Origin of the sequence: Streptococcus australis (assembly GCF_015553625.1) — a bacterium.
Classification (GTDB): domain Bacteria; phylum Bacillota; class Bacilli; order Lactobacillales; family Streptococcaceae; genus Streptococcus; species Streptococcus australis_B.
The window spans coordinates 1-230686 of sequence record NZ_JADNGY010000003.1; the positions used below are offsets into that span (position 1 = coordinate 1).

The window sequence follows — 230686 nt, forward strand, 5'->3', positions numbered from 1 at the left end:
GCGTATTAGAGCCCACTCAACCACTGCGTCTTGCTCGACAATCCAAAGACAATTGAGAGGCTAGGACTTTTGTCCCAGCCTCTTTTTAATCTGTAACTTCGATTGAGAGATAAGGAATACCCAAGATTCTTCCGAAGAATCCTAGAAACGTCTTCCAAGCAGAACCTTTAATAATAGCAGTTTGACCAGCTTTTACGATCACTTCCTTAGAACGAGTGAAGGCACCTCTTTGATCTACGTAAACCTTGACCATATCAAGCCCTTCAGGAAGCGGAAGTGTCACGGTTTCATCTTTACTTAAGTTGGCAACACATTCACCATTGATATAAACGTTTACCTTCAATAATACACCTACAAGGCCAGTTTGACGCGATACTGTAATTTCAGACATTTGATTCTCCTAAGTTTTTTACTGTTTACTCAAAAAGAGTAGTTCTTTTTAATCATTTTAACATAAGCATCCACTTGAAACAAGTATATAAATATTTTACCCTTTATATTATTTGAGATTCAAATCAATGCTTGAAAAACATTTTATTTTATGCAATCCTAAATCAAAATGATTTACAATAGATTGGTGGATCGAGTATAGAAATGAGGGAATTATGAATAAAGGTTCATTTAAACAACAACGATTTTCATTACGTAAATTAAAAGTAGGATTGGCCTCTGTAGCAGTTCTTTTCTCCTTTGCCCAACTTGGACAAGCATCTGCTGACGAAACGGTTGCGCCAGCAGCAAGCGAAGCAACAAAACCAAGCGAAGCAAGCAAATCACCCATTGAATCTGCAGCGGATGAAATTGCAGCAACTAAAAAGCAACCAGTTGTGAAAGAAGCAGAAGCAAAAGCTGGAGATGTCATTGATCTTTCTACAAAAGTATCACCTGTAGATGTAAAAGAAAGTCAAGTAGGCAATCAAAAAGTTCATGTAGAAACAGCGACTGCAGAAGTTTCAAAAACAGAAGTGGTCGCATCTAAGGATGAGACAATTCCTGCACCAGCAACGACAACAACTGAAGATACTGTTACCGGTAAGGATGAAAAAGGAAATACCTTTACGCAGTACGAACGTGTCGATAAGACAACAATAGTTGAAATGACCACAACACCAGCTACTGTACAGAAAACAGGAACAGCTGATATTGTCTTCGTGATTGACCGTTCATTATCAATGTCCTATTCCATCCATGTCGTTCGTAAGAATGTTAATGAATTTTCAAAAAACCTTTCTAAGGAGGGAGTTTCTGCTCGTTTTGTGTTAGCTACATTTAGTGATGAAGTATACGGCCGTGAGAGAGGCAGAACAGATGAAGGAACCATTTTAACTGACTTCGGTGGCTCTTATTTCACATCCGATCCAGCTAAACTTGAAAAAGCGTTAGCAGATGTGAAGTTAGCAATCGGTGGGGATGCTCCAGAAACTTCAATTCCAGCCTTGAACCAGATTATTTCAACTTACGACTGGTCTAAGGCAGCCAATAGTAGAAAGTTTGTAGTGTTGTTAACAGATGCTGATATGAAAGAAGATCCATCAATACCGACAGTCGCTGAAACAATAGCTAATCTAAAAGCAGCTGGAATTGAAAGATACGTTTCAACTCCATTGTATGGAGAAAAGTACTACAAAGATTTAGTGTCTGAAGGACGTTGGATGAATATGTCCAATGACTTGGCTGGTACATTGACCAATGAAGCAACTAAGTGGATTGCAGAAACTGTCAAAGAAGGACGTAGCTACAAGATTACAAAGGATAGCTATAAGTTCTATCAAGAGCGTCGCACAACGATTCCAGTTGTTGAGAAGGAAACACCACAACCAAAACCAACTCCTCAACCACAACCTCAACCAATCCCGCAACCAAAACCAACTGCACATGTGCCAGTTCCAATGATCACTGCAACTAAGCCAGTAGCTGCTCCAGCAGTCATCAAACAAGATCCAGCTAAACTTCCTGAAACTGGTAGCGAAGCAAGTTCTACTGGTCTCGTCGGACTTGCATTATTGATGTCTGGTCTTGGATTAACTGTAGCAAACAAAAATTCAAAAGAACAATAAGTTAAGACAATAAAACTAAACACCTGAAGAAAATGACTCTTTGTCAACTTGTAGTGGGTTGATGAAAAGTTATAACCTGTAGGGGACCAACTTGGTTCTCTCCTTTTTGATGTTAAAATTTTTTTAGGATTTCTTTTCTTTTTTTAATAGATATGATATGCTAGATGCAGAATATATATATTAATAGAATATTATCACTGTAAAGTTAAGTATCTTACTTCGAATGACACAAATATATTTTATGTCTAATAGTAATTTTTTAATAGACAAGGAAAACACAATGGTTTCAAAACAAACTTTTATTGATAGAATAAAAAAAGAATTCCCAGATGCAATTGAAAATCAAACAAAAAGTTATATTTCTTTTCAGGTTAAAAATATGAAAGGAAAGTTACAAAACTTTATAGAGATTAACTTTCAGAATAAAGGAATAAAGATTGCCGTTCTCTCCAAAAGCCTTCGTGATTCAGATTTTTTGATATTTAATAAGAAGCCTGATTCATTTGGTTGGACACTTGATGCTGAGTATTTTATTAAGGACGAAAATTCACTAAATGAGATTTTCCCTTTTATAAATAAATCTTATGAGTTTGTAAAAGGTGGAAATAACTCAGAGTGTTATAAAGTCTTCAGAGAATTTTTGGCTAAATTTGTGAATCAAGCAAATATCTATAATTCGAAAGATATAAAAATTAAACGTTCTCAAAAATTAGATGGAGCTAAACTTATTTATCCTGCTGTTACAATTGAGGATATTCCATACAAAGTTGAAATGCTTAACACAGGTCAGTGTGGTCCAAAAAATGGTGAAGGATATAGAAAACTACCTTACTTTGGTTATCAATTAAATAAAATTGATAATTCATGGATAAATATAAGGTGTGGTTTTGAGAGATTTAAACTCACAGAATTTAAAATTGTAAAATGGTATAGTAATAAACCAGATGAAGATTTAGGGTATAAATACCTTGTCAAGGACTTAGAGTTGGAATCAACTGCTGAACCCAATGAAATTTTAAAAGACTTTTATGACAATTTTACTAGTTTTTATAGAGAAGCAGAAAAGGAAGATATAAACATGTTAGAAAATATCAACGAGTATAAAAATGTCTTATTAAAATCCAAAAACCTCATCCTCCGTGGTGCACCGGGTACAGGAAAAACACATCTTGCTATTGATATTGCAAACGAATTAACAGATGGCAACAAAGACCAAATCGGGTTTGTACAGTTTCACCCATCTTATGATTATACGGATTTTGTAGAGGGGTTGAGACCGGTATCAAATGGCGATGGAGCTATTGAGTTTAAGCTAGAGGACGGTATTTTTAAGAAGTTCTGTCAGAAGGCGAAAGAAGCTCAGAAGACTGGAGGTCAAGATAATTTTGAAGAAACGTGGGCTAAGCTAACGGATGCTATCAATGAAAAGCAAGGACAATATTTCTTCCCTCGTAGTTCGGTTCCAGCCAGTTTAAATAGTCAAGGGAATGTGAAGTTTGATTCTCCTGTTGCTACCAAAGAAAAAGTGTATCTTTTGTACAAGGGTGAGGAAACTAAGTTAAAGTACGAAACTTATCAAAAAATCGTTTTAGATCACATGAAAGAAAGTTATGGCTTATGTGATTATGTGTCTCCAACGATCAACACAGATAAGAAATTCGTTTTCATCATCGATGAAATCAACCGTGGTGAGATTTCTAAGATTTTTGGGGAGCTCTTTTTCTCTATCGACCCTGGCTATCGTGGTAGAGATGGGGAAGTTTCTACCCAATATGCCAATTTACACGAAAGTGATGACAAGTTTTATATTCCTGAGAATGTCTATATTATAGGAACTATGAATGATATTGACCGCTCGGTGGACACCTTTGATTTTGCTATGCGTCGTCGTTTCCGCTTTGTTGAAGTTACCGCTGAAAGTCAACTTTATATCCTAGATAAGAAACTAGGTAAGCATGCAGACGAAGCAAAAAATCGTCTAAGAAACTTGAACGCTGCTATCGAGAACGTTCAGGAGTTAAACAGTCATTATCATATCGGACCAAGTTATTTCCGTAATTTAAAAGAATTGGATTATGATTATGAATTACTCTGGTCTGATTATCTCAAACCACTTTTGGAAGATTACTTGCGTGGTTCTTATGAAGAAGATGAAAAACTTGAAAGATTGAAAAAAGCATTCAATCTGACAAAAAATGAACAAAAAGATCAGGCAGTAGCTGATGACAACAAAGACGATGAAAATAATGATGCGAATAACTGATAATCAGCATGAGATATCGAAAGAAGAGTTTGTCGCAGAATACCCCAACCTAAGTCAAGCACTTCTTGATAGAACCCTAGATAATCTTTCTCAAGAAGACAATATTTTTATATTTCCAAATGACCTGAAAAATTCTCCTGATTTGGATGAGGACCAAAAGATTTTGGAAATAGTCAATCAGAAAATTAAGACAGGAAATGTGATTGGTTTTCTGGGTTGTGGTCAGGAGAGATTAACCATTTCTTCTCGCTTTTCGAGAAAAAGTGATGACTATTTTTTGCATTATCTATTGCAGAAAGTTCTAAATATCAATCTCACTAGTTTGGATGTCGGTCTATCTCCCGAGGAAAGACTCTATCAGCTTTTAATCTATCTCTTTCCAAAGTATTTGGAAGCTGCTATGCGAAAGGGACTTTATAAGGAATACCAGAGGTTTTCCCATAATGATAGTCATATCAAGGGAGTAGTTGATGTAGGAAATCATCTCAAGAAAAATCTTCCTTTCACAGGTAATATTGCTTATACTACAAGAGAATTTACTTATGACAATCCGATGATGCAGCTGATTCGTCATACTATCGAATACATTAAAAATCAGAAATCTCTAGGAATAGGTATTATTGATAGTAATCGCGAAAATATTATAGAAATAATTCGTGTAACCCCATCTTATAAACTAGCTGATCGTGCTAAGATTATTAGACGAAATCAAACTAAACCACTTCGTCATGCCTACTTTCGAGAATACAGAAAGTTGCAAGAGCTTTGTCTGATGATATTAAACAGAGAAAAGCACGGTTTAGGATATCAAGAGCAAAAAATTCATGGCATTCTCTTTGACGTTGCTTGGCTTTGGGAAGAATATGTTCATACCTTGTTGCCAAAAGATTTCATACATCCACGCAATAAAGAAAAGAAAGATGGTATCCCTGTATTTTCTGACGGTAGTAGAAAAGTATATCCAGATTTTTATCATAAAGAGTTAAAAATCGTTTTAGATGCTAAATATAAAAAACTGGAATTGACTGAAAAGGGAATCAATCGTGATGATCTATTTCAATTGATTTCTTATGCTTATATTATACAAGCTGAGAAGACCGGACTGATTTTTCCTAGTATGGAGCAGTCAATAAATAGAAAAATAGGAGAAGTAGCTGGCTACGGAGTTCAATTGAAGAAGTGGTCTATTCAAATTCCTCAGAATGCTTTATCTTATAATGATTTTTGTGAAATGTTGGAAATATCCGAAGAAATTTTTAAAAGCAATCTTTCTAATGAAATGGAGAAAAAATAAAACTCTTTGCCAACTACAGTGAGTTAATACGACGAATGACGCTTAAATCCATATCAATCAAACTAGCACAGAGCCAGTCATAGATAGTTTTAAAACTACCATTGGCTTTTGTTCAAGCTAATAGCGAACACAAATCTGTTCACGCGACTAGCGCGACTAGAAGGATTTTAAACAATCATCAATTTCCTTTTTCCAACTTTGGTGTCAAATGAGACTTCCGCCTTTTTTTCTTAGCCCTGTGTTCGGAATATTTCTGTTCTAAGGCTGGGGAATAACCATTTTTTGCATTGTCTTAACGCAATTTAAATGGTAGACTTATGAACTACTAGTTTACTTTCAATTTGGCAAGGATTCAATCCTACTTCTAAAGAGGTTTCTTTCTTTAATTGCTTGTCTATGGTAAAATGATGGAGCTATTAAGATTTCCTTTCGTAACTAGTTTGTTCAATTCTTTTTAGTAGAAAAATCTTATGAGTTTACTTGTGCGCTCATATTGTAGATTCAAAAGACCAAAATCCCCACCAGAAATATTCTGATGGGGATTTTGGTCGGGAACCAATCAATTTTGATTGATTTTTGACCTTTTATAATAAGTGAAAATGCTGTTAAATCAACTATTTCACTTCAAATCATGTTTATAAATCATTCCCACTCACTAAAAGTCAGATATTGACTATTTAGAATAGTTGATTTAATAGTGATTGATAGTATAATAAGTTAGTCAAAATTAGTGTGATTTGATTCGTTTGGTGCTAAATTGGTGTTAGCTTTCTACCAAGGCCATTTGAATTTTTTATTAGACCTTTTTGAATTTGTAAAATTCGTTAACATCATCAGCAAATTCTTTTGATTCAGCTAGTATAGTGTCCAAAATCAACTCTAAAACGTGTCCTAAAATCTCATAGTGATTACGCAAAAATAAAATCAATAAGAATCTACGATTTAAGGCACTCTCATGCTAGCTTTATGCTCTCTATCGGAATGAATGATTTAGAAATGCAAAATCGTCTAGGACATGCTGATATTAAGACTACACTTGGAACGTACTCTCATTTAAGACCAAATGCAATGAAAGAAGTAGCTACTAGAATGACTGGAAAAGTAGTGGTGCGTGATAATAATATCAGAAAGAGTAGATTAATGGTAATCAGCATAGAATTAAATTGCGGTAAATAGATAAGTGAATTCTATTTCTCTAACTAATTATATAACAGTAAATGAATTGATTTTACTGTTATTTTAATTTATACTTACAATAGGTTAAGTTTACAGTTTTTGTTTAGAAATATATCTAATATAAAATATAAAACTATATAATATTGTATTAACTTATTGGAGGGTGCATTGATGCCAAGAGAAAGAGTGACTGTTTACGATTTATTAATTTCTTGCCCTGGAGATGTTATTGAGTATCTTGAGTTAATTAAAGAAGCTGTTGATAACTTTAATAAACTTTATGGTTATTTGAATAATATACAAGTATCAGTCAAGCATTGGTCAACGGATAGTTTTCCTGAGTCGGGTGATAAACCACAGGAATTATTAAATAAGCAAATTGTTAGGGATTGTGATGCAGCTGTTGCTATATTTTGGACAAGATTTGGTACAGCAACAGATAGGTATGGTTCTGGGACTGAAGAAGAAATTGAGGAGATGTTATTAGCAAAAAAACAAGTTTTTATGTATTTTCTAGATACTCCTATAAATCCTTCAGAAATAAATGAGGAGCAATTTGCTGCTGTAAAAAATTTCAAAGAAAGATATAAGGATAGAGGAATATTTTTTACAGTTAAGGACAAAAGTGAATTTAAACGTCAGTTTACAAATCATTTAACATTATATTTTTTAAATTTAGTTAATGAAAAAGAAACTCTTCAAAATGAACCATTAAAACCTCTTTTAACAATAAGAGATAAGAATACATCTTCTGACGAATGTTTTGTTCCTATAAAATTTAATTTACTAGAGTCAGAATTTTTAAATAAAAACTACAAGAAAATTATTGACCATATTGAAGAATTAAATGAAACTGTTATTTCTGAGGTTCCAACTAAAGTAGATAATAATACTAAAAAGTTGACTCTTTCTCTAAAAGAAGATAACGTTAATTTTCTGTCTAAAATAGCTGATGATGTGACTATTAGTGATGATTTTAAAAAACTCATAAACGATTTTGCGATCAAAGAGGAAATCAAACTACATGAGAAATTCTGGTGTTTAGGAAATTTGAAGAAACATAATATTCAAATGCCAACGCCTTTCGGAAAAAGTTCGCCTTCGTATATTGGGACCGATGAAGAAAGGTATCGATTTTCTTTATTAAAAAAATTATACTGGGAAATAATATCGTTCAATGAATACACTGAATATTTTACATTCATGGATAGCATTAAATATATAGAGTTAATGGTTTCTAATATAGGTAAGACATATGATGAAGATGTTGATATTAAACTAATTGTACCTAAAGGTTGTCTTTTAAAACATCACGACCTATTATATCCAGGTAAAAATATAATAGAGGAGGTACAGGAAATTAAATTAGAAGAAATACTATTTAAAATTAGAGAAACTGATTCTGTTTGTGCATATGATTATCCTCAGCAAGCCTTTTTACGGTCAGAAGAACTAAATGTTTCTCCACTTCTAACATATAATAGAACATCTAGTTATGAAGACCAAAAAAACTATTATGAAGATTCATTAAACGATATATTTATGTACAGAGATTTTGATAAACCAAAATTTGATATTTTAAGCTTTAATATTGAGTATTTGAAACATAACACTTCAATGGCATTTCCTTCTAAACTATTATTTAAAAATGTTCCTAGAATAATTGAATATGAAATAACATCGAAGTATACACCAGATATGGTGAAAGGAAAAATAAATCTAAAATCCGATTAATTTGCTAATAAAGTAAGATTTTTTATAATAATTATATAAATAGGAACACGATTTAATGAGGGTGAAACGAATCAGAACAAAGAGTTAAGTAGTGAGTTTGAAGTTAATAATGATTTCTATCGTATTTAAAAAATAGATGAAGATGATAGTGATTATGTCAGAATTGTTAGAGAATCAAAGAAGGGTATGTGAATAGAGAGTACCGAAACTGTTAAAAAGATTTTAAATTTAAATATTGTAAATAGTTTTGGTGCTAAATTGGTACTAACATGAAAATAAAAACGCTGAAATTATTGATTTCAGCGTTATTTGAATAACTCATTTTATTCCCACTCAACAGTTGCAGGTGGTTTACTTGTGATATCGTAGACGATACGGTTAACGTGGTCAACTTCGTTTACGATACGGACTGAGATTTTTTGAAGGACTTCCCAAGGAATCTTAGCGAAGTCAGCTGTCATTCCATCGATAGAAGTGATAGCACGGATGGCGATGGTATAGTCATAAGTACGACCGTCGCCCATCACACCTACTGAACGAACGCCAGTGTTAACAGTGAAGTATTGCCAGATATCGCGGTCAAGACCAGCCTTGGCGATTTCTTCACGAAGGATAGCGTCTGATTCACGGACTGTTTCTAGTTTTTCTTCAGTGATTTCACCCATGACACGGATGGCAAGCCCTGGTCCTGGGAATGGTTGGCGCCATACGATATGGTCTGGCATACCAAGTTCAGTACCAAGGGCACGAACTTCATCCTTGTAAAGAGTGTTGAGCGGCTCAATCAACTCGAACTGCATGTCTTCTGGAAGTCCACCCACGTTGTGGTGAGACTTGATGGTTTGAGCAGTATCTGTACCAGACTCAATCACGTCTGTGTAAAGTGTTCCTTGTGCCAAGAATTTCACATCTTTGAGCTTGCTTGCTTCATCATCAAAGACATAAACAAATTCGTTACCGATGATCTTCCGTTTTTGCTCTGGATCAGACACACCAGCCAATTTATCAAGGAAACGTTTGGCAGCGTCTGCTTTAACGATATTGAGACCAAACTTACCACCAAGCATGTCCATAACCTGGTCAGCTTCCCCTTTACGAAGAAGACCGTGGTCTACAAAGATACAGATCAATTGATCACCGATAGCTTTTTGGAGAAGAACCCCTACAACTGAAGAGTCAACACCACCAGAAAGACCAAGGAGAACACGTTTGTCTCCAACTTTTTCTCGGATTTGTTTGATTTGCATCTCGATAAAGTTATCCATGGTCCAATCGCCCTTAGCACCACAGATGTTCAAGGCAAAGTTACGAAGGATATCATAGCCGTGAACTGAGTGACGAACTTCAGGGTGGAATTGGATACCGTAAATTTTCTTGTCTGGGTTTTCAATCGAAGCATACGGACAGTCAGCAGAAGTACCAGTACGGACAAAGTCAGCAGGAATTTCAGTAACAGCATCTCCATGACTCATCAAGACCAACTGTTTATCAGGTGTTCCCTCAAAGAGGGCAGAAGATTCAGCTAAGTTTAGCTCAGATTGACCGTATTCTCGGTTACCTGCATCCCCTGCAGGTACAACCTTCCCACCAAGTTTGTGAGTCAAGAGCTGCATGCCATAGCAGATTCCTAAAATTGGAATTCCAAGTTCAAAAATTTCAGGATCAATGTCAAAAGATCCTTCTTCATACACTGAGTTTGGTCCGCCTGAAAGAACGATCCCAACAGGATTGATTTCACGCACTTCAGCCGCTGTAATTTTGTGGCTCTTCAGTTCTGAAAAGACACCAATCTCACGAATACGACGAGAAATGAGCTGATTGTACTGGCTACCGTAATCAAGCACGATAATTTTTTCAACATCATGCAAATCAGTTGATAGGTTTGTCATCTTTTCCCCTTTTTCTAGAAAATTCTTTTCCTCTATTCTAACACAAAAGCCCCTTCATTACCAATCAATACTGACTACGATTGAAGATTTGACCAAATTGCGCTACAATAGTTTGTAACACACAGAAAGAGTAGCAAAATGATTCCAGCTTACATTCAAATTCACGACCAAATCAAGGCAGAGATTGACCAGAAAATCTGGAAAATCGGTCAACGCCTGCCAAGCGAACGGGACTTGGCAGAAAAGTTCCAGGTCAGCCGCATGACCCTCCGTCAAGCAATCACTCTCTTGGTAGAAGAAGGAGTGTTAGAACGTCGTGTAGGCAGTGGTACCTTTGTAGCTAGCACGCGCGTCCAGGAAAAGATGCGAGGAACGACTAGTTTTACTGAAATTATGAAAGCGCAAGGAAAGGTTCCTTCGACACAGGTTATTTCCTACAAACGGACCATTCCAAGTCTTCAAGAAGTGGATAAACTAGGGATTGACAAAACTGAAACGATTGTACGTATGGAACGGGTTCGCTATGCAGATGGAGTCCCTGTTGTCTATGAAGTTGCCTCAATTCCAGAAAAATTTATCAGAAACTTCAAAAAAGAAGAGGTGACCAGCCATTTCTTCCAAACCTTGGAAAAGCACGGCTACCGTATCGGTAAATCCCAACAAACCATCTATGCCCGATTGGCCAAAGAAAAGATTGCTCATTACTTAGAAATACCAAAAGGACATGCTATTCTTGGTTTGACCCAGATTTCATATTTCGACAATGGTGTCGCTTTTGAGTATGTAAAAAGTCAATATGTCGGAGAACGGTTTGAATTTTACCTAGAAAACAATTAGGTAACACAATCCCTATGGTGTCAATTCAACACAGGGAGGTTTTATGTCTCGGATAAAAATCGATGCTGCTGTGGTGCCTCTTAGTGGACACCTTTATCCAGTTCTTTTGCTTTTAGCCCCATTGTTGAATGATCCCAACTATGAGATTCGAATTTTTACAGGACCACAAAAGCAAAAAATAGCCCTGACCTATGATGCTACCAGCATTTTAAAAAAAGAAATTCATCGCTTAGTTAAAAAGGAGGCGCCATGAAAGTACTCGTAACAGGAGCAACAGGTTTTCTTGGAAAATACGTGGTAAAAGAGTTAGTAGCAGAAGGTTACTCTGTCCGCGCCTTTGGTCGGAATGAAGCAGTAGGACAGAGCTTGGTTTCAGAACAAGTGGAATTCTTCAAAGGAGATCTGAGTTCCAAGCAAGCAGTAGAAAAGGCATGTAAGGGCGTTGAAATGGTCGTCCATGCTGGAGCTTTATCCACTGTTTGGGGGCCTTGGGAGAGTTTTTATCAAGCTAATGTCCTCGGTACTCAACATGTTTTGGAAGCTTGTCGTACTAATAAAATCAGTCGCTTGGTCTATGTTTCTTCACCAAGTATTTATGCGGCTCCAAAAGACCAAATTGACATCAAGGAAGAAGATGCTCCAGCTGAAAATCATTTAAACAACTACATCAAAAGTAAGCTACTATCGGAGAAGCTCTTTCCTGCTTACCCGGATGTTCCCAGTATCATCCTTCGTCCACGTGGTCTCTTTGGCATTGGGGATACAAGTATCCTTCCACGTGTTCTCAAGCTAAGCCAAAAAATTGGAATCCCCTTAATCAAGGAAGGCAAGCAATTGATGGACATGACCTGTGTCGAGAATGTTGCCTTGGCTATCGCTTTGGCTCTGAAAGCTGATAGGGCAGAAGGTCAAGTCTATAACATTACCAACGGTGAGCCGACTCCTTTTAAAGAACTAATCGAAGAAGCCTTGCAGGGCCTGGGACTTCCTATTCGTTATAAAAAGCTACCTGCCTTTCTTCTAGGTGGCTTGGCTTCTAGCTTAGAGGTTCTTTATCAGCTCTTACCTCTAAAGGGTGAGCCACCATTAACTCGCTATACCTACTACCTATTGCGTTATAGCCAGACTCTTGATATTTCAAAAGCAAATGAAGAGTTGGGTTATGAGCCACGCATCAGCATCAAGGAGGGAATTGCCCAGTATGTCCAAGATTATCGAAAGCATTAAGTATTTCCCTGCTGGCTATTGTACTAGCAATCTTGCTTTGCTCTTTAAGGGGCAGAAAAGAAAGAAGATGGTTTTTCCAGCCGGCGTCTATCTCCTCAAACACCGAGAGCATGGTTATATTCTATACGATACGGGCTATCATTATGAGATCAAAAGTAAATTCCGTTATCTTTATTACCGTCTTGGAACTCCTATGCAGATGAAAAAGGAAGACCAGATCGATTGCTTGCTTCAAGCGACTGGGATTTCACCAGATGACATATCCTATGTCATCCTCTCGCATTTTCATCCAGACCATCTAGGAGGAGCGGGTTGCTTCAAACAGGCGCGCTTCTTGGTCACAGAGAGAGCCTATCACGTTTACCAGAAGCCCAGCTTCAAGGATTTAATTTTTAAAGAGTTTTTGCCGGATGATTTTGAAGAGTCTGTCCAAATCATCCAGCCTCAGGGAACCAACCCTCTTTTTCCTTATACGGAAACAGTAGATATCTTTGGAGACGGCAGTATTCTCCTTAGTTCCCATGATGGGCACGCTAAGGGACAAGGCTGTCTTTTCCTTCCGGAATATCAATTGTTTATTGGTGCTGACCTCTGCTGGGGAATTGACCTTCTCCCCTTGACAGAGCAGATGCGCTGGATTCCTAGTCAAGTTCAGGATAATGGGAAGGACTATTTAGAAAATGTCAATTTCCTCCGTACCTTGTTAAATCAAGGATTCACTGTTCTCGTCAGCCATGATCCAATTGAACGGGTAGAAAGAATACTAAATGAAAAAATGTACCTTTCTTAAAACCTTTTACCAAACCCGCTGGGGGCATCGCTTCAAGAACCGTGAGGAACTGGAGCGCTACCAAGAGAAGGAACTACAACTATACCACAAGTTCTTACTCCAGCATTCCCCTTATTTCTCTCAAGGTGTTCCAAAAGACTTCCGCTATATGGACAAGACCTTTATGATGGAGCATTTCAATGAGTTAAATACCCAAGGAATCGACCGGGATCAGGCTCTTGAAATGGCGATTCGCGGTGAGCAGTCTCGTGATTTTACAGAGATGCAAGGAGAAGTAGCAGTTGGTCTTTCCTCTGGTACCTCCGGACACCGGGGGATCTTTATCACGACAGAAACAGAACGTAGTATGTGGGCAGCCGCTATACTCGCTAAAATGCTCCCCAAAGGAAAGCTCCTTGGTCACCGCATTGCCTTTTTCCTCCGTGCTGATAACCAGCTCTATCAAACCATCAATTCTCCCTTGATTCGCCTAGAGTATTTTGATATTTTCAAAGATAGCCAAGAGCACATCGGGCGTTTAAATGACTACCAGCCGACCATCCTTGTGGCTCCAGCCTCTACCTTATTAGATTTAACCAAGTATCTGGAAAATCAGACCCTGGAGATACAACCTCAAAAGGTCGTTTCCGTCGCTGAAATCTTAGAGGATCGGGACCGGGACCTCATCCGTCAAGTATTTGATCTTTCTAAGGTCGATCAGGTCTACCAAGCAACAGAAGGTTTCTTAGCCTGTACCTGTTCTGAGGGGAACTTGCACCTCAACGAGGACATTTTATCAGTGGAAAAAGACTATTTGGATGACCACCGTTTTTATCCTATCATTACTGATTTTAAACGTAGGAGCCAACCTATTTACCGCTACCGGCTCAATGATATTCTGGTAGAGGATCCGGATGCCTGTAGCTGTGGTTCTGTCTTTACAAGGATTGCTAGAATTGAGGGGCGATCAGACGATATCTTTTATTTCAAGAAAGCAGACGGCGAGCTACAGATGGTTTATCCAGACTTTATTCGGCGTTGTATCCTCTTTGTCGAAGGAATTCAAGACTATCAAGTGACGCAAACCGAAGATGGACAAGTCCAGGTTGCTCTCAGCAAACGTTCATCTGAGATAGAAGAGGCTATCCTCAACCAATTTCAAGTTTTAGCAGATCAAAAGGGCTTTATCATGCCCACCCTTACCTTTATGGACTACCAATGGGACACAAGTCGCAAACTCAAGCGCGTACAACGTCTTCATAAATAGGAGGAAGCATTATGACAAGTGTACAAAGACACGTTCGTATTAAAGGCTATGGAACAGCCTTACCCAAGCATCAAGTCACCTTTAAGGACCAGACACGTTACCGAGTAAAAGAAGACGAAGAATCTCAGATCGACTTAGCTGCTCGTGCTATTGAACAAGCACTAGAGCAAGCAGGATTGACCATGGCAGATATTGACTGCCTAGTTTCAGCGAGCGCCGTAGGCGTTCAGCCGATTCCTTGTACAGCTGCTTTGATCCATGAGCGCGTGGCCAAGCGACTTACGATTCCTGCCATGGATATCAATACCACCTGTACCAGCTTTATTTCAGCCCTTAGTACCATTTCTTATCTGATCGAAGGTGGCGAGTACAAGCGTGTCCTCATTGTTTCAAGTGAGGTAGGAAGCCTGGGCCTTAATCCAAAGCAGAAAGAAAGCTATGAACTTTTTAGCGATGGAGCAGCAGCCTTTATTTTTGAAGCAACAAGCCAAGACAAAGGAATCATTGCTAGCATGCAACGGACCTGGTCTGAGGGAGCCCATGATACCGAAATTCGTGGTGGTTTGACAGCTTATCATCCGAAATTGTACTCTGAATCAACCAAGACTGATTTCATGTTTGATATGAAGGGGAAGAAAATACTCTTACTTTCTGCTCGTGTTATTCCAGAAATGTTCCAAGAATTCCAAGAGAAATCCGGCATTTCTAAAGATACAGTAGACTATATTATTCCCCACCAAGCTAGTCGAGCTCTTCCTTTAGTCATGGAAAAATTAGGAGTCCCAGACTATAAGTATCTTAACATCGTCAGCGATTACGGAAACATGGTTTCTGTAGCTGTGCCTTTTGGTTTAGCCTATGCGCTTGATCATGGCTATGTGAAGGAAGGAGATACCATCTTCTTGATTGGAACCGCGGCAGGTATGACGGTCAACATGTTAGCACTGAAACTCTGATGATTTATCCTCTCATTTCAACTCAAAAAGCATCAAGTCCCGCTAGTCTTTAGCGGGCTTTTTTGATATAATGAAAGGTATGGAAATTGAGAAAACCAACCGAATGAATGCTCTCTTTGAGTTTTACGCAGCACTTTTGACAGACAAGCAGATGAACTATATCGAGCTCTATTATGCAGATGACTACAGCTTGGCTGAGATTGCTGAAGAGTTCGGGGTGAGTCGTCAGGCTGTTTATGATAATATCAAGCGAACTGAAAAGATTCTGGAAGACTATGAGATGAAGCTTCATATGTACTCTGATTACATTGTCCGCAGTCAGATTTTTGATCAGATCTCTGACAAGTATCCTGATGACGCTTATCTACAAGAGCAAATCGCAGTCTTATCCAACATTGATAACCGAGAATAAATAAGATTAAAATACTTGTAATAGGAGAAGTAGTATGGCATTTGAAAGTTTAACTGAACGTTTACAGAACGTCTTTAAAAATCTTCGTAAGAAAGGGAAAATCTCTGAAGCAGATGTCCAAGAGGCAACCAAAGAGATTCGTCTAGCCCTCTTAGAGGCCGACGTTGCCCTTCCTGTTGTAAAAGACTTTATCAAACGCGTCCGCGAGCGGGCCGTAGGCCATGAGGTCATTGAAACCCTGAACCCTGCCCAACAAATCGTGAAGATTGTCGATGAAGAATTGACAGCTATTTTGGGTTCTGAGACAGCAGACATTATCAAATCACCTAAGATTCCAACTATTATCATGATGGTCGGTCTTCAAGGGGCTGGTAAAACAACCTTTGCTGGGAAATTGGCTAACAAATTGGTCAAGGAAGAAAATGCACGTCCTTTGATGATTGCGGCCGATATCTATCGTCCAGCTGCCATTGACCAGTTGAAGACTCTTGGTCAACAGATCAATGTCCCTGTCTTTTCACTTGGTACAGAAGTCCCTGCAGTAGAGATCGTACGTCAAGGTTTGGAGCAGGCGAGAGCCAACCACAATGACTATGTCTTGATCGATACGGCTGGTCGTCTGCAAATCGATGAGAAACTCATGGGCGAATTGCGCGATGTCAAAGCCCTTGCTGAGCCAAATGAAATCCTCTTGGTTGTAGATGCCATGATCGGTCAAGAAGCGGCTAATGTGGCGCGTGAGTTTAACGAACAACTCGAAGTGACCGGGGTGATTTTGACCAAGATTGATGGGGATACCCGTGGTGGTGCAGCCCTTTCTGTCCGTCAGATTACTGGGAAGCCAATCAAATTCACTGGTACTGGTGAAAAAATCACTGATATCGAAACCTTCCACCCAGACCGCATGTCTGGTCGGATCCTCGGTATGGGGGATATGCTGACGTTGATCGAGAAGGCTTCTCAAGAATACGATGAGAAACGCTCGCTTGAACTCGCTGAAAAAATGCGGGAAAACACCTTCGATTTCAATGATTTCATCGATCAGTTAGACCAAGTTCAAAACATGGGACCAATGGAAGATCTGCTCAAGATGCTTCCAGGTATGGCCAGCAATCCAGCTATGAAGAACCTCAAGGTCGACGAACGAGAAATTGCTCGCAAACGCGCGATTGTATCTTCTATGACTCCAGCTGAACGCGAAAATCCAGATCTTTTGAACCCTAGCCGTCGCCGTCGGATTGCTGCCGGTTCAGGAAACAGCTTTGTCGACGTCAACAAATTCATCAAAGACTTTAACCAAGCTAAACAGATGATGCAAGGCGTCCTCTCTGGCGATATGAACAAGATGATGAAACAAATGGGGCTGAATCCAAATAATCTGCCGAAGAACATGCCTGGTGGAATGCCTGATATGTCTGCCCTCGAAGGGATGATGGGTCAAGGTGGGATGCCTGACTTATCAGCTCTTGGCGGAGGCGCTGGAATGCCTGACATGAGCCAAATGTTCGGTGGAGGTCTCAAAGGAAAAGCCGGCGAATTCATGATGAAACGGGCCATGAACAAGATGGCCAAACAAATGCGCAAGAATAAGAAAAAACGGAAATAATCGTTTCTAATAAGGGCCTGGGACATTGTTCCGGGTTCTTTTAGAAAATAGTACTAGAGAAAACATGTTAAAAAAACTATTTCAACAACTCATTCGTTTCTTTGTAAGATTGTTTTCTTCGCATAGCAAGCCCTTTTATTTTCCAAAAGGGTCGAAGAAACCACCGATCAATCCAATCATCTTTGTACCTGGAAGTTCAGCTAGTATCCAGCGTTTCAATGGAACTATCCGCATGCTCCATCGCTTTTCTAGAAAAAAACAGAGTCTCTTAAAAATAAAAGTTAATAAAGATGATTCTATAGAGATGGAAGGAAGATTGAATACGAAAGAGCCAAATCCTATGATTGTGATTGGCTTCGAGAACAATCGAGATGGCTACAGCAATATCAAGCAGCAAATCGAATCCCTTAAGCTCGCATTAACCTACCTTCTTGACCACTATTATTTCACAGAGTTTAAGGCAGTAGGGCACTCCAATGGTGGACTAGTTCTAACTGGTTTATTGGAAAGTGGCTTTTTAGAAAAAAATAAGTTAACCGTAAGTAAGATAGCCATTATCGGAAGTCCTTACAAATTTAACCAAGAAATGTATAACGATTTTCAAAGGTGGAAACATCGCTTAGAAAAAGAAGTAGAGGTCCTAAACTTTGTCGGTAGCTTTGCTGGAAAATCAGACGGCATCGTTCCTCTCTCCAGTGCACAAGCAGCAAAATCAATTTTTGAGAATCAAACTTATTCAGAAGTGAATTTAAAAGGTCGAAAGGCTCAACATTCTGCATTGCCCACTAATCCAGAGCTGGTGAAGCAATTAAGTCTATTTTTGAATCTATAATAAATTACATAATTTTGGTTATGTATTTTATTTTTATCTCTTGCAATCCTTAAGTAAATATGGTACATTTTTGGTATCGGTTACAAACAAAAAGGAGAAACTGATGAAAAATCCAGCCTTACTTGAGGAAATGAAGACTTATAAAGGGCGTGATGAAATTCCTGCAGACTTTGATGATTTCTGGGATCAAGCCTTAGCAAAACTTACTGAACTTCCTGAATACAAGCTTGAAGAACAAGATTTCAGCATTCCAAATGTTGTCTGTTATGAATTAACCTTTAAAGGAACACGTGATGGTCTTGTTTATGCACGGGTTGTTTTCCCAAAAACAGATCAAAAGGTTCCAGTTATTTTCCATTTTCATGGCTATATGGGCCGTTGTTGGGATTGGTCAGACATGCTGGCTTATACAGTAGCTGGATATGGTGTGGTCTCCATGGACGTAAGAGGTCAATCAGGTTATTCAACAGACGGAAATCGATCACCGCTTGGAAACACAGTAAAAGGACAGATTATCCGAGGAGCTGTGGAAGGTCCGCATGAGCTGTTTTATAAGGATGTCTACTTAGACCTTTACCAGTTAATCGAAATTGTAGCGAGCCTTCCTCAAGTAGATGACAGCAAACTCACCAGCTATGGAGCCTCTCAAGGTGGTGCCTTGGCCTTGGTAGCTGCCGGATTGAATCCCCAAATCCAACGAACGGTAGCCATTTATCCATTCTTATCAGATTTCAGACGTGTATTAGAGATTGGAAACACCAGCGAGGCCTATGATGAGCTTTTCCGTTATTTCAAGTTCCATGATCCATTCCATGAAACAGAAGACCAAATCATGGAGACTTTAGCCTATATTGATGTAAAAAATTTTGCCCATCGCATTAAAGGACAGGTTCACATGATTACCGGGTTAGATGATGATGTCTGTTATCCTGTGACACAGTTTGCCATTTATAATCGATTAGAATGTCCAAAAGAGCATTTCATCATGCCAGAATATGCCCATGAAGCTATGAACGTCCAAGTTAATGATCGAGTCTATAATTGGCTTTGTGGTAGCAAGATTTCTTTTCAATATGTAGAAAAATAAAGTACAGAAGAATAATAATCAGTAAAAACTAAAAGTTTATGTACAATTGACCAAACAAGACCTAAACCATTGATACAACTAAATTAGAAGCATAAAGTACATTCTTTAAAAAGTGTACTTTATTTTTATTTTGTACATTATTTTGGAATGGTATTTTGTATGTTTGCTAGTGCATAATATCAGCTAATCGAAGAAATTGATTTGTACATTTTTTTACTCTAGTAACGGTAGAAGAAGTGGTGGTTCAATTGTACATTTTTTTGCTCATTTAATTTTCTATTGAAAATAAACTATTGGATATTCATAGTCAATAAAATTTCGAACTTTCTTTTTATATTTTCCATTATAAAAGAATATTAGGAATAATCTGTTAATTTTTAGTTTTTGTTATTTTTTTGAGCATCAAAAAACATAAAGTTATAATTTTGTTACAAATACCTTGAAAACGAGTTGTTAACGTGATAGAATAAGGTTAGAAAGGAAATATAAAGGTATAGGAGATGAATAAACAAATTGGTAACAGAATAGCAGAATTAAGAAATGCTAAATCTTTTTCTCAAGAACAAGTAGCTGAAAGAATTGGAATAAGTAGACAAAAATATGCTCGTATTGAAAACGGCATTAATAGCGTGACATTGGAAATTCTTGTAAAACTAGCTAACGTTTTTGATGTCAATGTTAATGATATTACGAAAGTCCTTGAACAAGAAGCGTCTGTAGCTTATAGATCAGGAGAACAAAAACAATCAACACGTGATATGCTTTATATGATTGATTTATTCTATGCAAACAAGCGTTTGTATGAAAAATTAACTTATCAGGATAAGGAATAGGTAACTCAATGGATAGATTACGAGAAAGAGAGATCCGAAAGAAGGCAAATGAGATCAGAGAACAATGCACCACAACAAGGTATGGTATTTCAAATCTTTTCAAAGACTGTGAAAATTTTAAAATCAAGCTTTTTCGCTATCCTATGGGTGAGGATGCTGATCTTGGTTTTACATTAAAGAGAGATAATGATATTATTATTTTTACGAATACAAGTATCCGTCTTTCAAGGGAAATCTTTACACTTGCTCATGAAATCGGACACGCAGTTCTCCATTTTGAAAATAAAAAGGCTTTTTTTGATAATAATTCAACTGTGTCGGGTTCAGACGCTGATGAAAAAGAACATGAAGCAAATTATTTTGCAGCTTGCCTGTTGATGCCACAAGAAAAAGTGGAAAGCTTTATTGATTTCGAAATAGAGGATAGTGAAAGCCTTTCAGCAAGAGATATTGCTAAAATGATGGTGGAATTTAACGTTAGCTTTGACATGGTAGTTAATAGATTACTTAGTTTACAGTTTATTGATGAACAAAAAAAAACACTATTAAATGTTGATAAAGTTGAAGCTAAAGTAGGGAATCTTATTAAATCAGTTGGTGGGGGTTCTGCTTTAAATCGTCCTAGCGAGGAAATAGTTATTCCTGAAGAGTACTCAAAATATGCACTCTATAACTTTAATAATGGGGCAATGCCGAAAGAAACATTGGAAAAAGTTTTAGAATATTATCATCTTTCACTTGAAGATTTTGAGGATGAGATTGAACAAAGTAATGTTTTTAGTCAGGAAGATGATGCAGAGGATATAAATTTGGATGATTTAATTGGAGGATTAAGTGATTGAACGCTTCACTGGATACAAATACTATTATTCATTTTTATAGAGCAGGCTGTCAAAATATTCTTTTTGAGTATTTTGATTCTATCTATATTTGTGACCAAGTCTATTCAATTGAATTGAAAAACCATGGACAAGATATCCTGTCTAATGTATACTTAGACATTCAAGCAGGGAAACTGGAATTATTTTCAAAAGAAAAAATGGCTAGAGAAGGAATTTTCCAGCTTTTTGAAGGACACGCTAAAGAACAAGAAATATTGTATAATCAGGGAGATAAAGGCGAGGCACATGCTATCGCTTTAGCAAAAACACTAGGTGCATGCTGTTTGGTCACTGATGATACAAAATACAAAGGACCGTATAAAAGCCTTTTGCAATATGATGATGAAGTTATGCCTTTTACATTTGCGGAAGTTATTATTCTCTATTATATTTTTGGAACAATAGACGCTTCTCAAGCAATATTGTATTTTGATAAAATCAATATCAAATCAACAATGAATTGGAATTTTGAAACACAGCTAAAAAACTTTTTAAGACGGTTTAACCCAAAACAGGATAGTAAAGATTCTAGGTGGCTCGATAAGGCGTTAAAGGAACAAAAAGTTAGCCTAAAAAATAAAATACTAAATATGCAACAATCTTTAAAAACAAATAACCAATAGCAAATAGCCATAAACCTTGCTATTGAATAAGTAATTTTACTTCTTTTAATCTAAAAAAAGAATCAGTCGATTCTTTTTTTGTATTATTTTAAAATTATGCCTTTTAATTCATCTTCTAAAGAGGCTCTATGTACTTTATATTTTTGAGCTGGTTTTAGTGAATTTCATGTATGATAAAATTCATAATTTATTATTATAATTTATTAATAGGAAGGTAATTTGTGTTTATCAAATATTTAACAAAAAATGAGGCAAGACAGTAACTTTTCTTAAGTTACTGTCTTATTTTTTACACATATTATACAAAAGTGAAAAAATAAACATAGCACTCCAATAGAGAAAATTCTTTGTAGCTCTGTTTTAACCAATACAAAAATAATGAGCTAAAATACCAAAAAAAATAAAAATTTACTTAGAACCTTGAAGGCTTATCTACAAAATATTGAATCAGTAAATCACTTAGATAATGTTTAATATATTTCCTAATATCTATCCTCTTACTCCTCAATAGGCGTGAAGTTACCTACTATTCTCCCAATTATACGAGGATTTTCCTCATAAGGCGCATAAATATCATCATACTTCTTGTTTATCGAAACAAGACGCAGATAGGTTTTATGAAGATACACTTTTTTACATAGGTTTGATTGTTAAATTCCACTGCATAAATTTGTCCATCTTCATTATTTGTTGATTGCTTAATCAATACTACATCTCTATCAGGCAATTCAGACTCCATTTAGTCCTCTAAAACCCACGTTGAGGCGGTATCACTACTTGTAAAAGTTTAGAAACCTTTGAACGAAAGGGAGAATGAAAAGCGTGAAGGTAGCTTCTCTAATCGAATAGAGGGTAAGAATCAGAGTAATAGTTCAAGTATGGCTTCTGGATACTATAGTCTGACATGCTATCAATCTATTTCAGAAGCTGGACAAATTGTAGTAACTTTCCTTGAAGGAACTGGGGTAGATTTATAAGAGACTGTGACTGGGAAGTTGCAGTTTTTTTAGGGGTTTAATGGTATAATGAGATTATAAATGTGGATATTGTTTAAATTCTCTGGAGGACACAGAATGTTGAATTTAGTAAAAGGTCACCAAGTTAGCTTGGTAGAAAACCTGTTTGAATCATTTACAAAGTTAACTGAACATCATTTGATGGCGAATGTACACGCAGAAAAAATATTAGAGATTTTTCAACACTTTATTGTGATTCATGACGAGCCCTTGTTTTTTATTTTGGAATTGCCTGTCAGTATTGATAGAGAAAAAGTGATAGCAAAGAATATTATTAAGGAATCCCATAAGGATGTTTATTATATTGATGGTTGTTCAAGAGAAGAATGTCTAGCACTGTTGATTAGATACGGTGATTTACTTGTAAATGATGGATTAAGTAAGTTTGGATTTGGTGGACATAAAAGTCACGATGAAATCATGCTTGATAGCTATAATGTTGTGACAATTTATAGTAAAGAACTATCGAAATTTAATGACTTTTTTGAACCTCATAATATTCAATTTGTAGAAGAACTAGTGACAGCTTGGAAAACTTTTTCTAAGACCTCACCAGGAATCTCTGAAATCTATGAAAGTAATGGAAAAACTGTTTATGATTTGCCTACAGAATTAGCTGAATGGGGAATATATTTAGCTGAAACTCGAACAGAATAGGCATATTTATAGGATTAGAAAGAGAATATTTCTATTCCTCTAATACCCCAAATTTAACTTTAGTAAATTTATAGAAGGAAAAGCTAGATGTAAGCACACGTTGATGTGTGAGTATTGCTCGTGAATGATAAAAGATAGGGTATAATTCATTACACTGTTTTTGGATAAATATTGTTAGACTGTAACTTTTATGTTGCAGTTTTTCAATTTATACATGGTATAATTAAAATAATAAAATAAAGAGGATTTTTTATGAGTAAAGAACTAGTATTTCAAAGTGTAGAATCACTACAACAAGTTGTAAACGTAATTAATGAGGCTGCGGCAGCTCTTAATGATAAAACACGTACAATAAGAGAGAGTCCAATCCCAGAAGGGTCAGCTGGAGCATTGGGATCAGGTATTGGTGGCATAGGTTCATTTGCAGCTCTTTATGGTTTAGGTACTGTAGGGTTATCAGCTGTTGGAATTACTTCTGGTCTTGCAACTATTGGCAGTATTGTTGGAGGTGGTATGGTAGCTGGAGTGTTTGTAATGGCTGCTCCAAATGACTAACTTTATATCAACAAGTAGTACTTATTAGATTTCAGATGAAGAAATTCAAATTCTCGAAAAGAACGCCACTAATGGAGATAAAAACTCAGCCTTCAAATTATATCAATACCATATGTTTGTATCTTTAGATCAAGATTTGGAATTTAAATGGCTAGAGATAGCGGCAAAAAATGGATATCCAATTGCCCAATCCAATTTAGCCGATTTATTTTTCACACTAGGCAATAAAGAAAAAGCCATATTTTGGGCTAAAAAGGCATATAGAAATGGTGCCAAACTACCAGACGAATTAAAAATATTGATAAATATCAATTAATTAATAAGATTTAGCGGATTATCGTTACGAACCTGATGCGGATCGGTTTATTAACCAAGATCCGATTAGGTTGTTGGGTGGGGAGAATTAGTATGCTTTTGCGCCGAATTACAATTTATAGTGCATTCAGAAGAGGTTCAAAGAACTTGGGCTGAGTCTAAAGATATTACTGTTATAAATATGAAAGATGCTCACGCAGAAGAATCTTTAATCAAGTCAGGAAAAGGAATTACAGAAATTGAGGCCTCACGTCCTATATGTCTTGATTGTAAAGATTTGATGAATGAAAAAGGTGTTAAAAGTAAAACTCCTCGTTCTAGTAAGAAAAGTAGAAAAAGACGTAACATAGGAAGGTGCTAATATGGAAAAATATGAAGAAAAGGTAAAAAAGGAATTGGAAAATTTAACAAGTACACAAAGATTACTTTTTGGAGCATGTTGCATCGATAGAATTTTACATTTCATAGAAGATTTTGATAAGTTTTTAGTAGAAAATCATATTAAAAGAATAACTGAAGAAGCATATTTTTCCTTATGTACTGAGTGGCTAGATAGAATATTTTTGTATAATAATATAAGCAAAGATATTTCTTCTGATGAAATTGAAAAAACTCTGAATACATTAAATAAAATCATCCCCGATACAGAGGAGTTTCCAGATAACGTAGTTATCTTTACACAAAATTCTATGATAGGGTTATCATATCTATACGAGTTTATAAATAAAAATGAACTAATTTTTATTACGAATTGTAGTGATAAGGTAATTGAAACAATTGATGTTATGTATTACGAAACAGATTATGAACGGCTTGATATACATTATGAAGAAGATTACAAAATACAATTTAATTGTATTGAAATGATTAAAGCAGGGAAAGACATAACTGAATTACGTAAATATAATCAATTAACTAGAGTGAATAGCAAGCCGTAGCCCGGAGAAAACCTTCAGTCCTGACGTAGGATATGTGCGGTACGTACGCACGCGGTTTCTGTTTTTCAGACGACCTCGAAAACCAAACCTACTTCATTTAGGACGACAGCCACCTCTCACAGGAAATCCATTCGGACGGCAGGTATACCTATATCTACACCGATCCCGACAGCTATGAACCCCTGCACAGGTACACAACCGGACTAACATGGTAATAAATACTCTTTAAAGAATACACATAAGAAGGATAAATTATGTATTTAGATCAAGTAAATTATGAATTAAACAAAAAAATCAATGATTTTGTATGTAACTCAAATAAAAAGTAAATACTATATTTCATTTGAGGTAGATGATGAAAAAATTAAACGTGTTGATAGGCAAGATGGAATAAAAAGACTGTATATTGAAGAAGATATTCATCTAAGAGATAGCAATGGAAAATTAAAAAGCGATGTACAACATGGTATTTGTGGTAGTACATCAAAAAAAGGAAAGGGAGGAAAATAAAAATGAGTTGGACAGAAGGTGAATTTTATCGTTTTTACACAGACAAAGAAATTAAAAATGTTTATAAAAGAATTACAGACATAGTAGAAAATAAACTAAAATTTAAGTATGAATATACAGAATTTAATGATGAAAAAAATTTATTCTTTTATAAGAATAATAAAATGTTAAATTCCCATTTAAAAAAAGGTTACCACTTAAATAAAAACGGAGAAGGTTGTTTTGGTCTTGAAGGAAAAAGAGTTACGATGAATCAGGTGGTTAGTTTATACAAATTTGATGGATTATCCGACTTTGAACCTTACGATATTAATTTAATTTTTGAAAAAGCCTACTATTATTTATTAGTTTTGCCCGAGCCTATTGAAACATCAAAATTTTCAAAAGAAATATTTGATTTATTTTCGGATGCATTAAATAGCAAATAACTTTAAACAAGCCATAACAAGTAGGTTGGATCAAGACCCAATAAAGCCTGTAAGGCCATCTCTGAAACATCCGTTCTTTAACAATCTCATTACCATTAGCAATGGCATTCTATCTAGAGGTCATTTTTCCTGATGGCTGATAAACTGGATATAGCGGGGAAGCTTAGTAAAGAAGAAATTGATTGGATTAGATCCAAAGCTGACTGGATTGACCCAATAGTTTCTTCAACAGACGAATTACTAGGAATTAGAAATCATGAAAATTCTAGAGAACAAAAAGAACAATATCTGAGTGAGAAAAGGTACTATTGGTAATTTTGTGTTTTTAGTTTTACAGAGTGTAGTGTTATTGGAGTAAATTATTAACTAATTTAGTAATAAATTAGTTTACCTTTTTTAAAATAGGAATTTGGTACAAGACATCTTTCGTTCTAAAGTGTTATTTAAATGTTGATTCTATCCCTTTCGTTCTATAATATAGGAGTATACTAGCACCACATGTTGAGGCGGTAAGTTTGCTAGTCAAGGAGTAAAACGACGAAGATTAGCATTTACTTCCGCCCATGCGATAGCTGTCCGTGATTGACAAGTGCTAGCACGCAGACAGAACGGAGATAGCGAACCGCTGAGTGTGTCGCTCTGCTCGTAAAAGCTTAGAAACCTTTGAACGAAAGGGATAATGAAAGCCTTGATTGCAAGGCTTTTTGCTTTATGGTGGGTAAGTATCAGAGTGAGAAAATTTTTGGAATGAGTAGAAGTGATAGCTAGAAATTATCAGTTTCTATTTCCATTTACCCTGTGGGTACGTGTTTGTTTCCATTGACAAGGAGTTTGTGGGAATAGAAATGTACCCACCTTGTTTGAATCAAGTGAAGTGTAGTTGAAGGAAATCTGTTGAAAGCAATACTTCATTTTACCGAATAAGTAATAATTTAGGCAACTTCAAATCGATTAAAAAAAACTATTTTAAAGGTTAAGAGTAGACAAAAATTGTCCACTCTTTTTTGCAAACTCAATTTATCAATAAATGAAATGAGGGAATGTAAAATGAAATATTTTGAGGTTGAGTTAGAAAATCCTGATGAATTTTTAAAACTACAAACAGAAGATTTTGTGAAAGCTAATCGCTTGCTACTAAGGAAGATAATCCAGAGCGTTACAGTCTATGAAGAAAACTTCGTCATATCCTTTAAATCTGGCATCGAATTGGAAGTATGAGTCTCATTCCATAACTTTTATATTGAACATATCATCTTGTTGTGTTATACTATAAATTGATATAAACAAAGATGTAGGAGGAACCGAAACTATGACAGCCTCAATGCGTTTAAGATAAGCTGGCAATAAAAAAAGCAGAATCTATACCCGATGATAGGCTTTTTTGTTGTGCTTATTTATACGATATTGAGCATTCATTAGTTACGGTGAGGATATTGGTTATTTAACTATACCTTTATTTAACTATGTCTTTAATATGAATGTTTCCAAATTGTATGTATGCAGACCAAAAGCCACATTGTGGGGTTTGGCCTGCATTTTTTATTGCCTAGAATGCTATTCAAAATAGAAATTCAAGCAAAATAATATGCAGGAGATAATATAAATGGAAAAATACAACAATTGGAAACGAAAATTTTATGCAATATGGGCAGGGCAAGCAGTATCATTAATCACTAGTGCCATCCTGCAAATGGCGATTATTTTTTACCTTACAGAAAAAACAGGATCTGCGATGGTCTTGTCTATGGCTTCATTAGTAGGTTTTTTACCCTATGCGATTTTGGGACCTGCCATTGGTGTGCTAGTGGATCGTCATGATAGGAAGAAGATAATGATTGGTGCCGATTTAATTATCGCAGCAGCTGGTGCAGTGCTTGCTATTGTTGCATTCTGTATGGAGCTACCTGTCTGGATGATTATGATAGTATTGTTTATCCGTAGCATTGGAACAGCTTTTCATACCCCAGCACTCAATGCGGTTACACCACTTTTAGTACCAGAAGAACAGCTAACGAAATGCGCAGGCTATAGTCAGTCTTTGCAGTCTATAAGCTATATTGTTAGTCCGGCAGTTGCAGCACTCTTATACTCCGTTTGGGATTTAAATGCTATTATTGCCATCGACGTATTGGGTGCTGTGATTGCATCTATTACGGTAGCAATTGTACGTATACCTAAGCTGGGTAATCAAGTGCAAAGTTTAGAACCAAATTTCATAAGGGAGATGAAAGAAGGAGTTGTGGTTCTGAGACAAAACAAAGGATTGTTTGCCTTATTACTCTTAGGAACACTATATACTTTTGTTTATATGCCAATCAATGCACTATTTCCTTTAATAAGCATGGAACACTTTAATGGAACGCCTGTGCATATTTCTATTACGGAAATTTCCTTTGCATTTGGGATGCTAGCAGGAGGCTTATTATTAGGAAGATTAGGGGGCTTCGAAAAGCATGTATTACTAATAACAAGTTCATTTTTTATAATGGGGACCAGTTTAGCCGTTTCGGGAATACTTCCTCCAAATGGATTTGTAATATTCGTAGTTTGCTGTGCAATAATGGGGCTTTCGGTGCCATTTTATAGCGGTGTGCAAACAGCTCTTTTTCAGGAGAAAATTAAGCCTGAATATTTAGGACGTGTATTTTCTTTGATCGGAAGTATCATGTCACTTGCTATGCCAATTGGGTTAATTCTTTCTGGATTCTTTGCTGATAAAATCGGTGTAAATCATTGGTTTTTACTATCAGGTATTTTAATTATTGGCATTGCTATAGTTTGCCAAATGATAACTGAGGTTAGAAAATTAGATTTAAAATAAACAATATTGGAGGAATATTTATGTATCTTATTTTCATGTAACTCTTCCTGCTAAAATCGCAGGGTTTTCCCTGCATACAAGCAAATGAAAGCATGCGATTATAGACAGGAGGAAATGTTATGGAATTAATATTAAAAGCAAAAGACATTCGTGTGGAATTCAAAGGACGCGATGTTTTAGATATAAATGAATTAGAAGTATATGATTATGACCGTATTGGTTTAGTAGGAGCAAATGGTGCTGGAAAAAGCACTTTACTCAGGGTACTTTTAGGAGAATTAACTCCCCCAGGATGTAAAATGAATCGTCTGGGTGAACTTGCCTATATTCCCCAGTTGGACGAAGTAACTCTGCAGGAGGAAAAAGATTTTGCACTTGTAGGCAAGCTAGGTGTTGAGCAATTAAATATACAGACTATGAGCGGTGGTGAAGAAACAAGGCTTAAAATAGCACAGGCCTTATCGGCACAGGTTCATGGTATTTTAGCGGATGAACCTACGAGCCATTTAGACCGTGAAGGAATTGATTTTCTAATAGGACAGCTAAAATATTTTACAGGTGCACTGTTAGTTATTAGCCATGACCGCTATTTTCTTGATGAAATAGTAGATAAAATATGGGAACTGAAAGATGGCAAAATCACTGAGTATTGGGGAAACTATTCTGATTATCTTCGTCAGAAAGAGGAAGACCGTAAGAGCCAAGCTGCAGAATACGAACAATTTATTGCGGAACGTGCCCGATTGGAAAGGGCTGCGGAGGAAAAGCGAAAACAGGCTCGTAAAATAGAACAGAAGGCAAAAGGTTCTTCAAAGAAAAAAAGTACTGAAGACGGAGGGCGTTTAGCTCATCAAAAATCAATAGGAAGTAAGGAAAAAAAGATGTATAATGCTGCTAAAACCCTAGAGCACAGGATTGCGGCCTTAGGAAAAGTAGAAGCTCCGGAAGGCATTCGCAGAATTCGTTTCAGGCAAAGTAAAGCATTGGAGCTCCATAATCCATACCCTATAGTCGGTGCAGAAATTAATAAAGTATTTGGGGATAAGGCTCTGTTTGAAAATGCATCTTTTCAAATTCCGTTAGGAGCAAAAGTGGCGTTAACTGGTGGTAATGGAATCGGAAAAACAACTTTAATCCAAATGATCTTAAACCATGAAGAAGGAATTTCTATTTCGCCTAAGGCAAAAATAGGTTACTTTGCACAGAATGGTTACAAGTACAACAGTAATCAGAATGTTATGGAGTTTATGCAGAAGGATTGTGACTACAATATATCAGAAATTCGTTCAGTGCTAGCATCTATGGGGTTCAAACAGAACGATATTGGAAAAAGTTTATCTGTTTTAAGCGGTGGAGAAATTATAAAATTGTTGCTTGCTAAAATGCTCATGGGTAGATATAACATCTTAATAATGGATGAACCCAGTAACTTCCTTGACATACCAAGTTTAGAGGCTTTGGAAATACTAATGAAGGAGTACACCGGAACTATCGTGTTTATCACCCACGATAAACGATTACTCGAAAATGTAGCAGATGTAGTTTATGAAATTAGTGATAAGAAAATAAATCTGAAACATTAAATTTAAGGTAGTCGCTGGTCAGTATAGTCTGTTCTGGTTGGCGACTCCATTGTTAAAGAGTATAAAGACTTTAGATTTTATGAATATTAAAAATAGGAACAGTCAATTGAACTGCTCCTATTTTTCTGCTAAATATATTGTAGTTTTCTTATATGTATAATGATAGATTAGCGGATTCTCATCTACGGTACTTACTTCAAATATGAAGAAGTGATCGCGGTTATCTCTGGACTTTTCCTTATTGAGGACAAAGTAATTCTTACGTGAAGTCGCCATTGTTTTTAGGATATCATCAGTTAGGAAGGTCAATGGAATATTCATGTTAGAGTAGCGGTAGAAGTCACGTTCAAAATCTTGGTAGCTCTCGCTATAATAGTCCATTTGTAGGTGATTACGCTGAAACTCAAGCTGATTCATAGAGCACCTCCTCGACAAGTTCAATACTAATAATGTCTTTTAATTTCAAATTGATGTGACCTGTTGTAGTTTTTATCAAAATGAAATCTTTGGTCAGACTTGGTATTGTTCCAGTGTAGGAAACACGCTTGTTTTTTTCAATCACTTGAATGCGTGTGCGTAGCTGCCCGGCGTATACTTGACTGAGGAGTAATAATTTCTTCTCTAGTGATAAGTCAGACATGTACGTTACTTTGTTTGTATCATCAGAGAGTGCTGATGCATGTTCAGATAGGAAAAAGCCCATCCATTTTTGCATCTTTGTATCCTGGTACTCTCTTGCTGATTGAAATGGTAAATATGAACGGTCAATCATATCAAATCCTTTCTATGCAGAGGCAAGGGTATTTTTATCAAATTGAATCGTAAAACCTTGAATTCCCCCACCTGTGTAACATTCTTTAAAGCGATTGATTACCTCAGTATAGATTATCACAGATGAGCTTGTTGGCTTAATGCTAAATGTAAATTCCAATGGTAATCGGTTTTCAGATTTAGCATGTACTAGTCGTATCGATATTTCAGTTGTTTTGAGTTTTCTCTGACGAAGTTTTGAAGTTGCTGTTTCAACGATTCCATGTAAAAATCTTTCAAGCATTTCAATATCATTACATCCTTTGCTACGGATTTCTGAAAATTGTACTGTATTTTTTTCTTGTTTCATTTTAATCCCTCCAATCCACCCGCGGAATGACCACCGATAAGTTTACTGCGTTCAATATTTCTGGAACCTTCAGTTAGGACGGTTCCTTTTTGTATGGCTAAAAAACCAAACTGTTCTCTGACAACATCAATAGCTGTCTGAAGTCTATTATCTTTTTCAATTTGTTCTACATCATCAAAGAGTGATAGTAGAGTATAGCTTTCATCTACGAAGCCACTATAAGATACACCAATTTGTCTCACTGCACCAGAGGTGTATTTTTTCGGAATAATACAAGTACATGACTCACCATTGTTTTGGGGAGATTTGCGGGTTCAATTTTATTCTGAGCATTTATAGATTTTTTCATCTCAGTCCTAGAATAGCCAATATGAATAGAAACGACAGTAGTCAATACTAGGGCTACTGTTCCGTTCCACAGTATCATTTAAAAATCATTTTCACACCCTTTCGTCTATTAGTATAGAAGAAAGCTCTCAGCACATGAGGAGAAATCATGAGGGATATTATCAGTTGAATAAGTAAGAGCATAATCTACATCTCCAAAGTAGGAGTGGCTAGTTCCAGCAGAAAGTCCTTCATAGGTTTTATAACTGAATAGATCGACTTACTTTGTTGTCGAATTTTTCCTGTTCTTCAAGTAATTCTAAGGAATAGACGACAACTTTAAAATCAAATAAGCTAAAAACGCTCTAAAATCATTAAATTGACATAAAAGTGTTTTTTATTGTCAAAATATACAATTGAAAAAATTTCCAGTTTTTTTAAAATCACTTTCTTAGATGACAATTTAATCAAAATATGATATAATACAGAAAAAGTAAAAATAACAAAAGTAAAAATAACAAAAGTAACTTACAGAAGTAAAAGAAAAAAAGTAAATAGATAGCCACGGCGGATATTCCTTTCATCGTTTAGAAGGAGTTGCTGTGGTTATTGTTGTCGCTGAGCTAATTAATTGCTCTTATTACTTAGATGAAGTTACTTTTATTATTGAATTAATTTGAATAATAATAACGATCAATGAAAGTACTCATCGATATTCCCTTTATGCAGTTTAGAGCACAAAGGAAAATAGTACTGATTTGATCGTTTTTTTCTGTATTGACATCATAAAACACAGTAAGAACCTTCAGTCATAATAAACAAGGAGGTAACATGAGATTTGTTGTATATAAACATTCGCTGATTCTAGGTGATAATAATATCGTTACAAAGCAATTGATTGCACTCAAACATGATGATGGCACATTACAATTCACTCATTTTCATAGATATGTAAAATCTTCCGCAAAAATTAAGTCTATCTCAGACGATGCCAACAAACGTTTTTCATACGTTGTTAAGTTTTTGAACTATATATTTGGAACAGTTGGGGTAAATAATCTTGATCAACTAACTTTTGAAATGGTCAAGGAATTTTTTACGCTTTATGGTTTAGCACAATTGCCTGAAGATAGAACAAATAGAAAGAAAAGTACAGTCGAAAAATGTGTAAATGCCGTTCTTGATTTTTTAACTCTATACTTGAATGAACGAAAAGGGAAGGCTAAATTGAAGCCAAAAGACCTTTATTCTATCAATACGTTCACTAATAGACGAGGTAGAGTCATCAAAAGAAAAGAGTTGAATTTTGAGGTATTTGTTGATGGAAGCAACACACAGAAGTCAATTTTTAGGGATATGCCAAACAGCGCCTTTGAAATGCTTTTTGCTCACATTGCTCAATATCACAAGGATTTACTTATGGTTGTTGCTTTGGGAGCATTTGTTGGTTTAAGACCATCAGAAGCTTGTAATGTAAGGCGTGAAGATAGCCCTTTGGGGGCAGGTATCATATTTCACCAAAGTGATGATCAAGTATTTAAAATTGAGATTGATCTGCGAGAAGAAATGCCCCTTAGAAGCGATTTAAAGCCAACTGGACGAATTAAAAAGGAAAGACTTCAAGCTGTACCTTATATCTTCTTAGAGGTCTTTTTAGACACCTACAATGACTATATGAGCTACCTAGAAGGTAAAAGGTATGAGAGAGATTATGGTCCATTAAACCTTAACAAGCAAGGGAAAGCATTGTCATACGATGTGTACTATCAACGATTTCGTAAGATTATTCGCGAAGAAATGATTCCAATATTTCTTAAATCTGATGACCCAGAGGTTGTCTTTTTTGGTCAACTCTTGCAAGAAAATAATATTTCACCCCATATCTTTAGGCACTGGTACACCACACAATTGGTTTTGTCAGGTGTTAATGAAGTTAGTGAACTGATGTCTGCTAGAGGGGACAATTCACCAGAAAGTGCTTGGGTTTATTTACAAAATAAAGGAGAAATTGCAAAACAATATGGTCAGGTTAATAATGGTGTTTTTGAATATATGAACTGGCAAGCAGAAAAATTGTTTGGAGAAGATTAAAAGGAGTAGCTATTGGTAGTAGATTTAAAAAATTATCTTGAAAGAATATTAGTCGAGTTAGGTGCTGCTACAATAAAACACCGTGAGAAAGTCAGTGGATTCTTACTAGACAATGAATGGTTTGGTGTGTCTATAAATCTTGATGATTATACTATTTCTGAAAAAGATGCTGAAGTTCTTAAAAATCACATCAAAGACTATCTAACAACACCTCCTGGAATTAAGAGTATGGAAGGAATCTTTTCAAAAAAATTTCCTTCTACAAGTGAATTATTCGTACAATTTGCTGAAGAAGAAAAACTGAGTGAAACAAAACGTTTCTATCTACTTGATCTTTTAGCATACTACTTAACAAAAGATTTGTTTCTATATAGTGATGCTGAAGTAGAGACCTTAGTAGAAGTAGCAACAGAAGTTCTTACGAAGTCACAAGGCAATATCCTCATTCAATTTATTAAATGGCTACTCAATAAAGGAGTTACTCGTTATCGAGTAAGTTTTGAAATGACAAAGCGTTACACGATTGAGAGTGCAAATGGAGCGTATGAATTAGATGAATACCTTGAATTAATGTACTACCTATTCAACGAAAACTACATCATAAAAAATGATATGTTGTGTAAAGCAGCAAATTCAAAAAACTATGCAGATACATGGTTGTATCTAGGGTTACATTTTATTTGCGCACTAAGATCAACAGACTTAGAAAGATTAGGACATCCTAAATTAACAAGAGAACCATTAGAAGTTTTAGAAGCAGTAGTAGATGGAACTTGGAGTAGTAGTGAAGCTAGAAGGACTTTACTAAGTATTACAACAAGATTGACTTATTTAAACTTAACACCTAATAAAACCAAAAACGCTTCTAATGTTGCTCAGCTAAAGTTTCATGTCCCAGAAAGTTGTCAGGTTCTTATTGGAACGTTATTGGCTATCTGTGAGGCACATTTCCAACTCCAAATACCATACAATGCAGAAAATCCATTGATCAGACAAATTAAAACTTATGAAAAGATTACTAGTTATATGGGGGAGGAAGTCGGAAATTTATTTTTAGAGCGTAACTTTAGTAGTCGTTCTGCAAACAAGTCCTACTTACAATCTGTCGCAATGTTAGCAGATGACGTTCTTGAAGAAAAGTCAGAACTGAATATTAAAGGTTATTTTTTAGCAGCATTAGCTCGTAGCCATAAAGGTAATTTTAATGAATTTGCGCAAACTACAACAACGTATCTAAAAGATGCCCAACTTGGACAACTAAAACCTGAAATGGTTGCAAAAGAACTATTTGAGCGAGGCGTATTATCCATGATTCCGTCTATGCTCTTGACCATTGTAACTAGAGGAAAGTATAAAGAATTAAGTCCAAGCCAACAAACTCAAATGATTAAAAGTTTAGATCTAACACCAGTAGAAATTGAGAAAACGTTAGAATTGAGCATTAGGGCTGATTTACGTTCGCAACAAGCTTTAAAAACTCTAGTTGAAAACAATGTTGAACCTGAACAATTACTGACAATCTGTCATCGAATTGGCAACGGAGAGGCTTTCTCTAAGCAGGGAGAAAGTATGTGTCTCTTGTCTGCATTAGGGAAACTATGCCCCTATGATGACCGTCAACATTGTGTCGGTTGCCAGTATGAATTACAAACAAAATCTACCTTACTTTTGTTAATTGGTGAGTTTAATCGTCTCAATAAACAATATCAAAAATTAAAAAATGAACTAGAACGAGGAAAAGTTCGAGCTATTCTTGAGCAACAGATTAAACCATGTCTTACAGAAATGTTAGAAGCATTATCAGAACAGTATGGAGAAGCTGTATTATCTGATTATGAGGATATTATTAAGGAGTTAGTCAGTTGAATAATCAATCAAAATTATTTCGCAAAGTAAATGAAATTATCCTGTTTGATGACAATATGATTGAAAGCGCAAAAGAATGTTTTCAAGACTATGTTGAAAAAGGGATTATCCTAACCACCAATTTTGAAGAAAATAAATGGGCAACAACTAATGAATATTCTAACGTTAGCTTCATTTTTAACTTGAATAAATTCCAATATAAAAGGTTTTATGAACAAGTATTTCAATTATCTTTTGATGATTTTGTCACCTACTTAAAGAGTTTTATAGTGCTATCTATGGAACATCATGTTTTAATCACACTCCAAGCCTTTTTAAGAGATATAAAGAAATTAGTCAAAGAACTAAAAGTGAACGAAGTCTTCTCGTTAGCAAATATGAAGATTTCCAACCCCTCAGTATGTATAGATTTTCTTTCTACACTACCATGTTTAGAGAGTAACGAATTAACACAACTGATTGAGCAACTAGATGAACTTTTAAATGTTAGTTATCAACTGAACACTAAAAAACAGCGAAAGTTAGCCCAATTTCAATCCTATTTTTTATTTAATGATATTTTAAACGACTATTGGGTTAAACCATTATCAGATGAAGAAAGATTATTTTACTACCCTCTTTACTTATGGTGGCAAATAACAGCAGTAGTACCGCTTAGACCAAGGGAGTTTTTGCTCACTCAGAGAAATTGTCTCACAGAAAAAAACGGAAATTATTACTTAACTCTCAGACGAAATAACTTAAAAGGAAAAGACAAGGGAGTATCCCATAAAATTTCAGAGGATTATTATTTAACAACTTACGAAGTACCATTTAAGCTTGCGAGTGAGATTTTAAATTATTTAGAGCTAACCAAAGACTTATCATCTACACAGTTAGATACCCTATTTGTGACAGACTCTCATTATCGGAAATGGAAACGTATTGCTGGTACTAAAAACCGTTTCTTGACGTACAGTAACTTAAATACAATTTTAAAATATTTCTTTAATGAGATTGTATCTCAACAGTATGGGTATTTTGTCCATCATATCAATTCCCCAAATCAATTAGAAGATCATGAGATTAATTTCATTCATATTGGAGATACTAGACACATTGCAATGATCAATCTGATAGCAGAAGGAGCTAGTCCAGTAACAGCAATGCTCTTAGCTGGACATGATAGTGTCACAACATCTTCACATTATTTTTCAAATCTGAGTCAGTTTATTGAATGTAGGAGCTATCAGCTTTATCGTAAATTAACAAACTCTCAAACGTCTTATGCTATAAGTAAAACTCAACATAAATACACCATTAATAAAAACTATGTTCCTCTTGATAATAAGGGCAGATGTTATTCACCTCGATTTGCGGAAGGTGATTATTCAGACTGTCTTAAAGTCATTAGCTCACATGCAGAGCTTGGTGCTTGTACTAGTTGTCCATTTTACAGAAAAGCTGGAAAAGATTATTTCTCTATGGATAAATCCTTTAAGAAATCAATCGACGAGGAAGCTTTAATTGTAGATGAGGCTATAAAAAGAGTTCGACAAGGAAAGGGGAATATAGAAGATATTGGTGAGGCATTATTAAAACTTAAAACAGTTAGTCATTCTTATCAAGAATATCTAACTGAAAAACATTTATCCTTACAGGAGTTCTCAAATGGCTAGAAAGAAGTATATTGATAATCAAGAATTGCTATTGTTATTTGAACATTATTTACTAGAACATTGTTCGAATAATCCTAGACTATTCAAAATTCCACAGTTTGGAAATTACCTTAGAAGCAACGGATTTCCGCAGGTTGCAGACACAACGATTAGAAGAAACAAAGAATTTAGACAAGCCCTTAATGATAGATTGGAACTATTTGAAGACGACACTTATCAAACAGTTATAACGTATAAAACTCTAGATGTAGAACGTTTCTTAATGACCAATAGAACCCCTAAAGCAATCAAATCAGCATTGATGGAACTTAACAATTATTATAAAAGAGTTGTTGATGCAGCAATAGAATATAAGGAAGAAGTCAGTAAGCTCAAAACAAGAGTTTCAGAGTTGAAAAATGAGGTAGCACAACTTAATGAAAAGAATGCTGAAATTAAGGAGCAGACAGCATTAAACAAAGAATTATTAGAGGAAAACAAAAAGTTAAGAAATCTTCTTAAAACCAGTTTGTATCCTGGGATTGCAAATGAATTATTAAAAGAAGAAGGCTTGTTAAAATCTGATCAGCAACTTGTAACTAAGAAGTATCTTAGTGAGAATATTATTACATCAGACACGAAAATATCTTTTGAAAAGCACACTCATAACGAGAAGCAAACAAGCAAAAGTAAGATTTTGGAAATTAAAAACATATTGGATAATAAGACTAAGTATTAGGAGGAAAAAATGTCAGACTTAATCACTGATTTCCCAGCTTTACTGAAATATTGGAACTTTGATAGCAATATTAAATTAGATATAGAAGAACTACCTATTACTAGTAAAAAACACGTTAACTGGAAATGTCCTAACTGTTCCTATGAATGGAAAGCAAGTGTTTCAACATCTTACAAGCAAATTCTAAATCATACGAAAATCTGTCCTGTATGTGACCTCGGAGAAGTGCTTGTAAAAGGACAAAACTCTATATCTGATAGGTTTCCTAACCTTCTTGAGTACATAAACTTTCATTATGAAAATATAGAAACAATTCAAAACGAAATTGAAAATTTAACCTTTACTTCAAAGAGATTATTTCATTTTAAATGTCCTACCTGTCATGTTGGTTGGAAAGATGTAGCCAATACTTCTAGATTATTAACAACAAAATTAAACAAAAAAGTTTTTCATGCAGGCTGTAACGAATATAAATATAATGTACTTTTCTATAAAGCATACCCTAATCTTGGGAAAATATATCTTTCAGGCGATTATAACGAGTTGGAATTTGAAAAATTAACTCTCAGTGATAATGTTACAATTCCCAGAAAATGGAAATGTGATAAGTGCGATTGTTTTTTTGATTTATCAATAGATAAGTTGATTTCAAGAATTAAGAGGAATGGATTTTATTGCACTAAATGTGAAGCAACTTTTGACACAGCTATAAAAGCGAACGCAACTCCGCCTCTTGTTTACACAGATAAGCATCTTCTTGAGCAATTGGTTAGAAATCATATTAAAAAAAATATGATTGACTGTTTGTCTAATATAGTAGCAACTTGGAAATGTTCAGAATGTAATGGGGAATATGAATGCTCAGTTGTTAAAAGACATCAAGAAGGTTGTCCATATTGCAGTGATAAACAAATGTTAAAAGGCTTTAACACCTTGAAAGAAACTCATCCATATTTAGAGAAATTTTGGGATAAAAGTAATGATAAATCTATTTCTGAATACTGGCATAAATCATTTGATGTTTTAAATTGGAAATGTCCTTGTTGTAATATTCAGTTTCAATGCAGCCCTGTCGAAATGATTTCTAGAACTAACTTAGAGAATAGTAATTTTGAAACGTGTCCTAAGAACTGTGATTGGAATAAATTGGTTTTTAACAATGATATTTTCCATAATTCGCCAAGGTTACGGAAAGAATGGAGTAAAAAAAATAATATCCCTGTTCACTTAGCTCTAAGTCATATTGATACAAAAAAATATTGGTGGAACTGTTCTATTTGTCAAGGCGAATACCTTTGTTCAATTCCAATAAGAAGAGAAGTAATAGATAGCTGTCCATATTGTAATGATGAACAACCATTAAAGGGATATAATACAATATCTGATATTCATCCTGAACTAACTAGTTATTGGAGCAGCAAGAATACCCAAAAAATTGATGAAATAACTCTATCGGAAGCTAAAAATAAAAAATATATTTGGTTGTGCGACTGTTGTAATTTAGAATTTAATGAAAAACTAAGTATTGTTCTAGATAAATTTTCGAATATTAACAATAGAGAACTCAAGAAAATTTGCCCTTACTGTAATAAAAAGATACCTAAACCTGAAGAATCATTGGGTTACAAAAAACCATTTTTAAAATCAGAATGGCTGGAAAATATTAATGGGGACATTTATAATGTTTTCTCTAATTCAAACGATATAATTGAATGGATATGTAGAAAATGTCACAGAAACTTTAAGGCAAAAATTTCTAATAGAGCTGAAGACGATAAATGTTGCCCTTATTGTTCCAATAGAATATTAATAAAGGGAATCAATGACCTTGCGACAACTCATCCTCACTTAATAAAAGAGTGGTCAAATTTGAATGACCGACAATTAAGTTGTTTAACCAACAAATCAAGCTATAAAGCATGGTGGAAATGTTCTGTATGTTCAAATACATACCAGCAGGTTGTTAGTTCTAAGTTAATTAGTAAAACATCTTGTCCTTACTGTCGAAAAACAAAAGTATTAAAAGGCTTTAACGACCTTGCGACCACACACCCGTGGTTGATTAAGGAATGGTCAACTTTAAATGACAGGGACAGGGACTCTAGTTCTATAATGTGTAATTCAAATTATAGAGCATGGTGGAAATGTGCTGAATGTAGCAAAGAATATCGGCAATCAGTTAAGAAAAAAATTCTAATGAATAAATCTTGTTGTCCATATTGTCGAAACAATAAAGTATTAAAAGGTTTAAACGATCTTGCAACAACACATGAGTATTTATTAAACGAATGGGATTATCTGAATAATATTCTTTTAGCAAAGCCAACAGAAATTGATGAGAAAAGTAATAAAATTGTATGGTGGATTTGTAAAGATGATCCAAATCATCGGTATAAGTTTAAAATCAATGAAAAAATCAAATATGAAAAACGTAACTTAATAACCTGTAAAATCTGTAAAGGTTTAAGAAGAAAACAAGAGCATTTCGTTCAGTTTGCTAAAATATATTAAACAATCCAAAAACACTCTAAATCAATAAATTGATATTAAAGTGTTTTTTTAATATCAAAATGTACATTTGAAAAATTTTTAGTTTTCACTTAAATAAAGTACATTTTACAGTAGATGAACAACTTTTAAAATTTTCAGTGTTCACTTAAATAAAGTACATAATTGAGAATAATTAGCTCTAAAAAAATTTTTGGTTATTCTAAAAAAGGTATAGAGTATAGAAAACAGTCTTATAGATCCCCTATAACATCTTTCCGAAAAACTATAATTTTCTTGAAAAATACATCTAGCTATGCTATACTACTAGTATAGAAAGATTTGGAGAAAAACATGAAACGTGAGATCTTATTAGAACGTATTGATAAACTCAAACAAGTCATGCCTTGGTATGTATTAGAATATTATCAATCGAAACTGGCCGTTCCATACAGCTTTACGACCTTGTACGAATACTTAAAAGAATACGATCGATTTTTCACCTGGGTCTTGGAATCTGGTATATCAGATGCTGACACCATGGCAAATATCCCTTTAGAGGTTCTGGAGAACATGACTAAGAAAGACATGGAATCCTTTATTCTGTATTTGCGTGAACGTCCTCTGCTCAATGCCAATACGACTAAAAATGGGGTTTCTCAAACAACCATTAACCGTACTCTTTCTGCACTTTCTAGTCTTTATAAGTATTTGACTGAGGAAGTTGAAAACGAGCATGGGGAACCTTATTTCTACCGTAATGTCATGAAGAAGGTTGCGACCAAGAAAAAGAAAGAAACCTTAGCTGCTCGAGCTGAAAATATCAAGCAAAAGCTCTTTTTAGGTGACGAGACAGAAGGTTTCCTGAACTATATCGACCAGGAATACCCTAAAACACTCTCAAATCGCGCCTTATCTTCCTTTAATAAGAATAAAGAGCGTGATTTAGCCATTATAGCACTCCTTCTTGCCTCAGGTGTCCGTCTCTCTGAAGCCGTTAACCTGGATCTTCGAGATCTCAATCTTAAGATGATGGTGATTGACGTCACTCGAAAAGGTGGAAAACGAGACTCGGTTAATGTCGCTGCCTTTGCTAAGCCTTATTTAGAGCAATATCTCGCTATTCGAGACAAACGTTATAAGACAGAAAAAACTGATACAGCCCTCTTCTTAACCTTATATCGAGGTGTTCCGAATCGGATTGATGCTTCTAGTGTTGAAAAGATGGTGGCTAAGTATTCAGAAGACTTCAAAGTCCGGGTGACCCCCCACAAACTAAGACATACTCTTGCTACTCGTCTCTATGATGCCACCAAATCCCAAGTTTTGGTCAGCCATCAGCTAGGACATGCCAGCACTCAGGTAACGGACTTGTATACGCATATCGTAAATGACGAACAGAAAAATGCCTTGGATAGCTTATAAGATACATAATATAAATTATGTAATATATTTAATGTTAGAAAAAGAGCGTAGATCTTTGATAGAATCTTACGCTCTTTTATACTTTCTAAAAAAATTCGATCCAATAATTACGATGAGGCTCAATAATTACTGGTTTACCCCAGAATGATTTTAGATAAGCCAAGTTTGCAGGGGTGACAGGTCTTTTTTCACTATTGAACTTCTCTGCACTCTCTTTCGTTAAAAAGCATTTAACTGCTTCATATGGTGTACCATCGCTCGCTATTCGATCAATTCCTAAATAAGCAATTTCATCACCAGCTTTTGGAAAATCTGTAAATAGTTTACCAATAAAATAAACCGTCTTATCTTTCATTAATTCATAAGCCTTACTATTTTCCAGTCTGTTATTCGCTGCAGCGTACATAATACAAAAACTATCCACGATATCTTTCAAAGGCATTAATTCTTCTTTACTGACCATAATTTCGTCGGGAGCAAGTCCACCAATGATTAAGTTTTTATAATGAGGTTGCTGAATGATATTATCTAAAGCCATTCCTAATGGTAGTTGGACAGCTTGATAGCCTAAAGGTTCTAGATCTTGCTTTTTCCGGTCAAGGTGTTCTTGAGTAATACTGACATTCAAATCATATGGACTAGAAAGTTGTTCCTTCCTAAAAAAAGCCACTACGATACGATCTAACTGTTCAAATAGCCCAAGATTTTCTACTGGAACTTTCATCATTGAATTTGATCCCCTTTTTGTTTCAGATTTCCTCTATATTCTACACTCATCGCATTTGAATATCAAGAAAAGAGGCCATGTCACGAACTAACTTTTGATGAAAAAACTTAAAATTTTTGTTTGACCGAATCTTTCTTCATCAGCCTATACCTCATGAATAGCTGGCTATAAAAGATAATACAGAAGATCCTACCATTCTTCAGCCATGGATTAGTTGAGCTTTATCACTTCGTCAGCTTTTTCCCAAATCACTGGATTATGGGTTGCAATAATGATTATACGCTCTTGATTCTTTAACATTAAGAGCAAGTCCATCACCTCTTGTGAGGTTTCTGGATCCAGTGCTGCAGTTAGTTCATCCGCCAAAATTAAAGGTGGATCTTTTAAAATAACTTTAGCTAATGCGACACGTTGCGCCTCTCCCCCCGATAATTCATAAATCTTTTGATCCAGAGCAAGGTAAGCCAATCCTACTTTTTTGAGCACTTCTTCTTCTTGCTGCTTCTTCTCTTTTTTCGTTAATTTTTGCCCAATCAATCCCAAATCTAAATTTGTAGCGATAGTCTCGTTTTCAAGTAGGCCAAAATTTTGAAAGAGATAGCCTAATTCATGCTTAAAGAAGTGATGCTGTTTGATTTGTTTCAGTTCTTGCCCTTTATAGCTTATACTCCCTTTTTCATAAGGATCTATCTTCGCCAAGATATTGAGCAAGGTTGTTTTACCACACCCACTATTTCCGATCAGAGCATAGACCTTACCTTCTGTAAATTGCAAGCTCAAATCTTGAAAGACCGTTCGTTGGCCAAATGATTTGGTTAAATGTTCTACGGTAATCATATTAGGCTCCTTTCAGTACAGTGGCTAACAAGTGGTCTTCTTTATGAGACCGGTACAGGAGAATGAACCAAGCATTAGTAATAAATAGCAAGAGAGTGACAAGAGCAATCCACCATTCCGAAGTGAGAATGAATACCAAGAGGCTTCCTAATAGCAAAAGGCTACTTTCTGAGAGCAAAATCATTTGGTGAATGTTTACAAATCCCAGACCTGCAATCTTCTTCAAGAAGATTTGTTTTCTAAACTCTTCAAAATATAGGAAATTCATAGTGTTAAAAAGAAGAACAGAGGTTGCTATACCAAAGACTCCTCCTGCAATCGCCATGAGATTTTCTATTTGTATGTTTTGGGCCATTTGCTGGTAAACGTCCACTGCATAGTCGTACTGACTAACACTTTTTTCAAGATTATACTCAGCGACTAGCTTCCTACTATTCTGAAGTCCATTAAAATAAAGGTAGGGATTTAGATCGGTGAAATATGGATTCACATAGCCTCCAAAACTTTCAGGTTGAATAACCACTAAAACCGGATCGGTAAAGAATTGCTTATAGCTAATTGGTGTGTTGTTGTAGATAAAGCGTTTTTGATGATTCGGAATATACGTTACCTTCGCCTTCATTGATAAGGTGATATTTCCTTGATCATCTCGAGGAGATAGATAATCTTCATATCGCTTGATCATCTCCTCTTCTCGACCTTTTAATTTTTCCGGAAGTAAGAGACCAAATTCTCCTGCTTGTAAGTGATTTAAGTGATCTTTTTCTTCAGGAGAAACTGGAACACCTTGGATATCAAGATAATTTGGAGTGACATACAGGCTATTGGCAAGTGGATCGTAATCTGTGATTGAAAACTCTTTACCTGTACTAGGATCCGTCATAACTCCTTTTGAACTAAAAGATACGAGATTATGATAAGCTAAAAGACCACCATTTTCGATTCCAGACTCGATGAGCTTAGACCATTTTGCTCTGTTCTCAATTTGCGTCTCTTTGTTTGTTTTCTGTGAAAAATCCTCGCGACTTGTACTAATTTGGACCCAATTCGACTGTTTTAACCAAGCCTCACTTCCCTCTTGGTGAGTTTGCCAGACTGATCCATAAATACTGATTCGATGAATCGCAAGGCCAATTAATGCCACAGCGAGAAATTGACAAATAAAGAGGAAAACCAATATGCGCTTCAATGGAACCTTCCCTTTTAAAAGGGGGACTAAATGAATCGTTTGAATACTATATGCAAAGAGGAAGGATAAGAAAACAGACAAAATTAGTAAAATCCCATTGTAAATAATACTACTGGAAATGACGAGGGAATAGGAAAAAGGTGTCAATTGAAAGCAATAAATCAGAACAGCACCCATTATACTTGCGCCAATACATCCCAAAAGCAACTCTATACTATCATCTTTTAGAGAATGTCCGAAAAGTTGCAAGCGTCTCATTCCTGAAATATATCGAATCCCAGCACTTCTCATTTCTTGTGTTTTTTGAATAATCGTAAAAGAGCTAAAACTAATGATAAAAATGACTAAGGCAAGTGATTGTGAACCTGAGCCAAAAAAGGCAATAAAGGTCTGCAGAGGATTTGGTTTCTCAATAAAAGTTTGTGAGAAACCAAGAGTATGAAGCGTTTGATCCAGCTTTTTAGTTTCCAATTCACCTGTTAATATATAATAATTCTTTAGCAGGCTTTCATTGGCAGCCAGTTCTTTCTTCTCTCTTTTAATCCCAAGAGGAAGTTTTCCCTCTCCGTAGATATCATAGGTGAAAACAACCTGCCCTTTAGAATCTGTTCTTTGTATCTGACGGGCAATTATACTATGATTTTCCCTTGCCAAACGGTCTAAACTGGAAGATAACTCTTCATATGTGACGCTCTTTTCTTGTCTCACCACACCTACTACCGGAAGACTGGTGTGGATAACCGTATTTGGAGAAATAAAGGCAATCCAAATCAAAAAGCTAGAGATGAAAAGGTTTGATAAAATAATAAAGACACGTTTCATATCATCACACTTTCTAAAGCAGAAAAGGAAAGTAATACCTAGCTAGTCAATTAATTTCGTTGTTTAATGGTTACTGAGTATTAAAAAATCATAATTATATTTTTGTAAGCGAATACACTTTTCCACCTTTACTATACTACAAAATCCTTAGTAAAACAATAATTTCTATGTGAAACTAGTTTCAAAAAAGAGAGTGGGACAGAAATCGGTAGTTCGCTAGAATTCGATTTCGTCGTCCCACCTCCGCACAGTTGAGTAGGGCTGTAAAAGCTGACGAAATCAGCGTAGTAGAGCCCACTCAACCACTGCGTCTTGTTCGACAATCCAAAGACAATTGAGAGGCTAGGACTTTTGTCCCAGCCTCTTATGACTTTATTCCACCACAGCCTCAGCAATTTCTTCTGCAGTGATTCCTGCGAAGTAGCGACCTAGGTTAATAGTTTGAAGGGCTTTGAGAACGTCTTCGCGTTCGTATTTGACACCACGAAGGACATCTTCTACTGCTGCTACGTCTTCGATACCGAAGAAGTCTCCATAGATCTTGATGTCTTGGATTTTTGATTCAATAACGTTAGCGAAGATTTCAACCTTACCGCTAGGGAATTTAGTGCCACGACGGACATTGTATTCAGGGGACTTCCCATAGTTCCAATCCCAGGTACCAAACTTGGTTTCCTTGATACGGTTAATCTCCGCCAATTCTTCATCTGAGAAGACATACTCCGTCATTTCAGGATATTCTTTCTTCATGTAGTCCAGAAGCAGATCACGAAACTCTTCAACTGTGATTTTTTCTGGCAATTCGTCGATAATATTGGTGACACGAGCACGAACTGATTTAACACCCTTAGACTCAAACTTGTCTTTAGACACCTTGAGAGCATTGGCAAGGACAGACAAATCAACGTCAAAAAGAAGGCAACCATGGTGCATGATCCGGCCATTGATATAGGCTTGGGCATTCCCACAGAATTTCTTACCGTCGATCTCCAGGTCGTTACGACCCGTGAATTCAGCCTTAACCCCAAGTTGAGCTAAAGTATTGATAACTGGAGTTGAGAAACTCTTGAAGTCAAATGCTTTAGTTTCATCTTCTTTAGAAATGATGGTATAGTTAAGGTTGTTCAAATCATGGTAAACAGCTCCACCACCACTGATACGACGTACTACTTCAATTCCATTTTCGCGAACATAATCACGGTTAATTTCTTCGATGGTATTTTGGTGACGACCTACAATAATAGATGGCTTGTTAATCCAAAGAATAAAGATTTGATCTTCATCAAGGAGATGTTTAAAAGCATACTCTTCTAAAGCAATATTAAAAGCAGTTTCGTTTGAATGATTGATAATGTATTTCATAGTAATTCCAAAAATTCTTTTTATTAATCCTACTCATAGTATGATGAGTGCCAGACAGAAATAGTTAAATTGTACTTGAATTTTCTGAAGTAGTAAAAAGAAATGTAACGAGTTATCGTTACATTTCTCGGAAAAATTGAGACAAAAGGCTCAATTTTTAGGCATGGAACTCTTAAGAGGTCGCTGCCGTCCGTACTACTTTAAGAAAATTTAGTTGAAAGAATAATATTATTTCTTCTTAGGTGAGTGAACTGCCAATCCAAGTACATCCGCAAAAGCTTCGTACATCACTTCTGAAAAGGTTGGGTGACCATGGATAGTCTTGAGCATTTCTTCTACAGTGATTTCCATCTCAATGATGGTTGAAGCTTCGTTGATCAATTCAGCTGCTGCTGGACCAATGATGTGAACCCCAAGAACTTCACCATATTTCTTGTCTGCAATGACCTTAACAAAGCCTTGAGCTGCATCTGACGCAATGGCACGACCGTTAGCTGCAAAGTTGAATTTACCAATTTGAACATCGTATTTTTCACGAGCTTGTTCTTCTGTCAAACCAACTGCTGCTACTTCTGGAAGTGTGTAGATGGCTGCAGGAGTCAAGTTCAATTTGGCAACAGCGTGGTTCCCTTTAAGAGCATTTTCAGCTGCTACTTCACCCATACGGAAGGCAGCGTGGGCCAACATCTTGGTACCATTGATATCACCTGGCGCATAGATACCTGGAACAGATGTTTCCATGTATTCATTGACCTTGATCCGACCACGATCCAATTCAAACTCAACTTCTCCGATTCCTTCGAGATCTGGAACACGACCGATTGAAAGAAGAGCTTTATTCGTGATGATATCGTCTTTACCTTCAACCTTGATGCGGAGTTTGCCATCTTCTTCAATGATTTCTTGCAGTTTCGTATCAGTCAAGATGGTCATTCCCTTGCGTTCAAGGATCAAGCGAAGGTTCTTAGATACTTCCGCATCCATAGCTGGAACAATGCGGTCCATCATTTCGATGACCGTTACTTTTGAACCAAAGGTCATAAAGGCTTGACCAAGTTCGATACCGACAACCCCGCCACCGATGATCACGAGACTTTCTGGAACTTCGTTCATATCTAAGATGTCATCACTGGTCATTACAAGAGAAGACTCCATACCAGGAACGTTAATCTTGCTGACTTTTGAACCACCAGCAAGGATGATCTTCTTAGTTTCAAGCAATTCTGATCCATTGACCAAGACATTCTTATCTTTCGTAATCGTACCGATACCTTTGTGAACTGTTACGCCATAGCTACGAAGAAGTCCTGCAACACCACCAACCAAGGTATTGACGACCTTGTTCTTGGTTTCAAGAACCTTGTCCATATCCACTGTGAAGTTAGGGTTTTCAATTACGATACCACGATTTGCAGCATGGCCGATATTTTCGATAATTTCAGCGTTGTGAAGGTAAGTCTTAGTTGGGATACATCCGCGGTTCAAGCAAGTTCCACCAAGTTCAGATTTCTCAACAAGAGCAACCTTACCACCCAATTGAGCTGCCTTGATAGCAGATACGTAACCAGCAGGACCACCACCGATTACTACGATATCATAAGCATCATCGCTCTTATTGTCATCGTTTGAAGCACTTGCTGCGGCTGGTGCTGGACTCGCTTCTGGTGCAGCTGCTCCAGCTGTTGGGATGTTCTCCCCTTCTTCACCAAGGTATCCGATTACTTCTGTTACAGGAACAGTCTCGCCGTCCCCTTTCAAGATAGCAATCAAGTAACCATCTTCTTCAGCTTCCAATTCCATGCTGACTTTATCTGTCATGATTTCAAGGAGAACTTCTCCTTCTTTTACAAATTCGCCGACTTTTTTATTCCACTGAACGATTTGTCCTTCGGTCATATCTACGCCGGCTTTTGGCATAATTACTTCTAAGGCCATTTTATTTCCCTCTTTTTCTTGTTTCTATTCTCTTTCGTTGATTAGACCAACATTGAAATCGGGTCTTCAATCAAGGCTTTCAAGTCTTTCATGAATTTGGCACCAGCCATACCATCGACAACGCGGTGGTCAATGGTCAATCCCAAGCTCATGATTGGACGAATGACGATTTCACCGTTAACTACAACTGGTTTTTCAACAGTTGCGCTAACACCAAGGATGGCTGAGTTTGGTTGATTGATAATCGGTCCAAATGATTGAACACCAAACATTCCCAAGTTACTGATGGTAAAGGTTGAATTTTGCAATTCACTTGGAGCTAATTTACCATCCAAAGTACGTCCGATAACATCCTTAAAGGCTACCACCAATTCTGACAAGGTCATCTTTTCTGCGTTGTAGACAACCGGTGTCATCAAGCCATTGTCCATCCCAACCGCCATAGCCAAGTTGACATAGTTGTGAGTGATGATGGTTTTGCCATCCTCCGTCAATGACGCATTGATGTATGGGTGTTTCATCAAGGTCTTAACAACTGCTAGAGAAAGCAAATCTGTTACAGTGACTTTCTTGCCAGTTGCTTCCATGATTGGATCCAATACCTTCTTACGAAGCGCCAACATTTGAGACATGTCGACGTCATAGTTCAATGTAAAGGTTGGTGCTGTCAAGTAAGATTCCACCATCCGTTGTGCAATCACCTTACGCATTGGTGTCATCGGAATGCGCTCGATCTCACCATAAGGTGTCACGTTATCAGGAGCTTCCTCCACCTTTTCAATTTGAGCAGGTGACTTAATGGTATCCTTCTCAATATTCTCAGGAAGGAAAGCAAGAACATCCTTCTTCATGATCTTACCACGATGACCAGTTCCTTGGATTTCTTGCCAAGCAATATTGTGTTCTAAAGCAATTCGTTTTGCAAGTGGTGAAATGCGAACCACATTTGTGTCTTTATATGTTTCCACGTCTTCTTTGTGGACACGACCGTTTGCGCCTGAACCAGAAACATCATAGAGGTTGATCCCAAGATCATCCGCTAATTTTCTAGCCGCAGGAGTCGCTCTTAGCTTATCATCAGCCATGACCTCTCCTATTCTATTATAAGATACTAAGGGTGTCAAAAGTCAAAGTGAAAATAGGAAACTTGACGAAGAAACTTTAGTTTCTAGGAAAGTTTGTCTTTTTCACACAGACTTTAGCCCGAGTTCATTTTTAAGATATTAAGGACGCAGAGAACTTTGCATCATTAGATACAAAGCTTCTTCGTCTGAATTATTACTAGTTACATAATTTATGTTATGTATTATTCTTTGTTGTAGGTTTTTCGGATGGCATCTTTGATGCTTTCAACTGTTGGAATCATTGCATTTTCGAGGTTTTGTGCGTAAGGCATTGGCACATCTTCTCCCGCACAACGACGGATAGGTGCATCCAAGTAATCAAATGCTTCTGATTCAGAAATAATAGCTGAGATTTCACCGATATAACCACTTGTTTTGTGGGCGTCATTGACAAGGACTACTTTTCCTGTTTTCTTGACAGAGTTAATAATGATTTCTTTATCAAGTGGGACCAAAGTCCGTGGGTCTACTACTTCTACTGAGATGCCTTCTTCTGCCAATTCTTCAGCTGCTTGCATCACGCGACGAAGCATTTTCCCGTAGGTTACGACAGTGACGTCAGTTCCTTCGCGTTTGATTTCTCCGACACCAAGTGGAATCGTGTAGTCTGGATCAACTGGCACTTCCCCTTTTTGGTTGAATTCTGATTTGTATTCAAGAATGATAACGGGGTTGTTATCACGGATAGATGACTTGAGCAGTCCCTTCATATCCGCTGGCGTACCAGGAGCAACAACTTTCAAACCAGGAATATGAGTAAACCATGATTCCAAGGATTGGGAGTGTTGAGCTGCAGATCCAACTCCATTACCAGCAGCACAGCGAACGGTCATCGGCACTTGCCCTTTTCCACCAAACATGTAGCGAGTTTTAGCAGCTTGGTTGACAATAGCATCCATGGCAATTACTGAGAAATCCATGAAGGTCATATCAACGATTGGGCGAAGTCCGGTCATGGCTGCCCCTGCTGCCGCACCTGAAATCGCAGCCTCAGAAATTGGACAGTCACGAACACGTTCTGGACCGAATTCCTCAAGCATTCCTACTGAAGTTCCGAAGTCTCCACCGAAAACTCCGACATCTTCCCCCATCAACAATACATTTTCGTCGCGACGCATTTCCTCAGACATAGCAAGTATAATGGTATCGCGGAAAGACATTAATTTAGTTTCCATAATTCTATACTCCCCCTTAGTCTGCGTAAATATCTTCGAAAGCTGATTCGAGTGGAGGGAATGGGCTTTCTTCCGCAAATTTCACTGAAGCTTCCACTGCTTCTTTTACTTCTTCTTGGATCTGATCCAATTCTTCTGCGCTCGCAATCTCATTTTCAAGGAGATACTTGCGAAGGTTTTCGATTGGATCTTTCTTCTTCCACTCTTCGACTTCTTCACGGGTCCGGTATTTACCAGGGTCTGAAGATGAGTGACCAAGCCAACGATAAGTGACACTTTCAATCAAGACAGGACCTTTACCAGAGCGGACGTGTTCAACAGCTTTTTGGAATCCTTCATAGACATCGATAACATTGTTTCCATCAGGAATAAACATTCCAGGAATGCCGTAAGCAGCACTACGCTCGTGGATATGCTTGACATTGGTCATTTTCTTAATGTCAGCAGAGATTCCATAACCGTTATTGATACAGTAGAAAATTACCGGAAGATTCCAAATAGAAGCCATATTCACTGCTTCGTGGAAGACACCTTCGTTGGTTGCGCCGTCCCCAAAGAAGCAGACAACAATCTTGCCAGTCTTGTGCATTTGTTGAGTAAGGGCTGCACCTACGGCAATCCCCATACCACCACCAACGATACCATTGGCACCAAGGTTACCAGCATCAAGGTCGGCGATATGCATTGATCCACCCTTCCCTTTACAAGTACCGGTATACTTACCAAGGATTTCTGCCATCATACCATTCAAATCGATTCCCTTAGCGATGGCTTGTCCGTGACCACGGTGGTTAGATGTCAGCAAATCATCATCGTTCAAAGCCAACATCGCTCCAACGTTAGCCGCTTCTTCCCCAACAGAAAAGTGCGTCATTCCTGGCACTTTCCCTTTTTTTACTAACTGTGCAATTTTTAAGTCCATACGACGGATTTCTTCCATTTTACGGAACATTTCCAATAAGAGACTTTTATCTAATGTTGCCATTATTTCGCCTTTCTAAGCAATTATTCATTCTATTTTATTCTATCTCACTATGAAAACACTGTCAAAATAAATGCTCATTTCCTTTCACAAACTAATCCGTCTAGAATGCTGATAGATATGAATTTACAAACTGTTATATAAAAGATTCACAAAGTCGTTTTTTTTTATGGAAAATCAAAAAACCGATAGGGAAGACCTATCGGAATATTTTATTGATGGCGTTGGCCAAAGTCATGAATCATTTGTTCTAACTCCTCACGACTTGGCGTTGTTAACATGTAAAGATAATCACCTTGAAGCTCGGCAAAGGCAGCAGGCATATCTTTCTTCACGCGGAATTGGTCATGGTATTTAGCTAAAACTTCATCCTCAGAAAGGACATAAGCTGCATTGGCACGGCGTGAAGTCGCCAAGCAATAAAGGGGCTCAAACTCAGAAGCTGGGAAAGGTTCTCCTGCTACAATAGCTGCATACCCACGGTACAAGTCGATGGAGTGAGCATAATTGTATACATCGATCGTAAATCCACCTGCAGGTCGGTTATTGTACTCAATCGCAATATAGTCATCCCCATCACGGAAAAACTCAATATGGAAGAACCGCTCCTTCATACCAAAAGCTTTGACAATAGCTTCACCGTACTGACGCAATTTTGGATCCATCTCTTTGAGGACATAATAAGAGTTGTCCATCTTGTAGAGCATCAAGTCAAGTGGTGTATAGGCATAGTCAAAAGTAGTTGAAAAGACAATGTTTCCATCTCGATCCACTAAACCATCAAAGGTACAGATTTCACTAGAAGTAACGAATTTTTCAAAGAAATACTCTGTATGTCCATCCCATTCAGCTTTGAAATGATTCACATCTTCTGGAGTTTCAATTTTAAAGGTCGCTGCCGCTCCTACTCCGTTATCAGGCTTGGCAATCAATGGCAAACCAATCTTCTTCACAGCCTTATCGATATCTTTTTCTGCTTTGATCACAGCACCAGGAACGACAGGAACTCCTGCTTTCTTAAAGAGTTTCTTCATTTCTGATTTAAACTTGGTTTTCTTTAAATCTTTTGGTTTGGCCCCAAAGACATTGAATTGCTCACGAAGTGCCGCATCCAATTCCAACCAGTATTCATTGTGAGATTCGATGCGATCGATTGGGCCATGTTTATAGAAGAGAAAGGCAGCTGCACGCTTCACTTCGTCCAAGTTTTCCATGTTATCAACACGGAAATACTCTGTCAAACTGTTGCGCAAAGGTTCGTCTAACTGCTCGTAAGGCTCTTGGCCAATCCCCAATACAGTGATTCCTTTGTTGGCCAACTCAATGGTGAATTGTTGGAAATTTTGTGGATAATAAGGTGAAATAACAAGATAATTCATAGACGTCTCCTCCCTTTTGACTTATAGATACATTTGTCCTAAGAAGTATGGCATTTGCTTCCGCCACCAGTCCCAATCATGGGCTACATCGTGGCCCCACTCAGCAAACCAAGCAGGGATATTTTTGTGATCAAAGGCTTCCTTCAATTTATAGAAGGATGGAAGGCCATCTTGCTCCCATGCCCCAAGACCTGTACAGATAACAATTTCTGCCTGACGGTAACGGTCGATAAACCAACCGTCATTTTGATGCCAAATATAATCAGACGGAGAGTTTTGGTAAATTGCTTCATCTCCTCCAAACTCACCAACAAAGAAACGAGCATCATAGACACCACTCAAGGCAATGACTTTGTTGAAGACATCTGGGTGTTGCAAGAAGAAATTGAGCGCGTGGTAAGCTCCCATTGAGCAGCCGGTTGTCATCATTGGGTCAAACCAACCTGTTTTGTGCTTGATGAAAGGAATGGCCTCTTCAATAACATAGCGTTCATAGGCACGGTGCATCTCTGCACGATCGTGAGGGTTTTTCCAATCACAAAGCCAGCTCTCACTATCGACACTCGAAAGGGTGAAAAATTGAACCCGTCCTTCTTCAATAAACTGAGCACAAGCATCAATCATACCGAAGTCATAGTACTCATTATGGCTTCCACCAGATGAAGCGAAGACCACAATAGGAATCCCCGCATGACCATAGCGGTTTAGATACATTTCGCGGTTAAGTTGGCCACTCCAGTGGCTTAAATGTTCAATATTCATAAGTTCCCTCTTTCTCTTTATATATTTACTTTAAGATTATTAATCCCATTTTTCTGCCAAAAAGCGAAGGCATTCTGGTAGATGTTCAGCCCAGGCTTCTTCATGGTGGATCGCCCCAGATTGAATCCGAATGGCGATATTTTCTAAAGCAACTCCTTGTTGAATAACATCATGGTAATAACGAAGAGATGAGTCTATATAGGCTTGCTTGATATTCCCAGCCATTAACGTTTTATCAGTATCATCTGCCTCTTCAGTCCCTACATAGATGTATATACGTTGATCCGGATACAAGTTCTTACGCTCGATATAGCGATCAAAGGCTTCTTGATGCAACCAGTTGGCAGAGGAGAAGACTCCCAGACAACCGATTTGATCTTGGTATTCTAGGCCCAAAAATTGTGTGATGTTACCGCCTAACGAAGATCCAATCATAGCTGTATGTTCTCGATCAGCAAGAGTGCGATATTCTTGATCGATAAAAGGTTTGACCACATCCATGACAAACTCCCCATACTCGACGCCCTTGCCACCAAATTGCATACCAGGAATATTGGATTCCTTGTACTTCCAGGCAGAGTATTCGTTCATCCGTTGCAAGCCATCATTATCAATGGCAACAACAATCATGCGACTAATGTCTGGATTACGCTTGATGGCTGGAATGACCTTCCAAGAGTGACCTACATAGGCTTCCTTACTATAGAAGACATTCTGTCCATCATGGAAATAAACGACAGGGTAGCGTCGATCAGTATCTGTTTCATAATTTTTAGGTAATAAGACTCGCACACGACGGAGTTTTCCGGTATAAGGCACTTTCAACTCGTGTGTCTTCATCTCTAAATAAAAATAGGATTTATTCATTGTCAGAAAACTCTCTATATTCTAAATTTTTATTTATTATACCATTTTTATAAGAAAAAGTCTGGATTTCTCCAAACTTTTTCATTGATTGACTTTATTTTCCAATAAATGTTGCCAGATCTTGTAAAGAACGTTCGGCAATTTTCTCGTAACGTTCCTTTTTATCCCTAATGCGTGGACCATCTAGCTCTTTGATAATTCCAAAGTTGACATTCATGGGCTGGAAATGCTTGCTATCGGCATGGGTAATATAGTGAGCCAGACTTCCGATGGCTGTTGTTTCTGGGAAAATGGCTGCTTCCTCGCCTTTGAAGAGACGTGCCGCATTGATCCCGGCTACTAAGCCTGAGGCAGCTGATTCAACATAGCCCTCTACTCCTGTCATTTGACCTGCAAAGAAGAGGTTTGGTTGTTTCTTAGAACGGTAAGTCTGCTCAAGGAGATTTGGAGAGTCCATGTAAGAATTGCGGTGCATGACTCCATATCTCACAAACTCAGCGTTTTCCAAACCAGGGATCATTTGGAAGACCCGTTTTTGTTCGCCCCATTTGAGATGCGTTTGGAAACCGACGATATTGTAAAGGCTAGCAGCCGCATTGTCTTGGCGTAACTGAACGACTGCGTATGGTGTCTTGAACTCCCCATCCCGAGGCCCTTTGTAGTCATCCGGATACTCGAGTCCAACTGGCTTCATCGGACCATAGAGCATGGTTTTAATCCCTCGTTTAGCCATAACTTCAATTGGCATACAACCTTCGAAATACTTTTCTTTTTCAAAAGAGTTAAGCGGGGCTTCTTCCGCATTGATCAAAGCCTCATGAAAATCCATAAACTCTTGTTTGGTCATTGGGCAGTTGAGATAAGCTGCTTCTCCTTTGTCATAACGTGACTTGAGATAAACCTTACTCATATCAACTGTATTGACATCGATGATAGGAGCTGCTGCATCGTAAAAGTAGAAGCCATCTCCTCCGTTAAGCTCATGAATCTTTTCAGCCAAAGCATCACTAGTTAGAGGACCCGTTGCGACCACTGTGATAGCATCCGTCGGTAATTCCGTGATTTCATCGCGAATCACTTCAATCAGAGGGTGTTGGGACACCTTCTCTGTTACCCGCTTAGCAAAGCCTTCGCGATCCACAGCGAGTGCTCCACCAGCCGGCACTCGAGTTGCTTCAGCTGCCTCCAGAATGACAGAACCAAGACGACGCATTTCTTCCTTGAGGAGACCAACAGCATTGGTTAACGAATCCCCACGAAGAGAGTTCGAACAAACTAGCTCAGCAAAGTTGTCTGTTTTGTGTTGCGGAGTGGATTTGACCCCACGCATTTCATAGAGCTTTACAGGAATTCCCTGTTGGGCAATCTGGTAAGCTGCTTCCGAGCCAGCAAGGCCCGCACCGATAACATTGATATAAGATTGAGACATGACACTAATACCTCTTTGGGTGGAACCTAAGTTCATATCAAAACAACTATCTGGACTGTTTGACACCCACAAATCTTTCTAAATTGATACTTGGTCCATTATACCAAAAAGGGCATAAAAAAGACAGGGAGGCTAATCCTTCCTGTCTGGTCTATCGACTGTTAGTTGTTTTCTTATAAACACAACCAGGCTGCTAAGAGGGCAGATAGAATACTGAATAAGGACCCAATCAAGTAATATTCCGCGAAGGCTGGGTTCTCTGAAATTTTATTGTAGCGAGCGATGGATTTGGCTGTAAAGACTAGGCCGATAGAAGCAAATTGTCCATACACGAGACAGGCGCCGATAATCAACCGCTCTAAAAAACCAATCATAGAACCAGCCCCAGTGATGGTATCCATTTTATCCTCCATCGTCGGCTGGTAATTGGCAAAGAGAATTTTAAAGACTATATTGGTCGGTTTTCCCACCAGGAGGACATAAAAGATCAGCTTTAAGATATCAGCAGACAGGTAGGTCGTGTTATTTTTTACTCCCAAGAAGACCAAAATAATGATGATACCGACATGCAAGAATTGATCCACCGTAAAAGCCCATGAGTTTGTTAATTTCCATTGTTTTTGCACCCAAGGCTTGCTGTAATCAATCCCTGCATGAGTTAGCAAAATGATCAAGCAAATCCACCATAGGTCCAGGTGACAGAGGGAAACGACGATTAGGGGAAGAGCTACATAGAGAATATGAAGGACTAGAACCTTCTTATCCCGATTCTTGCGATCCGCCATCTTTTGACTTTGAAAATAATAATCCGATAACAAATGACAAATCAACAAGAGAATCAAGTATGGACTCATTACAATACTAGACAATCCGGTCATAAGCCTCTCCTTTCACTAGAGCTTGTATACTAGCAAGGGCAGCTGCTCTCCCCCGTAAATACACACGAATACTACTACTCTTTAAGCGTTTAGACAGTGCGCTTGGATTGATATCTAGTGATTGAGCTAAGTCTTGCTGACTAAAATTCTCACTGTATACAAATCTCTTAAGAAGATCTAGCAGGATTTCTTCCTGACTGCCACGCCAACCCGAACGAATGGCTTCTCCTGAAACAATGAGGGCGTTCACCAATAAGTCCTTGCTGTCGTTCCCGCTTGAAAAATAAATCTGGGTATTGCCGTAGTCATTTTTCTGATGAACCAGATTGATGGCCGCGCGTGCGTTCCAATAGGCTGGACCATCTGCCCCAATACTTTGCAAGGGATCAATAGCTGTTGCAATCTCTCCAAGTCCGATACCAAAACGTAGTTGAGTCGGGCTTAGTTCTGAACGCAAGGTATCGATGATTTGAAAAACTGGAGCATCCACTTTTAAAAGTGCCTGAAACTCATCGCCCAGGGTCAAGGTAAAACAGGATGCCAAGTAATCTCCAAAGAGTTCATTCATTTTTCGAAGCGTTTTTTCTAACTGTTTTTGCAGGTTGAAACGTTCTTGAACCATTTTAGAATCAATGACATCTGCAATCAAAGCAAGATACATAAGCCCACCTCCTTATGTCTATTATAACGAAAAAAAATAAAAATGTCTATTATAACAGACATTTTATAAAATTGCCGTTATAATAGACATCGAATCATTCTAAAAACTTATTTCACTTTTTCTTCTTCGTAGTCACCATTGCTACATACAACTTGCTTGCCACCACCACGTACTTTCTTTTCAACCAAATACTGACCACATTTTGGACAGTCACGGCCAATTGGCTTGTCCCAAGAAGTGAATTCACATTCTGGGTAGCGATTGCATCCATAGAAGATACGGTTCCGTTTGGTTTTACGCTCGATGATTTGGCCCTGATGACAGTTTGGACATTCCACCCCAATTTCTTTGACAATCGCTTGGGTATGGCGACAATCTGGGAAGTTGCTACAAGCATAGAACTTACCATAACGTCCTAATTTGATGACCATGGGACTTCCACAAACCTCACAGTCAAAACCAGCCGCCTCATCCTTGATTTGAATTTTCTCCATCTCTTCTTCAGCCTTGGCTACTTCTTTTTTAAATGGTTGGTAGAAGGAATCGATAACCTTTTGCCACTGCTCTTTCCCAAGTTCGACATCATCTAGTTTCCCTTCCATCTCAGCAGTAAAGGTTACGTTGACGATATCTGGGAAGAATTCAACGATCAGTTTATTGACGATTTCCCCTAACTCGGTTGGCTCGAAGCGTTTGGCTACAAGCTTCACGTAATAGCGTTTTTGAATGGTCTCAATCGTTGGTGCATAGGTTGAAGGACGTCCCACTCCATTTTCTTCCAACGTCTTAATCAAGGTCGCTTCAGAATAACGAGCTGGTGGTTGGGTAAAGTGCTGTTCAGGTTTGCTATTGACCTGAGTGACAGTATCCCCTTCTTCCATATCCGGTAACATCTTGTTCTTATCCGAATCATTATAAATCGCTAAATAACCGTCAAATTTCACCTGACTACCATTCGCTGTATATTGAACACCATTTTGCCCCAAACGGACATTCATAGTGTCAAAGACAGCTGCTGTCATCTGGCTAGCCACAAAACGGTTCCAGATCAAGGTGTAGAGCTTGAGCTGATCCTTGTCTAGGTACTTAGCAATTTTCTCAGGCGTATTGTAAACACTAGAAGGACGAATAGCTTCATGGGCATCTTGGGCACCAGAAGCGTTTTTGACCCGGCTTCCGTGCTTGGAATACTTCTCTCCAAATCGATCAACGATAAAGCTAGCTGCTTCATTTTGAGCGACTGGACTAATCCGAGTCGAGTCCGTACGCATATAAGTGATCAAACCTTGGACACCTGATCCAATATTGATTCCTTCATACAACTGCTGAGCCACCATCATGGTCTTACGAGTACGGAAGTTAATCTTATTGGCTGCATCCATCTGCATAGAAGAAGTTGTGTAAGGAAGGGGCGCATTGCGTTTGCGTTCCTTTTTCTCAACTTTTTCAACGATATACTCTTTCCCATCGAGATGCGAAAGAACAGCTTTCACATCCTCCTGGTTTTGAAGTTTCATCTTCTTGCCATTCATTCCATAGAAATTGGCTTGAAACTGCTTGGTTCCCTTTTTAAAGGTTCCATCAATTGTCCAGTATTCTTCTGGTTGGAAGGCATTGATTTCTTCTTCCCGGTCAATGATCAATTTAAGAGCAACTGACTGCACCCGACCAGCAGAAAGTCCCTTTTTCACCTTTTTCCATAGAATTGGTGAAATCGAGTACCCTACAATCCGGTCCAAGACACGGCGTGCTTGTTGAGCATCTACCAGATCCATATCAATCTTACGGGGTTCTTGAAAGGCATTTTTTACCGCATCCTTAGTAATTTCATTGAAAACGACACGGTTCTTATCTTCCTTATCCAACTGAAGAATATGGGCCAAGTGCCAAGAAATAGCTTCTCCTTCACGGTCTGGGTCACTTGCGAGAAAGACTTGTTTAGCCTTTTTAGCCTCTTTTTTCAATTCATTGATCAAAGGAGCTTTTCCGCGAATATTAATGTATTCAGGTTCATAATTGTTATCAAAATCAATGGACATGGTAGATTTTTTCAAGTCACGAATATGCCCCACACTGGCCATGACCTTATAATTTCTACCAAGATATTTTTCAATTGTCTTCGCTTTCGCAGGAGACTCCACAATGACTAAATTCTTTTTAGCTGTTGTGGTTTTCTTTTTTGTTTTAGTAGCCACTTTTTTACCTCTATTTTGTAATAAACCTCATAGAGTGTAAACTATTTTTTTCGGGATGTCAACCGTGAAGTTCTCCTATAGGAAAACTCATTTTAAAATTCAAACTCATCTAGGACATCTTTTCCACTGGTCACAAGCTTTGCTCCTTCTTGAATGAGGTGATGACAACCATCAGAACGACCATCCAATATAGAACCTGGAATAGCGAAAACATCACGACCTTCTTCCATAGCACGCTCACAAGTGATTAGACTCCCAGACCGCATCCGCGCTTCTGCCACAATCACCGCTCTAGAAAGGCCAGCAATAATCCGATTACGCTCTGGAAAATGGTGTTTTTGAGGGCCTTGGCCAGGACCGTATTCTGTTAAAACCAAATGGCTCCCACCCATGTACTTCTGCAACTGTTTATTAGATCTAGGATAGAAGACATCTAACCCAGTACCAATCACACCAATTGTTTTTCCTCCATTTCGAATAGCTGCATAATGAGCCGCAGCATCTATCCCCTTGGCTAATCCACTCACCACAATCAATTCGTTGTTTAACTCATTAATGATTTTTTCGACAGATTGAATCCCTGTGCGGCTGCAGGAACGACTCCCCACGACTGCTATTTTGGGATGTTTAAGAAGGTCAATGTTACCTGAGTAAAACAACAAAACAGGTGGGTTATGCATCCAAAGAAGTTCTTCAGGATATTCTGGATCCATAATGGATATCGAATCAAACTCCTTGAACTCTTCCCTCAAGACCTTGTCATCAATCCGAATATATCGTTCCATAAAAAGTGTTTGATTGCGACACCCTGCAATTTTTGCCATTAATTCTAAAGAAGGCCATTCCCCATTCATTTCCCAGTAATTGACAATGCTAAAAACCTGTAGATTAGACAGGCCAGCAACCTTTAATTTATAAAGTTCATATTTGTTCATTCGTAAACCTCATTTTCTACTATCTATTTATAATATTCGTAAAAGAAAACAAAAAAAGCTCTAAAAATAGAACTTTTTAATGATTTTCTACAATATTAAAATGACAAACGGCCCCCAAAAGGTTACTTGAGTTGTGGTAACGAGCTGCTTGAATCTCTAGTAAAGAAAATCGTTGCTCACTACTTTCCTCAAACAACAATTTATACTGATGGTTGATTTCTTCTAAAAGAATGTCTTGGCTACTAATTCCTCCACCAATCGTCACTTTTTCAAGCCGAACAAGTGACTGAAGGTTATAGATCAGGATTGCAATTTCCCGACAATAAGAAATAAATAAGTCTTGTAACTCCCCATGATAACCAGCGTGAAGGGCTTCAAAAACCTGGATGCCATCCTCTTCCGGCAGTTGCAAGAGCTGACTGGCTTGGGCTACAAAGTTGACAGCTGAGCCTAAATTTTGAACCAAACTGGAAATCCCATGCTTCAAAATCTCTCTCTGAAATTGTTTTTGTTCTGGAGTTGTTGGTGGCTCCTCTGGGTTCGGCCAACGAAGATAATCCTTGAGATGCAAGGTAGAAATTAAAGAACCATTGGAAGTCAAGGCTAATCCTACGCCAGTTCCCAATACAAAGGTTGCACCACAGTAACAATCTTGGAGGTTTCCAATTCGAGCTTCTGCCAAACCCGCAGCATCTCCGTCGTTGAGGACGGTCACAGGAACTTGAAACATCTTATTTAAACGAGAAGCTAAAGGAATATTCCTCAAATAAGGAATTAGGCCACCTTTAAAGACAAAACCAAGTCGACTATTGATTTCACCTGGACATGAGATGGCAATCCCTGTAATTTGATTCTGGAACGAGCAAATCACGCGCTCGAGGGCTTCCCAAAAGTCCTCAATAGTATCTGGCGTCGGAACTTTAGAGGAATCGCTCACTTGATAGGCTTCATCGACTAAGGCGTATTTAATAAAAGTTCCCCCAATATCAAAGGCTAAGAGCATTTTCTTCTCCTCCTAATCAACATCAGTCATGGACTTAATGGGTTCGAAGCTTCGGCGATGGATTGGACTAACCCCTTGTTTTTCCAATCCTTCAAGATGCTTGGTGGTCCCATAGCCCGCATTCTGAGCAAAATCATAACCTGGATACTCTTGGTCATATGCCGCCATCATCTGATCCCGTGTTACCTTAGCTACTATAGAAGCTGCCGCGATAGACAAGGAATTAGCATCTCCCTTGATGATGGAGGTCTGAGAAATAGGAAGATCCAATTTCATGGCATCGATCAAGAGATGTTGAGGCTGTGGCTCCAATTCGTGAATAGCCTCTAGCATAGCTAATTTCGTCGCTTCATAGATGTTTACCTGATCAATGACGTGATTGTCTTTTACCCCAATCCCAACCGAAATAGCCTGATCAAAAACCGCTTGGTAAATAGCTTGGTGCCTAGATTTAGGAATTTTCTTGCTATCGTTTAAACCTGGAATTTTACAATTTTTAGGCAAAATAACAGCTGCAGCGACGACAGGCCCAGCTAAAGGGCCTCGTCCTACTTCATCCACTCCTGCAATGAGCTGAATCCCTTGGGCATATAATTCTTTTTCATAGGTGAGCATTTTTTCTAAACGCAGGTCTTCGTCTACTTGTTTTTGGAGTTCACGTTTTCGTTTGTTGATGGCCGACTGAACGCCCGCTCGAGCATCATAGATTAACTCTTCAAACAAGGGATGATCCAGCCTATCAATCGTTGCCAAACGCTCTTTGACTTCTTTAATCGTTGGCATCCACTTCACCTACGCGATCAAGGGTATAGCGGCCCAAACGACCATCTCGTACATCCTTAACAAACAAGCTATAAAAACGATCGTAATCATCTCGAAAGCCTAAGCGTTGGGTCATCTCCATGATGATTTCCGGTGCTTCCTGCTCCAAATTCATTTGCTTATAGCGTTCTTGCAACTCTTTTGGATAGTGAGATTTAAAATACTCCAGACCAAAAATAGTCACCTCATCCATAGGCAATAACTGGTCCTTAATGGCACCCGTTAAAGCTAATTTTAGAGCTACATCTTCATCTTCAAATTTTGGCCAAAGAATCCCTGGGGTATCCAAGATTTCGAGGTCCTTATTGGTTTTCAACCACTGTTGTCCCTTGGTTACACCTGGTTTATTTCCAACTACGGCAATCTTTTTCCCTGCTAAACGATTCATCAGCGTTGATTTACCAGCATTTGGGATCCCAATAATCATGGTCCGAAGGGTTTCAATCTGAATCCCTCGTTCCTTTTGGCGAGCAATTTTATCTGCCATCAAAGACTTAGCCGCATCTGTTACTTTTTTGACTGTCGACTGCTCTTTGGAGTTGATAGCCAATGTTTTGATTCCTTGAGATTCGAAATACCCCTGCCATTCTTTTGTTGCGACAGGATCTGCCAAGTCTACCTTATTCAGAATCATCAACTTAGGCTTGTCACCAACAATTTTTGTTAACATGGGATTTTGACTGGATAATGGCAAACGAGCGTCCACCAGAACCGTTACAAAATCCACGAATTTTAAATTTTCCTGTACTTGTCTTCTAGCTTTGGACATATGTCCAGGAAACCATTGAATAATCGCCATGAAATGAAATCCTTTCAACATTCAATCCTATCTATTATACCATGAAATACGGTATTTCTTTTATAAAACTGCTTCCCATTTTTACAAACAAAAACGAAGCTACATCTGTAACTTCGTTTCTTATTTTAGCGAATTTGCTCAAAATGCAAGTGAACAGCGATGTGATCTCCATAACCACTCCGTTCCAAATCACGTTGCAAGCGATAAGAAATATAGTGTTCAGCAATGGTAATATAACCAGCGCCAAGTAAGCGGTGTTCAACCATTGACTGGATCATGCTGATAGTCGCACGTTCTACTTTAGCTTCTTCCAGATCCATCACAACTTTCTTGGTCACTTGCGCCAAGTTTTGGCGAAGATCATCCGTTAAGACATAGACTGTTTGAGCCGCTTTTAAAACAGCTTGGTAGATTTTATCTGGATCAAATTCTACTACTTCACCACTACGTTTAATGACTTCCATCTTTTTCTCCTTGGTCTTCAATATACTTCTATTATCTTAATAAATAGGAGATTTGTCAAGAATCTAAAATATCAATAATCCGGACGAAGAACTCCCGTGATGATTTCTTTCGATGCGTGGTAATCCCCATCCACTACAACCTTGATGATGCGCTTCGCTTCCTCAGCAGGGGCTGGAACTAATGGTAAACGAGTAGGCCCTGCTTCAAAGCCCATATAGTTCAAGACTGCTTTAACTGGTGCTGGACTTGGATAAGAAAAGAGAGCATTAACTTTAGGGATAAATTGGCGCTGAATAGCCGCTGCCTTTTTAATATCATTGTGCTCAATCGCTTGGAACATTTCGTGCATTTCATCCCCATTGGTATGGGAAGCTACTGAAATGACACCGTCTGCCCCTAAGTTCATGGCGTGGAAAGCATCTCCATCCTCTCCCGTATAAATGAGGAACTCTTCTGGCTTATGCTCAATTAAGTAAGCCATATTGGCTAGAGTCGTACATTCTTTGACCCCGATGATATTTGGATGTTCGGCCAAACGGAGCATGGTTTCTGGTGTCATTTCTACAACCACGCGCCCTGGGATGTTATAGATAATAATTGGCAAGTTAGAAGCGTCTGCAATAGCTTTAAAATGCTGATACATTCCTTCTTGAGAAGGTTTGTTGTAGTAAGGGACGATAGCTAACCCAGCAGCAAAACCTCCAAACTGATCTACTTCCTTTACAAACTCAATAGAATCTCGGGTTTCATTGGTCCCGACACCAGCAATCAAAGGAACCCGTCCGTTCACCACCTTTTGAATCGCTGCAAAGAGTTCTAATTCTTCATCGTGTGTCAGTGTCGGACTTTCGGCCGTGGTACCAGCTAATAGAATTCCGTCCGTATGGTGAGCTAAGAGGTGCTCAATCAAAGGAGGAATAGCTTCAAAGTTGATCGAGCCATCTTCGTGAAAAGGGGTGATAAAGGCGGTAATCATTTTACAATCTTTTAAATCTTGATAAGACATAGATCCTCCTTCTTGATTCAATCATAGGGAAGAGGGACAGCACCAAAAGTTGGTCACTGTCCCCATTACAATTTATTCAGTTATAGAATCATTTCAATTCAAACTTCAAGTCAGCTGTTGGGCGCACCAATCCACGCTCATGAAGAGTTTCTGCGATTTGAACAGAGTTCCAGGCTGCTCCTTTAAGAAGGTTATCAGAAACTACCCACATATGGATCCCTTTTTCAGCATCCAAGTCTTTACGGATACGACCAACAAAGGTATCACGAGAACCAACAGCATTAATAGCTTGTGGGTATACTTGATGAGCAACATCATCTTCCAGTACTGCACCTGGGAAGGCTGCGATGGTCGCTTTTACCTCTTCAATTGGAGCTACTTCTTTGGTCTCAATGTAAACTGACTCTGAGTGAGCTGACAAGACCGGAATACGTACACACGTTGCCGAAACTGCAATGCTATCATCTTCCATGATTTTCTTGGTTTCGTTTGTCATCTTCATTTCTTCATATGTGTAGTCATTATCAGTGAAGACGTCAATTTGAGGAAGAGCATTAAATGCGATTGGATAATGTTTCTTATCGCCACCTGATGGTAAGATTTCTGCATGCAAATCACGCGGATCCACTCCATCATTCAAAACTTCTCGAAGTTCACGTTGTGTTTCAAGAATAGCACCCATACCTGCACCAGAGACAGCTTGGTAAGTCGATACGATGATACGATCCAAGCCCCATTTTTGACGAACTGGCTCTAGTGCCACCATCATTTGGATTGTTGAACAGTTAGGGCAAGCAATAATCCCATTGTGAGCATCAAGGGCATGAGCATTCACCTCTGGAACAACCAATGGCACATCTGGGTTTTGACGGAAGTAAGACGTATTGTCGACCACGACAGCTCCTGCTTTCACAGCATAAGGTGCGTATTTTGCAGAAGTTGAACCACCAGCAGAGAAGAGAGCAATATCAACTCCTTCAAAAGCGTTCTCCATTGTTTCTTCAATCGTAATGTCTAGATCCTTAAATTTCAATACCTTACCAGCTGAACGAGCAGACGCCAAGTAGCGAATTTTATCGATTGGAAGTGTCGATTCTTCCAACATCTTGATCATTTGAGCACCAACGGCACCTGTCGCGCCGACAACAGCAACTGTATATCCCATAATAAAACCTCTTTCGGAATTTTCTAAAAATTTGTGAATTTCATCTATTATACTATTTTTCCCAGTAAATGAAAAGCGTATTTTCATTTCTAAAAAAAATCCCGATCTAAGACCGGGATCGTTTCTAAAGATATGAAAGCTTTTAATAAAAATTAATGGATCTCATAATCCAAATCACTCAAGTCCTTCTTCCCTTGCGTGTCTTCCAATAAAAATGGAACTTGTGACAAGCCTTTGATCCCTGCAACAACAGATGTTGGGAAGGTTACAATGGCTTGGTTGATTTGACTAATATTGCTATTGACAATTCGTTTAGAGGCTGCCAAATCTTCATTTTCGTCGGCAATTTCTTTTTGTAAGGCCAAGAATTGGTTTGAAGACAAGAGCTCCGGATAATTCTCACCCACTGCTCGGATTTGTGCCAAAACATCATTTTGATTGGCAATAACTTGGTTGGATTCTTGAATAGAAGCACCTTGGCGAAGTGCTACCAATTCGCTAAAGACTTTCTCCTCATGTTTGGCATAAGCCTTAGCAGCATTCAACATTTCCGAAATGGTTTCGTAGCGTTTCACCAGAGTGATATCGACCGTTCTTTTTGATTCTTCAATCATGACCTGATAACGGTTCAAACGGTTGCTTTCACCGATAAACCACAAGAAAATGACAAGAGCAAATACAACAAGGGCAATCATTAAACCTGACATAGTTATTCTCCTTTAAATATATTGGTTAATTCATCAATGAGATCAATCTCCCTACAGAGTTTTTGATACTCTGCAGCAATCGAAAGACTTTCGATTGCGTCTTTTCTATTTGGGGTTGGGAAAAGGTAGCGATCAGTATATAAGGAAATGTAGAGTGTGTCTTGTACTAAATACACACACATAGCATTCTGAGAAATTTGCTGATCAAACCATTCTAGGATCTTTGGTTTTAAGAATTTTCGTGCAGCCAGTTCATCAGTACAATAGATATTGTAGTTTTCATTGTTTTGGATATCTTCTGTTTCAATTTGGACTTCATTAGGTCCAGCACCCGGATAGTCTCCTTTTAGTTCTCTTTTTAAAAACAAAGATTTCTTGGTTGGAACAACTCTCAAGTGCCCTGGAAATGAGATTGGAGCTTTTAAAGAAAAAATCTGACCAGAAAAATCTTCAACTTCTTCGTTGACCGTATGAGTTTCCCCGTTAGAGTCTCTCTTGGTTCGCGTTTCAATGTGGTAAGCATAGAGATTGGCTACTACGAGATTCTTTTCATCATGGAAGGACAGTTGATTAAAGAGATTAAACTTAGTCGATCTCGGACTAAAGACCTGCAAGACATTCATAGGGTAGTTAGCTGTCAAAGTTAGCTCAGCTTGAGGAAAAACTTCTTTCAAAATAGGACAAAGAAAATCTGTTATATAAATCTCGTCATTGGATCGAACCTGACCTCTGAATAAAGACTTTCTTTTTTGGTAGGCTGGTAAATAATAGAACACCCCTGCAAGAAGAATGATAACAAAGGCTCGCAATCCAAAAAGTGGGAAAGATAGTATAGCTAAAATAATACCAAGCATAGTAGCGTTTCTCCAATGAAGGTTATTCTTCATTTGTTCCTTCATGATGAACAACTTAGCCTGATATTGTTCTAATCTCTCCAGTTCACTGATACGTTGGAAAGTTTCTTGTGACCACTTGTTGTTTGGACTGTTTTGATCATACACTATAACCATCTCCTTTCAAACACAAATGAATACATCTATTTCCATCATTATACCACCAGCAACCACAAGAGGCAAACAAATATATGTATTTGATAGCAGTGAATTTCTACAAAAAAATCCCCTACCAAATGGTAAGGGATTCGAGGCATCTTTCGATGAGAACAGCCGGTTCACACAACTGTTCAAGGTCCGCTCCTGCGTTACAATTGAATGTAGACCTCCTCAGCGCAAAAGGCTCCTAAGAGCCAATCGACTCATCGCATGAAACTAGTCTACCACGACATTGCATAAGCTGTCAAGAGGCTCGTTTTAGAATTCCTCTCAAAAAGCTTAAGAGAAATAGAGGAAAGCCACGATTCATCTGCATTATTACATTAGGGATTTCACAGGCCCTTCGATTGTCTTTTGCATCCAGACAATATCATGCCATTGATCAAATTTATAGCCAATTCTAGGAAAATGAGCAACTTTCACATAGCCTCGTTTTTCATGCAGGGCAATACTAGCTGGATTTGGCAAGGCGATGCAAGCTAAGAAGCGTAAATAGCCACGCGCTTCCAGCTCCCTCTCTAAGGCCTCATACAAACGAGAACCCAGTCCTTGCCCAAGATAATGTTCGTTCACATAGACTGATACTTCTACAGCCCAGTCATAGGCTGATCGGTCATAATAGGTTGAAGCATAGGCATAAGCAAGTACTTGACCATTTTCTTCAGCTACTAAGTAGGGAAAACGTTGAAGGGTCTTTTCGATACGCCCTTCAAATTCCTCCGTCGTCGGAACATCATATTCAAAAGTGATGGCTGTTTTCTTAACATAAGGGGCATAAATTCTGACAAGTTCAGGAGCATCCGCTAAGGTGACTGGTCGTATCTTCAACATAGTCTTCTCGCTTTCTATCTCTCTATTATACCTCGAAAATATAAAAATGAGAGTGGGACAGAAATCGGTAATTCGTTAGAATTCGATTTCGTCGTCCCACCTCCGCACAGTTGAGTAGGGCTGTAATAGCTGATGTAATCAGCGTAGTAGAGCCCACTCAACCACTGCGTCTTGCTCGACAATCCAAAGACAATTGAGAGGCTAGGACTTTTGTCCCACTCTCATATACTTTTATTAGAATAAGCCCAAGGCTGTCCCATCTTCTGCCACATCCATGTTCAAAGCAGCAGGACGTTTTGGTAGTCCAGGCATGGTCATCACTTCACCAGTTAGAGCAACGACGAAGCCTGCACCAGTCTTAGGCACCAATTCGCGAATGGTAATATCAAAGCCAGTCGGCGCTCCAAGGAGACTTGGATCATCTGAAAAACTATATTGTGTCTTGGCCATACAAACGGGCAACTTGTCCCAGCCATTTTTTACAATCTGAGCAATCTGAGTTTTGGCTTTTTTCTCAAAGACAACATTGTCTGCCCGGTAAATTTCCTTAGCAATCTTGGTAATTTTTTCTTCAATAGAAAGATCATTATCATAAAGACGAGTGTAGCTAGCTGTACTTGTTTCAAGGGTCGCCACCACGGTTTCTGCTAGGGCTACTCCTCCATCAGCTCCATCAGCCCAAACGCTAGCCAATTCAACAGGAACTTGAATAGAAGCACAAAGTTCTTTAAGAGTTTCAATTTCAGCTTCTGTATCCGTTACAAATTCATTAATGGCAACCACTACAGGAACACCGAATTTGCGCATATTTTCAACATGGCGTTCCAAGTTAGAAAAACCTGAACGAACAGCCTCAACGTTTTCCTCAGAAAGAGCATCTTTGGCAACTCCACCATTCATCTTCAAAGCTCGAATCGTTGCAACAATCACAACAGCAGATGGACTGGCTGGGAGATTTGGTGTTTTGATATCCAAGAATTTTTCAGCTCCTAAATCTGCCCCAAAGCCTGCCTCTGTCACCACGTAATCGGCTAAACGAAGAGCGGTTGAGGTAGCCAAAACAGAGTTACATCCATGGGCAATATTTGCAAAAGGTCCACCATGAACGAAGGCTGGAGTTCCATAGATGGTTTGAACCAAGTTTGGCTTGATGGCATCTTTCAGGATTAAAGCAAGAGCCCCTTCTACTTCTAAATCGCGGACATAAACTGGACTACGATCATAGCGGTAGCCGATGACAATATTAGCCAAACGGCGTTTCAAGTCTTCAATATCTGTCGCCAAACAAAGAATGGCCATAATCTCAGAAGCAACGGTGATATCAAACCCATCTTCACGAGGAATCCCATTAAGAGGGCCTCCGAGACCGATAGAAACATGCCGCAAAGCACGGTCATTCAAGTCCACTACCCGCTTCCAGATAATCCGGCGTTGGTCGATGCCTAGCTCATTTCCTTGATGCAAATGATTATCAATCAAAGCTGAAAGAGCATTGTTTGCTGTCGTAATGGCATGCATGTCACCCGTGAAATGAAGATTTATATCCTCCATAGGGAGAACTTGGGCATAGCCTCCACCAGCTGCTCCCCCTTTAATACCCATAACAGGACCTAAAGATGGTTCGCGGATGGCAATCATGGTTTGTTTACCAATCTTATTTAAGGCATCTGCCAATCCAATAGTGATAGTAGATTTTCCTTCTCCAGCTGGAGTTGGGTTAATAGCTGTCACCAAGATGAGTTTTCCTGGTTCTTCCTTCTGAACGGCTTGAATCTTATCAAAGGTTAATTTTGCCTTGTACTTTCCATAGAGTTCTAAGTCATCGAAATGAATCCCCAATTTTTCTACCACATCTGTGATTGGTTTCAATTCAATACTTTGTGCAATCTCGATATCTGTCTTCATCTTAATCTCCTCACTATTTAATAATCCTATTATACAGAAATTTCACAAGGATATATATTTTAAATGTCAAACTTTCCCCGTTCGTTCGGTATTTGCCTTTAAAATGAACCTTTTTGGCCTTTATTCTAATTTCTTATAGCCCTCTATACGAAATAACTATGAGTCCCCAATTCCTCTCCCATTACTTCCGTTTCGCCTAAAAAACAGACGCAAGACCCATGTTCTTGGCTTTACTAAAATATAAAATTCTTGTAAAATAAGCCTATGAATATTTTGATTACTTCTGGTGGAACGAGTGAAAAAATTGATCAGGTTCGTTCGATTACCAACCATTCCACTGGTCAACTTGGAAAAATCATTTCCGAAAAATTTTTAGAGGCAGGATTTTCTGTGACTCTGGTGACCACCCCAACTGCGGTTCAACCGAATGCACACCCTCGTTTAACAAAAGTGATCATCAAAGATGTCGCTGAACTTCAAACAGTTCTTGAGAAAGAAACTCCAACTCATCAGGTCCTTATTCATTCCATGGCTGTCTCCGACTACAGTCCAGTCTATATGACAGGTTTTCATGCTGTAAAAGAAGCTACTAATTTAGAGCAATTTCTCCATCAAACCAATCAGGAATCGAAGATTTCATCGGAGGAAGATTATCAAGTTCTCTTTTTGAAGAAAAATCCTAAGTTGATTTCCTTGGTGAAAGCCTGGAATCCAGACATTCGTTTAATTGGATTTAAACTGCTGGTTGATGTATCCCAGGATCAACTGCTATCAGTTGCTCGTGCTAGCCTCAAAAAAAATCAGGCAGAAATGATTGTCGCCAATGACTTGAGCGAAATTCAAGACGGGAAGCATCGAGCATACTTAGTTACTAAAGATGCTACTCGAATAGCCAAAACGAAATTGGATATTGCTCAAAAAATCTTCCATCACATTACAAATAAAGGATAAAACCTATGGCCAATATTCTACTAGCTGTTACAGGAAGTATTTCTGCATATAAGGCAGCGGATATCACCAGTCAATTGACCAAGCTCGGTCATCAGCTGAAGGTAATCATGACTCCTGCAGCTACAGCTTTTATCACTCCCCTAACCCTTCAGGTCCTTTCAAAAAATCCAGTCGGTCTAGATGTCATGATTGAAGAGGATCCACAGCGGATTGAACACATCGACATTGGAAAAGAAACAGACCTCTTTCTAGTAGCACCGGCTAGTGCCAATACGATTGCTAAACTTGCCATGGGGCTAGCAGATAATATGGTGACGAGCACAGCTCTAGCCTTGCCTCAAGAAACTAAAAAAATCCTAGCCCCCGCTATGAATACGAAAATGCTGGAACACCCAGCTACCCAACGAAATCTAAAACTCTTACAAGACTACGGCTATCAGATTATTCAACCTCGCTATGCTACTCTGGCTTGTGGCGATCAAGGGGCTGGAGCTTTAGCTTCTATCGAAACCATTCTAACTACTATACAGGAGTCGCTTTCATGAAAAAATCCTCATCCATTTCACGCATTGCTATATTTTTCGCGGTAATGATTACCATCCATTTTACAACTTCCTTCATCTTACATTTTGTACCATCAGGTATTCAGCCAACCTTGGTTCATATCCCTGTCGTGATCGCGTCTATCATTTATGGACCTCGTACAGGTGCTATTCTAGGACTGCTTATGGGACTCTTTAGTTTAACGATGAATACTCTTGTTTTAACCCCAGCAAGCTATCTATTTAGTCCCTTTGTGCCAAACGGAAATCTCTATTCCCTTGTCATCGCTATAGTACCGCGTATTCTCATCGGGGTAACACCTTATTTTGTCTATCGATGGATGCACAATCGTACTGGGTTAATAACAGCCGGCATTGTCGGATCTATGACCAATACTGTATTCGTTTTAAGCGGGATTTACCTCTTCTTTGGTAACAGCTTTGGAAGAGGAATTCAACATTTTCTTGGCTTGATTGTTTCTACTAACTCACTCATCGAAGTTATTGCAACAGTTCTGATCACTAGTGCCGTTGTCCCAGCCCTTGAAAAATTAAAATAAAAAGTTGAGAGTGGGACAGAAATCGGTCATTCGTTAGAATTTGATTTCGTTGTCCCACCTCCGCACAGTTGAGTAGGGCTGTAAAAGCTGATGAAATCAGCGTAGTAGAGCCCACTCAAGCACTGCGTCTTGCTCGACAATCTAAAGATAATTGAGAGGCTAGGACTTTTGTCCCAGCCTTTTTACTATCCGAAACCCCTCTTTATTTTTGAAAAGATTTACAATTATCGCTAGAATTTTCTGAAAAAATTTGCTATAATGTAAGCGATTAATTATATATCAAAAGGAGACGCTTGCATGACTTATCAAGAAAACTTCCAAAAATGGGCTGATTTTGCTGACCTACCAGATTACCTTCGTCGCGATTTGGAAAACATGGATGAAAAAACCAAAGAAGATGCCTTCTACACGAACCTTGAATTCGGTACTGCTGGTATGCGTGGATTGATTGGTGCCGGTACCAACCGTATTAACATCTATGTAGTCCGTCAAGCAACTGAAGGTTTGGCTCGTTTGATCGAATCAAAGGGTGGAAATGAAAAAGAACGTGGGGTAGCCATCGCTTACGATAGCCGTCACTTCTCTCCAGAGTTTGCCTTTGAATCAGCAGCAGTTCTTGCAAAACACGGTATTAAATCTTATGTTTTTGAAAGTCTCCGTCCAACTCCAGAACTTTCATTCGCGGTTCGTCACCTCAACTGTTTTGCTGGTATCATGATTACTGCTAGCCACAACCCAGCTCCATTCAATGGATACAAGGTTTACGGTGAAGATGGTGGCCAAATGCCTCCACATGATGCAGATGCTTTGACAACCTATATTCGTGCGATCGAAAATCCATTTGCTGTGGAAGTCGCTGATGTTGAAGCAGAAAAAGCCTCTGGTTTGATCGAAGTTATTGGTGAAGCGATTGATGCTGAATACCTCAAAGAAGTCAAAGACGTGAACATCAATCCTGCCTTGATTGAAGAATTCGGTAAAGACATGAAGATTGTCTACACTCCACTTCACGGTACTGGTGAAATGTTAGCTCGTCGTGCTCTTGCTCAAGCAGGATTTGATTCTGTTCAAGTTGTTGAAGCTCAAGCAACTCCAGATCCAGACTTCTCTACTGTTAAATCTCCAAACCCAGAAAGCCAAGCAGCCTTTGCTCTAGCTGAAGAACTTGGTCGCCAAGTAGGAGCTGATGTTCTTGTTGCAACGGACCCTGATGCTGACCGTGTCGGTGTTGAAGTCCTTCAAAAAGATGGTAGCTACCTCAACCTTTCAGGTAACCAAATCGGTGCCATCATGGCTAAGTACATCTTGGAAGCCCACAAAAACGCTGGGACCCTTCCTGAAAATGCAGCACTCTGCAAATCAATCGTATCAACTGACTTGGTAACGAAGATTGCTGAAAGCTACGGCGCAACCATGTTTAACGTCTTGACTGGTTTCAAATTTATCGCTGAAAAGATTCAAGAATTCGAAGAAAAACACAATCACACATACATGATGGGATTTGAAGAAAGCTTCGGTTACTTAATCAAACCATTCGTACGTGATAAAGATGCCATCCAAGCTGTCCTTGTTGTTGCTGAGCTTGCAGCCTACTACCGCTCTCGTGGTTTGACTCTTGCAGACGGTATCGAAGAAATCTACAAAGAGTATGGCTACTATGCTGAGAAGACTATTTCTGTGACCCTTTCAGGTGTCGATGGTGCTGAGCAAATCAAAGCGATCATGGCTAAATTCCGTGAAAACGGTCCAAAAGAGTTTAACGAAACAGCCGTTTCAATCACTGAAGACTTCAAAGCACAAACATCTACTGCCGCTGATGGTACTGTAACAGCCTTGACGACTCCTCCAAGTGATGTATTGAAATACACACTTGCTGACGGTTCATGGATTGCTGTTCGTCCTTCAGGTACTGAACCAAAAATTAAGTTCTACATTGCAGTTGTTGGTGAAAGCAACGAAGAGTCACAAGCTAAGATTGCTAACATCGAAGCTGAAATCAATGCATTTGTAAAATAAGCAAGAGAAAAGATGAGATAAATCTATCTCATCTTTTTTCATATCAAAATTAAGCATTTTTTCTTTCTTTATGGCATACTAGATTTATAAGAAAGCGAGGTAATCTCATGGAACAATTTTTAGTAGATATTAAAGATCTCGAAGTAACCACTGTAGCGCGTGCGCAAGAAGCCATCGACAAAAAAGAAACAGCAACCTTCTTTATTGGACGCAAGACTTGCCCATATTGCCGTAAGTTCGCTGCTAAATTAGCAACTGTAGTAGCTGAAACAAAAGCTCATATCTACTTCATCAATAGTGAAGAACCAAGCCAATTAGAGGCTTTACAAGCCTTCCGTTCAACCTATGGCATTCCAACTGTACCAGGATTTTTACATGTCGAAGCAGGTGAAGTAACGGTTCGTTGTGACTCTTCTATGTCAGAAGAAGAAATTAAAGCATTCGCTCATCTATAAGAAAAAATTGAGGCTGGGACAAAAGTCCTAGCCTCTTAATTATCTTTGGATTGTCGAGCAAGACTCAGTGGTTGAGTGGGCTCTACTACGCTGATTCCATCAGCTTTTACAGCCCTTCTCAACTGTGCGGAGGTGGGACGACGAAATCGAATTCTAACGAATTACCGATTTCTGTCCCACTCTCATTTTTCGTTTTCTGTAAAAGTCGTCCAAATCTTTTGCTGGGGTTTGGCAAAAGGATAGGCCGAAAATTCTTCTGGTCTTAACCAAACAGTCGATTCACTTGTTGGCTGCTCTCCTTCTTTTACCAAGCCGTAACGAAGTTGAACCTGCCATTTGCGATGTGAAAAGACATGCTGGACGATGGGATAAGATTTCTCTTGCCAATCAATGACCAAGTCATAATCCTGTTCAAAGGAAAGTATTTCCGGAAGGTCTCCTGCTTGCCCCTTTCCATCCAGTAGAGACAACTGCCCCAAGTTCTCCGATAGATTATCCACTTCAATCAAGGGAAAATGCCAAAAACCAGATAATAGGCCTTCTCGTTCATTTTTCTCCAGCAAATAGCGCCCTTGACTATCCTTTATAATAAAGGCTGTTAAATAAACTGGCACTGGTTTCTTTTTAGGAGCCTTGATGGGATAACGATCCATGGTTCCATGCTGATAAGCCGCACTAAATTCCTTAACAGGACTCTCTTCGGGCCGTGGATTGACTGGTGATTCAATATCTGAGCCCAGATCCATCAAAGCCTGATTGAAATCACCCGGACGCTCTGGATCGATCAAGACTTCCATCATGGCTTGAAAAATCTTACGATTAGTCGGAACTCCGATATCGTAGTCAACCTCAAACAAACGAGCTAAAACCCGCATGACATTGCCATCCACTGCTGGCTCTGGCAAGCCAAAAGCAATACTGGCAATGGCACCAGCTGTATAAGGTCCAATTCCCTTGAGTTTAGAGATAGCCTCATAGCTTGATGGGAAAACACCCCCATGGTCCTCCATGATTTGCTGGGCAGCTTTCTGCATGTTGCGGACCCTCGAGTAATAGCCCAAGCCCTCCCAAGCTTTTAAGAGCTTTTCTTCAGGGGCTTGAGCTAAATCCGCAATGGTCGGAAACCAATCCAAAAAACGCTCATAATAAGGAATAACCGTATCGACACGTGTCTGCTGGAGCATAATCTCTGAAATCCATATTTTATAAGGATCCTGCGTCCGTCTCCAGGGGAGATCCCGTTTATTGGCATCATACCAGGCTAATAACTTTTCTCGGAAAGAGGCAATTTTTTCCTCCTCCCACATGATAATCCCGTAATCTTTTAAATCCATCATATTCCTAGTATACCATAGAATGACTTCTACTTTAGAGATTCTGACTCTACCATAAAAAGGCCTAGGAAATCCCTAAGCCTTTCAATCATTCTTATTGTTCCACAGCTTGAGCTGCTGTGATCAAGGTCAATTTGTAAACGTCATCTGCATTACATCCGCGAGAAAGGTCGTTAACTGGTTTGTTCAACCCTTGCAAAACTGGTCCTACTGCAGCAAAGCCACCGAGACGTTCTGCCATCTTGTACCCAATGTTACCAGCCTCAATACCTGGGAAGATAAAGACATTAGCTTGTCCTGCCACCTTGCTTCCTGGAGCTTTCAATGCTGCTGTTTCTGGTACAAAGGCAGCGTCAAATTGCAATTCCCCATCAATTTCAAGGTCTGGACGAAGTTCATGAGCGATTTTTGTTGCTTCCACAACTTTATCAACACTTTCACCGAAACCAGAACCTTTGGTTGAATAGCTCAACATGGCGATTTTCGGATCGATGCCAAACATCTTGGCTGTGATAGCAGAGTTGATGGCAATTTCAGCCAAGCCTTCAGCATCTGGATTGATGTTAATCGCACAGTCACCAAACAAGTAACGTTCAGAACCACGAACCATGAGGAAGGCACCTGAAGTGCGTTTGACATTTGGACGAGTTTTGATAATTTGAAGGGCTGGACGAACAGTTGCAGCTGTTGAGTGAATCGCACCTGAAACCATACCATCAACGATTCCCAGATGTACCAACATAACACCAAAGTAGTTGACATCGTCTTGCAAAATTTGACGTGCTTCTTCTTCTGTCATTTTACCCTTCCGACGTTCTACCAAGGAAGCTACCATCTCATCAAAGCCTGCGTAAGAATGCGGGTCGATAACTTCGTATCCTTCCAAAACTCCTTCAATTTCAAGGTAAATACGAATCTTATCTGGATTACCAAGCAAGACAGGTGTAACGTCTGTTTCTTTTACAATCCGTTTTGCTGCTTGCAGAATACGAGGCTCTTCCCCTTCTGGTAACACAATACGAGCATTCTTACCAACGAGGTTGGTTTTGAGGCTTTCAAAAACTTCCATGAGTTTCTCCTTTGAAAAAAATTAAATATTTGATAACTGTTTTAAGACTCGGCTAAAATCATCTGGCAGAGAGCTTTCAATTCGGAGCTCCTCTTCCAAAAAAGGATGATAAAAAGCCAAGGAATGGCAATGCAAGGCTTGTCGAAGAATCCCATCTTCTAACGAACCTCCATAGAGATCATCTCCCAAAAGTGGAAAACCAATATGAGAAAAATGAACGCGAATCTGATGGGTCCGGCCTGTATGCAACTGGATATCCACCAGATGAATATCACCAAAAGACTGGACAACTTGGTAGCTGGTATGAGCATACTTGCCACCTTTTGCTACCTTTCGGGTAATAATGGAGTCTTCATCACGCGCAATGGGGGCTATGATATCCCCCTTGCTTGCCAACTCACCCGTCCCCTTTACCAATGCAAAGTAACGTTTTTGAATCGTCTTAGCCTGAAGTTGCTTATCCAAGCGAGCATGGGCATAGCCATGTTTGGCAAAAAGCATGATCCCACTGGTATCCTTGTCTAAACGGGTGACAATATGAACGAGCTGATTTTCATACTGATTGCGAACATAGTAACCCTTGACAAAGTTCGCAATGGTGTTGGAATGAAGGGAGCTAGGAATGGATGCCACTCCTGCTGGTTTGTTGATAACCAAGAAATGATCGTCTTCGTACAAGATTTCCAAATCACGATCAATGGCCTCCAAAGCTTCATAACCTTCCTCAGAGGGAATATCAATCGTTACCTTATCTCCGATATCCAGAAGATAAATGGCATTTTGTTCAACGCCATTGACTAAAATCTGGCCTCCAGAAAACTTGATCTTGGCCAATAACCCCTTTGAAACCTGGTGCTTCTTCAGGAATGTTTTAACCTTGACATGTTCATCTGCAATAAACTCGAACCTCATTCGTCAATATCTCCGATAAAGGCATCCTTGACCCGATTCCAGAAACTGGTATGGCTTGGGCTCGCTACGAAATTGATCTTGTGGTTATCAATCTGGTACTCGATATGGGCGATATTTCGATAGGAATAGGTTGAATTATCAACAGAGAGAATGTGAAAACCAGGCCGGCTTGGCGTAATTTCAATCTTATCTTTTTTAGGAACAATGATCGATGACCCCAAAGTTCGATAGACACGATTATTCAGACTAGCGATTTCAGCAATCTGAAGCGCTTCGATCGTCGGGTGAAGAACAGCTCCTCCCAAAGATTTGTTATAAGCTGTGCTACCTGTAGGGGTCGAAACCGTAATGCCATCCCCTCTGAATCGCTCAAAATGAACGCCATTGATGGTTAAATCAGCCACCATGGTTCGATCGCTGCGTTTGATTGTCGCTTCGTTAAGAGCTCGCATAATCTTCGTATCCCCATTATCAAAGGTCACTTTGACATTAAGGATTGGGTAAGATACCTTGGCACCTGTATCGAACTTGAGATTTTCTACCAACTTGTCAATCTCATCATCTAAATAGTCCGTATAAAATCCAAGATGACCCGTATGCACTCCAACAAAACGAACCCGATCTAATTGACTCTCGTACTTATGAAAAGCCGAGAGCAACATACCATCCCCACCGATAGAGATCACGATATCCGGATGCTTCTCAGTTAAGATAAAATTATTCTTTTTTAATTTATAACGAAGTTGTTGAAAAACCTCTTCGCTCTGGCGTTTTCGATTCCGAATAATCGAAACCTTTTTACCTGTAGTCCTCATCTGTATCATCACTATTTCCGACGCCATCGTTTAATTTACGATGCATTGGATCAAAAAGAGCTTGCGCCTCCTGAATGGCATCACGAATGGCACCCATTTCCTCATCGAGTTGATAAGCCAAATTCGCGGTGACTTCAAGACGCTTCTTAATCTCGTCCGGAAAATCTCCTTTATATTTGTAATTTAATGAGTGTTCAATGGTGGCCCAGAAATTCATAGACAAAGTACGAATCTGAATCTCTGCCAAAATCGTTTCATAGCCATTAATGGTATCTACTGGATACTCTACCACTACATGATAGCTTCGATACCCACTTGATTTCTTGTGACGAATATAATCTCGTTCTTGAACCACGCGCATATCCTGACGCTTCCGCAAGACTTCTAGGACTTCGTCTACGTCATCTACAAATTGAACCATGATCCTCAGACCAGCAATATCTTGCATATCTTGAGCCAGGTTCTCTTCAGATATACTTCTGCGTTCCATCTTTTCGAGAATACTCTCAATCGGCTTCACACGACCGGTCACAAACTCGATTGGGGAATGCTTTTGTTGTTTGCGATACTGCTTTCTTATCCCACGAAGTTTAATCTTCAACTCCCCAACTGCTTGGATATAGGGATCTAAAAAATTTTCCCAATCAATCGCCATTGAATCACCTTGTCATCTCAAAGTTTTTTGTATAAAATAAACACATCTATTATTATATCATAAAGAGCTTGCAAACGAAAGAAAAGGACGTAGCTATGAATCATTTAGAAATTGAATTTAAAACCTTACTAACCAAAGAAGAGTACCATTCTCTAGAAGACTTTTTCAAGGACCAACCTCCTATCCGACAAACCAATCACTATATTGACACGCCCGACCAAGCTATCCGGAATCATCGGATGGCCTTGCGAATTCGTACCTTAGCTGATCGAGCTGAGCTAACCCTTAAAGTACCGCAAGATGCGGGACATTTTGAATACAATCAAGCCCTTACTTTTGAACAAGTAGAAGCCTTTCTCTCCAAGAAGAAACTCCCTCAAGGTGATATTGCCAGCTTTCTCACTGATTTAGACATTCCTCTAACTTCCTTAGATGTCTGGGGAAGTCTAGAAACAGAGAGACGGGAGAAAAGAATCCCTAAAGGATTATTAGCTTTTGACCGTAGTCGCTATAACTCTATCGAGGACTATGAGTTGGAGATGGAGGTAGATGACGCCTCAGATGAAACTTATTTTCACGAATTTCTCAAGGAAAAACAAATTGAATACAAGCCAGCAAAAAGTAAAGTAGCAAGATTGGCTCAAAGTTTGCTAAATAGCTGAAATTACTGAATTTTTTTGCTAAAATAAGTCTAGACAAAAATATCTAAATGAGGATCAAACACATGTCAGAAAAAAACAATATGAAGCTCTTCGCACTCAACTCCAATCAAGAAATTGCACAAAAAATTTCGGAAGTTGCTGGCATCCCACTCGGAAAGCTTTCTTCACGTCAATTCTCAGATGGTGAAATCCAAATTAATATCGAAGAAAGTGTGCGTGGATATGATATTTACATCATCCAATCTACTAGCTTCCCAGTGAACAATCACTTAATGGAATTGTTAATCATGGTAGATGCTTGCCAACGAGCAAGTGCCCATACCGTAAACGTGGTCCTTCCATACTTTGGGTATGCTCGTCAAGACCGCACTGCTGCTCCTCGCGAACCAATTACAGCAAAATTAGTTGCCAACATGCTTGTCAAGGCAGGGGTAGACCGTGTTGTAACCCTCGATCTTCATGCGGTTCAAGTACAAGGCTTCTTCGATATCCCAGTAGACAACTTGTTCACGATTCCTCTATTTGCTGATCACTATATCAAACAAGGTTTAACCGGTTCAGATGTAGTGGTTGTCAGCCCTAAAAATTCTGGAGTGAAACGCGCACGCAATCTTGCAGAATATCTAGATGCCCCAATTGCTATCATCGACTACGCCCAAGACGACTCTAGCCGTGACGAGGGCTACATCATCGGGGATGTTAAAGGTAAAAAAGCAATCCTGATCGATGATATTTTGAATACAGGAAAAACCTTCTCTGAGGCTGCAAAAATTGTTCAACGCGACGGCGCTACTGAGATTTATGCCGTTTCTAGTCACGGACTTTTCGTTAAGGGAGCTGCAGAATTACTAGACCAAGCACCGATTAAAGAAATTTTGGTTACAGACTCTGTAGCAACCAAAGAGCAAAAACCCCAAAATGTAAAATACATTACTGCAAGCGAATTGATTGGAGATGCCCTTGTACGTATCCAAGAGCGTAAACCAGTTAGTCCACTCTTTGCATACCACAAGAAATAAGGTGATGTCGTGATTTATTTTGACAATGCGGCAACCACTCCCCTAAGCCCAGGAGTAATCAAGGTGATGACAGAAACGATGGAGACCAGTTTCGGAAATCCCTCTAGCCTCCACTCCCATGGTCGTCAAGCGAAAAAGATTCTTAGAGATGCTAGGGAATGCGTTGCAACTTGTTTAAAGACCTCTAGTCAACAGATTATCTTCACTTCTGGCGGGACCGAAAGTAATAACACTGTTATAAAGGGCTACTGTCTCAAACATAGACAGCAAGGGAAGCATATTATTACCACGGCTATTGAGCACCATGCCGTTCTTGAACCGATTGAGTACTTGGTCCAAGAATATGGATTTGAAGTAACCATCATTCAACCAGTAGATCAAAAAATTCGACCTGAAGATATTCGAGCTGCACTTCGTCCCGATACAATTTTAGTATCCACCATGTATGCCAACAACGAAACGGGTGATCTCTTGCCTATCAAGGCAATTTCTGACCTTTTAAAAGACCATCCTGCTGCTTTTCATGTTGATGCTGTTCAAGCCGTTGGTAAACTTGCTGTAGCCCCTGAAGAGCTAGGAGTTGATTTTCTAACCGCATCGGCCCATAAATTTCACGGGCCTAAGGGAGTTGGTCTTCTCTATGCTAAAAAGCCTGACTTCTTCAATCTCTTACACGGGGGTGACCAAGAAGACAAACGTCGAGCTAGCACAGAGAACTTGATTTCAATTGCTGGAATGGCTCAAGCCCTCAAAGAAGCAACTGATCAGTTAGACGCAAATTATCAGTATATTCAGAGCTTATCTGAACGTATCCTAACTGGCCTAGAGGATCTAGATTTTTATCTGAATTGCACAGACTCCAAACTTCCTCATGTCTTAAATATCGGCTTTCCAGGTATCAGCAATGATATCCTACTGCTTCGTTTAGACATGGCAGGAATTTCAGTCTCAACCGGCTCTGCTTGTACAGCAGGAACTGTTCAACCAAGCCACGTTCTTGCGGCTTATTATGGCGAAGATTCTCATCGATTGAAGGAATCTATTCGCATTAGTTTATCCGAATTCAATACGACCGCTGAGGTCGATACTTTTATAACAACCATTCACAAAATTTTAGGAGAATTACATGGCATTTGAAACATCTGTCTCATTACCAAACTGCGATTACACATACGCAATCCATCCAAATATTAAAAAATATACCCTACGCGACAATACCTTTGCACAAACAAAGGTTGGGAACTACGAATTAAATCGTTTATTAGAAGCTGTTCCAAACAGCGGGGATGGCTTTAAGCTAAAAATTATCATCAATAAGGATTTAACAGGATTTAAAATTAACATTACTGATAAGTCAGGTCTTCGTTTGGTGAATATTTTTAAAAATCCAGAAAACAAAATCATCCAACAAAAATTCTACTTCCTTATGGATAGTCTAGTTGAACGGGAAATCTTTGAAAGGATTGAAAAGTAATGACCAATGGTCTCATAGTCCTCACTTATTTGGATGCATACAAAAAGGAACGTCAGATCAGCTACGATAATTTGGATCACTGTTTATTAGCTTTTTCAGGCTGTGTGACCCTTCCAGATTCCTATCAGGTTGTTTCCGTATCCTACAAGGGACAAACATTACCTTTTACTGGAAAGATAGGCGACTTCTATCGCTATCTGATTCAGTTTGATCAGAGTTTAAGAAATTCCAACTAAGAAAGAAAAGCACCTTTTTGGTGTTTTTTTAGTAGAAGATAGTTGCTTTATTCACAAACTTTTTATACAATAGATTTGAAAGGTTGTGATATTGTGAAACAAGATAAGACTAATCCAATTCCTCGTGCTACTGCCAAACGACTCTCCCTCTACTACCGCATTTTTAAACGCTTTAATGCAGAGAAAATCGAGAGAGCCAATTCAAAACAGATTGCTGAAGCCATCGGGATTGACTCCGCAACTGTTCGTCGCGACTTCTCCTACTTCGGAGAGCTAGGACGACGTGGTTTTGGTTATGATGTCAAAAAGTTAATGAACTTTTTCGCAGATCTCTTAAATGATAACTCCATCACCAATGTTGCTATCGTTGGTATTGGGAATATGGGAAGTGCCCTTCTTCACTATCGCTTCCATGAGCGAAACAAGATGAAGATTGTCATGGCATTTGATACCGATGATCATGAGTTAGTCGGTACTAAAAGTAAAGATGGTATTCCGATTTACGGCATCTCAACGCTGAAAGAAAAACTAGAGGGACAAGAGATCCAAACAGCCATTTTAACCGTTCCAAGTGTAAAATCTCAAGAAGTTGCAGATGTACTGGTTGAAGCTGGTATCAAGGGAATTCTTAGCTTTTCCCCAGTACACTTAACAGTTCCAAAAGATGTGGTTGTCCAATATGTCGATCTAACCAGTGAACTGCAAACCCTTCTCTACTTTATGCGCAAAAATACTTAATAAATGAGGCTGGGACAAAAGTCCTAGCCTCTCAATTGTCTTTGGATTGTCGAGCAAGACGCAGTGCTTGAGTGGGCTCTACTACGCTGAGTTCATCAGCTTTTATAGCCCTACTCAACTGTGCGGTGGTTGGACGACGAAATCGAATTCTAACGAATGACCGATTTCTATCCCACTCTCTTTCTGTCTATACCAATAAGTCTGTCTCCTCTCGGTAGCTATAATAATCATCAGTTGAGACAATCAGATGGTCAAGAAAAACAATTCCAAGACAATTACAGGCTTCAATCATTTGTTGGGTGACACCATCATCATTCTTACTCGGATGAATGATTCCAGATGGATGGTTGTGAACAAGGATTAAAGACGTCGCCATATGCTTGATGGCATAATGCAAGATCTCTCGAGGTTCTGCAATGCTACGATTGACTGTTCCGATAAAAATCACTTGCTGATGGATAATTTGGTTCTGGGTATTCAGATACAAGGCCAGTAAATGCTCTTGTTTCTCATGGCCGATCTTTTGCTGCATCATCTTTGCAAGCTTCTGACTACTCATAATTTGTTCTGTTTCAATCACTTGGGAAGTCTGGATTCGTTTCCCAAGTTCAATAGCAGCTAACAGCTCAATTGCCTTTACTTTCCCAATCCCTGGAACTTCCTGTAGCTCCTGAAAGCTCATACTAGCCAATTCCTTTAAGCTCTTTAGTGAGCCTAAGAGCTCCTGTGCGATCTCGTAGACTGTTTTATTTTTGTTCCCCGTCCGTAATAAGATGGACAGCAATTCTTGATTACTGAGCTTATCAGGGCCTTCTGTAAGCAAGCGTTCTCTAGGTAAAAGACTAGCTTCTTGAAATACAATATGATACATAAAAAACCTCCTCAATTAATAATTCGCAATTGAGGAGGAAAATGGATGAGTCTGTATAAAATTTATATAGGACAAACTACTTCTCTTAGGTTTTCAAGGATTCGAGTTTCTTCATTTGAGAAGTTAATTCTATAGCCTTCTTGCACTTGTTCCAAGGTCCTTAGGAATTGACGAATTTCGTATCGAATTAAGTGTTCTTGATCATCAGGAAGGTTTTCAATGGTTTTAAAGACCTGTTCAACTTCGTAGATTCCCTTGGTAATGAGTCCCGTTTTTGGAAAATCATTGACCAGTAAGCCGTAGAAATTTCTTAGCAGAGTATAGATATCTTCTGTAGGCATTCGGTTCCTCCAAGCTTCTTTCTATCACTCTTCTATTATAAAATAGAAAGCATGCAAAAATATGTCAGTCAGGTAACATTTTATGACTATCCTCTTACAAATTGGCAGAAAATTAACAGAAAAAAAGAGGTCAAGGACCTCTTTTTTTGTTGATTATAATTGCATTTGATTATAAGATTTTGTGAAAGCTTCTAGGATATCTTTTGGTGCTTTTGAGTAATCTACTGAAGTTTCCAAAGTACCTTTTACAATCGTACGATAAGTTGCTGCGGCATCCTCACAGGTCACCAAGGTAATTTCATTTACCCCTTCTCGATCTGCAATGACATCGACCCGATCTGGCGTTACTGTCTCAACAGAATTGATGACATAGGTATAGACCTTTTCCTTATCAGTGATATAGATTTTCATTCCAGCTTTGGCATGTTCTAATGGGGAAAAGAGCATTTCATTTGCCCCAGTCAAACCAAAGACATGGTGACTAGCTAAGGAGTAATTCCTTTGCCCCATAACCTGGTCCTCTTTCATGGTACCTGCTCCATAATAAAGCCCCACATTATCTAAGCCTTTAAAAATCGGAAGGTTCATCTTCAATTCTGGAATTGCAATTCCTCCAATAACAGGTAACTTTTGTGCCTGCCATTGGGCATTGATGACAGATTCTGTAGACAGCGATTTGACTTCTTTAAAATCAAAGCTAGTCTTAGCCTCTTTATTCTTATCGATGGTCTTTTTCGATACCTTGTTGACCTGGTACTGATTGGTATGCCAAACCATGATCATGTTCCGAATCGGAGCATTAAAAATCAGAGCGATAGACAAAAGGATCAGCAAGGTAGCAAAGATATTAATCAAGCGATTGCGTAAGCTTGTTTTCTTCTTTTTTCTTCTTGAAGCCATTGTTCACCCTACCCTTCACTTTCAGTTTCTGACTCATCTTTTTCGTCAGCTTGAACCGTTGTAAAGGTTACGATTTGGGCATCTTGATCCAGACGCATGACTTTCACACCCATAGTCGAACGTCCAGTTTGAGAAATATTCGCGACGCTTGTACGAATCATGACGCCTGTATTGGTGATAATCATCAAATCCTCATCTCCTTTGACAGTCATGAGACCGGCAAGAGGACCATTTTTCTCAGCCACATTCGCAGTTTTAATCCCTTTACCACCACGTCCTTTGGTTGGATACTCATCAGCACGCGTGCGTTTACCATATCCCTTTTCAGTGATAATCAATACTTCATCTTGATCTGTAATCACGCTTGCACCGACCACTTGATCCCCCGGACGAAGGTTGACACCTCGGACACCAGTTGCTGAACGTCCCATATTCCGAACAACAGACTCTTTGAAACGAACAGAATACCCAAATTTAGTCCCAATGATAACGTCAGCATTCCCATCAGTAAGGAAGACGTTGATTAGCTCATCCTCATCTTTGAGGTTAAGAGCTTTCAAGCCATTTTGACGGATGTTGGCAAACTCGGCCACACTGGTCCGTTTAACTAGTCCAGAACGCGTTGTAAAGAAGAGATAGGAGTCTTCACTACGATCCTGAGCGACGTTAATAATTGTCTGGATGGATTCTCCATCATCTAACTTCAGCAAGTTAACAATCGGAAGTCCTTTGGCTGTACGGCCGTATTCAGGGATTTCATAGCCTTTGAGACGATATACCCGTCCCTTATTGGTAAAGAAGAGCAAACGATCATGGGTGCTAGTAGAAACCAATTCACGGACAAAGTCATCATCCTTGACCCCTGTACCTTGAACACCACGCCCCCCACGTTTCTGAGCGGTAAATTCAGCTTGATCCAAGCGTTTAATATAGCCTTTGTTGGACAGGGTAATCAAAACGTCTGTTTCTTCAATTAAGTCCTCATCTTCAAGAGAAAGAACTTCTCCGACCATCAACTCAGTACGACGAGCATCGCCGAATTTACGTTTAACTTCATCCAATTCTTCCTTGATGATCGTAGCTACACGCTCAGGCTTAGCTAAAATGTCTGCAAGATCAGCAATCAAAGCAATGAGGTCATCGTATTCGCTTTGGATCTTGTCGCGTTCCAAACCAGTCAAACGACGAAGACGCATATCCAAGATAGCTTGGCTTTGACGCTCAGAAAGCTTAAACTTACTCATCAATTCAGCTTGAGCTTCTGCATCTGTCTGGCTATTCCGGATGATTTTAATCACTTCATCGATGTGATCAAGAGCGATTAAGAGTCCTTCCAAGATATGGGCACGAGCTTCCGCCTTCTCTTTATCAAAGATGGTCCGACGAGTCACTACTTCTTTTTGGTGCTCAATATATGATCCTAAAATCTCACGAAGGGAGAGAATTTTAGGGACACCATTTTGGATGGCCAACATGTTGAAACCAAAGTTGGTTTGCATTTGGGTCATCTTGAAGAGATTGTTTAAGATGACATTAGCTGAAGCATCGCGACGGACTTCAATGACGAAACGAACCCCTTCACGGTTTGATTCATCCCGAACAGCAGTAATGCCATCAATCCGTTTCTCTTGGACCAAACGTACAATATGTTCATGCACTTTGGTCTTGTTGACCATATAAGGAAATTCTGTCACAACAATGCGTTCACGACCAGTCTTGGTCTCTTCAATTTCCGTGCGAGAACGCAAAACAATCGAGCCCTTTCCTGTTTCATAGGCCTTATGAATACCTGATTTGCCCATGACCAAGGCTCCAGTTGGAAAGTCAGGTCCAGGGAGCACTTCCATCAACTCACGCGTTGTCACATCAGGATTGTCCATCATTAACTTGACAGCATCAATAGACTCACCGAGGTTGTGCGGTGGGATATTTGTCGCCATCCCTACCGCAATCCCTGTCGCCCCATTGACTAACAAGTTAGGGAAGCGAGCTGGAAGGACGTTTGGTTCCCGTTCGCTGGCATCATAGTTATCTGTGAAATCAACTGTATTCTTGTTGATATCTCGAAGCATTTCAAGAGCAATCTTGCTCATACGAGCTTCCGTATACCGTTGGGCAGCGGCGCCATCACCGTCCATGGAACCAAAGTTTCCATGACCGTCTACAAGCATGTAGCGATAACTCCACCATTGCGCCATACGAACCATAGCTTCATAGATTGATGAGTCTCCGTGTGGGTGATATTTACCCATAACATCCCCTGTAATACGGGCAGATTTCTTATGAGGTTTATCTGGCGTAACCCCAAGTTCATTCATTCCGTATAAGATCCGACGATGAACTGGCTTCAAACCATCTCGTACGTCAGGAAGAGCCCGAGACACGATAACACTCATAGCGTAATCGATAAAACTGGTCTTCATTTCCGATGTTAAATTAACATCAACTAAGTTATTATCCTGCATTAAAACAATGCCTCTCTTTAATTAATTCACCATACTATTATAACACATTTAGTACTTTTTTTCTCCTTCGGAACACAAATGTAAAAACGTTTACATCGTCCAAATTAAACGTAAAACCGTGACAAAGAATAGTAAAAGTGGTAGAATAAATGCGAATGGGGAAACCCAAAAAAATAGAAGGAGACGTTTAGAATAATGACTTTAACTAAACAACATAAAAAAGTTATCCTTGTCGGTGACGGCGCTGTAGGTTCATCTTACGCTTTTGCACTTGTTACTCAAGGTATCGCACAAGAATTAGGTATCATCGAAATCCCTCAATTGTTTGAAAAAGCGGTTGGTGATGCTGAAGACCTTAGCCACGCTCTTGCCTTCACTTCTCCTAAGAAAATTTATGCTGCTAAGTACGAAGACTGTGCGGATGCTGACCTCGTTGTTATTACTGCAGGTGCTCCTCAAAAACCAGGTGAAACTCGTCTTGACCTCGTCGGTAAAAACCTTGCTATCAATAAATCAATCGTTGAGCAAGTTGTTGCTTCAGGATTTAACGGTATCTTCCTTGTAGCTGCAAACCCAGTTGACGTCTTGACATACTCTACTTGGAAATTCTCAGGTTTCCCTAAAGAACGCGTTATCGGGTCTGGTACTTCTCTTGACTCAGCTCGTTTCCGTCAAGCTCTTGCTGAAACCATTGGTGTTGATGCACGTTCAGTCCACGCCTACATCATGGGTGAACACGGTGACTCAGAATTCGCTGTTTGGTCACATGCTAACGTTGCCGGTGTAAAATTGGAACAATGGTTGCAAGCAAACCGTGACTTGAATGAAGCTGACCTTGTAGATCTCTTCATCTCTGTACGTGATGCTGCTTACTCAATCATCAACAAGAAAGGGGCTACTTACTACGGTATCGCCGTTGCCCTTGCTCGTATCACTCGTGCCATCCTTGATGACGAGAATGCCGTACTTCCACTTTCAGTCTTCCAAGAAGGCCAATACGGAGTCGAAAACGTCTTTATCGGTCAACCAGCTATCGTTGGTGCCCACGGTATCGTTCGTCCAGTAAATATTCCATTGAACGACGCTGAAACACAAAAAATGCAAGCATCTGCAAAAGAATTGCAAGCTATTATTGATGAAGCATGGAAGAATCCAGAATTCCAAGCAGCTTCTAAAAACTAAGCAAATAATCAAACACCATGTCTAGGACATGGTGTTTTTTTATCTTATGAACATTAAAAAGGAGACCCGAAGGCCTACTCCTACTTTTTAAAATGCTTCTTGCCTAGAAACAAAAAAGAGAGCCTCTCAGCTCTCCTATCGTCATCCACCCTGAGAGAATCGAACTCCCATCTCAAGAACCGGAATCTTACGTGATATCCATTACACTAAGGGTGGCAACTATGATAGTATATCAAAAAATCGATCATTTTACAAGTAAAAAAAGCTTGCCTAAGCAAGCTTTTTAGTATGATTACAATTCAATGTCACCAAACAAGTCAGCCATTGAGAATCCAGTTTGAGTTTCTGGAAGTTCAAAGTCACGTTTTTCTTGTTTTGGACGACGTGGACGTTGTTGACGTTTTTCTTGTTTTTCGCCTTCTTCTTGAGCTGGACGTTCTTCAAGTGCTTTGATAGAAAGTGATACACGTTCATCAGCAGCATTTACTTCAAGAACTTTAACAGTTACTTCTTGTCCAACTTTAAGAACATCTTTTGGATTTTCAACACGTTTGTGTGAAATTTGTGAGATATGAACAAGTCCATCGATACCTGGCAACACTTCAACGAATGCACCAAAGTCAGTCAAACGTTTAACTGTACCTTCGATTACATCACCAGCTGCCAATTTTTGTTCAACGCCATCCCATGGTCCAGGTGTTGTAGCTTTCAATGAAAGTGATACACGACCTTCTTCTTCGTTCAAGTCAAGAACTTTCACTTCGATTTCTTCACCAACAGTTACAACTGATTTAGGTGAAACGTTGCGTTCGTGTGACAATTCAGTCAAGTGAACCAATCCATCAACACCACCAAGATCGATGAAAGCACCGAAGCTAGTGATACGAGCAACTTTACCAGTTACAACATCACCAACGTTCAATTTACCAAATACTTCAGCGCGTGCTGCAGCTGATGCAGCTTCAACAACTTCACGACGAGAAAGGATGAAGCGGTTTTCTTTTGCGTCAACTTCTTTGATTTTAGCATCAAATTCTTGACCTACGAAACGTTCAGTGTTACGTACAAAACGAGTATCAAGCATTGAAGCTGGAATAAATCCACGAAGTCCTTCAAATTCTACTGAAAGTCCGCCCTTAACAGCGCGAGTTCCTTTAACAGTAACAACTTCTTCTTCACGTCCGACCAATTTGTCCCATGCTTTGCGAGCTTCCAAACGTTTTTTAGATACAAGGTAAGTTACTGTATCAGTATCTTTACCAACTACTTGACGAAGAACAAGCAATTCAAGTGTTTCACCTGGTTTAACCAAGTCATTGATGTCAGCATCACGATCGTTTGTCAATTCGCGAAGAGTCAAGACACCTTCGACACCAGTTCCAGAGATTGCAACGTTAGCTTGTGTAGCGTCAACTGTCAAAACTTCAGCAGTAACAACATCACCTGGCTCAACTTGGCTAACACTGTTTAGCAAATCTTCAAATTCATTCATCTAAAAAATCCTCCAACAATCAAGTTTTCTAAACTTGACATACTTATAATTATTTTTCCTAAGCAAGCACTCGCAACGAAATCAAAATGATCTACAACGACTTCTTCATATAAAGAAATAAAATACCTGAGTAGATATTTTACCACCTTATCTGATATTACCTAGAACTGGGGTAGCTGGATTCGAACCAACGCATGAGGGAGTCAAAGTCCCTTGCCTTACCGCTTGGCTATACCCCAAACATAGAATGGAGAGAGAGGGATTCGAACCCCCGAACCCGAAGGAGCGGATTTACAGTCCGCCGCGTTTAGCCTCTTCGCTATCTCTCCAAGCAAATCAACAGACACAATTATACCATTGATTAAATGAAAATGCAACCCCTTATTTGTTCAAATTATAATTTTCGATGGCACTTTCCACTGCTTTTTCAAGGGATTTAAAAAGACTATCTACGGATCCGTTTTTCACAAGAGCAAACTGAGCACCCATATCAGCAATCTCAGCAATAGCCTTTTTTCCAATCGTTAATTGGTAGCCATCAAAGGTTTCTTTACCTACAAGCACTTTACTATCTGCAATTTGAATTTCAATTTTTTTATCTTTCTTACTCATTCTTCCACCTCATTTCAACCCCTTTATTTTACAAAATTTTTCACATGCTTGCAAGCCGAAAATGTTTAATGATTAAATTATTTCATTTCGCAGCTATCTGCTTCTGGCAAAAAAAGAGAGAGTGGGACAGAAATCGGTCATTCGTTAGAATTCGATTTCGTCGTTTCACCTCCGCACAGTTGAGTAGGGCTGTAATAGCTGATGAAATCAGCGTAGTAGAGCCCACTCAACCACTGCGTCTTGCTCGACAATCCAAAGACAATTGAGAGGCTAGGACTTTTGTCCCAGCCTCTCTCATACTTGGTTTATTCAGTTACCTTGAAAATCCATCCTTCTGGCGCTTCAATATCACCAAACTGGATGCCTGTTAATTCATCATAAAGCTTCCGGGTAATTGGTCCTACTTCTGTTTCTGAATAGAAGACATGGAAGTCATCTCCGTGTTGAACTCCACCAATAGGAGAAATGACCGCTGCTGTTCCACAAGCACCTGCTTCAACAAAGCGGTCTAGATGATCAATTGGCACATCCCCTTCGATTGGTGTCAAACCAAGACGATGCTCTGCTAGATAGAGCAAGGAATATTTGGTAATTGATGGCAAGATGGAAGGACTCAGTGGAGTGACAAACTCATTATCAGCTGTAATTCCAAAGAAGTTTGCTGACCCTACTTCTTCAATCTTGGTGTGGGTCGCTGGATCCAAGTAAATCACGTCGGAGAAGTTCCGAGACTTAGCTAATTTACCAGGTAAGAGGCTAGCAGCATAGTTTCCACCAACTTTCGCTGCACCTGTCCCATGAGGTGCTGCCCGGTCGTACTCATCTTGAATCAGGAAGTTGGTTGGGACCAAGCCACCCTTGAAGTAGTTTCCTACTGGCATTGCAAAGATGGTAAAGATGTATTCCTCTGCTGGTTTCACACCGATAATATCTCCAACCCCAATCAACAAGGGGCGAAGATAGAGAGTTCCACCAGTCCCATACGGTGGGACATACTCTTCGTTGGCACGCACTACTGCTTTACAAGCTTCCACAAACATATCCGTTGGAACTTGAGGCATCAAAAGACGATCAGCCGTCCGTTGTAAGCGTTTTGCATTTTCATCCGGACGGAATAATTGAATACTGCCATCCTTTGTCCGATAAGCCTTCAATCCTTCAAAGGCTTGCTGTCCATAGTGCAAACTTGGAGAAGATTCTGAAATATGAAGAGTGGAATCTTCAGATAACTCTCCCTTCTCCCAGGCTCCATTTCGGTAATAAGAAATGTATCGATAGGGTAATTTCATATAAGAAAATCCAAGATTTTCCCAATCAAGTGATACTGTCATATTTATTTTCCTTCTTCCATTCAAGACTTGCTAAATAGCAAGAGCCACCTTTGAAGATGACTTATTCATGTACTCTATTTTACACCATTCCATGAGAATTTCAAGTGGAGTTTGCAATTTTCTGAAAATTTATCAATCAAGAAAGCCAGCTACAAAAGAGCTGACTTTTATCTTATTTAATTCTAGCAGTAAAGACTTCTTGATCAGAAATTTGATCATTGACAAAGGAACCATTGCTGGTTCGTTCTGACAAACTGAGTTGGGTAACATCCACTTCTGTCACCTGTCCTGTTGTCGAGGTGATTTGAAGGATCTGATCCTGCTCTCCTACTTCCTCCTGGCTCGTAAAGAGATCAAAATCTCCTTGGTCCGTGAAGACTGGACCTGCCTTGAAGACGCGGTGTGGCTTAGACTTCAGCTCACGTAAGACTTGTAGTCCACGTTTAGCCCGGCTGGTCACAGGAATATCGTCTTGCGACATCCGTTTGAGACTACCTCGTTGGGTCAGAATGTACATACTTGGTGTTGTCGATTTAAAGACGGCTACCACCTGATCCCCGTCTTTGAGGTTAATGGCTTTAACTCCTGCTGCTTTAGCCCCGACCACTGGGACTTCCTCAATATTGAAGCGTAAGCCATAACCATTTTTGGTAATGACCATGATGTCCTCGAGGACAACTGGTGCAACCGCTACGATACGGTCCTCTTGGTCCTTCAACTTAGCATACTTGGTTGATTTGGAGCGATAGGTCCGCCATGGGCTCAATTCCTTGCGTTCAAAGCGCTTGATTTGTCCCTGTTGGGTAGCTGCGAAGTAGGTCACGCCCTCAAACTGATCCACAATCTCTGCAAAAATAATTTCTTCTTCCTGCTCGAAATTGGTCAAGGTCTGACTGAGGTGTTCTCCGATATCCTTCCACTTGGTATCTGCCAATTCATGAACAGGTCGATAAATGGCATTTCCTAAATTGGTAAAGAGCAAGAGATGCTGGGTAGTCTTAGCAGGCTCTACAAAAATCAATTCATCGTCGTCTCGCTTACCGACTTCTTCCACTGTAGATGCATTGAAAGAACGAGGAGAGGTTCGTTTGATATAACCAGCACGGGTCACGCTGACGAATGTCTCCTCTTCGACAATCAGACTAGCAGTATCAATCTCGATCGTCTTAGCGGTGTCTTGCAACTCACTGCGACGCGGATTGCCAAAGAGTTTCTTAACTTCACGCAATTCCTTCTTCATGAGATTGAACATGGTCCGTTCATCCCCAATGATGGCTGCCAAGGTCGCAATTTGCTCCTTGAGGTTAGCATGCTCTTCTTCCAAGGTTACGATATCCGTATTGGTCAAGCGGTACAATTGCAAGGTAACAATGGCTTCTGCTTGTTCTTCGGTAAAATCGTAGCTGATCTTGAGGTTTTCCTTGGCATCTGCCTTGTTATCAGAAGCACGGATCAAAGCGATGACTTCATCAAGGATAGAAATGACGCGGATCAAGCCCTCTACGATGTGGAGGCGTCGTTCCGCCTTTTCCTTGTCAAAGCGAGAGCGAGCGACAATGATATCCCGACGGTGAGCAATGTAGCTAGACAAAATCGGCACAATTCCCACTTGACGTGGGGTATAGTTGTCAATGGCCACCATATTGAAGTTGTAGTTAACCTGCAAATCTGTGTACTTAAACAAGTAGTTCAAGATCAAGTCTGCATTGGCATCTTTCTTCAACTCAATGGCAATGCGAAGACCATCCCGGTCAGACTCATCCCGAACCTCGGCAATACCGGCCACCTTATTGTTGACACGGACATCGTCAATTTTCTTAACCAAGACAGCCTTGTTGATCTCATAAGGAATCTCGGTAACGATAATTTGTTGCTTGCCGCCTTTGAGTTGCTCAATCTCTGTCTTAGAGCGAACAACCACCCGTCCCTTACCTGTTTCATAGGCTTTCTTGATCTCATCCCGCCCTTGGATAATGGCACCAGTCGGAAAGTCAGGCCCAGGTAAAAACTCCATGAGCTTATCTACCTTAGCAGATGGATGGTCGATCATGTAGACCACAGCATCGATGACTTCAGCAAGGTTATGAGGCGGAATATCTGTCGCGTAACCAGCTGAAATCCCTGTAGCCCCATTGACCAAAAGGTTTGGAAAGGCTGCAGGCAAAACAGTTGGCTCTTTTTCTGTATCATCAAAGTTCCAGGCAAACGGAACTGTGTTCTTTTCGATATCTTGAAGGAGATAACCAGCAATTTCAGATAGACGGGCTTCAGTATAACGCATGGCAGCCGGTGGATCACCGTCCATTGAACCATTGTTACCGTGCATTTCGACAAGGATTTCACGGTTTTTCCAATCTTGAGACATGCGGACCATGGCATCATAGATGGAACTATCCCCGTGAGGGTGGAAATTCCCCATGATATTTCCGACAGACTTGGCAGATTTCCGGTAGCCCTTATCATGGGTATTCCCATCCTTATTCATAGAATAAAGAATCCGCCGTTGAACAGGTTTCAAGCCATCCCGAATATCAGGAAGAGCCCGTTCTTGAATAATGTATTTGGAGTAACGACCAAAGCGCTCTCCCATGATGTCCTCCAGGGACATGATTTGAATATTACTCATATAAGATACAAAGGGACGTTTCGGCTTGCCGAAAATTTCTGTAGAAAAATAGGAAATCGATGCAGGGTTCCATGAACCCAAAGCGATTTATCTTTTTTCCTAGGAAATTAGTCCCGTGTTCAGTTACTACAAATAACTAAACGATCCTTTCTGTAGTTTTAAATACGTTGTTAAATGATTGAATCAAGAGCTTCACACACCTTTAGGGCGTGTTCAACTCCTTTCAAAGAATGTAGAGTATGTGTAATGATAAAAGAATGTAGGTCGTGTTCAGTTACTACAAATAACTAAACGGTCCTTTCTGTAGTTTAAGGTGTTTAAAATAGATGATTGAATCAATGATTCGACAGTTTCTCCTCGGCATAAGCCATCATCTTCTTAGCCTCTATGTGATTGTAGGCAAACCCCATCTTTTTTGCCAATTTTTGCGCTTCACAATTGAATAGCTTCATGGTAGAAAACAAAGACTGAGTGACCTTCTCTAAACTAGATAAATCAAGCAGATTAGAGAACTCCTTCTCTTGCTCCGCTGGTAGATATTGAAAGAGATACTTGTAGTTCTTTCCGATGTCTACGGTACCCCGAGCACTTGCTACCTGCCAAGCCAAGACCTTCAAAAGTTCTTGCTGGCAAATGCTATAGAGGTGGTCAGCCGCATAGACCATTTGATTTCTTCGAATGCCCTTGACGACATAAGTCGATACCCACCAAAATTCATTGCAGGATGCTGCAAATTCCTCTTCGGAGGGCGGAGCAGTCCAGTATCGCTTCGGATTAGGTAGATAAGCTTCAAACAAGCCTTTGTCGTCTTTTAAGACTTTGAAACCTGCCTCGCTGTCCACCCACTCTTGGATGTGTTCCTTGGGACAGAGTGTCAAATCGATGCGGTTGCCATCTTCAAAGAGCATAAGATAAAGGTATCGATGACCAAGTAAATTGTGCTGTTCAATCAGACGGTTACCAAACCGGTTTAGCCAAGATAAATCTGAAATCAGCTCTTCCAGATTCTCAACTATATAGACCACGTCATAATCTTGAAACTCATCTTTTTGGGTCTGTGGATTGATCCGCGATCCGGATAAAGCCACTGCTTCCGCTTTCAAGTTATCAGCTATCTGCAAAATCAGAGTCATAATTTCTGTATCAGTTCTCATTTTAATACCTTTTTATAGTTGAACCTACATTTTAAATTAAAAATCTATTTAGATTATTTTTATGATTGTATTTTTTAGAAACTTAGACAGCTGAATAAAGTGAATTATAATCTCCACTCTTATCACTTGTCATTTGATTGACGCCATTCTTTATAGGACTCTATGTCTTTTTTTACCATAGACAAACAAAACGAAACAACTGCCATGTCATCTACATATCCAACACCTGGAATAAAGTCAGGAATAAGATCAATTGGAGACGCAAAATAAATAAGCGCACTAGTAACAGCTAAAATGGTTCCATAGGGGACAGAAGTATATTTTCCTTCTGCAAAATTTTTTACTAAAGATATCATGACTGGAATAATAGACAACTCCTTTCCAATCATTGGAATTTCTTCAATCTTTGTCTCTAACCCGCGCAAAAATTTATCTAATTTATCTTTATCATTTAATAAGGCTTTAGACCTTCCGTACCCACTCTCAAGAGCTTGCTTTACCTGCTCTTTATTCATACTATTTGCCATAGGATATTTCTCCACTAATTTATTAACAAATCAATTAAATAAAAATAGAATCTTTAAAACGCTGTCGTTTCTTCCAAGGTAAACTTAACGTTATCTTCGATCCATTGGCGGCGAGGTGCAGCCTTATCACCCATTAGGACCGAGACGCGGCGTTCTGCACGCGCTAAGTCATCAATGGTGACACGAATCAAGGTGCGGGTTTCTGGGTTCATGGTGGTTTCCCAAAGTTGGTCCGCATTCATCTCCCCCAACCCTTTGTAACGTTGGAGAGTTGCCCCACGGCCAAAGGTCCGACGCAGGTCTTCCAATTCACTATCTGTCCAAGCATAAGCCACTTCTTCTTTCTTGCCTTTGCCTTTAGACATCTTATAAAGAGGAGGCATGGCAATATAAACACGTCCTGCTTCAACCAAGGGACGCATATAGCGATAGAAGAAAGTGAGGAGCAAGGTCTGGATGTGTGCCCCATCCGTATCCGCATCGGTCATAATGATAATCTTGTCATAGTTGGCATCTTCGATTGTAAAGTCAGCCCCAACTCCAGCACCGATGGTATAGATCATGGTGTTGATTTCCTCGTTTTTGAGGATATCGCTCATATTGGCCTTCTCAGTATTGAGAACCTTCCCTCGAAGTGGAAGGATGGCTTGGAACTTACGGTCTCGACCTTGCTTGGCCGATCCACCGGCTGAGTCTCCTTCGACTAGATAGAGTTCATTCTTAGCAGCATTCTTGGACTGGGCCGGGGTCAATTTACCAGATAAGAGTCCCTTATCCTTCTTATTCTTCTTCCCATTACGACTCTCATCACGCGCCTTCCGAGCGGCTTCACGCGCATCCCGAGCCTTGATGGCCTTGCGAATCAGATTGGAAGCTAATTCCCCATTTTCCATGAGGAAGAAGGTCAACTTGTCAGCTACAATCCCATCAACAACTGGACGAGCCAAAGGACTTCCTAGTTTGTCCTTGGTTTGCCCTTCAAACTGCAAATGGGCTTCTGGAACCAAGATCGAAAGAACAGCGGAAAGGCCTTCACGATAGTCTGATCCCTCTAGGTTCTTGTCTTTTTCTTTGAGGAGACCTGTCTTTCTTGCATAGTCGTTCATGGCCTTGGTAATGGCTGTCTTAAGACCGGTCTCGTGGGTTCCCCCATCCTTAGTGCGGACATTATTAACAAAGGACAAGATGTTGTCAGAATAGCCATCATTGTATTGGAGAGCGACTTCTACTTGGAAGCCTTCTGATTCTCCATTAAAGTAAAGAACCGGCGTCAAGGTTTCCTTATCTTCATTTAAGTACTCAACGAAATCCTGAACCCCATTCTCGTAATGGAAGGCCACATAGTTGTCTTCTTCCTTACGTAGGTCTGTCAGCGTCAGCGTTACGTCTTTAAGCAAGAAGGCTGATTCTTTGATCCGTTCTGCAATGGTATTAAACTTGAAATCCGTCGTTGAGAAAATAGTTGGATCCGGCATGAAAGTAACCTTAGTCCCAGTCTTCGACTTAGGGGCCGTTCCTATCTTCTCAAGAGTGGTAACAGGCTTACCGCCATCTTCAAAGCGTTGTTTGTAGACCGCTCCATCACGAGTGATCTCAACCTCAAGCCAGCTAGAGAGGGCATTCACGACGGAAGACCCCACCCCGTGGAGACCACCAGAGGTCTTATAGCCACCTTGACCAAACTTCCCTCCAGCGTGGAGAACCGTAAAGATAACCTCAACGGTTGGTTTGCCCATCGCATGCATCCCTGTCGGCATCCCCCGACCTTGGTCAGCTACAGATAGAGACCCGTCCTTATTAATGGTAACGTCAATTTGAGAACCAAAACCTGATAGAGCTTCATCGACGGCATTGTCGACAATTTCCCAGACCAAATGGTGGAGACCATTTCCATCTGTCGATCCGATATACATCCCTGGACGTTTACGAACCGCATCCAACCCTTCTAGTACCTGAATGGCATCGTCATTGTAATTATTAATGTTGATTTCCTTTTTAGACACAAGGAACCTCCTGTTTGTTCATCTTTTCTATATTACAGCTTTTTAGGAAATTTTGCAAAATTTTTCTTTCTTCCCTCCCTTTCAGTAGCCCATTTAAGTGCGATTAGCTTTAACCGACTATCCGATGTGACAATTATGGACGAAATTTTCTTTTTCATTCAAAGCAATTTTGATATAATGAAATTATGATGAAAACAATTCTTTTACTCGTATTAGCCTACTTATTAGGCTCTATCCCTTCTGGTTTGTGGATTGGGAAAGCCTTCTTTAACATCAATCTACGGGAACACGGTTCTGGAAATACAGGGACCACCAATACCTTCCGCATTTTAGGGACGAAGGCAGGTCTGGTCGTCTTTGCTGTTGATTTCCTCAAGGGAACCTTGGCTGTTTTATTGCCGACCATTTTTGGGGTTTCAGGAATTTCTCCTATGATCTTTGGTCTTTTAGCGGTCCTTGGGCACACCTTCCCGATTTTTGCAGGCTTTAAAGGAGGCAAGGCAGTAGCAACCAGTGCAGGGGTCCTCATCGGCTTCTCCCCTCTCTTTCTATTTATCTTAGCTATTTATTTCTTTACTAGCCTCTATTTGACAAGTATGATTTCCTTTTCAAGTGTGACGGTCGCTATTCTGGCCAGTATCGGAGTCCTCATCCTCCCACTGACTGGTTGGATTCTCCCAAGCTACGATCTGATTTTCACCATCGTCGTCCTCGCACTGGCGACCTTGATAATCATCCGCCACAAGGACAACATCAAACGAATCCTTAACAAGAATGAAAACATCGTCACTTGGGGCAAAAACATCACCCATCAAAAACAAAAAGGGGAGTAGGACAGAACGAATTTTGAATAAAAATCGTTCGTTGGCCCACCCCCGCAAGGCTGATTAGGTCATCTTTGGAGCTTAAAAGGCGAACAAAGATGCCAATCAGCTACTGCGTCTTGCAGTTATAACTATCATATATAAGAGACTGGACACTTTATGCCCAGCCTCTTTTTTATGTTCAATAATAGAAGGTTTTTAGAAGAAAGCAAAGAGGAGTCTCCCCTCCACTTCTTCTATAACTTCACTTTCAATAGTCTCTCTATTTCTTGATAAAGAATCTTTGTTGGCTGGTAGCCTTTGCTTTTCTGAGCAAGAGCCTTTAAGTGTGACCAATCTTCTCGAGAAACCAATTCATTAAATAAGCGCAAGACTTCAGATTCCGTCTTTTTACGAGAAACTAATCCTACTTGGAATAACTCAGCCCGAACCGCATTGTCAAACTGGTCATAGTCCTGGGGCAAAATCAGACTTGGAATGCCCTTTTCGATACAGCCCATCAGAATCCCTGCACCTGCATGATGAATGGCAAAGTCCATTTGATCCAGAACATCTGAATAAGGGAGGTAATCAAAGATCAGAAGATTCTCCGACAAGATCCTTGGTGTATGCTCCAAACCAGCAGAGTCGCCTAAGGTTACGTAGAAGACATAGTCAGGATATTCTTGGCTCAAAATCTTTGCCAACTCCACCATCTGCTCTTTTTCCCATTTTAAATGAGTCCCGCAAGTGACGAAAACTCGCATTTTAGAGGTCGTAAGATACTGCTTCTGTTCTTGGGGAAGTCGGTCAAAAGATAGACAGCGATAACCAACCCATTTGAGCTGGGGTGGAAAATCGTCTCGAAACTCCAACTCTTTCATGCCTAGAGCTAAGATTGAGTAGGGAGAGTAAACTGCTTCTGTTCCATCTTCACGGTACAATTTGAAGTCCGCTAGGGTAACGAGATTCTTCTTAACCAGCGCAAGTCCAACTTTCTTTGCCAGACGAATGACCTGCCTGCCCATTGCATCTCTCCACTTGTAGAATATTCCCTGGTGTGGTCTCCAGCCACCTAGATAAGCAGGGGTAGTCGTGCGACTCTCAATCGCCACTGGACTTGGAATGGTCGTAATCCAGGGGATTTCCAAACGATCTGCTAACATACCAGCAGGAGCTGCTACAAAATCTGCAATAACCAAGTCAGGTTTTCCCTCAGAGTTCCAAATTCGATTTATTTCGTCGAAAACTTCAGGGAGCAGTCTGCTATTGGCTATTAATTGTTGGTACATGATAAATAGATTTGCTTGCTTTGGTGTATTCGCTATATCTTCCATCACTGTCGGACGATCAGGAAACAAGGCAAGGCAGTCAAAACCAATCTGCTCAACCAATGTCTTTTTCTGAAAACCTGTAATGACACGGATCTGAAAACGCGGATCCTCTAGCAAGGGCTTCACCAGAGTCAAGGTTGGAAATAAATGGCCACTAAAGGGAACGCTAATCACATCGATTTTTATCACTTTGTCTAATCCAGTCATAGATGATTCCTTTCACATCTTTTCTGTATTCATAGCTATAATGATCCGTATCCACTTGAATATCCGCTGAGTGGCGATCAAGAATACGTGAATAAGGATCTTTCTTTCCTTTGATGACTAGCAGTTCTATATCCTTTTGACTTAAGAGAAGCTGGGATACAGGTCCAAGCGCTATCACGCGCAATCTTGGAAGGGTGACCTGATTGCCTAAACTTCTGAGCCACTGGGTCAGCATATTGACCCCTGAACTCTTACAAACAAGAACTACTTCCTGCGCTTCCAACAAGGGAGACAAGTGCTCCTGTAACAACTTTAGGAAACGCGGGTTCAATATCGTATGCCAATAGTAGATGATATTGGACGTAGCAGCCGACAAGAGGGATACCTGAGGAAACTCTATGTGTTCAAAATCTTGATTGAAGGGGAAATTACTGGCTACTACTGAATAGCCAGATGGACAAATAGCATGGAGGAGATCTAGTTGTCCAGCTGTCAGCCCAGCACAAGTGATATCACTGCTCCCACTAAGAAAGAGGACCAAGCGATCAGAGTCTAGCATGGTCTGATCAAGAGACAAAGCAGACAAACGGTCTAGATAGGACTTCATCTTACTCATAACGAATCCTTCCATCTGTCACACGAATCTTCCGCCCCCGCCAATTAATCACAGGAGGAGTCACTAGAACATAGACAAAGAGCCAAGGAAGCAGGAAATCACTCAGCACTTCGTAGGCGACTTCATCCAAGTGTAGGCGATTGGATAGAATGCTTTGTCGATAGAGGAGCATCCATACTGCCTTGAATAGTAGTAAACTCAAGCCTAGAAGAAGATAAGGCCAACCTAAAAACAGACTTAGGATGAAGCCTGGAAAAGGCAGAAAACTCGGTAAGCCAATGAGGCAAAAGACCTTCCAATCCAGGTGTTCTTTGAGATAGATAGAGCTAAAGAGAAGCCACCGCTTCATCTGGAGCAGGTATTGTTTGACGTCCTTGATAGTGGTTCGAACATTACAGGTAACCCGCGTTTGGACAATGGATACTCCTTTACTCCTTAAAAAATCAGCCACAGCTAAATCATCACATAGATAATCCTTAATCGCTGTGAAGAGCCCCTGCTCTTTTGCAAGTTCTACCGGTAGGATATAAAACATCCCGTTGATGGAGTGATTCGCCTCAACTTCTGCCATGGTAAAATAGGTAATGAAGGAATTGCCATTGACGAATGCTGCAACTAGCTTGGACCAGAAATTACTTCTTTCTTGGTTATAGGGAATACCTGTCAGAATGACCTCTTGACCCAGATAGGCAGTCAATTCACCCATTTTAGAAAAATCAATCACACTATCATCGTCCAAAACAATCAGGTAAGGCCGGGTCAGCTCCTCTACAACCTGCTCAATCTTGTAACTCTTAGGATTAATCCCCTGAGGGACGTCTTCGATGAGAAAGATTCGAATGCGTTGGGCAAAGGAAGCATCTTGGCAAATCTGATCTGCTACTCGCTGGGCTTCTGTATCAGACTGGTCAATCAACCAGTAGAATTCTACTGCTTCTGTTTGCTGGAGATTGGCCCGCAAATCACTCTCTAAACGAGGATCTCCTGAGAGGATGGGTTGGACCACTGTAAAAAGCTCTTCTGGGAAGTCCGCAATATGAGCCTGACCTCTTTTATAATAAGTAAAGGACAGCAACCAACGGATGAGAAATAAGAGAAGATAAGCAACAGCTAAAAATATAAATATAAATTTCATCAATTAAGTCCCTTTCGTAAATACCTGGCGAGGACACGAATGATCCACCTTTGGGGAAGCATGCTACCTAGCCAAACTAGCAAGCGATAGCGAAGCCCGATAATCGCATAGGAAGTATCCCTTTCTATAAATCGGATCAACTGCTGAGCGACTTTCTCAGGCTTCATCTGCAAGCGACCGCCTCCCAATGCTTCTACTAGTTTAGGAGGAAAAATAGCTGTTTGGACTGGTCCAAGAATATAGAGACCTAGCTGGACTGGAGAATCTGATTGACTTAGTTCCTCCTGGAGAGCAAGGGTATAGGTCTGCAAGGCAGCCTTGCTGGAACTGTAGGCTGCTAGATAGGGATGAGGAAAAAGAGCTGCCAGAGATGACAGCTGGACCAGCTGGATCTTCTGATTTTTCTGCACTAACTTTTTGATTAGGTGGACCGGAGCATGATAATTGATTTGCCAGAGATCTTGCTCATTTGCTGTAGCTAGATAGCTGCCTAGGGAAAAATAGGCTAGTCCCGCACAATTGACAAGAAGATCTGCATCTAGGTTCTCTACAAAAGCTTCTAGGGCTACTTGATCTAGCATATCTAACGTTAGGATTGACAGTTGCGCCTTGCTCCCAGTTAGTTCCTTTTGAACTTGGGAGAGTTTGTCAGCATCGCGACCCACTAAGACCAGATGCTCCAGACTTCTTGCCAGTTCTTTCGCTAGCTGCCGGCCAATCCCTCCTGTAGCTCCTAAAATGATTGCTTTTTTTATAGTATCTTCTATCTTCATAGCTCTAGTGTACCAAATTTCGATTAGATAGAAAACTCCTACTTCTATTCTTCCACCTTAAGGTACAATCCATACCTTTAAACAATGAGAATGTCACTTTAAATCATTGAAGTAAGGATTGAAATAGTTTATAATAGCTTGAATACAAAATAATTGAGGGGTTTTTATGAAATTCTATTCCTACGACTATGTACTGAGTCAGATTAGCCAGCAAAATTGGGTCATGGTGATCATGTCCATTCTCTTAGTGTTGGTAACGGCTTTTTTCGCATTTAAGGCATATAAGGATAAACGTGGAAGTAAGTTCCGTGAATTGTCTATTATTTCTGTCTTAATCTTAGTAGCCGTTGTTTTGATTGGCATTTCAAATTTTCAAAACAATCAGTCTAATGACAATCAATTCCGCTCTTCCCTACACTTTATCGAAGTTGTTTCAAAAGAATTAGGTGTAGATAAAGAAGATGTCTATGCCAATACTTCGGATACGACCGACGGAGCTATTATCAAGGTAGACAAGCAATTCTATCGTGCGATTAGCGGAACAGACCCAGATAGCTATTTACTTGAAAAAATGGACTTATATAAAACAGATGTAGAACTGGTGGAGGTTGAAAAATGATAAGCTTTTTTGCTACAATTGCAATTAAATTGGCCTTTGGGCTTCTTTCTCTTGTTTTTGTTATTAACGTAACAGGAAAAGGAAATTTAGCTCCAAGTTCTGCAGTAGACCAAATACAGAACTTTGTTCTCGGGGGTATTATCGGCGGGGTCATCTACAATAGCTCGATTACCATCCTTCAATATATCGTCATCCTCATCATCTGGACGATTTTGATTCTGTCACTCAAATGGCTTAATACCAATGTTTACTTCATCAAACATCTGATTGATGGAAAACCAACTATTATCATAAAAAACGGAAAATTAGATCCAGAAGCTTGTCGCTCAAAAGGCCTTTCTGCTTCTGACGTCGCTCTTAAGTTGCGCTCTCAAGGGGTCTTCCAATTGAAAGAAGTCAAAAGAGCCGTCATCGAACAAAATGGCCAACTCATAATCGTTCGAATGGGAGATGAAAATCCCAAATACCCAATCATTACAGATGGTGTGGTCCAAGTAGAGATCTTAGAGACCATTGGTAAAACTGAAGAATGGCTTATAGCCGAACTCAATAAAAAAGGATTTGAAACTGTTGATGACATTTTTATCGCTGAGTACGACAAGGGCGAGATTAATGTCGTGACTTATTAAAGTTGGAAATCAGCTATTCGATAAAATAGACAAGTAAAAGGTCGTTACGAACTGTAACGACCTTTTTTCTATCTTTTAATAGTACTCCCCTTGGCGGTAGTTCCAAGAGTTGAAATGATCAGATAAGTGCATCATGATCTTGTCGATATCCAATCCCTTACGGATCACGACTGGGCAAGTATTGACAGAACGGCTACCTGCTCCTTGTTCTGGGATGAGTTTTCCTTCTGCATCAACCATAGAAACCATCACTCCTTGTTCATAGCGAGTTTCAATAGTCTTGTCTGGTTGGATAGAGGCTACATAATCATCGGCTTCGATGACCAAATCCACGGCACCTTCGATTCGCTCTCCGATTCCCTCGACTTTCCCACGATTTCCTTTACCAGATGGGTTAGCTGAAGAGGCATAAACCATTTTGCCTTCTTTTTCCCACATTTCTTTGGCGATTTGCTCACCAGCTTTACCGAATTTGATGACAAAACAGCTGGTTCCACGAACATCTGTCATGAGTTCTTCACGTCCATCGCCGAAGGCTTGTAATTTGGCATAGGCATCTTCACGCCAAGGAAGGATACAACCAAGCAAGATATCTTCATCCCAATGTTTTTGGTAGAAGGCTTCGATTTCAGGATTCAATTGCGCAAGGGCACGAAGTTCATCCATACTTCCGCAAAGAACGACACCTGGTTTGTTGCGGTTACGTTCTTTGGCTTCAAACTTGCGTTCCAAGCCAGCCTTGTCGCTGGTCATGATGATGTAGCCGACTTTGGTAGGGCAGACGATACAACCACCCTCGCCTTTAAGAATGTCAAATCCTTCTTGTGAAAGTGTTCCGTCCCATTGAATGTGTTTTGTCATAAATTTCGTCCTCTTCTATTTCTTTTTTTCTATTCTATCAAAATTCCAAAAAAGCTTCAATATATTTTCTGAAAATTCTTAATTAACTATACAATTTTTATTGCCAATAGGCGGGCCGATTCTTCTCATAAGCAGCAATCAAGTCCTCGTATTGGAGGGTAATCCCAATATCATCTAGACCGTTGAGTAATTTGTTCTTCCAATCCCCATCGATCTCAAAGCTAAATTCTCCAACAGGCGAGATGATCTTCTGCTCTTCCAAATCCACCGTTACCTCATCTGTCGGCTTCAAGCTTGCCAGCTTTTGACGAACCTCTAAAGGCTGGACTATTGGTAGCATCCCATTATTGAGTTCATTATTGTAATGGATATCTCCAAAAGAGCCGGCGATAACGACTTTAAAGCCATAATCAGCTAAAGCCCAGGCTGCGTGCTCCCGAGAAGAACCAGCCCCAAAATTGTCGCCAGTAATCAAGATGGTTGCCTTGCTGTATTCTGGTTTGTTAAAGATAAATTCTGGATCCTCGGTGTATTGATCATCCAAGTAGCGCCAAGCGTACATGAGGTATTTACCAAAGCCTTTTTTATCAATCAGCTTTAAAAATTGCTTGGGGAGGATTTGGTCGGTATCGATATTATCGTTCATCAAAGGAACCGTAGTTCCCGTATAAATGGTAAATTTCTCCATGATTCCTCCTTTTACTCAACTTCTGGCATTTGGCGCACATCGACAAAGCGACCGGCTATTGCTGCTGCAGCGGCCATTGCGGGGCTACAGAGATGGGTCTTAGCCCCAAATCCTTGGCGGTCTTCAAAGTTTCGGTTGCTAGTAGAGGCACAGTGGACGCCATCCGGCACCTTGTCTGGATTCATCCCGAGACACATAGAGCATCCTGGATCACGCCATTCAAAGCCAGCATCCAGAAAGATCTTATCCAAACCCATTTTTTCCGCTGCTCGTTTGACAGGACGGGAACCTGGAACTACGATGGCGGTTAAATTAGGGGCAATTTTCTTCCCTTCTACGAAACGGGCAGCCAGCTGCAAATCGCTGAGTCTGGCATTGGTACAAGATCCGATAAAGATATAGCCCAACTCGATGTCTGAAGCCTTTTGACCTGGTTGGAGATCCATGTAGGCATAGGCCCGTTCATCATTCATATCCCGAATTTCTGGGAAGGCTGTTTCCACGTCGACTCCCATAGAAGGGTTGGTCCCCCAGGTCACCATGGGTGCTAACTGGGATACATCGATGGTGATGACTCTATCATATGTCGCATCGTTGTCACTGACCAGGGACTGCCAATCGGCTACTGCAGCTTCAAAATCTTTTGGCATACATTCACGACCACGGAGATAGTCAAAAGTCGTCTCATCTGGATTCATAATCCCCATCTTAGAGCCGAATTCAATGGACATATTGCAGATGGTCATCCGCTCTTCCATGGTGAGGCTATCGATTGCTTCCCCTCTATACTCGACCACATGGCCAACCCCACAGGCTACGCCATAACGAGCAATCAAGGCCAAAATATAGTCCTTGGCATAAATCCCCTTCTGAGGCTTTCCAGTAAACTCGACCAAGAGTTTCTTCGGTTTAACCTGCCAGATGGTCTGAGTCGCAAAGACATGCTCCACCTCACTGGTCCCAATCCCAAAGGCAATGGCACCGAAAGCTCCATGGGTCGCCGTATGGCTGTCTCCACAGACAATGAACTTTCCAGGCTGGGTACGGCCAGTTTCAGGACCAACCATATGGACAATTCCCTGTTTTTCTGAACCATGACCTGCATGATCGATCCCAAAGTCCTTGACATTTTCAGCTAATTTATCAATTTGAGCCTTGGAAATCACATCCCGGATATCATAAATGTTAACCGTTGGGACATTGTGATCAAAGGTTCCAAAGGTTAAATCTGGTCTCCGAACCTGTCTACCAGTGTCTCTAAGCCCTTGAAAAGCCTGGGGACTGGTCACCTCGTGGATATAGTGTTGGTCCACATACATGAGTTGGGGCTGGCCTTCCTCACCGGTCACTACATGCCGTTCCCAGATTTTATCAAAAATTGATTTTCCTGCCATCCTTACCTCCATAAAGCGTAGAGTGTGTAAAGTGTGAGAAGGGTTCCTAAGAGCCAGGTGACCTTAAAATACCATTTCTGTGTCTTGTGATGAAAGAGTAGCCCTCCTATCCAGGCTCCAAGCCCTCCAACTGCAAAAGCATAAAAGAGCAAGGTCTTTTCTGGTATCCGCCAAGTATTTCTTTTAGCCTTTTCCTTATCAACTCCGTAGAGAATCCCTACGAAGAGATTCCATAGAAGGATCAAGCCAGTAATCATTCCTTTTACACTCATAATCGTTTTATAATCTCTTCTGTCATTTCTTTTGTCGAAGCACTGCCTCCTAGATCTCTCGTAAAGATCCTTGCAGCAAGAGTCGCCTCTACTGCTTCTTCAATTCGTCTAGCGTCTTCTTCTCGATCAAAACTTTCTCGCATCATCATGGCAACAGAGAGGATCATCGAGACTGGATTCGCCACTCCCTGACCCGCGATATCTGGAGCTGATCCATGAATAGGCTCATACATACTTGGCCCTGACTCCGAATGACTAGCCGATGGCATGACGCCAAGAGTTCCAGATAAGACACTGGACTCATCAGAAAGAATATCTCCGAAAAGGTTTTCCGTCACGATGACATCAAAGCGTGAAGGATTTGTAATCATGAGCATGGCTGCTGAGTCTACCAACTGGTGCTCCAAGGTCACATCCGGGAAGTCTTGAGCCACTCGATCCGCAACTCTTCTCCAAAGTTTAGAGGTTGCGAGGACATTTTGCTTATCAATGCTAGTGACTTTCTTACGGCGTCCACGCGCAATCTCAAAAGCCTTACGTACGATACGCTCCACTTCTTCAAGAGAGTAGTCATTGATATCCCGTGCTTGATCTTCTTCTAAGATATGCTCTCCAAAGTAAATCCCGCCTGTGAGCTCGCGAACCACTACGAAGTCCACACCTTGAATGCGATCCTCCTTCAAAGGAGACAAGTGCTTGAGGGCATCATAAATTTTAACCGGACGTATGTTAGCATAGAGGTTGAGCTCCTTACGAAGAGCCAACAAACCTTGTTCCGGACGAATCGGTGCTTGGTCATACTGGGGACTTCCGATAGCTGCTAAGAGAATAGCATCAGCTTCCTTGCTAGCTTCTAGAGTAGAAGCTGGTAGAGGATGACCAGCCGCATCAATCCCTGCTCCACCAAATGGATGCGCTTGGACTGAAAAGTCAAAATTGGTTTTTTCTGCCACTGCTTTCAGTACGGACAGACCAGCCTCCATAATCTCTGGTCCAATCCCGTCTCCAGCAAGGGCGACAATCTTCTTCGTCATAGTGTTCTCCTTTAGGCATCTGGCAAATCACGATAGGATACAATGTGGCCGATCTCTCCAGCATTCTCTTTTTGGACCAAAGTATTGGCATTGATATAGGCAATCGCTGAGGCCTTCAATACGTCAAAGTCTAAACCAGAAGCGTTAAAGATGGTATCTGTCGCTTCATTCTCAACAGTAACCAGTACACGCGCTTGGGCATCAATCCCATCTGTCACCGCATCAATGCTATAAGAAGTCAGACGAACTTCTTGGTGGAAGAATTGATCAATAGCGTTAAAGATTGCTTCCACTGAACCTTGACCTTTGGCAAGGTATTCAAGAATTTCACCATCTTCATTTTTCAGGCTGACTGTTGCAGTGATACTTTCATCTTCGTTCGTTGTGAGGCGAAGATCATCAAAGTGGAAGCCTTCTGGATTTTCCACTGCTGTACCGGCAACAAGGGCGCGGATATCAGCGTCTGTAATCTCGTGTTTCTTATCTGCCAGAGATTTGAACTTCGCAAACAATGGCTGGATGTCTTCTTCTGTGAATTCCAATCCCAACTCATGCAGTTTTTCGACAAAGGCGTGCCGCCCTGACAATTTCCCAAGAGGAAGGCTATTGCTCTTGACACCCACCAACTCAGGCGTGATGATTTCATAGGTAAGAGGATTTTTAAGAACGCCGTCTTGGTGAATCCCAGACTCGTGTGAGAAGGCATTGCCACCAACAACTGCCTTGTTTTTAGGAATTGGAATACCAGAGTAACGAGAGACCAACTCAGAAGTGTTGATGGTTTCATTGAGCACAATCGGACTGTCAACCTGGTAATAGTCTTCCCGGATATTGAGGGCAACCGCCACTTCTTCAAGCGCAGCATTTCCAGCCCGTTCACCGATTCCATTGATGGTTCCTTCGACACGACCAGCTCCATTCTTGACAGCGGCGAGGCTATTAGCAACTGCCATCCCTAGATCATCATGGCAATGAGGAGAATAGATGATCTCGCGGTCTGTTTTGACATGGTCAATCAAGTATTTGAAAATCGCGCCATATTCTGCTGGTGTCGTGAAGCCGACCGTATCAGGAATATTGATATAGCTAGCCCCTGCATCGACTGCAGTTTGAACGACTTGCAAGAGGAAATCCAATTCCGTCCGAGTCGCATCTTCCGGTGAGAACTCCACAATCTCAAACTTAGAACGTGCGTAAGAGACGTGCTCTTTGATAGCCTCAAGAATTTCTTCCTTGGTCTTGTTGAGTTTAAACTCCCGGTGAATCGGACTGGTTGCGATAAAGACGTGAACTTGCGGATACTTAGCATCTTTCAAGGCTTCATAACAAGCATCAATATCGGATTTGACCGAGCGAGCCAAACCCGTCACAGCAGTCTTGGTCAAGGTCTTTGCAATTTCCTGCACAGCTGTGAAAGAATCGGGACTGGCTGCTGGAAAACCTGCTTCGATAGCAGAAATGCCCCACTTCTCCAATTGCTTGGCAATGGCAATCTTTTCTTTGATGGAGAAATTGACTCCAGGAGTCTGTTCGCCATCCCGAAGACTGGTATCTAAAAATTCAACTTTACGCATAGGGTCTCCTCTTTTCTAAACATAGTGAATAAAATAAAAACATCTCGCCAGTTACCTAAGCGAGATGTTTTGTTACTCCCGCTTGGTAAGCCAAACAGGACTAATGCTTTTGCACTAGCCCGAATACCTCAACAACAAAGCAAATTGAATAAACTTAGCTGTTTTCATGTTTGACTTTTCTCCTTTGTCTGATGTCTTGTTTAGTATTTTAGCACAGGGAAAATTGAATGTCAAGAATTTTCTATAATATTCTGAATTTTTTGAATAGAAGCAAAATAAAGGCGAAAGCCTCTTTTTGCTTTCGCCTCTTATTCTTATTTTTTTCTGTAGAGATCAAAGATGATTTGATCATTGTATAGATCAATGGTATTTGCTTTGACATAAAAATTCATCTCATTTTTGATCTTGGCAAGCTCGATCTTTATCGTCGCCTCTTTGCTATCAATGCTTACAAAGTCAGGTAAATCCTTGTTTGTAGATAGCATCTGCATCACGGTCTTCTTAGGAAGTTTCAAGGTCCCAACTGAAAAATCCTTGAGAGTCAAGAGGATGCTCCCATCCTCTAGCTTACTCGGCTGGAAATAGATATAGAGGGGGTACTCCTTTCCTAAAAAGTTCAGTTTCCCCTCCAGTAACATCTGTTGATTGTCTGCATAAAGTTGATAATCACTCAAATGATAACTTTTCAGCATGACCTTGATGGTTTCATTAAGTTGAGCTCTTGTCGTTGTCATACTGCCAATCTTAACATCTCCTTTTTGGTTAGGAGTCTGTAGTTGACGGACATCCTCTCGAACCGTTGAGAAGCGAGTCCATACGACTAGACTGGTTGCTAATAAGAAACTGACCAAGCTAAGAAAGAGCCATTTCCAGATATTTATCGGGGTTTTCTCTCGTCTCTCCTTAAAATGAGGCCCTGTGGTTGGTGGCTTGACCTTCTTTTCACTCAAACCATTTTTTCTTAGTTGCATGTATTTTCTCCAGTACGGCTTCTTTCATAATTTCATATCCTGTATTATTGGGATGAAAACTATCCTCGTCATACAAGGCATCGTTGGTCACAGTTTCTTTTCCTAATTCGTTCTCTGTCACCCCACTCTTACCATCAATGCCCTTATAGAGAAGGTCGTTGATCGGAACAAAATAGACGCCCTGATAAGCAGAGAGGGTCTCCTCCGTTCTTTGGTTCCATTGATCCACAAGCGTCTGCAATTCCGTTAAATCGGGGAAGTTGAGATACAAGGGATTATAGATCCCCACTACGTAAATAGGCAAATCAGGATTGTCTTTGCGGGCCAATTCGATGATCTGTTTAAGATTTTTCACGTAAGTCTTAGACGGCTTATCAAAGCGATCCAGATCTAAGTTGCTGGTATCCTCAAGAATGGCCTTTCGCAGATCATTGCCCCCGACAGTGATGGTCAGTAACTGAGCCTGCTTCAAATCCTTTCGAATCTCCTTTTTCTCCTGCATACGTGTCAAAATTTGACTGCTGGTATTGCCAGCTACACCATAGTTAATCGCTTTGAATTCAAGACCTGTTTCATTGGTCAAACTCTGAGCAAGAAGAGGAACAAAGCCTCCTTGATTGGTGCTATCTCCTACGCCTTTCGTCAAAGAATCCCCAATCGCTACATAGGTGACTGTCTTTTTTGGGGCGCTTGCTGATGGTTTGGTCATCACTGGTTCTGCCGAAGGAAGGAGCCAATTGACCAGAAAAAAGCAGACCAGAAAAGTGACCAAACAATACAAGATCATTTCTAGTATTTTTCTACTATTCATATACTCCTCATTCGTCCAGCCTTTAATTTAGATTTCTTGATTGTCTTTTAGTTCCGTTCAGGCTTGGTAGACAATGTTCCCCTGGCAGATGGTATAAGCTACCTGTCCCTTGAGGGATTCTCCAACAAATGGGGAATTGGCTGCCTTAGAGGCAAAATGATCAGATACCAAACGGTCAGCCTCTGGGTCAAAGATCACAATATCTGCTGGTCCACCAACTTCTAAATAGCCTGCTTCAAAGTGATAGAGTTTTGCAGGATTATAAGTCATTTTTTCTAAGAGCTCCATTAAACTAAGCTCTCCAGCGTGAACCAAATAGGTCAAACCAAGCGATAGAGAGGTTTCTAATCCTGTCATGCCGGAAGGAGCTTTGGTGATATCGGCCACGTTCTTTTCATCCGCATGATGAGGCGCGTGGTCCGTTGCAATCACAGAAATAACTCCTGACTTCAATCCTTCGATTACTGCACGGCGATCCTCTTCCCGACGAAGGGGAGGATTCATCTTGGCATTGCTTCCCTTAGACAGCAAAAGATCTTCTGTCTTAGAGAAATGCTGAGGAGCGACTTCTGCTGTTACAGGAGCGCCGATTGCTTGAGCAAACTCAACTACCTTCACACTTTCAGCTTTAGAAAGGTGCTGGATGTGGAGGTGTCCACCTGTCGCGTGAGCAATCATGGCATCACGCGCTGCCATAGAGTATTCAGCTACACCTGTCGCTCCACAAACCTTGAAATGTTCTCGGGCAATGTGCTCATTGAGTCCCAGAATGCCATTCAATTCTGGATCTTCTTCGTGAAGACTGATGAAGGTTCCAAGCCGTTTTGCTTCTTCCAAAGCTTGACGCACTACCTTGGTACTTTGCAAAGGTATCCCATCATCAGAGAAACCGACAGCCCCAGCTTGTAACAAGCCTTCAAAGTCGGTCAGATGTTGGCCATCAAAGTTCTTGGTAACCGTCGCAACTGTCTTGACATGGATGGCTTCCTTAGCAGCAGAATCCAAAACTTCATTTAAGGTCTCGACATCCGAAATAGTTGGAGTGGTATTGGCCATCATAACGACTGTCGTAAAACCACCCGCTGCGGCTGCCAGAGCTCCAGTGTGAATATCTTCCTTGTGAGTCTGTCCAGGTTCACGGAAGTGAACATGAATATCCACTAAGCCTGGAGCTACCACCTTGCCACTTGCATCAATGACTTGGGCTTGCTCGTGAGAAAGAGATGGGCCTATTTCAACAATTTTGCCCTGATCTACCAAGAGATCACACACTTGATCCAAACCAGTTTTTGGATCCATGACACGACCATTTTTAATGACTAACATCTTCTACTCCTTTATTCATAGAAATCGACATGGGTCTCTAGTAAGCGATCCCCGTCATAGCGGAACATAGCTGAAAAGAAGGGTCTATCTTCCAAGAGCCACTCGACAAAGGTGTGGTCCCCTTCCCAAGTAGGTTTTGAGAGGACTTGATCATAAGGCACCCACTCCAATGTCCCTTCGTTACACTCGATGAGCTCTCCTTCAAAATCGGTCACCTTAAAGACATAGGTGTACCAGTCCAGATCTGGAGTAAATTCAGGGAAGGTGATAATCCCTTTTAAAACTGGTTTAGCTTTCAGGCCCGTCTCTTCAAGGATTTCCCTAGCAGCACACTCTTGAGGAGTTTCTCCGCGTTCTAATTTTCCACCAACTCCAATCCATTTGCCTTCATGGACATCATTGGGCTTTTTATTGCGATGCAACATGAGAAATTCTTTCCCATTGTCGATATAACAAATCGTTGCTAATTGTGGCATTTCTTTCTCCTATCTTAACCAATCAATCGGCTCGCGTCCTGCATCTTCCAAAAATTGATTGGTTTTTGAAAAGGGCTGGGAACCAAAGAATCCTCGGTAGGCCGATAAGGGACTTGGATGAGCTGATTCAAGGACCAAATGTCGATCGTGGGTAATCAGAGGCTTTTTCTTACGAGCGTAAGATCCCCAGAGGATAAAGACTACTGGCTCCTCCAACTCATTGACCACCTTGATCACAGCATCTGTAAACGGCTCCCAAATTTTTCCAGCATGGCCATTGGCCTGCCCAGCAGGCACCGTCAAGCAGGCATTGAGCAAGAGCACCCCTTGTTCAGCCCAAGTAGTCAGATCATGCGACCGCTTCTCACCAATGTCTGAGCGCAATTCTTTAAGAATATTTTGCAAAGAAGGCGGTGCTGGTACATAATCTGGGACAGAAAAACTTAAGCCTTGTGCTTGATCCGGTCCATGGTAGGGATCTTGGCCTAAGATCAAGACCTTGACCTGATCCATCTCCGTTGTCTGCAAGGCCTTAAAGACCTTATCACGCGGTGGATAGACCACTCCTTGGCTATAGACCTCATTCATAAAGTCATTGATCTGATGAAAATACCCTTCCGGAAGATGGGATTTGATGGCTTCGTGCCAGGGGGAATGTTGCATGGAAACTCTCCGCTATCCAATAAATTCTTACCTTTCATTATACCACATTTGACAGAGATCCACTGGATAAAAAAGAGGCTGGACAAGTTTATCCAACCTCTGTTTCTGCCTATTCATAAAGCGAGAGCTTTTAGGTGTTTTCTTTCTTGGGATATCCTGCTAGACCAATCGAAGCCACTAGCAAAATTTGCGGTAAGAATTGGATGAGGTAGCGAGTCTTCCCACCTTCAAAGATGGTTAAGAAGAGCAAACCACCAAAAACCGCTAAGGAAAGGAAGTTAAAGTCATCCGTATCTCGACGCTTGAGATAAGCCCCAAGCAAGCCAGCCGACAGGACGATCCAGATTAACTGCTTGATAAATTCATAATACTTGTACTGTGGCCGATCCGTGCTGAGGAAATAGGTTCGCACCCATTTAGCAAATCCATTATTTTTTGTGCGTTTTGCATAGAGTGGATTGATATAAGGCGTCTTCTCATACTGTACATCTCGATACAGCCAACCCAGGGTGCCTTCTGCTACCGTCAAGGATTGCTTGTAATAGATGTGCCCGATCAAACCGAAAGGTCCATACTCCTTGAGACGGCGTTTGATTTCTTTAATGACATTTTCCTTTTTGAAGAGACCATTGTTGTAGTCTGAGCGCTTGTCCTCATCGATATAAGCCAGCAAGCCCTCTTTCATATCTTCTTGGTTATGCCCCATATCCGTCAAGCCTAGATTGATAAACAAGAGTGGTCCTTTGGCCAGCCCTTCTTCTTTCAGAATCGGCACGACCCTTTGATGATTGACCGCTGTATTCAACCCTGCAAAGACAAATCCCGTCGTCATCACGGTCACCGTAGCAATCTTGCCAAAGACCTTCCAGTTTCCTCTAAAGAAGAGTACAGCCCAAAAGGCAATCATGACAATAATAGTCGTTGGACGGATCAACATAGTTACGCCAGATAAAATCCCTAAACCAAACATCTTCTTCCAGGAGATCCCTGCTTGGTTTTCCTTCAAGAGATCCAAGGACCACCATAATTGCAGAGCAATTAAAGGAAGTGGCGGAATGTCCGTATACATGGAATAGAAATAAGGCGAGTAACAGATCAAGCTCACATAAAAGAGATAGACTAGATCAGCCGTTTTTTGATTGAAATGCTTCTGTGACAGTTTGTACAAGAGGACGGCACCCAAATTGACATAGAGCATATTGAGAACCTGCATAACCCACAGACCACTAGAGCCAAACAACACATAGAAAAACTTTTCATAGAGAAAGAGCGGAATGTTATTCGGATTGCGGCTGAGATAGTTGGTGATGGAAGATTGCTTCAGAAGCTCAAAAGCCCCCTTAAAAACCACCGCAGCATCCCGACGGATCAAAAGTTCCGCACAAACCATGACAATCAGCTGAAAGACGATTGCACCAAGCAAGAAGCCTTTTTTGTGCTGGGTCAACCAAGCAAGGGCTCTTTTGACCCCATCGCGTTTCAACCAGCCTAGCAGAAATAGCAATCCAGCACCTAAAATGGCTAGCCATGAAATCTCTCTCAGATAGGTCACACTGATCAAGAACCAGTGGACCATCACTAGCAACATGATACCATGAAGCATCCCAAATAGAATACGTTTACTTTTCGATAACATAAATCCATTATATCAAAAAAACAGCATTTCTGCTGTTTGTGACTGGTACGAAATCATTTAGGCCGAGGAATGATCTTCACTATTTGCAATCTTCCTTGAAATCAAGCTTGACTTCTCGCAACTCTGTGAATGCAAGTCCTCTGTAAAATAGGATCACAATTAGAAATAAATTCAATGCCAAAAACAAGCCAAAATGTTGTTCCTGTCATTTGCATTTTTATACCCTTCCACATAGACTAGCGACTTCCAAATTCCCTAAAAAGAGTTCTTACTCTTCTCTTTTCAACCAATTTTCACGCTGTGCTTCTTCTGCTAAATCTTTTGCTTTATCGATATCCAATGAATTTGAATTCGACGGGGTGTTGGATTCGATATCTTCTTCCAATTCTTGTAAGATTTGAACATCTTTAGGGGTCAAATTCGAAACTGTAGGGTCTGCTTTAGGCAGAGGACGATAGAACATAAAGAAACCTACAATGACAATCAGAAGAGCGGCAACCGATATGAGAAACCCTTTCTGGAAATCTTCAACAGGTATTTTAGTACCTTTCGTGGACAAGTCCTTCCACTCTGGGTGTTGCTCCTCAGCCTCTTTTTTAGCATTAAAAGCAGGTGTGATCAAAACTCGATTCATCAAGGTGATTGCTCCCAGGGACATCAGCAAAAACGGAATATGGCGTGATTGACTGATGATCACTAAACTTCCACCTGTAATAGCAATCAAGCTGATGAGGATATTAACGGTAAACCAAACTCTCGCCTGCTTTTTCATTTCCAAATACTCTTCTTTTGTCATGTGCTTCTCCCTTAAGATCGCTTATATCGTAAAACAATTACCATAATCATACAGGATTATTCTATGTATTTCAAGTTAGCTAACAACTAGTGAAAAGAGGATAAAAAAGAAGCGCAAGAAACGCTTCTGTACGATTAGTTATTTTGCCAAGTTTCTTGGTTTTCCTTGAAACGGCGCAACATTTCCAAACCTTCAGAGGTAATATAACCTTGTTCTTCTGCCAAATGAATCAGTTCTGTGTAGTTAGACAAGGTTTCGAGTTGAACGCCAGCTTCTGCAAATTTCTTATCGGCTTTTTCCAATTGGTAGGTGAAGATAGCCACCACACCAAGGACATCTGCTCCTTCACGTTTCGCAGCTGCGACAGCATCCAAAACTGAACCGCCTGTAGAAATCAAATCTTCCACCACTACCATCTTTTGACCTTGTGGGACACGGCCTTCGATTTGGTTCCCAGCACCATGATCTTTTGGTTTGCTACGAATGTAGGCAAAAGGCAAGTTCATCTTGTCAGCGATAATGGCACCGTGAGGAATCCCTGCAGTTGCTGTTCCAGCAATCACTTCTACTTCAGGGAAAGCTTCCTTAATTTTGTCCACAAATCCATTCTCAATCAAGGTACGAGTTTCAGGATAAGCGAGGGTCACACGGTTATCTGTATAAATAGGGGACTTGATCCCTGAAGCCCAAGTAAAAGGCTCTTCTGGTTTCAAATAAACGGCTTCAATTTTTAGAAGATGGCTGGCAATATCTTTAGCTAATGACATGATAACTCCTTTTTTACGATTTTAATCGAATACGAATTAAATAGGAAATAATTTTAAACAATAACAGTATAGGTTGGTGAATGCGTTAGGGAAGGTCCTATCGGACTTTCCAGAGTTCCGACACTTGTTTGAAAGAAACGATAATTTTCTTTCAAACAAGTTAGTGAATAGTTTAGGGAAGGCCCCATCGGGCTCCGATTATTCCGACGATTAGAAGAAAGAAACGATATTTTTCTTTCTTCTAATCTAGTGAACTCGTTAGGGAAGATCCTATCGGACTTCCCGTAGAGCTACAAAAGTTTCACTTTTAGTAGCTCTTACGAGTTCCACTGTCTCTTAATCTCATGATAAGCATCCCATGGGTTTTCTGCTTGGATGATCGGACGTCCAACGACAATGTAGTCTGAACCGATGGCGTGGGCTTCTTGTGGGGTCATGACCCGTTTTTGGTCACCAATTTCTGCTCCCGCAGGACGGATACCTGGGGTTACACAGACAAACTCTTCTGATGTAGCCTTCTTGATCAAATCAACTTCATGGGCTGAACAAACAACTCCGTCCAAACCAGCTTCTTGTGCTTTTCGGGCATAATTAACTACTGATTCTTGGACAGTGGTTTGGATGTTTTGGCAATCACGCATGTCTTCTTCACTGGTAGAAGTCAACTGAGTCACCGCCACCAACTTGGCTCCTGGCCCAAGTGCTTTTTTAGCTTCGCGCATCATCTCTACACCGCCAGCCGCATGAACTGTCACCATATCCACACCAAAGGTGCCAAGGACAGACATTGCTGACTTAACCGTATTTGGGATGTCGTGCAATTTTAGATCCAAGAAAATACTGTGGCCACGACCTTTCAGATAGTGGACAATTTCTGGTCCAACTGCATAGAAAAATTCCATTCCTATTTTTACAAAAAGTTTTTCATCTTCTGGGAAATGTTCTAAAAAGTTTTTTACATCTTCAAAAGCTGGAAAGTCAAGGGCGATGATGGGACGTTCTTCACGCATGGGTTTCTCCTTTTAATGGGTGACATTTTTTCCACAAAAAAACCTTGCCCGAGGCAAGGTTACACGAAAATTAGGTAGTATCTACCCTGATTCACCGTCTAGACCTTAGGAGCCTCTCTGGACCACTTTAAAGGTTTTTCTACATTGTAGTACGATATTAAAGAAAAGTCAAGAAATAATCATAAAACGTTCGGATTCCATCTGTCTTTTTCATCTTTCGACTAGGAAAGATTCATAAACATGTTAAAAGATTGACGAATAAACGTTTTTCCTGTAAAATTTTTGCTATGCTGAGTAAGGGTTGTTTCAGTTGTAGCTTACTCAGTAGCCTGTTGGGGTTGTAGCCAGCAGGCATTTTTTATTTTCATGATAATCCTTATAATAGATTTTCTCGGACATGTTTTCGTAAGTTCTCAAGAGTGTCAATGCTATATCGATCCATGACCTGTGGCAGGTCTTCGATGATCGTTGGACAAGCATAAGGATCGGTGAAATTGGCAGTTCCGACACCGATCGCAGAAGCGCCAGCAATCATCATTTCAATCGCTGCTTCTGCTGAATCTACACCCCCCATTCCTATAATTGGAAGTTTAGTGAATTGGGCTACTTGGCGAATTAACTTTAAGGCTACTGGGAAGATAGCTGGTCCTGACATACCTCCCGTACCATTGGCAATAATAGGCTTACCAGTCTTGAGGTCGAAGCGCATCCCGACCAAAGTGTTGATCATGGTCAAGCCACTAGCGCCCGCATCTTCGGCAGCCTTGGCTACCTGGGTGATATCTGCTACGCTCGGGGTCAGTTTGACATAGACAGGAACGGAGGAAGCTTCCACTGCTGTTTTCACGGCTGCATAAGCCAATTCAGGAACCTGACCAATCAAAAGCCCGTTATTCCCATGGTCCACATTGGGACAGGAGATATTGAGCTCAATGGCTTTGACATTTGGTGCCTGGGAGATTTTTCTAGAAACCGTCGCATACTCTTCATTGGAGAAGCCAGCTACATTGGCGATAATCGGTAGATCTGGATAATGCTGGGCTAACCAAGGGAGTTTCTCTGCGAGAACGACATCGACACCTGGATTTTGGAGACCAATGGCATTGAGCATTCCTGCAGGAGTCTCTGCGACACGTGGTGTCGGATTGCCAAAACGAGCCTCTGCGGTTGTCGCCTTGATCATAATGGATCCTAATAAGTCCAAGTCATAGTATTTGGCATATTCTTGGCCAAAACCAAAACAGCCGGAGGCAGGAATAATGGGATTTTTCAAGTCTAATCCTGGTAAGGATACAGCTAATCGATTACTAGTCATACTTTCCTCCCTACATCACAATCGTACCAGTTTCAAAGACTGGACCATCTTCACACACGCGTTTATTGGCTGCTTGGCTTGCATTTTCCAGATGAACGACACAGGCATAGCAAACTCCCATCCCACAGGCCATACGGGATTCCATTGAAATATAGGCCCGAGGGTGGTCATAGAACTTGCTGTTGACGTATTTGAGCATACCAGGGGCCCCACAGGAATAGATGGCATCAAACTCCTTGTCAATCTGATCAACGATGGTTGAGACATACCCCTTGGTACCATAAGTCCCATCATCAGTTGTAATGGTCACTTGCCCATACTGCTTCAACTCTTCTTCAAGGATAACCGCTTCTTTATTTGCAAATCCAAGGACAGAATGGACTTCTACTCCTTGCTCATGTAGCTGTTTAGCCACTTGGACCAAGGGAGGTACTCCAATCCCGCCACCGATGATCAAGGCACGCGCCCCTTGACCAAGCTCCTTTAAGTCAAAGCCATTTCCTTGAGGACCCATGACGCTTAGGAAACTACCAATAGGCAGCTGAGAAAAGATGGCCGTTCCGCCTCCTTCTACCCGATAGATGAGGCGACAGGTATGGCTGTCTGGATCAATCTCTGAGATAGAAATGGGACGACGAAGGAGCTTAGAGTCATCCGGTACACGGATATGGAGAAACTGCCCAGCTAGCATCTGCTCGACCATTTCCCCCTTCAAGACCATTGAAAAAATCCGTGGCGCAATCTCTTCTTGAGCGATTAACTCCATGTCTTCCATCATGATTTTTCCAAACCGTTTTTTACAGCTGTCACTGACCATTGGTTTCCTCTTCTTTCTTCCAGCAAAAAAGACCTCGCAAAAGCAAGGTCCTACAAATGATCAGCTAGACTCAGTCCGCTGATCTTTTTTTCTGTCTTTCCTTGCAGGCCTCTCTGGACCCCTTAAAGGTTAAATTTGTCTCATTATATCGCGCTACTAGATGCTTGTCAAGTAGAAATCGACGACTTAAGAAGCTTTCTTGAGGTCAAAATCCTCTGGTACCGGCGGGATATACTGCAAAGCGATGCGATTCTCAGGCTTGTGATCAACTAGATAAAGTACCAGTAAAAAGACCCATTCCAGAGGCTTCATCAGATAGTAAATGACATCCATAGCCCATTTCTTTTTGATATGTTTAGCAAAAGGATAGCCATAGCGGTCATAATTGCGACGTAAGAAGCGATGGAAACGTGGCGTCTTTTCTTCCAGTACTTGCTCAAAGGCATTGGCAATGCAGAGCTGGCGATTGACGACCACTGGATGACCATGCCGGACTCCCATCCGCTGGGGCTTGACCACCTTTTCATGGCCACCTGCTGCGACCGTACAGAGATAATGCTCATCTATGATAAGATTCTGAGGAGGAATCTTTTCCGAGAAAGTCCAATCTGCCGTATTGGTCCAGGCCTTGACCAAGCTATCAGGTCGCTGACCAAAAAGCATCAGAACCATGACCAATAGCGCTAATAAGGGGAGGGCAAAGACGACCGCCAGCCAAGGCCAGTGTTTGGATTGGTGGAGGATGGTGTGAAAGCGCTGGAGAATGGGATTGTCATAGACCCTATTAGGATCAGACTCTCCCTGCCACTCCTTCATCCTGGTCCTTAAGAGACTAATGGAATAAACTAACCAGAAAACCGTGTGACAACCGATAACTTGCAACTGGATGTCAAACAATCCTACTAGCACCAAACCCATCAATATCCCACTGATACAAAAGATATTCAAAAGTGGAGACAAAGAATTAGCATCCCGGTAGGAATAGATAACCAGAGCCAAGAGGGAAATAAGAGCCAAGGTAATGATAGTTGGCAGAGCCTCTGTCCAAATCATGGTATGCTTCTGCTCATTAATGAGCTGTTTCGTCCAATCATAACCGGTCAGATCCTTTACCTGATAGATAATGAAAGATTCTAGGATACAGCCAAAGACTCCAATCCAAAGGATCACAAAGTACTTGCGATTGTTGACCCTTCGTTTAATTTTTTCCTCTTCTTTCTCGTCATAGACACCGACCAGCTCCTTTTCCAAGGTCTGGGCCTGTATCGTAGACCATCTAGAAATAACATACAGAATCACAAAGATATTAGGAACAAAATAACTGACCCCTAGGGCATGAACAAGAATTGTAACACTGTAAACTGCAACTCCAAAAATAGCATTCCAGAAACCCAAAGATTGGATATTTCCTGGCAAACTCCCGACAATTAGAAAAGCAGACAAACTAATAAATATCAGGAAGTTGGTCATAAAGTTCATCTTTAATACACTGGCTAAAAATTTAGTCTCCAGTTCCTGGTTCCATTTTTTGTACCAGTTAGCAATTTTTTTCATAAGGCCTCCAAAGCTTATCTTTTCCATCATTCTACCAAGGTGTTAACATTCCTTCAATTCTAAACCTGATTTATAGGGAAAAATCCTTCTAGAGACTGATACCAGCTAGGATTTTCTGCGAAAAGTATGTTAAAATATAAGCATGAGAATCCAACAATTACATTACATTATCAAAATCGTCGAAACAGGCTCTATGAATGAGGCATCCAAACAACTCTTCATTACCCAGCCAAGTTTGTCTAATGCTGTGCGGGACTTGGAAAAAGAAATGGGGATTGACATCTTCATCCGTAATCCCAAAGGTATCACTCTGACCAAGGATGGGATGGAGTTCCTTTCTTATGCCCGTCAAGTCGTGGAGCAGACCCAACTCTTAGAAGAACGCTATAAAAATCCAGTAGCCAATCGGGAGCTCTTTAGCGTATCATCCCAGCACTATGCCTTCGTGGTCGAAGCCTTCGTCTCTCTCCTCAAGAAAAGCGATATGGAGAAATACGAGCTCTTCCTACGGGAGACTAGAACCTGGGAAATCATCGATGACGTCAAGAACTTCCGAAGTGAGATTGGTGTCCTCTTCCTGAATGGGTACAACCGGGATGTCCTCTCAAAAATGCTAGATGATAGCCACCTCAAGGCAACCCACCTCTTCACAGCCCAGCCCCACATCTTCGTCAGCAAGTCCAATCCGTTGGCAAACAAAGATGTGGTCAAGCTAGAAGACCTAGAAGACTTCCCTTATCTCAGCTATGACCAAGGGACCCACAACTCCTTCTACTTCTCAGAAGAGATCCTCTCCCAAGAGCATCACAAAAAGTCTATCGTGGTCAGCGACCGTGCCACCCTCTTCAATCTCTTGATTGGTCTGGACGGCTACACTATTGCGACCGGTATCCTCAATAGCAACCTCAACGGAGACAATATCGTCTCCATCCCACTAGATATTGATGACCCAATCGAGCTGGTCTATATCCAACATGAGAAAGCTAGCCTCTCCAAGATGGGTGAGAAATTTATCGAATACTTACTTGAGGAAGTCCGATTTGATAAATAAGGACTAACCATCTACACAAGCCCAATAAAAACACCTGAAACAAGTAGCCTTCTACTTCCTTCAGGTGTTCTTTTATTGTCTTAATTTAGAAAACACTTGGCCAATCTTCCCTTCAATAACCAGGTCCGCCTGCTTGTCTTGCTGGATACTGGTTTTGTTGATCACGACAAGATTCTTCCCTTGGAAATATTGTATCAAGCTGGCTGCTGGATAGACCACAAGGGAAGTTCCACCGATGATGAGAAGGTCAGCCTCTTGGATAGCTCGAGCTGCTTGGCTAAAGACGTCCATATCGAGGGGTTCCTCGTAAAGGGTCACATCCGGCTTGACCACCTTGCCACAGTCGAGGCAATGAGGAATAGTCCCTGCCAAAGCTAGAAAGGCCTCCAGATCATAAAAGCGCTGACAGCCCGTACAGTAATTGCGATCGGCACTACCATGGAGTTTCAAGACTTTTTTAGATCCTGCCATCTCATGGAGACTATCAATATTTTGCGTCACCACTGCCTTAAGCTTCCCTGTCTGCTCCAGCCAAGCAAGATAACGATGGGCTACATTGGGTTTGGCATCAGGATAGAGCAGGTATTTCTTATAAAAGTCGAAAAAATCCTCTGGATAGCGCTCAAACATGGTATGAGAGACCAATTGCTCAGCTGTAAAATGACGACCTAAGGTGACACTATAGACGCCATCTGAGCTACGAAAATCTGGAATATTGGACTCTGTAGAGACACCTGCTCCACCAAAAAAGACAATATTCTGACTACGGTCAATCACGTCCTGCAACTCTTTTAGTTTATCCATGTCTTCCTCCTCACAAGAGAGCCTCGATAAGGGCATTGGCCTGGTCGAAATAAAAAGGTTCTCGTTGATAAACAATCCCCGTCTCCTGGGCCAAGCTCACTAAGAGCTCCATAAAATGTTGAGAAGAGAAACCTGTCGTCCGGTGCAATTTTTCCTCATCAAAGGGTTTGATCAAATGGGCCAAAGGATTGCGGACAGATTTTTCCAACTCCCGCAGTTGCTTGGCCGCATCCATGGTGGAATCCGGCAAGTCTAAAAGTAAAATCAACTCCGTCAAACTGGACGAATTGACTGCACTCTCGCTATGGAAATTCTGCAAGGCTGGATGGTCAGATGACCGAATTTTGTCAAACTTCCAATGGTCATAGCTAGACTCCTTGGAGTTGTGAATGTAGTCTGCAATATCAGGGATCTGCATTTCAATCAAGCGCATAAAGATCCGGTAAATAGCAGGACTCACCGCACGAATGAAGTCAATCATCTGATCGTTGCGGAGCTTAGCTTCTAAGTCATAAAGGTAGTTAGCTAGCTGTTCCTCTTCTGGATCCTCATGCCAAAAAAGCTGAAAACCTGTTGCATCCAGCAACTTGGTTCTCAACTTTTGGTTCATGATTGGCTGGATATTAAGCTCTCGACGCTCGGCCATTAAGTCCAATAAGGTCAAGACAAGCTCTGGCACTTCCTTCTGCTTCTTAGCAGAGCGGAGGGCCCGACCATACTGGTAGGTCTGAAGGTCGTAAAGCCACTCATCATGAAGATATTCTGTCATTAGTCTGCAATCAAGGTTTCAAGACCAACTTTCATCATATCTGTGAAAGTATTTTGACGTTCTTCAGCTGTCGTATCTTCTTCTGGATTGACCAAGCTATCAGAAATGGTCATGATGGCAAGGGCATCAACATGGTATTGAGCGGCAAGATAGTAAAGCGCTGCCGCTTCCATTTCTACAGCTTTTACGCCCCATTTACCAAGCTCTAAGTTCTTTTCAAAGTAGTTTGAATAGAAGACATCAGAAGACAAGACATTGCCGACATGCGTCGTCATGCCAAGGTCTTTGGCAATGTGGTAGGCTTTATCTAACAAATCAAAGCTAGCGATTTGTGGGAAATCGTATTGAGGCCAATCGTTGCGGATGATGTTTGAGTTGGTTGCAGCTGCTTGAGCCAAGACCAATTCACGGACGTGAACATCCTCATTCAAAGAACCAGCCGTTCCCACACGGATTAATTTCTTCACTCCGTAGTCAACAATCAACTCGCGCGCATAAATAGAGATGGATGGCATCCCCATTCCTGTTCCCATAACAGATACACGGTGACCTTTGTAAGTACCTGTGTAACCAAACATGTTACGGACTTCGTTAAAGCAAACAGCATCTTCAAGGAAATTCTCAGCGATAAATTTCGCACGAAGAGGATCTCCAGGAAGGAGAATTTTATCAGCAATTTCACCTTGCTTAGCAGCAATATGGATAGACATAATTAAGATATAGAGGGCGACAGAGAACAAAGTAAAAATAGGAAACTGACGACGCATCGTAGATGCTGGACAGTTTATCTTTTTTACACAGTTCTCCGCCCGTATTCAGTTCAGCGAATACGGTTAACCCTACCTTTCTGTGTGTATTTTGTTCAGAAAAGCTTTCCGCTCGTGTTCATAGAGAACACACGCTCTAGCTTCTTGTTTTTTTCTTATAGGTCAGGCCTCAGATTCTATTTGAACCCCAGACTAACCTGACCTATTGCGTATACATCAATTATACCATAAGAAGATAGAATTCATCTAGCTTGTAGGGTAAATCCCCTCCATAAAAGCTCCTGAATCTTATCTACTTGAAGACTCCTTTAATTTTCTCCCCATCATACAATCCAATCTTTGGGTCAAACCAACAGTTAGAAAGGCTGTTAGTAAAAGGTAAGGCAGCGCATCTAATCCTTGACCTGTAAATCCAATCACCAAACCTATTGCAGAAAAGGGAGCCTTTAAGGTCACGGTCAAAAAGCAGACAGCTCCAATAAGTAAGATGGAAGATGGACTCTCAAGTCCAAAAGCTAGAGTGAAAAGTGCCGCTCCTGCCATCCCCAAGGCAAAGGAAGGCGTCAAAGTCCCTCCATAAGCTCCCGCCCAGAGAGTAATCAAAACGACAAGTACCTTTAGGACAAACAAGAGGAAGGCCGTCTTCCATGAAATTCCATTAATGACCTCCTGAGCTACCATTCGTCCATTTCCAAGAAGGTGGGGCAGTTTCTGAGCTAGGCCAGCTAAGAAAAGAAATGCAAGTGGAAGAGTCATGAGAATACGCTTATCTTTAATCCGATGAGCAGTAACTTGCTTGGTCAATCGCGCAAATCCAAAGGCTAGGGGCGTTAAGACCAAGACTAAGATTGGCATCAACCACAACACCTGTAGTGACCAAGTCGTAACCGGCAGCTTGTAGAGTGCATGATCTGAAATCACCCAACCTGCCGTATAAGCAGCCACATATGTGGAAATCCCTGCCAAGAAAAAGCGTTTAAGTGAAAATGCAATGCCTAAGGTTTCAAAAATAAAAAACACACTCGTTAAAGGGACTTGGTAAACCGCAGCCAATCCTGCTCCCGCCCCACAAGCGATCAAAAAAACACGATCTGCCAGCGGCAGGCCAAAACCTTTCGCAAGACGACCTGCCAACAAGGCCCCGATCTCTCGGGGCGCTCCTTCCTTGCCGATCGGTGCTCCTCCTCCAACAGCCACAATTTGCCAGCTAGAATGGAGCAATTGTCTCCAGAAATGAAGGGAAAGACGGGAATCTTCCTCATTCATCTGCCCCTTGATGGAGAGAAGCTTCCCCTTTCGTTGCAAAAAATACCAGACTAAGGCTGAAGTAAGACCTACAATTAGTAAATTGATTCCTATCCGATAAGGGGGAACTCCATCCGTCAAAAAACTAGACTCATGCTCGGAGTGACCAAATACTAGCCCTTCAACAAATTCTAGAAGATCATGAAGAATAATACCTGCAAAACCCGAAACAAGCCCTAGCAGACAAGCTGCTAGGACTATTCTCAGTTTATAGGGAATTGCTTGGATGATTCTCACAATTCTTTCCATCTTTTTTACAATTCAGCAAGAATCGCTTTCAGCAATCCTTTGAAGTCTCCTTTGACGCGCTCTGTCACTTCCACTACTTCTTCGTGGTTGAGCTCTTCTTGGAAACCAGCCGCAAAGTTGGTAATACATGAAATACCAAGAACCTTCAAACCAGAGTGAGCAGCAATGATGACTTCAGGAACAGTTGACATTCCGACAGCGTCTGCACCAAGAGTCTTATATGCACGGATTTCAGCTGGAGTTTCATAAGTTGGACCAGTCACACCGATATAAACTCCATCATCCAACTTAATACCCAATTTGTCTGCTACTTGATGAGCAGTTTCACGGTATTCTGGAGTGTAAGCTTTGGACATATCAGGGAAACGTGGACCAAAGTCATCCAAGTTTTCACCGATCAATGGGTTTTGACCTGTCATGTTGATGTGGTCAGTAATAGCCATCAAGGTACCAGGACCGAAGCCGATACCTCCAGCAGCGTTGGTGACAAGCACCCCTTCACAGCCCAATACTTTCATGACGCGAACTGGGAAAGTCACCACTTCTAATGGGTTTCCTTCGTAGAAGTGGAAACGTCCTTGAAGGGCCAAGACTTTACGTCCAGCAAGATCACCATAAACCAATTTACCAGCATGTCCGACTACTGTTGATTGACCCCAGTTTGGAATGTCAGAGTAGTCTACTACGACGGCATTTTCGATTTCTTCAGCCAATTCTCCAAGACCTGATCCAAGGATCAAACCGAACTCAGGAGCTTCGATTCCTTTGCCCTTCAAAAATGCTGCTGTTTCATTGATTTTTGCTAATAATGTCATTGTGTTCCTCCTATTATTTCTTAAGTAATGCACCGATTTTGTCAAAGGTGTTGGCGTTGCGAATAGTCATCTGGCGATAGAAAGGCATCTTCATCAGATGTTTGTGGTAGGCCGTTTTAACATAGCTTTCTTCTGAGAATTTCCCCCAGAAAACCGCTAGCTTGCCAAAGTGGAGCACTTCTTCTCCTAAATCTAAAGCCAGCAGCTTCTCTTCTACGGATTCCCTACCCAAACCCTCGGTGTAAAAGAGGACATCCTTACGAGCCATCTCTTCTGTCCACCATTCCGGTAAGTTCGCACATTCTGCTTCATAGTCTTCTCGACTCAAGAGAGAAAAGCGCTCAATAAAGGGATAATGGTTCCCAAAGAAGGTCGACAGCCCCTCCACTAATTGAGTCCGCGAAAGATCCGTCGTAAAGAAGATATTGCCACTATTGATGTAGGTTTCCACTTGGCTGAGGCCTAGCTCCGTCAATTGATGACGCAGATCCGCCATGACCACCTTATTCTTGCCGCCAACATTGATTCCTCTTACGAGTAAGGCAAATCGCATCATCTTAGACCAATTTATCTAAGAAGCTTTCACCGATCATGGCTTTCTCCACACCGAAGTTGTCCGCCACTGTAGCTGAAATATCCGCAAAGTGTCCAACTGGAATCAAGCCACTACCTTTGAAGGATGGGCTGTAAGCCAAGAATGGGATATACTCACGCGTATGGTCAGTACCAGCATAAGTTGGGTCATTTCCGTGGTCAGCTGTGATCATCAAGAGATCATCTTCTTTCATAGCAGCGATGATTTCTGGCAAGCGCTCGTCAAACTCATGCAAGCAATCACGGTAACCGTGTGGATCACGACGGTGTCCATAAAGGGCATCGAAGTCTACCAAGTTAGTGAACGAGAAGCCATGTTTAAAGTCTTCTGATTTCATAGCCTTGATCAAGTTGTCAATACCGTGGCTGTTTGATTTGTTGTGGCCCATATCATGGTTGATACCAGCGCCGTTGAAGATATCGCTGATCTTACCAACTGAGTAAGTATCGATACCAGCTTCGTTCAATTTGTCCAAAACAGTTGGCGCAAATGGTGAAACGGCCAAGTCACGACGGTTGGCTGTACGAGTGAAGTTTCCTGGTTCCCCAACATAAGGACGAGCAATGATCCGTCCAAGAAGGGCTGGACGTTCCAACGTAATAGAACGAGCGTATTCACAGATACGGTAGAGTTCATCCAAAGGAATGATGTCTTCGTGGGCTGCAATTTGAAGAACTGGGTCAGCTGATGTATAGATGATCAACTCGCCGGTTTCCATTTGGCGTGGTCCGAAGTCATCGATGACCGCTGTACCAGAATAAGGTTTGTTAGCTTCGCGGATGACCTTACGACCTGAGAATTCTTCAATCTTAGTAATAATTTCTTCTGGGAATCCATTCCAGAAAGTATCAAAGGGTTCTGTAATATTAAGGCCCATGATTTCCCAGTGACCTGTCATGGTATCTTTTCCAAGAGAGACTTCTTCTAACTTCGTTGCGTAACCAGTTGGATTGCTCTCAGCAGGTACAGTCTTCAAGGCTTGTTCACGCGGAATATTTCCAAGACCAAGCTTTGCCATGTTTGGTACATTCAAACCAACTGCTTTTGAGATGTGTCCAAGTGTGTCAGATGCGCCGTCAGGTACACCAGCATTGACAAAGTTATTAGCATCTGGAGCTGCTCCGATCCCTACTGAATCCAATACAACTAAATGCATACGATTAAATTTTGGCATTTTGAATGTCTCCTTTATAATTTAAACTGAATACAGTATAACACAATTTTTTGAAAATGTAACGCTTTCATATAAAATTTTATAAATAAGTTTCATATCCGTAGAAAAAAGGACAAAATGCCCTTTTTAAAGTGATTTGCTTATGATTTTTGGACCTTCTGGTGTCCCTACGATGACTTTAGAAACCATTCCTAAGAAGAGACCATGGTCGACAACACCGACAGTCCGGTCCAACTCTTCTGCTAAGGCTTCAGCGTCTGGGATCACTTTCAAATCCAAATCAATGATAAAGTTCCCTTGATCGGTCACAAAGCGCTGTCCATCTTTTTCACGGTAAGCTGGTGAATAGCCCTTCTTTTCAAAATGACGGAAAAGATTTTCTGCTCCGTATTGAACCACTTCTACTGGTAGTTTAAAGGCACCAAGCGTCTCCACTTGTTTTGACTCATCAACAATCCAGATGCAGTCTTTTGAGTTGGTCGCAACGATTTTCTCCATCAAGAGGGCACCGCCACCACCTTTGATGCCGTTCAAAGCAGGGTCTACTTCGTCCGCACCATCGACGGTCAAGTCCACCACTTCTACATCGTCAATCGCTTTTAGCGGAATACCCAAGCCTTCTGCCTGCTCATAGGTCACGCTTGAGGTCGTTACAGCTGTAATCTTCAAGCCTTCTTCCTTGATGCGACGCCCCAATTCAGCTACAAAATAATAAGCAGTTGACCCTGTACCGAGACCGACAATCATGCCGTCAGTGACAAACTCAGCCGCCTTAATACCTACCTGTTCTTTTAGGTTTACCATCTTAGACCTCCATTTCTGTTCGTATTTAGTATAGCATATTGGCGGACAGATTTCACTACTTAACTGAAAACCTTTTCAACTCCTCCTTCTAAAAGCAATATCTTGCCCCTCTTGCTAGTTTACGATAGAATAGAAGAGAATACACAGGAAAAGAGAAGATACATGATTACTAGAGAATTTGATACCATCGCTGCTATCTCGACCCCTCTCGGTGAGGGAGCAATCGGGATTGTCCGCCTAAGCGGAACAGACAGCTTTAAAATCGCGCAAAAGATCTTTAAAGGAAAAGACTTAAGCAGCGTTGCCAGCCACACCCTCAACTACGGCCACATCGTGGATCCAGCTAAAGATGAGATTCTGGATGAAGTCATGGTCGGTGCCATGCGCTCGCCTAAGACCTTCACTCGTGAAGACATCATCGAGATTAATACCCACGGTGGGATTGCGGTGACCAACGAAATCCTTCAATTGGTGATTCGCGAAGGCGCTCGATTAGCTGAGCCTGGTGAATTTACCAAGCGGGCCTTCCTGAATGGTCGTGTCGATTTGACCCAAGCTGAGGCAGTCATGGATATTATCCGCGCTAAAACCGACAAGGCTATGAACATCGCAGTCAAACAGTTGGACGGATCCCTATCTGATCTCATCAACAACACGCGCCAAGAGATCCTCAATACTCTGGCTCAGGTCGAAGTCAACATCGACTATCCTGAGTACGACGATGTCGAGGAAGCAACCACTGAGATCATCCGCGAAAAGACCACTGAGTTTGAAGCCCTCTTGACCAATCTCCTCAAGACAGCTCGCCGGGGTAAGATCCTTCGCGAAGGAATCTCAACTGCTATCATCGGGCGGCCAAACGTCGGTAAATCCAGCCTTCTGAACAACCTCCTGCGCGAGGAAAAAGCCATCGTGACCGATATCGAAGGGACGACCCGAGATGTCATCGAGGAATACGTCAATATCAACGGGGTTCCCCTCAAGCTCGTCGATACGGCTGGGATCCGGGAGACAGAGGATATCGTCGAACGCATCGGGGTGGAGCGCTCTCGCAAAGCCCTCAAAGAAGCCGACCTGGTCCTCCTGGTCCTCAACGCTAGCGAGCCTCTGACTGATCAAGATCGGCAGCTCCTTGAGATCTCCCAAGACAGCAACCGCATCATCCTACTCAACAAGGTCGATCTCCCGCAACAAATCGAGTTGGATGAGATCCCAGCTGATCATATCAAGATTTCTGTCCTCAAAAACCAAAATATCAACCAAATTGAAGACCGGATCAATGCCCTCTTCTTTGAAAATGCTGGCCTAGTGGAGCAAGATGCTACTTACCTCTCCAATGCCCGCCACATCTCTCTCATTGAGAAAGCCGTTGAAAGCCTCCAAGCAGTCAACGAAGGCCTGGCCATGGGTATGCCAGTGGACCTGCTTCAAGTCGATCTAACCCGCACTTGGGAAATCCTCGGAGAAATCACAGGGGATGCTGCACCAGACGAGCTCATCACTCAACTCTTCAGCCAGTTCTGTCTTGGAAAATAACCATCAAAAAAAAATCGTATGTTGCAAACATACGATTTTTCTATTCTTAATTTCCTTGGTCCAGACTTTGGACGGTTTGGTAAGCTTGGTAGATCAAGAAGAGTCCTACTGCTGTTAAGAAAGGGATAGCGAGAGGGAGTTCTGTCTCGATTTGGCCAAATGGTGAATTGCCGACAAAGTGAAGGCCAAAGCCAGCTACAAAATAGAACCAACCCGTCACCATCAATTCCTTGCGACCTTTTGTAGCTTGAAGGATCAAGTAGAGACCTAGCATGAACAGAGCTGTGTAGACCCAGTGAGATACGACCCCATTCATGATCCGGCCTAGGATACCAGATACTGCATAAGAGAAACCTTCTGGCATGTCTTGACGGATATAGGCAAAGTCCTCCACAATCTGGAAACCAAGACCAGATGCAATAGCTAAAAGGAAGATGGACTTGATCCGACGCACATTGAATAAATAGAGGACAAAGAAAATCGGAATCAACTTGAAGGGTTCCTCAAAGAGCGGGCCTGCAATAGCACTCTCGTACTGGTTCCAAAAATCGCTATTGGGCGCTACTGCTTGAATCATCTCATGGAAATAGGTATTGGCAAAACTAGACAACCAACCTGCGATAAAGCCGCCACCTAGAAGTGAAAAGAGGACCGGAATCCAGGACAACTTCCACTTCTTCGCGAAATGAAAGAGAGCCCAAACAGCAGGAATCGCATAAACTAAGAGCAAGAGGACAGAGATACCAATGATCCCATACTGAGATCCAGTCATCCAACCAGCTGTGATAGACTGCGTCTCATAAGCTAGACCAATGGAGAGTAAGAATAAAAATAGAAACAAAATCGATTTGCGTTTCATAAAAAACCTTTCTTTAAAACAATTAAAAAGGCTGGAAATCCAGTCTTTTTGTCTGTATGGTTATTGTAACAATAAAATCTTAAAAAAACAATAAATGGCTACGGAAATTGCGATTGCTGGTTACTGTTAATCCTTGCGATGAAGAATTCTACATGATAAAACATAAGACATAACATTGTCAGGAAAATCAGGTTGAGTTTTTACTCATCGGGTTTCAGTGCTATCCCTGAAACTTCGGTTTCTAAACAACTGGAATTGCGATTAAATAGTTCGCCCCCAGTGTTATCAGTTCTAGACTTCAGTCTTGACTTATTTAAACTAGTAAAAGGCTCTTAAAAACATATAATAGATCTGCTATCTTGAATCAATATAAGTTTAAGAATCAAGATGAAATGTATAAAATTAATATTTTCTAGTGATTAAAACTATATTTTTTTTCTCTATTAATAAATGCATCTTCTCCACCCTCTAGAATATCACAAACATGTGTTCTAATACTCTGTTTTTGAAGTATAAATTGAGATTCTAAATTGTTCTTATTATTCTCTAAAGCTCCATTTATATAGTCAAACTTCTCACCATTTTGATTTGGAAAATCATCAGATTGTTGATTTGCTACAATAATATTTTCCGCATCTCCAGCCACAACTATATTGGGATTATGAGTAACAATTATTATTTGCCGTTTTAGTTTGGTTTGTTTAATATACTGCGTTAGTTGATTATATATTGCTCTATTATCCAAACTGTCTTCAGGCTGGTCAATTAATACTGGGATTTTACTATCCGAAAATTCCAATATTAATTTTAATACTATAAATGCTTTTTTCCCAGGAGACATTTGATCAAACTTATCACCTTGATATTCGATTTCAAATTGATAGTCATAAAAATTTGTTGTAAAAAAATGCTCTATATGGTTTAACTTATTTCTATTACCATTAAATGTGAGATTATCATCTTCAAATATTGAGTCAATTACCTCATCAAAAGAATTTGTTAGTTTATCTATAAAATCTTGTTTTGAACGACCACGGGCACTGATGTAATCAAATTCCGGTTCAAGATCTTTTAAATTAAATTCAATTGAGATTTTTAAACTATCGTCATCTTCAATTTTAAAAGAACTTAACAAATCCTCTCTATATTTGGAATAAACTTTATATTTTGAAATAATTTTATTCTTGATATCTATATTCTCTTTATCAAGTTCATTTTTTCTATTTTTGAATTTTTCAATCCTAGATAAATTATCATATTCACCCTTAATAAGAGAATTTAATCTTGCTATTTCTGAATTATTTTTAGTAGCCTCAATACATCTTTTATAAGTACTATCATTTTCTATACTATTTATCTTATTTTCATTAATTCGAATTTGATCTTCTTTATTTAATTTAATTCTTCCAATTTCATATTCTTGTTGTTTTCTAAATGTATCTTGTAATCTAGCATTCAGTTGACCAATCTCGATTCTCAAATCTGGTGAAGGCGACAATGTATTATCATAACTTTTAATTTCAAATGTAATTGGTGGTATACTAGATAAATATTTTAAATCGGATTCATAAATGGCTCTTTTGTTTTTTAACTCTTGTAATTCTCTATTTTGAGTTTCAAATAACTTACCCTCCATTTCAGATATCTTACTATCATCCATTAATAATTTTATATTAGCCTCATAGTTTTCTATTCGATTTTTCGTAGCTTGCTCCTCTGCTTCAGGCTTAACCAACTCACTAATTGAATTTTGATTCTCTTTATAATTTTCAAGCAACTCAATAATTTCAATTCGCAAATTGTTACAGTTTTGCTCATATTTCTTTAGCTCAAGGTCCATATCTTTTGACTGAATAATACTTCCCACTAAATCCTTAAGTTTCTCCCTTTCTCTAGCTAAAGTATACATATGCTCTTGAGGTATATACTCAATGCGTCTAGAATTGTCTTCTTGTTGGTCTTTCCAAATAATTTGAAAATCATCCAAATTTTCAAATGAGTAGGCCTTAGTACTCAATTCATGTCCCAATTTTTTCGCAATTGAATTTAATAAAGTTGACTTACCAGTTGAACGTCCCCCAATAATTGCATTTAAATTTTCAGATAAATATATGTTACAATTCTTATAATGGACGCTGTCAATGACAAGTTCATCTTTTTCAAGAATTGGTTTATCTTTCTTAACACAAATACGATACTCAGGTTCATATTTTATTTGCTTTAAACCTTCAAAAGTTAAATCAGCTTTAACCCAAGAATATTTTGTTCCGATTTCTTCTAATGAATGAGCATCTGAAGATTGAAGTAATGGCCTAACATATGGTGAATGATTCAGCCAGTATTCTCTATCGTTCATGATATTATTATGAGCACATTTTTTATCTTTACAAGTTGCTGGATCATCACAACTCGAATGAATCAGAAAATCTGATTTAACACAGATATTTTCATAAACTGCCATATTTTTAGGATCAGAGTCGCTAGTAGCACTACCGTGACCTCTAGCAAGAAAACCAGTCAAAAACCTACCACCTAAATCATTATCGTTATTTAACACGTTCATCAATGTACTGAAATCAATATTTGCAACATTTTCAATTTCACTATTTGTTAGAGTATTAAAAGATTTATCTGTGCTACCAATATTAGCTTTTAATTGTGCAAGTATATTTTTTATAGTTACATCTTCTAACTCATTATCAAAAATTATATGGTAATCAAAAAGTTGGTCATGTTTATTGATGTATGAAAGTCTTACCTCAAGATTTAAGAAAGTTGCTATACCTATATTGTTTAACTTATTTTTTAACCTAAAGTCTTCCTCAGTAAAATTAAAATAATTCGTCAATCCAACTGCAGAAATATTACTTTCTATTATTTTTTGAATAAATTTATCTTCAAATATTTTTCCTTTACCATCTGATAATCCAAACTGATTATTTACCATAGTATATGGAGAGTGGATATGCATATCCCATTTTCTATATTCTGATCCTCTGTTTGACACTTTTATCCTCCAATTTATCATACTAATTTTATTAAAGTGATTACATCTCTCTCAATCTTTCCCTAACTTCATCCTTACTTACCTCTTCGTTAAAGAATGGTAAGCCAACGATTCGGTACCGATCATCATCTATGAGAGTTTTCGCTTCGTCTCGCTCAGAAATTTGACGCAAGAACTCTTCCTTCCAACCTTCTTTACCGTTTACAAATGTACCTTATGAATCTAAAAATTGACTTTCTTTAGGTTCTATAAAAATATGCCATGAAACATTATCATAGACCTATGTAATTAATGAGTTTTATATAAATATTGTAGGTTATTATTTAACAGTTAATAACTCCAAAACTAAACCATTCTTAATCAGACCTCCTATCAATTATTATATTAATACAATTTTACCCCTTCTTTCCTAAAAAATCAAACCATTATATGCAATTGTCTGGAATATTTTACTAATTTATTACTAGCTCCAATTCACCCCATTCTTTCATTATCACAAACAAAAAAAGCGTGCATTCACGCTTTTTAGTCTTCCCATTTTGGTTGGCTAATTTCTGCAAAGGTATCGTCCTGATGGATCGCTTTTTCCACCTTCTCCACTTGGACGACTTGGAGCGGGATCTTCTTAAAAGATCCCCAGTCTGTGACAACCTCCATTCAATATTGTTTCTTTACGACCCAGCTTTTTTCTTCCCTTACATCGACACTCCCTACTCGTACTTGAGGCCGCTAGCTTTCATGGATTAAGCATTGGGTCAAAGCTATGAGCCGCTCACCCTCATCTGCTATCTCCAACTTGGTCAACAGCTCTTGATCACTGACATCTTTTATCAAGATACTTCTTAGGTAGTTATCAAACCCTTTCAGATACTTGAATCCTAGCCAAAGCAAGCCCATAATCAGCGCGAAAAAGAGAATGATAAAGATATAGTAGAGAAAAATTGGAAAGTCTGAGCCTTTTGCATTGGACTCACCAGTGAAAAACAAGAAGACAAAACTCAGCAAGAAGAACCCTGGCATCAGAAAGAAAATCCAGAAGATGGTCGATCCATACACAAGAAAATCAGAGAGATTTTTCCCCACAACTAAGGCTCCAATGGAGGCTTTCTTTGGTGTTCCCATCTTGGCTGACTGATTCATTTTCCCCATGACCTACTCCTTTCAGTCTAGCTACCACATTCCCATATGATTTACGAATTTACAAGCTATTTCAATGACAATACATCATCCTCTGAAAGTTTCCCTCTCAAGGCAACCCACATTTGCTCAGTAAGTGAAATTAATTGTTCTCTTCTTCCACTATTATACCATACAAGCACTTTCTCAAAGATCCATCCTTGTATAAGCCAACAAAAAAACACTGAATTTTCAGTGTTTTCTTTTTAAATTCTGTCCCCTGCCGGAATCGAACCAGCAACTACTCCTTAGGAGGGAGTTGTTATATCCATTGAACTAAGGGGACCTATAAAAAAAGAAGCGAGATCACTCCCGCCTCCTCATTCGTCTTAACGACGGATTTCTTTAATACGAGCTGCTTTACCTTGCAATGCACGAAGGTAGTACAATTTCGCACGACGTACTTTACCGTAACGTACAACTTCAATCTTTTCTACACGTGGAGTGTGTACTGGGAATGTACGTTCAACACCGACACCGTTAGAGATTTTACGAACAGTGTACATTTCAGTGTGTCCTTGACCTTTACGAGCGATAACAACGCCTTCAAAGATCTGGATACGTTCACGAGTTCCTTCGACAACTTTCGCGTGTACACGAACAGTGTCACCAGGACGGAATGCAGGGATATCAGTACGAAGTTGACCTTCAGTCAAGCTTTGAATTAATGGATTCATTTTATTCTCCTATCTTCGTCAATCTTGAGGGCTACTCCCTCAGCGGATAAACTGTATTTTTGTGCTTCCATTACGCACAAAGTTTATAATACCAAAAGAATGTCCTTTTGTAAAGGATTATTGCAACTTTTTCGCAACTTTTTGTCCACCATAGATAGACAGGGCTGGAAAGAGGCGAGTTGCGACTAGACAAACCAAGAGAAAGGCTGGCCAATGCTGGAAACCAAAGACCTCACACCCAATCAAGATAGGTCCAATCGTCGTCGAGGTTGCTCCGGCAAAGACTGCCGCATAGCCTAAGGCAGCTACCAGATAAACCGGAAGTCCAAAGAAAGGAGCTAGCCAGACACCCAGACTGGCCCCGATAGAAAAGAGCGGGGTCACTTCTCCTCCCTTATAGCCTGCAGCAATGGTCGTCACCGTGAAGAGTAGCTTGAGGATCCAGTCTGCCCCAGTAATCAAACTCTTCCCATTAGCAATAGTAAAGCTTTGAGAAATCAGGTTTGTCCCCAGTCCCGTGTAGCGACCTGTCCCAATCAGATACAAGAGAATACTCAGGCCGAGACCAACCACTCCAATCCGTACATAGGAATTGACAAAGGCTTGGGCAAAACTTTTTTTAAAGGTGCCTAGGAGATAGGCAAAGAGCTTGCCTGTCAAACCAAAGATGACTCCCAAGAGAAGCAACTGCAAGAAGACTTGTGGGGATAGGGAGAGTTTGGCAGAAATGACTTGAGTAAACTTTTCTAGTCCCAAGGTGTGAGAAGTCCAACTAGCAACAAAGGATGCAATGGCCGCAGGATAAAGAGCCCGCCACTCCAGTCTCCCAACCACTAGGACCTCCATGGCAAAGAAGATGGCAGCTAGAGGCGTCTGAAAGAGTCCCCCGAAGCCGGCAGCCATCCCAGTGACCAAATAAATCCGTGAAGCGTGAGGGCCAAGCCAGTCTCTTCGAAGAGCATGGGCCACCGTTCCCCCAAGCTGGACCGCTACTCCTTCTCTACCAGCAGATCCACCAAAGAGATGGGTCAACCAGGTAGAAAGGATGGTCAAGGGAATCAAGCGCTTGGGAATGGCTTTCTCCCTTCCCTCTCCTACTTCAAAGAGGAGCTCCATCCCTTTTTGACTCTTACCTCCATAGGTGCGATTGAGATAGGTGATCAAGATACCGGCTAGAGGCAGAAAGGGTAAGAGATAGAGAAGGTAATCCGTACGAACTTCTCCAATCCCAATCAAGACACGCCCGAAGAGGGTATCAATTACCCCGACGATCCCCCCGATTATAATTGCATCTAGGGTATAAACCAAGGTTCTTTTAATTATCGTCATCTCAAGCACCTTCGTCCCCATCTAATTGATCAGCCTGGTAGCCTCTGGAGCGCTTCATCAAATCACGATAAGTCGCAAGGATGGTCTCTTCATAGCGCTTGTCCTGCACCAAGCCAGCGACATTGGCTAAGACCTCATCTTCTCTGGCCCGATCCAAGATAGGATTTTGATGAGTTTCTTTGTACCGAATGATATCTTCTACACAGTGCATCCGGCGTTCCAATAAATGGACCAATTCTTTATCGATGCTATCAATCTCTTGGCGAATCTTCTTTAACTCCATACTGGTCTCCTCACTTTTTGCTCCCATTTTATCAAAAATCGAGCTATCTTACTAGCCCTATCCAGCTATTGAACATTTTCAACCACAAAAAAAGTGCCTGCAACATGCAAACACCTTTCTTAATTATGGATTAGCCTACTTTTGCTACGACTTCTTCTGCAAAAGCTTCTAATTTTTCAATATCTTCATCTTCAGCTGATAAGTCTACCTTGACGCACTCAGAACCTTTGACAGCCCCGGTTGCTGCAAAGACACGATCAAAGTCATCGACTGCTTTACAAAACTCATCGTAGAAGGTATCACCTGAACCAACAACACCGTAAATCTTACCATTCAAATCAAGACCAGCTAAGTCTTCATAAAAGTCTACGATTTCGTCAGGAAGCTCACCATCACCGTAAGTATAGGTTGCTACGACTGCAATGTCAGCTTCAAGAAAGTCCTCTGCGTCTACTGTTGTACATTCGTCGACTTCTACTTCGACACCAAGATCACGAAACTTATCGGCTACGATATCAGCAATCTCTTCTGTATTTCCTGTCATACTTGCAAAAACAATCTTTGCTAATGTCATAATTCCCTCCAAATAATAATCTTATGACATTATACCACTTTCGCTCGAATTTTGCATAGGGAAGTACTGGGGACCTGGCATTGTTCGGAAATTCCCCACCAGAGAGCCAGACAACCTTTTTCTTTTCCAAATGCCCTGCTTATGCTAAAATTGAATGAGAACTAAATGAGGTACTATATGCAGATTACACAGGACATTTTAGAGAAAATCAACCAATACGATACCATTATCCTTCACCGTCATATGAATCCCGATCCGGATGCGATCGGAAGCCAGGTCGGCCTGAAAGAGATCATCCAGACCAACTTCCCAGACAAAAAAGTCTTAGCTACCGGCTTTAATGAGCCGACTCTTGCTTGGATGGCTAGCATGGATGCTGTCACAGATGAGGACTATGCGGGTGCCCTGGTCATTGTCTGCGATACTGCCAACACCCCTCGCATCGATGACAAACGCTACACAAGTGGCGATTTTCTAATCAAGATTGACCACCATCCAAACGATGATGCTTACGGAGATCTCCTCTGGGTAGACACTGACTCGAGCTCTACGAGTGAACTCATTACCCTCTTGGCTCTTGAACAAAAGCTTGAAATCACTCCAGAAGCAGCCCGTCTCCTCTATGCCGGTATTGTCGGAGATACTGGACGCTTCCTCTACCCTTCAACGACGAGCCGGACTTTCGAGATGGTTTCCCACCTTCGTAGCTTTAACTTTGACTTTACCGGTCTTTCTCGTCACATGGATAGCATGAGCTTTAAGATTGCCAAGCTTCAAGGCTATGTCTATGACCATCTCGAAATCGATGAAAATGGAGCAAGTCGCGTGACCCTTACCCATGAGCTCCTCAAACACTACCAAATCACTGATGCCGAAACTGCTGCGATTGTCTCAGCACCTGGTCGGATCGAAGACGTCAGTGTTTGGGTCATCTTTGTCGAGCAAGCCGATGGCCACTACCGCGTCCGTATGAGAAGTAAAGCTCTGGTGATCAACGAGATTGCCAAACGCCACGATGGTGGAGGCCACCCACTCGCAAGTGGAGCCAATTCTTATTCCTTAGAAGAAAACGAGCAAATCTATCGGGAACTACAGGAAGTTGCCAAGGCAAAGTAGGTGTTCATGAAGGATCAAATACACAGGTCAGTCATCTCTAGTGGAGATGATTGGTCTTTTTTCATTTTAAACAAAAACGAATGAATGTTAATAAGATTTAGAAAAATGTGAACGATTTCTTACATTTCCATTCCAGTTTGAGCTTATTTATGCTATAATAATCACAAAAAAAGGAGACGTTTTATGCATAAACATCGTATTTTTATCATTGTCGCAGCAGCTCTTACTGCCATTTCTACCTTTTTGCCGTGGAGTACACTTAATGGTGGATCCTTCGGAAGTTATTCTTTCAGTGGAATTCGAGGTGAATTTGGATGGGTCATCGTTGTCCTAGCTATTGGTGCCATCGTTCTAGCTTGCCTTCCAAACATTGCTCCACCAATGAACAAGAATTTTTCCATTGGTGTCATTGCTATCGGTATTCTTGAAAGCTTAATTACGATCATCACTATGTTTAGAGTCTTGGGTGCTTCATCTGAATTCGGTGATGGCTTTTCTATTGGTTTTGGTTTGATTATTGCAGTCATTGCAAGTATTGCTCTTGTTGTCACAGGACTTCTTGCGATGTCTGGTGGTAAAATCACTAAAGGGACATTCCAAGAACTTGCATCAACAAGTAGAGGATTCGCACAGTCTGTTGCATCATCTGTCCAATCACCACAACAACCAGGTCAACCTGGTCAACAACAATGGCAACAACCACAACAAGGGTTTGGTCAGCCTGCCCCAGGACAAGGATTCCAACAAGCGCCTCAACAAGGATTTGGTCAACCTGCTCCAGGACAAGGGTTCCAACAAGCACCTCAACAAGGGTTTGGTCAACCTGGTCAACAACAATGGCAACAACCGCAACAAGGGTTTGGTCAGCCTGCCCCAGGACAAGGGTTCCAACAAGCACCTCAACAAGGGTTTGGTCAACCTGCCCCAGGACAAGGGTTCCAACAAGCACCTCAACAAAGGTTTGGTCAACCTGATCAACAACAATGGCAACAACCGCAACAAGGGTTTGGTCAACCTGCTCCAGGACAAGGATTCCAACAAGCGCCTCAACAACCTCAACCAGGGTTCCAACAAGCACCTCAACAGCCTCAACAAGGTTTCCAACAAGCACCTCAACAAGCTTGGCAACCACAAGAGCAACAGCAACCTCAACAACCAGAACAGCCAACTACTGAACCTGGTCAAGAATAAAAAGATTTCTATTGATTATACATGTCTAACATTTCCTTACTAGGGGTGTTGGTCAGAGTGGGAAAAGCTTGCCTAACAGGATGAGCTTCTCCCACTTTTTTTCTCTATAAAATGCGAAAAATTTGGTAAAAATCCTTGCCAAACTCTTTTGTTTTTGATAAACTAGCTTAGTAACAATCTATGGCTCGGAAAGAGACCATGGCAGAAAGGAAATATTGCAAAATGAAAAAAGATATCCATCCAGAATATCGCCCTGTTGTCTTCATGGACACTACTACTGGTTACAAGTTCCTTAGTGGTTCAACTAAGTACTCTAGCGAGACTGTTGAATTCGAAGGTGAAACTTACCCATTGATCCGTGTTGAAATTTCATCAGACTCACACCCATTCTACACTGGACGTCAAAAGTTCACTCAAGCAGATGGACGTGTGGATCGTTTCAACAAAAAATACGGTCTCAAATAAGAAACCCATCAAAACCACTTCCACTTGGCAGTGGTTTTTTTCTTGTCCTGCCCAGCACAAAAACACCGCTCCTTCAGGTTCCTGAAAGAGCGGTTTCTTGTTATTCGTAGTCGCCACCGGTAAAGTTGAAGTATTCTTCTAAGCTTTTTCCTGATGCTGCGACATCTTTTGCATCTTCTCCGATATAGCGAAGGTGCCAGCTTTCCGGCATGTAGCCCGTGCTCGCTTCTTTTCCTTCTTGATAACGGACGATAAAGCCATACTTGGCAGCGTTCTTGAGCAACCATTTGCTTGCGCCTTGTTCTTGAACGAGATTGCCACTGGTATCGATGAGGTCAAATGCTAGACCTGTCTGGTGTTCGCTATAGCCAGGACGAGCTGAGTAGCGATCTGCTGCAGCGGCACCGTCTTGATTGACATAGCTTTGGTAGAGATCTACTTGGGTCTCATAACTGCGGAAACCACTGTACTGATCGCTGATAGCATACCCTTCAGCCTGCATGGCCGCGATTAACTCGTGCAAGGCCGCAACAGCTGTTGGATCTTCACCTGGATTGTAGTCTGCAGCTAAGGGGTAGTGCTTGTTAGCAATGACGATATCTCCAGACTTTCCTTGGACACTGTAATAAGAGCCATTAAAGGAAACACCTTGGTCCACCGTTACTTCGCCTGCCTTCTTCGTTGACTTTTTGTTATCGTCAGATGAAGTTGCTTCAGAAGCACTGGTTTCTTTGCTGGCTGACGACTGAGCGACTTGCTTACTGGAAGCAGGCTCTTTTTGAGATGAGCTTTTTGACTCCTTCTGTTGGCCACAAGCACCTAGGCTCAACAGAACCAGGCCAGCAAGCGTCCATTTTGTCATGCTTAATTTCATCATAAACCTCCTAATTACCAGCCGTGACCGCAATAGCCGTAATCACGTAAGTATCCCCTACAGGTTTTAGGGTGTAGGTCTTGTCCTTGCTACTCTGGCTATCTTTTCGGCTGGTCACATAGTGCACAGTATATTCTTCATGGGTTTTCACGATCACCATTCCATTCTCTTCGGTAACGCTGAGAACATTGAAAACACCTGGTGTATAGTAGTCGATTTCAGCCTTCTTGACTCCGCCACCTGTTGTCCACTCCACCATTTCCTTATAGGCATCACTTGAAGTGTCATAGTACTTGGAGTAGGTGTTGGATCTACTTGAGACAGATGAGAAGATTTCTGTCCGGTAGTCTTGGAGGAAGGAGGTGATAGCAGTTTTCTTCTCTTCTGCCTTCTTGGCTTCTTCTTCCTTGGCTTTACGAGCTGTTTCTGCATCTTTTAATCGTTTGGCTACATCCTTAGAAAGCTTCAAAGTGATGACTTCATCATCATCCGGAGTTTCACCGATCGTAACCTTGGCCTTTTCAGTTGTATAGCTCTCATTGTTGACACTAAAGACTGCATGGACCTCGATTTCTTGATGGGCTACGACATCGACTTCAAATAGGGTACTTGTGCCGACTTCCTTGCCATTCACGGCTACCTTGATATCCGTTGGATTGCTGACTTCCTCTGGGAATTCAATTTCAAGAAGACGTTTCTCAGAATTGAAGGTCAACTCCAGCTTATTCTTCGAAGCTTGAGCTGGATCTAGCTTGACCTCACTAGAGATCTTTCCAACTTCGGTCTTACCGTCCAGTTGCATGTCGCGAGGTGCAAAGTGAACCTTTCCAAGCTTGGTCGTTTGGTTTTTCTTGAGCACAGTCGACTCTTTTTCACTGGTCTTAAGCTTGGCATCATCCAGATTCGTAGTCGCTGTGACTTCAAGTGGATAGGTCTCGATGCGGTATTCTTGGAAGATACCGAATTTCTTATCCGCCTTCTCGATTCCAATCAGTAGATTCTGATTTTTGTCCTTGACGATCCCTGTTTTTGAAGACTGGGCGATATGATCTAATTCGTAAATGACATCAATCTTCTGAGCAGTCATATAGTCTAGCAAGCCTTGAGCTTCTTCTTTGGTCCACTTATCCTTATCATTTGAAAGGATGCTAGCCACTTCCCGGTAATCTTTTTGTTCAATGGCTGTGACTAATTTGTCCACTGTCACCTGTGGGCCTGTAGTTGATGAGAAGTAATAGCCTAGACCAGACAAGGTCAAGACCAACAAAGTCAAAATACTGAAGAAGAAGACTTTCTTTTTCTTGCCCTTTTTCTCTTTTTTGACTTTCTTTTCTTTCTTTTTCTTGCCTTTCTTGACAGCTTCTTCTTGCTCTGGTACTTCTGCTGCCGCTACGGCTGCAACTGGCTGGGACAGGCTTTCTGGGGCCTCTGAAGGGCTTTCCACTGGTGCGAAGACCTGTGTTGTTTGATTGGTCTCATCAAAGTTAATCGCCGGAGCAGGTCCTTCCACGATTTCAAAGTTCTGACTACGAGCTGATTCGATCTCTTCTGGAAGCGGTGCACGTCCATAGAGGGTAACGAAATGCTCTTCCCATGGCTGTTGAAGAGGATTTACAGGCTCTTCTACTGGTTCCTGCTCTCCTTGTACTGGCACTTCTGAAGCCACTTGGTCGATAGCTACTCCAGCAATTGATTTAATTGCCTTAAAATCAAAGCCGGAATCTCTTCCGGCAATGAATTCTTCAGGAGTAGGTTTGCGACCGATCACTTTTTCAAATAATTCTACCCATTTTTTGTTCATCGGTATGTTCTCCTAAAACCTAAAATATTTTTTATCCGATATGTGTATGAACAAGAATTTTATGACAGTCTCCCTATCCAATTAGAAGAAGGAAGCGATATAGAAGGATACTTGTTCTAAAATGCGTCTGTCAATGATGCCAACGATTGTGAAAATGACAAGAATGACTGCTGTAGAAGCAAGGAGTAACAAGAATTTGTCAGCCTTGAATTTTGTTCTGTTCAAACCTTGGTAAACGGTATAAAGCAAGCCCAAGAAATAGAGAACGAAGATCAAAGATAGAAGGAAGCTAAATCCTTCAAAGTACTTCACTAGAGAAAGGATCAAGACAATGAGGGATGCAGGCAAGGCATAGATAGACAAACGAGCAAACTCATCAAATGAACGTTTGTAGGTGTATTCTTTATCTTGCAAGACAAGGTTACGAACCAAGAAACCAGTTAATTGAGTGGCGTAAATTGTAAAGAAAGTTACAATGACGATCAACAAGTAAGCAGTAAATCCTACTTGAGCGTATGGGAAGGCACTCGCCACGAAGAAAAGTGAGAGGCTAAGGATAAATGCTGTTAACACATAATGAAGGATACCGTTCAAGATTTTCGGTTGATTTTCTACTGTTGGGCGAGCCAAAGCAGATACAATCCATGACCAGAATCCTTTCATCGCTTGACCAAAAGCATTTGGTTGAGCAGGTTGTGCATAATAGGCTTGACCTGGTTGAGGTTGCCCTGGATAAGGTGCTTGTTGGAAACCTTGACCTGGAGCTAGTTGACCAAACCCTGGTTGTGGCTGTTGTTGAGGCGCTTGTTGGAAGCTATTTGGTTGAGCACCAAAGACTGGTGCTTCTGGGGCAGCATTGAACTGTGGTGCCTCTTGCACTGGTGCTTCTGGAGCAGCAGTGAACTGTGGTGCTTCTTGTACTGGTGCTTCTGGGGCAGCAGTGTATTGTGGTGCCTCTTGCACTGGTGCTTCTGGGGCAGCAGCGAATTGTGGTGCCTCTTGTACTGGTGCTTCTGGCGCAGCAGTGTATTGTGGTGCTTCTTGCACTGGTGCTGCTGGAGCAGCAGCGAATTGTGGTGCTTCTGGGGCAGCAGCAAATTGAGAAGTCACTTCTTCTGGTGCAGCTGGAGCAGCAACAAATCCAGCGTTTACTTGGTCTGGAGCTACTGGAGCACCTACAAATTGTGAAGCTTCTTGGGCTACCTGTTCTTCTTGGAACTCACCTGCAGCCAATGCTTGAGCGATCTCTGCTTCAGTTGCTGAACGACCGTTCACAGCTTCAAAGTAATCAAGCCAATCCTGTTTGATCATAAAATAATCTCCTTATAAAACAAAATACAGATATATTATATAAAAATTTCCACTAGAATTCAATGTTCTACCGGAATTCACAAGCTGGGCCATCCAACTACTCAAATGCATCCATGCCTCCTTGGACGTTGGTTACGTCATAGCCCGCTTCTTCCAAAAATTGGCAAGCACGGGCTGAGCGCCGACCAGACTTGCAGATGACATAATAGGCTTGTCCCTTGTCCAGTTCTGAATACCGTTCTGCCAACACTGATAAGGGAAGCAAGGTCACTCCGTCCAGATGAAGAGCATCATATTCCTCTTGCTCGCGAACATCGACGACGTTAATTTCTCCTGCTTGGTACTTTGCTAAAAAGTCATTAAATGGAATTTCTTTCATGATTTCTCCTTTTTGATGCCACTATGGCAAGGTTAGTATTTCATAGTTAAAATCAATAGATTCTAAAAAGCGGAATAGGTCTTGGGTTTTGATAAAGATCGTCTTTTCATTCGTGTTAGGATGGAAGGTCATGATTTCCTCTGACACAATGTCCTGATCAAAATAAACGAGAATATCCTTATCTTCATTGTTTAACAATCCAAAGGGAGATACTGTCCCAGCTGGTAATTGCATTTTTTCTGCCAGAGATTCAGTTGAAGCCATACGGATCCGATTGGCTCCTACTTGGTCTTTGAAATCCTCCATGTCCAAAGGTTTCTGGTCATCCATGATGAGCAGATAGTACTGGGTTTTCTTTTTGTTGGTCAAAAACATGGATTTGGTCCGGACCCCTTCTAGACCTTCAATATAGGAATCGGCCTGCTCAGTAGTCAATGCCGGTGGGTGTTCCACCACATCAAAATTAATCCCGAGTTGGTCTAATCTATCTTTGACTTTTTGATATGCTTCCATAGAATACCTCCCCCTGTATATATCACTAATTATTATTTGTTAAACTCTGCTAAAATCTGCTGAACCCGAGCCTGAAGAGCCAGCACCACTTCTGCCTCAAACCAGGGATTCTTGGCCATCCAGATCTGATTGCGGGGCGAAGGGTGGACCAGAGGGAAATAATCTGGCAGGTAGTCCTTGTATCGGCGCACCCGCTCGGTCACCTTGCCACTGACTTTCTCATGGAGATAGTAGGCTTGGGCGTACTGGCCAATCAAGAGAGTCAACTCAATATCCGGACACTCCTTAAGGAGCAGAGGGTGCCACTTTTCCGCAAAGCCCTTGCGAGGTGGCAGATCCCCTGACTTGCCATGCCCTGGGAAATAAAAGTCCATGGGAATGACCGCAAATAGACCCGAATGGTAAAAGGTCTCTTCATCGACTCCCAACCATTCCCTTAAGCGGTCCCCACTCTTGTCCTTCCAATAGAGGCACGCTTCTTGTGTTTTCAGTCCAGGTGCCTGTCCGATGATATTGATCCGAGCAGTCTTTGGTGCCGCAAACAAGGGCTCAATCCCCTTATCCGTATAGTCTTTGTTTTGTGGATCGGCCATGATGGCCTCTTTGATCCGCTCTAGTTGCTTCATTTCTCCTCCTCTAAGCAAAAACTCAGCCAGCAAGTGCCGACTGAGTAGCGTCTATTTGATGAGTTCGTAGATGGCTTCTGCGTAGATTGCAGCAGCACGGTAGAGATCTTCTACATCCGTAAATTCATTTGCTTGGTGCATGGTGTTCACATAGTCTGGGAACATGGCACCGAAGGCAACCCCACGTTTTAATAGACGACCAAAGGTTCCGCCACCGATTACTTGCTCATGACCTTTCAGTCCGGTTTGTTTTTCATAGACACGCAAAAGCGTTGAGACCAATTCATCTTCCATTGGAACATAGTGAGGGGTGTGGCCGTGGGCTGACAAGCTAACGGATGCCACTCCTTCTACTTTTTCAAGTCCAGCTTTGATGGTTTCTGGATCTGTTCCTTTAGGGTAACGAATGTTCAAGGCGATGGTGTTATCTGAGCTATTTTCGTCAAAGTTGAAGACACCCGCATTCATGCTGAGAGCCCCCATCTTTTCATCCGTATGGGCAATGCCAAGCTTCTCACCAGCAAAATCTTCGTGAAGAAGAGAAGCTGACACCTGCAAGTAAGCTTTGGCATCTCCACCGAAGTCAAACTGGTTCAAGAAGAGAGCCAAGTAAGTTGCTCCATTGATCCCAGCTTCTGGAGTAGAACCGTGGGCAGATTTTCCGATAATGGTGACTTTAAATTTACCATCATCCTCTGTTGCCACTTCATAACGAAGTTGGTGTTCATTAGCAAAGGCCTCCAAAAGACCAGCTAAATCTGGTAATTGCCCAGAAACGACTGCTGTCGCTGACTCTGGTACCATGTTTTCACGAAGGCCACCTGTGAAGCTATGAAGATGCGCTTGACCTGTATTTTGACCACCGAAGTGAAGGTACTCGGTAATATTTCCTTTTTCCCCGTTGATGATTGGGAACTCGGCATCTGGTGAGAAACCAAAGTCTGGATCAGGAAGACCGACGTGTTTGAAATAGTAATCCATATCGCCCCAGCCAGATTCTTCATCTGTACCGACCACGAAGCGCACTCGCTTAGATACAGGTAATCCCAGATCCTTGATAATCTTCAAGCCGTAGTAACAAGCTACTGTAGGCCCCTTGTCATCTGATGAACCACGCGCATAGAGCTTGCCATCGATAATCTCAGGTTTATAAGGGTCTGTATCCCAGCCACTACCTGCAGGTACCACGTCCATGTGGGCAAAGATTCCGAGCTCTTCTTCCCCTTGTCCAAAGGTGAAGTGTCCAGCATAGTTGTCCACATTGGTTGTTTCGTAGCCATCACGCTCAGCAATTTCCAAGAATTTCTCAAGAGCCTTGACGGGTCCAGGTCCATAAGGGTGAGTCGCATCCGCCTGGCTGTCATCCCGTTCTGAGTTGATTTCCAAGAGGCTGAAAAGATCAGCCATCATTTCTTCGCGACGTTTTTCTACTTCTGCTTTAAAGTCAATTGTTGTCATGCATTCCTCCGTTATTTCGATTTAAATTGAATCCTCTAGAATCCCTTCAGCGACTGTCTATCAGCCTGCCAAAGGATTCTAGAAAACCGGACTTGTATCGTACGAGACGAGGACCATCCGGTTCTTTCTGTTGTTATTAGCGTTTTTCGATGATTTCGTCTACTGGCAAGCGGTAGCTAGGTTCTACCTTCTCTGCTGCGTAACCAACCGTGATCAAGAGTTCTGGACGGAAACGCTCTTCGATTTCCAAGACTTCGTTGACTTTTGATTTGTCAAAGCCAAGGATGATGTTTGAGCCGATCCCTTGGTCCGTCAAGGCCAATACCAGGTTCATTGCAACCAATCCAGCATTCAATGCCAAGTAATCGCTAATCTGTTGTTCATTGTAGCGAGCATATTCTGCAGGTAGGTTTTGCATGAAGTATTGCAACTGCTCCTCTGTGAAGTTCTGGACCCCACCGACACGTGCAATCTTCCGAGCCCGACGTTGCAAATCGGTATCCGTAAAGAGAGCGATGGTCACAGGTGCTTCCATGACTTGGTCATAGTTCCCACCATAGGCTAGTTTAGCCAATTCCGCATTTTTCTGACGAACGACCACGAATTTCCATGGTTGGCTATTGTGCGCACTTGGTGCCAAGGTCGCAATTTCAATAGCTGTCCGCACATCCTTTGGATCGACCGGTTGGTCTGTGAAATGCTTGATCGCATGACGTTTTTTGTTGAGTTCTAGGAATTTCATAGTCAACTTCCTTTTCTAATTCTATTACCTCTATTTTAACACAAAATGAAAGAGCTTGCAGAGTTTTTTCATTGAGGACCCTGTTTCCTTTTCAACTAGGCTACCCGCCCTTCTATGGACTCAGATTATTCCGACACTGGACTTTCTTTTTCAAAGAACTGGCCACTAGAGTCTTGGATTTTGTTGATGATGTCGTCGTAGTGAGAATTTCTTTCTTCCTCATAGAGATTGTTGATTTCTTGATAGTTCAACGGATTTTCAACCTTTGGTTCCGGCTTGCGACTGAGGAAATCAATAGTCCCCAGAAGAAGCAAAATCAGGATCACTAGAGAGGTCCAGCCAGTTTCCTTCTTAGGTAGGCGAACTCCCTTGGTCGAAAGAGATTTCCAACTAGGGTTTTGAGGCAAGAGCTCATAGATTCTCTTTTGAGTCGGAAAGAGGGTCAACAATGCATACAAGGTCAGAAAGAGAAATGAAAAACTATGGACAGAAATCCAACTATACCTAATTTTTACCTTAAAAGCCTTATAACCAGCTCCACCCATATACACTTCTAAGGCGAAGACGGCAATCATCAAAAGACAGAAAATCAGGAACTGGACTTTCCATAGCTTTCTCAATCCTAAATATTCTTTTTTGAGCGCCTCTTCTTTGTTCTTGGCTTGGTCTACTTCTACTGGAGCTGGGGTGCTTGGTTTTACTTCACTATTACTTTCAGTTGACCCTACTTTCTTTTCAACTGGTTCTACCTGTCTAGCAAAATAGGCCTCCGCTTCGCTGATGACTTTGCTAAGATTTTCCTCCGTCAGCAGATAAGGAAAGCCATTGATCACCCAATTGTCTTTCTTGTCTGGTTTATCCGGCTTCATAACATGAAGATCAAAGTGTCGTCCAACCAAGCTAATTGAAAATCTCGCATCATAATATTCAGATAGAACTGAAAAATTAACGCCATAAAATGTCTTAGACTTAACCAGTTTGTTCGCTTCCATAAAGGAAACATCCTTTGTAAACGTCGATCGGATTATCTCTTGTATTTGGGAAACTCTCTCTTCAACGGTAGCAGGATCAAGGGGGAGTGTTAAAGCAGAAAACGTATCAGTGGGAGCATTCTCTTCTAAACTATCTTTAAACCAATCCAAGAAAGAAGTCATATTGGATACGGTTAGATCAATAGGCTGATGGATTGGAAATGCTTGGTCCTCTATACTAGAAGGCATGGGGTCTATCTCTTCAAGGATAAACTGCTGACCCGCTATCTCAAGGCTAAAAAAAGCTGGATAATGAGGAAACAAACAAGTAAAGACAACCCTAAAGGGTTCATTCTTTTCGAAGGGTCTTCTCCAGAAGTCTATTATTGCTATTCCCTCAAAGGTCGATTCTATCATTCTTTCAAGGACTTTCACCTTTAGATAGATGTTTTGAGGAGTTACAGGTTCATTGAAAATTAATTCCGGTTGATCTAGGTAAGCTTTGATTCGTCGTAAACCTTCGTTAAGGTGATCGCAGTCATACTCATATCCAAGCGCATACCTTTCTTCACCCCAGTATAGTTTTAAATCTCTACCATCAATTAAAATATCTATTTTATTCTTGTAATCTTTAAGTTCAATATCAAAATTAAAGGTCGGACAATAAGCATTGAACACAATATTCTGAATGTCTATAATTTCAAAATGCTCACCAAAAACATGTTGAAGGGCTTCTCGGATATCCTTCTCCAAATGCTCTCTATGTTTATCGAAATTTAATCCCATTTCTTTGTCATTTTCCCTTATGAGTTTTTATAGGCTGAAGGAAGGCATTAGCCTCCTTAAGATAGTCGTGTTGTTCAATCAAGGAAGTTAGGAGCTCATTGTTATGGCCCCGATAGTTATCCTCACGTCTCAATTCTTCGTACATCTCAATAAAGGGAAGTTCCTTGTCCTTGGCGTCTTGGAGCTCTGCTTCATAGTCATAAGCCACCTTACGAAATTGCAGGTTGGTCACCCCATCTTCTTCGACATCGATCAGAGCATACTGAGCTCTGTGGTTTTGAATTGGTTCCCAGTCAAAATAAGGCATGCCAATAGTCCCCGGATTGAGGATCTGTTGGCCCTGGCTGCCGTAGCGAAGCAACTGCTTGTGGACATGCCCGTAGATCGCCATATCCGTCTGATCATCCAGCAATTGGTCAAAGTTCTCCGTCGCATTTGCTGGACGCAAGTCCCCACCGTAATTCTTTTCTGGCAAGTTGTGGCTTAGTGAAAAGCGAATACCATTGACCTCCTTCTTCTCTACCAAAGGAAGGGATCGAAGCCAATCGATCCGTTTAGGATCCAGGCCTTCCATGAGGTACTGAGTAAGTCGGAGGAGCTGGATCTCCTGCGGATCCTCAAGCCCGTACTCGCCATCCAAAGCCTCTAGGACACAATCGTCCCAATTTCCACGAACAGCTGCTGTAATGGGAATCGCATCCAGCAACTCAAAAAGGTCCTCTCTTCCAGGCCCCGGTAGCAAAATGTCTCCTAAAATCCAGTATTCCGTCGCGCCTAGAGCACGCGCATCCGCAATCACTGCCTCCAGGGCTGTTGTATCTCCGTGGATATCAGATAAAATGGCGATTCTATGGTTCATTATTACACCTCATTTGAAATCTAATTAGATTTGAATCTAGTATAACAAAATTAGGAGTAAAACGTAAAAACCATCCATGAAAATGGATGGTACAATTACTCAAATCCTTGGAAGGGCTCCGCCACTTCCATCAAGGGACTTGCTTCTTCCTGCTTTCCTTGATGGAGCTTGGCTTGCACTGCCTCCGCGACTGCTCGTGGGATGCCAACCGTGACGATTTCATCTACAGTAGCTTCTTTGATCTTGGTCAGTGACTTGAAGTGCTTCATCAGCAACTGCTTGCGTTTTGGTCCCAAGCCTTCGATGCCATCCAACTGAGAAGAGAAGGAATTCTTGGACCGTAGCTGGCGGTGAAAGGTGATGGCGAAACGGTGAACTTCATCCTGGATCCGCTGGAGGAGGAAAAATTCCTGCGAGGTCCGAGAGAGTTCGATAACTTGAAGAGGATCGCCGAAGAGCAATTCGTGAGTCTGGTGCTTGTCATTCTTTTGCAGGCCTGCGATGGGAATGTCCAGCCCCAACTCTTCTTGGATGACTTGCTTAGCGATATTGACCTGGCCCTGACCCCCATCAATGACGATCAAATCTGGTGGTGTCAGGCCATCCCGCATGACACGACTGTAACGTCTGCGAATGACTTCCTGCATGCTGGCATAGTCATCTGGCCCGACGACAGTCTTTATCTTGTACTTTCGGTAATCCTTTTTGCTTGGCTTCCCATTGACAAAGACAACCATGGCTGAGACCGGACTGGTCCCCATGATGTTGGAGTTATCAAAAGACTCGATCCGCACAGGGGTTGGAATTTGCAGGAGTTTTCCAAGGTTTTCAATGGCACCTTGGGTCTTTTCCATCGATTTTTCAAGGAGATTGAACTTCTGCTCCAGACTGACCCGCGCATTCTTGATGGCCAGATTGACCAACTGCTTCTTCTCCCCACGCTGGGGCTTGAGTACCTTAGTATCCACAAGGGCTTTGACCGCTTCCTCATCGATATCTTGAGGAATCAATATTTCATTGGGGATCAGATGAGATTTCTCCTGGTAAAATTGCCCCACATAGGTCAAGAAATCCTCGTCCGGATCATTGTAGTAAGGGAAGAGATTGACATCCCGCTCGATTAGCTTACCCTGACGGACAAAGAAGACCTGCACACACATCCAGCCCTTGTCCACGTAGTAGCCAAAGACATCCCGGTTCTGCAAATCCTTGGCCATGACCCGCTGTTTGGTCCGCAGGGTCCCGATAGCCTGGATCAGATCCCGATACTCGGCCGCCCGCTCAAATTCCATGTTTTGCGCAGCGGTAGTCATCTTGACCTTGAGCTCATCGATGATCTTGTCATCCTGTCCTTTTAGGAAATCAGAAACCTCCTGGGCCATGCCCTTGAAATAGGCCTCGTCCTTGTGGCAGACCGTGTGGGCCATACACTGCCCTAAATGGTAGTAAAAGCAGACCTTGGAAGGAGGATTGGTACACTTGCGGAAAGGAAAAATCCTATCCAAGAGCCGCTTGATCTCATTAGCAGCCCCCACATCTGGATAGGGACCAAAATAGAGACCACCGTCCTTTTTGACCTGGCGCGTGATGATGAGGCGCGGATAGCGCTCATTGGTAATCTTGATGAAGGGATAGGACTTGTCGTCCTTTAGCATGATATTGTACTTGGGCTTGTTCTCCTTGATGAGGTTGATCTCTAGAAGCAAGGCCTCAATATTGGACTCAGTGACGATAAACTCAAAATCCACAATCTCAGATACCAGCGCTTCCGTCTTGGTATCGTGGCTCCCTCTAAAATAGGACCGCACCCGATTGCGAAGATTCTTGGCCTTCCCCACATAGATGATGGTACCGTTCTTGTCTTTGTGAATGTAACAGCCCGGACTCGTCGGCAGAAGCTCGAGCTTGGATTTAATCAAGTTATTCATACTCTCTATTATAGCAAAAAAGGGAGGCTATGCTCCTCTTATAATGTTATATCATATCATTCGTTTTAAATCGTCGTTTCATAAACTGTTAAAGGGTTTCGAAATTTCTAATGGAGATTTATAATTCGTTATCTAAAGTCTTTGACTTGCTTGTATAAATGCTCAAAACAATTACAAATGACAACAACTGCCACAGAAGGATTCTTACTATCTGCAAACTATCTGCTTCAGAATTTGAAACCACATGAACTAGATTTGAAGCAAGATTGTTGAAAAAATGATCTCCTAACCCAAACCATAAGGAACCTGTCATTTTGTAGAGTAAGGACCATTTGATACTCATCATTCCCGCTAAGATAACATAGCCAATGCCCATGACGATGAGATTTACGAGTGACGACTCTCCTTGAAGATAATCTCTTAAGGGCATTACCAAGTGCCATATTCCAAATAGGAAGGCTATAAAGAATAGACTCTTGCGGTAAGAAAGCCCTTCAAGAATTTTTGTGAAAAGGCCACGAAATATTCCTTCTTCCATCCAGACATTTATCAGGTTAAACAACACACTTGAGAGAATAAGTAAGATTCCTGCTTGAGATACTTTTTCGTTTGTTAAGGAAAAACCACTGGCGTAAAACGATAAGTGAACATTACCATGAAGAAACAAGAGAACAATGCACTCAACTGTATATGCAAAGACGGAACAAACTAAACCAAAGAGCAGGCCCTTCCCTATACCACTCACGGTTCCGTCAGAACTGAAACCAATATCTTTCCATCTTAATTTACAAATTGAAAGGATTCCCCACAGTAGAAGAATTCCAAAAAGCTTATGTAGAAAATTCTCAGATAAGAAGGTTTCATCCGTCCTAATATAGAAGTATTCAATTAGCCTTGCTACTGAGCAGATAACAAATATAATTGAACAACTTAAAATAGGTTTCTTTATTAGTTGATTTAGCATATCTTCCTTTCAAAAAGTCTTTTATAAAAGTTAATTTCAATATCTCACTCAGTCCAATTATCTATTTTTCAAATTTCGATAGGACGAACTTAACCAGTCTTGTGACGACTTCTACTACGACTAAAACCATCGCATACAATAAAAATGGCGGAATTAAAAGAAGGGCGATTTTCCAGCCTCTGAAAAAAGCAAGCCCTTTATTAGATTTAGCTGCTGTATCTCGTTCGACTGTTTTCACTTCTATTAGCTTCATTCGCAATAGTTTCACAGTGACTTCTTCTTGCCCAGCATCAAGCGAAACACTTTTCTCCTCTGAACTTGAACTAGCTAGATAGGCCTGAGCCATTCTGACCAGATAAAGTCTCTCATCTTCTTTCACAATGGTACGAAAGAACTCCATTGCCTCATTTCTATTCCCTTTAAGGTATACATTAACTGCCTTCAGATACATAGATTCCAATTGTGAGAACTTGTTGTTTGTCACTTCCTTTAGAACGGCATCATTGGGCTCTTTTTTGACCAGTAGATCATAGCGAGCTCTGTATGCCATCTTGAGTGGTTCATAATCTGCTAAAAAGTTAGAGAGCAATTCCTCGAACTCATCTTCCTTCAAATCAGGTCTAGAAAACAAGTTTGCATTCAATAGAATTTCGTTTAATTTTACTTGTTCAACATCTGTAAACTTTTGAATCTTTTTGAGTTCGTCTACAACTGCTTCAATGGATCCAAAGTCACCAATCCTATAGAAATAGAAAATAGTGGCAACCTGTACACGCGCTTTAATCGTTTTGATACTCTTTCTTTTTTGGTTCAGAATATAGCTTGCCATCAAGTCAAGATTTATGTCCTTATAGATAAGACTATTCAACTTCTTAATTAAAAGAGTATCTTTAATGATAACTAGAACCAGCTCAAATGGTAAGTAAATCAAAAAACAAATGAGAGCAATTTTTTTACTTTGAGTCACTTGCACTGCATATAAAAATGGTAGAGCTAGAATTACCAGTAGGACTATCAATGGAATATTGTAGCGTCTTCTTAGTTCTTTATAATCTTTAACCATAAATCTCCTTATTTCATTGACAATTTCTTTCGTGTCCTTGTTGCTAGATCTAGACCAAGGGATGATGCAGCAAGCAATTTCCTATCAACCCGATCGCTTACCATCATTTCTACTCTCTCTATTATAGCAAAAAAGAGGGGTATTAGCCTCTATGCATTATGTCTGTATTTTTTATATTCACCTTGACCAAGTTAAAAATAATGTTTAAAAGATAGATCAGACATCCAATCTCAATCCTTTATTTCAACTTGACCTTTTTCATATCCCGAATACCAACTGCTATTAGGGCTGACATATTCAGGCAATTCACCTTGTGGCTGATCTCCTGAAAGTGTTAAAATTCCATCATATATCAAACAAGAATACTTCACAGAATCTCTAACAAATTCATCATTTTCAGTATCATAAGAGTAGGTACGTTCTGAACTACCTTCCTTTAGAGTGATCTGCTCTCCTTCTATTTTTATCCATGATGTTTTATCTAGTGAGGCTGTTTTAGTAGATTCATTTTTTACTGTCAGATAATAAATTCCATCTTTTGATTTCATATCATCAAGAGTATTCGTGATAATCCCTAAAATCATAAGTGCAGGAATAATCAACAAAAACCATTTCCATTTTTTAGATTTATTTTTCATCAGTAGACTTTGTTCCAATTTTTAATATTTTAAAATTCGTTCATTCCAATTTTTAATTTTCCACTTCCACTTTCTTTATTTCAGTGGAAACAAACTATTGTTTTAAATAAAATAGTTAGATGTTTATAAAAAAATGACTATTTTAGTTATTTAAGAAGATAAAAAACTTTCCGCTGTGAGAAAAGTGCCTGAAATAATTCGAATTTCAGGCACTCGGGAGTTTTGAGAGTAAAACAGTTTTGGGAACTGTTTTAGCCTGAGCCCAGAAATTAAAGAGCGAAGGGGCTCAAAACTAAGTCATGGAACTTCGTAGAAGTTCGCTGACGTCCGTACTCACCTAAGGAAAATTTTTTAGAAGACTTTATCTTCAATCTGTTAGGGATCTAAAACGCCCCCTCTTTGATATTAATATCCTCTTAAATATGGAAGTAAGGACATAAGAGTTGTCCCAAGGACCAAGACCCAAAACCAGAAGGAATACATGCTTCTTTGGAAGACGCCTGGTGCTGGTCGGTTTTCTTGTATGTAGTGAAAAATAGCTTTTCTTTTTAAAATCAAGACGATGGTAAAGGCGATGGTTCCACCTAAAAAGACTAGAATTTGAACCCACTCGGCCACATTCATATTGACATGCGTACCGAGGTAATGAAGCCCTTGAGAGAGGACCAGGTTGTTAAAGATATGGTAGAAAATAGCCCACCAGATCGAATACTCGAAAGTCAAGTAGCCAAAGCCAAAGCCGATAATTGTCGCAAAGAACAACTGATCAAAATTGGCATGGAACATTCCAAAAGCCAAGGCTGTCATGACGATCGCAAAGACTTTTCCATACTTTTCCAAGGCTCTCAGTCCAGCAACCCGGAAAACCAATTCCTCTGTGATAGGACCGATCAGAGTCGCATAGAGCAAGAGGCTCCAAGACTGGCTGAGTTGCTCGGACATATCCTCTTGTGGCTTGAAAAAGCCTAGAGTTTCCATCATGTGGTCTAAGAGTTGAGACAAGGCACTAGAAGCCAATTGGGCGAACCCCAAGAAGGCAATGAATACTAAGAAAGTCTGCCAGGTCATCTTGCGTCCCTTTTGTCTCACATCTCCTTTAAAGAGGGAGCCTTGCAGATAAAGGGCAAATAGGAAGACACCTATACTGACAGATATCAGGTAGCTAATCCCATTCCCATTGATGAGATTTTCTACATACTCCTGCTTCTCTGCCATCTCCAATCCATACCGTCCAAACATAAAGAGGGTAATGGCAAAGGTCAAAATGATGCTAACAAAGACCATGACCAAGAGATAGAGACAAACCATCCCCGAAAAGCTTCCCAAATCCTTTTTGGGATCTAAAAATCGATTAAACTGTTTCATCCATTCACTCCGCTAATCTACTGTTTTTGTTTTCCGGCTCCATCCGTAGCACCATCCAAAAGCCCCCTCATAGAGAACAAAGAAAATCAGAAAGGCATGTAGGAAATAGTCCTCCGGAAGAGCTAATATGATGGGATCCTTGTAGGGATCAAAGAGCCAAGTAGCATCTCCGACAAAGAGGACTTGGTGAAAGAGGGTAAAGAATTGATCAAAGCCAATAAATAGGGTCACTCCTCCTATGACGATAGGCAAGAGAACCATCCCACCAAATAAAGGGCGATAGAGACCTGCGTAGCCTTTACGCATGACCGTTCGAATAAATCGTATAGCCACTGGCAACAAGACCAGGAACAAGATCTGAGTCAGGTGAAAGAGGTACTTGACTGCTTGAAAATGATGGAGGCCATCTGGAGAGGATGGAAAATCTGGCATCTCCAGCTTCCAATTAAAAGGACTGGTCAAATACTGCATGAGGACTTGAAAGTTCTTCTGAATGACTGCAGGAGTCAAACCGGTCCGATTTTGAATTCGTAACCAGCTAATCTCCATGGGATAAATCAACCAGGCTACGAGAATGGTCCCTAAAATCACTGTTGCTAAGAGCCAGAGGACAAAGCCCGTTACCTTTAACCGATCACGCATCGAAATCCCACTCCGCTAAGCTAGATAGGACATGCGTTGGTGGCAAGGGCAGATCCGGCACTTCTTCTGGCTTGGTAAAGCCAGTTGTCACCAGCAAAGTAGGAATGCCATTGTCAATTCCTGCTCGGATGTCGGTCAGGTAATTGTCTCCCACCATGACCACTTCTTCGCGCTCTAGTCCCAGGTGAGCGATGGCCTTGTCCATAATGATGGCATTGGGCTTACCGATAAAGGTCGGCTTCACGCGCGTTGCCGCTTCGATAAGAGCATTTAGAGCACCCGCCCCTGGCATCATTCCCCGCTCTGTCGGGATATTGAGGTCAGGATTGGTCCCGATAAAATGCGCTCCCTTTTGAATGGCCAAGGTAGCGATAGAGAATTTCTCATAGTCCACTTCCCAGTCGAGACCCACCACGACATAGGCTGGATTGACGGTATCTTCGACGAAGCCTGCCTCAGCAATGGCTTGTTTCAAGCCAACATCTCCAATGACATAGGCGGTTTTTCCAAGATTCATATCCACCATATAATCAATGGTTGCTAGTGTCGCTGTATAGATGGTATCCAGCGGCGTTTCGATGTTGAATTGGCCTGCCAGCATCTCTTGGACCATTTCTGGCGTCCGCGTGGTATTGTTGGTCACAAAGAGGTAGGGGATCTGACGCTCTTGCAATTCGTGGACAAAGGCTTCCCCAGCTGGAATCCGCTCTTTCCCTTTATAAATAGTTCCATCTAAGTCAATTAAATAACCCTTATAAGTCACGAGATTCTTGGTCTCCTTTTTCACTTAATTCCTCTGCTTCTTTCTCCTGAAATTGAAACTGGCCACCTGCTCCATAGAGAAGCAAGCAAGCCCCGTATAAGGCAAATTGAAGGACCAGACCGAAGAAATTGATACTTGCTTTTCCAGCCTGAGTAAAGAGGAAGGATGAAATCATCAAGATGACGATGGTCACCATTAAGCCACCAATCTTAGCCTGATCAATGGTAATGGTATAGACGCCAGTTTCTTTTTCCTCATTAGTCTCTTTGCCAGCCTGAATAGGCTTCATGGTCTCAATGAAATCTGTCATTAAAGTCGCTGCGAGGCTGACAGTCGTACTGAAGAGGACACCTTGAGAGAGCTTATTAAAGAAGTTACTCCAAAAGCTACCTGATTGGCTAGTGATACTCAAAGAAAAGACGACGACAGGCAGGATAAAGGCCAAAATCAAATGAATCCAAACACGATACCAGCGTACATCTTCCTTGAGAAAACGAAGAAAGTCTTCAAAATTCAATCGGTAGCGTACAAAACGAATCGCTTCCTCAATAAAGATATAAAAGGCTGCGACTAAGGTTAAGAAACCATCTCCCAATACATAGAGAGGATTTTTCTTACGACGAGCATAGGCAACAACCCGTCGTTGAACCTCCATCAAGTCTTCTTTTTTCTGTTTTAATCTTCTTTTTTCCATAATGTTTCCTTATCTATTTCTTCCCAAGTGATGAGGGCTTGGGCGTGTACTTGGCCTTCTGATGAGATGACATGATTGCTGATCATCCCTTCTCGCTCAACGCTAGAGGTAATCATGCCTCCAGGAAGGACCTCCTTAACATACTTGAGATGGACACGTTTGGGGATATGCTGGGTTAGGAATTCTGCTCCCATGACTTCAAAGACCCAGTCTAGGTACTTGCTGTTGTTCACATGACCGTTCATGTCTAGATCATAGAACCGCACATGGTAGTCCTGCTCCATGGCCCCATTCAGTTCTGGATAGCGTGGACCACGGCGGATTTTCTTCTCAAACGGTGACTCATATGGATCGGTGATCTCCTCCGGTACGGATTGGACCTTACGACTATCCCGATCCATCAAGACAAAGGTGGCCACCATCTCGACGATAGCTTCCCCATTCTGATCTCTGACCACAAAGGAACGGTAGCAAAAGAGACGATTGTGGGCCAGGGCCTGAGTCTCAATGGTAATCTGTTCATCAAAGACCGGCAGGCGATGAACCGTGATGTCATAGTCGGTGATGATCCAGACTAGATTGTACTGTTCGAGCAGGTCCCTGTCACTGATACCAATCTCCATCGACTGCATGCCTGAGACTTGCAAGGACAAGAGGATGAGCTGTGGCATTTTGATAAAGCCATTCACATCGCTCATATCAAAGGGGACTTTCATGTCATACTGATAAATTTTAGCCATCGTTTACTCCAATATAAATTTCTCTGCTACGGTATCCCCAAGGAACAAGCCTCTCTTAGTCATCCGCACTTGCTTGTCATCTGGAACCAAGAGTCCCTGCTCCGTTAGACTGGCCACCACTTGTCCATAGCGTTGGTCAAAGGAGATACCAAATTTTTCTTCAAAACGTGCCTTAGACACACCTGTCTTTTTCCGTAGACCGAGGAACAACTCCTCTTCCATCTTCTCTTCCAGTGTCAGGTGCTCCTCTGTAATCCGTGCCTTACCAGCCTCAACAGCTTCCAGGTAATGCCGGATTGGGCCATGATTCTTGTAGCGAATCCCATCGACATAGCCGGAAGCACCAGCTCCCAGGCCATAGTATTCTGCATTATCCCAATAGACCAGATTGTGGCGACTTTCAAAGCCAGGCTTGGAGAAATTGGAAATCTCATAGTGCTCAAAGCCTGCTTTTTCCAGTTCCTCAATGATGTACTCAAACATCTCCGCTTCCAACTCTTCTTTGGGGAGAGGAAGCTTGCCCCGTCGCATGCGGTTCATAAAGACCGTGTGGTTTTCTAAAATCAAACTATAGAGACTCATGTGGGGGATGTCCAAGTCGATCGCCTTGGCGACATTTTCCTTGACCTGGTCCATGGTCTGACCCGGCAGAGCATAGATCAAATCAATCGAAATATTGTCAAATCCTGCCTGCTTGAGGTGGCGGATATTGTCATAGATATCCTGCTCCTGGTGACTCCGACCGATCTTTTTCAGCATCTTGTTATCAAAGGTTTGGACACCCAGAGAGACCCGATTGACCTGAGACTCCTTGAGAACTGCGATCTTATCCGGATCCAAATCGCCAGGATTGGCTTCGATGGTAAACTCTTCTACTTCCGATAGGTCCATAACCTTGGGCAATTCTGTCAAGAGATAGGCCAGTTGTTGGGCGGACAGAGCTGTCGGAGTCCCTCCACCGATGTAGAGAGTCCGAAGTTTGCCAATCTCATACGATCGAGTCTCCTGGATCAAGTGTTCCAGATAGGCATCGACCGGCTGATTCTTGATAAAAACCTTAGAAAAGTCACAATAATAACAAATCTGGGTACAAAATGGAATATGCACATAGGCAGAGGACGGTTTAGCTTGCATAACCTTTATTATACCACATTTCGCACCAAAACCAGAGCAGAAAAGAAAGGGGAAAGCAAGGATTTCCTTGACAAGAAGGAATGAAAGGAATAGAATAAAGCTAATCACATTCGGAGGTAAGGAGATATGAACAACTAAGTTTCGTTAAATAAGATACTTTATTTAGTGGACTGCTTGTTCTATCTCTTTTTGTGTACCCTCTCGCCTATTCTCCAACCTTTTGTTGGCTAAATTAGGTCTTTTTCTACTTGGGTTCCGCTTGAATACAGCTCTACTAAATAGGTAGAGCTGTTTTTTGTCCCAGTAGAAAGGAATCTTATGCTAAAACTATCCCACCTCACTATCCACCATACAAAAGATTTACGCGATCTAGTACGTAATCTGTCCCTAACCATACATGAAGGAGAAAAAGTTGCTATTATTGGCGAAGAAGGGAATGGAAAATCTTCCTTACTTCAGGTCCTCATGTCCCCAAAATCTCTACCAGATTATCTGACCATAGAAGGAGAAATCACCACTTCCTTTCACTCCTATGCCTATATTCCCCAGTCTTTGCCGGAAGCATTGAAGGGAAAAACTTTGGGAGAATATTTTTTTGGAGAGGACGAGCTAGACTATGCCAGCCTCTACAGACTGGCTGATCAATTGCATTTTAATAGCGACCGCTTTGCAAGCGATCAAACCATCGGAAGTCTATCTGGAGGAGAAGCCCTCAAGGTCCAACTTCTTCACGAACTTTGTCGTCCTCATGAATTGCTATTTTTAGATGAACCCTCAAACGATCTAGATTTAGAGACCCTGGACTGGCTCCAGCAGATGATCCAAACAAGCCCCCAAACCATTCTATTTATTTCCCATCATGAGGATTTTTTGACTCAGACGGCGGATACTATCATACACTTAAGACAGATCAAACACCGTAAGGAGGCTGAAACCATCGTGGAGCACCTAGGCTATCAAGACTACAGCAGCCAGAGGGAACAACAATTTAAGCAACAGTCTCAGCAAGCTGCCAATGATCAACGAGCCTACAAAAAAACAATGGAGAAACACCGTCGCGTCCGCCAGCAAGTCGAAACCTCCTTACGAAATACCAAAGATAGCACTGCTGGACGTCTCCTAGCAAAGAAAATGAAGACTCTCCTATCACAGGAAAAGCGCTATGAGCGAGAATTCCAATCCATGACTTCCCAACCCTATGATGAGGAAATCATTAATCTGCATTTCCCTTCCCTTACTCCCTTGTCTCCTCAAAAACGTGTCCTTCTCTTAGATCAGGAAGAGCTTGCAATTGGTGATCGTGTCCTAGTCAAGAACCTCTCCCTCACTCTTCATGGGCAGGATAAGATAGGGATTATCGGTTCCAACGGTGTTGGAAAATCCACTTTCCTAAAAATGATTTGGGAGATTTTACAGAAGAATGAGAGTATCCGCACTGCCTATATGCCTCAAGATTACACTGAACTCCTCCCTCTAACTCAGACACCCGTTCAATTTCTACAGCATTCAGGTGATCGCGAAGAAATCAACACCATTCAATTGCATTTAGCCTCCCTCAACTTTACTTATTCTGAAATGCACCATCCTATCTCTGAACTTTCTGGTGGCCAGCAAGGAAAACTCTTCCTCCTTCAATTAGTACTCACAAGACCCCAGTTTCTGCTCTTGGACGAGCCTACTCGTAATTTTTCCCCCACTTCCCAACCAGAAATTCGACGCCTATTCGCAGACTATCCAGGTGGACTGGTTACCGTCTCCCACGATCGGACCTTCCTTAAGGAAGTCTGCCAAAAAATCTATCGTCTAACTGAAAATGGTTTAGTAGAGATAGAGTCGCTCTAACGTAAAAAAGATTGGACAAAACCAATCTTAGAAAACGTTGACAAAACTGTTCATTTATATAAATCTAACAAATCCAGAGATATCCAATCCTCTACTGAAACATTCCGCCGTGAGAAAAGTGCCTGAAACTTAATGGTCTCAGGCACTCAGAATTATTGAGAGTAAAACAGTTTGGGAAACTGTTTTAGCCTGAGCCCGGAAATTAAAGAGCGAAGGGGCTCAATAATTAGTCATGGAACTTCGAAGAAGTTCGCTGACGTCCGTTCTCACCTAAGGAAAGTTTCTTAGAGGACTTTATCTTCAATTTGAATAATTGGCTAAAACTAATCTTTTTTTCTACTTTTTCGCTGCCTCTTGTCCCATTTCTTGGGTGCGTTTGTAGGCCGCTTCCACGCCGGCAATAATATCGCCCCGTAAGCCGACTTGTTCCAATCGGTTGACTCCTGCGATAGTAGAGCCGCCTGGACTACAAACCGCGTCTCTCAAGCGGGCTGGGTGCTCGCCTGTCTCTAAGACCATTTGACTGGCTCCTCGGAAGGTCTGGGCAGCCATCTGCAAGGCTTTCTCTCGCGAAAGCCCTAAACTCACTCCTGCATCTGCCATGGCTTCGATCATTTGATAGACAAAGGCTGGACCACAGCCTGCCACAGACGTTGCAGGATCCATCAATTTTTCCTCGATTTCGTAGAGAGCCCCTGCTCTTGCTAAGAGCTGTTTGACTTGGGCTACTTGCTGGTCTGTTACTATTTGGGAGCGAACCAGACTGATGACACCTTGACCAATAGCTACGGGCATATTGGGCATGATGCGAATGAGCCCCACCCGGTCATTTTTAACCACACCTGCCATCTTCTCCAATCCCAGACCCGCCGCCATGGAAATCAGTAACAGATCGGAGCGTTGACTCAAGACCTCCTGATAGTCTTCTAGGAGGGGGCAGATTTGGTAGGGTTTGACCCCCAAGAAGATAACCTCCGCCTCTTCAAAGGCCTGTTGAAGAGAAGATGCTGTGCCCCCACACTGGCTGATAAAATCTTGAACCTTTTGAGGGGAACGATTGACCAAGAGTAGGTCTGGGGCAGCCACTTCTTTTGCGACCGCTTTGGCCAGACTAGTGCCCATGTTTCCTAGTCCAATAAATGCTACTTTCATCTCTTACCTCACTTGACCGTTTCCAGTGACCAGATACTTATAGCTGGTCAACTCACGCAAGCCCATAGGACCACGCGCATGCAACTTCTGGGTCGAGATCCCCATCTCACAGCCTAGACCAAACTCTCCGCCATCTGTGAAGCGGGTCGAAGCATTGACATAAACGGCTGCCGAGTCAACTTGGTTGCTGAAGAGCTCAATGGCTCTTGGATCTTCAGAGACAATGGCATCTGAATGGTGGGTACTGTGGGCTCCGATATGAACGATGGCTTCTTCTACAGAAGGGACGACCTTCACGGCCATGACATAATCTAAGAATTCCGTATCAAAGTCAGTCTCAGAAGCTGGTGAACCGTCAATGATTTGCTGAGCTTGAGCATCCAAACGCATTTCCACTGGTACCGGAGCCTCGTCTACCAAGACTTTCTTCACTAGTGGCAGAAAGTCACCAGCAATAGCTTCATGCACCAAGAGGACTTCCATAGCATTGCAGACGGATGGTCGGCTGGTCTTGGCATTCTGGATGATACTGAGAGCCTTGTCTAAATCTGCCGTTTGATCGACATAGACGTGAACAATCCCAGTCCCTGTCTCAATCACAGGGACAATTGCTTGCTCTACGACTGCCTGGATCAAGCCAGCTCCCCCACGTGGAATAAGAAGGTCTAAATCCCCCTTGGCCTTCATCATGACCAGACTGCTCTCCCGACTGGTATCTTCGACCAACTGGAGGACAGCAGGATCAATAGTGGTCGCTTGCAAGCCTGTTTTTAAGGCGTTAACGATGGCATGGGCTGTCTGATAGGCATCCTTGCCACTGCGAAGGACAACCGCACTCCCGCTTTTCAGGGCCAAGGCTGCTGCATCAGAGGTCACGTTGGGACGACTTTCATAGATAATCCCAATGACCCCCATGGCCACGCGTTTCTTCTGAATGACCAAACCGTTCTCCAGGGTCCGCTCCTCTAAGAGTTCTCCCACTGGATCGGGTAGGGCAGCCACTTGGAGAATTCCATCAGCCATGGCTTGAATCCGCTCTTCTGTCAAGAGCAGGCGATCCAGCATTACCTCCGAAATCCGGCCCCGAGCATCTTCCATATCCAATTGATTAGCAGCCAAAATATCAGCTGTTGCGTCAACCAAGGCGTCGGCCATCGCTCTTAAGGCTTTATTTTTCTCATCACTTGTTGCAGTATTAATACTTTTTTTGGCCTGTTTAGCCAGGCGAATCTGATCGATCGTCTCCATCTAATCCCTCCTTTAAAATTCTGTAAATAAGAGTTCTACTTCAGGTGTGATGGTAATCCAATCATCCCGGTGAATGACGATGCCCTTTGGCTTTTGACCATGGAGCAAATCTTTAATGGCAGCAGCCCCTATGCGGGTACGCCCTTTCCCAATGACCTGTCCAGTCTCTGCATCATGAACCGTGATAATATCGGAGAAAGAGAAGGCTCCCTCAACCTTTACCACACCAGACACAAGGATACTCTTGCCCTCTTCTTTAACAGCCTTAACCGCTCCTTGATCCAGCCATACAGACCCTTGACTAGGCGCATAGAAGGCCAGCCATTGTTTCTGATTGCGCAAAAACTTATCCTGAGCTGTAAAATAGCTGCCATCCTGAGTTTTCTCTGCCGCATCTAGAAGAGCGTCTTCTTTCAAGGATGAACAGATATAAACAGGAACTCCTGACTCTGTGGCAATGGTGGCTGCTTTAATTTTTGTCAGCATGCCTCCTGTCCCATTGCTTGAGCCTGCTCCACCGGCCATCTCGATAATGTCCTTGCTGATTGAGTCAATCCGCTCCAAGCGTTTGGCAGTCGGATCCTTTTGAGGATGCCCTGTATAGAGTCCATCCACATCCGTTAGCAAGACCAAGAGATCTGCCTGAACCATGGCTGCCACTTGGGCACTCAGGGTATCGTTGTCTCCAACCTTGAGTTCTTCAATCGAAACTGTATCGTTCTCATTGATAATCGGAATGGCCCCTCTTTGCAAGAGGACAGAAAGGGCCTGGTGGGCATTTTTATAGCGGCGTTGGTCAACAAAGTCATCCTGGGTCAAGAGGACCTGGGCAGATACGATGTCGCGTACCAGTAGATTAGAGGTATATTCTTCTAACAGCAACCCTTGGCCAACTGCTGCAGAAGCCTGCTTGTCTGCGATTTTGGTCGGGCGTTTTTTAAAGCCAAGCGCACCAAAACCAGCCGCAATCGCCCCCGAAGAGACCAAAATCAATTCATGCCCTTGCTCATGTAAGAGAGCTAGTTGCTGGGTGATGGCCTTGACCTTGCTCCGAGACAAGCTCCCATCTTGATTGGTCAGGGAAGAGGTCCCTACCTTAAACACAATACGCTTATTCTTCATCCATTCATTCTCCAGAGTATTCGATTGTAACATTATACCATGAAAGCCTTAAAAATTACTAAGAGCAGACCAGGAGCGCCGTTTCCCCACAAAAAAACGAGTTTGAACCACAAGAGGTAAACTCGTTTTGATGATTGAATGCTTATCCTTGACGGAGCTGCTCCAAGGTTTCTTGGAAAATTTTCGGTACCTCCACTGAAAACTCCATGACTTCTCCCGTCCGTGGATGGGTAAAGCCCAGTGTCTTAGCATGAAGGAATTGGCCATGGCCTTTCAAAGTCTTTCGAGGGCCATAGACTTCATCACCAGCGACCGGATGGCCAATGTAGGCCATGTGAACCCGAATCTGGTGGGTCCGTCCTGTCTCCAATTGCAGCTCGACCAAGCTATAATCTCCGAAACGCTCCAAGACATGGAAACGGGTCAGAGCTGGTTTTCCTTTAGCTGTCACAGCTTGCTTCTTGCGGTCCTTGTCACTTCGCCCAATCGGCGCCTCAATGACACCCCGATCATTAGGTAAATTACCATGGACAATGGCCCAATACTTGCGCAGAGACTTCTTAGCCTTGAGCTCATCTGCCAGTGCTACATGGGCTGCATCGTTCTTAGCCACCATGAGGAGGCCAGAGGTGTCCTTGTCAATCCGATGGACGATACCCGGACGAAGCTCGCCATTGATCCCTGATAAGTCTTTGATGTGATACATGAGGGCATTGACCAGAGTCCCACTGGTATGACCAGCACTAGGATGGACCACCATGCCTTGAGGTTTATTAACCACTGCGACATCCGCATCCTGATAGACGATTTCCAAGGGAATATCTTCTGCTTCATAGGTCACTTCTTCAACTTGAGGAACTTCATAGCTGATGACATCCCCTTCCTTTACGGTATATTTGGCCTTTTTGACTTGACCGTTGACAAGGATTTTTCCTTCCTTGATCTGCTCATTAGCCAAGCCACGTGAGAGTTCAGTCAACTCTGAGACGGCCTTATCCAGTCGCGCTCCAGCGACTTCCACTCTAACTTCCATGGCTCTCCTCTCTTAAAAGATAAATCAGTAACAATCCCACACCGACGGTTAAATAAATATCTGCTACATTAAAAATGGCAAAATTCATAAAATCCAGGTGAAACATATCGACGACAAAGCCCTGACGAACCCGGTCAATAAAGTTGCCGATTCCCCCTGAAATAATCAGGGTCAATCCCAACAAGAGCCAAATGGAACCTTTGATGTGACGATAAAGGTAGACAAAGGCTGCCCCCATCGCAATCAAAGTTATGATGGCAAAAAACCACTGTTGGTTTTCTAACATGGAAAAGGCGGCACCTGAATTCTTTAGATAGGTCAGGCTGACTACTTTGGGAATGAAGGTACGCATGCCCCCCAGTGGGATTGCCTTGACGACATACCACTTAACAGCTTGATCCAAGGCAATCAGGAGGAGGATACTGATAAGAATACTTACTTTTCTCTTCATGGCCTACCTCTTCTCATCAAAGTAGGCTTCCATAACTTGGACAAACTTCTCAGCCACTGGTGAGAGATCTACCTCTTCCCGTTTGACATAGACCATTTTATTATCCAGATCATCGATCAAGGGGATGACAGTAATGCCATTCACCGACTGGCTATCCAAGAAGCCAGAACCAGTCGCATAGGCATCGGTCCGCTCTAGGATCCCATTCAGGGTCGCTCGGTCTGTCACATTGAAGAGTTGGGAACTGCTACTAGTATCCACAAAGTTCTCTGAATAGTAGAGATACTCATCCTTTTCCTGGGTAAAGCGAACGGTCGGTAAGTGTGCCAAATCCTCCATCACTAAGGATTCTTTCTTGGCTAATGGATGACCCTTGCGCAGATAGATATGAGTCTGGAATGGAATGAGGTCAATGACTTCCAAGCCCAATTTATCCACCCGTTGCATGATCCCTTTAGTATTTTGCTTGTTGAGGTAGATAATCCCTAATTCACTGTGACCTTGAGCTACTTCATCCAAGATTTGAACCGTGGTCGACTCAAAGATCCGGAAGTCTTTGTTCTCAGGATAAAGGACAGAGAATTGGGTAATCAAAGGAGGAAGGAAATCATAGTGCTGACTCGAGATCGAGAATTCCTTCTTTTCATCCTCAGGATTGGCATACTGGTTTTGAAAAACATCAAAGCCCTTAACCAATTCTTGGGCCTTTTCATAAAATTCCATTCCCCGGCGGGTCAAGAAAGTCCCTGAACTAGTCCGACGAAAAATCTTAAAGCCCAGTTCCTTTTCCAAGTCTCTCACAGAGATTGATAGACTCGGCTGACTGACGTACATTTTTTCAGCTGCTTCACGAAAAGTGCCACTATTGGCAATCGCGACAACATAGCGTAATTGTTGAATATTCATGTCTTCTTCCTTCTAACAATATCACTCCATTATACCATAATCTAGAGGATGAAAAAAGTTGGGGACTTCAATCGAAAGAGATCTACTAGGAGTTGAAATAATGCTCGTAAAAATGATAAGGAAACTGTTAAGCATTAAATAATTTCTAATTTATGGAGTTATACAAGCAAATTTTGAAACTTTCCGCCGTGAGAAAAATGCTTGAAACAGTGGCGTTTCAAGCATTCGGGAGTTTTGAAACTTTAGGTTCAAAACTAAGTCATGGAACTTCTACGAAGTTCGCTGACGTCCGTACTCACCTAAGGAAAGTTTAAAAGATTTTTCTATAATCTAAATCTATGAAATATAGAGATAATTATTAGAGATCAACTAACCAACTAATAGTTAACACATATCATAAAAAAACTCTCTGATCAATCAGAGAGTTTTTGAATACAAATTATTTTGCGATTGGGTAAACAGAAACTTGTTTCTTATCGCGACCTTTGCGTTCGAAGCGTACTACGCCTTCAACTTTAGCGAACAAAGTATCGTCTCCACCACGTCCAACGTTCACACCTGGGTAGATGTGAGTACCGCGTTGACGGTAAAGGATAGATCCACCTGTTACAGTTTGTCCATCAGCTGCTTTAGCTCCAAGACGTTTTGCTTGTGAATCACGTCCGTTTGATGTAGAACCTCCACCTTTTTTGTGGGCGAAAAGTTGCAAGTTAGCAAGATTCAATTTCAACATAATTGTTTTCCTCCAGTTAGTTTTCTGTGATAACTCTTGTTTGGACGAACTCGGATGAGTTCTCCGATAAGTTTGCCATCCCTAAGAAAAATGATTCAAAGAATAGTTGGGTCATTTCTCTTTGGTGAGGTGGAATGTCTGTCGGGATTGTTACCCGCATGAAGCCACCCTCTTCTTCGTTTAATTCTAGTTCCGGTTCATAGCCTGCAAATTTCTCAACAGAGTTGACAAAGTTAATGGCAAGCGTAGAAACCGATGCACACACGACATCTAAGCCGTATTCGCCACTTTCGGCGTGACCAGTAATTTCTGCACTCCTCAGCTCGCCATCTTCGGCTCGTTCAAAGACTGCTTGTATCATGTGTTCTCCTAAGAATTAAGCGTTGATTGCGTTGATGACAACTTTAGTGTAAGGTTGACGGTGACCTTGTTTACGGTGGCTACCTTTTTTAGGTTTGTACTTGTAAGTAACAACTTTCTTTTGTTTTCCTTGTTTTTCAACAGTTCCAACAACAGTAGCTCCTGAAACAAGTGGAGTTCCGACAACAGTGTTTTCACCACCAACAAGAACAACTTCGTTAAATGTAACTTCTTGACCAGCTTCAACGTTCAATTTTTCAACGTAGACTGCTTGACCAACTTCAACTTTAACTTGTTTTCCGCCAGTTTTAATGATTGCGTATGTGCTCATTATGCACCTCCTATGTATTTTTGGGTTTCCCCGTATTTTGTGAAGACTCGCCTAGCATCGTGGGACGAACCTCTTAAGCTCAAGGGATGAGCAACGATGATCGAGCGGTTGCACAGGCATGTGCATAGTCAACTCTATAAGTATATCACTTCTATCAGACAAAGACAAGCATTTTTGTCCCTTGAAAACGGATTTTCTTTTAAAAAATTATTTTAAGTCTTTAAAAGAATTAAATGGCTACAAAAGGCTCTTGGCTATCTTTATAAAAAACTATTTACGATTCTTTTTCCTCTTTTATTTGTTCTTTTGGTGAATGATGTCAAGCATCATAAAACTCATGGAGCAATTGGATCAGTTCTTGCTGTTGTTCTAGTAAGTTCTGACCGATAGTGGTTGATTGAATGAGGGTACGATCCTCCAGGTCTTCGATCACCTTCTTCAAGGAAGTTTGCTCAAATGGCGAATCTACAACCTTTTGAATATCTTGGAAGGGCTGATGGGTGACCAGTTGAAAACCATAAGAATTATTAAGGAGTGAATATCCTGCTGTACCTGTCTTCTTTTGATATGCTTCGCATAGCCCCCCATCAATGACAAAGAGCAGACCTTCACCCCGAATGGGAGATTCTCCTTTTCCTGTCTTAACAGGTGTATGGCCATTCACAATACGAGATAAGTCCGTTTCAAGACCAAATTCCTCTAAAATGATTTGGCAAATCTTTCTTGAATTGCGATAGCTAAAATACTCATTTTCTACTTCCTTATGCGTTTCTGCCTCCTCAATAAAATACCGTTCAAAGGTCGTCATCTTATCCTTCCCAAAGAGGGGAGATAATGGCCCTCGCCAGCAATACCATACCAAATCCGTTGAAAGGTCATCCCCAACTTCTTTATTTTTTGCTGCAAGTCGAATATGGTATTCGAAAAAGTCTAGTAATTCTTTCCCAGCATACTGGGCTTGATGAAGAACTAGAGGTTGAAATTCCCCAGAAGGTTTTAAGGGAATACAGCCGTGAAACAGCAAGTGATGATTGTAAACCTTATACATGGAACCCTTTTTCATTAAGAGCTCCATATGTTTGGCCATTTTTGGAGATCCTTGGAAGGAAGCCAACATGCTATCCACTATTTGTTTTTCCTCTATGCTTAATTCAGAAGGGTTTGCCTGATCTATGGTTTGGAAGCAGGTGTTTTGCAAGGAATAGCTGTTCCCGTCAATGGTGATTGAGTTCTTCCAATAATCAATTTTATCCAGGAGGATTTGATTGTCCATCTGAAATTCTGGCCGTCTCTTCATCAATTGAGTTTCTAACTTAAATTGGAGAATAGCCAGCGCTTGATGGACCTTTTCCAGTTGCAATATTTCTTCAGATGTAAATTCCTCCGCCCTTGTCCCTAGGATGGGCCTAAACTTAGGATTGGCTTTGTAGGTTTTATCCGCAAATAAGGTTAAAGAACGAATGTTTAAGCCGTAAGCTTTTTCGATATCCCATAAGTAACCGTATCGTGCTGCAATGCGCAATACATTCAATAAACATGCCTCGGACCCAAAGTAAGCCCCCATCCAAATGATATCGTGATTGCCCCATTGAATGTCTAAAGAATGAAAATCAAGGAGCTCATCCATTACCTGGGCACTTCCAACCCCTCTATCAAAAATATCTCCTACCACATGCAGGTGATCAATCAATAAGCGACGAATACTGCTGGCAATTCCCAAGATAAAGGGATCTGCTTCTCCTAGTTCAATAAGATAACTTAAGATAGTGTGGAAATAAGAATGTTTATCAGCTAGTGTAAGATCACTATAGATCAGTTCTTCTATGATATAGGCATATTCCTGAGGCAAGGCCTTTCTAAGTTTGGAACGGCTATATTTAGCCGCTACAAAACTCAATAGAGTTAAGAGCTGAGAAATCGTTGATTTATACCACTCTTTCTCCTTATTCACTTGTTCCAAAACCCTTTCTGGATAAGATACCAGAGCTGACAGTGTATTCTTTTCCTCTTGTGTCAATGAAGCTCCAAAGCAGTCATTGATTTTTTCATTTAAAATTCCAGCACAACTCCTCAAAATATAATCAAAAGCTGCAAATTCTCCATGAATATCACTAATGTAAAGCTCTGTCCCTTTTGGTAGGTTTAAAATGGCCTCAAGATTAGTAAGTTCAGTAATGACTTTTTGACGAGAATCAAATTTCTCTAGTAAAATACGCTTATATTGCTCCATATTAACTCTCCAAGGATTCTCTATTTACAACTTCATCTACGCTGATTCAAGAATCAGTTCATCTTCTTTAATTCCTCTTCAATTAGGAAAGCTGTCTCTTCAATCGATTTATCTGTCATATTGATGATTTGAGCGCCAAATTGTTTAAAAACCTTCTTGGAATAATCCAATTCTTGATAAATTTTTTCTAAATCCGTATAACTTGTTTCTTGCGTTAACCCTAAAGAATCCAAGCGATGGCTTCGAACTTTCATTAATTTTTCAGGCTCACAGATCAGACCAATCAAGCGACGAGAATCAACCTTATCTAAGACCTGAGGTAAAGGAACTTCTGGGATCAAAGGCAGATTTGCAACCTTGTAGCCCTTATTGGCCAGGTAAATACTCAGGGGAGTTTTTGAGGTACGAGAAACACCAAGCAGGACTAAATCGGCTTCTAAAAACCCCTGAGGTGCCTTACCATCATCATATTTAACAGCGAATTCAATTGCTGAAATTTTCTTAAAATAATCACTGTCCAAGCGGTGCAAGGTTCCTGGAACTTCTATTGGTCTGGTACCAGTCTTTTCTTCGATAATTTCAAAAAATGGATGCATAAGATCCAAATAAGCCAAACCATTTTTTTGGCTAAATTCTCTAGCTACTGATGCTAACTGACTATTGACCAAAGTGCTGATGACAAGTGCATTATCCTTCAAGGCATCATATAAGATATCCAAGAGTTCCTCTTCTTGATTGATAAAAGGAAAACGATAACTATTATTAAAAATGATATCTGGATATTGTGCGGTAACTGCTGACAATAATTTTTGGGAAGTCCCACCCAAAGAATCTGAAATACTATATACAATGATCTCTTTTTTCATATTTATTCCTCTTCACTCTTCAGTTCGGCATTTCTTGCTTGTAGGATAATGTAATCGAGCAAGGCTGATTTGGTCACCGTTCCCACAATTTTTCGGTCATTCTCCTCATCGACTACTGGTAAGGAATCGATGGCATGATCTTGCAGTAGGGCAGCCGCTTCTAAGATGTTCATATCTTTAGTACAGGTAATGATATGTGGCATTCGAGTCATACAAACTGCTACAGGGGTCGTCTGGATACTCGAATTGAGAGATGCCCTCAATAAATCTTTACGGGACATAATTCCCAGTAAGAGCTTGCCTTCATCGATAACATAGAGGACATCAGCATCATACATAAATAGGGTGATAATGGCATCCTGAATATAGGAATCATGGGTGACTAAAACTGGAGAGGTCATAATCTCTGCCACTTCTTTTTGAAAAGTATCAAAAAAGAAAAGCGTCTCGAGATCTAATCCAGAGTAGGTATAACCAATTTTTGGTGTAGCTTTCAAAATGCCAACCAAGGTCAGAAAGGACAAATCCGGGCGAAGGGTCGCTCTTGAAATATCCAATAACTCAGAAATCTTCTCTCCGCTTAAGGGCTGATGCAATTTTACAATTTCAACTATTTTCTTTTGACGTTCACTTAATTTCAAAATTTCCTAGCCTTTCTATTTCTATCTCTACGATGGTTATATAAGACATACCCAATGAAATATTGGTAATATATCCAACCTCCACTTTTAAATAATCATCATTTTTACTGAATATTATAGCAGAATGATCTAAATAGTCAACAAAAAAAGATGCATTTTTTATTTGACAAATATATGTGATGTATATTACAATGATTTTGTCTTAATTGTGACACATATTTAGTTTTTTTGGAGGCTTATATGACAAAATGGATTTATTCCTTCGAAGAAGGAAGCGCAAATGACAAAGATCTCCTAGGTGGAAAAGGGGCCAATCTGGCAGAGATGAGCCATTTGGGACTACCAGTTCCTCCTGGATTTACCATCACTACTAAAAGTTGTATCCAGTACCTCGATCATCCTGACTTCTTTGATTCCTCTTTAAAAGAGGAAGTTTTGAAAGCGGTTGCCCAATTGGAAGAAAAAACGGGTAAGTCCTTTAGAGGAGAAGATCCTCACTTACTCTTAGTCTCTGTCCGGAGCGGAGCTAAATTTTCTATGCCTGGGATGATGGATACCATTCTCAATCTTGGTCTCAATGATCAACGGACTCAATTACTGGCCAAAGAAACCAATCTTGATTTCGCCTACAACTGCTATCGCCGTCTACTCCAGATGTTTGCTGATGTAGTCTATGGCATCGATAAGGGACTTTTTGATGAGCAACTAGCTACATTTGAACAAAAACAGAATAAAAAGGTCCATGATTTTGACCTGGATCAGCAACAAGAATTGATCCAGCGCTATAAAGATCTCTACGCCAAACACAAGAAGCAATTTCCTGAGAATCCTAATGAGCAACTCTTTGCTGCCATCCAAGCAGTCTTTAAATCCTGGAATAACAACCGGGCTAGAATTTACCGGGAGCTTCATCAGATCCCTCATGATTTAGGAACAGCTGTCAATGTTCAAGCCATGGTCTTCGGAAATAGTGATCAAACCAGCGGAACAGGGGTCTGCTTCACTAGAAATCCTGCAACTGGTGAGGCGGAACTTTTTGGTGAATTTTTGCTGAATGCTCAAGGGGAAGATGTCGTCGCTGGTATCCGTACGCCTGAGCCGATTGCAGCCTTAAAAGAGATCCAACCAGAAACCTATCAGGCTTTCAGAGACTACGCCAAGATCCTTGAAAACCACTATAAGGATATGCAGGATATTGAATTTACCATTGAGAAAGGCAAGCTCTACATCCTACAAACCCGAAATGGAAAACGGACAGCCAAGGCTTCGTTAAAGATTGCCCTAGATATGGTAGACCAAGGTCTGATTAGCAAGGAAGAAGCTCTCCTCAGAGTCTCTCCTGCTTCCATCAGTCAACTGATTCATCCAGTCTTTGAGGAAACTGCTTTAGAGAAAGCACCTTTCTTAGCTCAGGGCCTACCAGCCAGCCCAGGTGCAGCTACCGGCCAAATTGTCTTTACTGCTGACCGAGCTAAAGAAATCCATCAAGAAGGGAAAAAAGTCATCCTTGTTCGACAAGAAACTTCTCCAGAAGACATTGAAGGGATGATTGTCAGTCAAGCCATTGTCACCAGCCAAGGGGGAATGACTTCTCACGCTGCTGTTGTAGCTCGCGGGATGGGAACTTGCTGTGTCGCTGGTTGTGGAGAGTTGACCATTAGCGAAGAGAACAAAACCCTTTCCTGTGGCAGTCTAGTCCTAAGGGAGGGAGATCTGATCTCCGTCGACGGCTATTCTGGCCGCATTTATCGTGGCGAACTTCCAACTGTTCTAGTAGAAAATAACCAAGACCTCCAGCGCTTGCTTGCTTGGGCAGATGAAGTCGCCATCCTTCAAGTTCGAGCCAATGCAGAAACCGTCAAAGACTTGACAACAGCAATGAACTTTGGGGCCAAAGGCGTTGGGCTAGCCCGTACGGAACACATGTTTTTTGGACAAGAACGGATTCTCGAAATGCGTCGCCTCATCTTAGCGGATTCCGAAGAAGAAACAAAAGAAGCCCTCAATAGGCTCCTAGACTTCCAAGAAAAAGATTTCTTCCAAATGTTTCAAACCGTCCAAGATAAACCAATGATTGTCCGCCTGCTCGATCCACCCATGCATGAATTCCTACCTAGGGATTCCCAAGAAATTGCATTATTAGCAAGCAAACTAAAAAAATCTCCTGAAAAACTTGCCGACCGCATCGAAGGTCTGCAGGAAAGTAATCCGATGTTGGGACACCGGGGTTGCCGTCTCGGCATAACTAAGCCGGAAATCTACAAGATGCAGACGGAAGCTATTTTTAGAAGTGCCATCAAATTGCATCACCAAGGTCAAACGATCAAGCCGGAAATCATGGTTCCTTTAATTGCTGATCAAAAAGAATTCGAATGCATCAAAGAGTATCTCGTTCAACATATTAAACATCTTTTCGAGCAGTATGGGCAGGAGCCATTCCCTTATGAAATTGGTACTATGATTGAACTGCCCCGCGCCTGCCTAACTGCTGATAAACTAGCTCAAGAAGCCGATTTCTTCAGCTTTGGAACCAATGACTTGACTCAAATGACCTATGGCTTCTCTCGTGATGATATTGGAAAATTCATTGGCCAGTACAAGGATAAGGATATTCTTTCTTTCGACCCTTTCCAAAAAATTGATAAGGATGGCGTCGGTGAATTAATGAGAATTGCTATCAGCAAGGCTCGTCAGGTAAAACCAAACCTCGCCATCGGTATCTGTGGAGAAGTTGGCGGAGATCCTTCTTCAATTTCCTTCTTCCAAGACATTCAAGTAACTTACGTTTCCTGCTCTCCTTACCGAGTTCCTGCTGCTAGACTAGCCGTCGCTCAAGCAGCACTCCAAGAAGGTCAGAATTAAGTCCCCCTTACATTCGAAAAGCACCCTTAAAGCTAGACTAGTGCATCTACCTTCAAGGGTGCTATTTTCTTTATCAAATTCTTGTCAGTGGTCAGAGCTCTTAGTGAGAACCGATCACCGTCATCTTTTACAACAAATCCTCAATCAGCTCATCGACTTCATCCGCTTCAGCTTGAGGAGTGATCTCTGTAATCATGATTCCAGCAACTGCTCGTTCGACCAAAGCTTCCACGTCCATGCGCTCCTCATATTGCTCCGCATTTTTGAGTTTTGGATTGGTCTTTGGACGGTCCGGCGCAAAGATGGTACAGCAATCTTCGAAAGGCTGGATAGAGATTTCAAAGGTATCGATGGCTTGGGCGATATCGATAATCTCCAACTTATCCATGGTCACCACTGGACGGATAACTGGGGTATTGGTCACGGCGTTGATGGCCTGCATACTCTCTAGCGTTTGACTAGCTACCTGACCGAGGCTTTCCCCATTGATGATGACTAGGCCCCCACGGATTTGACGGATACGATCTGTAATCCGCATCATAAAGCGACGGGTCAAGGTCATAAGGTAAGCTTCAGGTGCCTTAGCTTTAATCTCTTCTTGGATTTCTGTAAAAGGCACTTCGATAAACTGGATATTGCCCCCAAACTTGGTTAATTTACGAGTTAAATCGTGGGCTTTTTTAAGAGCTCCCGGACTGGTATAAGGTGGGCTAGCAAAGTGGACCGCTTCAATGTCCACGCCTCGCTTCAAGGCTAGATAACCAGCTACTGGAGAGTCAATCCCACCAGATAGCATGAGCATGCCTTTTCCAGAAGTTCCAACTGGCAAACCACCCGCTCCCTTAATGGTTTCATAAGAGATATAGGCTGCTTCTTCCCGGATTTCTACTTGGAGGTTGATATCCGGTTTTTTCATTTGAGCTTGAATACTTGGAATAGCTTCAAAGACAGCTCCACCCAAGGTTTGGTTGAGTTCTCGGCTATCCAGTTCAAAAGAATGGTCACTCCGCTTGCTGGAAATCTTGAAGGTCATCCCTTCCTTGTAAATCTCCTGCATGATTTCTTGAACGGCTGCTATGAGAGCAGGCACAGATTTTTCAATCTTATAGACTGGAGAAAAATTTTGAATCCCGAAGACCTGTTTGAGGGATTCAGCTACCGGTTCATAATCCGTTCCATTTAGATAAGCATGCGCCCGGTCCCGATCGGCTGTCACTTTGACAGCTGGATAAATGGACAAGACATCTGAAATATTATTTCGCAATTTGTTAATGAAGCGCATCCGGTTCTTTCCTTTAGTAGAAAGCTCCCCATAGCGGATCATAATTTCTGAATAAGTTAATGGCATAGTTATTTCCTTTTCTTTTCCTTAACGCACCTTTCGTGTCTTTTCATAGATCAGCTTGAACTTGGTCAAAAATTGCTCGACCTGACTCATATCATTTTCGAGATCGAGACTGAGACGGACAGCTGTTTGTGCCAGAGCCTTGTCGACTCCCATAGCAATCAGGGTTCCAGCAGGTTTCCCAGCCTTGGAAGAGCAGGCAGAGGTTGTCGAAATATAAATCTCATACTCCTCAAAAGCATGGACGATGACTTCTCCTCGCACTCCTTTGATGCCGAAAGTCAAGATATGAGGCGCAAATCCTTCATCTCCAGAGAAGATAGTCACATCTGGATAATGGGCTAGTTCTTCACGGATGACTTCTTTCAACTGATGGCATTTGCGTTCAAAGTCCTCTTGACGCTCCATCGCCAAGCGCAAGGCCTTGGCTGTCGCCGCAATCCCAGCTAAGTTCTCAGTCGTCGAACGAAGGTCCTTTTCTTGTCCTCCACCAGTTAAGAGAGGGCTAATCTTTTTTCCTTCTTTAAGGTAGAGAAAGCCTACCCCACGAAGTCCATGGAACTTATGACTGGAGAAGGTCGCTAGATCCACCCGTTCTGGTAGGTAGAGAGCGGTTGGAATCTTAGCTAGTGCCTGAACCCCATCGACATGGAAGGTGATGGTCGGACGATCTGCTAGTAGATCCGCAATGGCTTGAATAGGCTGGATAGAACCCACTTCATTGTTGACGGCCATGATCGAAACAAGGGTTGTATCCGGGCGCAAAAGTTTTTCCAGCTCTTCCACTTGGACAAAGCCATGCGCATCAATAGGAGCAATATCCACCTCAAATCCCTGACCTTGTAGCCAGAGAGCTGATTCCTTCACAGCTGGGTGCTCAATAGCTGAGACAATCATGTGCTTCCCGTAAGGAGCTTTTTCAAAAGCAACTCCCTTGATAGCCCAGTTGTCCCCTTCTGTCCCACCCGAGGTAAAAAAGATTTCTTCTGCTTTCTTGCCTAGGAGGGAAGCAATCTGCTTGCGAGATGCCTCCAAGATCCGAGTCGCTTGACTTCCCAAGTTGTGCAAGCTAGATGGATTTCCCCATATTTTGCTTGCGACTTCCGTGTAGGTAGCCAAGGCCTCTGGATAAGGTTTGGTTGTTGCTGAATTATCAAAGTAAATCATCTTCCACTCTCTCCTAGTCAATTTTCAATCATCTTATTGTAACATTTATAGGTTGGAGGGACAAGGATTTGGCAGGCTTCATTTTGTTCCTAGTTTCAGACAGAAAACTTGTAAATTTCTCAAAATAGCTTATGATGAAGATGGAGTGTTTTGTGAAACGCTTACAAAACTAAGTTCTGGCTTTTAAAACATTTGTTCAACCACTAAACTGATCCCGAAAGATGATAAAAGGAGACAAACATGAAACGACCAATCTATCTTTCTATTGTCCTAGCTGGAAGTCTTGCTCTTGGAGGATTGCTCACTGTCCTACCACCACTTCCATTTGCACTTCCCTCTGCCCAACTAGCCTGTCACGGTAAAGGACAGTGTGATCTACAACAGCCCTTAGATAAACCGCCATACTTTAGGGAAGATGAAGGTAGCCTCCGTGAAATGACCCTTACCCAAGCAATCCCAGGAGAATCTGATAGCCACATCGAATTCAAATGCTTGGTCGAATACAATGGATGGTTCCGTCGCATCATCCGCGTGAAAGATGTAAGAGTAATTTCAAAGACCAAGGAATTCAAGGGAAGGATCGACTACTCTATCCCAGACCCCAACAAGATAGAGATTCAGGCAAATGGCCAGTTTATCACTCCTAATGATGCCTCTAGTTTTAGTAACCATCAAATCACCAGCCAGCCTAGTAAAACAAACCAACCAATTTCACTCTCTGAAAAAGGAGAGGCAAACTTTGCATCATCCTCTGAAGCAAGCGAGTCACAAAGTGTCCAGTTTGAAAGCAATTTGAAATTTTAAAAATCTCTTTCATTTCTTTTTAGACATTTTCATAAAAATAACGTATAATGACTAAAGTGTTCACTTTAAAGAACAAAAAAATGAAATGAAATGAAATGAAAAGGAAAGAGATTATGTCACAATACTCACGAAAAGAAAAACACCAAGACAGCAACAGACCATCTAGAAGCGAAAAAGTGAAACAGAGCCTTTCTTTGTTTCAGATGATTGTCGCAACGATTGCCAGTCTCCTCGGGATTATCGTTACTTCATTTACTATTTACAGTATCATGAAACCAACTTCTAAGACTGATGAGAAAAAAGATAGCTCTACTAGCGTTGTTGTTGTCCATGAAAAGGATGGATCTGCTACTGATTCAAGTGCTACAGGAACGGATACCAGTGCTAGCAGTAGCCAAGCATCCGAAGCAAGCTCTGAACAAACTGATTCATCACAGGTAGAAACCAGTGCCAGTGAAGCTCCTGCAGACACAACACCTTCTGCTACGGATACCGAATCATCTGCTAATTGAGAGTGGGACAGAAATCAATAATTCGTTAGAATTCGATTTCGTCGTCCCACCTCCGCACAGTTGAGTAGGGCTATAAAAGCTGATGAAATCAGCGTAGTAGAGCCCACTCAACCACTGCGTCTTGCTCGACAATCCAAAGACAATTGAGAGGCTAGGACTTTTGTCCCAGCCTCGTTTCTATAATAGAAAAGCCTCAGTCGACCAGAAATCCTGATCACCAGAGGCTTATTTTTATTTGATGACTTCTTGTGTCTTAGCGTAGTTGGCTTCTACAGCTTCTTTTTCAGCCTTCCACCAGTCTTGGTTGTCTGTATACCACTTGATGGTTTCTTCCAAACCTGCTTCGAAGTTTGTGAATTGTGGTTCCCAACCCAATTCTTCACGCAATTTTGTTGAATCAATAGCGTAACGCAAATCGTGACCAGCACGGTCTGTCACACGGTCGTAAGCATCTTTTGGTTGACCCATTTTTTCAAGGATGAGCTCAAGCACTTCCTTGTTGTTCTTTTCACCGTCAGCACCGATCAAGTATGTTTCACCGATACGGCCCTTGGTAAGAATAGCCCAAACACCTGTTGAGTGATCGTTGGTGTGGATCCAGTCACGGACGTTCTTCCCTTCACCATAAAGTTTTGGTTTGATTCCTGACAAGATATTGGTGATTTGACGTGGGATGAATTTCTCGATGTGTTGGTATGGCCCGTAGTTGTTTGAACAGTTGGAAATCGTTGCCTTGACACCAAAGGAACGTACCCAAGCCTTAACGATCAAGTCTGAAGCAGCCTTGGTTGATGAATAAGGGGATGATGGGTTGTATTTGGTTTCAGCAGTAAATTTTTCACCAGGACCTTCACCATGTCCAGGAAGATCTTCACGCAATGGAAGGTCCCCATACACTTCGTCTGTTGACACGTGGTGGAAACGAATATCGTACTTGCGAGCCGCTTCCAAAAGTGTGTAAGTACCAATAAAGTTTGTGTGGATAAATGGTGATGGATCGTTCAATGAATTATCATTGTGGCTTTCAGCTGCATAGTGAACGATGGCATCAGCCTTTGCAGCCAATTTATCCACCAATGCAGCGTCAGCGATATCACCAACAACCAATTCAACACGATCCCCAAGGATTTCTTCAATGTTGGCACGGTTACCAGCGTATGTGAGTTTGTCAAGGACAGTCACATGAACGTCTGGATGGTTGTTGTAGACATAATGTACGAAATTTGAACCGATGAAACCAGCGCCACCGGTAACGATGATGTTTTTGTATTCAGTCATTTTTTCTCCAAATAGTTTTTACTTTTGATTGTTCCTTAAATCAATTTTTTTAGCTTTCCTTAGGTGAGTACGGACGTCATGGAACTTCTGCGAAGTTCCATGACTAAGTTTTGAGCCCCTTCGCTCTTTAATTTCCGGGCTCAGGCTAAAACAGTTCCCTGAACTGTTTTACTCTCAAAACTTCCGAGCACCTGAAACACAATGGTTCAGGTGCTTTTCTCACGGCGGAAAGCTAAGCATATAGCTCTCTTTGCTCGTTTATAGCAAAGCTAAAAACTAAATAATGATTTTCTTAATTGTTTTAGGAGCTATATTCTTACAAATCTTCTGCTTTTAGGGGTTTGACGTCTTTGAGCAATGGGTGGTTCTTATCTGCTTCTGAGACTTCTGCTTCTTCCAAGTTTTCCCATTGGATGTCTAGGCTTGGGTCTGCGTAGTTGACAAAAGCGTATTTTGGTTTGAGTTCCAATGCCCAGTAGTCATTGACTAAATAGCTATAGGCTACTTTATCAGATAGCACTTGGAAACCATTGGCTACGCCACGAGGGACAAAGATTCCTTTAGAGGCATCAATCACAGTTTGGTAGGTATTCCCAAAAGTCTCACCTTCACGAAGGTCTACCCACGTTCCGAGAACCTTTCCTTCATCCGCTACAGAGATGTACTTGTCCCAAGGTTCTGCATGCAAGCCACGCAAAACGTGTTTGCGTGAGAAAGACACATTGTTTTGCAACTTGCCTTCCGCAAAAAAGCTTTCAGGGAATCCAAGAGGAAGCATCTTCTCTTTTTGGAAGTTTTCTTTAAACCAGCCACGGTTGTCCCCATGGACTGGAATATCAAACTCCATCAAACCTGGGATAGCTTCGATTTTACGGGCTGCTAATTCTTTTCCGAAAAATTGTTCTGTCATTAAGCTTCTCCAATCAAACGGAGCAAGTATTGTCCGTATTCGTTTTTCTTCAGCGGTTGCGCCAATTCATAGACTTGCTCTTTAGTGATATAGCCCATACGATAGGCAATTTCCTCAAGGTTGGCTACTTGAACATTTTGCAAGCGTTGAACCGTCTCGATATATTGAGAAGCTTGTAAGAGACTTTCATGAGTCCCTGTATCCAACCAAGCAAAGCCACGGCCCATGAGCTCCACAGAGAGATCTCCACGCTCTAAATATGCTTTATTGACATCTGTGATTTCGAGTTCTCCACGAGGACTTGGTTTAATGTTTTTGGCAATCTCTACGACATCATTGTCATAGAAGTAAAGCCCAGTCACTGCAAAATTCGATTTTGGATGTTCTGGTTTTTCTTCGATTGAGACGGCATTCATGTCCGCATCAAACTCTACCACACCAAAACGTTCTGGATCTTTGACTTGGTAACCAAAGACAGTCGCGCCTTTTTCTTTGGCTTCCGCCCGTTGCAACATCTTGGTTAAGCCATTTCCGTGGAAGATATTATCTCCAAGTACGAGGGCAACATGATCATCACCAATAAATTCTTCTCCAATGATGAAAGCTTGCGCCAAGCCATCTGGACTTGGTTGCTCTGCATAAGAGAGGGAAATTCCTAGTTCAGAACCATCTCCAAGAAGCTCTTCAAAACGAGGAAGATCCTGCGGAGTTGAGATGATCAGGATATCTTTGATCCCTGCCAACATAAGGGTTGACAGTGGATAGTAGATCATTGGTTTGTCATAAATGGGCATCAACTGTTTGGAAGCGGCACGGGTCAAAGGATACAAACGAGTCCCCGAACCACCAGCTAAAATAATACCTTTCATAATGTTAGGCCTTTCTACGTAGTCATTACCCTTATTTTATCATGTTTATATAAAAAAGTCACCTTGCATTTGTGTTGCAAGGTGATGACACTTTATCCCAAAGCTACGTCTAGGATCATCATAATGACAAAGCCAACCATGAGACCGAGGGTCGCAACATCTGTGTTGCCATTCGTCTGTGAGTCTGGGATCAACTCTTCGACCACTACAAAGATCATAGCGCCTGCTGCAAAAGAGAGGGCATATGGTAGGATGGCTGTCATAGATAAGACGGCAACTGCTCCTAGCAGGGCTCCTACTGGCTCAACCATGGCTGACATGGATCCCCAATAAAAGGCATTGAGACGGGATTTTCCATCCGTCCGGATTGGGATCGAGAGGGCAGCTCCCTCTGGGATATTTTGCAAGCCAATCCCAATGGCCAAACCAACCGCCCCGATAAAAGCTTCTGGACTTGGATTACTAGCCAGAGCTCCAAAGGCCACTCCGACCGCCAAGCCTTCTGGGAAATTGTGGATGGTAATAGCGAGAAAGAGGAGGGTCGTTTTAGACAACTTCTTCTCTCTCGGCGTATGGATACTCTCTGCCTCTTCAATCTCCTTCGTCATATGAAGGTGAGGGACGATGACGTCGATCAAGCAGAGGAAGAATCCTCCAGTTAGAAAACCAATCGCCACTGGCAACCAAGCCAAACTTCCATAGGAGTTTTCCGCATACTCAATAGACGGTTGCAAGAGGGACCAAAAAGAAGCCACAATCATAACACCAGCCGCGAAGCCCATCATGATGTCCAAGAGTTTTCGACTAATATGCTTGAAGAAAAATACAATGGCTGACCCTACGATGGTACAGCCCCATGTAAACAATCCTGCGAGAAAGGCCTGTAAGACCACGGATTGTGATTGAACCCAATTCATAACAACTCCCATTTTCTTGTTGATTCGCTTGTTCTATTCTACTATTTCTATCCGAATGAAGGAAGATCTTTCGAAAAAAAGAGAGTGGGACAGAAATCGGTAATTCGTTAGAATTCGATTTCGTCGTCCCACCTCCGCACAGTTGAGTAGGGCTGTAAAAGCTGATGAATTCAGCGTAGTAGAGCCCACTCAACCACTGCGTCTTGCTCGACAATCCAAAGAAAATTGAGAGGCTAGGACTTTTGTCCCAGCCTACTTCTTCACATATTGTTCAACTGGATAATCTGCTGGATCTAGGCGCACCTTTCCTCCTGCCACTAGTTGGGCCAGGTGCCACCCAATAAGGGGACCAGTTGTGAGGCCAGACGAACCAAGTCCACTAGCGACATAAATACCAGCTTGATCGGGAAGAGCTCCCCAAAAGGGCGAGAAGTCGCTGGTGTAAGCCCGGGTACCTACGCGCTCACCGACAACTGTCGCTTGAGCTAGTTCTGGATAGTAGGTCAAGGCTTCTTCTTCCATTTGATTCAGCAAAGCTTGATCCACTGTTAGGTCAAAGCCTAGCTCATTCTCATGGGTAGCGCCCATACTGATCTTGCCTTGCTGGAAGGGAATGATATCCAGTTCTCCTTCTGGCATAACCACAGGATAATTATTCGTATCTAGGTCTAGCTGATAATCCCTCAACTGTCCTTTTTGCGGACGGACATCCACTTGGTAGCCAAGTGGCTCAAGGATTTGCCCCAACCAGGCTCCTGTCGCTAGGATTACTTGGTCATAGCTCTCTCCTGCTATCTGAAAACCATCACCCGTGACGGAGAGAGTAACCTCTTCCTTGATCACTCTTGCGCCACTTGCTTTAAGGAGAGTTTCCGTTAGAAGGGCTCCCTCTACATGGGCCCCACCCGTGGCATAAAGGAGCTGTTCAAAGCCTTGCAGACCTGGGAATTGTTGACCTACTTCTTCTTTGGTTAAAACCGCCAATTCCCCAATCAAGGGAGATTCTTCCCGTCGACTCAGCGCCAACTGATAGAGTTCATCTAATTTCTCTTCCTTTTTCTTAAGAAGATAGACCCCTGTCTGCTGGTAAAAGTCTGTTTTGATTCCGTCTTTGGCTAGGTCCTCTACCAATTCTTGGTAGAAATCAGCTCCTAGCCGAGCTAGACGATACCAAGCCTTGTTTCGCCGCTTAGAAAACCAAGGGCTAATAATGCCAGCCGCTGCCTTGGTTGCTTGGCCAACTCCGTGATCATAGACAGTGACATCTATCTGTGCTTCCTTGGATAAATAATAGGCTGCAGTGGATCCAACAATCCCTGCACCGATAATGGCAACTTTCATGATAACCCCTTAGATATGATAAAAAGGATTGGTGCTGGCTTGACTGCCAATCACTTCGATTTCCCACGCTTCTTCAGACTTCCACTGATTGAGTTTTTCGACTAGTTTCGACACAAAGAGAACTTCGATATGGTGACCTGGATCCAAGGCAAGGAGACCATCGCTCAGCATGTCTTGAGCCGTGTGGTAGTAGATATCTCCTGTGATATAGACCTCTGCCCCCTTAGCAAGAGCATCCTTGTAAAAGGATTGGCCACTTCCGCCACAGATAGCGACGCGCTCAATCATCCGATCCAGGTCCGCCTGGTCATAACCAACCAAGCGTAAGGCATCTAAGCCAAAGGTTTCTTTTACCTTATGAGCCAACTGGCCAAAGGTTTGGGTGCGCACTTGACCGATCCGGCCGATTCCTAGACCTTCTCCTGTCATGCTGAGGGGCTTTGTATTTTCAATTTCTAAGAGCCGGCAGAACCAATCGTTCAATCCATCTGGAACAATATCAATATTGGTATGGCTGACATAGACCGCAATATCATGCTTGATCAAGTCAATGTAGATCTGATTTTGAGCCCGATCGGCAACCAGATCCTTAATAGGACGAAAAATGGGCGCATGTTTGACAATGATCAAGTCCACTCCATGATCAATGGCTTCTGCCACCGTCTGCTCCCGGATATCCAAGGCTACCATGACCTTCTTGATGTCTTTTTGCAGCGTCCCGACCTGTAGCCCACGGACATCTCCCTCCATGGAAAGTTCCTGGGGACAGTAGGCTTCATAGCGTTTGATAACTTCACTTGCTAGCATTTAGGACCTCCTTGATTTGGGCGATGCGCTCTTCTAACGATGCTCTGGCGGACTGATTCTCAACTGGGACCTGCTCCAAGGCAAAGGCTAATTTCTCCACTTCCTTGGACCATTTTTGAACAAAGGCTGGAGCTTGTTCTATCATCAAATACGGACCAAAGCGCAATTCCTTAGCTGTCAACTCTTGAGAACCCTGTTCGACCACGAGGATCTCATAAAACTTCTCATTTTCTTCTAAGATAGCTTCATCAACAATGCGAAAATCATGGTCTACTAACCAAGCTCGTAATTCATCCTCCCGATTATTGGGTTGTAAGACCAAGCGTGAGACACCGGCTAATTTCTCAAGACCACCCGCTAAGATATCCGCAATCAAGCGGCCTCCCATGCCAGCAATGGTGATACAGGAAATGCCGTCTGTTGGTTCAAATGCAGCCAAGCCATTGGCCAGGCGGACTTCAATCTTGTCTTCTAAGCCATTATCAGCGACGTTTTGAAGAGCGGATTGGTAAGGGCCCTCCACTACCTCACCAGCAATGGCAGCCTCAATTTTCCCTTCTTGTAAAAGGGCGATTGGGAGATAAGCATGGTCACTTCCAACATCTAACAGACGCGCTCCAGCTGGGACGAAGCTAGCCACCAAGTCCAAGCGATTTGATAATTTCGTAAATTCCATGTGCTACTTTCTAAACTTTTATTCCACCCTTTAGTATACCATGTTTGCACCATTAAAAAAAGGCGCGATAGCGCCTTTTCCTTATGCATCAATTTCCTTATATTCTACTTCCAAGCCTCGTTGCACAGCTGGGCGATTGGCAATTTTCTCTGTCCAAGCTTGCAAATGCTTGTATTCCTTCACATCTAAGAAAATTCCTGCTCGGTCCCAGACCTTGTCTTGGGCTAGACGGCCATACCAGGACCAGATGGCGATATCTGCAATGGTATAGTCATCTCCTGCGATATAAGGTTTAGTCGCCAATTCTTTGTCAAGCAGGTCCAATTGGCGTTTAGCTTCCATGGCAAATCGGTTGATGGCATACTCAATTTTTTCAGGAGCGTAGTGGAAGAAATGGCCAAAGCCCCCACCCAAGAAAGGTGCAGCCCCTGTCTGCCAGAAGAGCCAGTTGAGCACTTCTGTCCGCTTAGCAGGATCTGTCGGAATCAATTTCCCAAATTTCTCTGCTAGATACAAGAGAATATTGGCTGATTCAAAGACACGAATGGCTGGTTCTCCTGATTGATCCAACATGGCTGGAATTTTTGAATTGGGATTAATGGCTACAAAGTCACTGCCAAATTGATCCCCATCACCAATCTTGATGCGATAGGCGTCATAGCCTGCATCCACTCCCAGCTCTTTGAGCTCTTCCAGCATAATAGTCACCTTGATCCCATTGGGTGTTGGAAGGGTATAGAGTTGGAAAGGCTGGTCACCTTTTGGAAGACTTTGTTCAAAACGGGCACCTGCTGTTGGTTGGTTCAGGCCACCCCAGGCTCCTCCCATTTGGCTCGATGCTTCCCATACTTCCGGTAATTGATAATCTGACATCTCTTTTCTCCTTTTTCTGAGTTACTACTAGCATATCAAATCCAGACGCTACTTTCAAAAATCTGCTACGCTAGCTTTACTTGACTTTTCTTGGCAAAATGATAGTATAGAAAAAATATATTTTAAGGAGAAAAAATATGTCTACAATTGACTTTCATAGTTTGGCAAAGACAGAATTACACTGCCACTTAGACGGTTCCTTGTCACTTCCGACTATTCGCCAATTGGCAGCCATGGCCAATATTGACCTTCCTGCTAGCGATGAAGAACTCAAACACCATGTCACTGCGCCTGCCAACTGTGAGAATCTCTTAGACTATTTGGAGGCCTTTGACTACATTCGCCCTCTCCTTCAAACCAAGGAAGCCTTGACCCTTGCTGCTTACGATGTGGCTAAGCAAGCTGCTCTGGAGAATGTCCTCTACATCGAGGTTCGTTTTGCCCCAGAATTGTCCATGGACCAAGGGCTTACCGTCCTAGAAACTATCGATGCTGTCTGCGAAGGACTGCGCCAAGCCCAGGATGAATTTGGCATTGTTGCAAAAGCCCTGGTCTGTGGCATGCGCCAGTCCGATCAAGAACTCACCTCTCGCATCCTGGCAGAAGCCAACCAGGTCACTGATCAAGATTTTGTTGGTTTTGACTTCGCTGGCGATGAGTACCACTATCCACCACAAACCATTGACGCCCTCATCCAACAGGTTAAAAGTTACAACCGTCCTATGACCCTTCATGCGGGTTAATGCCACTGTTCAGCCAATGTTGCTCAATCCATGGCCTATGGCATCAAACGAAATGGCCATGTGACCTTGCTTGCCTATGAACCAGAGCTTCTAAAAGAGTTTGTGAAAAACGGGGTCACCGGTGAGCTCTGCTTGACCAGTAACCTTCAAACCAAGGCTGCTACTACTGTGGAGGACTTCCCTTACCTCAAGATGAAGGAAGCACAAGCCCATATCAGTATCAACACCGATAACCGGACCGTATCTGATACGGATTTGACCAAGGAGTATGCCCTCTACCACCAGCACTTCCAAACGACACCAGCTGACTTTTACCAGCACAATGTCGATGCCATCCAGGCTTCCTTTGCTAGCGACGAGGAAAAACAAGAGCTCCTCACCAAACTAGAAAAAGCCTACGCAGACTATTTATAAACGAAAAAACTAGCACTTTATGAGTGCTAGTTTTTTTAATCTTTCCATAAATCCATGGCCTGTAAGAAATCATCTGAAACAGTGACATTTTCAGGCTGAAGAGCTTCCCGCTCTTGCTGTTTGATTTTTAATTGTGTCAAACTAGTAATGCCTTCACGTCGCCAATTGCGCAGGATGGCCTGGATGTATTTCCAGTGAGGCTTGCCATTAAAGACAGCTTCTCTCAAGGCAGCCTTAACAATGTCTGGATCCGTTTGGTCCTGTTTGACTGTCTGTGTCAAATCTTCGATTTCAAATGGAGTCAATAAACGTCCCAACTCCTGCTCAAAGGTTTTGACCAAATCAGCCAGTTCATTCTCTGCCTGCTTGTCTTGCCCACGCTGAGACGCCTCTGTCCTACTCTGAAGCAAGTCATCCAGGCGTTCGAGGGCAATAGTCGCATCAAAAAGAACTTCAATCTCTCCATCTAGCTCAATAGTCCGATATTGGAGTAAACCTTGGTTGGTCAGGCGAGACATAGACTGGTTCACTTCTGTGACAGACTTGCCAATCGCATCTGCAATTTGATTCGGCGTGAGGCTGGATTGGTTGGTCGTATTTTGCAAATAAAAGAACTGCCAAACCAGAAAATCCTCTGCGTCTTTAAATAAGTGTTGATAATGGAAAAGTAAGGCACTTGGTAAGACCAAATTGCCCGACTTAAATGCTTGTGAATATGTCATACTACCCCTTTATAGGTAACCATAAAATGAAATATCTTTTTCTAACTCCTCCAAACGATAAGGAGTTTCTTGGTAAACTGCATAATTGATCCAATTACTAAAGAAGTTGGCTGCCGCTAAGTTCCACCGCATCCGAGGGTCACGACTGCTGTCATCCTGATCAAAATAATTCTTGGGAAGATCTGGATTCAAGCCTGCTTTCACATCCCGCTGGTATTCCTTGGCCAAGGTATCACGGTCATATTCCAAATGGCCAAAACTATAGACCTCTCGAAGGTCTGGACTGGCCAGGATCGATAGTCCTACTTCACTGCCTTGAGCTAAGACTTGCAAATTGCTCTTTTCTAGCACTTCTTTGAGGGGGACATCCGTATAACGTGAATGAGGGGCCAAAAAAGCATCGTCAAAACCACGCATCAAACGGTTCTGTGGATTCAGGACGGTTTGCTCATAAATCCCAGATAGCTTGTCGCACAGAGCTACTTTTTCAATGCCGTAGCGGTAATAGAGACCAGCTTGGGCACCCCAACAAAGATGCAAGGTCGAAAAGACATGGCGTTTAGACCAATCAAAGACCTTTGTTAACTCTTCCCAGTAATCCACTTCCTCAAAGGCTAATTTCTCAACCGGAGCTCCAGTAATGATCAAGCCGTCATAATAGTTCTCTTTAATATCCTCGAAGGATTTATAGAAGATTTCCATATGCTCTGCTGCTGTCGTCTTAGACTCATGGCTAGTCATATAGAGGAAATCCACATTGATCTGCAAGGGAGTATTGGCCAGGAGGCGTAACAGTTGAGTCTCAGTTGCTACCTTAGTCGGCATGAGATTCAAAATCAGAACATTCATTGGACGAATATCTTGGTGAGTTGCCCGAATATCATCCATGACAAAAATATTTTCTGAGCGAAGAATATCAACTGCTGGTAATTTCTTATCTAAGGTAATTGGCATAAAAAGCTCCCATCTTACAAGTTGTTACCTCTTATTATAAGACAGGAGCATATAGTTTTCAATTATGGTTTTTCTCTATCTAGATATAGCTATAAACTATATCAGTAATGCATCAAGACCTTGTAATCATAGTCTCCGATAGCTTCGCGGCCTTTGAGATCATCGAGCTCGATCAAGAAGGCACAACCTGCAACGATCCCACCGAGTTTTTCAATCATTTCGATGGTTGCTTTAACTGTACCACCTGTTGCCAAGAGGTCATCGACGATGAGGACGCGTTGACCTGGTTTGATGGCATCAGCGTGCATAGTCAAGGTATCCACACCGTATTCTTTTTCGTAGTCCGCTGAGATAACTTCACGTGGCAACTTGCCAGGCTTACGAACAGGCGCAAATCCAATTCCCAACTCAAAAGCAACAGGACATCCAACGATGAAGCCACGCGCTTCAGGGCCGACGATCATGTCGATTTTCTTATCCGTTGCGTATTGAACGATTTCACGAATCGCATAACTATAAGCATTGCCATCTGCCATCAAAGGGCTGATATCACGGAAGGTAATCCCTTCTTGTGGATAATTTTCAATGCTTGCAATGTAATCTTTTAAATTCATGGTTAACTTTCTTTCATAAAAAATTTTTTACATTCCATTATACCATGAATTCTACTAACGTGCATCATTTTTTACTAAATCATTTTCCCAAACACCTGCAGCAAAAGAAAAAATCCCACACCTGAAAAAGATGCGGGATAATAAATGTTAGAAGATCCTTTTACTGTTCTTCTATCAATTTGTTGTACTTAATTTTCATATCTCCTAAGTTTTTCAAGGAATAACGCGAGCTTCCATTCTTAAACCAAGTACCAAGGATGTATTGTTCGGCGACCTTCTTGCTTTGGTTTCGAAGCCAAGTGCGGTCTTTGCCGTAGGTAGAAAGTTTCTTTAGAAAATCACTCCCCTTAACTGTTTGATCATCCGCATAAAGATAGACTTCCCTTTGGAGAAAAACCTTATTTGTAGAATCATATTCGAAGAACATACGAACATAATCATTTTCGTTTAGCTGATATTTATACCAATAAACCCATTCAGAACTGTCTCGAAACATCATGACGGATAGCTCTTCTTGACCACCAACGATGTCATCTGAATAGGGATACATTTGAAATCCTTCATCTTCCTTCCAGATGCGATCACTTCCGATCGTTTCTGTAAAGGGCCTAAACATGACATAGCGCATCCACCCACCATTTTCAGCGTAGTTAATCTCCTCCATGGGGTTTCTCAAACTCAAGTAGATCCCCAGCCAATAGAGGGCAAAAAGCAGGAAAGGACTGAGCCAGAGGATTATTTTCTTCTTGTTCATTAAATCGATCCTGTTAAATAATCATAGATTTCTTGCACAGATCCTAGAGCCATGAGCTCTTGGTCTTTGACCGTCTTCACCAAGTCCTGATAGATGGAACTAGAGGTAATCTCCTTCTTCTCCGCATCCTTGTTGACAGTCATGATGCCATTTTCAATCTGAACAAAGCCCAATTCTTGGAAAATCTGGATCATTTTGATCAACAAAACCTGTGGAATCTTGAGGTAGTCAGATAGTTGGCTCAGCTTATGTCGGATATCAAACTCAGGGAACTGATATAGTGTCTTATAGAGTTTGGCATATTGATCCCGGCTACCGTAGCCAGTCAGATAATAGGCCTTATCTAGTTGATTCTTAAAATAGACCGCTTGGAAGCTCTGTTCTTGGAAAAGGGCCTTCAAGTCAGCCAGGTCATCCGGTATGCGATCGATGACAATGGCGGCTGAATCTACTCTTCCTTCTAATTGACTAAAGAGCGGAATAGCTTGTGGGAGAGGAGCATTCTTTCCTCGGATATTGTAAAGCTGTACTCCTTCTACACGGACATCCACCACCATCAATTGCAGGGTGGTCTGTCCATTCCATTGATTGATGGCCAAGGATACCACCAACTCCAAATTTTTCGCTTGGGAGAATTCCAATTCCAAATGGCCCTGGCCAAAAGCCACCACATCAAAACGGGCATCGCCTTTTTGAATCTTCAACTTCAGATGGCTATTACCAGCCCCCATAGTCCGGCTAGACTCCACTTGAAAATCACGAATGTAAAAGACTGGCTTCTTATGGTCCATCCCAAAAGGAGCGAGACGGTCGAAACTCTTCAAGGTATCCAAAGTCAGCTCTTCTAGGTCCAACTCCTCATCCACAAAGAGTGTGGATTTGGCCGTCAGGTCAATCCCTTTTTCTACAATATAGTCAGAAAAAATCTCGGTCAGACGAGGGAGCTTGTCCACTTCCAGAGTCATACCAGCTGCACCCGCATGGCCCCCAAAGGCGATAAAGAGATCCCGATGGGGAGCTAGGGCTTCAAAAATATGGACACTTTCGGGACTTCGTGCACTTCCTTTAGCCTTGCCTTGGTCTATGGTGAGGACGATGATGGGCTGATGGATCTCTTCAAGTAGGCGACCAGCTACAATCCCTAAGACACCAGGATTCCAGCCTTCTTTTGCCAAGATCTGAACAGGAAGACTTGGATCAACCATGGCTTTGGCTTCATCATAGATGGCTTGGACGATTTCCTTGCGCTCTTCATTCTTGGCTTGAATCATCAGCGCAATTTCCAGCGCTTCTTCGTCGTCAAAACCTGTCAAGAGTTCGACCGCTGGATTTGGGTCATCCAAGCGACCCAGGGCATTGAGACGAGGAGCAATCTGAAAACCAACTGTTTCTTCATTTACATCTTGAGGGGCGATGGAGGCCAACTTGAGCATTTCCTGGAGGCCGATCCGTTGGGTTTGACGAAGGACACCTAGGCCATACTTGACTAGAATGCGGTTTTCATCTGTCAGACTGACCATATCCGCAATGGTTCCAATGGCTACCAGATCAAGGAAATCTAGGGGCACCTCTTCTAGGAGGGCACAAGCCAACTTAAAGGCAACCCCACAGCCCGCTAGGTGCTTGAAAGGATAATCAGCATCTGGATGCTCGGGGTGAATGATGGCATAAGCATCGGGCAAAACTTCTGGCATGGCATGGTGGTCGGTTACAATGACATCTACTCCCATGCTTTGGGCCAAGTCAATGGCTTCGTGTCCAGCTACTCCATTGTCCACCGTGATGATGAGGGAAATCCCCTGCTGTTCGATAAAGTACTTGTAGACACTGGCATTGGGACCATAGCCATCCGTAAAGCGGTTAGGCAGATAGACGTCTACTTCTGCCCCCATCTGCTCCAGGGTTTCCTTCATAATAGAAGCGGCCGTCATCCCGTCCGCATCATAGTCTCCATAAACTAGGATTTGTTCATAATCTTCTATGGCTTGGCGAATGCGATCCACTGCCTTGTCCATATCGTGAAGCAGGTAGGGATCATGCAGATCTTCTAGCCGCGGTTCAAGAAAACGATCCAGCGCCTCTTCCGTCTGGATTCCTCGTTCTCCCAGTAACTTGGCTGCGGATGCTTCTAATCCTCTCTTCTTTGCTTGCGCCAAAAAAGTATCATCTGAAAAGGGCGTAGCAAACTGCCATTCATATTTTGACGTGATCATCTGTGTATCTTTTCTCCCTGTTATCTAGTCTACTTATTATAACATGAATGAATTTATCAGAGGGGATAAAAGCCTATGCTTCCTAAAGAGAGAATAGAAAAAAACGGATGGCGATTAAACTCACGGTACCTTTACCATCAAGACTTACTTTTCTAGACGAAAGAAAAGACTGGGAATCAACTCCCAGCCTTGCTATTTGACTTGTGGTCTATTAGATAGTCCCTTTTTCATCTTCCTTATTCTTGATTCTCTAGTCCGTCCTGTTGATCTTCATAAAAAACAACTTTCCCATCTTTCACTTTGAAGGAGTAACTGAGCGTGTCTTCCGAATCATCTTTATGATTGGAATAGTAGAAACTATAGGCACCATTCGGTAGTTTGCTCGCATCTAGCTTTTTAGCTGCTTCTTCTAGGTCTTGCTCCTTAACGGACACGGCATCATCTACATAAATGGTCATACGGATTAACTCTTGATCGATCAAGGTTTGAAAAGGAATTTGATAGTAGCCGGCAAAGTCTTTTTTCCCTTCTTTGAGATTTTGACTTGCAATGCTATCCAGGATTTCCTCTTTTTCTTCCTGATAAAAGTTACTTAAAAAGATAGAGAATTCAATTGGAAGGCCTAGAGATTGCTTCTTTATTTCCTTTTCTAGTTTTTCCTCGATATTTTTTATGGATTTCTGCTCTAAAAACACTTTCTTATAGTCTGGAAGAAAAATAATAGATGAACTTGACCAGTCATCATGAAAAGTTGTTTCATTTTCCAATCGTACCGTTTGATCATCGTAGGTTTTCTCAGAGTAGGTGTAGCTTACATGATAAGTTGGGAATTCTAGGGCAGTCCAAGATAACTTGGTGATGGTTACTTTTCCATGAAGACCAGCTTGAGCAAGCTCACTGCTAACAACTTCTTTAGCCTTTTTGTAATCACTCGATGTCATGATCTTACAACTGGTTAGAACCATCGTTAAGAATAAAATGGGAACTAGGAGTAAAAGGGAATAACCTTTGTTTTTCATAGGTCTACCTCCAAAAATAGAAAACTTCCAAAAGTTAGATAGAGGACTATATAGGATGAAAGATTCTCACAAGTTGAATTACTCATCAACGTATTCATTTATCTAGCTCTATTCTACCATTATTTACAAGGAATGTCAGGAAAAACAAGAAAAGAGGCTGGGACAAAAGTCCTAGCCTCTTAATTGTTTTTGGATTGTCGAGCAAGACGCAGTGGTTGAGTGGGCTCTACTACGCTGGTTTCATCAGCTTTTACAGCCCTACTCAACTGTGCGGAGGTGGGACGACGAAATCGAATTCTAACGAATTACCGATTTCTGTCCCACTCTCTCTCCGTCAATTATTATAAATCATCCCTGTACAGGCTTGCTCTGAAAGTTCAACAAAGCCCAGGGATTGGTAAAAGGCAAGATTCTTCTCGCTCCGTTCAGTGGCGAGGAGTCGTTGATAGACATTGGGGAAGGTCGCTAAAGCCTCTTCTAAAAGTTTCCTTCCGATACCTTGGCGCTGGTGATCTGGTCGTACCAGGAGGTCCTGCACAAAAATGACAGAGTGGCCATCACCTACCAAGCGAATGTAGGCGACGAGCTCTTTCTCATCATAGACTCCCAACTGCCAGAGACTGGCTTTAACAGCTTCTTCTAGCATAGCTGGGTTGTTGGTATAATTGGTCCAACCGACCGAGCTGTAGAGTGCGAGTAAGTCTGCCATGACTGGAATCTCTTGTTTGTACTCTAACATCTTAACTCCTTTTTAACCTATAGTGCTGGAAGAAGGCGATATCCCGGTAAGGGGACTTCTGGCAAACAGCCAGCTCCATCTTAAGCATAGACTCTCGCCAGCCTTCTTGGCCCTTGAAGCGATTGTCCTGCAAGGCATAAAAGACACGAATCCCTTGGTAGTCCTGGACTTCGAGGAATAGGTCTTCTACTGCTGCACCGAGATCATAGGCTTGAGCCAAGCCCATAGAGTGGGTTTCCAGATCATGACCAGCTAAGAGATCAAGCGCCTTCTGAGTATCATTTTCAAAGATGACGGTCTGTAGGACGCGACCAACCTCATTGTGCTTGACAATGGAGAGCAGGCCTCCTGGTTTTAAGAGCCGGGTGAATGCCTTGAGGACTGCCTCGCGATTCCCTACATACTCCAGGACATTGTGGCAGAGGATGACATCAAAGCTGGCATCTTCAAGACTTGCTAACTGATCCAGACTTCCAACGACTTGCTGGTAGGGATGGTCCTGGACCCGAAAGGCCACCATTTCCTCATTGGGCTCCACAGCAAGTACTTCATTGTCTTGCGCTAGGTGATTGGCTACAAGGCCAAAACCACTGCCAAAATCAAGGACTCGCTTGCCTTTGATGTCTTTTAATTGTGCAAAAAGGATATCATAATAGATCTGTCCCCAAGGTTGCTGGAGGTTTTCTAAATAGGCTTGGATATTTGCTGCCATCTGGCTCCTCCTATTTGTAATTGAACATCTTGCTGGCTAGCTTGTCCGAGATACGAGGGAAAAGGGTATAGAGCTTGTGGGTCAGGTTCAAGAGCCAAGGCAAATTGAGCTCGCGTTTTAGTTTTCCAAAGTTTTTCACAATCTTCTTAGCCACGAAGTCTGGTTCCAAAATATAACGGTCTACAGCCTTGACATAGCTTCCATCGGGGTCTGCCTGGTCAAAGAAAGTGGTCCGAATAGGGCCTGGATTGACCGTCGTCACATGGACACCAAAGGTCATCAGTTCTAACCGCAGGGCATTAGAGAAGCCAATGGCTGCAAACTTGGTCGCTGAATAAAGGCTGGATTTGGCAGTTGCAACTAACCCCGCCATACTGACGATATTGACGATGTGCCCCTTGCATGTTGCCTTCATGCGGGCACCAATCAAGCGCGAAAGTTGCATGAGGGCAAAGGTATTGACCTCAAACATCTCTCGCACCTGCTGATCAGAAATGCTATCAAAGGCCTCAAAGATCCCATAGCCTGCATTGTTGACTAAGACATCGATCTGTCCATAGCGCTGATAGAGCTCTTCTACCATATCTTGGACAGCTGATGAATCGGTGATATCAAGCCCGATGCATTCAGCCTGAGGATGGTCAGCATAGAGTTGTTCCAGTTTCTCTTGATTTCTCCCTAGGAGAATGAGCCGGTCCTCAGGAAGGAGTTTGACCATTTCCTGAGCCAGGCCTCCACTCGCTCCTGTGATGATGATAGTTCGCATCTTAGATCTCCACTTCTTCCAAGTCCTTGACCACATGGACCTTCTCAAACACAGTCGCAGCATCCTTGCGCAATTGACTGACGTCCTTGGAGAGGAAGCGGGCACTGATATGGTTGAGTAGAAGGCGTTTGGCTCCTGCTTCACGCGCCACTTCTGCCGCCTGCATATTGGTCGAGTGGCCATGCTTACGAGCAATCTTTTCATCGCCCTTGCCATAGGTAGACTCATGCACTAGGACATCTGCATTGACGGCAAGTCTGACGCTGGCATTGGTCTTGCGGGTATCGCCCAAGATGGTGATGATCTTACCAGGTCGAGGGGCTGAGATATAGTCCGCAGCAATGATCTTGGTACCATCTTCCAGGGTAACATCCTGCCCATTTTTGACCTGGCCAAAAAGTGGTCCAAATGGAACACCCGCTGCCTTGAGTTTGTCTGCGTCGAGGGTCCCTTCCAAATCCTTCTGCATGACCCGGTAGCCGACACAGAAAATGGTGTGGTCCAAGGCCTCGGCATAGACCGTGAACTTATCGGTCTCCATGATTTTCCCAAGAGAACCTTCATCGAACTCATGAAAATGAATCTTGTAAGGCAGGCGTGAACCGGAAACTCGAAGGCTGGTCAAGACAAAGGATTTGATCCCAACCGGTCCATAAATCTCTAGATCCGTCTGCTCTTCATTGGCCTGAAAGGCGCGACTAGAGAGGAAACCTGGCAAACCAAAGATATGGTCCCCGTGTAAGTGGGTGATAAAAATCTTGCTGACCTTTCGAGGACGAATGCTGGTTTCTAAGATTTGGTTTTGTGTCCCTTCTCCACAGTCAAAGAGCCAAACTTCATTAATTTCATCCAAAAGTTTGAGGGCTAGACTTGAGACATTACGAGATTTGGACGGCTGTCCCGCACCCGTTCCTAAAAATTGAATTTCCATTGTATTCTTTCTAACTAATATAGATCATAGCAGTCCGATTTTTTGAACGAACGGCGATTTTTCCTGGGTAGGCCCTAGCCAATTGAGCTAATTCGTCCTGGTTGTAGCCAGTCAAGCGGATGCTGCCATCTGCCAGCTCTTCAAATTGAGACAAAGCTGACAATTCCTTGGTCTCCACCACCTCTTGATCCGTAACACGGCGCATCAAGATCAAGCCTTCCTCTTCATAGACCAGGTAGTGAGGAAAGATCTGCGCAATCTCAAACAAGAGGTCCATGCTGATAGCTTCTGCTTGCTGGGCAAAGACTTGAGCCAATCCTTTCTCTCGGTAGCAAAATCCATAGGCCTTGCCAGACAGATTAAGACGGACAAAGGGTTTGTCCTCCTCAAAGCTGGGACTGATCTGATAGAGATCAAAGGCCTCAGTGACTTGTTCATAATAGTCTGTTGCAGCTTCTGGGCTCTTCTTTTGGTAAAGCTCAGCAAAATAGGCATTGATGACACTGGGCGGTGGCGTGATAAACTGGAGCTTTTGCTCTTCTGTCAATCCCGCTAAGACCCGCTCCAAATAGACCTTGTCTAGACTGGTATAGCCTCCATAGCTGAGAGCGATATTAAGATAATCCATGATGATAAAACTCCTCTAGTCTCCATGCATTTTTAGGGGCGATGTAGCCTGTTATGACCTCACCAGTTTCCTCATAGGAACGCTCAGCCAATATGGCAATGGTCTCCAATTCATGGATGCGGTAGGCTTGATCAAAAGGAACCTGAATCGTAAAGGGATGGAAGAGCTCCTGCATCTTTTCAAGTAGAATGTCCTGCAGTTTAGTCCGACTATCGGGATCCTTGGCCGAAACCAGGCGATAAGGTGTCTGAGTCGGAGTAAAGTCCGCGACTTTATCAGCCTTATTGTAGAGAGTCAAGCGTGGAATCTCCAGCATCTCCAAATCCTTCATAATCTGAAGAACCGTCTTCTCATGCTCTTCATGGTTGGGATCAGAGGCATCGATGACATGGACCAAGAGATCCACATTCTTGCTTTCTTCCAGGGTCGACTTAAAACTGGTCACCAACTCTGTCGGCAAGTCCTGAATAAAACCAACTGTATCTGTCAGAGTTACTTGTAGATTGCCTGTTAGATGGATGCTCTTGGTGGTGGCATCCAAGGTCGCAAAGAGTTCATCTGCCTCGTATTGGGTCTTACTGGTCAAGGCATTCATAATGGTTGATTTGCCGGCATTGGTATAGCCAATCAAGCCAATCTTAAAGATGGGGGATTCTAGGCGTTTTTCCCGGACCACTTCACGGTTCTTTTCGACCACCTTGAGTTGACGCTCGATATCGGTGATTTGATTGCGGACACTCCGGCGGTTTAACTCCAGCTGACTTTCCCCTGGGCCACGGGAACCAATCCCTCCAGCCTGTCGGCTGAGCATAATCCCTTGACCCACAAGACGAGGCAAAAGGTACTTGAGTTGGGCCAGATGAACCTGGAGTTTGCCTTCATGGCTCCGAGCCCGCATGGCAAATATATCCAAGATGAGTTGCATCCGGTCGATAACCTTTACACCCAAAATTTCTTCTAAATTCACATTTTGTCGTGGGGTCAAACGGTTGTTAACGACAACTGTCGAAACCTCATCAGCATCAACCATTTGAGCAATTTCTTCTAGCTTTCCGGAGCCAACGAAGGTCTTACTGTCGTACTTCTCTCTCTTCTGAGTGTAGACACCGACTACTTCAGCTCCGGCTGTCTTGGCTAGACTGGCCAACTCCTCCATGGACATGTCAAAGTTTTCCATGTCTTGGAGTTCGACCCCGACAATGAGGACCCGCTCCTGTTTTTTCTCAGTTTCTATCATTTAAAAATCTTTCTATATCTTGAAGAACCCGCTCCTTGAAGCCTTCTTCTCCTATCTGGTAAAAATGGACCGTCATCCGATTGCGGAACCAGGTCAACTGGCGCTTGGCAAAGCGGCGCGTGTTTTGCTTGAGCTGCTCTAGAGCCTCTTCTAAACTTTGCTCTCCCTTAAAATAAGGAAAGAGCTCCTTGTAGCCAATCCCCTTAGCCGCCTGAACCTCAGGATGGTTATCATAGAGCCATTTAGCTTCTTCTAACAAGCCTTGCTCAACCATGAGATCCACCCGTCGGTTAATGCGGTCATACAAGGCTTGGCGATCATCGTCTAGACAGATCATATAGGTCTCATAGGCTGGAGCTTGATTTTCCAAGTCCTGACCGAAATGGGCGATCTCCAAAGCCCGCATGGCCCGTCTACGATTGATCTGCGGAATCTCTATTCCTTCTTTCGCTGCTAGCTCAAACAGTTCTTCGTCCGTAAGAGGAGACAAGGACTCCCGATAGGCTAGGATATCTTCGTGGGCAACGTCCCCTCCTAGATGATAACCTTCTAGGAGACTTTGGACATAGAGACCTGTCCCTCCAGCAATAATGGGGAGATGGCCCCGTTCTTGAATCTCCTCGATGGCTTGGCTGGTTTCTTTGACAAAATCATAAGCCGAGTAGGTCTCTGTCACCTCACGGACATCGATCAGATGGTGGGGAGCCGCCGCCTGCTCTTCTGGACTAGCCTTGGCTGTCCCAATATCTAGTGTGCGGTAGACTTGCTGACTGTCCCCACTGATGACCTCGCCCTGAAAGCGCTGGGCCACCTCGATAGCAAGGGCTGTTTTTCCAACAGCGGTCGGCCCCACTATCACAATTATCTTGTTTTTCATCGTTTTTCCTTGCAAAAATCGCATTTTTTCGTTACCATATATTATAACATAAAAATTTAAAGTTCTAAAAAGGAGAAATTCTCATGGCTAAAGGATTTGGTAAAGGTTTTGTTACTGGTGTTGCTGGTACTGTCGCTGCTGTAGCAGGTGCAGTTTATACTTTCAAGAAGAAAGTCATCGAGCCAGAAGAACAAAAAGCAGCTTTCATCGAAGAAAATCGTAAAAAAGCAGCACGTCGTCGTGTATCACACTAATCAGTCAAAAAAGCTCCGGAAAACCGGAGCTTTTTTGTGTTCTTATCGTTCTTTTAACATCTTGGTCGCAAGGTCTAACATCTCCACTGCCTTTTGGTAATGCTCGTCCAACAAATCGTAGACGGCATCTTCGGATAAGACACCACAGTAGACCTCTTCAGGAAAGTCTGGCTGATTAGACAGTTCGACATCCTCCATATAGACCTGGCTAGTGTAGTAATCGCGAAGGGCGATATAGCTAGACTGGCCTGCTTCTACTCGTCGCAAACATGCTTCAAGTTCTTCGATTAAGCCTTTGTAGACGTTGAGATGGCCTTCCATCTCTTGGATTCGTTCGATAGGAGTCATGATTAATCCTTTCTATCTGCTAGAGAAACGACTTGCAATTGCTCGCCTCCTAGTAAGATTAAATACGATTCGATGTTGTCTATACCATACGAGCGGCGGAGGGCTTCTGCGTAGAGTTCCAGTTGGGCTTGGTAGCGATCTAGCAAGTCCTGAGGATTGCGGTAGCGGTCTGTCTTGTAGTCAAAGAGAAGAATCCGATCTTCTAGAAGCAGGTAGCCGTCCAAGATCCCCCGGACTACAAAGTCCTGGCCACTGGTTGGATCCGTCTTGAGCATAGCAAATGGGGCTTCACGATGGACTTTCCCAGACTCCTTGAGCAAGAGTTGGCCCAAGTCAGTCTGGAAGAAAGCTAAGATCTTCTTGAGGTCGATTCGCTCCTTGACAGCTGGGCTGGCATTGACCTCTTGGAGAACCATTGTTAAACTCTCCATCGTTGGAACTGTCGTCAATGGAATTCGTTGCATTAGTTCATGGAGGGCACTGCCGACTGCTGCCCCTGTCACAGCTTCTTCTTTGCCAAAGGTTGGAAACTCAAAGCTTGGTAATGGGACGTCCGCTTTTTCCATGAGATCCACTCCTTCGATATCTTGGATGGGTTCATAGAATTTTTTGATTTGACTTGGGGTCCGCACACTAGGGAGTTGGATAGCTGCTTGGTACTGGGTGTTGAGCCGGTCTACAGATTCTAAGACATCTAAGGCACGGCGAATCTCTTCTGATTGGCGGTTGTCCTTCAGTTCATCGACTGGGAGGGACGTCTTCAACTCCAAGTGACCGATTTGCTCCGGCGTCAAGTCTTGGTCGGTCACAAAATGAGTCTGATAGGCTAAGTGTTGCTGGGCAAAGACTGCCTGAATGGCATAGAGCCAGTCTTGGAAACAATTGATTTCCTTGCGAAGAGTTGGGCTCAAGCGTCCATTGACACTGGCTCCCCATTTTCTCTCTTCCAGCTTATCCTGCCGGCCCTTACCGACAAGATAGAGCTTGCGCTCTGCTCGAGTCATAGCGACATAGAGAAGGCGCATCTGCTCCGACAAGGCTGCCAGACGAATTTCCTCGACATTTCGCTGGTAAGGCAGGGTCTCAATGACCAATCGAACCGCCTCAGGAAGTCCCTCTTGATCAGACTCGACAGGAAGATTCGCAATATACTTGATGCCCACCCCATTTTTCCGACTGATAACTGCATTGGTAGACAGTTCTTTGCCGACAAACTTTTTATCGGTATTGAGGATAAAGACGTAGGGGAACTCAAGTCCTTTGCTCTTATGGATGGTCATGAGTTGGACAGCATCCTTAGGAACTGCCTGGGCAACATTGGCCAAGTCGTGCTGGTTTTCCAAGATCTTATCAATCATGGAGATAAAGCGAGGCAATCCCTTGAAACTAGAACTTTCGAAGTCATTTGCCCGAAGGGTCAAGGCATAGAGATTGGCCTGCCGTTGGGCACCATTTGGCAGGGCACCCACATAATCATAGTAGTGGCGATCCTGGTAAATCTTCCAAAGCAGGTCATAGAGAGAATGCGTCTGGGCATAGTCACGCCAGGCATCCAGTGTCTCCATAAAGCGAGTGAGTTTCTCTCTTAAGCTTGAATCGATCAACTGAGGAGCACTTCCAGTCTGGTCTAAGGCATGTTGCAGTCTTTCATAGAGATTTTCTGCTTTTTTGCCTTCAACTCCCTGTAAAGCTAAACGAGCTAACTGGTCCTCGTCAAATTCAAACATGGCTGATTTCATGAGAGCCACCAAGGGATAGTCCTGTAAGGGATTGTTAATGGTCCGGAGGGTATCCAAGAGGACCATGACCTCAACGGACTGAAGGTAGTTTTCCTCTCCCCCGTCCGCAACGATAGGAATCTGATAGGCTTCAAAGGCTGAAAGTACCTTGTCGTTACGGGTCCGTGAAGCCGTCAAAAGCGTGATATCTTTGAAGTTTACCCCTTCTTCATTGTGAAGGCGGATGATCTCCTTGATGACCAAAAGGACTTCACCTGAAGATAGGCTATCCCCTTCTTGCTTCTCTTCTTCACTTGTTTCAGCTGCGTCCTGACTGCCATCATAGAGCAGGAACTCCGTCTCATAAGCTGGCGTCGGCTCTTTCTTCTCCGGATTTCCCGCAATCAAGCGGTGGCTCTGGTCATAGAGAATCTCTCCAACTTCCTCATCCATGAGGCGTTCAAAGACATGGTTGGTCGCTTCTAAGACCTCTACATGGCTCCGGAAATTCTCTTTGAGCAGGATCAATTCGCCATCTGCCCCTTCTTCTTGGTAGGCCTTAAACTTGTCATTAAAAATCTGAGGATCCGCCTGACGGAAGCGGTAGATAGACTGCTTGATATCTCCCACCATGAAGCGGTTGTGGCCATTAGACAAGAGCTCCAACATCCGCTCTTGAGTGTGGTTGGTATCTTGGTACTCATCGACCATGACCTCGTGGTAGCGCTCCTGATAGAGACTGCGGATATGAGGAAATTCTTCAAGAATCTGGATGGCAAAATGGCTGATGTCGCCAAATTCAAAGGTATTTTCCTGCTTCTTGCGTTCCAAATATGCAATCGAGAAAGCTTGGACAAAATCCCTGAGCAAGACTAGCAAAGGCAAGGGTTCATCCTTGAAGCGAATCTGATAGGTTAGTTGGTAGTGCTGGGAGGCTGCTGCGCGCAAGGCTTCGATGCGTTCTTTGCGTTCGTCATTAAAGGCAGTAGCTAACTCTTTCAGGTCTTCTTTTCGTGTCGTGATGGTCAGACTTCGTCCTCCGCTGGCACGGGAGATTAAGACCACCCGCTCCAAGACCTCAAAAATCGCTTCCTGGCTGGGTTTCTCATTGAGACTAGCAATCAAGTCTTGAATAGCGGTGACATTTTCTTGGTACTTGGCTCCTGAAAATGCTTGTCCTTCATTTGCCAGATGGAAAGTAAAGAACGATTCCAATTCAAAGAGTTGCTCTTTTACCTCTTGGGCTAACTGGTCCAAGGCTTCATCATAGTCCAGATCCTCATAGCCTTTGAGGAAGGACTCCTTCAACCAGATGAGAGGATCCGCAGTGGATTGGAGGAAGTCTACTAGTGCATAAACCTGCTCCTTAAAGCCAGCTAGCGACTTGCCCTTTCCTGTAAAGTTCTTAACTAGACGACTAAAGAGGCGGTCAGGCCCTTGCTCCTCATAAAAGCGCTCAAAGACTTGTTCAAAACAGTCATTCTTGAGTAAGGACTGCTCGCTCGCACTTTGAAGGATGCGGAAAGTCCGCGAGAGGCCTAATAAATAGCCGTATTTGGAGACCAGTCGCTGCGTGAAGGCATCCATGGTCCCGATATCACTAGTTGGTAATTCTGCGATTTGTTGAGCCAAGTGGCGCATGAGCTCCTCATCCTTGGTAGACTTGAGGCTCTTCTCCAACTCCTTTTCTAAGCGTTCCTTGAGCTCAGTTGCTGCCTTAACCGTAAAGGTCGAGATAAACAATTGCTGGATGGAAACCCCTCGGTGCAATTGATCCAGGATCCGTTGGACCATGACAAAGGTCTTCCCAGAACCAGCCGAAGCTGATACTAGGATATTGGTTCCTGACGAATAGATGGCTTCTATTTGCTCAGGGGTCCGTTTTTGTTCCTTGTCAGACAGGGCCTCCTGGATTTGGAGGTCTTGAATCTGACTGTGACTTAAAAATTCAATTGGTTTCATTGATTCAATTCCTCCTTCATTTTTTCTATCCAGGCCTGACGGAGCTTGTCACCGACTGGGCGTTTGTCATACTGACTTAGGTCCAGTTTCTTCAAGAAACGGGCTTGTCCTAGGTGGCGATTGGCTTCAAATCCCGTAATCGATTTATATTGTTCTACATACGGAGCAATGCTTCGACCATTTTCAGTATAAGGGTTGATAGCAAAGTCACCCGACAAGATACCTTCGGCTGCTTGTTGATAGAGATGGGCATTGTAGAGCAAGAGCAGATCTAGCTCCTCTTGACTCAGCAACATGGCCTTGTTTTTCTCATAGCTCTCCCCTAATTGACTGGCTTGGTCTGCCAAGAAGAGCCCCTTGTATTGTTGGGATTTTAGAACCGCTTGGACAGCATCTTCGACCGCCTTGGTATCCTTGAGAGGCACCAAAGGATCCGTCATCTGCAAATACATGGCACCGAAAATCCCCTTGTCAGGATCAAACGCCTGAAAGTCTTTGATAGCAGATAGATAAGTTGGCAACTGGGAGTTGAGGCCATTATAGAACTTCTCAAAGTTAAACTTAGTCTCACTGGACTTATAGTCCACCACTCCCAAGGCCCCTGTCTCAGACAGCCGATCAATCCTATCAACCTTGCCCTTGACCAAGAGCGGACGACCATCTTCTAAGGTTAAGAAGGGGCGATCTTCTCGGCCGAAGAGAGCTTCCTCTCCAATGGTTTCAATACTGTCATTGTGGGCGAGGACACGACCAGTCGCCCGAGCTGTATCCAGGAGCAATTCTTTTGAAAAAGCGGCCATAGCATTCTCCTGATAAAGGAGGGCAAACTCTGTCTCCTGGCTGGTTTCGCGAATGGCCTTGTGCAAGCGCTCATCAAAATCTCCTTCTGAAGGATCTTTCAGCACCCGTTCAAAAATACGGTGCAAGAAATTCCCATGGCTTCTCGCGTCTGGGCGCAAGTGCCACTCCTCCTGCAAACCTAGGACATAGTGAAGATAATAGCTATATTGGTTTTGGTAGTAGGTGTTGAGAGCTGAGGCAGATAAAGACAGAGCCTGCCCTTTTGGATAAAGGACTTCCAGCGTCTCATCCTCTAAGACCTTGGTCGTCAAGCTGTGGCTGATTTGCGGGATATGCAAGCCTTCTGAAGCTAATTTCTTCCGAAGAATGCGAATGGCAACTGCCCAGAAGGTCGCTTCTTCCTTGCTCAACTCCTGGTCAATTTCTCCCTGGTGCAATTCAATCAGTCGAGCTAAGAGGGCCTGGTAAGACCCCATATCTTCACTAGAGGCCCTTGCCTTCTTCTCAATGACGGGTAGAGCAAGCGGTGCCTTGGTCAGCTCGAACAAGTAAGGGGACATCTTATCGTCCACCTCATTGACAAGAATAGGGCTGGATAAGACCAGCTGTTTGGTGGCCGCATTGAAGAGAGATAGGGCGACGAAGCGATTCTTCCGTAAGTTGTCCTGACTGGCAATTTGGAGATTAGCCTGTTGGTCTGAAGCTTGGTTCAGGACCTGACGCTCCTCATCCGTCAGCAAGGATTGGTCCTTGGCAATCTTAGGGAAACGCTCCTGGGTCAAGCCAATGGCATAGACATAAGGAGCTGATAAGGGCTCAATCAAATCATAGGACTGGACTGTCACCACATCGACAGTCGCAGGGACCGTTCGATAACTTGCCAACAAGATCCCTGACAAGAGAAGGCTAAGAAAATCATCTAAGGTCACCTTGATTTGATCAAAGACCTGGGCAAATTGTTCTAGCACATGGCTAAAGGACTTCCATACCTGGTCATAGCGTTCCATTTCCTGTTCAGAGCCACGACTGGCTAACTGTTGCATGTTTTGCGCCAACTGGGCATCTTGACAAAACTGGGCAAACTTTTTCAGTAGCCCCTGGCTGGTCTGGCTCTTGGTCTTATAAAATTCCTGCAAGGGACTGATGACCTGCTGGCGAATCTGGTTGAGACGCTCTAGGTCAAATTTGTCATGGTGATTGGCTGTAAAGTCACGAGAAAAGGCAGCTAAACCCTTGATTTCTGCAAAGCGAACATATTGTTCAAAATGGTCGATGTCCTCTCGCGTTAGCGCCCCATAGAGCCCCGTCTTCAAGAGATTGACCACATCCTCGGTCAAAAACCGATAGCGACGAAGACGGTCCAAGGATTCCACCCATTGGACCAGGGGATGCTGGGACATGGACTCACTCTTTCCAAGATAAAAGGGAATCTGGTACTGGTCAAAGATGGTTTTGAGCTGGAGCTGATAAGCATCCACATCCCCCAAGAGGACTCGAATATCTTTGTAACGAGCTCCCTCATACAGACGCTGGCGAATGGAGCGGGCTACAGCCTCTAATTCTTCCTTTTGATGGTTACAGGTCCAAATCTCTACTGCTTCTCGATCTTGATCAAACAGCTCACCCTCTACCTCTGTAAAGTCATAACGAGCTTCCAAGATCCGCGTCATACGACTAAAGGCATCCTCTTTTCCTTGACCGACATAGCTTGGCGTGACCTGGTAGGTCCTAGCCAAGTCTAGCAGGAAGTCGACACTTGCCTGGTAGAGATTGCCCTCACGAAAGCTCGAGCGATAGGCTTTCTCACTGGCGTATGCCCCAATAATGATCTCGACGCCCTTGTCGTGCAGTAAATGAACCAGGTAGTCCTCCTCGGCTGAGAAACGCGTAAAACCGTCAATTACTAGGGCCAAGTCTTTCAACTCCTCATCCAAATCTCCCTTGATAAGATGAGAGGCAAAACTAGCCAACTTAGACTCAGACTCAAAAGAACCTGCAACTAACTGGTCTTGAACAGCCTTCAAGATATGGATCAAGTCTTCTCTCTTCTCCTGATCTGGCAAGGCATCCAAGTCGGATGCTGTCATCTGGGCTGTCTGCAACTCATGAAAGAGCTGGATCAATTGTTGGATAAACTGGGGATCCTTCTTAAGACGGGCATAAACCTTGAGCTCTTCATCCGGCATCTGAGAAAGCACCTTAAAAAAGAGCATGCCAAGACCGATATCATCGAGCGACTGCTGCTGGTGACTTTCATTGAGTGTAAAATAGCGTGCCATCTGAGCAAAGCGCGTAATGGTGATGGCAAAAGAAGCCTTCTGGTCTATGAGTTGCAAGACTTTGTGCTCCTTCTCAAAAGACAGGGAGTTGGGCGCGATATAAAAGACCCGCTTCCCTTCTTCAACCAAGCGATTAGCTTCATCCACCAAGACCTGGGTTAAAGGCGTTCGAATATCTGTATAGACTAATTTCATAATGTTAGGATTCCTGTAAAATGATAGTTCTATTATACCATCTTTGCGCCTTTTCTACAGGGATTTTCCTAGAGTTCTGGCAAGTCAAAGCAGATAAAAAACTGGACAAAACGTCCAGTTTTAAAATTTATACCAACTATTTTTTACATAAAATGGTTAGATAATTTTTTTATAAAAGTCTTTCTATATTTTTGAGTCTTTTTAACAGAAAAAAAACTTTCCGCCGTGAGAAAAGTGCCTGAAACGCAATTGTTTCAGGCACACGGAATTATTGAGACCTTAGGCTCAATAATTAGTCATGGAACTTCTACGAAGTTCGCTGACGTCCGTACTCACCTAAGGAAAGATTTTCATAAGACTTTATCTTAAATATGAAATTGGACAAACAGTCCAGTTTTTTAACTATGTTATTAGCTTCCCCAATTGATCAAAAGATAGAGTATGCTAGAGCCAAACATATCGGCCAAAGCATGCATGAGGAAGAATGGCAAAAGATTTTTGATCACCTTCTTGTAGAGGAAATAGTAGAAGAGTCCATAGATAACTCCGATGACCACTGCCCAAAGCAAACCTTGGTAGGTATGGAAGGAGATCCGAATCAAGATTGAATAAGCCAGTGCCCACCACTTGTACTTGTCATTAACAGATGTCATGACTCCTAAGAAGAAGAACTCTTCGTAGAAACCATTCAGCAAGGCATAAGCAATCGCCATGGGACTAAGCGCTAAGAACTTGTGAATAATCTGCATGGGATCGATATAAGGAAGGAGATTGATATTGAAGTAATCGTACTCTCCACTCACCGTTGTCACGATATCCCCAAACAGACCAACAATGGCAAAGATCAAAGGTACCCAAAAGAGGACGGACCATTTAAATCGAATTGGAAGCTGTTTAAAATCGAAATTCCTGAGCAGCAAGTAAGCCAAGGCAAGGGCTAATAAGATAATCTGTAAAGTAAAGTTACTGGAGTAGGCTGCCCCATCCGTTGCTGTATTGGTAGCTGTCTCCGTGGCTGTGCTAACGGTTTGCGCAACTGGTTGAAGACTGGCAAGGAAGAGTTCTGTAGACCAGACAATAAACTGCCCAAACATGATCGCAGTCAAAATAGCGATATCATACCATTTGAGCTCTTTTAATGGCTTTTCAGGTCGTATAAATTTAAGAATGTTCATCATTCATCCTTCTATTCCCATAATGGAAGTGTTTTTGATAGTTCTACTATAAAAGAATATGCTTAAAGAAACTTTAATTCTTAGTTAGTAATAAAATACTATTAGTAAAGAGGCTGTGACAAAAGTCCGGCCTCTCAATTGTCTTTGGATTGTCAATCAAGACGCAGTGGTTGAGTGGGCTCTACTACGCTGATTTCATCAGCTTTTACAGCCCTACTCAACTGTGCGGAGGTGGGACGACGAAATCGAATTCAAACGAATGACCGATTTCTGTCCCACTCTCTCTCAGTTTGTTTCCTCTAAGAGGTCTTGGATTCTATCCAGATACTGGTTGTCTGTCACCGCCATCACGCGCACCCCTTCTGGCCAGATAAAGTCGGGACCAATCTGACTTCGCAAAGGCTGGTCTTCCGCATCTCGATAGCCAATAATATTGAGTTGATATTGGTCTCTGATTTCCAAGTCTCGGATGCTTTTTCCTACCCAGCTAGCTGGAACCGTAAACTCGACCACCACCACTTCTTCATCCAACTGGAAAACTTCAATCCCATGTTGGAAGAGAATCATCTTAGCTAGGGACATTCCCGCTTCCACCTCTGGTAGGATGACCAAATCAGCCCCAATCTTCTCAAGGACTTCCTTGGTCACTTCATTCTTGACCTTGGCAATGACGTGCTCGACGCCCAATGCCTTACAGTGCATGACCGCCAGCACACTGGACTCCAAGTTTTCTCCCGTCGCGATCACGACTGTGTCACAGGTACCGATATCAGCCGCATCCAAGAGGTCCATTTCTGTAATGTCTCCAACAATTCCAGTCGTAATCATGGATTCATATTGGTTGATCACATCTGCGTGATCATCAATTGCAATAATATCCACATCCTGATCCTGTAAGGTTTTCAGGACACTCTGTCCAAAAATTCCTAATCCTAAAATTCCAATGGTTCGATTCGCCATAAGTTTCTCCTATCCAATAATGATGTCTGCCTTGGCATACTGCAAGGTATCTGCTTTCTTGGCTTGGTAATTGTTCAAGCTAACCATGAGGGTCAAAGGACCAATCCGTCCGATAAACATAAGGACCATGATAATGCCTAATCCCGCTCCATTTAAGGTCGAGGTCACATTGGCGGTCACTCCCACTGTCGCTAGAGCGGATACAACCTCAAAGACCAAATAAATAAAGCGTTGGCCATCCGGCGTCACTAAACAGATTCCTAATAGCCCCACTAAGAAGGTCAACTGGAAAATCATCGCCGTCCCAAAGGAACGTTGAACAATGTCTGGTGAAATCGTACGTTTTCCTAAATTGGTATGTGGTAGCCCCAATAGTTCCTTCCGAGCCAGGAGCAAGAGGACCAGGAAGGTGGTGATCTTCATGCCCCCTGCTGTCCCGCCTGGTGCTCCACCTAAAAACATCTGCAAGAGATAGACGAAGAGCGTCACTGGTCGGACTGCTGTATAATCTAAGGAAGCAAAACCAGCTGTCCGCATGCTGACGGTTTGGAAAAAGCTGACTAAAATTTTCTCTCCCAAGGGGAGGGCCCCAATGGTTGCCGGATTATCAAACTCGGTCAAGAGACTGGTTACTGTCCCAAAGAGGAGGATTGCAGCTGTTAACCAGAGAACCACCTTGGTATGGAAGCGAAGAGTCCGCCGTCCTGATTGGTTACGGGCCTTGGTAGCGAGGTCAAACCAAACCATAAAGCCCAAGCCCCCAGTAATAATAAGGGCAGACAAGGTCAGATTCACCAGCCAATCGGTCTGGAAACTCATCATACTATCGCCCCCAAAATTATCAAAGCCTGCATTACAAAAAGCTGAAATCGCGACAAAGATGGAGTTAAAGATTCCATGCCCCCAGCCGAAGCGAGGAATGAAGCGAATCATGAGGAGCAAGGCCCCCAGTCCTTCGATGGTAAAGGTGGTTATGAAAATAGAACGGACAAAACGGGCCAAGCTCTGGTTATTGCTAAAGCTAAAGCTGTCCCGAATGGTCTGTCGGTCCTTGTAGCTGAGCTTTTGACGACTTTCCATAAAGAAGAGACCGATAAAGGTCAAGATCCCCAGGCCACCAATCTGAATCAAGAGCATACAGATCAACTGCCCCCAGGCATTGTAGGTCGAGGCTACTGACTGGGTAAAGAGGCCCGTCACACAGACCATGGAGACTGCTGTAAAAAGGTGGTCGACATAACCTGCTTTTGAGCTTGCTTGCTGGACAAAAGGCAGACTCAATAAGAGGGAGCCAATTAAGATAACCAAGAAAAAGCTGAAAAAGAGCCTCCTTGCTGGAGATAGACTTTTCATCTTGGACTGCCATTGTTTTAAAAATAATTTGACTAACATAGCTTCATTGTACCATAAAAAGAGAATAGACCTACAAGTGAAGAACCATTTCTAGGCACAATTCTAAGGCTTTATCGAATGCTTCAGATCCCCAGTCACGCTGGTCATAATTTTCCAGGTCTGCAAGAGAATCTGCGGTAAATAGGAGCAAGCCCCAAACCGCATCACGAAGCTGGGCTACTGCTGCCAGTGAGGCGCACTCCATCTCCACCACACTACACCCTTCTTCAATGCGATAGGCCACCTTGTCAGGCGTTTCTCGATAAAAGCCGTCTGTCGACCAGGTCATCACTTCTTGGTAGGGAATGGACTCTTGTTTTAGGACCCTTTCAATGGCAGTCAGTGCTCGACGATCTACTTCTATATAACGAGAAGGTGCTACATAATGGTAACTGGCTCCCTCATCTCGCAAAGCCTTGGTCGGGATTAAAAAGGCATTTTCTTCCATGTCCACCAAGACGCCACAGCTTCCTGCCGAAATGATCTTCTTCACCCCATAGCCGATCAACCAATCCATGAATTGGGCTGCTGCTGCAGATCCAACTGGCGCTTGAGCCAAGCAGATTTCCTCTCCTTGGTGCTCCATGACATAAACCGGATAGGTCTTGGTAGCTGAGACAAAGCTAGCTACTTGTTTGGCTCCAGCAACTTTGGCAAAGCGGTCAATCTCATCCTCTAAGAAAGCATAGATGCATTTTTCAGGCAGGTGTAGATCAAGCCCCTCATGGGTCGGCATAATAACTGCCTGTGGATTGTCGTCAAACTCTAAAATAGGAATTTCATGTTTATGGATCATTTGTTGCCTCCAAACTTGTTTGTAATATTATATAAGTCCATCTAGCCGGTGTCAAGAAAAGATAGCAAAAAGGACTATTTCCCTTCCACAGCAACTCCCCATATAACTGAATACTTTCAACTATGATATAATGGGGACAGTACAAGGGAGGAAACCTATGTTACAAGAACTAGCCTTTACAGGCCAATGGAGACACTATCAAGAACGCGTTCTCGATAAGAGTGACGCTTTTATGGCGGATGGCCACCTACATTTGGTAGCAGCTCCTGGCTCTGGAAAAACAACCCTGGGAATCGAATTTATCAGACGCTTCGGCCAGCCAACCCTGATCTTGGCTCCTACGGTCACCATTCGTCAACAATGGGTGGACCGGATTATCCAAGCATTCTTGAGTGATGAAAGCCAAGCGGAGCAATTGATCTCTCAGGACCTCAAACATCCTAAGCTGATTACAGTGGCTACCTATCAGGCTCTACACAGCGCCATGAACCAAGTCGTCGGTCAATCACAAGCTGAGGATACCGATGACCAGGCAGAGATTGAAACATTTGACTTCAAAGGCTTTGATATCTTTACTACTTTCCAAGCCATCTCACTCGGAACCCTTTGTTTGGATGAGTGTCATCACCTGCGCAATGAATGGTGGAAAAGTTTGGAAGCCTTTCGTCAAGCCTTTCCAGACTTAAAGATGATCTCCCTTACCGCCACCCCTCCCTATGAAGGGGATCCCGCCCTTTGGGATCGCTATATCCGCATGTGTGGTGAGATTGATGAGGAAATTACGGTTCCCGAATTGGTCAAGGAAGACACCCTTTGTCCTCACCAAGACTATGTCTACTTTGCCTTTCCAACCAAGGAAGAGCAAGAGCAGTTGGATGCTTTTAGCCAACAAAAGAATGCTCTCTTGCAGCAACTGACTTCCGATCCCCTCTTTTGCCAATACCTCCAAAACTGCCAAGCCTTATCAGGTCAGATCAGCGAGGATGAATTGCTCAACGATCCCAAGTATCTCTCTGCTACCCTGATCTTTCTTCGAAGCAAGGGAATCGCCTTTCCCAAACGTTTCCAGGACCTTTTAGGAGCCAAGAAACTACCTGCTTTCACCCTGGACTGGCTTGAAATTCTCCTGCAAGGTCTGCTCTTTCAGGTGCCTCACTGGTACAATCTACCTGAGGAATACGAGAAGCAAGTCCTCCATGAACTAAAAGCAGCCAGCTTAATCGATCGAAAACAAGTCAAACTGGTCCGCAACAAAAAACAAGACCTACTGCTCAACCAATCCCTCGGAAAACTCAATGCGGTTCGAGAGATTTTCAAGGCGGAATACCAGGCTCTTGGAAGTCAACTGCGCCAACTGGTCCTAACAGACTACATTCGCCAAGACTTTGAAGTTCATCTCGGGAATAAGGACGCCCAATTCACTCAGTTGGGAGTGCTCTCCTATTTTGAATCTATTCGCAGAGAAAGCTTAGAGCTAACTAGTCCTCCTGACATTGCTGTCTTAACCGGCAGCATCGTCATCATCCCGACAGTCGCTAAGCCAAGATTAGAAGACCTTCTAGGAAAGAATCGATTGACTTACCAAAGTGTCGGCCAATTATCTCCTGATGACTTTCTCAAGGTTCGCTTGGTTGGTTCTCAACATGATTTGGTGACAGCTGTGACCCAGCTCTTTCAAGAAGGGCTCATCCAGGTTGTCATTGGAACCAAGTCCCTTCTAGGAGAAGGCTGGGATGCTCCTTGCGTTAATTCCCTAATCCTAGCGAGCTTTGTCGGCAGTTTTATGCTCAGCAACCAAATGCGAGGTCGTGCCATCCGAGTATGGCCTCAGGAGCCAGACAAGACTAGTAATATCTGGCACCTGGTCTCCATCAATCTTTCCCTAAAGAAATGGTATGAAAAGTCCGATCTTGAAAAGGAAGAAATCGAAGCCATCACTGATCAGTTGAAAGAATACAGTCCTGATCTGGAGCTCTTAGAAAGACGGATGAAGCAATTTTTAGGTCTCCATTACAAGGAGCCCTTCATCGAATCTGGTATTGAACGTCTAGCCTTTGACAATATCCGCTATACCAAAAAACAGTTGCAGAAACTCAATGAAGAAACCTTAGAGCGCTCCACCCATCGTCAAGAACTCCGAGACGGATGGCAAAAAGCCCTGCCTATTCTGGAGAATATGGAGATTGCAAATGAGGTCCAAGTGGATAAACACTTCCTTCCCCTAGCCCTATTTTTTGATGCTAGAAAGCTAGCTCGTTGGCTGACGGCCGCTACTTTGACCGATGCTTTCGCCAACCTGATTTACTACTCACATAGAGGAGGAAGGAATACAGCGTCTCTTATTCTTCTATTCGTCTTAGCTGTTATCGCACTCCTTGCCTGGCTCCGCTACTATCTCTATAAGAGCCCTTATAAACGGTTAGAGGCCTTTGGACAAGCTATTCACCAAGCCTTGCTCCTCTTTGGGCATATTCAAACCCAGGAGACCCGTATCCAAGTCGTACGAGACAGAAAGGATGCCATCAACACGCTGATCTATTTGAAGGGCGGAACCATGCGGGAGAAGGAACTTTTCTCGCAAACCATGATCGAGTTTTTCGCGCCGATTGAAAATCAGCGCTATATCTTGAAAGCACAAGAAAAGGTATCCGATCAGACAGAATATTTCGCCGTACCAAGCCTCTTTGACAAACGGAAAGAGGATGCCCAAGCCTTTGTGGAGCAAATCCGAAAGAGTCTGGGCAAGTATGATCTCGTCTATACCCGAAGTGCGGAAGGTCGCGCCATTCTCCTAGATGCTCGCATCAAGGCCTTAGCTAACAAACAAGAGCGTACCTTCACCAAGAAACAAGTGATGTCGGATTTGAAATAAGAATTTATTTCACAATAAAAGAAAAGTCTAGTAGTTTCATTTCTACTAGACTTTTTCATTACTCAATGATAATCATAGCCTTAATAGTCTTGCGTTCATCCATATCTTTGTATGCCTGATCAATCTCGTCCAAGCTATAGCTATGGGTGAAGACGCGGCCTGGATTGATATCGCCATCAAGGACAGCCTTAAGCAAGAACTGTTTATCATAAGTAGTAACTGAGGCTGCTCCACCTGCCACTGAGATATTTTGGGCGAAGGTCGAACCAAGGGCACGGTTATTGTAATGAGGTACGCCGACAAATCCCATGCGTCCTCCATTATGGAGGACTCCAAGGGCCTGCTCAACAGCTGCTGCGGTACCGACACATTCAAGGGCCGCATCTGCTCCACCTCCGAGGATTTCACGGACCTTGGCAATGCCTTCTTCACCACGCTCAGCGACAACTGCTGTCGCGCCTGACTCCAAGGCCATCTGTTGACGGTCTTGGTGACGGCTCATAAGGACGATTTGTGATGCTCCCCGCATTTTGGCTGCGATAACCGCACATTGTCCAACAGCTCCGTCCCCGATGACCACTACTTTGTCACCAGGCTTCACGTCTGCTACACGCGCTGCATGGTAGCCCGTCGGCATGACATCTGCCAGCGTCAAGAAAGATTTGAGCATGGCTTCTGTATAATCTGATGGTTGCCCTGGAATTTTGACAAGGGCCCAGTTGGCGTATTCGAAGCGCATGTACTCCGCTTGCACCCCATCAGACCAGTTGGTGCCGATATGACGGTCACAAGTCCCATCGTAGCCAGCACGACAGGCATCACACTCCCCACAACCATGGGTGAAAGGGGCGATGACAAAGTCTCCTGGTTTGACCGTTGTAATGGCTTCTCCGATTTCTTCGACAATCCCAATGGCTTCGTGGCCACTATTTTGATGCCCTGCTTCAATATCTGGATTGCGGTAGCTCCAGAGATCGGATCCACAGACACAGGTACGAACAATGCGGAGAATAACATCATCCGGCGCTTCGATTTGCGGGCGTTCTACTTCTACTAGACCCACTTGCCCAGCTTTTGTATAGACTGTTTTCTTCATAGGAACAACCTACTTTCTATTGCTTACTTACCTATAGTATACACTTTTTATCGAGCTCTAGCCCACTTCCTGATTTAAAACTCCATCTTTTAATCATATTTTTTTCCATACTTCTTTTCTAGCATTTTCTTAATCAAATAGGGCATTTTGACATTATCGCGGCCTTTCTTATCAATCAATTTTCTGACAAAATCGGGCATTTGAATATCTTTTTCTGCTTCCAAAATCTGACCTGTACTTGAAGGAGCTTCCAACTCATCAAAAGTCTCTAGCTGAGGTTGATAGTCACTATAGTCACCATCTATATGAGACTGAATGGTTGACAGAAGGGCTTTAATCAGTCGTGAATCGCTATTTGGCATAGGAGGTCGGTGATAAGCCACTCCGAGCTCCTGGCATAGCTCCTTACACTCCACATCATTATCAAAAAGAACTTCAATATGCTCACTAATAAAGGCAATCGGAACAAAAATATAGTGGTCAGGGTGTTCCTTCTCATCATGAAGGTATTCTAAGACATCAGGCTTAATCCAAGGAATACCTATATCACTCTCACTCTGCCAAGTATTGGTGTACTGATCCTCTTCAAGCCCTAAAATCTCTGCAATCATGCGACTATTGTCATAAATCTGATCGATATAAGGATCACCAAAATCAAGTGCCAAAACTGGGACACTATGAGCTGAAAAAATCACCTTATAACTGTCGTCTCCAATCTGATCTAAAATCTTTTGGATTTCATCAACCCAATAGTGGAGTAGGTCAGGTTCGCGGTACCAATCCTTGATAATTTGGAACCTAATCTGCTCACTTTCTAAAAATTTCTCATATCCCATGACAGAATAGTAGGAATAATGAGGCTCTAAAATCAAGCACAAACATTCTTCAATTCCGTCATTCTCCATCTCTTTGATTACATCAGTGATAAAAGGGCGGGAAAATTTGTTGGCAAAGTAAACCGACGCTTGATTTCCAAGAGCAGTAGCAACCATGTCCACTTCTTCTCTAGTTATCCTTTGGAGTGGGGTTCCACCGATTCGGACGTAATTGTCATATAAAGTCTGAATTTCATGTGGTTCAGGACGAACCCCACGGCGTATATTTGTGAAAAATTCCGCTACTCCTTCATAGGTAATCTCTTCTGGTGAACCAAAAGTCATCATCAACACAGCTCTTTTACTCATAACTACTCCTTACTATATACTTTCCACTATTTTACCATGAAAAGGATTTCTTTAGGAAGCTCTTTTATAAATCATTTGGAAGAAGCAACTAATTTTCTAGGTAAATACACAAGCTATTAAAAGAAATCATTCAAAGAAAGTGGAACAAATATCTTTTTATGTCCAATCCGATACTGTATTATTCTTTGAAAACAACATCTATTTGAAATGACCATCTTTCATGTAAGGAGAGAAGGTTTGAATCTCTTTCTAAGAATTTCTACACAATAGAAAAAGTGGATAAAGAAACATTTTTCTATCCACTTTATTGTTTACAGCTTTTATTCGCTACGTAAAGATTCCACTGGGTCTTTCTTTGCGGCGATGCGTGAAGGGATGAGACCAGCTAACATAGTAAGGACAATGGAGATACCGATCAGGATGAGCGCTGCTTCCCATGGTAACTGCGCCACGTTTTCCACGTTGGTCATTTTCGCAACGACGGCATTGATTGGAATCGTCGCAAGAAGTGTAATGGCGATACCGAGTACCCCGGAGATGAATCCTTCGATGGCTGTTTCGGCAGTAAAGATACGACGGATGTCTTTCTTCGAAGCCCCCATTGCACGTAGGATTCCGATTTCTTTTGTACGTTCGAGAACCGAGATGTAGGTGATAATCGCAATCATAATCGATGATACGATGAGCGAGATGGCTACGAAACCGACGAGTACGGTTGTAATCACGCCCACCATTGTCGTAATCGAAGACATGATGGTTTGAATATCGTCGGAGTAGACGAGCACTTTCTCGTCTTCGCCAGCGTCTTTTTTCGCTGTGTTATAGGCGTTGATGAAGTCCTTCAACTCTTGTTTTTGTTGGAAGGAAGAGGTGTAGAACTCGATGGCAGCCGGTTTGGATTTGTCGATGACACCCAATTTCGCGAGGTTTTCCTCGTAAGTGGCAGCCGAGTTTTCGTTGTATTGTTGGATGTATTGCGCTTGTTGTTCAGGCGTCAATTTTACCAACTGGATTTTTTCTTCTTCGGTTAAATCAGCCGAATTGAATGGTTTTGGATCTTTGGCAAATTCTTTTCCAGTAAATACATTAATGGTTGGGTTGGCTTCTTGCTCTTTTACGATGTCACTGTTTTGAATTTGCTCAGAAGTGTAATCGATAAGGGCGCTTGTATAAGCCACACCGCCAGAAGGAGAGTTCACACCCGAACTGGTGCCTTCTTTTTGACGGAGAACGCCGACGATTTTAAGCTCGAGACCATTCTCGATTTGTGCCTTCATATAGGCTTCGTCGTCAATTTTATTCATCCATTGGTTGTTCTCTTTCACGAAGCGGTTTGTGTTGACAACGGCTTTAAATGTTTTTCCGATGAAATCCTTATACTGATACGTTTGTGATTTGAGTTCGTCGAGTTTCTTCACATCGTTCAATTCGCTAGGGTCTTTAATGCGTAAGCTATAAAGGAGGAGGTCACTGATTTGGTTTTCTTCATCCACGATCAGGACGATTTCAGATTTATCCTTCGGAAGGCGACCTTCTAGCACATCATATTGCGCATTAAGCATCTCCTGGTCGCTTGACAGTTGGCTCCAGTAGTCGATGTTTTGCAAATAGCCTTTAATTGTTTGGTTGGCCGTATCGACTTCGTCCGCGAGGTTAGACGGAAGAATGCTCTTTGGACCGTTGGAGGTGTCACTGGCGTAAATATAGGGTTGTAAATTGTACTGGTAACGAGTATCTTTTGTAAGGTGTGCGACTTCTGAAGCGTGTTTATCCAAGTAGGTTTTGAAGGAAGCGAGGTCATTTTTCCCGATTTGTTTTTTCAATAGATTCGTTAAAAGCGTATTGACACCGAGTTCGTTTTTATCCCTATAAGGCTTTTCACTCAAGTCTGGAGAGGTTGCCATCAGATTACTCTGGTTCTGCTCGCTAATCGTCAATGGCAAAGAGACGAGAGTGTCTTCTTGCACCTTTTTCACATAGTCGCTCACACCATTTGAGAGGGCCAAGATCAGGGCAATCCCGATAATCCCGATGGAACCAGCAAAGGCAGTCAGAAATGTCCGACCTTTTTTCGTCAATAGGTTATTAAACGAAAGGGCCAAAGCCGTCAGAAAGCTCATCTTTGTCTTTGTGAAATGAATGTCGCCTTGTTTGGGTTCTTCGGTTGGTTCGTATGGATTCGAGTCGCTTAAGATATTTCCATCTAATACTTGTACGATACGTGTAGAGTAGGTTTTCGCCAGTTCTGGGTTATGCGTCACCATGATCACTAGACGTTCCTTGGCGATGTCTTTTAATAACTCCATGATTTGAACAGAAGTCTCAGAATCGAGCGCTCCTGTTGGCTCATCGGCTAAAACGACTTTAGGATTATTGACAAGGGCACGCGCAATCGCAATCCGTTGCATTTGTCCGCCAGACATTTGGCTTGGTTTCTTATATAAATGATCTTTTAGGCCAACGCGTTCAAGTGCTTCGATGGCACGCTTCTTACGTTCCGATTTAGAAACGCCAGAGAGCGTCATCGCAATCTCGACGTTTGAGAGTGCCGTTTGGTGACCAATCAGATTATAGGATTGGAAGACGAATCCGATGGTGTGGTTTCTGTAGCTATCCCAATCGCGGTCTTTAAATTGCTTGGTTGATTTTCCTTGGATGAGTAAATCACCCGATGTGTATTGGTCGAGTCCACCGATGATATTTAAGAGGGTGGTTTTCCCTGAACCCGATTGTCCGAGAATCGAGACGAACTCATTTTCACGGAAACGAATCGAGATATCCTTTAAAGCGTGAAACTCTTGATTCCCCGTATAATACACTTTTGAAATACGTTGTAGTTGTAACATATACTCGATCCTTTCATAAATATGAGTAGTCTATCACAATTTGAATCGGGAGTCAATATATTAAATCGATGATTTCTAAAATATCCTCAACAAAGGAATGATCGATTTCCATTAATGATGGTGATGGTGGTGGTGATCATGTCCATGACTTTGACTGGCTTCCAGCTCTTCGATATTTCGCTTGTGGGCGCGGTGAGTTGCTAGGTCTTCATCCACTTCGATGGTGACATTTTGAAATCCCCTCTCTTTGAGCAAGGCACGGATCTCTTCTTTACAGACCACCATCTGCTCCATACGTTTGAGACAAACATGAACAATAGCATTTTTCTCTAGTCCATCCATGGTCCAAAGATTCAGCTGATTGATACTAGCCACATGGTCCAACTGCTCCAAATCACTCTTCACTTGCTGGATATCTACTCCTTCTGGCACAGCATCCAAGAAAATCTTAACGGTGCTCCAAAAACGTGGAATGGCTTTGGACAGAATAAAGAAGGAAATAGCAAGAGACAAGAGGGGATCTAGGATATACCAGTCAGTAAATCGGAGGACAATGGCCATCAGGATGACGGCCAACCAACCCAAGGTATCTTCCAAAAAATGCAGGCTGAGAATGGATTCATTCTTGGTTTGTCCCTTGCGAATGACCAGACTCGCCAGCACATTGACACTGATAGCAATAATTCCCAACCAAAGAAGCCCTTCGTCATTGACGGGCTGAGGGTGGAAAAGCTTGCTTACATTTTCTAAAATCACCATACCAGCCCCGGTCATCAGAATGACTGCCGTTACTAAAGCCCCTAATAAGCTAAAACGCTTGTAGCCTAGGGTATAGCGACTATCTTCTTGACGATTGGAAATCGTTTCTAGAAAGGCCGAGAGGCCAATGGCTAGAGCATCCCCCAAGTCATGAACAGAATCAGCGAGAACAGCACTGGAACCAAAGATTCCCCCTGCAATAAACTCAACAATGGCAAAACTTAGATTCAGGAAAAAAGCCAGCCAAACAGCACGTTTTGAACTCATTTTTTTACCTTCCTTTGGTATAATAGTAATAGTATTATCTTCTCACTAGTATTATCTCTAACTCTAAAAAGAAAGGATAGGGGCAAACTGTTTAGGATGTACGTTACTGAACAATTTGTTCAAAGTGTCCATATGACAACACAGGATCGTCGTATTACCAAAACTAGAAAAGCTATCTATCATGCTTTTTTACACTTACTCAACCAAAAAGACTACGACATTATTACCGTTCAGGAAATTATTGACCGTGCTGATGTTGGTCGCTCAACTTTTTATAGCCATTATGAGAGCAAGGAACTCTTACTGGATGAACTCTGCCAAAAACTCTTTCACCACCTCTTTGAGCGAGATGATCAGCTCTCTCCCCAAGACTACCTAGCCCATATCTTTCAGCATTTCAAGAAAAATCAAGACCATGTGACCAGTCTCTTGCTTTCCAAAAATGATTATTTTATCCGGCAACTGAAAAAAGAACTGGAGCACGACGTCTACCCCATGGTAGCTGAGAAACTGATTCAATCGCACCCCAACATCCCCCACTCCTATCTCAAACACCTGGTCGTAACCAACTTCATTGAAACCCTGACTTGGTGGTTGAAAAAAGGCAAGACTTACACCGAACAAGAAGTCATCCAGTTTTATTTGGAGATTTTAAACGTCGCTTCTAACTAAGGTGCGACTTTACATCATGTATCATAGAAAGGAAAACTATGCTCCTCCCCATTCTTCTCGGCTTTTTTACAGCCTTCTTAGCCCTTGCTTTTGCTCTTCTTCATTTATTAGTCAGCCTTTCCGAATTAAAAAAGGGCAATAAGACCCTTGGAATTTACCTACTTTTTATAGGAAGTAGCCTTGCGACCTTCTCTTTCATCCTCTACTTCCTTTTGCCAATTGTTGCTTTATTCATTTGGCTGATCGGAGTTAGCTTGATTTGCTATGGAGCCTATTGGAATGGCAAGCACAAAGAAAACTTCCATCTAGCCCATCATGTCATTCGGATTGGAATCGCTCTGGTACTTACTATCTTGTTAGCCTTAGTATGAAAAAAAGGATCTTTTGATCCTTTTTTTCATACTCATAAATTAAGCTAATACTCCTTTAAAAATCTATTTCTTGATCATCTCTTCCTGAATCAAAAAATCACGCGCTACTTGATTAGCCGACTTGCCTTCCACACCGACTTGGTAGTTGAGCTGGCTCATTTGATCTGCTGTGATTTTTCCAGCCAGTTTATTAAGAACAGCCTCCAATTCTGGATGTTTTTCGAGTAATTCAGCTTTCATGAGTGGGGCCCCTTGATATGGAGGGAAGAGTTGCTTGTCATCTTCGAGGACCACGAGGTCATAGCGAGCAAGCTCGGCATCCGTTGAGTAGGCATCTGTTATCTGGATATCACCGGACTGGATAGCCTGGTAGCGAAGGGCCGGCTCCATGGTGGATACTTGTAGATCAAGACCATAGACCTTCTGCAAGCCCTTGTTCCCATCTTCTCGATCATTAAACTCTAGCGTAAATCCCGCCTTGAGTTGTCCTTCCACCTTTTTCAAATCGGAAATGGTCTTGAGGCCATACTCTTGGGCAATTTTCTTAGGCACTGCGACAGCATAGGTATTCTGATAAGCCATGGGTTTGAGCAAGACCAGATCGTCTTGTTTCTTGATCCCATCTCGGGCCGCTTGATAGACTGCTTCTGGATCATGACTGACTTGCGGCGCCTGCTTGAGGAGACTTTCGGTCACGGTCCCTGTAAACTCTGGATAGATCGCGATATCCCCTTTTTTCAGAGCTTCATATAGGAAGGTGGTCTTGCCAAAATTTGGCTTGACGGTCACTGTCATGTCCGTGTTTTCTTCGATCAAAATCTTGTACATATTGGCTAGAATTTCAGGTTCTGGACCTAATTTACCAGCTATGACCAGGTTTTCTTTTTTCGGTTTGGGAAGAAGACTTGGTGTATAAGAAGCTCCTAATCCAATAACTAGCACAGCAAAGGCCGCAAAGATGGTCCGCAATTTGGCATTTTCCATCCATTTGAGAAGCAGGTTAAAGGCGATGGCTAAGAAGGCAGAAGACAAGGCCCCAATCAAAATCAGACTGGCATTATTGCGGTCAATCCCCAGAAGGATAAAGGAACCAAGTCCCCCTGCTCCAATCAAGGCAGCAAGGGTAGCCGTCCCGATAATCATCACAGCTGCTGTCCGAATGCCAGACATGATGACAGGCATGGCCAAGGGAATCTCAAACTTCTTGAGTCGTTCCCACTTGGTCATTCCAAAGGCGACCCCTGCTTCTTCGAGACTTGGGTCAATCCCTTGCAAACCGGTAATGGTATTTTGAAGGATGGGGAAAATGGCGTAGATGACCAGAGCTGTCAAGGCCGGAAGCGTCCCAATCCCCATGATGGGAATGAAGAGCCCTAAAAGGGCCATAGAAGGAATCGTCTGGAAGATTCCAGCTAACTGTAGGACCCAGTTGCTCGCTCTCTTGCGAGTACTTAAATAAATAGCCAGTGGAACAGCTAGAAAGATAGCAAGGAGCAAGGTCAGTAATGACAGTTGCAAATGTTGCCCCAGTGCAGTGACCCAGTCTCCAAAGCGTTCTTGGAAGGTTGCAAGTAGTTTAGACATGGTGAGCACCTCCAAATAAATCCGCAACAAAGTCGTTGACTGGCTGGGCTAGAATGGTCTCAGCATTCGCCACCTGTACAATCTCTCCTTCTTGTAGAACCGCAATCCGATCGCCTAATTTCAAGGCCTCGTCCGTATCATGAGTAACGAAAATAGTCGTCATACCAAATTCTTTGTGCAAGTCTTTAGTGAGAGACTGTAGCTGCTTACGAGAAATAGCATCCAAGGCTGAAAAAGGCTCGTCCATCAATAGAATCTTTGGCTCTGCAATGATGGCCCGCACAATGCCGATTCGCTGTTGCTCCCCACCTGATAACTCGCTCGGTAACCGATGAGCATAATCTGTAGCGGGCAGACCCACCTTGTCCAAGAGTCCTTCTGTTTTAGAGATAATTTGCTCCTTGCTCCAGCCCTTCATCTCAGGAATGAGAGCAATATTCTCAGCGACTGTTAGATTTGGAAATAGGGCGATGGCCTGCAAAACATAACCAGTAGAAAGACGCAACTCTCGTTCATCATAGTCCTTGATACGTTTTTCATCCATATAGATATTGCCATCTGTCGGTTCCAAAAGCCGATTGATCATCTTGAGCATGGTGGTTTTTCCAGATCCTGAAGGTCCTACCAAGACCATAAATTCTCCCTGCTCAATACGGAGATTGACATCTTTTAAAATGTCAGTATCCGTGTAGCGCAGGACTACATTTTTGTATTCAATCATGTTCTTCCTCACCATCTTCTTAAAAGCTAAGATTCTTATCCCACTTTTTATAAGAGTGTAATCATTATCATAACATTGTAATACTAGATATTACATCTGTCAACGATTTTGATTTGAAATTATATATATGAAAAAGAGGCTGGGACAAAAGTCCCAGCCTCTCAATTGTCTTTGGATTGTCGAGCAAGACGCAGTTGTTGAGTGGGCTCTACTACGCTGATTTCATCAGCTTTTACAGCCCTACTCAACTGTGCGGAGGTGGGACGACGAAATCGAATTCTAACGAATGACCGATTTCTGTCCCACTCTCTTTTCTTACCTTCATTAGGCCAACTTGACACAGAAGGCATCCCAAGGGGCTAATTTTCCGGATTCAAGTACTTGCTCTACCTTGGTATTGGAAATGATGACCTTCTCAACTCCATTAACCAGCGGTAACTCTTGCTCTTGGCTTGAGAGATTGACCACAACCAAATAGACTTGCTCTCCTTCTACCCGCTTATAGGCAAAGACCTTGTCTACTGCGTCCACCAATTCATAATGAGCCGTCACAAGCCAAGGCTGCTCTTTTCGTAAGGCAACGAGAGCTTGGTAGGTATAGAAAATGGAGTCTGGATCTGCTAAGGCAGCTTCTACATTAATCTCTTTGTAGTTTGGGTTGACCGCAAGCCAGGGACGACCTGTCGTAAAGCCAGCTTCTGCTTCATGATTCCACTGCATCGGTGTCCGTGCATTGTCCCGAC

The 230686-nt window shown here is 41.9% G+C and carries 215 protein-coding genes, 4 tRNA genes, 4 pseudogenes and 1 other annotated feature (1 of these 224 cut by a window edge); of the genes and pseudogenes, 63 read left to right on the forward strand and 160 right to left on the reverse strand.

What is annotated here, in order from left to right; genetic code table 11:
* Positions 1-85: 85 nt before the first annotated feature.
* Positions 86-391, reverse strand: a complete 306-nt coding sequence (locus tag I2D56_RS02970) for a hypothetical protein (RefSeq protein ID WP_195213909.1) — start codon at positions 389-391, stop codon at positions 86-88.
* Positions 392-605: 214 nt separating this feature from the next.
* Here I2D56_RS02970 and I2D56_RS02975 point away from each other — a divergent pair, with 214 nt between their 5' ends.
* The 5 genes and pseudogenes from I2D56_RS02975 to I2D56_RS02995 all read left to right on the forward strand — a co-directional run bounded on the left by I2D56_RS02975 (position 606) and on the right by I2D56_RS02995 (position 8524).
* Positions 606-2057 (forward strand): VWA domain-containing protein, encoded by a 1452-nt coding sequence (locus tag I2D56_RS02975; protein WP_195213910.1) that lies wholly within the window; start codon positions 606-608, stop codon positions 2055-2057.
* 280 nt (positions 2058-2337) lie between these two features.
* On the forward strand, positions 2338-4320 hold the full coding sequence (locus I2D56_RS02980) for an McrB family protein (RefSeq protein WP_195347953.1): 1983 nt from the start codon (positions 2338-2340) through the stop codon (positions 4318-4320).
* Positions 4307-5614 carry an McrC family protein gene (locus tag I2D56_RS02985; protein ID WP_195214163.1) on the forward strand — a complete coding sequence of 436 codons (1308 nt, stop codon included), beginning with the start codon at positions 4307-4309 and terminating at the stop codon, positions 5612-5614. The genes I2D56_RS02980 and I2D56_RS02985 overlap by 14 nt, the downstream gene beginning before the upstream one ends.
* An 870-nt stretch (positions 5615-6484) precedes the next feature.
* Positions 6485-6786 (forward strand): annotated as a pseudogene (locus I2D56_RS02990) (tyrosine-type recombinase/integrase); the annotation flags it as partial.
* 175 nt (positions 6787-6961) lie between these two features.
* Positions 6962-8524 carry a hypothetical protein gene (locus tag I2D56_RS02995; RefSeq protein ID WP_195213912.1) on the forward strand — a complete coding sequence of 521 codons (1563 nt, stop codon included), beginning with the start codon at positions 6962-6964 and terminating at the stop codon, positions 8522-8524.
* A gap of 323 nt (positions 8525-8847) precedes the next feature.
* Here the strand turns inward: I2D56_RS02995 and guaA are convergent, their stop codons facing one another.
* A complete protein-coding gene (gene guaA / locus I2D56_RS03000) occupies positions 8848-10413 on the reverse strand; it encodes a glutamine-hydrolyzing GMP synthase (RefSeq protein WP_006596353.1) in 1566 nt (521 codons plus the stop codon).
* Between the two features lie 138 nt (positions 10414-10551).
* Between guaA and I2D56_RS03005 the strand changes: the two genes are divergently transcribed.
* The 13 genes and pseudogenes from I2D56_RS03005 (at position 10552) to I2D56_RS03065 (ending at position 21743) form a co-directional block, all read left to right on the forward strand.
* Complete coding sequence (locus tag I2D56_RS03005; protein WP_117744249.1) at positions 10552-11250, forward strand: GntR family transcriptional regulator; 699 nt, start codon at positions 10552-10554, stop codon at positions 11248-11250.
* A gap of 43 nt (positions 11251-11293) precedes the next feature.
* Positions 11294-11434, forward strand: a pseudogene (locus I2D56_RS03010) (glycosyl transferase); the annotation flags it as partial.
* A 65-nt stretch (positions 11435-11499) separates the two neighbouring features.
* Entirely contained in the window at positions 11500-12477 is a 978-nt protein-coding gene (locus I2D56_RS03015; RefSeq protein WP_195213913.1) for an NAD-dependent epimerase/dehydratase family protein, read from the forward strand.
* On the forward strand, positions 12452-13267 hold the full coding sequence (locus tag I2D56_RS03020) for an MBL fold metallo-hydrolase (RefSeq protein ID WP_195213914.1): 816 nt from the start codon (positions 12452-12454) through the stop codon (positions 13265-13267). Before I2D56_RS03015 ends, I2D56_RS03020 begins: the two co-directional genes overlap by 26 nt.
* Positions 13245-14513, forward strand: coding sequence for a F390 synthetase-related protein (locus tag I2D56_RS03025; RefSeq protein WP_195347954.1), 1269 nt, complete (start codon positions 13245-13247; stop codon positions 14511-14513). Before I2D56_RS03020 ends, I2D56_RS03025 begins: the two co-directional genes overlap by 23 nt.
* Positions 14514-14524: 11 nt before the next feature.
* The gene (locus I2D56_RS03030) at positions 14525-15469 is read left to right on the forward strand and encodes a 3-oxoacyl-[acyl-carrier-protein] synthase III C-terminal domain-containing protein (RefSeq protein WP_195213916.1); all 945 of its coding nucleotides are present in this window, start codon (positions 14525-14527) and stop codon (positions 15467-15469) included.
* A gap of 79 nt (positions 15470-15548) precedes the next feature.
* Positions 15549-15881, forward strand: a complete 333-nt coding sequence (locus I2D56_RS03035) for a putative DNA-binding protein (RefSeq protein ID WP_229038963.1) — start codon at positions 15549-15551, stop codon at positions 15879-15881.
* 34 nt (positions 15882-15915) lie between these two features.
* Complete coding sequence (gene ffh, locus I2D56_RS03040) at positions 15916-17487, forward strand: signal recognition particle protein (RefSeq protein ID WP_195213918.1); 1572 nt, start codon at positions 15916-15918, stop codon at positions 17485-17487.
* Positions 17488-17551: 64 nt separating this feature from the next.
* Positions 17552-18319, forward strand: a complete 768-nt coding sequence (locus tag I2D56_RS03045) for an alpha/beta hydrolase (RefSeq protein WP_195213919.1) — start codon at positions 17552-17554, stop codon at positions 18317-18319.
* Between the two features lie 103 nt (positions 18320-18422).
* Complete coding sequence (locus I2D56_RS03050; protein ID WP_195213920.1) at positions 18423-19406, forward strand: acetylxylan esterase; 984 nt, start codon at positions 18423-18425, stop codon at positions 19404-19406.
* 500 nt (positions 19407-19906) lie between these two features.
* Complete coding sequence (locus I2D56_RS03055) at positions 19907-20239, forward strand: helix-turn-helix transcriptional regulator (RefSeq protein WP_195347955.1); 333 nt, start codon at positions 19907-19909, stop codon at positions 20237-20239.
* Positions 20240-20247: 8 nt separating this feature from the next.
* Positions 20248-21081: an ImmA/IrrE family metallo-endopeptidase gene (locus I2D56_RS03060; RefSeq protein ID WP_195347956.1), complete on the forward strand. Its 834-nt coding sequence runs from the start codon at positions 20248-20250 to the stop codon at positions 21079-21081.
* Positions 21078-21743 (forward strand): PIN domain-containing protein, encoded by a 666-nt coding sequence (locus I2D56_RS03065; RefSeq protein ID WP_195347957.1) that lies wholly within the window; start codon positions 21078-21080, stop codon positions 21741-21743. Before I2D56_RS03060 ends, I2D56_RS03065 begins: the two co-directional genes overlap by 4 nt.
* Before the next feature lie 497 nt (positions 21744-22240).
* Here I2D56_RS03065 and I2D56_RS03070 read toward each other — a convergent pair.
* Positions 22241-22482, reverse strand: a pseudogene (locus I2D56_RS03070) (S24 family peptidase); the annotation flags it as partial.
* A gap of 334 nt (positions 22483-22816) precedes the next feature.
* Between I2D56_RS03070 and I2D56_RS03075 the strand changes: the two are divergent.
* The 10 genes from I2D56_RS03075 (at position 22817) to msr(D) (ending at position 30566) form a co-directional block, all read left to right on the forward strand.
* Positions 22817-23416: a hypothetical protein gene (locus tag I2D56_RS03075; protein ID WP_195347958.1), complete on the forward strand. Its 600-nt coding sequence runs from the start codon at positions 22817-22819 to the stop codon at positions 23414-23416.
* A gap of 252 nt (positions 23417-23668) precedes the next feature.
* Complete coding sequence (locus tag I2D56_RS03080) at positions 23669-23971, forward strand: hypothetical protein (protein WP_229050173.1); 303 nt, start codon at positions 23669-23671, stop codon at positions 23969-23971.
* A 136-nt stretch (positions 23972-24107) separates the two neighbouring features.
* The gene (locus I2D56_RS09795) at positions 24108-24287 is read left to right on the forward strand and encodes a hypothetical protein (protein WP_229050174.1); all 180 of its coding nucleotides are present in this window, start codon (positions 24108-24110) and stop codon (positions 24285-24287) included.
* A gap of 361 nt (positions 24288-24648) precedes the next feature.
* Positions 24649-25224 carry a hypothetical protein gene (locus I2D56_RS03090; protein WP_195347959.1) on the forward strand — a complete coding sequence of 192 codons (576 nt, stop codon included), beginning with the start codon at positions 24649-24651 and terminating at the stop codon, positions 25222-25224.
* Between the two features lie 297 nt (positions 25225-25521).
* Positions 25522-25734 (forward strand): hypothetical protein, encoded by a 213-nt coding sequence (locus I2D56_RS03095; RefSeq protein WP_048713484.1) that lies wholly within the window; start codon positions 25522-25524, stop codon positions 25732-25734.
* A gap of 2 nt (positions 25735-25736) precedes the next feature.
* Positions 25737-26162, forward strand: coding sequence for a hypothetical protein (locus I2D56_RS03100; RefSeq protein ID WP_195347960.1), 426 nt, complete (start codon positions 25737-25739; stop codon positions 26160-26162).
* Between the two features lie 132 nt (positions 26163-26294).
* Positions 26295-26477, forward strand: a complete 183-nt coding sequence (locus tag I2D56_RS03105; RefSeq protein WP_229050175.1) for a hypothetical protein — start codon at positions 26295-26297, stop codon at positions 26475-26477.
* Positions 26478-27209: 732 nt separating this feature from the next.
* Complete coding sequence (locus I2D56_RS03110) at positions 27210-27380, forward strand: hypothetical protein (RefSeq protein ID WP_000873143.1); 171 nt, start codon at positions 27210-27212, stop codon at positions 27378-27380.
* A gap of 385 nt (positions 27381-27765) precedes the next feature.
* Complete coding sequence (gene mef(A), locus I2D56_RS03115; RefSeq protein WP_000417519.1) at positions 27766-28983, forward strand: macrolide efflux MFS transporter Mef(A); 1218 nt, start codon at positions 27766-27768, stop codon at positions 28981-28983.
* A 119-nt stretch (positions 28984-29102) separates the two neighbouring features.
* Positions 29103-30566 (forward strand): ABC-F type ribosomal protection protein Msr(D), encoded by a 1464-nt coding sequence (msr(D), locus tag I2D56_RS03120; protein ID WP_195347961.1) that lies wholly within the window; start codon positions 29103-29105, stop codon positions 30564-30566.
* A 117-nt stretch (positions 30567-30683) separates the two neighbouring features.
* On the opposite strand, the gene I2D56_RS03125 is transcribed toward msr(D), so the two are convergent.
* The 4 genes from I2D56_RS03125 to I2D56_RS03140 are packed head-to-tail and all read right to left on the reverse strand — an operon-like array spanning position 30684 to position 31928.
* Positions 30684-30983 carry a DUF5960 family protein gene (locus I2D56_RS03125; protein WP_001072467.1) on the reverse strand — a complete coding sequence of 100 codons (300 nt, stop codon included), beginning with the start codon at positions 30981-30983 and terminating at the stop codon, positions 30684-30686.
* A complete protein-coding gene (locus I2D56_RS03130; protein WP_000567222.1) occupies positions 30970-31338 on the reverse strand; it encodes a hypothetical protein in 369 nt (122 codons plus the stop codon). The genes I2D56_RS03125 and I2D56_RS03130 overlap by 14 nt, the downstream gene beginning before the upstream one ends.
* Before the next feature lie 12 nt (positions 31339-31350).
* On the reverse strand, positions 31351-31686 hold the full coding sequence (locus tag I2D56_RS03135; protein ID WP_000806926.1) for a hypothetical protein: 336 nt from the start codon (positions 31684-31686) through the stop codon (positions 31351-31353).
* Positions 31683-31928 carry a hypothetical protein gene (locus I2D56_RS03140; protein WP_001813542.1) on the reverse strand — a complete coding sequence of 82 codons (246 nt, stop codon included), beginning with the start codon at positions 31926-31928 and terminating at the stop codon, positions 31683-31685. The genes I2D56_RS03135 and I2D56_RS03140 overlap by 4 nt, the downstream gene beginning before the upstream one ends.
* A 916-nt stretch (positions 31929-32844) precedes the next feature.
* Here I2D56_RS03140 and I2D56_RS03145 point away from each other — a divergent pair.
* The 6 genes from I2D56_RS03145 to xerS all read left to right on the forward strand — a co-directional run bounded on the left by I2D56_RS03145 (position 32845) and on the right by xerS (position 42258).
* Complete coding sequence (locus I2D56_RS03145) at positions 32845-34104, forward strand: site-specific integrase (RefSeq protein WP_195347962.1); 1260 nt, start codon at positions 32845-32847, stop codon at positions 34102-34104.
* A 12-nt stretch (positions 34105-34116) separates the two neighbouring features.
* The gene (locus I2D56_RS03150; RefSeq protein WP_195347963.1) at positions 34117-35970 is read left to right on the forward strand and encodes a hypothetical protein; all 1854 of its coding nucleotides are present in this window, start codon (positions 34117-34119) and stop codon (positions 35968-35970) included.
* The gene (locus I2D56_RS03155; protein WP_195347964.1) at positions 35967-37628 is read left to right on the forward strand and encodes a hypothetical protein; all 1662 of its coding nucleotides are present in this window, start codon (positions 35967-35969) and stop codon (positions 37626-37628) included. Before I2D56_RS03150 ends, I2D56_RS03155 begins: the two co-directional genes overlap by 4 nt.
* Positions 37621-38346: a hypothetical protein gene (locus I2D56_RS03160; protein ID WP_195347965.1), complete on the forward strand. Its 726-nt coding sequence runs from the start codon at positions 37621-37623 to the stop codon at positions 38344-38346. Before I2D56_RS03155 ends, I2D56_RS03160 begins: the two co-directional genes overlap by 8 nt.
* A gap of 9 nt (positions 38347-38355) precedes the next feature.
* On the forward strand, positions 38356-40857 hold the full coding sequence (locus I2D56_RS03165) for a zinc-ribbon domain-containing protein (RefSeq protein WP_195347966.1): 2502 nt from the start codon (positions 38356-38358) through the stop codon (positions 40855-40857).
* A gap of 330 nt (positions 40858-41187) precedes the next feature.
* Positions 41188-42258 (forward strand): tyrosine recombinase XerS, encoded by a 1071-nt coding sequence (xerS, locus tag I2D56_RS03170; protein WP_195347967.1) that lies wholly within the window; start codon positions 41188-41190, stop codon positions 42256-42258.
* 85 nt (positions 42259-42343) lie between these two features.
* Here the strand turns inward: xerS and I2D56_RS03175 are convergent, their stop codons facing one another.
* The 26 genes from I2D56_RS03175 to I2D56_RS03300 all read right to left on the reverse strand — a co-directional run bounded on the left by I2D56_RS03175 (position 42344) and on the right by I2D56_RS03300 (position 71272).
* A complete protein-coding gene (locus I2D56_RS03175; protein ID WP_195213922.1) occupies positions 42344-42985 on the reverse strand; it encodes a hypothetical protein in 642 nt (213 codons plus the stop codon).
* Between the two features lie 210 nt (positions 42986-43195).
* Complete coding sequence (locus I2D56_RS03180; RefSeq protein ID WP_120701950.1) at positions 43196-43822, reverse strand: putative bacteriocin export ABC transporter; 627 nt, start codon at positions 43820-43822, stop codon at positions 43196-43198.
* Between the two features lies 1 nt (position 43823).
* Entirely contained in the window at positions 43824-45833 is a 2010-nt protein-coding gene (locus tag I2D56_RS03185) for a DUF1430 domain-containing protein (protein ID WP_120701951.1), read from the reverse strand.
* A gap of 372 nt (positions 45834-46205) precedes the next feature.
* A complete protein-coding gene (locus I2D56_RS03190; protein ID WP_117744239.1) occupies positions 46206-47195 on the reverse strand; it encodes a lipoate--protein ligase in 990 nt (329 codons plus the stop codon).
* Positions 47196-47423: 228 nt separating this feature from the next.
* On the reverse strand, positions 47424-49130 hold the full coding sequence (gene lpdA / locus I2D56_RS03195; protein WP_195347968.1) for a dihydrolipoyl dehydrogenase: 1707 nt from the start codon (positions 49128-49130) through the stop codon (positions 47424-47426).
* A gap of 41 nt (positions 49131-49171) precedes the next feature.
* A complete protein-coding gene (locus tag I2D56_RS03200; RefSeq protein WP_023918161.1) occupies positions 49172-50215 on the reverse strand; it encodes a dihydrolipoamide acetyltransferase in 1044 nt (347 codons plus the stop codon).
* A gap of 221 nt (positions 50216-50436) precedes the next feature.
* Positions 50437-51429: an alpha-ketoacid dehydrogenase subunit beta gene (locus tag I2D56_RS03205; RefSeq protein ID WP_023026810.1), complete on the reverse strand. Its 993-nt coding sequence runs from the start codon at positions 51427-51429 to the stop codon at positions 50437-50439.
* A 16-nt stretch (positions 51430-51445) separates the two neighbouring features.
* Positions 51446-52414, reverse strand: a complete 969-nt coding sequence (locus tag I2D56_RS03210) for a thiamine pyrophosphate-dependent dehydrogenase E1 component subunit alpha (protein ID WP_049514824.1) — start codon at positions 52412-52414, stop codon at positions 51446-51448.
* A 209-nt stretch (positions 52415-52623) separates the two neighbouring features.
* Complete coding sequence (locus tag I2D56_RS03215) at positions 52624-53790, reverse strand: ATP-grasp domain-containing protein (protein WP_195347969.1); 1167 nt, start codon at positions 53788-53790, stop codon at positions 52624-52626.
* Between the two features lie 21 nt (positions 53791-53811).
* A complete protein-coding gene (locus tag I2D56_RS03220) occupies positions 53812-54552 on the reverse strand; it encodes an esterase family protein (RefSeq protein WP_023023217.1) in 741 nt (246 codons plus the stop codon).
* A gap of 39 nt (positions 54553-54591) precedes the next feature.
* Positions 54592-55419, reverse strand: coding sequence for an alpha/beta hydrolase (locus tag I2D56_RS03225; protein WP_023023215.1), 828 nt, complete (start codon positions 55417-55419; stop codon positions 54592-54594).
* Between the two features lie 94 nt (positions 55420-55513).
* On the reverse strand, positions 55514-56848 hold the full coding sequence (gene trmFO, locus I2D56_RS03230; protein WP_023023213.1) for a methylenetetrahydrofolate--tRNA-(uracil(54)-C(5))-methyltransferase (FADH(2)-oxidizing) TrmFO: 1335 nt from the start codon (positions 56846-56848) through the stop codon (positions 55514-55516).
* Positions 56849-57021: 173 nt separating this feature from the next.
* Positions 57022-57726, reverse strand: a complete 705-nt coding sequence (locus tag I2D56_RS03235) for a DUF3307 domain-containing protein (RefSeq protein ID WP_023023211.1) — start codon at positions 57724-57726, stop codon at positions 57022-57024.
* Positions 57710-58387, reverse strand: a complete 678-nt coding sequence (locus tag I2D56_RS03240; protein WP_195347970.1) for a SatD family protein — start codon at positions 58385-58387, stop codon at positions 57710-57712. The genes I2D56_RS03235 and I2D56_RS03240 overlap by 17 nt, the downstream gene beginning before the upstream one ends.
* A gap of 107 nt (positions 58388-58494) precedes the next feature.
* Entirely contained in the window at positions 58495-60582 is a 2088-nt protein-coding gene (topA, locus tag I2D56_RS03245) for a type I DNA topoisomerase (protein WP_195347971.1), read from the reverse strand.
* 92 nt (positions 60583-60674) lie between these two features.
* Positions 60675-61517 carry a DNA-processing protein DprA gene (dprA, locus tag I2D56_RS03250; protein WP_195347972.1) on the reverse strand — a complete coding sequence of 281 codons (843 nt, stop codon included), beginning with the start codon at positions 61515-61517 and terminating at the stop codon, positions 60675-60677.
* 76 nt (positions 61518-61593) lie between these two features.
* The gene (locus I2D56_RS03255; protein ID WP_195347973.1) at positions 61594-62520 is read right to left on the reverse strand and encodes an ROK family protein; all 927 of its coding nucleotides are present in this window, start codon (positions 62518-62520) and stop codon (positions 61594-61596) included.
* Between the two features lie 12 nt (positions 62521-62532).
* On the reverse strand, positions 62533-63303 hold the full coding sequence (locus I2D56_RS03260; protein WP_023023199.1) for a ribonuclease HII: 771 nt from the start codon (positions 63301-63303) through the stop codon (positions 62533-62535).
* Positions 63290-64141: a ribosome biogenesis GTPase YlqF gene (ylqF, locus tag I2D56_RS03265; protein WP_023023197.1), complete on the reverse strand. Its 852-nt coding sequence runs from the start codon at positions 64139-64141 to the stop codon at positions 63290-63292. Before ylqF ends, I2D56_RS03260 begins: the two co-directional genes overlap by 14 nt.
* 125 nt (positions 64142-64266) lie before the next feature.
* The gene (locus tag I2D56_RS03270) at positions 64267-64605 is read right to left on the reverse strand and encodes an ATP cone domain-containing protein (protein ID WP_006597242.1); all 339 of its coding nucleotides are present in this window, start codon (positions 64603-64605) and stop codon (positions 64267-64269) included.
* Positions 64606-64676: 71 nt separating this feature from the next.
* Positions 64677-65612, reverse strand: coding sequence for a 4-hydroxy-tetrahydrodipicolinate synthase (gene dapA, locus I2D56_RS03275; RefSeq protein WP_023023195.1), 936 nt, complete (start codon positions 65610-65612; stop codon positions 64677-64679).
* A gap of 88 nt (positions 65613-65700) precedes the next feature.
* Positions 65701-66777 carry an aspartate-semialdehyde dehydrogenase gene (locus tag I2D56_RS03280; protein ID WP_023023193.1) on the reverse strand — a complete coding sequence of 359 codons (1077 nt, stop codon included), beginning with the start codon at positions 66775-66777 and terminating at the stop codon, positions 65701-65703.
* Positions 66778-66929: 152 nt separating this feature from the next.
* Positions 66930-67484 carry a LemA family protein gene (locus I2D56_RS03285; RefSeq protein WP_123160223.1) on the reverse strand — a complete coding sequence of 185 codons (555 nt, stop codon included), beginning with the start codon at positions 67482-67484 and terminating at the stop codon, positions 66930-66932.
* Between the two features lie 2 nt (positions 67485-67486).
* Positions 67487-68494: a DUF3137 domain-containing protein gene (locus I2D56_RS03290; protein ID WP_042507453.1), complete on the reverse strand. Its 1008-nt coding sequence runs from the start codon at positions 68492-68494 to the stop codon at positions 67487-67489.
* Positions 68495-68854: 360 nt separating this feature from the next.
* On the reverse strand, positions 68855-69367 hold the full coding sequence (locus I2D56_RS03295; RefSeq protein WP_023023187.1) for a GNAT family N-acetyltransferase: 513 nt from the start codon (positions 69365-69367) through the stop codon (positions 68855-68857).
* Between the two features lie 234 nt (positions 69368-69601).
* Positions 69602-71272: a formate--tetrahydrofolate ligase gene (locus I2D56_RS03300; RefSeq protein ID WP_117744228.1), complete on the reverse strand. Its 1671-nt coding sequence runs from the start codon at positions 71270-71272 to the stop codon at positions 69602-69604.
* Positions 71273-71536: 264 nt separating this feature from the next.
* Between I2D56_RS03300 and I2D56_RS03305 the strand changes: the two genes are divergently transcribed.
* The 5 genes from I2D56_RS03305 to I2D56_RS03325 all read left to right on the forward strand — a co-directional run bounded on the left by I2D56_RS03305 (position 71537) and on the right by I2D56_RS03325 (position 75796).
* Positions 71537-72223 carry a phosphopantothenate--cysteine ligase gene (locus I2D56_RS03305; protein ID WP_117744227.1) on the forward strand — a complete coding sequence of 229 codons (687 nt, stop codon included), beginning with the start codon at positions 71537-71539 and terminating at the stop codon, positions 72221-72223.
* A 5-nt stretch (positions 72224-72228) separates the two neighbouring features.
* Positions 72229-72768, forward strand: a complete 540-nt coding sequence (gene coaC / locus I2D56_RS03310; protein WP_117744226.1) for a phosphopantothenoylcysteine decarboxylase — start codon at positions 72229-72231, stop codon at positions 72766-72768.
* Positions 72765-73325 carry an ECF transporter S component gene (locus I2D56_RS03315; RefSeq protein ID WP_195347974.1) on the forward strand — a complete coding sequence of 187 codons (561 nt, stop codon included), beginning with the start codon at positions 72765-72767 and terminating at the stop codon, positions 73323-73325. The genes coaC and I2D56_RS03315 overlap by 4 nt, the downstream gene beginning before the upstream one ends.
* A 297-nt stretch (positions 73326-73622) precedes the next feature.
* Positions 73623-75341 carry a phospho-sugar mutase gene (locus I2D56_RS03320; protein ID WP_117744224.1) on the forward strand — a complete coding sequence of 573 codons (1719 nt, stop codon included), beginning with the start codon at positions 73623-73625 and terminating at the stop codon, positions 75339-75341.
* Positions 75342-75448: 107 nt separating this feature from the next.
* Complete coding sequence (locus tag I2D56_RS03325; protein WP_023026789.1) at positions 75449-75796, forward strand: thiol reductase thioredoxin; 348 nt, start codon at positions 75449-75451, stop codon at positions 75794-75796.
* A 182-nt stretch (positions 75797-75978) separates the two neighbouring features.
* On the opposite strand, the gene mutY is transcribed toward I2D56_RS03325, so the two are convergent.
* The 5 genes from mutY to I2D56_RS03350 form a co-directional block, all read right to left on the reverse strand.
* Positions 75979-77133: an A/G-specific adenine glycosylase gene (gene mutY / locus I2D56_RS03330; protein ID WP_195347975.1), complete on the reverse strand. Its 1155-nt coding sequence runs from the start codon at positions 77131-77133 to the stop codon at positions 75979-75981.
* A 91-nt stretch (positions 77134-77224) separates the two neighbouring features.
* Positions 77225-78199 (reverse strand): phosphate acetyltransferase, encoded by a 975-nt coding sequence (pta, locus tag I2D56_RS03335; RefSeq protein WP_023023173.1) that lies wholly within the window; start codon positions 78197-78199, stop codon positions 77225-77227.
* 21 nt (positions 78200-78220) lie between these two features.
* Positions 78221-79111, reverse strand: coding sequence for an RluA family pseudouridine synthase (locus I2D56_RS03340; protein ID WP_195347976.1), 891 nt, complete (start codon positions 79109-79111; stop codon positions 78221-78223).
* Positions 79108-79926 carry an NAD kinase gene (locus I2D56_RS03345; protein WP_281281320.1) on the reverse strand — a complete coding sequence of 273 codons (819 nt, stop codon included), beginning with the start codon at positions 79924-79926 and terminating at the stop codon, positions 79108-79110. Before I2D56_RS03345 ends, I2D56_RS03340 begins: the two co-directional genes overlap by 4 nt.
* On the reverse strand, positions 79910-80581 hold the full coding sequence (locus I2D56_RS03350; RefSeq protein ID WP_048690012.1) for a GTP pyrophosphokinase: 672 nt from the start codon (positions 80579-80581) through the stop codon (positions 79910-79912). The genes I2D56_RS03345 and I2D56_RS03350 overlap by 17 nt, the downstream gene beginning before the upstream one ends.
* Positions 80582-80676: 95 nt before the next feature.
* Between I2D56_RS03350 and I2D56_RS03355 the strand changes: the two genes are divergently transcribed.
* From I2D56_RS03355 to I2D56_RS03380, 6 genes are all read left to right on the forward strand, one after another.
* Complete coding sequence (locus I2D56_RS03355) at positions 80677-81243, forward strand: CYTH domain-containing protein (RefSeq protein ID WP_048716258.1); 567 nt, start codon at positions 80677-80679, stop codon at positions 81241-81243.
* Between the two features lie 62 nt (positions 81244-81305).
* Positions 81306-82262 carry a ribose-phosphate diphosphokinase gene (locus I2D56_RS03360; RefSeq protein WP_023023163.1) on the forward strand — a complete coding sequence of 319 codons (957 nt, stop codon included), beginning with the start codon at positions 81306-81308 and terminating at the stop codon, positions 82260-82262.
* 9 nt (positions 82263-82271) lie between these two features.
* Complete coding sequence (locus I2D56_RS03365; RefSeq protein WP_120701961.1) at positions 82272-83399, forward strand: cysteine desulfurase family protein; 1128 nt, start codon at positions 82272-82274, stop codon at positions 83397-83399.
* Complete coding sequence (locus tag I2D56_RS03370; RefSeq protein WP_023023159.1) at positions 83389-83736, forward strand: DUF1831 domain-containing protein; 348 nt, start codon at positions 83389-83391, stop codon at positions 83734-83736. The genes I2D56_RS03365 and I2D56_RS03370 overlap by 11 nt, the downstream gene beginning before the upstream one ends.
* Positions 83736-83972 (forward strand): DUF4649 family protein, encoded by a 237-nt coding sequence (locus tag I2D56_RS03375; protein ID WP_023023158.1) that lies wholly within the window; start codon positions 83736-83738, stop codon positions 83970-83972. The genes I2D56_RS03370 and I2D56_RS03375 overlap by 1 nt, the downstream gene beginning before the upstream one ends.
* A gap of 93 nt (positions 83973-84065) precedes the next feature.
* Positions 84066-84710: a redox-sensing transcriptional repressor Rex gene (locus tag I2D56_RS03380; RefSeq protein ID WP_042361403.1), complete on the forward strand. Its 645-nt coding sequence runs from the start codon at positions 84066-84068 to the stop codon at positions 84708-84710.
* Positions 84711-84897: 187 nt separating this feature from the next.
* Here I2D56_RS03380 and radC read toward each other — a convergent pair whose 3' ends face one another.
* The 4 genes from radC to gyrA all read right to left on the reverse strand — a co-directional run bounded on the left by radC (position 84898) and on the right by gyrA (position 89287).
* A complete protein-coding gene (radC, locus tag I2D56_RS03385; protein ID WP_023023154.1) occupies positions 84898-85581 on the reverse strand; it encodes a RadC family protein in 684 nt (227 codons plus the stop codon).
* Between the two features lie 62 nt (positions 85582-85643).
* Positions 85644-85922 (reverse strand): hypothetical protein, encoded by a 279-nt coding sequence (locus I2D56_RS03390; RefSeq protein ID WP_023023152.1) that lies wholly within the window; start codon positions 85920-85922, stop codon positions 85644-85646.
* A 153-nt stretch (positions 85923-86075) separates the two neighbouring features.
* On the reverse strand, positions 86076-86822 hold the full coding sequence (locus tag I2D56_RS03395; RefSeq protein ID WP_023023150.1) for a class A sortase: 747 nt from the start codon (positions 86820-86822) through the stop codon (positions 86076-86078).
* An 8-nt stretch (positions 86823-86830) separates the two neighbouring features.
* The gene (gene gyrA, locus I2D56_RS03400; protein ID WP_023023148.1) at positions 86831-89287 is read right to left on the reverse strand and encodes a DNA gyrase subunit A; all 2457 of its coding nucleotides are present in this window, start codon (positions 89285-89287) and stop codon (positions 86831-86833) included.
* Positions 89288-89482: 195 nt separating this feature from the next.
* Between gyrA and I2D56_RS03405 the strand changes: the two genes are divergently transcribed.
* Positions 89483-90469, forward strand: a complete 987-nt coding sequence (locus tag I2D56_RS03405) for an L-lactate dehydrogenase (RefSeq protein WP_006596417.1) — start codon at positions 89483-89485, stop codon at positions 90467-90469.
* Between the two features lie 144 nt (positions 90470-90613).
* On the opposite strand, the gene I2D56_RS03410 is transcribed toward I2D56_RS03405, so the two are convergent.
* From I2D56_RS03410 to parE, 10 genes are all read right to left on the reverse strand, one after another.
* A tRNA-Arg gene (locus I2D56_RS03410) sits at positions 90614-90685 on the reverse strand.
* A gap of 76 nt (positions 90686-90761) precedes the next feature.
* Positions 90762-91961 carry a 30S ribosomal protein S1 gene (gene rpsA, locus I2D56_RS03415; protein ID WP_006596419.1) on the reverse strand — a complete coding sequence of 400 codons (1200 nt, stop codon included), beginning with the start codon at positions 91959-91961 and terminating at the stop codon, positions 90762-90764.
* Between the two features lie 167 nt (positions 91962-92128).
* Positions 92129-92200 (reverse strand) — tRNA-Gln (locus I2D56_RS03420).
* A gap of 9 nt (positions 92201-92209) precedes the next feature.
* Positions 92210-92290 (reverse strand) — tRNA-Tyr (locus I2D56_RS03425).
* Positions 92291-92342: 52 nt separating this feature from the next.
* Complete coding sequence (locus I2D56_RS03430) at positions 92343-92573, reverse strand: DUF2969 domain-containing protein (protein WP_023023146.1); 231 nt, start codon at positions 92571-92573, stop codon at positions 92343-92345.
* Between the two features lie 305 nt (positions 92574-92878).
* Positions 92879-93904 (reverse strand): branched-chain amino acid aminotransferase, encoded by a 1026-nt coding sequence (locus I2D56_RS03435; RefSeq protein WP_023026777.1) that lies wholly within the window; start codon positions 93902-93904, stop codon positions 92879-92881.
* A gap of 172 nt (positions 93905-94076) precedes the next feature.
* A complete protein-coding gene (parC, locus tag I2D56_RS03440) occupies positions 94077-96530 on the reverse strand; it encodes a DNA topoisomerase IV subunit A (RefSeq protein WP_042507509.1) in 2454 nt (817 codons plus the stop codon).
* Between the two features lie 335 nt (positions 96531-96865).
* Entirely contained in the window at positions 96866-97684 is an 819-nt protein-coding gene (locus tag I2D56_RS03445; protein WP_023023140.1) for an aminoglycoside 6-adenylyltransferase, read from the reverse strand.
* Positions 97685-97806: 122 nt separating this feature from the next.
* Positions 97807-98211, reverse strand: a complete 405-nt coding sequence (locus I2D56_RS03450) for a YkvA family protein (protein WP_023023138.1) — start codon at positions 98209-98211, stop codon at positions 97807-97809.
* 53 nt (positions 98212-98264) lie between these two features.
* Entirely contained in the window at positions 98265-100214 is a 1950-nt protein-coding gene (parE, locus tag I2D56_RS03455; RefSeq protein ID WP_023023136.1) for a DNA topoisomerase IV subunit B, read from the reverse strand.
* Between the two features lie 188 nt (positions 100215-100402).
* On the opposite strand from parE, the gene plsY reads away from it, so the two are divergent.
* Positions 100403-101047 carry a glycerol-3-phosphate 1-O-acyltransferase PlsY gene (plsY, locus tag I2D56_RS03460; protein ID WP_023023133.1) on the forward strand — a complete coding sequence of 215 codons (645 nt, stop codon included), beginning with the start codon at positions 100403-100405 and terminating at the stop codon, positions 101045-101047.
* 227 nt (positions 101048-101274) lie between these two features.
* On the opposite strand, the gene I2D56_RS03465 is transcribed toward plsY, so the two are convergent.
* Genes I2D56_RS03465 through I2D56_RS03480 form a run of 4 tightly spaced genes read right to left on the reverse strand, consistent with a single transcriptional unit; the run spans position 101275 to position 105082 of the window.
* Complete coding sequence (locus tag I2D56_RS03465) at positions 101275-102558, reverse strand: glycosyltransferase (RefSeq protein WP_123159222.1); 1284 nt, start codon at positions 102556-102558, stop codon at positions 101275-101277.
* Entirely contained in the window at positions 102518-103174 is a 657-nt protein-coding gene (locus I2D56_RS03470) for a hypothetical protein (protein ID WP_118228215.1), read from the reverse strand. Before I2D56_RS03470 ends, I2D56_RS03465 begins: the two co-directional genes overlap by 41 nt.
* On the reverse strand, positions 103167-104309 hold the full coding sequence (locus tag I2D56_RS03475) for a glycosyltransferase (RefSeq protein WP_195347977.1): 1143 nt from the start codon (positions 104307-104309) through the stop codon (positions 103167-103169). Before I2D56_RS03475 ends, I2D56_RS03470 begins: the two co-directional genes overlap by 8 nt.
* Complete coding sequence (locus tag I2D56_RS03480) at positions 104309-105082, reverse strand: SDR family NAD(P)-dependent oxidoreductase (RefSeq protein WP_195347978.1); 774 nt, start codon at positions 105080-105082, stop codon at positions 104309-104311. The genes I2D56_RS03475 and I2D56_RS03480 overlap by 1 nt, the downstream gene beginning before the upstream one ends.
* A 166-nt stretch (positions 105083-105248) precedes the next feature.
* Here I2D56_RS03480 and I2D56_RS03485 point away from each other — a divergent pair, with 166 nt between their 5' ends.
* Positions 105249-105701, forward strand: a complete 453-nt coding sequence (locus I2D56_RS03485; protein WP_195347979.1) for a DUF3290 family protein — start codon at positions 105249-105251, stop codon at positions 105699-105701.
* Complete coding sequence (locus tag I2D56_RS03490; protein WP_195347980.1) at positions 105698-106330, forward strand: DUF421 domain-containing protein; 633 nt, start codon at positions 105698-105700, stop codon at positions 106328-106330. The genes I2D56_RS03485 and I2D56_RS03490 overlap by 4 nt, the downstream gene beginning before the upstream one ends.
* Positions 106331-106405: 75 nt before the next feature.
* On the opposite strand, the gene I2D56_RS03495 is transcribed toward I2D56_RS03490, so the two are convergent.
* The 18 genes from I2D56_RS03495 to I2D56_RS03580 form a co-directional block, all read right to left on the reverse strand.
* Positions 106406-107191 (reverse strand): L-threonylcarbamoyladenylate synthase, encoded by a 786-nt coding sequence (locus I2D56_RS03495; protein ID WP_006596430.1) that lies wholly within the window; start codon positions 107189-107191, stop codon positions 106406-106408.
* A 97-nt stretch (positions 107192-107288) separates the two neighbouring features.
* Positions 107289-107879: a 3-isopropylmalate dehydratase small subunit gene (gene leuD, locus I2D56_RS03500; protein ID WP_006596431.1), complete on the reverse strand. Its 591-nt coding sequence runs from the start codon at positions 107877-107879 to the stop codon at positions 107289-107291.
* Positions 107880-107890: 11 nt separating this feature from the next.
* Positions 107891-109273, reverse strand: a complete 1383-nt coding sequence (leuC, locus tag I2D56_RS03505; RefSeq protein ID WP_195324014.1) for a 3-isopropylmalate dehydratase large subunit — start codon at positions 109271-109273, stop codon at positions 107891-107893.
* 2 nt (positions 109274-109275) lie between these two features.
* Positions 109276-109545 carry a DUF1294 domain-containing protein gene (locus I2D56_RS03510; protein ID WP_048689804.1) on the reverse strand — a complete coding sequence of 90 codons (270 nt, stop codon included), beginning with the start codon at positions 109543-109545 and terminating at the stop codon, positions 109276-109278.
* A complete protein-coding gene (leuB, locus tag I2D56_RS03515; RefSeq protein ID WP_195347981.1) occupies positions 109542-110579 on the reverse strand; it encodes a 3-isopropylmalate dehydrogenase in 1038 nt (345 codons plus the stop codon). The genes I2D56_RS03510 and leuB overlap by 4 nt, the downstream gene beginning before the upstream one ends.
* A gap of 11 nt (positions 110580-110590) precedes the next feature.
* Positions 110591-112153, reverse strand: a complete 1563-nt coding sequence (locus tag I2D56_RS03520) for a 2-isopropylmalate synthase (protein ID WP_120701975.1) — start codon at positions 112151-112153, stop codon at positions 110591-110593.
* Between the two features lie 314 nt (positions 112154-112467).
* A complete protein-coding gene (locus I2D56_RS03525) occupies positions 112468-113124 on the reverse strand; it encodes a YpmS family protein (RefSeq protein WP_023026764.1) in 657 nt (218 codons plus the stop codon).
* Positions 113096-113935: an SGNH/GDSL hydrolase family protein gene (locus I2D56_RS03530; RefSeq protein ID WP_023026763.1), complete on the reverse strand. Its 840-nt coding sequence runs from the start codon at positions 113933-113935 to the stop codon at positions 113096-113098. The genes I2D56_RS03525 and I2D56_RS03530 overlap by 29 nt, the downstream gene beginning before the upstream one ends.
* Positions 113936-113992: 57 nt before the next feature.
* Positions 113993-115261 carry a dihydroorotase gene (locus I2D56_RS03535; protein WP_195347982.1) on the reverse strand — a complete coding sequence of 423 codons (1269 nt, stop codon included), beginning with the start codon at positions 115259-115261 and terminating at the stop codon, positions 113993-113995.
* A gap of 11 nt (positions 115262-115272) precedes the next feature.
* The gene (locus I2D56_RS03540; RefSeq protein ID WP_023023099.1) at positions 115273-115737 is read right to left on the reverse strand and encodes an NUDIX hydrolase; all 465 of its coding nucleotides are present in this window, start codon (positions 115735-115737) and stop codon (positions 115273-115275) included.
* 9 nt (positions 115738-115746) lie between these two features.
* Complete coding sequence (locus I2D56_RS03545) at positions 115747-116400, reverse strand: uracil-DNA glycosylase (protein ID WP_023026761.1); 654 nt, start codon at positions 116398-116400, stop codon at positions 115747-115749.
* Between the two features lie 130 nt (positions 116401-116530).
* Positions 116531-118036, reverse strand: coding sequence for a glycosyltransferase family 39 protein (locus I2D56_RS03550; RefSeq protein ID WP_120701978.1), 1506 nt, complete (start codon positions 118034-118036; stop codon positions 116531-116533).
* A 268-nt stretch (positions 118037-118304) separates the two neighbouring features.
* A complete protein-coding gene (locus I2D56_RS03555; protein ID WP_023026759.1) occupies positions 118305-118832 on the reverse strand; it encodes a hypothetical protein in 528 nt (175 codons plus the stop codon).
* A 134-nt stretch (positions 118833-118966) separates the two neighbouring features.
* Positions 118967-119599 carry an orotate phosphoribosyltransferase gene (pyrE, locus tag I2D56_RS03560; RefSeq protein ID WP_023023091.1) on the reverse strand — a complete coding sequence of 211 codons (633 nt, stop codon included), beginning with the start codon at positions 119597-119599 and terminating at the stop codon, positions 118967-118969.
* 317 nt (positions 119600-119916) lie between these two features.
* Complete coding sequence (gene pyrF, locus I2D56_RS03565) at positions 119917-120609, reverse strand: orotidine-5'-phosphate decarboxylase (protein WP_023023089.1); 693 nt, start codon at positions 120607-120609, stop codon at positions 119917-119919.
* A 376-nt stretch (positions 120610-120985) separates the two neighbouring features.
* Entirely contained in the window at positions 120986-121924 is a 939-nt protein-coding gene (locus I2D56_RS03570) for a dihydroorotate dehydrogenase (RefSeq protein ID WP_123160201.1), read from the reverse strand.
* Positions 121925-121934: 10 nt separating this feature from the next.
* A complete protein-coding gene (locus I2D56_RS03575; RefSeq protein ID WP_123160200.1) occupies positions 121935-122741 on the reverse strand; it encodes a dihydroorotate dehydrogenase electron transfer subunit in 807 nt (268 codons plus the stop codon).
* Positions 122742-122927: 186 nt separating this feature from the next.
* A complete protein-coding gene (locus I2D56_RS03580; protein WP_123160506.1) occupies positions 122928-124295 on the reverse strand; it encodes a DUF6688 domain-containing protein in 1368 nt (455 codons plus the stop codon).
* Positions 124296-124437: 142 nt separating this feature from the next.
* Here I2D56_RS03580 and I2D56_RS03585 point away from each other — a divergent pair, with 142 nt between their 5' ends.
* Complete coding sequence (locus I2D56_RS03585) at positions 124438-125346, forward strand: LysR family transcriptional regulator (protein WP_120701981.1); 909 nt, start codon at positions 124438-124440, stop codon at positions 125344-125346.
* Positions 125347-125418: 72 nt separating this feature from the next.
* On the opposite strand, the gene I2D56_RS03590 is transcribed toward I2D56_RS03585, so the two are convergent.
* From I2D56_RS03590 to rpiA, 8 genes are all read right to left on the reverse strand, one after another.
* A complete protein-coding gene (locus I2D56_RS03590) occupies positions 125419-126150 on the reverse strand; it encodes an NAD-dependent protein deacylase (protein ID WP_123159241.1) in 732 nt (243 codons plus the stop codon).
* Positions 126151-126160: 10 nt separating this feature from the next.
* The gene (locus I2D56_RS03595; protein WP_123159242.1) at positions 126161-126919 is read right to left on the reverse strand and encodes a hypothetical protein; all 759 of its coding nucleotides are present in this window, start codon (positions 126917-126919) and stop codon (positions 126161-126163) included.
* Entirely contained in the window at positions 126919-127629 is a 711-nt protein-coding gene (gene deoD, locus I2D56_RS03600; RefSeq protein ID WP_195348038.1) for a purine-nucleoside phosphorylase, read from the reverse strand. The genes I2D56_RS03595 and deoD overlap by 1 nt, the downstream gene beginning before the upstream one ends.
* 345 nt (positions 127630-127974) lie before the next feature.
* Complete coding sequence (locus I2D56_RS03605) at positions 127975-129240, reverse strand: chloride channel protein (RefSeq protein WP_195213961.1); 1266 nt, start codon at positions 129238-129240, stop codon at positions 127975-127977.
* A gap of 5 nt (positions 129241-129245) precedes the next feature.
* Positions 129246-130055: a purine-nucleoside phosphorylase gene (locus tag I2D56_RS03610; protein WP_123159244.1), complete on the reverse strand. Its 810-nt coding sequence runs from the start codon at positions 130053-130055 to the stop codon at positions 129246-129248.
* 13 nt (positions 130056-130068) lie between these two features.
* Entirely contained in the window at positions 130069-130611 is a 543-nt protein-coding gene (locus I2D56_RS03615) for a DUF1697 domain-containing protein (RefSeq protein ID WP_195213962.1), read from the reverse strand.
* A gap of 1 nt (position 130612) precedes the next feature.
* Complete coding sequence (locus tag I2D56_RS03620; protein WP_195347983.1) at positions 130613-131824, reverse strand: phosphopentomutase; 1212 nt, start codon at positions 131822-131824, stop codon at positions 130613-130615.
* A gap of 126 nt (positions 131825-131950) precedes the next feature.
* The gene (rpiA, locus tag I2D56_RS03625) at positions 131951-132628 is read right to left on the reverse strand and encodes a ribose-5-phosphate isomerase RpiA (protein WP_040803071.1); all 678 of its coding nucleotides are present in this window, start codon (positions 132626-132628) and stop codon (positions 131951-131953) included.
* 162 nt (positions 132629-132790) lie between these two features.
* Here rpiA and mnmE point away from each other — a divergent pair, with 162 nt between their 5' ends.
* Positions 132791-134164 carry a tRNA uridine-5-carboxymethylaminomethyl(34) synthesis GTPase MnmE gene (mnmE, locus tag I2D56_RS03630; protein WP_195347984.1) on the forward strand — a complete coding sequence of 458 codons (1374 nt, stop codon included), beginning with the start codon at positions 132791-132793 and terminating at the stop codon, positions 134162-134164.
* A 46-nt stretch (positions 134165-134210) separates the two neighbouring features.
* Here mnmE and I2D56_RS03635 read toward each other — a convergent pair whose 3' ends face one another.
* From I2D56_RS03635 to I2D56_RS03670, 9 genes are all read right to left on the reverse strand, one after another.
* A complete protein-coding gene (locus tag I2D56_RS03635; RefSeq protein ID WP_195347985.1) occupies positions 134211-135023 on the reverse strand; it encodes a PrsW family glutamic-type intramembrane protease in 813 nt (270 codons plus the stop codon).
* 412 nt (positions 135024-135435) lie between these two features.
* Positions 135436-138030 carry a TrlF family AAA-like ATPase gene (locus I2D56_RS03640; protein ID WP_195347986.1) on the reverse strand — a complete coding sequence of 865 codons (2595 nt, stop codon included), beginning with the start codon at positions 138028-138030 and terminating at the stop codon, positions 135436-135438.
* 525 nt (positions 138031-138555) lie between these two features.
* Positions 138556-138687, reverse strand: a complete 132-nt coding sequence (locus tag I2D56_RS09845) for a hypothetical protein (RefSeq protein ID WP_267472196.1) — start codon at positions 138685-138687, stop codon at positions 138556-138558.
* Positions 138688-138759: 72 nt separating this feature from the next.
* The gene (locus I2D56_RS03645) at positions 138760-139179 is read right to left on the reverse strand and encodes a hypothetical protein (protein ID WP_229050177.1); all 420 of its coding nucleotides are present in this window, start codon (positions 139177-139179) and stop codon (positions 138760-138762) included.
* A gap of 241 nt (positions 139180-139420) precedes the next feature.
* Positions 139421-139492: transfer RNA gene (locus I2D56_RS03650), tRNA-Arg, on the reverse strand.
* Between the two features lie 43 nt (positions 139493-139535).
* On the reverse strand, positions 139536-139883 hold the full coding sequence (gene rplS / locus I2D56_RS03655; protein ID WP_003016418.1) for a 50S ribosomal protein L19: 348 nt from the start codon (positions 139881-139883) through the stop codon (positions 139536-139538).
* Between the two features lie 117 nt (positions 139884-140000).
* Positions 140001-141212 (reverse strand): chloride channel protein, encoded by a 1212-nt coding sequence (locus I2D56_RS03660; protein WP_195347987.1) that lies wholly within the window; start codon positions 141210-141212, stop codon positions 140001-140003.
* Between the two features lies 1 nt (position 141213).
* Positions 141214-141495, reverse strand: a complete 282-nt coding sequence (locus I2D56_RS03665; protein ID WP_195347988.1) for a chorismate mutase — start codon at positions 141493-141495, stop codon at positions 141214-141216.
* Positions 141496-141625: 130 nt separating this feature from the next.
* Entirely contained in the window at positions 141626-142069 is a 444-nt protein-coding gene (locus I2D56_RS03670; RefSeq protein ID WP_023026746.1) for a flavodoxin, read from the reverse strand.
* 177 nt (positions 142070-142246) lie between these two features.
* Between I2D56_RS03670 and I2D56_RS03675 the strand changes: the two genes are divergently transcribed.
* The 3 genes from I2D56_RS03675 (at position 142247) to I2D56_RS03685 (ending at position 144841) form a co-directional block, all read left to right on the forward strand.
* Positions 142247-143185, forward strand: coding sequence for a DHH family phosphoesterase (locus I2D56_RS03675; protein WP_195347989.1), 939 nt, complete (start codon positions 142247-142249; stop codon positions 143183-143185).
* Positions 143186-143368: 183 nt separating this feature from the next.
* Positions 143369-144376 carry a hypothetical protein gene (locus I2D56_RS03680; protein WP_195347990.1) on the forward strand — a complete coding sequence of 336 codons (1008 nt, stop codon included), beginning with the start codon at positions 143369-143371 and terminating at the stop codon, positions 144374-144376.
* 222 nt (positions 144377-144598) lie between these two features.
* Positions 144599-144841 (forward strand): type B 50S ribosomal protein L31, encoded by a 243-nt coding sequence (locus I2D56_RS03685; protein ID WP_003016441.1) that lies wholly within the window; start codon positions 144599-144601, stop codon positions 144839-144841.
* 100 nt (positions 144842-144941) lie between these two features.
* On the opposite strand, the gene ldcB is transcribed toward I2D56_RS03685, so the two are convergent.
* The 20 genes from ldcB to hemW all read right to left on the reverse strand — a co-directional run bounded on the left by ldcB (position 144942) and on the right by hemW (position 165092).
* Positions 144942-145715, reverse strand: a complete 774-nt coding sequence (gene ldcB, locus I2D56_RS03690; RefSeq protein ID WP_195347991.1) for an LD-carboxypeptidase LdcB/DacB — start codon at positions 145713-145715, stop codon at positions 144942-144944.
* 10 nt (positions 145716-145725) lie between these two features.
* The gene (locus I2D56_RS09800) at positions 145726-147516 is read right to left on the reverse strand and encodes a TcaA second domain-containing protein (RefSeq protein ID WP_229050178.1); all 1791 of its coding nucleotides are present in this window, start codon (positions 147514-147516) and stop codon (positions 145726-145728) included.
* Positions 147517-147597: 81 nt separating this feature from the next.
* On the reverse strand, positions 147598-148827 hold the full coding sequence (locus I2D56_RS03700) for a DUF6574 domain-containing protein (RefSeq protein WP_195347992.1): 1230 nt from the start codon (positions 148825-148827) through the stop codon (positions 147598-147600).
* Positions 148828-148924: 97 nt separating this feature from the next.
* Entirely contained in the window at positions 148925-149206 is a 282-nt protein-coding gene (locus I2D56_RS03705; RefSeq protein WP_195347993.1) for a rhodanese-like domain-containing protein, read from the reverse strand.
* Between the two features lie 21 nt (positions 149207-149227).
* Positions 149228-149719 (reverse strand): prolyl-tRNA synthetase associated domain-containing protein, encoded by a 492-nt coding sequence (locus I2D56_RS03710; RefSeq protein ID WP_195347994.1) that lies wholly within the window; start codon positions 149717-149719, stop codon positions 149228-149230.
* Positions 149720-149751: 32 nt separating this feature from the next.
* Positions 149752-150345, reverse strand: a complete 594-nt coding sequence (locus I2D56_RS03715) for a uracil-DNA glycosylase family protein (protein WP_195347995.1) — start codon at positions 150343-150345, stop codon at positions 149752-149754.
* Between the two features lie 51 nt (positions 150346-150396).
* Positions 150397-151803: a dipeptidase PepV gene (pepV, locus tag I2D56_RS03720; protein WP_195347996.1), complete on the reverse strand. Its 1407-nt coding sequence runs from the start codon at positions 151801-151803 to the stop codon at positions 150397-150399.
* A 136-nt stretch (positions 151804-151939) separates the two neighbouring features.
* Positions 151940-152545, reverse strand: a complete 606-nt coding sequence (locus I2D56_RS03725) for a nitroreductase family protein (RefSeq protein ID WP_048788949.1) — start codon at positions 152543-152545, stop codon at positions 151940-151942.
* A gap of 125 nt (positions 152546-152670) precedes the next feature.
* On the reverse strand, positions 152671-154302 hold the full coding sequence (locus tag I2D56_RS03730) for a hypothetical protein (protein WP_195347997.1): 1632 nt from the start codon (positions 154300-154302) through the stop codon (positions 152671-152673).
* Positions 154303-154309: 7 nt separating this feature from the next.
* Entirely contained in the window at positions 154310-155161 is an 852-nt protein-coding gene (locus I2D56_RS03735; protein WP_195347998.1) for a metallophosphoesterase family protein, read from the reverse strand.
* A gap of 95 nt (positions 155162-155256) precedes the next feature.
* Positions 155257-157089, reverse strand: coding sequence for an excinuclease ABC subunit UvrC (uvrC, locus tag I2D56_RS03740; protein ID WP_195347999.1), 1833 nt, complete (start codon positions 157087-157089; stop codon positions 155257-155259).
* A gap of 118 nt (positions 157090-157207) precedes the next feature.
* On the reverse strand, positions 157208-158053 hold the full coding sequence (locus I2D56_RS03745) for a CPBP family intramembrane glutamic endopeptidase (protein ID WP_129269014.1): 846 nt from the start codon (positions 158051-158053) through the stop codon (positions 157208-157210).
* Positions 158054-158114: 61 nt separating this feature from the next.
* Entirely contained in the window at positions 158115-159116 is a 1002-nt protein-coding gene (locus I2D56_RS03750) for a hypothetical protein (protein ID WP_048716777.1), read from the reverse strand.
* A gap of 230 nt (positions 159117-159346) precedes the next feature.
* The gene (locus I2D56_RS03755; RefSeq protein WP_048716774.1) at positions 159347-159754 is read right to left on the reverse strand and encodes a hypothetical protein; all 408 of its coding nucleotides are present in this window, start codon (positions 159752-159754) and stop codon (positions 159347-159349) included.
* Positions 159755-160159: 405 nt separating this feature from the next.
* Positions 160160-161119: a CPBP family intramembrane glutamic endopeptidase gene (locus I2D56_RS03760; protein ID WP_195348000.1), complete on the reverse strand. Its 960-nt coding sequence runs from the start codon at positions 161117-161119 to the stop codon at positions 160160-160162.
* Positions 161120-161131: 12 nt separating this feature from the next.
* The gene (locus I2D56_RS03765) at positions 161132-161761 is read right to left on the reverse strand and encodes a TIGR01906 family membrane protein (RefSeq protein WP_023023022.1); all 630 of its coding nucleotides are present in this window, start codon (positions 161759-161761) and stop codon (positions 161132-161134) included.
* The gene (locus tag I2D56_RS03770) at positions 161754-162524 is read right to left on the reverse strand and encodes a TIGR01457 family HAD-type hydrolase (RefSeq protein ID WP_023023020.1); all 771 of its coding nucleotides are present in this window, start codon (positions 162522-162524) and stop codon (positions 161754-161756) included. Before I2D56_RS03770 ends, I2D56_RS03765 begins: the two co-directional genes overlap by 8 nt.
* Positions 162514-163218 (reverse strand): hypothetical protein, encoded by a 705-nt coding sequence (locus I2D56_RS03775; RefSeq protein WP_023023018.1) that lies wholly within the window; start codon positions 163216-163218, stop codon positions 162514-162516. The genes I2D56_RS03770 and I2D56_RS03775 overlap by 11 nt, the downstream gene beginning before the upstream one ends.
* Positions 163200-163958 (reverse strand): acyl-ACP thioesterase domain-containing protein, encoded by a 759-nt coding sequence (locus I2D56_RS03780; protein ID WP_117744165.1) that lies wholly within the window; start codon positions 163956-163958, stop codon positions 163200-163202. The genes I2D56_RS03775 and I2D56_RS03780 overlap by 19 nt, the downstream gene beginning before the upstream one ends.
* A 3-nt stretch (positions 163959-163961) precedes the next feature.
* Entirely contained in the window at positions 163962-165092 is a 1131-nt protein-coding gene (hemW, locus tag I2D56_RS03785) for a radical SAM family heme chaperone HemW (RefSeq protein ID WP_117744164.1), read from the reverse strand.
* A 318-nt stretch (positions 165093-165410) separates the two neighbouring features.
* Here hemW and I2D56_RS03790 point away from each other — a divergent pair, with 318 nt between their 5' ends.
* On the forward strand, positions 165411-166934 hold the full coding sequence (locus tag I2D56_RS03790) for an ATP-binding cassette domain-containing protein (RefSeq protein WP_195348001.1): 1524 nt from the start codon (positions 165411-165413) through the stop codon (positions 166932-166934).
* Between the two features lie 336 nt (positions 166935-167270).
* On the opposite strand, the gene proC is transcribed toward I2D56_RS03790, so the two are convergent.
* The 12 genes from proC to I2D56_RS03850 form a co-directional block, all read right to left on the reverse strand.
* On the reverse strand, positions 167271-168086 hold the full coding sequence (gene proC, locus I2D56_RS03795) for a pyrroline-5-carboxylate reductase (protein ID WP_195348002.1): 816 nt from the start codon (positions 168084-168086) through the stop codon (positions 167271-167273).
* A gap of 3 nt (positions 168087-168089) precedes the next feature.
* A complete protein-coding gene (locus I2D56_RS03800) occupies positions 168090-169334 on the reverse strand; it encodes a glutamate-5-semialdehyde dehydrogenase (protein WP_195348003.1) in 1245 nt (414 codons plus the stop codon).
* A 12-nt stretch (positions 169335-169346) separates the two neighbouring features.
* A complete protein-coding gene (gene proB / locus I2D56_RS03805; protein WP_195348004.1) occupies positions 169347-170456 on the reverse strand; it encodes a glutamate 5-kinase in 1110 nt (369 codons plus the stop codon).
* A 142-nt stretch (positions 170457-170598) separates the two neighbouring features.
* Entirely contained in the window at positions 170599-171489 is an 891-nt protein-coding gene (locus I2D56_RS03810) for an RluA family pseudouridine synthase (protein ID WP_195348005.1), read from the reverse strand.
* Complete coding sequence (gene lspA / locus I2D56_RS03815; RefSeq protein WP_023023003.1) at positions 171479-171940, reverse strand: signal peptidase II; 462 nt, start codon at positions 171938-171940, stop codon at positions 171479-171481. Before lspA ends, I2D56_RS03810 begins: the two co-directional genes overlap by 11 nt.
* Positions 171941-171943: 3 nt before the next feature.
* Positions 171944-172846 carry a LysR family transcriptional regulator gene (locus I2D56_RS03820; protein WP_023023001.1) on the reverse strand — a complete coding sequence of 301 codons (903 nt, stop codon included), beginning with the start codon at positions 172844-172846 and terminating at the stop codon, positions 171944-171946.
* 439 nt (positions 172847-173285) lie between these two features.
* The gene (gene rpmA / locus I2D56_RS03825; protein ID WP_003002805.1) at positions 173286-173579 is read right to left on the reverse strand and encodes a 50S ribosomal protein L27; all 294 of its coding nucleotides are present in this window, start codon (positions 173577-173579) and stop codon (positions 173286-173288) included.
* Positions 173580-173595: 16 nt separating this feature from the next.
* Positions 173596-173940: a ribosomal-processing cysteine protease Prp gene (locus tag I2D56_RS03830; protein WP_006596492.1), complete on the reverse strand. Its 345-nt coding sequence runs from the start codon at positions 173938-173940 to the stop codon at positions 173596-173598.
* A 15-nt stretch (positions 173941-173955) separates the two neighbouring features.
* Positions 173956-174270: a 50S ribosomal protein L21 gene (gene rplU, locus I2D56_RS03835; RefSeq protein ID WP_003007734.1), complete on the reverse strand. Its 315-nt coding sequence runs from the start codon at positions 174268-174270 to the stop codon at positions 173956-173958.
* Between the two features lie 33 nt (positions 174271-174303).
* Positions 174304-174390 (reverse strand) — a sequence feature (ribosomal protein L21 leader region).
* 199 nt (positions 174391-174589) lie between these two features.
* Positions 174590-176500 (reverse strand): fructose-1,6-bisphosphatase, encoded by a 1911-nt coding sequence (locus I2D56_RS03840; protein WP_123160193.1) that lies wholly within the window; start codon positions 176498-176500, stop codon positions 174590-174592.
* Between the two features lie 53 nt (positions 176501-176553).
* Positions 176554-177366: a pyruvate, water dikinase regulatory protein gene (locus I2D56_RS03845; protein ID WP_123160192.1), complete on the reverse strand. Its 813-nt coding sequence runs from the start codon at positions 177364-177366 to the stop codon at positions 176554-176556.
* Between the two features lie 2 nt (positions 177367-177368).
* The gene (locus I2D56_RS03850; protein ID WP_123160191.1) at positions 177369-178007 is read right to left on the reverse strand and encodes a helix-turn-helix transcriptional regulator; all 639 of its coding nucleotides are present in this window, start codon (positions 178005-178007) and stop codon (positions 177369-177371) included.
* A 240-nt stretch (positions 178008-178247) separates the two neighbouring features.
* On the opposite strand from I2D56_RS03850, the gene ppdK reads away from it, so the two are divergent.
* A complete protein-coding gene (gene ppdK / locus I2D56_RS03855; protein ID WP_195348006.1) occupies positions 178248-180869 on the forward strand; it encodes a pyruvate, phosphate dikinase in 2622 nt (873 codons plus the stop codon).
* Between the two features lie 127 nt (positions 180870-180996).
* On the opposite strand, the gene thiI is transcribed toward ppdK, so the two are convergent.
* Positions 180997-182217 carry a tRNA uracil 4-sulfurtransferase ThiI gene (gene thiI, locus I2D56_RS03860; protein ID WP_123160189.1) on the reverse strand — a complete coding sequence of 407 codons (1221 nt, stop codon included), beginning with the start codon at positions 182215-182217 and terminating at the stop codon, positions 180997-180999.
* Positions 182218-182238: 21 nt separating this feature from the next.
* Positions 182239-183381 carry a cysteine desulfurase family protein gene (locus I2D56_RS03865; RefSeq protein WP_123160188.1) on the reverse strand — a complete coding sequence of 381 codons (1143 nt, stop codon included), beginning with the start codon at positions 183379-183381 and terminating at the stop codon, positions 182239-182241.
* A gap of 240 nt (positions 183382-183621) precedes the next feature.
* On the opposite strand from I2D56_RS03865, the gene I2D56_RS03870 reads away from it, so the two are divergent.
* Together I2D56_RS03870 and I2D56_RS03875 are read left to right on the forward strand one after the other, a co-directional pair.
* A complete protein-coding gene (locus I2D56_RS03870; RefSeq protein WP_195348007.1) occupies positions 183622-184185 on the forward strand; it encodes a hypothetical protein in 564 nt (187 codons plus the stop codon).
* 113 nt (positions 184186-184298) lie between these two features.
* Positions 184299-184697, forward strand: coding sequence for a DUF6556 family protein (locus I2D56_RS03875; RefSeq protein WP_229050179.1), 399 nt, complete (start codon positions 184299-184301; stop codon positions 184695-184697).
* 231 nt (positions 184698-184928) lie between these two features.
* Here I2D56_RS03875 and rfbB read toward each other — a convergent pair whose 3' ends face one another.
* From rfbB to yghU, 8 genes are all read right to left on the reverse strand, one after another.
* Entirely contained in the window at positions 184929-185975 is a 1047-nt protein-coding gene (gene rfbB / locus I2D56_RS03880) for a dTDP-glucose 4,6-dehydratase (protein WP_195348009.1), read from the reverse strand.
* A 316-nt stretch (positions 185976-186291) separates the two neighbouring features.
* Positions 186292-186885, reverse strand: a complete 594-nt coding sequence (locus I2D56_RS03885) for a dTDP-4-dehydrorhamnose 3,5-epimerase family protein (protein WP_023022979.1) — start codon at positions 186883-186885, stop codon at positions 186292-186294.
* Complete coding sequence (rfbA, locus tag I2D56_RS03890; protein WP_006596504.1) at positions 186885-187754, reverse strand: glucose-1-phosphate thymidylyltransferase RfbA; 870 nt, start codon at positions 187752-187754, stop codon at positions 186885-186887. The genes I2D56_RS03885 and rfbA overlap by 1 nt, the downstream gene beginning before the upstream one ends.
* Before the next feature lie 92 nt (positions 187755-187846).
* Positions 187847-188671 (reverse strand): ZIP family metal transporter, encoded by an 825-nt coding sequence (locus tag I2D56_RS03895; protein ID WP_006597236.1) that lies wholly within the window; start codon positions 188669-188671, stop codon positions 187847-187849.
* A gap of 252 nt (positions 188672-188923) precedes the next feature.
* Positions 188924-190012, reverse strand: a complete 1089-nt coding sequence (locus tag I2D56_RS03900) for an NAD(P)/FAD-dependent oxidoreductase (RefSeq protein ID WP_006596506.1) — start codon at positions 190010-190012, stop codon at positions 188924-188926.
* A gap of 9 nt (positions 190013-190021) precedes the next feature.
* Positions 190022-190819: a Nif3-like dinuclear metal center hexameric protein gene (locus I2D56_RS03905; protein ID WP_006596507.1), complete on the reverse strand. Its 798-nt coding sequence runs from the start codon at positions 190817-190819 to the stop codon at positions 190022-190024.
* The gene (locus tag I2D56_RS03910; RefSeq protein ID WP_195348010.1) at positions 190806-191495 is read right to left on the reverse strand and encodes a tRNA (adenine(22)-N(1))-methyltransferase; all 690 of its coding nucleotides are present in this window, start codon (positions 191493-191495) and stop codon (positions 190806-190808) included. Before I2D56_RS03910 ends, I2D56_RS03905 begins: the two co-directional genes overlap by 14 nt.
* Before the next feature lie 81 nt (positions 191496-191576).
* Positions 191577-192368, reverse strand: a complete 792-nt coding sequence (gene yghU / locus I2D56_RS03915; protein WP_195348011.1) for a glutathione-dependent disulfide-bond oxidoreductase — start codon at positions 192366-192368, stop codon at positions 191577-191579.
* Between the two features lie 137 nt (positions 192369-192505).
* On the opposite strand from yghU, the pseudogene add reads away from it, so the two are divergent.
* Positions 192506-193525, forward strand: a pseudogene (add, locus tag I2D56_RS03920) (adenosine deaminase).
* A 35-nt stretch (positions 193526-193560) separates the two neighbouring features.
* On the opposite strand, the gene I2D56_RS03925 reads toward add, so the two are convergent.
* The 13 genes from I2D56_RS03925 to miaA all read right to left on the reverse strand — a co-directional run bounded on the left by I2D56_RS03925 (position 193561) and on the right by miaA (position 205691).
* A complete protein-coding gene (locus I2D56_RS03925) occupies positions 193561-194247 on the reverse strand; it encodes a DnaD domain-containing protein (protein WP_195348012.1) in 687 nt (228 codons plus the stop codon).
* Between the two features lie 9 nt (positions 194248-194256).
* Positions 194257-195201 carry a homoserine O-acetyltransferase MetA gene (gene metA, locus I2D56_RS03930; protein WP_123160177.1) on the reverse strand — a complete coding sequence of 315 codons (945 nt, stop codon included), beginning with the start codon at positions 195199-195201 and terminating at the stop codon, positions 194257-194259.
* 101 nt (positions 195202-195302) lie between these two features.
* Positions 195303-195815, reverse strand: coding sequence for an adenine phosphoribosyltransferase (locus tag I2D56_RS03935; protein WP_123160176.1), 513 nt, complete (start codon positions 195813-195815; stop codon positions 195303-195305).
* A 160-nt stretch (positions 195816-195975) separates the two neighbouring features.
* On the reverse strand, positions 195976-196569 hold the full coding sequence (locus I2D56_RS03940; RefSeq protein ID WP_123160175.1) for a TipC family immunity protein: 594 nt from the start codon (positions 196567-196569) through the stop codon (positions 195976-195978).
* Positions 196569-198782, reverse strand: a complete 2214-nt coding sequence (gene recJ / locus I2D56_RS03945) for a single-stranded-DNA-specific exonuclease RecJ (RefSeq protein WP_195348013.1) — start codon at positions 198780-198782, stop codon at positions 196569-196571. Before recJ ends, I2D56_RS03940 begins: the two co-directional genes overlap by 1 nt.
* 236 nt (positions 198783-199018) lie before the next feature.
* The gene (locus I2D56_RS03950) at positions 199019-199801 is read right to left on the reverse strand and encodes a hypothetical protein (protein ID WP_195348014.1); all 783 of its coding nucleotides are present in this window, start codon (positions 199799-199801) and stop codon (positions 199019-199021) included.
* 334 nt (positions 199802-200135) lie between these two features.
* Positions 200136-200540 carry a GNAT family N-acetyltransferase gene (locus I2D56_RS03955; RefSeq protein WP_195348015.1) on the reverse strand — a complete coding sequence of 135 codons (405 nt, stop codon included), beginning with the start codon at positions 200538-200540 and terminating at the stop codon, positions 200136-200138.
* A gap of 1 nt (position 200541) precedes the next feature.
* A complete protein-coding gene (locus tag I2D56_RS03960) occupies positions 200542-201252 on the reverse strand; it encodes a class I SAM-dependent methyltransferase (RefSeq protein ID WP_195348016.1) in 711 nt (236 codons plus the stop codon).
* 10 nt (positions 201253-201262) lie between these two features.
* Complete coding sequence (locus tag I2D56_RS03965) at positions 201263-202018, reverse strand: SDR family NAD(P)-dependent oxidoreductase (protein ID WP_195348017.1); 756 nt, start codon at positions 202016-202018, stop codon at positions 201263-201265.
* 1 nt (position 202019) lies between these two features.
* Entirely contained in the window at positions 202020-202949 is a 930-nt protein-coding gene (rnz, locus tag I2D56_RS03970) for a ribonuclease Z (protein ID WP_195348018.1), read from the reverse strand.
* 10 nt (positions 202950-202959) lie between these two features.
* A complete protein-coding gene (locus I2D56_RS03975; RefSeq protein WP_195348040.1) occupies positions 202960-203580 on the reverse strand; it encodes a cystathionine beta-lyase in 621 nt (206 codons plus the stop codon).
* Complete coding sequence (hflX, locus tag I2D56_RS03980) at positions 203564-204814, reverse strand: GTPase HflX (protein WP_195348019.1); 1251 nt, start codon at positions 204812-204814, stop codon at positions 203564-203566. The genes I2D56_RS03975 and hflX overlap by 17 nt, the downstream gene beginning before the upstream one ends.
* The gene (gene miaA / locus I2D56_RS03985) at positions 204801-205691 is read right to left on the reverse strand and encodes a tRNA (adenosine(37)-N6)-dimethylallyltransferase MiaA (RefSeq protein WP_324250350.1); all 891 of its coding nucleotides are present in this window, start codon (positions 205689-205691) and stop codon (positions 204801-204803) included. The genes hflX and miaA overlap by 14 nt, the downstream gene beginning before the upstream one ends.
* Positions 205692-205774: 83 nt before the next feature.
* Here miaA and I2D56_RS03990 point away from each other — a divergent pair, with 83 nt between their 5' ends.
* A complete protein-coding gene (locus I2D56_RS03990) occupies positions 205775-205945 on the forward strand; it encodes a DUF3042 family protein (RefSeq protein ID WP_003002781.1) in 171 nt (56 codons plus the stop codon).
* Between the two features lie 42 nt (positions 205946-205987).
* On the opposite strand, the gene I2D56_RS03995 is transcribed toward I2D56_RS03990, so the two are convergent.
* From I2D56_RS03995 to I2D56_RS04025, 7 genes are all read right to left on the reverse strand, one after another.
* Positions 205988-206293, reverse strand: coding sequence for a DUF4298 domain-containing protein (locus I2D56_RS03995; RefSeq protein WP_195348021.1), 306 nt, complete (start codon positions 206291-206293; stop codon positions 205988-205990).
* Positions 206294-206295: 2 nt separating this feature from the next.
* Complete coding sequence (gene addA / locus I2D56_RS04000; protein WP_195348022.1) at positions 206296-209973, reverse strand: helicase-exonuclease AddAB subunit AddA; 3678 nt, start codon at positions 209971-209973, stop codon at positions 206296-206298.
* Positions 209970-213248, reverse strand: coding sequence for an ATP-dependent nuclease subunit B (gene rexB, locus I2D56_RS04005; RefSeq protein WP_195348023.1), 3279 nt, complete (start codon positions 213246-213248; stop codon positions 209970-209972). The genes addA and rexB overlap by 4 nt, the downstream gene beginning before the upstream one ends.
* Before the next feature lie 410 nt (positions 213249-213658).
* Positions 213659-214423, reverse strand: a complete 765-nt coding sequence (locus I2D56_RS04010) for a CPBP family intramembrane glutamic endopeptidase (protein WP_129268932.1) — start codon at positions 214421-214423, stop codon at positions 213659-213661.
* Between the two features lie 285 nt (positions 214424-214708).
* The gene (locus tag I2D56_RS04015) at positions 214709-215383 is read right to left on the reverse strand and encodes a potassium channel family protein (protein WP_195348024.1); all 675 of its coding nucleotides are present in this window, start codon (positions 215381-215383) and stop codon (positions 214709-214711) included.
* A gap of 9 nt (positions 215384-215392) precedes the next feature.
* Positions 215393-216775 (reverse strand): TrkH family potassium uptake protein, encoded by a 1383-nt coding sequence (locus tag I2D56_RS04020; RefSeq protein WP_195348025.1) that lies wholly within the window; start codon positions 216773-216775, stop codon positions 215393-215395.
* A 31-nt stretch (positions 216776-216806) separates the two neighbouring features.
* Positions 216807-217571 carry a nucleoside phosphorylase gene (locus I2D56_RS04025; RefSeq protein ID WP_195348026.1) on the reverse strand — a complete coding sequence of 255 codons (765 nt, stop codon included), beginning with the start codon at positions 217569-217571 and terminating at the stop codon, positions 216807-216809.
* Positions 217572-217728: 157 nt separating this feature from the next.
* Here I2D56_RS04025 and I2D56_RS04030 point away from each other — a divergent pair, with 157 nt between their 5' ends.
* Positions 217729-220443, forward strand: coding sequence for a DEAD/DEAH box helicase family protein (locus I2D56_RS04030; RefSeq protein WP_195348027.1), 2715 nt, complete (start codon positions 217729-217731; stop codon positions 220441-220443).
* 58 nt (positions 220444-220501) lie between these two features.
* Here the strand turns inward: I2D56_RS04030 and I2D56_RS04035 are convergent, their stop codons facing one another.
* From I2D56_RS04035 to I2D56_RS04050, 4 genes are all read right to left on the reverse strand, one after another.
* On the reverse strand, positions 220502-221539 hold the full coding sequence (locus I2D56_RS04035; RefSeq protein ID WP_195348028.1) for a zinc-binding dehydrogenase: 1038 nt from the start codon (positions 221537-221539) through the stop codon (positions 220502-220504).
* Positions 221540-221628: 89 nt separating this feature from the next.
* Positions 221629-222723 carry a ferrochelatase gene (hemH, locus tag I2D56_RS04040; protein ID WP_195348029.1) on the reverse strand — a complete coding sequence of 365 codons (1095 nt, stop codon included), beginning with the start codon at positions 222721-222723 and terminating at the stop codon, positions 221629-221631.
* Positions 222724-223043: 320 nt separating this feature from the next.
* Positions 223044-225569 carry an ATP-binding cassette domain-containing protein gene (locus tag I2D56_RS04045; RefSeq protein WP_195348030.1) on the reverse strand — a complete coding sequence of 842 codons (2526 nt, stop codon included), beginning with the start codon at positions 225567-225569 and terminating at the stop codon, positions 223044-223046.
* A 111-nt stretch (positions 225570-225680) separates the two neighbouring features.
* Entirely contained in the window at positions 225681-226595 is a 915-nt protein-coding gene (locus I2D56_RS04050) for a cation diffusion facilitator family transporter (RefSeq protein ID WP_195348031.1), read from the reverse strand.
* Positions 226596-226727: 132 nt separating this feature from the next.
* Here I2D56_RS04050 and I2D56_RS04055 point away from each other — a divergent pair, with 132 nt between their 5' ends.
* Together I2D56_RS04055 and I2D56_RS04060 are read left to right on the forward strand one after the other, a co-directional pair.
* The gene (locus I2D56_RS04055) at positions 226728-227267 is read left to right on the forward strand and encodes a TetR/AcrR family transcriptional regulator (RefSeq protein WP_229038969.1); all 540 of its coding nucleotides are present in this window, start codon (positions 226728-226730) and stop codon (positions 227265-227267) included.
* 38 nt (positions 227268-227305) lie between these two features.
* Entirely contained in the window at positions 227306-227638 is a 333-nt protein-coding gene (locus I2D56_RS04060) for a glucuronide permease (RefSeq protein WP_195214023.1), read from the forward strand.
* 63 nt (positions 227639-227701) lie between these two features.
* Here the strand turns inward: I2D56_RS04060 and I2D56_RS04065 are convergent, their stop codons facing one another.
* From I2D56_RS04065 to I2D56_RS04075, 3 genes are all read right to left on the reverse strand, one after another.
* Positions 227702-229222: an ABC transporter permease/substrate-binding protein gene (locus I2D56_RS04065; RefSeq protein WP_195214024.1), complete on the reverse strand. Its 1521-nt coding sequence runs from the start codon at positions 229220-229222 to the stop codon at positions 227702-227704.
* A complete protein-coding gene (locus I2D56_RS04070; RefSeq protein WP_195214025.1) occupies positions 229215-229943 on the reverse strand; it encodes an ABC transporter ATP-binding protein in 729 nt (242 codons plus the stop codon). The genes I2D56_RS04065 and I2D56_RS04070 overlap by 8 nt, the downstream gene beginning before the upstream one ends.
* Positions 229944-230267: 324 nt before the next feature.
* Positions 230268-230686: the 3' portion of an alpha-glucosidase gene (locus I2D56_RS04075; protein ID WP_195348032.1), read on the reverse strand. The gene runs 1189 nt beyond the window's last position; only the last 419 of its 1608 coding nucleotides appear in the window; its start codon lies beyond the right edge, outside the window; its stop codon occupies positions 230268-230270.

Excerpts from the sequence above, each read along its gene's own strand:
- I2D56_RS02970 (WP_195213909.1), bottom strand. The coding sequence starts at position 391 with ATGTCTGAAATTACAGTATCGCGTCAAACTGGCCTTGTAGGTGTATTA.
- I2D56_RS02975 (WP_195213910.1), top strand. The coding sequence starts at position 606 with ATGAATAAAGGTTCATTTAAACAACAACGATTTTCATTACGTAAATTA.
- I2D56_RS02980 (WP_195347953.1), top strand. The coding sequence starts at position 2,338 with ATGGTTTCAAAACAAACTTTTATTGATAGAATAAAAAAAGAATTCCCA.
- I2D56_RS02985 (WP_195214163.1), top strand. The coding sequence starts at position 4,307 with ATGCGAATAACTGATAATCAGCATGAGATATCGAAAGAAGAGTTTGTC.
- I2D56_RS02995 (WP_195213912.1), top strand. The coding sequence starts at position 6,962 with ATGCCAAGAGAAAGAGTGACTGTTTACGATTTATTAATTTCTTGCCCT.
- guaA (WP_006596353.1), bottom strand. The coding sequence starts at position 10,413 with ATGACAAACCTATCAACTGATTTGCATGATGTTGAAAAAATTATCGTG.
- I2D56_RS03005 (WP_117744249.1), top strand. The coding sequence starts at position 10,552 with ATGATTCCAGCTTACATTCAAATTCACGACCAAATCAAGGCAGAGATT.
- I2D56_RS03015 (WP_195213913.1), top strand. The coding sequence starts at position 11,500 with ATGAAAGTACTCGTAACAGGAGCAACAGGTTTTCTTGGAAAATACGTG.
- I2D56_RS03020 (WP_195213914.1), top strand. The coding sequence starts at position 12,452 with ATGTCCAAGATTATCGAAAGCATTAAGTATTTCCCTGCTGGCTATTGT.
- I2D56_RS03025 (WP_195347954.1), top strand. The coding sequence starts at position 13,245 with ATGAAAAAATGTACCTTTCTTAAAACCTTTTACCAAACCCGCTGGGGG.
- I2D56_RS03030 (WP_195213916.1), top strand. The coding sequence starts at position 14,525 with ATGACAAGTGTACAAAGACACGTTCGTATTAAAGGCTATGGAACAGCC.
- I2D56_RS03035 (WP_229038963.1), top strand. The coding sequence starts at position 15,549 with ATGGAAATTGAGAAAACCAACCGAATGAATGCTCTCTTTGAGTTTTAC.
- ffh (WP_195213918.1), top strand. The coding sequence starts at position 15,916 with ATGGCATTTGAAAGTTTAACTGAACGTTTACAGAACGTCTTTAAAAAT.
- I2D56_RS03045 (WP_195213919.1), top strand. The coding sequence starts at position 17,552 with ATGTTAAAAAAACTATTTCAACAACTCATTCGTTTCTTTGTAAGATTG.
- I2D56_RS03050 (WP_195213920.1), top strand. The coding sequence starts at position 18,423 with ATGAAAAATCCAGCCTTACTTGAGGAAATGAAGACTTATAAAGGGCGT.
- I2D56_RS03055 (WP_195347955.1), top strand. The coding sequence starts at position 19,907 with ATGAATAAACAAATTGGTAACAGAATAGCAGAATTAAGAAATGCTAAA.
- I2D56_RS03060 (WP_195347956.1), top strand. The coding sequence starts at position 20,248 with ATGGATAGATTACGAGAAAGAGAGATCCGAAAGAAGGCAAATGAGATC.
- I2D56_RS03075 (WP_195347958.1), top strand. The coding sequence starts at position 22,817 with ATGTTGAATTTAGTAAAAGGTCACCAAGTTAGCTTGGTAGAAAACCTG.
- I2D56_RS03080 (WP_229050173.1), top strand. The coding sequence starts at position 23,669 with ATGAGTAAAGAACTAGTATTTCAAAGTGTAGAATCACTACAACAAGTT.
- I2D56_RS03090 (WP_195347959.1), top strand. The coding sequence starts at position 24,649 with ATGGAAAAATATGAAGAAAAGGTAAAAAAGGAATTGGAAAATTTAACA.
- I2D56_RS03095 (WP_048713484.1), top strand. The coding sequence starts at position 25,522 with ATGATTTTGTATGTAACTCAAATAAAAAGTAAATACTATATTTCATTT.
- I2D56_RS03100 (WP_195347960.1), top strand. The coding sequence starts at position 25,737 with ATGAGTTGGACAGAAGGTGAATTTTATCGTTTTTACACAGACAAAGAA.
- I2D56_RS03105 (WP_229050175.1), top strand. The coding sequence starts at position 26,295 with ATGGCTGATAAACTGGATATAGCGGGGAAGCTTAGTAAAGAAGAAATT.
- I2D56_RS03110 (WP_000873143.1), top strand. The coding sequence starts at position 27,210 with ATGAAATATTTTGAGGTTGAGTTAGAAAATCCTGATGAATTTTTAAAA.
- I2D56_RS03125 (WP_001072467.1), bottom strand. The coding sequence starts at position 30,983 with ATGAATCAGCTTGAGTTTCAGCGTAATCACCTACAAATGGACTATTAT.
- I2D56_RS03130 (WP_000567222.1), bottom strand. The coding sequence starts at position 31,338 with ATGATTGACCGTTCATATTTACCATTTCAATCAGCAAGAGAGTACCAG.
- I2D56_RS03135 (WP_000806926.1), bottom strand. The coding sequence starts at position 31,686 with ATGAAACAAGAAAAAAATACAGTACAATTTTCAGAAATCCGTAGCAAA.
- I2D56_RS03145 (WP_195347962.1), top strand. The coding sequence starts at position 32,845 with ATGAGATTTGTTGTATATAAACATTCGCTGATTCTAGGTGATAATAAT.
- I2D56_RS03160 (WP_195347965.1), top strand. The coding sequence starts at position 37,621 with ATGGCTAGAAAGAAGTATATTGATAATCAAGAATTGCTATTGTTATTT.
- I2D56_RS03165 (WP_195347966.1), top strand. The coding sequence starts at position 38,356 with ATGTCAGACTTAATCACTGATTTCCCAGCTTTACTGAAATATTGGAAC.
- xerS (WP_195347967.1), top strand. The coding sequence starts at position 41,188 with ATGAAACGTGAGATCTTATTAGAACGTATTGATAAACTCAAACAAGTC.
- I2D56_RS03175 (WP_195213922.1), bottom strand. The coding sequence starts at position 42,985 with ATGATGAAAGTTCCAGTAGAAAATCTTGGGCTATTTGAACAGTTAGAT.
- I2D56_RS03180 (WP_120701950.1), bottom strand. The coding sequence starts at position 43,822 with ATGATTACCGTAGAACATTTAACCAAATCATTTGGCCAACGAACGGTC.
- I2D56_RS03185 (WP_120701951.1), bottom strand. The coding sequence starts at position 45,833 with ATGAAACGTGTCTTTATTATTTTATCAAACCTTTTCATCTCTAGCTTT.
- I2D56_RS03190 (WP_117744239.1), bottom strand. The coding sequence starts at position 47,195 with ATGAAATACATTATCAATCATTCAAACGAAACTGCTTTTAATATTGCT.
- lpdA (WP_195347968.1), bottom strand. The coding sequence starts at position 49,130 with ATGGCCTTAGAAGTAATTATGCCAAAAGCCGGCGTAGATATGACCGAA.
- I2D56_RS03200 (WP_023918161.1), bottom strand. The coding sequence starts at position 50,215 with ATGGCTGATGATAAGCTAAGAGCGACTCCTGCGGCTAGAAAATTAGCG.
- I2D56_RS03205 (WP_023026810.1), bottom strand. The coding sequence starts at position 51,429 with ATGGAAACTAAATTAATGTCTTTCCGCGATACCATTATACTTGCTATG.
- I2D56_RS03210 (WP_049514824.1), bottom strand. The coding sequence starts at position 52,414 with ATGGCAACATTAGATAAAAGTCTCTTATTGGAAATGTTCCGTAAAATG.
- I2D56_RS03215 (WP_195347969.1), bottom strand. The coding sequence starts at position 53,790 with ATGAATTATCTTGTTATTTCACCTTATTATCCACAAAATTTCCAACAA.
- I2D56_RS03220 (WP_023023217.1), bottom strand. The coding sequence starts at position 54,552 with ATGAATATTGAACATTTAAGCCACTGGAGTGGCCAACTTAACCGCGAA.
- I2D56_RS03225 (WP_023023215.1), bottom strand. The coding sequence starts at position 55,419 with ATGAATAAATCCTATTTTTATTTAGAGATGAAGACACACGAGTTGAAA.
- trmFO (WP_023023213.1), bottom strand. The coding sequence starts at position 56,848 with ATGTCTCAATCTTATATCAATGTTATCGGTGCGGGCCTTGCTGGCTCG.
- I2D56_RS03235 (WP_023023211.1), bottom strand. The coding sequence starts at position 57,726 with ATGACCGGATTGTCTAGTATTGTAATGAGTCCATACTTGATTCTCTTG.
- I2D56_RS03240 (WP_195347970.1), bottom strand. The coding sequence starts at position 58,387 with ATGTATCTTGCTTTGATTGCAGATGTCATTGATTCTAAAATGGTTCAA.
- dprA (WP_195347972.1), bottom strand. The coding sequence starts at position 61,517 with ATGAACAAATATGAACTTTATAAATTAAAGGTTGCTGGCCTGTCTAAT.
- I2D56_RS03255 (WP_195347973.1), bottom strand. The coding sequence starts at position 62,520 with ATGCTCTTAGCCTTTGATATTGGGGGAACTTTTATTAAATACGCCTTA.
- I2D56_RS03260 (WP_023023199.1), bottom strand. The coding sequence starts at position 63,303 with ATGCCAACGATTAAAGAAGTCAAAGAGCGTTTGGCAACGATTGATAGG.
- ylqF (WP_023023197.1), bottom strand. The coding sequence starts at position 64,141 with ATGGCGATTATTCAATGGTTTCCTGGACATATGTCCAAAGCTAGAAGA.
- I2D56_RS03270 (WP_006597242.1), bottom strand. The coding sequence starts at position 64,605 with ATGGAAGTCATTAAACGTAGTGGTGAAGTAGTAGAATTTGATCCAGAT.
- dapA (WP_023023195.1), bottom strand. The coding sequence starts at position 65,612 with ATGTCTTATCAAGATTTAAAAGATTGTAAAATGATTACCGCCTTTATC.
- I2D56_RS03280 (WP_023023193.1), bottom strand. The coding sequence starts at position 66,777 with ATGGGATATACAGTTGCTGTTGTCGGCGCGACAGGTGCCGTTGGTGCT.
- I2D56_RS03285 (WP_123160223.1), bottom strand. The coding sequence starts at position 67,484 with ATGTCAGGTTTAATGATTGCCCTTGTTGTATTTGCTCTTGTCATTTTC.
- I2D56_RS03290 (WP_042507453.1), bottom strand. The coding sequence starts at position 68,494 with ATGGTTATAGTGTATGATCAAAACAGTCCAAACAACAAGTGGTCACAA.
- I2D56_RS03295 (WP_023023187.1), bottom strand. The coding sequence starts at position 69,367 with ATGTTGAAGATACGACCAGTCACCTTAGCGGATGCTCCTGAACTTGTC.
- I2D56_RS03300 (WP_117744228.1), bottom strand. The coding sequence starts at position 71,272 with ATGAAGACAGATATCGAGATTGCACAAAGTATTGAATTGAAACCAATC.
- I2D56_RS03305 (WP_117744227.1), top strand. The coding sequence starts at position 71,537 with ATGAATATTTTGATTACTTCTGGTGGAACGAGTGAAAAAATTGATCAG.
- coaC (WP_117744226.1), top strand. The coding sequence starts at position 72,229 with ATGGCCAATATTCTACTAGCTGTTACAGGAAGTATTTCTGCATATAAG.
- I2D56_RS03315 (WP_195347974.1), top strand. The coding sequence starts at position 72,765 with ATGAAAAAATCCTCATCCATTTCACGCATTGCTATATTTTTCGCGGTA.
- I2D56_RS03320 (WP_117744224.1), top strand. The coding sequence starts at position 73,623 with ATGACTTATCAAGAAAACTTCCAAAAATGGGCTGATTTTGCTGACCTA.
- I2D56_RS03325 (WP_023026789.1), top strand. The coding sequence starts at position 75,449 with ATGGAACAATTTTTAGTAGATATTAAAGATCTCGAAGTAACCACTGTA.
- mutY (WP_195347975.1), bottom strand. The coding sequence starts at position 77,133 with ATGATGGATTTAAAAGATTACGGGATTATCATGTGGGAGGAGGAAAAA.
- pta (WP_023023173.1), bottom strand. The coding sequence starts at position 78,199 with ATGGAAGTTTTTGAAAGCCTCAAAACCAACCTCGTTGGTAAGAATGCT.
- I2D56_RS03340 (WP_195347976.1), bottom strand. The coding sequence starts at position 79,111 with ATGAGGTTCGAGTTTATTGCAGATGAACATGTCAAGGTTAAAACATTC.
- I2D56_RS03345 (WP_281281320.1), bottom strand. The coding sequence starts at position 79,926 with ATGAGGACTACAGGTAAAAAGGTTTCGATTATTCGGAATCGAAAACGC.
- I2D56_RS03350 (WP_048690012.1), bottom strand. The coding sequence starts at position 80,581 with ATGGCGATTGATTGGGAAAATTTTTTAGATCCCTATATCCAAGCAGTT.
- I2D56_RS03355 (WP_048716258.1), top strand. The coding sequence starts at position 80,677 with ATGAATCATTTAGAAATTGAATTTAAAACCTTACTAACCAAAGAAGAG.
- I2D56_RS03360 (WP_023023163.1), top strand. The coding sequence starts at position 81,306 with ATGTCAGAAAAAAACAATATGAAGCTCTTCGCACTCAACTCCAATCAA.
- I2D56_RS03370 (WP_023023159.1), top strand. The coding sequence starts at position 83,389 with ATGGCATTTGAAACATCTGTCTCATTACCAAACTGCGATTACACATAC.
- I2D56_RS03375 (WP_023023158.1), top strand. The coding sequence starts at position 83,736 with ATGACCAATGGTCTCATAGTCCTCACTTATTTGGATGCATACAAAAAG.
- radC (WP_023023154.1), bottom strand. The coding sequence starts at position 85,581 with ATGTATCATATTGTATTTCAAGAAGCTAGTCTTTTACCTAGAGAACGC.
- I2D56_RS03390 (WP_023023152.1), bottom strand. The coding sequence starts at position 85,922 with ATGCCTACAGAAGATATCTATACTCTGCTAAGAAATTTCTACGGCTTA.
- I2D56_RS03395 (WP_023023150.1), bottom strand. The coding sequence starts at position 86,822 with ATGGCTTCAAGAAGAAAAAAGAAGAAAACAAGCTTACGCAATCGCTTG.
- gyrA (WP_023023148.1), bottom strand. The coding sequence starts at position 89,287 with ATGCAGGATAATAACTTAGTTGATGTTAATTTAACATCGGAAATGAAG.
- I2D56_RS03405 (WP_006596417.1), top strand. The coding sequence starts at position 89,483 with ATGACTTTAACTAAACAACATAAAAAAGTTATCCTTGTCGGTGACGGC.
- rpsA (WP_006596419.1), bottom strand. The coding sequence starts at position 91,961 with ATGAATGAATTTGAAGATTTGCTAAACAGTGTTAGCCAAGTTGAGCCA.
- I2D56_RS03430 (WP_023023146.1), bottom strand. The coding sequence starts at position 92,573 with ATGAGTAAGAAAGATAAAAAAATTGAAATTCAAATTGCAGATAGTAAA.
- I2D56_RS03435 (WP_023026777.1), bottom strand. The coding sequence starts at position 93,904 with ATGACAGTATCACTTGATTGGGAAAATCTTGGATTTTCTTATATGAAA.
- parC (WP_042507509.1), bottom strand. The coding sequence starts at position 96,530 with ATGAGTAATATTCAAATCATGTCCCTGGAGGACATCATGGGAGAGCGC.
- I2D56_RS03445 (WP_023023140.1), bottom strand. The coding sequence starts at position 97,684 with ATGAGAACTGATACAGAAATTATGACTCTGATTTTGCAGATAGCTGAT.
- I2D56_RS03450 (WP_023023138.1), bottom strand. The coding sequence starts at position 98,211 with ATGGCAAATAGTATGAATAAAGAGCAGGTAAAGCAAGCTCTTGAGAGT.
- plsY (WP_023023133.1), top strand. The coding sequence starts at position 100,403 with ATGAAAACAATTCTTTTACTCGTATTAGCCTACTTATTAGGCTCTATC.
- I2D56_RS03465 (WP_123159222.1), bottom strand. The coding sequence starts at position 102,558 with ATGACTGGATTAGACAAAGTGATAAAAATCGATGTGATTAGCGTTCCC.
- I2D56_RS03470 (WP_118228215.1), bottom strand. The coding sequence starts at position 103,174 with ATGAGTAAGATGAAGTCCTATCTAGACCGTTTGTCTGCTTTGTCTCTT.
- I2D56_RS03475 (WP_195347977.1), bottom strand. The coding sequence starts at position 104,309 with ATGAAATTTATATTTATATTTTTAGCTGTTGCTTATCTTCTCTTATTT.
- I2D56_RS03480 (WP_195347978.1), bottom strand. The coding sequence starts at position 105,082 with ATGAAGATAGAAGATACTATAAAAAAAGCAATCATTTTAGGAGCTACA.
- I2D56_RS03485 (WP_195347979.1), top strand. The coding sequence starts at position 105,249 with ATGAAATTCTATTCCTACGACTATGTACTGAGTCAGATTAGCCAGCAA.
- I2D56_RS03490 (WP_195347980.1), top strand. The coding sequence starts at position 105,698 with ATGATAAGCTTTTTTGCTACAATTGCAATTAAATTGGCCTTTGGGCTT.
- I2D56_RS03495 (WP_006596430.1), bottom strand. The coding sequence starts at position 107,191 with ATGACAAAACACATTCAATGGGACGGAACACTTTCACAAGAAGGATTT.
- leuD (WP_006596431.1), bottom strand. The coding sequence starts at position 107,879 with ATGGAGAAATTTACCATTTATACGGGAACTACGGTTCCTTTGATGAAC.
- leuC (WP_195324014.1), bottom strand. The coding sequence starts at position 109,273 with ATGGCAGGAAAATCAATTTTTGATAAAATCTGGGAACGGCATGTAGTG.
- I2D56_RS03510 (WP_048689804.1), bottom strand. The coding sequence starts at position 109,545 with ATGAGTGTAAAAGGAATGATTACTGGCTTGATCCTTCTATGGAATCTC.
- leuB (WP_195347981.1), bottom strand. The coding sequence starts at position 110,579 with ATGACGAAGAAGATTGTCGCCCTTGCTGGAGACGGGATTGGACCAGAG.
- I2D56_RS03520 (WP_120701975.1), bottom strand. The coding sequence starts at position 112,153 with ATGCGTAAAGTTGAATTTTTAGATACCAGTCTTCGGGATGGCGAACAG.
- I2D56_RS03525 (WP_023026764.1), bottom strand. The coding sequence starts at position 113,124 with ATGCAACTAAGAAAAAATGGTTTGAGTGAAAAGAAGGTCAAGCCACCA.
- I2D56_RS03530 (WP_023026763.1), bottom strand. The coding sequence starts at position 113,935 with ATGAATAGTAGAAAAATACTAGAAATGATCTTGTATTGTTTGGTCACT.
- I2D56_RS03535 (WP_195347982.1), bottom strand. The coding sequence starts at position 115,261 with ATGTTAGTCATTAAAAATGGTCGTGTCATGGATCCAAAAACTGGTTTG.
- I2D56_RS03540 (WP_023023099.1), bottom strand. The coding sequence starts at position 115,737 with ATGCCACAATTAGCAACGATTTGTTATATCGACAATGGGAAAGAATTT.
- I2D56_RS03545 (WP_023026761.1), bottom strand. The coding sequence starts at position 116,400 with ATGCAACATTCCCCCTGGCACGAAGCCATCAAATCCCATCTTCCGGAA.
- I2D56_RS03550 (WP_120701978.1), bottom strand. The coding sequence starts at position 118,036 with ATGTTATCGAAAAGTAAACGTATTCTATTTGGGATGCTTCATGGTATC.
- I2D56_RS03555 (WP_023026759.1), bottom strand. The coding sequence starts at position 118,832 with ATGACAAAAGAAGAGTATTTGGAAATGAAAAAGCAGGCGAGAGTTTGG.
- pyrE (WP_023023091.1), bottom strand. The coding sequence starts at position 119,599 with ATGTCATTAGCTAAAGATATTGCCAGCCATCTTCTAAAAATTGAAGCC.
- pyrF (WP_023023089.1), bottom strand. The coding sequence starts at position 120,609 with ATGCGTGAAGAACGTCCCATCATCGCCCTTGACTTTCCAGCTTTTGAA.
- I2D56_RS03570 (WP_123160201.1), bottom strand. The coding sequence starts at position 121,924 with ATGACTAGTAATCGATTAGCTGTATCCTTACCAGGATTAGACTTGAAA.
- I2D56_RS03575 (WP_123160200.1), bottom strand. The coding sequence starts at position 122,741 with ATGGTCAGTGACAGCTGTAAAAAACGGTTTGGAAAAATCATGATGGAA.
- I2D56_RS03580 (WP_123160506.1), bottom strand. The coding sequence starts at position 124,295 with ATGAAAAAAATTGCTAACTGGTACAAAAAATGGAACCAGGAACTGGAG.
- I2D56_RS03585 (WP_120701981.1), top strand. The coding sequence starts at position 124,438 with ATGAGAATCCAACAATTACATTACATTATCAAAATCGTCGAAACAGGC.
- I2D56_RS03590 (WP_123159241.1), bottom strand. The coding sequence starts at position 126,150 with ATGGATAAACTAAAAGAGTTGCAGGACGTGATTGACCGTAGTCAGAAT.
- I2D56_RS03595 (WP_123159242.1), bottom strand. The coding sequence starts at position 126,919 with ATGACAGAATATCTTCATGATGAGTGGCTTTACGACCTTCAGACCTAC.
- deoD (WP_195348038.1), bottom strand. The coding sequence starts at position 127,629 with ATGTCTATCCATATTGCTGCTAAGCAAGGTGAAATTGCTGATAAAATT.
- I2D56_RS03605 (WP_195213961.1), bottom strand. The coding sequence starts at position 129,240 with ATGGAAAGAATTGTGAGAATCATCCAAGCAATTCCCTATAAACTGAGA.
- I2D56_RS03610 (WP_123159244.1), bottom strand. The coding sequence starts at position 130,055 with ATGACATTATTAGCAAAAATCAATGAAACAGCAGCATTTTTGAAGGGC.
- I2D56_RS03615 (WP_195213962.1), bottom strand. The coding sequence starts at position 130,611 with ATGATGCGATTTGCCTTACTCGTAAGAGGAATCAATGTTGGCGGCAAG.
- I2D56_RS03620 (WP_195347983.1), bottom strand. The coding sequence starts at position 131,824 with ATGCCAAAATTTAATCGTATGCATTTAGTTGTATTGGATTCAGTAGGG.
- rpiA (WP_040803071.1), bottom strand. The coding sequence starts at position 132,628 with ATGGTAAACCTAAAAGAACAGGTAGGTATTAAGGCGGCTGAGTTTGTC.
- mnmE (WP_195347984.1), top strand. The coding sequence starts at position 132,791 with ATGATTACTAGAGAATTTGATACCATCGCTGCTATCTCGACCCCTCTC.
- I2D56_RS03635 (WP_195347985.1), bottom strand. The coding sequence starts at position 135,023 with ATGAAACGCAAATCGATTTTGTTTCTATTTTTATTCTTACTCTCCATT.
- I2D56_RS09845 (WP_267472196.1), bottom strand. The coding sequence starts at position 138,687 with ATGGAGGTTGTCACAGACTGGGGATCTTTTAAGAAGATCCCGCTCCAA.
- I2D56_RS03645 (WP_229050177.1), bottom strand. The coding sequence starts at position 139,179 with ATGGGGAAAATGAATCAGTCAGCCAAGATGGGAACACCAAAGAAAGCC.
- rplS (WP_003016418.1), bottom strand. The coding sequence starts at position 139,883 with ATGAATCCATTAATTCAAAGCTTGACTGAAGGTCAACTTCGTACTGAT.
- I2D56_RS03660 (WP_195347987.1), bottom strand. The coding sequence starts at position 141,212 with ATGACGATAATTAAAAGAACCTTGGTTTATACCCTAGATGCAATTATA.
- I2D56_RS03665 (WP_195347988.1), bottom strand. The coding sequence starts at position 141,495 with ATGGAGTTAAAGAAGATTCGCCAAGAGATTGATAGCATCGATAAAGAA.
- I2D56_RS03670 (WP_023026746.1), bottom strand. The coding sequence starts at position 142,069 with ATGACATTAGCAAAGATTGTTTTTGCAAGTATGACAGGAAATACAGAA.
- I2D56_RS03675 (WP_195347989.1), top strand. The coding sequence starts at position 142,247 with ATGCAGATTACACAGGACATTTTAGAGAAAATCAACCAATACGATACC.
- I2D56_RS03680 (WP_195347990.1), top strand. The coding sequence starts at position 143,369 with ATGCATAAACATCGTATTTTTATCATTGTCGCAGCAGCTCTTACTGCC.
- I2D56_RS03685 (WP_003016441.1), top strand. The coding sequence starts at position 144,599 with ATGAAAAAAGATATCCATCCAGAATATCGCCCTGTTGTCTTCATGGAC.
- ldcB (WP_195347991.1), bottom strand. The coding sequence starts at position 145,715 with ATGAAATTAAGCATGACAAAATGGACGCTTGCTGGCCTGGTTCTGTTG.
- I2D56_RS09800 (WP_229050178.1), bottom strand. The coding sequence starts at position 147,516 with ATGAACAAAAAATGGGTAGAATTATTTGAAAAAGTGATCGGTCGCAAA.
- I2D56_RS03700 (WP_195347992.1), bottom strand. The coding sequence starts at position 148,827 with ATGATCAAACAGGATTGGCTTGATTACTTTGAAGCTGTGAACGGTCGT.
- I2D56_RS03705 (WP_195347993.1), bottom strand. The coding sequence starts at position 149,206 with ATGAAAGAAATTCCATTTAATGACTTTTTAGCAAAGTACCAAGCAGGA.
- I2D56_RS03710 (WP_195347994.1), bottom strand. The coding sequence starts at position 149,719 with ATGGAAGCATATCAAAAAGTCAAAGATAGATTAGACCAACTCGGGATT.
- I2D56_RS03715 (WP_195347995.1), bottom strand. The coding sequence starts at position 150,345 with ATGAAGCAACTAGAGCGGATCAAAGAGGCCATCATGGCCGATCCACAA.
- pepV (WP_195347996.1), bottom strand. The coding sequence starts at position 151,803 with ATGACAACAATTGACTTTAAAGCAGAAGTAGAAAAACGTCGCGAAGAA.
- I2D56_RS03725 (WP_048788949.1), bottom strand. The coding sequence starts at position 152,545 with ATGAAATTCCTAGAACTCAACAAAAAACGTCATGCGATCAAGCATTTC.
- I2D56_RS03730 (WP_195347997.1), bottom strand. The coding sequence starts at position 154,302 with ATGGGATTAAATTTCGATAAACATAGAGAGCATTTGGAGAAGGATATC.
- I2D56_RS03735 (WP_195347998.1), bottom strand. The coding sequence starts at position 155,161 with ATGAACCATAGAATCGCCATTTTATCTGATATCCACGGAGATACAACA.
- uvrC (WP_195347999.1), bottom strand. The coding sequence starts at position 157,089 with ATGAATAACTTGATTAAATCCAAGCTCGAGCTTCTGCCGACGAGTCCG.
- I2D56_RS03745 (WP_129269014.1), bottom strand. The coding sequence starts at position 158,053 with ATGCTAAATCAACTAATAAAGAAACCTATTTTAAGTTGTTCAATTATA.
- I2D56_RS03750 (WP_048716777.1), bottom strand. The coding sequence starts at position 159,116 with ATGGTTAAAGATTATAAAGAACTAAGAAGACGCTACAATATTCCATTG.
- I2D56_RS03755 (WP_048716774.1), bottom strand. The coding sequence starts at position 159,754 with ATGAAAAATAAATCTAAAAAATGGAAATGGTTTTTGTTGATTATTCCT.
- I2D56_RS03760 (WP_195348000.1), bottom strand. The coding sequence starts at position 161,119 with ATGAAACAGTTTAATCGATTTTTAGATCCCAAAAAGGATTTGGGAAGC.
- I2D56_RS03765 (WP_023023022.1), bottom strand. The coding sequence starts at position 161,761 with ATGCGTGATCGGTTAAAGGTAACGGGCTTTGTCCTCTGGCTCTTAGCA.
- I2D56_RS03775 (WP_023023018.1), bottom strand. The coding sequence starts at position 163,218 with ATGGAAAAAAGAAGATTAAAACAGAAAAAAGAAGACTTGATGGAGGTT.
- I2D56_RS03780 (WP_117744165.1), bottom strand. The coding sequence starts at position 163,958 with ATGGCTAAAATTTATCAGTATGACATGAAAGTCCCCTTTGATATGAGC.
- hemW (WP_117744164.1), bottom strand. The coding sequence starts at position 165,092 with ATGCAAGCTAAACCGTCCTCTGCCTATGTGCATATTCCATTTTGTACC.
- I2D56_RS03790 (WP_195348001.1), top strand. The coding sequence starts at position 165,411 with ATGCTAAAACTATCCCACCTCACTATCCACCATACAAAAGATTTACGC.
- proC (WP_195348002.1), bottom strand. The coding sequence starts at position 168,086 with ATGAAAGTAGCATTTATTGGACTAGGAAACATGGGCACTAGTCTGGCC.
- I2D56_RS03800 (WP_195348003.1), bottom strand. The coding sequence starts at position 169,334 with ATGGAGACGATCGATCAGATTCGCCTGGCTAAACAGGCCAAAAAAAGT.
- proB (WP_195348004.1), bottom strand. The coding sequence starts at position 170,456 with ATGAAGAATAAGCGTATTGTGTTTAAGGTAGGGACCTCTTCCCTGACC.
- I2D56_RS03810 (WP_195348005.1), bottom strand. The coding sequence starts at position 171,489 with ATGGAAGTTAGAGTGGAAGTCGCTGGAGCGCGACTGGATAAGGCCGTC.
- lspA (WP_023023003.1), bottom strand. The coding sequence starts at position 171,940 with ATGAAGAGAAAAGTAAGTATTCTTATCAGTATCCTCCTCCTGATTGCC.
- I2D56_RS03820 (WP_023023001.1), bottom strand. The coding sequence starts at position 172,846 with ATGAATATTCAACAATTACGCTATGTTGTCGCGATTGCCAATAGTGGC.
- rpmA (WP_003002805.1), bottom strand. The coding sequence starts at position 173,579 with ATGTTGAAATTGAATCTTGCTAACTTGCAACTTTTCGCCCACAAAAAA.
- I2D56_RS03830 (WP_006596492.1), bottom strand. The coding sequence starts at position 173,940 with ATGATACAAGCAGTCTTTGAACGAGCCGAAGATGGCGAGCTGAGGAGT.
- rplU (WP_003007734.1), bottom strand. The coding sequence starts at position 174,270 with ATGAGCACATACGCAATCATTAAAACTGGCGGAAAACAAGTTAAAGTT.
- I2D56_RS03840 (WP_123160193.1), bottom strand. The coding sequence starts at position 176,500 with ATGGAGCAATATAAGCGTATTTTACTAGAGAAATTTGATTCTCGTCAA.
- I2D56_RS03845 (WP_123160192.1), bottom strand. The coding sequence starts at position 177,366 with ATGAAAAAAGAGATCATTGTATATAGTATTTCAGATTCTTTGGGTGGG.
- ppdK (WP_195348006.1), top strand. The coding sequence starts at position 178,248 with ATGACAAAATGGATTTATTCCTTCGAAGAAGGAAGCGCAAATGACAAA.
- thiI (WP_123160189.1), bottom strand. The coding sequence starts at position 182,217 with ATGCCATTAACTTATTCAGAAATTATGATCCGCTATGGGGAGCTTTCT.
- I2D56_RS03865 (WP_123160188.1), bottom strand. The coding sequence starts at position 183,381 with ATGATTTACTTTGATAATTCAGCAACAACCAAACCTTATCCAGAGGCC.
- I2D56_RS03870 (WP_195348007.1), top strand. The coding sequence starts at position 183,622 with ATGAAACGACCAATCTATCTTTCTATTGTCCTAGCTGGAAGTCTTGCT.
- I2D56_RS03875 (WP_229050179.1), top strand. The coding sequence starts at position 184,299 with ATGTCACAATACTCACGAAAAGAAAAACACCAAGACAGCAACAGACCA.
- rfbB (WP_195348009.1), bottom strand. The coding sequence starts at position 185,975 with ATGACTGAATACAAAAACATCATCGTTACCGGTGGCGCTGGTTTCATC.
- I2D56_RS03885 (WP_023022979.1), bottom strand. The coding sequence starts at position 186,885 with ATGACAGAACAATTTTTCGGAAAAGAATTAGCAGCCCGTAAAATCGAA.
- rfbA (WP_006596504.1), bottom strand. The coding sequence starts at position 187,754 with ATGAAAGGTATTATTTTAGCTGGTGGTTCGGGGACTCGTTTGTATCCT.
- I2D56_RS03895 (WP_006597236.1), bottom strand. The coding sequence starts at position 188,671 with ATGAATTGGGTTCAATCACAATCCGTGGTCTTACAGGCCTTTCTCGCA.
- I2D56_RS03900 (WP_006596506.1), bottom strand. The coding sequence starts at position 190,012 with ATGAAAGTTGCCATTATCGGTGCAGGGATTGTTGGATCCACTGCAGCC.
- I2D56_RS03905 (WP_006596507.1), bottom strand. The coding sequence starts at position 190,819 with ATGCTAGCAAGTGAAGTTATCAAACGCTATGAAGCCTACTGTCCCCAG.
- I2D56_RS03910 (WP_195348010.1), bottom strand. The coding sequence starts at position 191,495 with ATGGAATTTACGAAATTATCAAATCGCTTGGACTTGGTGGCTAGCTTC.
- yghU (WP_195348011.1), bottom strand. The coding sequence starts at position 192,368 with ATGTCAGATTATCAATTACCGGAAGTATGGGAAGCATCGAGCCAAATG.
- I2D56_RS03925 (WP_195348012.1), bottom strand. The coding sequence starts at position 194,247 with ATGACATATTCACAAGCATTTAAGTCGGGCAATTTGGTCTTACCAAGT.
- metA (WP_123160177.1), bottom strand. The coding sequence starts at position 195,201 with ATGCCAATTACCTTAGATAAGAAATTACCAGCAGTTGATATTCTTCGC.
- I2D56_RS03935 (WP_123160176.1), bottom strand. The coding sequence starts at position 195,815 with ATGAATTTAAAAGATTACATTGCAAGCATTGAAAATTATCCACAAGAA.
- I2D56_RS03940 (WP_123160175.1), bottom strand. The coding sequence starts at position 196,569 with ATGAACAAGAAGAAAATAATCCTCTGGCTCAGTCCTTTCCTGCTTTTT.
- recJ (WP_195348013.1), bottom strand. The coding sequence starts at position 198,782 with ATGATCACGTCAAAATATGAATGGCAGTTTGCTACGCCCTTTTCAGAT.
- I2D56_RS03950 (WP_195348014.1), bottom strand. The coding sequence starts at position 199,801 with ATGAAAAACAAAGGTTATTCCCTTTTACTCCTAGTTCCCATTTTATTC.
- I2D56_RS03955 (WP_195348015.1), bottom strand. The coding sequence starts at position 200,540 with ATGTTAGAGTACAAACAAGAGATTCCAGTCATGGCAGACTTACTCGCA.
- I2D56_RS03960 (WP_195348016.1), bottom strand. The coding sequence starts at position 201,252 with ATGGCAGCAAATATCCAAGCCTATTTAGAAAACCTCCAGCAACCTTGG.
- I2D56_RS03965 (WP_195348017.1), bottom strand. The coding sequence starts at position 202,018 with ATGCGAACTATCATCATCACAGGAGCGAGTGGAGGCCTGGCTCAGGAA.
- rnz (WP_195348018.1), bottom strand. The coding sequence starts at position 202,949 with ATGGAAATTCAATTTTTAGGAACGGGTGCGGGACAGCCGTCCAAATCT.
- hflX (WP_195348019.1), bottom strand. The coding sequence starts at position 204,814 with ATGATAGAAACTGAGAAAAAACAGGAGCGGGTCCTCATTGTCGGGGTC.
- miaA (WP_324250350.1), bottom strand. The coding sequence starts at position 205,691 with ATGAAAAACAAGATAATTGTGATAGTGGGGCCGACCGCTGTTGGAAAA.
- I2D56_RS03990 (WP_003002781.1), top strand. The coding sequence starts at position 205,775 with ATGGCTAAAGGATTTGGTAAAGGTTTTGTTACTGGTGTTGCTGGTACT.
- I2D56_RS03995 (WP_195348021.1), bottom strand. The coding sequence starts at position 206,293 with ATGACTCCTATCGAACGAATCCAAGAGATGGAAGGCCATCTCAACGTC.
- addA (WP_195348022.1), bottom strand. The coding sequence starts at position 209,973 with ATGAAACCAATTGAATTTTTAAGTCACAGTCAGATTCAAGACCTCCAA.
- rexB (WP_195348023.1), bottom strand. The coding sequence starts at position 213,248 with ATGAAATTAGTCTATACAGATATTCGAACGCCTTTAACCCAGGTCTTG.
- I2D56_RS04010 (WP_129268932.1), bottom strand. The coding sequence starts at position 214,423 with ATGAACATTCTTAAATTTATACGACCTGAAAAGCCATTAAAAGAGCTC.
- I2D56_RS04015 (WP_195348024.1), bottom strand. The coding sequence starts at position 215,383 with ATGGCGAATCGAACCATTGGAATTTTAGGATTAGGAATTTTTGGACAG.
- I2D56_RS04020 (WP_195348025.1), bottom strand. The coding sequence starts at position 216,775 with ATGTTAGTCAAATTATTTTTAAAACAATGGCAGTCCAAGATGAAAAGT.
- I2D56_RS04025 (WP_195348026.1), bottom strand. The coding sequence starts at position 217,571 with ATGATCCATAAACATGAAATTCCTATTTTAGAGTTTGACGACAATCCA.
- I2D56_RS04030 (WP_195348027.1), top strand. The coding sequence starts at position 217,729 with ATGTTACAAGAACTAGCCTTTACAGGCCAATGGAGACACTATCAAGAA.
- I2D56_RS04035 (WP_195348028.1), bottom strand. The coding sequence starts at position 221,539 with ATGAAGAAAACAGTCTATACAAAAGCTGGGCAAGTGGGTCTAGTAGAA.
- hemH (WP_195348029.1), bottom strand. The coding sequence starts at position 222,723 with ATGAGTAAAAGAGCTGTGTTGATGATGACTTTTGGTTCACCAGAAGAG.
- I2D56_RS04045 (WP_195348030.1), bottom strand. The coding sequence starts at position 225,569 with ATGTTACAACTACAACGTATTTCAAAAGTGTATTATACGGGGAATCAA.
- I2D56_RS04050 (WP_195348031.1), bottom strand. The coding sequence starts at position 226,595 with ATGAGTTCAAAACGTGCTGTTTGGCTGGCTTTTTTCCTGAATCTAAGT.
- I2D56_RS04055 (WP_229038969.1), top strand. The coding sequence starts at position 226,728 with ATGACAACACAGGATCGTCGTATTACCAAAACTAGAAAAGCTATCTAT.
- I2D56_RS04060 (WP_195214023.1), top strand. The coding sequence starts at position 227,306 with ATGCTCCTCCCCATTCTTCTCGGCTTTTTTACAGCCTTCTTAGCCCTT.
- I2D56_RS04065 (WP_195214024.1), bottom strand. The coding sequence starts at position 229,222 with ATGTCTAAACTACTTGCAACCTTCCAAGAACGCTTTGGAGACTGGGTC.
- I2D56_RS04070 (WP_195214025.1), bottom strand. The coding sequence starts at position 229,943 with ATGATTGAATACAAAAATGTAGTCCTGCGCTACACGGATACTGACATT.